215 protein-coding genes, 3 tRNA genes, 2 pseudogenes and 3 riboswitches (1 of these 223 cut by a window edge) are annotated in these 224,455 nt (G+C 66.8%); of the genes and pseudogenes, 98 read left to right on the top strand and 122 right to left on the bottom strand.

The features are described from left to right. The 3 genes from ABD088_RS16775 to ABD088_RS16765 all read right to left on the bottom strand — a co-directional run. Positions 1-702, bottom strand: partial view of an alpha-ketoacid dehydrogenase subunit beta gene (locus ABD088_RS16775; protein ID WP_343903111.1) — the 5' portion only. The gene continues 273 nt to the left of window position 1, outside the view; the window shows 702 of its 975 coding nt (coding positions 1-702); it begins with the start codon at positions 700-702; its stop codon lies off the left edge, out of view. Continuing rightward, positions 699-1,862, bottom strand: coding sequence for a pyruvate dehydrogenase (acetyl-transferring) E1 component subunit alpha (pdhA, locus tag ABD088_RS16770; RefSeq protein WP_343903110.1), 1,164 nt, complete (start codon positions 1,860-1,862; stop codon positions 699-701). Before pdhA ends, ABD088_RS16775 begins: the two co-directional genes overlap by 4 nt. 122 nt (positions 1,863-1,984) lie before the next feature. After that, entirely contained in the window at positions 1,985-3,106 is a 1,122-nt protein-coding gene (locus ABD088_RS16765) for a histidinol-phosphate transaminase (RefSeq protein WP_343903109.1), read from the bottom strand. Positions 3,107-3,233: 127 nt separating this feature from the next. Between ABD088_RS16765 and ABD088_RS16760 the strand changes: the two genes are divergently transcribed. From ABD088_RS16760 to ABD088_RS16745, 4 genes are read left to right on the top strand one after another with little or no spacing between them, the layout of a single operon-like run. Then, a complete protein-coding gene (locus tag ABD088_RS16760; RefSeq protein WP_343903108.1) occupies positions 3,234-4,667 on the top strand; it encodes an MFS transporter in 1,434 nt (477 codons plus the stop codon). A gap of 1 nt (position 4,668) precedes the next feature. Further along, entirely contained in the window at positions 4,669-6,864 is a 2,196-nt protein-coding gene (locus ABD088_RS16755; RefSeq protein WP_343903107.1) for a molybdopterin oxidoreductase family protein, read from the top strand. After that, the gene (locus ABD088_RS16750) at positions 6,861-8,405 is read left to right on the top strand and encodes an FAD-dependent oxidoreductase (protein WP_343903106.1); all 1,545 of its coding nucleotides are present in this window, start codon (positions 6,861-6,863) and stop codon (positions 8,403-8,405) included. Before ABD088_RS16755 ends, ABD088_RS16750 begins: the two co-directional genes overlap by 4 nt. Before the next feature lie 52 nt (positions 8,406-8,457). Beyond that, on the top strand, positions 8,458-8,865 hold the full coding sequence (locus ABD088_RS16745; RefSeq protein ID WP_343903105.1) for a phage holin family protein: 408 nt from the start codon (positions 8,458-8,460) through the stop codon (positions 8,863-8,865). 35 nt (positions 8,866-8,900) lie between these two features. On the opposite strand, the gene ABD088_RS16740 is transcribed toward ABD088_RS16745, so the two are convergent. Further along, entirely contained in the window at positions 8,901-10,358 is a 1,458-nt protein-coding gene (locus ABD088_RS16740; RefSeq protein ID WP_343903104.1) for a hypothetical protein, read from the bottom strand. Continuing rightward, the gene (locus tag ABD088_RS16735) at positions 10,355-10,591 is read right to left on the bottom strand and encodes a hypothetical protein (protein WP_343903103.1); all 237 of its coding nucleotides are present in this window, start codon (positions 10,589-10,591) and stop codon (positions 10,355-10,357) included. The genes ABD088_RS16740 and ABD088_RS16735 overlap by 4 nt, the downstream gene beginning before the upstream one ends. A gap of 168 nt (positions 10,592-10,759) precedes the next feature. On the opposite strand from ABD088_RS16735, the gene purB reads away from it, so the two are divergent. The 4 genes from purB (at position 10,760) to ABD088_RS16715 (ending at position 15,641) form a co-directional block, all read left to right on the top strand. Then, entirely contained in the window at positions 10,760-12,166 is a 1,407-nt protein-coding gene (gene purB / locus ABD088_RS16730) for an adenylosuccinate lyase (protein WP_343903102.1), read from the top strand. 56 nt (positions 12,167-12,222) lie between these two features. Next, a complete protein-coding gene (locus tag ABD088_RS16725) occupies positions 12,223-12,648 on the top strand; it encodes a MarR family winged helix-turn-helix transcriptional regulator (RefSeq protein ID WP_343903101.1) in 426 nt (141 codons plus the stop codon). Next, a complete protein-coding gene (locus ABD088_RS16720; protein ID WP_343903100.1) occupies positions 12,641-14,071 on the top strand; it encodes an MFS transporter in 1,431 nt (476 codons plus the stop codon). Before ABD088_RS16725 ends, ABD088_RS16720 begins: the two co-directional genes overlap by 8 nt. 172 nt (positions 14,072-14,243) lie before the next feature. Beyond that, complete coding sequence (locus ABD088_RS16715) at positions 14,244-15,641, top strand: MFS transporter (RefSeq protein WP_343903099.1); 1,398 nt, start codon at positions 14,244-14,246, stop codon at positions 15,639-15,641. Here the strand turns inward: ABD088_RS16715 and ABD088_RS16710 are convergent, their stop codons facing one another. From ABD088_RS16710 to ABD088_RS16660, 11 genes are all read right to left on the bottom strand, one after another. After that, positions 15,642-16,439 carry an ABC transporter ATP-binding protein gene (locus ABD088_RS16710; RefSeq protein ID WP_343903098.1) on the bottom strand — a complete coding sequence of 266 codons (798 nt, stop codon included), beginning with the start codon at positions 16,437-16,439 and terminating at the stop codon, positions 15,642-15,644. Then, a complete protein-coding gene (locus ABD088_RS16705) occupies positions 16,436-17,575 on the bottom strand; it encodes a FecCD family ABC transporter permease (RefSeq protein WP_343903097.1) in 1,140 nt (379 codons plus the stop codon). The genes ABD088_RS16710 and ABD088_RS16705 overlap by 4 nt, the downstream gene beginning before the upstream one ends. After that, entirely contained in the window at positions 17,572-18,522 is a 951-nt protein-coding gene (locus tag ABD088_RS16700) for a FecCD family ABC transporter permease (RefSeq protein ID WP_343903096.1), read from the bottom strand. The genes ABD088_RS16705 and ABD088_RS16700 overlap by 4 nt, the downstream gene beginning before the upstream one ends. Positions 18,523-18,628: 106 nt before the next feature. After that, positions 18,629-19,666, bottom strand: coding sequence for an iron-siderophore ABC transporter substrate-binding protein (locus ABD088_RS16695; RefSeq protein ID WP_343903095.1), 1,038 nt, complete (start codon positions 19,664-19,666; stop codon positions 18,629-18,631). Between the two features lie 139 nt (positions 19,667-19,805). Next, the gene (locus ABD088_RS16690; protein WP_343903094.1) at positions 19,806-20,417 is read right to left on the bottom strand and encodes a response regulator transcription factor; all 612 of its coding nucleotides are present in this window, start codon (positions 20,415-20,417) and stop codon (positions 19,806-19,808) included. Further along, entirely contained in the window at positions 20,411-21,520 is a 1,110-nt protein-coding gene (locus ABD088_RS16685) for a sensor histidine kinase (protein WP_343903093.1), read from the bottom strand. Before ABD088_RS16685 ends, ABD088_RS16690 begins: the two co-directional genes overlap by 7 nt. 10 nt (positions 21,521-21,530) lie before the next feature. After that, the gene (locus tag ABD088_RS16680) at positions 21,531-22,283 is read right to left on the bottom strand and encodes an ABC transporter permease (protein WP_343903092.1); all 753 of its coding nucleotides are present in this window, start codon (positions 22,281-22,283) and stop codon (positions 21,531-21,533) included. Between the two features lie 30 nt (positions 22,284-22,313). After that, positions 22,314-23,273 (bottom strand): ABC transporter ATP-binding protein, encoded by a 960-nt coding sequence (locus ABD088_RS16675; RefSeq protein WP_343903091.1) that lies wholly within the window; start codon positions 23,271-23,273, stop codon positions 22,314-22,316. 82 nt (positions 23,274-23,355) lie between these two features. After that, positions 23,356-24,603, bottom strand: coding sequence for a hypothetical protein (locus ABD088_RS16670; protein WP_343903090.1), 1,248 nt, complete (start codon positions 24,601-24,603; stop codon positions 23,356-23,358). Between the two features lie 154 nt (positions 24,604-24,757). Then, positions 24,758-25,906, bottom strand: coding sequence for a pyridoxal phosphate-dependent aminotransferase (locus ABD088_RS16665; protein WP_343903197.1), 1,149 nt, complete (start codon positions 25,904-25,906; stop codon positions 24,758-24,760). Between the two features lie 100 nt (positions 25,907-26,006). After that, complete coding sequence (locus tag ABD088_RS16660) at positions 26,007-26,828, bottom strand: oxygenase MpaB family protein (protein WP_343903089.1); 822 nt, start codon at positions 26,826-26,828, stop codon at positions 26,007-26,009. A gap of 231 nt (positions 26,829-27,059) precedes the next feature. Between ABD088_RS16660 and ABD088_RS16655 the strand changes: the two genes are divergently transcribed. After that, positions 27,060-27,431, top strand: a complete 372-nt coding sequence (locus ABD088_RS16655; RefSeq protein ID WP_343903088.1) for a septum formation family protein — start codon at positions 27,060-27,062, stop codon at positions 27,429-27,431. Between the two features lie 15 nt (positions 27,432-27,446). Here the strand turns inward: ABD088_RS16655 and rlmN are convergent, their stop codons facing one another. From rlmN to ABD088_RS16635, 4 genes are all read right to left on the bottom strand, one after another. Beyond that, complete coding sequence (gene rlmN / locus ABD088_RS16650; RefSeq protein WP_343903087.1) at positions 27,447-28,781, bottom strand: dual-specificity RNA methyltransferase RlmN; 1,335 nt, start codon at positions 28,779-28,781, stop codon at positions 27,447-27,449. Positions 28,782-28,846: 65 nt separating this feature from the next. Further along, entirely contained in the window at positions 28,847-29,584 is a 738-nt protein-coding gene (locus ABD088_RS16645; protein WP_343903086.1) for a DedA family protein, read from the bottom strand. A gap of 443 nt (positions 29,585-30,027) precedes the next feature. Further along, the gene (locus tag ABD088_RS16640; RefSeq protein ID WP_343903085.1) at positions 30,028-31,209 is read right to left on the bottom strand and encodes a type II toxin-antitoxin system HipA family toxin; all 1,182 of its coding nucleotides are present in this window, start codon (positions 31,207-31,209) and stop codon (positions 30,028-30,030) included. Continuing rightward, complete coding sequence (locus tag ABD088_RS16635; protein ID WP_343903084.1) at positions 31,209-31,406, bottom strand: helix-turn-helix domain-containing protein; 198 nt, start codon at positions 31,404-31,406, stop codon at positions 31,209-31,211. The genes ABD088_RS16640 and ABD088_RS16635 overlap by 1 nt, the downstream gene beginning before the upstream one ends. 192 nt (positions 31,407-31,598) lie before the next feature. Between ABD088_RS16635 and ABD088_RS16630 the strand changes: the two genes are divergently transcribed. After that, complete coding sequence (locus ABD088_RS16630) at positions 31,599-32,048, top strand: pyrimidine dimer DNA glycosylase/endonuclease V (protein WP_343903083.1); 450 nt, start codon at positions 31,599-31,601, stop codon at positions 32,046-32,048. Positions 32,049-32,117: 69 nt separating this feature from the next. Here ABD088_RS16630 and thpD read toward each other — a convergent pair whose 3' ends face one another. The 11 genes from thpD to ABD088_RS16575 all read right to left on the bottom strand — a co-directional run bounded on the left by thpD (position 32,118) and on the right by ABD088_RS16575 (position 44,424). After that, on the bottom strand, positions 32,118-33,017 hold the full coding sequence (gene thpD / locus ABD088_RS16625) for an ectoine hydroxylase (protein WP_343903082.1): 900 nt from the start codon (positions 33,015-33,017) through the stop codon (positions 32,118-32,120). A gap of 152 nt (positions 33,018-33,169) precedes the next feature. Next, positions 33,170-33,571: an ectoine synthase gene (locus ABD088_RS16620; protein ID WP_343903081.1), complete on the bottom strand. Its 402-nt coding sequence runs from the start codon at positions 33,569-33,571 to the stop codon at positions 33,170-33,172. A 108-nt stretch (positions 33,572-33,679) separates the two neighbouring features. Further along, complete coding sequence (ectB, locus tag ABD088_RS16615) at positions 33,680-34,948, bottom strand: diaminobutyrate--2-oxoglutarate transaminase (protein ID WP_343903080.1); 1,269 nt, start codon at positions 34,946-34,948, stop codon at positions 33,680-33,682. An 83-nt stretch (positions 34,949-35,031) separates the two neighbouring features. Beyond that, entirely contained in the window at positions 35,032-35,508 is a 477-nt protein-coding gene (ectA, locus tag ABD088_RS16610; RefSeq protein ID WP_372710813.1) for a diaminobutyrate acetyltransferase, read from the bottom strand. A 241-nt stretch (positions 35,509-35,749) separates the two neighbouring features. Then, on the bottom strand, positions 35,750-36,955 hold the full coding sequence (locus ABD088_RS16605; RefSeq protein ID WP_343903078.1) for a hypothetical protein: 1,206 nt from the start codon (positions 36,953-36,955) through the stop codon (positions 35,750-35,752). A 96-nt stretch (positions 36,956-37,051) separates the two neighbouring features. Beyond that, on the bottom strand, positions 37,052-38,512 hold the full coding sequence (locus ABD088_RS16600; protein WP_343903077.1) for an aldehyde dehydrogenase family protein: 1,461 nt from the start codon (positions 38,510-38,512) through the stop codon (positions 37,052-37,054). A 129-nt stretch (positions 38,513-38,641) separates the two neighbouring features. Further along, positions 38,642-39,559 carry an SGNH/GDSL hydrolase family protein gene (locus ABD088_RS16595; RefSeq protein ID WP_343903076.1) on the bottom strand — a complete coding sequence of 306 codons (918 nt, stop codon included), beginning with the start codon at positions 39,557-39,559 and terminating at the stop codon, positions 38,642-38,644. Between the two features lie 244 nt (positions 39,560-39,803). Further along, the gene (locus ABD088_RS16590; RefSeq protein WP_343903075.1) at positions 39,804-40,208 is read right to left on the bottom strand and encodes a DUF779 domain-containing protein; all 405 of its coding nucleotides are present in this window, start codon (positions 40,206-40,208) and stop codon (positions 39,804-39,806) included. A gap of 91 nt (positions 40,209-40,299) precedes the next feature. Further along, positions 40,300-41,331, bottom strand: a complete 1,032-nt coding sequence (gene adhP, locus ABD088_RS16585) for an alcohol dehydrogenase AdhP (protein ID WP_343903074.1) — start codon at positions 41,329-41,331, stop codon at positions 40,300-40,302. Between the two features lie 89 nt (positions 41,332-41,420). Then, positions 41,421-42,944: an acetaldehyde dehydrogenase ExaC gene (exaC, locus tag ABD088_RS16580; protein ID WP_343903073.1), complete on the bottom strand. Its 1,524-nt coding sequence runs from the start codon at positions 42,942-42,944 to the stop codon at positions 41,421-41,423. Between the two features lie 130 nt (positions 42,945-43,074). After that, the gene (locus ABD088_RS16575) at positions 43,075-44,424 is read right to left on the bottom strand and encodes a GAF domain-containing protein (RefSeq protein ID WP_343903072.1); all 1,350 of its coding nucleotides are present in this window, start codon (positions 44,422-44,424) and stop codon (positions 43,075-43,077) included. 229 nt (positions 44,425-44,653) lie between these two features. Between ABD088_RS16575 and ABD088_RS16570 the strand changes: the two genes are divergently transcribed. Next, complete coding sequence (locus ABD088_RS16570) at positions 44,654-45,058, top strand: VOC family protein (RefSeq protein ID WP_343903071.1); 405 nt, start codon at positions 44,654-44,656, stop codon at positions 45,056-45,058. Positions 45,059-45,066: 8 nt separating this feature from the next. Here ABD088_RS16570 and ABD088_RS16565 read toward each other — a convergent pair whose 3' ends face one another. Together ABD088_RS16565 and ABD088_RS16560 are read right to left on the bottom strand one after the other, a co-directional pair. Beyond that, positions 45,067-45,234: a hypothetical protein gene (locus ABD088_RS16565; RefSeq protein WP_343903070.1), complete on the bottom strand. Its 168-nt coding sequence runs from the start codon at positions 45,232-45,234 to the stop codon at positions 45,067-45,069. 70 nt (positions 45,235-45,304) lie between these two features. Further along, positions 45,305-46,453, bottom strand: coding sequence for a lipid II:glycine glycyltransferase FemX (locus ABD088_RS16560; RefSeq protein ID WP_343903069.1), 1,149 nt, complete (start codon positions 46,451-46,453; stop codon positions 45,305-45,307). Between the two features lie 166 nt (positions 46,454-46,619). Here ABD088_RS16560 and ABD088_RS16555 point away from each other — a divergent pair, with 166 nt between their 5' ends. The 5 genes from ABD088_RS16555 to ABD088_RS16535 are packed head-to-tail and all read left to right on the top strand — an operon-like array spanning position 46,620 to position 51,728. After that, on the top strand, positions 46,620-46,949 hold the full coding sequence (locus tag ABD088_RS16555) for a metal-sensitive transcriptional regulator (protein ID WP_343903068.1): 330 nt from the start codon (positions 46,620-46,622) through the stop codon (positions 46,947-46,949). 42 nt (positions 46,950-46,991) lie between these two features. Continuing rightward, on the top strand, positions 46,992-47,216 hold the full coding sequence (locus ABD088_RS16550; RefSeq protein ID WP_343903066.1) for a heavy-metal-associated domain-containing protein: 225 nt from the start codon (positions 46,992-46,994) through the stop codon (positions 47,214-47,216). Between the two features lie 59 nt (positions 47,217-47,275). Continuing rightward, the gene (locus ABD088_RS16545) at positions 47,276-49,564 is read left to right on the top strand and encodes a heavy metal translocating P-type ATPase (RefSeq protein ID WP_343903065.1); all 2,289 of its coding nucleotides are present in this window, start codon (positions 47,276-47,278) and stop codon (positions 49,562-49,564) included. Positions 49,565-49,610: 46 nt separating this feature from the next. Then, positions 49,611-51,053, top strand: a complete 1,443-nt coding sequence (locus tag ABD088_RS16540) for an amino acid permease (RefSeq protein ID WP_343903064.1) — start codon at positions 49,611-49,613, stop codon at positions 51,051-51,053. Positions 51,054-51,092: 39 nt separating this feature from the next. Further along, the gene (locus tag ABD088_RS16535; RefSeq protein ID WP_343903063.1) at positions 51,093-51,728 is read left to right on the top strand and encodes a class I SAM-dependent methyltransferase; all 636 of its coding nucleotides are present in this window, start codon (positions 51,093-51,095) and stop codon (positions 51,726-51,728) included. Positions 51,729-51,883: 155 nt separating this feature from the next. Here the strand turns inward: ABD088_RS16535 and ABD088_RS16530 are convergent, their stop codons facing one another. The 4 genes from ABD088_RS16530 to ABD088_RS16515 all read right to left on the bottom strand — a co-directional run bounded on the left by ABD088_RS16530 (position 51,884) and on the right by ABD088_RS16515 (position 57,004). Then, the gene (locus tag ABD088_RS16530; RefSeq protein WP_343903196.1) at positions 51,884-52,255 is read right to left on the bottom strand and encodes a YciI family protein; all 372 of its coding nucleotides are present in this window, start codon (positions 52,253-52,255) and stop codon (positions 51,884-51,886) included. A 132-nt stretch (positions 52,256-52,387) separates the two neighbouring features. Next, positions 52,388-53,149: an IclR family transcriptional regulator gene (locus ABD088_RS16525; RefSeq protein ID WP_343903062.1), complete on the bottom strand. Its 762-nt coding sequence runs from the start codon at positions 53,147-53,149 to the stop codon at positions 52,388-52,390. A gap of 55 nt (positions 53,150-53,204) precedes the next feature. After that, positions 53,205-55,754, bottom strand: a complete 2,550-nt coding sequence (locus ABD088_RS16520) for a GcvT family protein (protein ID WP_343903061.1) — start codon at positions 55,752-55,754, stop codon at positions 53,205-53,207. A 29-nt stretch (positions 55,755-55,783) separates the two neighbouring features. Beyond that, the gene (locus tag ABD088_RS16515) at positions 55,784-57,004 is read right to left on the bottom strand and encodes a glycine cleavage T C-terminal barrel domain-containing protein (RefSeq protein WP_343903060.1); all 1,221 of its coding nucleotides are present in this window, start codon (positions 57,002-57,004) and stop codon (positions 55,784-55,786) included. A gap of 259 nt (positions 57,005-57,263) precedes the next feature. Here ABD088_RS16515 and ABD088_RS16510 point away from each other — a divergent pair, with 259 nt between their 5' ends. Beyond that, positions 57,264-58,382 (top strand): magnesium and cobalt transport protein CorA, encoded by a 1,119-nt coding sequence (locus ABD088_RS16510; RefSeq protein ID WP_343903059.1) that lies wholly within the window; start codon positions 57,264-57,266, stop codon positions 58,380-58,382. Between the two features lie 30 nt (positions 58,383-58,412). Here the strand turns inward: ABD088_RS16510 and ABD088_RS16505 are convergent, their stop codons facing one another. Beyond that, positions 58,413-59,357 (bottom strand): EamA family transporter, encoded by a 945-nt coding sequence (locus tag ABD088_RS16505; RefSeq protein WP_343903058.1) that lies wholly within the window; start codon positions 59,355-59,357, stop codon positions 58,413-58,415. A gap of 142 nt (positions 59,358-59,499) precedes the next feature. On the opposite strand from ABD088_RS16505, the gene ABD088_RS16500 reads away from it, so the two are divergent. Both ABD088_RS16500 and ABD088_RS16495 read left to right on the top strand, forming a co-directional pair. After that, positions 59,500-60,045 (top strand): CGNR zinc finger domain-containing protein, encoded by a 546-nt coding sequence (locus tag ABD088_RS16500; protein ID WP_343903057.1) that lies wholly within the window; start codon positions 59,500-59,502, stop codon positions 60,043-60,045. 50 nt (positions 60,046-60,095) lie between these two features. Continuing rightward, positions 60,096-60,428, top strand: coding sequence for a hypothetical protein (locus ABD088_RS16495; RefSeq protein ID WP_343903056.1), 333 nt, complete (start codon positions 60,096-60,098; stop codon positions 60,426-60,428). Between the two features lie 16 nt (positions 60,429-60,444). On the opposite strand, the gene ABD088_RS16490 is transcribed toward ABD088_RS16495, so the two are convergent. The 9 genes from ABD088_RS16490 to ABD088_RS16450 form a co-directional block, all read right to left on the bottom strand. Continuing rightward, entirely contained in the window at positions 60,445-60,747 is a 303-nt protein-coding gene (locus ABD088_RS16490; RefSeq protein WP_343903055.1) for a hypothetical protein, read from the bottom strand. Positions 60,748-60,784: 37 nt separating this feature from the next. Continuing rightward, on the bottom strand, positions 60,785-61,351 hold the full coding sequence (locus tag ABD088_RS16485) for a DUF308 domain-containing protein (RefSeq protein WP_343903054.1): 567 nt from the start codon (positions 61,349-61,351) through the stop codon (positions 60,785-60,787). A 35-nt stretch (positions 61,352-61,386) separates the two neighbouring features. After that, the gene (locus ABD088_RS16480; RefSeq protein WP_343903053.1) at positions 61,387-62,742 is read right to left on the bottom strand and encodes an MATE family efflux transporter; all 1,356 of its coding nucleotides are present in this window, start codon (positions 62,740-62,742) and stop codon (positions 61,387-61,389) included. After that, entirely contained in the window at positions 62,732-63,976 is a 1,245-nt protein-coding gene (locus tag ABD088_RS16475; RefSeq protein WP_343903052.1) for an MFS transporter, read from the bottom strand. The genes ABD088_RS16480 and ABD088_RS16475 overlap by 11 nt, the downstream gene beginning before the upstream one ends. Then, on the bottom strand, positions 63,973-64,752 hold the full coding sequence (locus ABD088_RS16470) for a CPBP family intramembrane glutamic endopeptidase (RefSeq protein WP_343903051.1): 780 nt from the start codon (positions 64,750-64,752) through the stop codon (positions 63,973-63,975). Before ABD088_RS16470 ends, ABD088_RS16475 begins: the two co-directional genes overlap by 4 nt. A gap of 46 nt (positions 64,753-64,798) precedes the next feature. Next, positions 64,799-64,951, bottom strand: a complete 153-nt coding sequence (locus tag ABD088_RS16465; RefSeq protein ID WP_343903050.1) for a hypothetical protein — start codon at positions 64,949-64,951, stop codon at positions 64,799-64,801. A gap of 47 nt (positions 64,952-64,998) precedes the next feature. Next, on the bottom strand, positions 64,999-65,661 hold the full coding sequence (locus tag ABD088_RS16460; protein ID WP_343903049.1) for a pentapeptide repeat-containing protein: 663 nt from the start codon (positions 65,659-65,661) through the stop codon (positions 64,999-65,001). Between the two features lie 113 nt (positions 65,662-65,774). Next, a complete protein-coding gene (locus ABD088_RS16455) occupies positions 65,775-67,817 on the bottom strand; it encodes an ABC transporter ATP-binding protein (protein ID WP_343903195.1) in 2,043 nt (680 codons plus the stop codon). 54 nt (positions 67,818-67,871) lie between these two features. Next, positions 67,872-69,605 (bottom strand): ABC transporter ATP-binding protein, encoded by a 1,734-nt coding sequence (locus ABD088_RS16450; protein WP_343903048.1) that lies wholly within the window; start codon positions 69,603-69,605, stop codon positions 67,872-67,874. A 220-nt stretch (positions 69,606-69,825) separates the two neighbouring features. On the opposite strand from ABD088_RS16450, the gene bcp reads away from it, so the two are divergent. Continuing rightward, positions 69,826-70,302 carry a thioredoxin-dependent thiol peroxidase gene (gene bcp, locus ABD088_RS16445; protein ID WP_343903047.1) on the top strand — a complete coding sequence of 159 codons (477 nt, stop codon included), beginning with the start codon at positions 69,826-69,828 and terminating at the stop codon, positions 70,300-70,302. A 132-nt stretch (positions 70,303-70,434) separates the two neighbouring features. Then, the gene (locus tag ABD088_RS16440; protein WP_343903046.1) at positions 70,435-70,821 is read left to right on the top strand and encodes a DUF1304 domain-containing protein; all 387 of its coding nucleotides are present in this window, start codon (positions 70,435-70,437) and stop codon (positions 70,819-70,821) included. A gap of 7 nt (positions 70,822-70,828) precedes the next feature. Here the strand turns inward: ABD088_RS16440 and allB are convergent, their stop codons facing one another. From allB to ABD088_RS16420, 4 genes are all read right to left on the bottom strand, one after another. Beyond that, positions 70,829-72,223 carry an allantoinase AllB gene (gene allB / locus ABD088_RS16435; RefSeq protein ID WP_343903045.1) on the bottom strand — a complete coding sequence of 465 codons (1,395 nt, stop codon included), beginning with the start codon at positions 72,221-72,223 and terminating at the stop codon, positions 70,829-70,831. 48 nt (positions 72,224-72,271) lie between these two features. Next, complete coding sequence (gcl, locus tag ABD088_RS16430) at positions 72,272-74,083, bottom strand: glyoxylate carboligase (protein WP_343903044.1); 1,812 nt, start codon at positions 74,081-74,083, stop codon at positions 72,272-72,274. 76 nt (positions 74,084-74,159) lie between these two features. Beyond that, on the bottom strand, positions 74,160-75,077 hold the full coding sequence (locus tag ABD088_RS16425; RefSeq protein ID WP_343903043.1) for a 2-hydroxy-3-oxopropionate reductase: 918 nt from the start codon (positions 75,075-75,077) through the stop codon (positions 74,160-74,162). Between the two features lie 55 nt (positions 75,078-75,132). Beyond that, positions 75,133-75,924, bottom strand: coding sequence for a hydroxypyruvate isomerase family protein (locus tag ABD088_RS16420; RefSeq protein WP_343903042.1), 792 nt, complete (start codon positions 75,922-75,924; stop codon positions 75,133-75,135). Between the two features lie 48 nt (positions 75,925-75,972). On the opposite strand from ABD088_RS16420, the pseudogene ABD088_RS16415 reads away from it, so the two are divergent. Continuing rightward, positions 75,973-76,307 (top strand): annotated as a pseudogene (locus ABD088_RS16415) (hypothetical protein). A gap of 91 nt (positions 76,308-76,398) precedes the next feature. After that, positions 76,399-77,097: a maleylpyruvate isomerase family mycothiol-dependent enzyme gene (locus ABD088_RS16410; RefSeq protein ID WP_343903041.1), complete on the top strand. Its 699-nt coding sequence runs from the start codon at positions 76,399-76,401 to the stop codon at positions 77,095-77,097. A 106-nt stretch (positions 77,098-77,203) separates the two neighbouring features. Here ABD088_RS16410 and ABD088_RS16405 read toward each other — a convergent pair whose 3' ends face one another. Genes ABD088_RS16405 through ABD088_RS16390 form a run of 4 tightly spaced genes read right to left on the bottom strand, consistent with a single transcriptional unit; the run spans position 77,204 to position 82,336 of the window. Then, positions 77,204-78,046, bottom strand: coding sequence for a bifunctional allantoicase/(S)-ureidoglycine aminohydrolase (locus tag ABD088_RS16405; RefSeq protein ID WP_343903040.1), 843 nt, complete (start codon positions 78,044-78,046; stop codon positions 77,204-77,206). Then, the gene (locus ABD088_RS16400; RefSeq protein ID WP_343903039.1) at positions 78,039-79,310 is read right to left on the bottom strand and encodes a DUF6986 family protein; all 1,272 of its coding nucleotides are present in this window, start codon (positions 79,308-79,310) and stop codon (positions 78,039-78,041) included. The genes ABD088_RS16405 and ABD088_RS16400 overlap by 8 nt, the downstream gene beginning before the upstream one ends. Continuing rightward, on the bottom strand, positions 79,307-80,932 hold the full coding sequence (gene aceB / locus ABD088_RS16395) for a malate synthase A (RefSeq protein ID WP_343903038.1): 1,626 nt from the start codon (positions 80,930-80,932) through the stop codon (positions 79,307-79,309). Before aceB ends, ABD088_RS16400 begins: the two co-directional genes overlap by 4 nt. Positions 80,933-80,944: 12 nt before the next feature. Continuing rightward, positions 80,945-82,336 carry an NAD-dependent malic enzyme gene (locus ABD088_RS16390; RefSeq protein WP_343903037.1) on the bottom strand — a complete coding sequence of 464 codons (1,392 nt, stop codon included), beginning with the start codon at positions 82,334-82,336 and terminating at the stop codon, positions 80,945-80,947. A 238-nt stretch (positions 82,337-82,574) separates the two neighbouring features. Between ABD088_RS16390 and ABD088_RS16385 the strand changes: the two genes are divergently transcribed. Continuing rightward, positions 82,575-83,336 (top strand): IclR family transcriptional regulator, encoded by a 762-nt coding sequence (locus ABD088_RS16385; protein WP_343903036.1) that lies wholly within the window; start codon positions 82,575-82,577, stop codon positions 83,334-83,336. A gap of 57 nt (positions 83,337-83,393) precedes the next feature. Here ABD088_RS16385 and pucL read toward each other — a convergent pair whose 3' ends face one another. The 3 genes from pucL to uraD form a co-directional block, all read right to left on the bottom strand. Next, positions 83,394-84,332 carry a factor-independent urate hydroxylase gene (gene pucL / locus ABD088_RS16380; RefSeq protein ID WP_343903035.1) on the bottom strand — a complete coding sequence of 313 codons (939 nt, stop codon included), beginning with the start codon at positions 84,330-84,332 and terminating at the stop codon, positions 83,394-83,396. A gap of 4 nt (positions 84,333-84,336) precedes the next feature. Further along, entirely contained in the window at positions 84,337-84,690 is a 354-nt protein-coding gene (gene uraH, locus ABD088_RS16375) for a hydroxyisourate hydrolase (RefSeq protein WP_343903034.1), read from the bottom strand. 74 nt (positions 84,691-84,764) lie between these two features. After that, entirely contained in the window at positions 84,765-85,262 is a 498-nt protein-coding gene (gene uraD / locus ABD088_RS16370) for a 2-oxo-4-hydroxy-4-carboxy-5-ureidoimidazoline decarboxylase (RefSeq protein WP_343903033.1), read from the bottom strand. Between the two features lie 283 nt (positions 85,263-85,545). Here uraD and ABD088_RS16365 point away from each other — a divergent pair, with 283 nt between their 5' ends. From ABD088_RS16365 to ABD088_RS16345, 5 genes are all read left to right on the top strand, one after another. Next, positions 85,546-85,737 carry a hypothetical protein gene (locus ABD088_RS16365; protein WP_343903032.1) on the top strand — a complete coding sequence of 64 codons (192 nt, stop codon included), beginning with the start codon at positions 85,546-85,548 and terminating at the stop codon, positions 85,735-85,737. A gap of 112 nt (positions 85,738-85,849) precedes the next feature. Next, the gene (locus ABD088_RS16360; protein WP_343903031.1) at positions 85,850-86,941 is read left to right on the top strand and encodes a WD40/YVTN/BNR-like repeat-containing protein; all 1,092 of its coding nucleotides are present in this window, start codon (positions 85,850-85,852) and stop codon (positions 86,939-86,941) included. A 5-nt stretch (positions 86,942-86,946) separates the two neighbouring features. After that, positions 86,947-87,234 (top strand): MoaD/ThiS family protein, encoded by a 288-nt coding sequence (locus ABD088_RS16355; protein WP_343903030.1) that lies wholly within the window; start codon positions 86,947-86,949, stop codon positions 87,232-87,234. A gap of 57 nt (positions 87,235-87,291) precedes the next feature. After that, positions 87,292-88,404 (top strand): tellurite resistance/C4-dicarboxylate transporter family protein, encoded by a 1,113-nt coding sequence (locus ABD088_RS16350; RefSeq protein ID WP_343903029.1) that lies wholly within the window; start codon positions 87,292-87,294, stop codon positions 88,402-88,404. Between the two features lie 9 nt (positions 88,405-88,413). After that, on the top strand, positions 88,414-89,454 hold the full coding sequence (locus ABD088_RS16345; protein ID WP_343903028.1) for a pirin family protein: 1,041 nt from the start codon (positions 88,414-88,416) through the stop codon (positions 89,452-89,454). A gap of 79 nt (positions 89,455-89,533) precedes the next feature. Here the strand turns inward: ABD088_RS16345 and dnaB are convergent, their stop codons facing one another. Then, complete coding sequence (gene dnaB, locus ABD088_RS16340; RefSeq protein WP_343903027.1) at positions 89,534-90,910, bottom strand: replicative DNA helicase; 1,377 nt, start codon at positions 90,908-90,910, stop codon at positions 89,534-89,536. Positions 90,911-91,431: 521 nt separating this feature from the next. Between dnaB and ABD088_RS16335 the strand changes: the two genes are divergently transcribed. Continuing rightward, on the top strand, positions 91,432-91,854 hold the full coding sequence (locus ABD088_RS16335; protein WP_343903026.1) for a DUF1801 domain-containing protein: 423 nt from the start codon (positions 91,432-91,434) through the stop codon (positions 91,852-91,854). A 78-nt stretch (positions 91,855-91,932) separates the two neighbouring features. Beyond that, positions 91,933-92,379, top strand: coding sequence for a hypothetical protein (locus ABD088_RS16330; RefSeq protein ID WP_343903025.1), 447 nt, complete (start codon positions 91,933-91,935; stop codon positions 92,377-92,379). Between the two features lie 12 nt (positions 92,380-92,391). On the opposite strand, the gene ABD088_RS16325 is transcribed toward ABD088_RS16330, so the two are convergent. The 15 genes from ABD088_RS16325 to ABD088_RS16255 all read right to left on the bottom strand — a co-directional run bounded on the left by ABD088_RS16325 (position 92,392) and on the right by ABD088_RS16255 (position 106,575). After that, positions 92,392-92,898 carry a flavin reductase family protein gene (locus tag ABD088_RS16325; RefSeq protein WP_343903024.1) on the bottom strand — a complete coding sequence of 169 codons (507 nt, stop codon included), beginning with the start codon at positions 92,896-92,898 and terminating at the stop codon, positions 92,392-92,394. Between the two features lie 52 nt (positions 92,899-92,950). Further along, a riboswitch (SAM riboswitch) is annotated at positions 92,951-93,065 on the bottom strand. 201 nt (positions 93,066-93,266) lie between these two features. Further along, complete coding sequence (rplI, locus tag ABD088_RS16320; protein WP_343903022.1) at positions 93,267-93,722, bottom strand: 50S ribosomal protein L9; 456 nt, start codon at positions 93,720-93,722, stop codon at positions 93,267-93,269. 15 nt (positions 93,723-93,737) lie between these two features. Beyond that, the gene (rpsR, locus tag ABD088_RS16315; RefSeq protein WP_007269381.1) at positions 93,738-93,977 is read right to left on the bottom strand and encodes a 30S ribosomal protein S18; all 240 of its coding nucleotides are present in this window, start codon (positions 93,975-93,977) and stop codon (positions 93,738-93,740) included. A 68-nt stretch (positions 93,978-94,045) separates the two neighbouring features. After that, a complete protein-coding gene (locus tag ABD088_RS16310) occupies positions 94,046-94,633 on the bottom strand; it encodes a single-stranded DNA-binding protein (protein ID WP_343903021.1) in 588 nt (195 codons plus the stop codon). 41 nt (positions 94,634-94,674) lie between these two features. After that, positions 94,675-94,980, bottom strand: coding sequence for a 30S ribosomal protein S6 (gene rpsF / locus ABD088_RS16305; RefSeq protein WP_343903020.1), 306 nt, complete (start codon positions 94,978-94,980; stop codon positions 94,675-94,677). Positions 94,981-95,187: 207 nt separating this feature from the next. Continuing rightward, positions 95,188-97,326, bottom strand: coding sequence for an acyltransferase family protein (locus ABD088_RS16300; protein ID WP_343903019.1), 2,139 nt, complete (start codon positions 97,324-97,326; stop codon positions 95,188-95,190). A 101-nt stretch (positions 97,327-97,427) separates the two neighbouring features. Further along, positions 97,428-98,735, bottom strand: a complete 1,308-nt coding sequence (locus ABD088_RS16295) for a M18 family aminopeptidase (protein ID WP_343903018.1) — start codon at positions 98,733-98,735, stop codon at positions 97,428-97,430. A 34-nt stretch (positions 98,736-98,769) separates the two neighbouring features. After that, positions 98,770-98,955: a hypothetical protein gene (locus tag ABD088_RS16290; RefSeq protein WP_343903017.1), complete on the bottom strand. Its 186-nt coding sequence runs from the start codon at positions 98,953-98,955 to the stop codon at positions 98,770-98,772. Positions 98,956-98,962: 7 nt separating this feature from the next. Continuing rightward, positions 98,963-99,745, bottom strand: a complete 783-nt coding sequence (locus ABD088_RS16285; RefSeq protein ID WP_343903016.1) for a response regulator — start codon at positions 99,743-99,745, stop codon at positions 98,963-98,965. Beyond that, a complete protein-coding gene (locus tag ABD088_RS16280) occupies positions 99,742-101,046 on the bottom strand; it encodes a sensor histidine kinase (protein ID WP_343903015.1) in 1,305 nt (434 codons plus the stop codon). The genes ABD088_RS16285 and ABD088_RS16280 overlap by 4 nt, the downstream gene beginning before the upstream one ends. A 137-nt stretch (positions 101,047-101,183) precedes the next feature. Continuing rightward, on the bottom strand, positions 101,184-102,041 hold the full coding sequence (locus ABD088_RS16275) for an ABC-2 transporter permease (RefSeq protein ID WP_343903014.1): 858 nt from the start codon (positions 102,039-102,041) through the stop codon (positions 101,184-101,186). Continuing rightward, positions 102,038-102,991 (bottom strand): ABC transporter ATP-binding protein, encoded by a 954-nt coding sequence (locus tag ABD088_RS16270; protein ID WP_343903013.1) that lies wholly within the window; start codon positions 102,989-102,991, stop codon positions 102,038-102,040. Before ABD088_RS16270 ends, ABD088_RS16275 begins: the two co-directional genes overlap by 4 nt. A gap of 96 nt (positions 102,992-103,087) precedes the next feature. Beyond that, the gene (locus ABD088_RS16265; RefSeq protein ID WP_343903012.1) at positions 103,088-103,723 is read right to left on the bottom strand and encodes a response regulator; all 636 of its coding nucleotides are present in this window, start codon (positions 103,721-103,723) and stop codon (positions 103,088-103,090) included. After that, positions 103,716-105,011 carry a sensor histidine kinase gene (locus ABD088_RS16260; protein WP_343903011.1) on the bottom strand — a complete coding sequence of 432 codons (1,296 nt, stop codon included), beginning with the start codon at positions 105,009-105,011 and terminating at the stop codon, positions 103,716-103,718. The genes ABD088_RS16265 and ABD088_RS16260 overlap by 8 nt, the downstream gene beginning before the upstream one ends. 10 nt (positions 105,012-105,021) lie before the next feature. Then, entirely contained in the window at positions 105,022-106,575 is a 1,554-nt protein-coding gene (locus ABD088_RS16255) for a glycosyltransferase family 87 protein (protein ID WP_343903010.1), read from the bottom strand. Between the two features lie 119 nt (positions 106,576-106,694). Between ABD088_RS16255 and ABD088_RS16250 the strand changes: the two genes are divergently transcribed. From ABD088_RS16250 to ABD088_RS16220, 7 genes are all read left to right on the top strand, one after another. After that, positions 106,695-107,906, top strand: coding sequence for a cytidylyltransferase domain-containing protein (locus ABD088_RS16250; RefSeq protein WP_343903009.1), 1,212 nt, complete (start codon positions 106,695-106,697; stop codon positions 107,904-107,906). 28 nt (positions 107,907-107,934) lie between these two features. Continuing rightward, on the top strand, positions 107,935-108,831 hold the full coding sequence (locus ABD088_RS16245; RefSeq protein ID WP_343903008.1) for an N-acetylneuraminate synthase family protein: 897 nt from the start codon (positions 107,935-107,937) through the stop codon (positions 108,829-108,831). Positions 108,832-108,847: 16 nt separating this feature from the next. Then, entirely contained in the window at positions 108,848-109,858 is a 1,011-nt protein-coding gene (locus ABD088_RS16240) for a glycosyltransferase family 2 protein (RefSeq protein ID WP_343903007.1), read from the top strand. After that, positions 109,855-111,258 carry a polysialyltransferase family glycosyltransferase gene (locus tag ABD088_RS16235; RefSeq protein WP_343903006.1) on the top strand — a complete coding sequence of 468 codons (1,404 nt, stop codon included), beginning with the start codon at positions 109,855-109,857 and terminating at the stop codon, positions 111,256-111,258. The genes ABD088_RS16240 and ABD088_RS16235 overlap by 4 nt, the downstream gene beginning before the upstream one ends. Before the next feature lie 18 nt (positions 111,259-111,276). Continuing rightward, positions 111,277-112,311: a hypothetical protein gene (locus tag ABD088_RS16230; RefSeq protein WP_343903005.1), complete on the top strand. Its 1,035-nt coding sequence runs from the start codon at positions 111,277-111,279 to the stop codon at positions 112,309-112,311. Next, the gene (locus ABD088_RS16225; protein ID WP_343903004.1) at positions 112,308-113,684 is read left to right on the top strand and encodes a DUF6716 putative glycosyltransferase; all 1,377 of its coding nucleotides are present in this window, start codon (positions 112,308-112,310) and stop codon (positions 113,682-113,684) included. Before ABD088_RS16230 ends, ABD088_RS16225 begins: the two co-directional genes overlap by 4 nt. 110 nt (positions 113,685-113,794) lie before the next feature. Beyond that, positions 113,795-114,880, top strand: coding sequence for an inositol-3-phosphate synthase (locus ABD088_RS16220; protein WP_343903003.1), 1,086 nt, complete (start codon positions 113,795-113,797; stop codon positions 114,878-114,880). Between the two features lie 60 nt (positions 114,881-114,940). Here the strand turns inward: ABD088_RS16220 and ABD088_RS16215 are convergent, their stop codons facing one another. From ABD088_RS16215 to ABD088_RS16200, 4 genes are all read right to left on the bottom strand, one after another. Then, entirely contained in the window at positions 114,941-116,602 is a 1,662-nt protein-coding gene (locus tag ABD088_RS16215) for a formate--tetrahydrofolate ligase (protein ID WP_343903194.1), read from the bottom strand. Between the two features lie 400 nt (positions 116,603-117,002). After that, positions 117,003-117,155 (bottom strand): hypothetical protein, encoded by a 153-nt coding sequence (locus ABD088_RS16210; RefSeq protein WP_343903002.1) that lies wholly within the window; start codon positions 117,153-117,155, stop codon positions 117,003-117,005. A 364-nt stretch (positions 117,156-117,519) separates the two neighbouring features. After that, positions 117,520-118,110, bottom strand: coding sequence for a histidine phosphatase family protein (locus ABD088_RS16205; RefSeq protein ID WP_343903001.1), 591 nt, complete (start codon positions 118,108-118,110; stop codon positions 117,520-117,522). After that, positions 118,107-119,612 (bottom strand): CCA tRNA nucleotidyltransferase, encoded by a 1,506-nt coding sequence (locus ABD088_RS16200; protein ID WP_343903000.1) that lies wholly within the window; start codon positions 119,610-119,612, stop codon positions 118,107-118,109. Before ABD088_RS16200 ends, ABD088_RS16205 begins: the two co-directional genes overlap by 4 nt. Positions 119,613-119,709: 97 nt before the next feature. Between ABD088_RS16200 and ABD088_RS16195 the strand changes: the two genes are divergently transcribed. The 5 genes from ABD088_RS16195 to trxA all read left to right on the top strand — a co-directional run bounded on the left by ABD088_RS16195 (position 119,710) and on the right by trxA (position 125,144). Then, positions 119,710-120,237, top strand: a complete 528-nt coding sequence (locus ABD088_RS16195) for an NUDIX hydrolase (protein ID WP_343902999.1) — start codon at positions 119,710-119,712, stop codon at positions 120,235-120,237. Next, a complete protein-coding gene (gene murJ / locus ABD088_RS16190; protein ID WP_343902998.1) occupies positions 120,227-121,930 on the top strand; it encodes a murein biosynthesis integral membrane protein MurJ in 1,704 nt (567 codons plus the stop codon). Before ABD088_RS16195 ends, murJ begins: the two co-directional genes overlap by 11 nt. Before the next feature lie 98 nt (positions 121,931-122,028). Then, positions 122,029-123,699 (top strand): ABC transporter substrate-binding protein, encoded by a 1,671-nt coding sequence (locus ABD088_RS16185; RefSeq protein ID WP_343902997.1) that lies wholly within the window; start codon positions 122,029-122,031, stop codon positions 123,697-123,699. Positions 123,700-123,814: 115 nt separating this feature from the next. Next, entirely contained in the window at positions 123,815-124,795 is a 981-nt protein-coding gene (trxB, locus tag ABD088_RS16180; protein WP_343902996.1) for a thioredoxin-disulfide reductase, read from the top strand. 25 nt (positions 124,796-124,820) lie between these two features. After that, the gene (gene trxA, locus ABD088_RS16175; RefSeq protein ID WP_343902995.1) at positions 124,821-125,144 is read left to right on the top strand and encodes a thioredoxin; all 324 of its coding nucleotides are present in this window, start codon (positions 124,821-124,823) and stop codon (positions 125,142-125,144) included. A 1,142-nt stretch (positions 125,145-126,286) separates the two neighbouring features. On the opposite strand, the gene ABD088_RS16170 is transcribed toward trxA, so the two are convergent. The 8 genes from ABD088_RS16170 to rpmH all read right to left on the bottom strand — a co-directional run bounded on the left by ABD088_RS16170 (position 126,287) and on the right by rpmH (position 132,274). After that, positions 126,287-127,795 (bottom strand): ParB/RepB/Spo0J family partition protein, encoded by a 1,509-nt coding sequence (locus ABD088_RS16170; RefSeq protein ID WP_425546035.1) that lies wholly within the window; start codon positions 127,793-127,795, stop codon positions 126,287-126,289. 92 nt (positions 127,796-127,887) lie between these two features. Further along, positions 127,888-128,829 (bottom strand): ParA family protein, encoded by a 942-nt coding sequence (locus tag ABD088_RS16165; RefSeq protein WP_343903192.1) that lies wholly within the window; start codon positions 128,827-128,829, stop codon positions 127,888-127,890. 227 nt (positions 128,830-129,056) lie between these two features. Then, the gene (rsmG, locus tag ABD088_RS16160; protein ID WP_372710871.1) at positions 129,057-129,692 is read right to left on the bottom strand and encodes a 16S rRNA (guanine(527)-N(7))-methyltransferase RsmG; all 636 of its coding nucleotides are present in this window, start codon (positions 129,690-129,692) and stop codon (positions 129,057-129,059) included. A gap of 66 nt (positions 129,693-129,758) precedes the next feature. Beyond that, positions 129,759-130,334 carry a Jag family protein gene (locus ABD088_RS16155; protein WP_343902993.1) on the bottom strand — a complete coding sequence of 192 codons (576 nt, stop codon included), beginning with the start codon at positions 130,332-130,334 and terminating at the stop codon, positions 129,759-129,761. 3 nt (positions 130,335-130,337) lie between these two features. Further along, positions 130,338-131,297, bottom strand: a complete 960-nt coding sequence (gene yidC / locus ABD088_RS16150) for a membrane protein insertase YidC (RefSeq protein WP_343902992.1) — start codon at positions 131,295-131,297, stop codon at positions 130,338-130,340. A gap of 6 nt (positions 131,298-131,303) precedes the next feature. Further along, positions 131,304-131,678 (bottom strand): membrane protein insertion efficiency factor YidD, encoded by a 375-nt coding sequence (gene yidD / locus ABD088_RS16145; RefSeq protein WP_343902991.1) that lies wholly within the window; start codon positions 131,676-131,678, stop codon positions 131,304-131,306. Continuing rightward, the gene (rnpA, locus tag ABD088_RS16140) at positions 131,671-132,066 is read right to left on the bottom strand and encodes a ribonuclease P protein component (RefSeq protein ID WP_343902990.1); all 396 of its coding nucleotides are present in this window, start codon (positions 132,064-132,066) and stop codon (positions 131,671-131,673) included. Before rnpA ends, yidD begins: the two co-directional genes overlap by 8 nt. Positions 132,067-132,136: 70 nt before the next feature. Beyond that, positions 132,137-132,274: a 50S ribosomal protein L34 gene (rpmH, locus tag ABD088_RS16135; protein WP_055854070.1), complete on the bottom strand. Its 138-nt coding sequence runs from the start codon at positions 132,272-132,274 to the stop codon at positions 132,137-132,139. Between the two features lie 517 nt (positions 132,275-132,791). Here rpmH and dnaA point away from each other — a divergent pair. The 12 genes from dnaA (at position 132,792) to ABD088_RS16075 (ending at position 145,565) form a co-directional block, all read left to right on the top strand. Next, positions 132,792-134,207, top strand: a complete 1,416-nt coding sequence (dnaA, locus tag ABD088_RS16130) for a chromosomal replication initiator protein DnaA (protein WP_343902989.1) — start codon at positions 132,792-132,794, stop codon at positions 134,205-134,207. Between the two features lie 405 nt (positions 134,208-134,612). Beyond that, on the top strand, positions 134,613-135,734 hold the full coding sequence (dnaN, locus tag ABD088_RS16125; RefSeq protein ID WP_343902988.1) for a DNA polymerase III subunit beta: 1,122 nt from the start codon (positions 134,613-134,615) through the stop codon (positions 135,732-135,734). 42 nt (positions 135,735-135,776) lie between these two features. After that, entirely contained in the window at positions 135,777-136,664 is an 888-nt protein-coding gene (gene gnd, locus ABD088_RS16120; RefSeq protein WP_343902987.1) for a phosphogluconate dehydrogenase (NAD(+)-dependent, decarboxylating), read from the top strand. Between the two features lie 16 nt (positions 136,665-136,680). Continuing rightward, on the top strand, positions 136,681-137,874 hold the full coding sequence (gene recF, locus ABD088_RS16115) for a DNA replication/repair protein RecF (protein WP_343902986.1): 1,194 nt from the start codon (positions 136,681-136,683) through the stop codon (positions 137,872-137,874). Further along, entirely contained in the window at positions 137,871-138,428 is a 558-nt protein-coding gene (locus ABD088_RS16110) for a DciA family protein (protein ID WP_343902985.1), read from the top strand. The genes recF and ABD088_RS16110 overlap by 4 nt, the downstream gene beginning before the upstream one ends. Positions 138,429-138,728: 300 nt before the next feature. Beyond that, a complete protein-coding gene (gene gyrB, locus ABD088_RS16105; protein ID WP_372710873.1) occupies positions 138,729-140,879 on the top strand; it encodes a DNA topoisomerase (ATP-hydrolyzing) subunit B in 2,151 nt (716 codons plus the stop codon). A 50-nt stretch (positions 140,880-140,929) separates the two neighbouring features. Beyond that, positions 140,930-143,620 carry a DNA gyrase subunit A gene (gene gyrA, locus ABD088_RS16100; protein ID WP_343902984.1) on the top strand — a complete coding sequence of 897 codons (2,691 nt, stop codon included), beginning with the start codon at positions 140,930-140,932 and terminating at the stop codon, positions 143,618-143,620. After that, positions 143,617-144,153 (top strand): DUF3566 domain-containing protein, encoded by a 537-nt coding sequence (locus ABD088_RS16095; RefSeq protein ID WP_343902983.1) that lies wholly within the window; start codon positions 143,617-143,619, stop codon positions 144,151-144,153. The genes gyrA and ABD088_RS16095 overlap by 4 nt, the downstream gene beginning before the upstream one ends. 113 nt (positions 144,154-144,266) lie before the next feature. Further along, positions 144,267-144,340 (top strand) — tRNA-Ile (locus ABD088_RS16090). A gap of 37 nt (positions 144,341-144,377) precedes the next feature. Continuing rightward, complete coding sequence (locus ABD088_RS16085; RefSeq protein WP_343902982.1) at positions 144,378-144,494, top strand: DLW-39 family protein; 117 nt, start codon at positions 144,378-144,380, stop codon at positions 144,492-144,494. Positions 144,495-144,504: 10 nt separating this feature from the next. Next, positions 144,505-144,577, top strand: a tRNA-Ala gene (locus ABD088_RS16080). Between the two features lie 94 nt (positions 144,578-144,671). Continuing rightward, positions 144,672-145,565: a DMT family transporter gene (locus ABD088_RS16075; protein WP_343902981.1), complete on the top strand. Its 894-nt coding sequence runs from the start codon at positions 144,672-144,674 to the stop codon at positions 145,563-145,565. Between the two features lie 78 nt (positions 145,566-145,643). Here ABD088_RS16075 and ABD088_RS16070 read toward each other — a convergent pair whose 3' ends face one another. Then, on the bottom strand, positions 145,644-146,402 hold the full coding sequence (locus ABD088_RS16070) for a hypothetical protein (RefSeq protein ID WP_343902980.1): 759 nt from the start codon (positions 146,400-146,402) through the stop codon (positions 145,644-145,646). Positions 146,403-146,683: 281 nt separating this feature from the next. Here ABD088_RS16070 and ABD088_RS16065 point away from each other — a divergent pair, with 281 nt between their 5' ends. From ABD088_RS16065 to ABD088_RS16050, 4 genes and pseudogenes are all read left to right on the top strand, one after another. Next, positions 146,684-147,229 (top strand): peptidylprolyl isomerase, encoded by a 546-nt coding sequence (locus tag ABD088_RS16065; RefSeq protein WP_343902979.1) that lies wholly within the window; start codon positions 146,684-146,686, stop codon positions 147,227-147,229. 102 nt (positions 147,230-147,331) lie between these two features. Continuing rightward, a pseudogene (locus tag ABD088_RS16060) lies at positions 147,332-147,463 on the top strand (hypothetical protein); the annotation flags it as partial. 129 nt (positions 147,464-147,592) lie between these two features. Continuing rightward, positions 147,593-148,219 carry a rhomboid family intramembrane serine protease gene (locus tag ABD088_RS16055; protein WP_343903190.1) on the top strand — a complete coding sequence of 209 codons (627 nt, stop codon included), beginning with the start codon at positions 147,593-147,595 and terminating at the stop codon, positions 148,217-148,219. Between the two features lie 654 nt (positions 148,220-148,873). After that, complete coding sequence (locus tag ABD088_RS16050; RefSeq protein ID WP_343902978.1) at positions 148,874-149,845, top strand: GNAT family N-acetyltransferase; 972 nt, start codon at positions 148,874-148,876, stop codon at positions 149,843-149,845. A 6-nt stretch (positions 149,846-149,851) separates the two neighbouring features. Here the strand turns inward: ABD088_RS16050 and ABD088_RS16045 are convergent, their stop codons facing one another. Further along, positions 149,852-150,463, bottom strand: a complete 612-nt coding sequence (locus ABD088_RS16045) for a LysE/ArgO family amino acid transporter (RefSeq protein ID WP_343902977.1) — start codon at positions 150,461-150,463, stop codon at positions 149,852-149,854. A 71-nt stretch (positions 150,464-150,534) separates the two neighbouring features. On the opposite strand from ABD088_RS16045, the gene ABD088_RS16040 reads away from it, so the two are divergent. The 3 genes from ABD088_RS16040 to istB all read left to right on the top strand — a co-directional run bounded on the left by ABD088_RS16040 (position 150,535) and on the right by istB (position 153,683). Continuing rightward, the gene (locus ABD088_RS16040; protein WP_343902976.1) at positions 150,535-151,263 is read left to right on the top strand and encodes an ArgP/LysG family DNA-binding transcriptional regulator; all 729 of its coding nucleotides are present in this window, start codon (positions 150,535-150,537) and stop codon (positions 151,261-151,263) included. A gap of 72 nt (positions 151,264-151,335) precedes the next feature. After that, positions 151,336-152,886, top strand: coding sequence for an IS21 family transposase (gene istA, locus ABD088_RS16035; RefSeq protein WP_343902975.1), 1,551 nt, complete (start codon positions 151,336-151,338; stop codon positions 152,884-152,886). Further along, entirely contained in the window at positions 152,883-153,683 is an 801-nt protein-coding gene (gene istB, locus ABD088_RS16030) for an IS21-like element helper ATPase IstB (RefSeq protein WP_343902973.1), read from the top strand. Before istA ends, istB begins: the two co-directional genes overlap by 4 nt. Before the next feature lie 293 nt (positions 153,684-153,976). On the opposite strand, the gene ABD088_RS16025 is transcribed toward istB, so the two are convergent. Next, a complete protein-coding gene (locus ABD088_RS16025; RefSeq protein WP_343902972.1) occupies positions 153,977-154,468 on the bottom strand; it encodes a DUF3817 domain-containing protein in 492 nt (163 codons plus the stop codon). Positions 154,469-154,537: 69 nt separating this feature from the next. After that, positions 154,538-154,602, top strand: a riboswitch (guanidine-III (ykkC-III) riboswitch). Between the two features lie 21 nt (positions 154,603-154,623). On the opposite strand from ABD088_RS16025, the gene ABD088_RS16020 reads away from it, so the two are divergent. Further along, positions 154,624-154,938, top strand: a complete 315-nt coding sequence (locus ABD088_RS16020; protein WP_343903189.1) for a DMT family transporter — start codon at positions 154,624-154,626, stop codon at positions 154,936-154,938. 3 nt (positions 154,939-154,941) lie between these two features. On the opposite strand, the gene ABD088_RS16015 is transcribed toward ABD088_RS16020, so the two are convergent. Beyond that, a complete protein-coding gene (locus ABD088_RS16015; protein ID WP_343902971.1) occupies positions 154,942-155,193 on the bottom strand; it encodes a cell division protein CrgA in 252 nt (83 codons plus the stop codon). 208 nt (positions 155,194-155,401) lie between these two features. Between ABD088_RS16015 and ABD088_RS16010 the strand changes: the two genes are divergently transcribed. Genes ABD088_RS16010 through ABD088_RS16000 form a run of 3 tightly spaced genes read left to right on the top strand, consistent with a single transcriptional unit; the run spans position 155,402 to position 156,985 of the window. Further along, positions 155,402-156,118: a class E sortase gene (locus ABD088_RS16010; RefSeq protein WP_343902970.1), complete on the top strand. Its 717-nt coding sequence runs from the start codon at positions 155,402-155,404 to the stop codon at positions 156,116-156,118. Positions 156,119-156,173: 55 nt separating this feature from the next. Next, on the top strand, positions 156,174-156,338 hold the full coding sequence (locus ABD088_RS16005; protein ID WP_343902969.1) for a hypothetical protein: 165 nt from the start codon (positions 156,174-156,176) through the stop codon (positions 156,336-156,338). A 2-nt stretch (positions 156,339-156,340) separates the two neighbouring features. Next, complete coding sequence (locus ABD088_RS16000; RefSeq protein ID WP_343902968.1) at positions 156,341-156,985, top strand: anthranilate synthase component II; 645 nt, start codon at positions 156,341-156,343, stop codon at positions 156,983-156,985. A 38-nt stretch (positions 156,986-157,023) separates the two neighbouring features. On the opposite strand, the gene pknB is transcribed toward ABD088_RS16000, so the two are convergent. From pknB to ABD088_RS15965, 7 genes are read right to left on the bottom strand one after another with little or no spacing between them, the layout of a single operon-like run. Then, positions 157,024-159,105 (bottom strand): Stk1 family PASTA domain-containing Ser/Thr kinase, encoded by a 2,082-nt coding sequence (gene pknB / locus ABD088_RS15995; protein ID WP_343902966.1) that lies wholly within the window; start codon positions 159,103-159,105, stop codon positions 157,024-157,026. 45 nt (positions 159,106-159,150) lie between these two features. Continuing rightward, positions 159,151-160,992 (bottom strand): protein kinase domain-containing protein, encoded by a 1,842-nt coding sequence (locus ABD088_RS15990; RefSeq protein ID WP_343902965.1) that lies wholly within the window; start codon positions 160,990-160,992, stop codon positions 159,151-159,153. Beyond that, positions 160,989-162,437 (bottom strand): penicillin-binding transpeptidase domain-containing protein, encoded by a 1,449-nt coding sequence (locus ABD088_RS15985; protein WP_343902964.1) that lies wholly within the window; start codon positions 162,435-162,437, stop codon positions 160,989-160,991. The genes ABD088_RS15990 and ABD088_RS15985 overlap by 4 nt, the downstream gene beginning before the upstream one ends. Next, a complete protein-coding gene (locus ABD088_RS15980; RefSeq protein WP_343902963.1) occupies positions 162,434-163,903 on the bottom strand; it encodes an FtsW/RodA/SpoVE family cell cycle protein in 1,470 nt (489 codons plus the stop codon). Before ABD088_RS15980 ends, ABD088_RS15985 begins: the two co-directional genes overlap by 4 nt. Next, a complete protein-coding gene (locus ABD088_RS15975; RefSeq protein WP_425546034.1) occupies positions 163,900-165,312 on the bottom strand; it encodes a PP2C family protein-serine/threonine phosphatase in 1,413 nt (470 codons plus the stop codon). The genes ABD088_RS15980 and ABD088_RS15975 overlap by 4 nt, the downstream gene beginning before the upstream one ends. A 1-nt stretch (position 165,313) precedes the next feature. After that, positions 165,314-165,796 (bottom strand): FHA domain-containing protein FhaB/FipA, encoded by a 483-nt coding sequence (locus tag ABD088_RS15970; RefSeq protein ID WP_343902961.1) that lies wholly within the window; start codon positions 165,794-165,796, stop codon positions 165,314-165,316. Continuing rightward, complete coding sequence (locus ABD088_RS15965; RefSeq protein ID WP_343902960.1) at positions 165,793-166,530, bottom strand: FHA domain-containing protein; 738 nt, start codon at positions 166,528-166,530, stop codon at positions 165,793-165,795. Before ABD088_RS15965 ends, ABD088_RS15970 begins: the two co-directional genes overlap by 4 nt. A 278-nt stretch (positions 166,531-166,808) precedes the next feature. On the opposite strand from ABD088_RS15965, the gene ABD088_RS15960 reads away from it, so the two are divergent. The 4 genes from ABD088_RS15960 (at position 166,809) to ABD088_RS15945 (ending at position 169,316) form a co-directional block, all read left to right on the top strand. Beyond that, positions 166,809-166,892, top strand: a tRNA-Leu gene (locus ABD088_RS15960). 106 nt (positions 166,893-166,998) lie between these two features. Beyond that, complete coding sequence (locus tag ABD088_RS15955) at positions 166,999-167,988, top strand: MsnO8 family LLM class oxidoreductase (protein ID WP_343902959.1); 990 nt, start codon at positions 166,999-167,001, stop codon at positions 167,986-167,988. 135 nt (positions 167,989-168,123) lie between these two features. Continuing rightward, on the top strand, positions 168,124-168,822 hold the full coding sequence (locus ABD088_RS15950; protein ID WP_343902958.1) for a dienelactone hydrolase family protein: 699 nt from the start codon (positions 168,124-168,126) through the stop codon (positions 168,820-168,822). Between the two features lie 59 nt (positions 168,823-168,881). After that, positions 168,882-169,316, top strand: coding sequence for a universal stress protein (locus tag ABD088_RS15945; protein WP_343902957.1), 435 nt, complete (start codon positions 168,882-168,884; stop codon positions 169,314-169,316). 77 nt (positions 169,317-169,393) lie between these two features. Here the strand turns inward: ABD088_RS15945 and ABD088_RS15940 are convergent, their stop codons facing one another. After that, positions 169,394-169,795 carry a DUF5997 family protein gene (locus ABD088_RS15940; RefSeq protein WP_343902956.1) on the bottom strand — a complete coding sequence of 134 codons (402 nt, stop codon included), beginning with the start codon at positions 169,793-169,795 and terminating at the stop codon, positions 169,394-169,396. 40 nt (positions 169,796-169,835) lie between these two features. On the opposite strand from ABD088_RS15940, the gene ABD088_RS15935 reads away from it, so the two are divergent. Beyond that, positions 169,836-170,585: a substrate-binding domain-containing protein gene (locus ABD088_RS15935; protein ID WP_343902955.1), complete on the top strand. Its 750-nt coding sequence runs from the start codon at positions 169,836-169,838 to the stop codon at positions 170,583-170,585. A gap of 93 nt (positions 170,586-170,678) precedes the next feature. Here the strand turns inward: ABD088_RS15935 and ABD088_RS15930 are convergent, their stop codons facing one another. After that, positions 170,679-172,079, bottom strand: coding sequence for a GntP family permease (locus ABD088_RS15930; protein ID WP_343902954.1), 1,401 nt, complete (start codon positions 172,077-172,079; stop codon positions 170,679-170,681). Positions 172,080-172,112: 33 nt separating this feature from the next. Beyond that, entirely contained in the window at positions 172,113-172,658 is a 546-nt protein-coding gene (locus tag ABD088_RS15925; RefSeq protein ID WP_343902953.1) for a gluconokinase, read from the bottom strand. 128 nt (positions 172,659-172,786) lie between these two features. Between ABD088_RS15925 and ABD088_RS15920 the strand changes: the two genes are divergently transcribed. Beyond that, positions 172,787-173,512 carry a FadR/GntR family transcriptional regulator gene (locus ABD088_RS15920; protein WP_343902952.1) on the top strand — a complete coding sequence of 242 codons (726 nt, stop codon included), beginning with the start codon at positions 172,787-172,789 and terminating at the stop codon, positions 173,510-173,512. 28 nt (positions 173,513-173,540) lie between these two features. Here ABD088_RS15920 and ABD088_RS15915 read toward each other — a convergent pair whose 3' ends face one another. Next, the gene (locus tag ABD088_RS15915; RefSeq protein ID WP_343902951.1) at positions 173,541-173,678 is read right to left on the bottom strand and encodes an MFS transporter small subunit; all 138 of its coding nucleotides are present in this window, start codon (positions 173,676-173,678) and stop codon (positions 173,541-173,543) included. Next, the gene (locus tag ABD088_RS15910) at positions 173,678-175,066 is read right to left on the bottom strand and encodes an OFA family MFS transporter (RefSeq protein WP_343902950.1); all 1,389 of its coding nucleotides are present in this window, start codon (positions 175,064-175,066) and stop codon (positions 173,678-173,680) included. Before ABD088_RS15910 ends, ABD088_RS15915 begins: the two co-directional genes overlap by 1 nt. Before the next feature lie 186 nt (positions 175,067-175,252). On the opposite strand from ABD088_RS15910, the gene ABD088_RS15905 reads away from it, so the two are divergent. The 6 genes from ABD088_RS15905 to ABD088_RS15880 all read left to right on the top strand — a co-directional run bounded on the left by ABD088_RS15905 (position 175,253) and on the right by ABD088_RS15880 (position 182,223). After that, positions 175,253-176,518 (top strand): carboxylate--amine ligase, encoded by a 1,266-nt coding sequence (locus ABD088_RS15905; protein ID WP_343902949.1) that lies wholly within the window; start codon positions 175,253-175,255, stop codon positions 176,516-176,518. A 57-nt stretch (positions 176,519-176,575) separates the two neighbouring features. Further along, positions 176,576-177,385, top strand: coding sequence for an enoyl-CoA hydratase/isomerase family protein (locus ABD088_RS15900; protein ID WP_343902948.1), 810 nt, complete (start codon positions 176,576-176,578; stop codon positions 177,383-177,385). Between the two features lie 4 nt (positions 177,386-177,389). Next, positions 177,390-178,217 (top strand): alpha/beta hydrolase, encoded by an 828-nt coding sequence (locus ABD088_RS15895; RefSeq protein WP_343902947.1) that lies wholly within the window; start codon positions 177,390-177,392, stop codon positions 178,215-178,217. 80 nt (positions 178,218-178,297) lie between these two features. Continuing rightward, positions 178,298-179,212: a carbohydrate kinase family protein gene (locus tag ABD088_RS15890; RefSeq protein ID WP_343902946.1), complete on the top strand. Its 915-nt coding sequence runs from the start codon at positions 178,298-178,300 to the stop codon at positions 179,210-179,212. A 27-nt stretch (positions 179,213-179,239) separates the two neighbouring features. Beyond that, positions 179,240-180,052 carry an HAD family hydrolase gene (locus tag ABD088_RS15885; protein ID WP_343902945.1) on the top strand — a complete coding sequence of 271 codons (813 nt, stop codon included), beginning with the start codon at positions 179,240-179,242 and terminating at the stop codon, positions 180,050-180,052. Positions 180,053-180,198: 146 nt separating this feature from the next. Then, positions 180,199-182,223, top strand: coding sequence for an HNH endonuclease signature motif containing protein (locus ABD088_RS15880; protein WP_343902944.1), 2,025 nt, complete (start codon positions 180,199-180,201; stop codon positions 182,221-182,223). An 18-nt stretch (positions 182,224-182,241) separates the two neighbouring features. Here ABD088_RS15880 and ABD088_RS15875 read toward each other — a convergent pair whose 3' ends face one another. Further along, positions 182,242-182,925, bottom strand: a complete 684-nt coding sequence (locus tag ABD088_RS15875; protein WP_343902943.1) for a nitrilase-related carbon-nitrogen hydrolase — start codon at positions 182,923-182,925, stop codon at positions 182,242-182,244. Here ABD088_RS15875 and ABD088_RS15870 point away from each other — a divergent pair. Next, a complete protein-coding gene (locus ABD088_RS15870; protein ID WP_343902942.1) occupies positions 182,924-183,772 on the top strand; it encodes a glycerophosphodiester phosphodiesterase family protein in 849 nt (282 codons plus the stop codon). The two genes, ABD088_RS15875 and ABD088_RS15870, sit on opposite strands and share 2 nt — an antisense overlap. On the opposite strand, the gene ABD088_RS15865 is transcribed toward ABD088_RS15870, so the two are convergent. The 5 genes from ABD088_RS15865 to thiM form a co-directional block, all read right to left on the bottom strand. Continuing rightward, positions 183,769-184,767, bottom strand: a complete 999-nt coding sequence (locus ABD088_RS15865) for a phosphotransferase (protein WP_343902941.1) — start codon at positions 184,765-184,767, stop codon at positions 183,769-183,771. The genes ABD088_RS15870 and ABD088_RS15865 overlap by 4 nt on opposite strands. Before the next feature lie 9 nt (positions 184,768-184,776). Continuing rightward, on the bottom strand, positions 184,777-186,093 hold the full coding sequence (locus ABD088_RS15860) for a uracil-xanthine permease family protein (RefSeq protein WP_343902940.1): 1,317 nt from the start codon (positions 186,091-186,093) through the stop codon (positions 184,777-184,779). A gap of 72 nt (positions 186,094-186,165) precedes the next feature. Further along, positions 186,166-187,686: a bifunctional hydroxymethylpyrimidine kinase/phosphomethylpyrimidine kinase gene (gene thiD, locus ABD088_RS15855; RefSeq protein ID WP_343902939.1), complete on the bottom strand. Its 1,521-nt coding sequence runs from the start codon at positions 187,684-187,686 to the stop codon at positions 186,166-186,168. Then, on the bottom strand, positions 187,683-188,354 hold the full coding sequence (gene thiE, locus ABD088_RS15850; RefSeq protein WP_343902938.1) for a thiamine phosphate synthase: 672 nt from the start codon (positions 188,352-188,354) through the stop codon (positions 187,683-187,685). The genes thiD and thiE overlap by 4 nt, the downstream gene beginning before the upstream one ends. After that, positions 188,351-189,172 carry a hydroxyethylthiazole kinase gene (thiM, locus tag ABD088_RS15845; RefSeq protein ID WP_343902937.1) on the bottom strand — a complete coding sequence of 274 codons (822 nt, stop codon included), beginning with the start codon at positions 189,170-189,172 and terminating at the stop codon, positions 188,351-188,353. The genes thiE and thiM overlap by 4 nt, the downstream gene beginning before the upstream one ends. Further along, positions 189,164-189,265: riboswitch (TPP riboswitch) on the bottom strand. (Overlaps the previous gene by 9 nt.) Before the next feature lie 78 nt (positions 189,266-189,343). Between thiM and ABD088_RS15840 the strand changes: the two genes are divergently transcribed. Next, a complete protein-coding gene (locus tag ABD088_RS15840) occupies positions 189,344-190,774 on the top strand; it encodes an aldehyde dehydrogenase family protein (RefSeq protein WP_343902936.1) in 1,431 nt (476 codons plus the stop codon). Positions 190,775-190,862: 88 nt separating this feature from the next. Here ABD088_RS15840 and ABD088_RS15835 read toward each other — a convergent pair whose 3' ends face one another. From ABD088_RS15835 to ABD088_RS15805, 7 genes are all read right to left on the bottom strand, one after another. Next, a complete protein-coding gene (locus ABD088_RS15835; protein ID WP_343902935.1) occupies positions 190,863-191,777 on the bottom strand; it encodes a glycine betaine ABC transporter substrate-binding protein in 915 nt (304 codons plus the stop codon). Between the two features lie 41 nt (positions 191,778-191,818). Beyond that, a complete protein-coding gene (locus ABD088_RS15830; protein ID WP_343902934.1) occupies positions 191,819-192,673 on the bottom strand; it encodes an ABC transporter permease in 855 nt (284 codons plus the stop codon). Beyond that, positions 192,674-193,993 (bottom strand): quaternary amine ABC transporter ATP-binding protein, encoded by a 1,320-nt coding sequence (locus ABD088_RS15825; RefSeq protein ID WP_343902933.1) that lies wholly within the window; start codon positions 193,991-193,993, stop codon positions 192,674-192,676. It abuts the gene before it with no gap. Positions 193,994-194,317: 324 nt separating this feature from the next. Further along, positions 194,318-195,979 carry a phosphoglucomutase (alpha-D-glucose-1,6-bisphosphate-dependent) gene (gene pgm, locus ABD088_RS15820; protein ID WP_343902932.1) on the bottom strand — a complete coding sequence of 554 codons (1,662 nt, stop codon included), beginning with the start codon at positions 195,977-195,979 and terminating at the stop codon, positions 194,318-194,320. A 92-nt stretch (positions 195,980-196,071) separates the two neighbouring features. After that, complete coding sequence (locus ABD088_RS15815; protein ID WP_343902931.1) at positions 196,072-197,529, bottom strand: peptide MFS transporter; 1,458 nt, start codon at positions 197,527-197,529, stop codon at positions 196,072-196,074. Positions 197,530-197,581: 52 nt separating this feature from the next. Continuing rightward, positions 197,582-199,012 carry an amidase gene (locus ABD088_RS15810; protein ID WP_343902930.1) on the bottom strand — a complete coding sequence of 477 codons (1,431 nt, stop codon included), beginning with the start codon at positions 199,010-199,012 and terminating at the stop codon, positions 197,582-197,584. Then, the gene (locus ABD088_RS15805) at positions 199,009-201,060 is read right to left on the bottom strand and encodes an ABC1 kinase family protein (RefSeq protein WP_343902929.1); all 2,052 of its coding nucleotides are present in this window, start codon (positions 201,058-201,060) and stop codon (positions 199,009-199,011) included. Before ABD088_RS15805 ends, ABD088_RS15810 begins: the two co-directional genes overlap by 4 nt. An 83-nt stretch (positions 201,061-201,143) precedes the next feature. Here ABD088_RS15805 and ABD088_RS15800 point away from each other — a divergent pair, with 83 nt between their 5' ends. Together ABD088_RS15800 and pheA are read left to right on the top strand one after the other, a co-directional pair. Further along, entirely contained in the window at positions 201,144-201,470 is a 327-nt protein-coding gene (locus ABD088_RS15800) for a rhodanese-like domain-containing protein (RefSeq protein WP_343902928.1), read from the top strand. Beyond that, entirely contained in the window at positions 201,467-202,402 is a 936-nt protein-coding gene (gene pheA / locus ABD088_RS15795; RefSeq protein ID WP_343902927.1) for a prephenate dehydratase, read from the top strand. Before ABD088_RS15800 ends, pheA begins: the two co-directional genes overlap by 4 nt. Positions 202,403-202,426: 24 nt before the next feature. Here pheA and ABD088_RS15790 read toward each other — a convergent pair whose 3' ends face one another. Continuing rightward, the gene (locus ABD088_RS15790; RefSeq protein WP_343902926.1) at positions 202,427-203,479 is read right to left on the bottom strand and encodes a diacylglycerol/lipid kinase family protein; all 1,053 of its coding nucleotides are present in this window, start codon (positions 203,477-203,479) and stop codon (positions 202,427-202,429) included. Between the two features lie 38 nt (positions 203,480-203,517). Here ABD088_RS15790 and serS point away from each other — a divergent pair, with 38 nt between their 5' ends. Continuing rightward, positions 203,518-204,804 carry a serine--tRNA ligase gene (serS, locus tag ABD088_RS15785; RefSeq protein WP_343902925.1) on the top strand — a complete coding sequence of 429 codons (1,287 nt, stop codon included), beginning with the start codon at positions 203,518-203,520 and terminating at the stop codon, positions 204,802-204,804. Between the two features lie 155 nt (positions 204,805-204,959). Further along, positions 204,960-205,790 (top strand): HAD family hydrolase, encoded by an 831-nt coding sequence (locus tag ABD088_RS15780; protein WP_343902924.1) that lies wholly within the window; start codon positions 204,960-204,962, stop codon positions 205,788-205,790. Between the two features lie 44 nt (positions 205,791-205,834). On the opposite strand, the gene ABD088_RS15775 is transcribed toward ABD088_RS15780, so the two are convergent. The 4 genes from ABD088_RS15775 to ABD088_RS15760 are packed head-to-tail and all read right to left on the bottom strand — an operon-like array spanning position 205,835 to position 208,470. Next, positions 205,835-206,533: an HAD family hydrolase gene (locus ABD088_RS15775; RefSeq protein ID WP_343902923.1), complete on the bottom strand. Its 699-nt coding sequence runs from the start codon at positions 206,531-206,533 to the stop codon at positions 205,835-205,837. Then, positions 206,530-207,168 (bottom strand): hypothetical protein, encoded by a 639-nt coding sequence (locus tag ABD088_RS15770; protein WP_343902922.1) that lies wholly within the window; start codon positions 207,166-207,168, stop codon positions 206,530-206,532. The genes ABD088_RS15775 and ABD088_RS15770 overlap by 4 nt, the downstream gene beginning before the upstream one ends. 20 nt (positions 207,169-207,188) lie before the next feature. Next, the gene (gene yczE / locus ABD088_RS15765) at positions 207,189-207,926 is read right to left on the bottom strand and encodes a membrane protein YczE (protein ID WP_343902921.1); all 738 of its coding nucleotides are present in this window, start codon (positions 207,924-207,926) and stop codon (positions 207,189-207,191) included. A 16-nt stretch (positions 207,927-207,942) separates the two neighbouring features. After that, positions 207,943-208,470, bottom strand: coding sequence for an inorganic diphosphatase (locus ABD088_RS15760; RefSeq protein WP_343902920.1), 528 nt, complete (start codon positions 208,468-208,470; stop codon positions 207,943-207,945). A 129-nt stretch (positions 208,471-208,599) separates the two neighbouring features. Here ABD088_RS15760 and dacB point away from each other — a divergent pair, with 129 nt between their 5' ends. The 14 genes from dacB to panC all read left to right on the top strand — a co-directional run bounded on the left by dacB (position 208,600) and on the right by panC (position 222,126). Then, the gene (gene dacB / locus ABD088_RS15755) at positions 208,600-210,114 is read left to right on the top strand and encodes a D-alanyl-D-alanine carboxypeptidase/D-alanyl-D-alanine endopeptidase (protein WP_343902919.1); all 1,515 of its coding nucleotides are present in this window, start codon (positions 208,600-208,602) and stop codon (positions 210,112-210,114) included. Positions 210,115-210,141: 27 nt separating this feature from the next. Then, on the top strand, positions 210,142-211,287 hold the full coding sequence (locus ABD088_RS15750) for a zinc-dependent metalloprotease (RefSeq protein ID WP_343902918.1): 1,146 nt from the start codon (positions 210,142-210,144) through the stop codon (positions 211,285-211,287). Further along, positions 211,251-212,339, top strand: coding sequence for a tRNA lysidine(34) synthetase TilS (gene tilS / locus ABD088_RS15745; protein WP_343902917.1), 1,089 nt, complete (start codon positions 211,251-211,253; stop codon positions 212,337-212,339). Before ABD088_RS15750 ends, tilS begins: the two co-directional genes overlap by 37 nt. A gap of 60 nt (positions 212,340-212,399) precedes the next feature. Beyond that, complete coding sequence (gene hpt, locus ABD088_RS15740; protein ID WP_343902916.1) at positions 212,400-212,951, top strand: hypoxanthine phosphoribosyltransferase; 552 nt, start codon at positions 212,400-212,402, stop codon at positions 212,949-212,951. A gap of 153 nt (positions 212,952-213,104) precedes the next feature. Continuing rightward, positions 213,105-215,231, top strand: coding sequence for an ATP-dependent zinc metalloprotease FtsH (gene ftsH / locus ABD088_RS15735; RefSeq protein WP_343902915.1), 2,127 nt, complete (start codon positions 213,105-213,107; stop codon positions 215,229-215,231). Between the two features lie 76 nt (positions 215,232-215,307). Further along, positions 215,308-215,868 (top strand): GTP cyclohydrolase I FolE, encoded by a 561-nt coding sequence (gene folE, locus ABD088_RS15730; RefSeq protein WP_343903188.1) that lies wholly within the window; start codon positions 215,308-215,310, stop codon positions 215,866-215,868. A gap of 6 nt (positions 215,869-215,874) precedes the next feature. After that, positions 215,875-216,819 (top strand): dihydropteroate synthase, encoded by a 945-nt coding sequence (gene folP, locus ABD088_RS15725; RefSeq protein ID WP_343902914.1) that lies wholly within the window; start codon positions 215,875-215,877, stop codon positions 216,817-216,819. A gap of 2 nt (positions 216,820-216,821) precedes the next feature. Beyond that, the gene (gene folB, locus ABD088_RS15720) at positions 216,822-217,217 is read left to right on the top strand and encodes a dihydroneopterin aldolase (RefSeq protein WP_343902913.1); all 396 of its coding nucleotides are present in this window, start codon (positions 216,822-216,824) and stop codon (positions 217,215-217,217) included. After that, the gene (folK, locus tag ABD088_RS15715) at positions 217,214-217,720 is read left to right on the top strand and encodes a 2-amino-4-hydroxy-6-hydroxymethyldihydropteridine diphosphokinase (RefSeq protein ID WP_343902912.1); all 507 of its coding nucleotides are present in this window, start codon (positions 217,214-217,216) and stop codon (positions 217,718-217,720) included. The genes folB and folK overlap by 4 nt, the downstream gene beginning before the upstream one ends. 4 nt (positions 217,721-217,724) lie before the next feature. Continuing rightward, positions 217,725-218,228, top strand: coding sequence for a DUF3180 domain-containing protein (locus ABD088_RS15710; protein WP_343902911.1), 504 nt, complete (start codon positions 217,725-217,727; stop codon positions 218,226-218,228). Next, on the top strand, positions 218,209-218,721 hold the full coding sequence (locus ABD088_RS15705; RefSeq protein WP_343902910.1) for a PH domain-containing protein: 513 nt from the start codon (positions 218,209-218,211) through the stop codon (positions 218,719-218,721). Before ABD088_RS15710 ends, ABD088_RS15705 begins: the two co-directional genes overlap by 20 nt. Next, positions 218,718-220,265, top strand: a complete 1,548-nt coding sequence (locus ABD088_RS15700; protein WP_343902909.1) for a PH domain-containing protein — start codon at positions 218,718-218,720, stop codon at positions 220,263-220,265. The genes ABD088_RS15705 and ABD088_RS15700 overlap by 4 nt, the downstream gene beginning before the upstream one ends. Beyond that, positions 220,258-221,133 carry a Rossmann-like and DUF2520 domain-containing protein gene (locus ABD088_RS15695; RefSeq protein WP_343902908.1) on the top strand — a complete coding sequence of 292 codons (876 nt, stop codon included), beginning with the start codon at positions 220,258-220,260 and terminating at the stop codon, positions 221,131-221,133. The genes ABD088_RS15700 and ABD088_RS15695 overlap by 8 nt, the downstream gene beginning before the upstream one ends. A gap of 33 nt (positions 221,134-221,166) precedes the next feature. Continuing rightward, positions 221,167-222,126, top strand: coding sequence for a pantoate--beta-alanine ligase (panC, locus tag ABD088_RS15690; protein ID WP_372710865.1), 960 nt, complete (start codon positions 221,167-221,169; stop codon positions 222,124-222,126). A 37-nt stretch (positions 222,127-222,163) separates the two neighbouring features. Here the strand turns inward: panC and ABD088_RS15685 are convergent, their stop codons facing one another. Both ABD088_RS15685 and ABD088_RS15680 read right to left on the bottom strand, forming a co-directional pair. Continuing rightward, the gene (locus ABD088_RS15685; protein ID WP_343902907.1) at positions 222,164-223,027 is read right to left on the bottom strand and encodes a phosphotransferase family protein; all 864 of its coding nucleotides are present in this window, start codon (positions 223,025-223,027) and stop codon (positions 222,164-222,166) included. Between the two features lie 5 nt (positions 223,028-223,032). Beyond that, positions 223,033-224,052: an NAD(P)H-dependent flavin oxidoreductase gene (locus tag ABD088_RS15680; RefSeq protein ID WP_343902906.1), complete on the bottom strand. Its 1,020-nt coding sequence runs from the start codon at positions 224,050-224,052 to the stop codon at positions 223,033-223,035. Positions 224,053-224,455: the final 403 nt, after the last annotated feature.

Below are 224,455 nucleotides of genomic sequence, written 5' to 3'. Positions count from 1 at the left end.
GTCAATGACCTCGATGTTGCGGCCGTCCTCCCGGGCGGCCTCGGCTGCGGCGAGGGCCACGGGAACGAGCGGCCCGTAGGTGACGATCGTTGCGTCCGTTCCCTCGCGGATGACCTGCGCGCTGAAAGCGTCCGGTGCCGGCGTCTCGGTATCGACTTCGCCCTTGAGCCAATATCGGCGCTTGGGTTCGAAGAAGATCACCGGGTCCTGGCAGGCGGCGGCCTGCTGGATCATCCAGTAGGCATCGTTGGGATTGGACGGGGTGATGATGCGCAGGCCAGGGGTGTGCGCGAAGAGCGCCTCCGGCGACTCCGAGTGGTGCTCGATGGAACCGATGCCCCCGCCATAGGGAATGCGCACGACGACCGGGGCGCCAAACCGACCCTCCGAGCGGGCCCTCATCTTGGCCAGCTGGGTGGTGATCTGGTTGAACCCCGGGAAGACGAAGCCGTCGAACTGGATCTCGGCGATCGGGGCGTAGCCGCGCAGGCTCATGCCGATCGAGGCGCCGATGATGCCGGATTCGGCCAGGGGGCTGTCCACGACCCGGTCCGTTCCGAAATCTGCCATCAGGCCTTCGGTGATGCGGTAGACACCACCGAGCCGGCCGATGTCCTCACCGATCAACAGTGATTTCGGGTTGCCTTCCAGCACGCGGCGCAGGCCGGAGGACAGGGCCTTGGCCAGGGTCATGGTGGTCATCGGGCATCTCCCTGCGGCTCAATGGACGTCACATCAGCGTCGGCGAACCCGGCTTCGTACTGCCGGTGGAACTCCAGTTCCTCACGGATCAGCGGGTGGGCCTCCGCGTAGACGTTGGCGAAGGACTGCGCCAACGTCGGTGCCGGGAAGGCCATGGCCTCGCGGCGGACCCGGGCAGCCATCTCGTCACCGTCGGCAGCCAACTGCACGAAGAAGTCCTCATCGACCAGCCCCTGGCCACGCAGGTAGGTTTCCAGGCGGGCCAGGGGATCTTTCGGCCCCCACGTCTCCTCCTCCGCCGTCGTGCGGTATTTGGTGGGGTCATCGGCGGTGGTGTGGGCACCGACCCGGTAGGTCTGGGCTTCGATGAGCACCGGCCCCCGGCCCGACCGCGCATGTTCGAGGGCCCAGCGGGTGACGGCGTGCACGGCCAGCACATCGTTGCCGTCGACGCGGATGCCGGGGAACCCGTACCCGGCGGCGCGCTGGACCAGCGGGACGCGGGACTGGACCTCGAACGGCACCGAGATGGCCCACTGGTTGTTCTGGCAGAAGAAGACGACCGGTGCCTGGTTGCTCGCGGCGAACACCATGGATTCGTGGGCGTCGCCCTCTGATGAAGAACCGTCGCCGAAGTAGGCGACCACGGCGGTGCCTTCGGTCGCGAGCCGTTCGGCGTCCCAGCCGGCCTGGTCGCGCTGGATCCCCATGGCGTATCCGGCTGCGTGCGGCATCTGGGCGGCGAGCACCATGGTGTACATGTGGAAGTTGTTCTCGCGGGGATCCCACCCACCGTTGGAGATGCCACGGAAAATGCGCAGCATCTGCGGGAAGTCCACGTCGCGGGTCAGCGCAACGCCGTGCTCGCGGTAGGTGGGGAAGATGTAGTCGCGCGCCTCGGTGGCCCGACCCGAACCAATTTGGGCGGCTTCCTGCCCCCGCAGCGGAACCCAAAGAGCCAGCTGGCCCTGGCGCTGCAAGGCCGTTGCCTCCTCGTCAAACCGCCGGGTCAACGCCATGTCGCGATAGAAACCGCGCATCCGCTCGGCATCGACGTCTTCCAGATAGGGCGAGTACACCTCATCCTGTCGGAGCTCTCCGTCTGGCGTCAGCAACTGGACCATATCGGTTGCTGCCATCGCCTGTGCGGTTGAGGTCATGCGCGTGGATACCCTTCGGTCGGATATATGCCCCCCGCGGAATGCATTCCGTGGGGGGCATATAGCGGAAATACCCCTCAAGCCTACTGTCCTGCAGGCCGACGACCGGGATTGGAGACCGGCTAGGAAAGGGTGGGTCGTTTTGGATAGTTGCTACAAAGCGCGAGAAAACGCGTATTTGCTTCCGCTTCGCCGATGGTCACCCGCAGCCCCTCGTTCCCGAAGGCCCGCACGGAGAGCGCCTGCTCCCCGGCAGCCCGGGCGAATGCGGGGGTCTCATCGCCGAAAGCGAGCCAGACGAAGTTCCCCTGGGCGTCGGGGATGTCCCACCCGAGTTCGCGCAGACCCTCGACCACCCGCGTCCGCTCGTCCACGACGCGTTGTACGCTTTCGACAACATCGTCGATGTGCGTAATCGATGCCACTGCCGCCTTTTCCGCCAGGCTGGACACAGCGAACGGCGTGGCGATGACGCGCAGGTACTGCGTGATCGACGGGTGGGAAATGGAGTAGCCGACGCGCAGGTTGGCCAACCCGTGCGCCTTGGAGAACGTCCGCAGAACGACGACATTGGGGTACTTGCGGTACATCTCGATGCCGTTGACTGCGTCATCGTGGCGCACGAATTCGTTGTAGGCCTCGTCGATGACGATCAGCACGTTCGCGGGGACGGAGTTGATGAACTTCTCGACCTCGGCGGTGGTCAACACCGGACCCGTGGGGTTGTTGGGCGTGCACAGCAACACGACAGAAGTCTGCGCGTTGACCGCGGCGGCCATGGCATCCAGGTCATGTCGCCCATCCGGCAGGTTCGGGATCTCGACGGCATCCGCACCAGTGGTCTGCACGACGATGGGGTAGGCCTCGAACGAGCGCCAGGCGTAGATGACCTCATCGGCGACATCGTCGTCGTTCTGGCCCGCAAAGGTTTGCAGGATCTGGGTCAGGGCGCCCAGGCTTCCGGCACCGGTGACGATATCGTCCGCCGGCACGTCAAGGTATCCGGCCAGTGCCTCGCGCAGCTTCGTTGCCAGCGGGTCCGGGTAGCGGTTGAAGTCGATGCCCTCACGGATGGCCGCCAGCACTGCCGGCACCGGCGGCTGGGGATTCTCGTTGGAGGACAGCTTGTAGGAGGTCAGCCCCGGAATGACGGCCGGGGGTTTGCCCGCGGCATACTTCGGAAGCTGTCCCAGTACGGGACGTGGTTGCACCTCGACGGGTGTGACGGGGTTCTCGTTGCTCATGCCCCCAGCCTAACGTTGCCGAGCCGTGTCTCACTCCCCGCCGGGGGGCCAGTGAGGAAGCGTTACCCGGCGCGAAACCGCATCCGCGAATTCCCGAAACACTGCCTTGGCACTGTGGTCCCAGACGATGACACACAACGTGGAGGTATCCGTGGGCCACACCGAACAACTCACACCGGCGCCCAGCCCTGCAACCCCGATCCGGATCGAGGTCAAGCCCGGCCGATGGATTGAGAACTGGGATGCCGAAGACCCTCATTTCTGGAACGAAGTCGGCAGCCGGACAGCGAGGGTGAACCTGAAGTACTCGATCTTCTGCGAGTTTCTTGGCTTCGTGGTCTGGCAATTGTGGTCGATCGTGGCCATATACCTGCCGACGGCGGGATTCGAGCTGGGGACCAACCAGCTGTTCTGGCTGATTTCGATACCAAGCCTCGTCGGGGCCACTCTGCGGATCCCCTATACGTTCATGGTGGCCCGGTTCGGTGGCCGCAACTGGACGGTGATTTCCGCCCTGTTGCTGTTGGTGCCGGTTGGCGGCATGGCTTGGGCGGTATCCGATCCAACGACCCCCTTCTGGGCACTTCTCACGCTGGCCGGCCTGGCCGGATTCGGTGGCGGGAACTTCGCCAGCTCGATGGCGAACATCACGTACTTCTACCCGGCACGGGAGAAGGGCTGGGCGTTGGGCCTGAACGCGGCCGGAGGTAACCTCGGCGCGGCCGTGGCCCAGCTGGCCGTCCCGATCGCGGTCACCATCTTCGCTGCCGGTTCGCTGCAACTTCCGCTGGCCGGCTTGATGTGGATGCCGCTCATCCTGCTCGCGGCGGTCCTCGCATTCCGGAACATGCACAATCTCAGCCATGCCCGATCCGATCTCTCCGGATCGTTGGCAGCCCTGCGCGAACCCCAAATGTGGGTCATCTCGGTCCTCTACATCGGAACTTTTGGGTCCTTCATCGGCTTCTCGGCTGTCTTTCCGAAACTCATCAAGGATTCCTTCCCTGAGTTCTCCTCCTTCACCGTCCTCGGTGCCGCGCTCTCGCTGGCCTTTCTCGGGCCGCTGGTCGGTTCGCTCACCCGGCCGCTCGGTGGACGTCTGGCGGACAGGCATGGCGGCGCGCGCATCACGATCGCCGCATTCATCGTCATGGCGGCGATCACTGCAGCGTCGACACTGTCCCTTCCAGCGGGCAGTTTCTGGTTGTTCCTGGGACTGTTCGTGCTGCTCTTCGGAACCAGCGGAGTCGGCAACGGCTCGACCTACCGGATGATCCCGGCCGTGTTTGCCATACGCGCCCGGTTATCCGACGGCTCCGGACGGCCCGGGGCACCGTCGGTCTCCACCGAACGGCAGGCCGCCGCCGCGCTGGGGCTGGTATCTGCCATCGGCGCTTACGGCGGGTTCCTGATACCGCAGGCGCTAGGCGCGTCCCTTGGGGCGACCGGAAGCTACGCCACCGCCTTCTGGTGTTTCGTCGGCATTTACGGGGTCATGTCGGGATTGGCCTGGTTCAACTACCAGCGCAGTTCCTCCCCCTTCTCGGGCCCGGGTGCCTAGGATGGCAACCGCACCCCGCTCCGCGACCCATTGCCCGTACTGCGCCCTGCAATGTGCCATGATCGTGACAGCGGGTGAGGGCCGCGAACCGGAAATCCAAGGACGCGATTTTCCCACCAATGCGGGTTCACTGTGCCGCAAGGGCTGGTCGGCCGGTTCGCTGTTGCAGTCACCCGAACGGCTGGGCGAGCCATTGCTCCGCGGGCCCGACGGGCAGTTGCACCACGTGTCGTGGCCCGAAGCGCTCGACACGCTCGCCGACCGGATCGAGGCAGTGCGCGGCACTCACGGGCCCGATGGCATTGCCCTGTTCGGCGGAGGCAGCCTGACCAATGAGAAGGCGTACCAGTTGGGGAAGTTCGCCCGCCTGGCCGTGGGGACCTCCCGCGTGGACTACAACGGCAGGTTCTGCATGTCTTCCGCGGCCGCCGCCGGAAACCGGGCGTTCGGGCTGGACCGAGGGCTGCCCTTCCCGCTGACTGACCTCGGCGGCGCCGGGACGATCCTGTTGCTCGGTTCCAACGTCGCCGAGACGATGCCACCCTTTGTCCGGCACCTGCAGGCAGCCCGGGATGCCGGCGGCTTGATCGTCGTCGATCCACGGCGCACCGCCACCGCGGAGCTGACAGGGAACGGAGGCGGCGTACATCTCCAGCCGACCCCGGGCACCGACCTGCAGCTGCTGCTCGGGCTGTGCCACGTGGTCCTGGTCGAGGGCCTCGCCGACGAGCGCTATCTGGCCAGACGCACCTCTGGACGGTCCGACATCGTGCGTACGGTCGCTCCGTGGTGGCCCGAGCGGGTCCAGGGGGCCACCGGCGTTCCGGCAGCACGGGTACGGGAAATTGCCCACCAGCTGGCCGACGCCGCCAGGGAAGCGCGGTCCGGCGGCCGGCGCGTCTACGTGCTCACCGGACGCGGCATCGAACAGCACGTCAATGGCACGGATACCACGACGGCGGCCATCAACCTGGCATTGCTGCTGGGGCTTCCGGGCACCACGTGCGGTGGCTACGGGACGCTGACCGGGCAGGGCAACGGACAGGGCGGGCGCGAACATGGGCAGAAGTGCGACCAGTTGCCGGGATACCGCAAGATCACGGACCCCGCACACCGTTCCCACGTCGCCGGCGTGTGGGGGGTCGACGCTTCGGCCATCCCCGGTCCGGGGCTGCCCGCAACCGAGTTGCTCCACGGGTTGGGGAAGCCCGGAGGGGCACGAATGCTCCTGGTCCATGGCGCCAATGTGGCGGTCTCCGCACCCGATGCGACGCGGGTCATCGAGGGATTGCGCCGCCTTGACTTCCTCGTCGTCGCCGACTTCTTCCTCTCCGAGACGGCCGCCATGGCCGATCTGGTGCTGCCGGTCCTGCAGTGGGCCGAGGAAGAAGGGACGATGACGAACCTGGAGGGTCGCGTGCTGCGACGCCGTCGTACCATCGATCCACCACCGGAGGCCCGTTCCGAGCTCTGGATCTTCTCCGAGTTGGCCCGGCGGTTGGGCGCACCCGGGCGTTTTCCGGCCGACCCGCGCGAGGTCTTCGAGGAGCTGCGTGCCGCCTCGGCCGGCGGCCTGGCCGACTATTCGGGCATCACCTATGCGGCGCTCGACGACGGGGCTGCCATGTATTGGCCGTGCCCTGCCACCCCATCTGCCGAGGCCACCGGGCCGTCGGAACCGGGCCCCACGCTCCTGGGCACCCCTCGACTGTTCCTCGACCGATTCGCCCACGCTGACGGACGGGCCCGACTCGTGGGAGTGCGCGTCGGCGCCCCGGCCGAACAGCACGACGGCCGCCGACACCTAACCCTGCTGACCGGGCGCCTCCTCGAGCACTACCAGAGCGGATCGCAGACCCGGCGGACCGGCGAGCTCCTCGCCGCGCAACCGGAGCCGCGGGCGGAACTCCACCCGACGACGGCCCTGGAGCTCGGCGTGCGCGACGGCGAGTTCGTCTCCCTCAACAACCAACGTGGCCGGGTGCTGGCCCGCGTCCAGTTCAGCACCGGGATGCGCCGGGATGCCGTCTTCCTGCCGTTTCATTTCGCCGGATCCGGCAGCGCCAACCTGCTCACTGACGCTTTGACCGATCCTCTCAGCGGGATGCCCGCGTTCAAGAACACCTTCGTGACCGTGGAGGCCCTAGTCCCCATCGGACTGCCGCCCGCCGCAGACACCGCCGGGAGCAAGGCGTGAACCGCGCCGATGCGGTGGAGCGGATCGTCGTGCTGGGCTTCGGTCCGGTGGCGGCCCGCTTCGTGGATGGCCTGCTCCCCCGCCTGGCAGGTGGGACGCTCAAGCTCACCGTCATCGGCGGAGAGGTGCGGCCCGCCTACAATCGCGTGCTCGTCGCCGACGTCGCCACCGGACGCGCCAACGCGGCCTCGCTGTCCCTGGCCGACCCCCGGGAACTCTCAGCAGCCGGCGTCGATCTCCGACTGGGCACCACCGCCGTGCGCGTTGATCGTGCCCGGCGCCGCGTCATGCTCTCCGACGGGACCGAGGTGGGCTACGACCGCCTGGTGTTCGCCACCGGCGCCCGCCCCACGATCCCCGTTCTGCGCGGCCTCGACTTCTCCCCGCTCGGCGAGCCGTCCCTGCCCGAGGGGGTCATGACGCTGCGCGACCTCGACGACGCCGCACGGCTCGCACCCGTCGTCCAAACCGGCGGAAAGGTGGTCATCCTCGGTGGCGGAATCCTGGGTGTGGAGGCCGCCCTGGCCATCCGCGAAGCCGGCGCCGTCGCGACGCTGGTCCACCACGGGCCGGTCCCGCTGGCCCGTGCGCTGGATCACGACGGCGGCCGCGTCCTGGCTGCTGCGTTGGCGGAAGCCGCCGTCGAGGTGGTGCCCGATGCACGGGCCGTGGGCGTGCACCTGATCGAGGGCAAATTCAGCAGCCTCGAGCTAGAGCACGGCACCGTCTGTCCGGGAGACGCATTGGTGGTCTCCGCAGGCGTCCGGCCACGCGCCGGCCTGGCTGAAGGGTGTGGCCTGGTGGTCGATGCCGGGATCCGCGTGGACGACAGGCTCTGCGCCGATACTGAGGACCGGGTCTTCGCCATCGGGGACTGCGCAGCCGTGCAGGGCCGTCCCCCCAGCGGCCTGATCGGCCCCGGGTGGGCACAAGCCTCCTGGCTTGCCGGCTACCTGCTCCGGCATCCGTTGCCAGCGGACGCGTACTCGACCTCCGCGTTCGCAGATCCGCCGCCTGCCGCCGGCCCAGGTACCCCCGAGTCCGCCCCGGTGGAGGCCGAGGCCCTCATCATGCTCAAAGCCCGGGGAGTCGATGTGGCAGCCGCCGGCACCGTCACTGCTGGCCTCTGGGATCCGGGCCCCCTCCGGGTCAGCGTCTGGGCCGATCCGGAGCACGGCCGCTACTGCAAACTAGTCACCGACGAGGGTGTCCTCACGGGCTTCGTGGCCGTGGGGATGCCCCGGACCGCGGCTGAACTGGTGCTGCTCTATGAACGTGGCCACGAACTTCCTGCCGACCGCAGTTCACTGTTCCGACTGGACGATGCCGCGATACCACCAGCCGCTCCCGCGCCCGTGGCCTCCGACATCTTGTGCCGGTGCAGCGGAGCGACCTACGGCGACGTCCAGCGCGCCTGCTCCAATGGGTGTTCCACGGTGGACGCCGTCGGCTCCGCCTGCCGTGCCGGTACCGGATGCGGTGGGTGCCGGACCGTGATAGGCGAGATGCTCGCGCGCGCGGCCGAAGTCGCCCCGGCATGAACGTCCCGATCCCTCGGAGGGCACGCACAGTGCGGTATGGAAGGATGTCCACATGCTGCGATTCATCGTCAAAGTCATCGTCAACGCCCTGGCCTTGGCGGCCGCAACCTGGCTGCTGCCGGGCATCACCGTCGGTTCCAGCGCCGCCACCGATGCCACCGGGAACGACTCGGTCGGCACAGTCGTCGCCTACCTGTTCATCGGCCTCATCTTCGGCGTCGTCAATGCGGTGGTCCGCCCCATCATCGGGTTCCTCTCGCTGCCGATCACCTGCCTGACCCTAGGGCTCTTCGCGATCGTGATCAATGCGGCCATGTTGATGCTCACCTCGTGGCTGAGCAGCTACACGCCCATTGGCCTGCACATCGACACGTTTTTCTGGGATGCGGTCCTCGGGGCGATCATCATCAGCATCGTCTCGGCAGTGATCGGCTGGGTCGTCCCCGATAAGGAGCGCTAGGCAACGCCTGCCCAACGCGCCCGATGACGTGGCGGTTAGTGGGATGGCGCCGCATGCAGCCCCTGTCGCAGGGGTCCGCGTCGCGGATAGCGCACCGGTTTGATCCGGCCTGCGGCCCGGGCCCGCCCGCGCCGCAGGCCCACGGTCGTCACCGAAACGGCAGTGGCCCCTGCGAAGACGGCACCCAGGGACTGCCGCACCTCGACGATGTTGGGTTCGGAGCTGGTCACCAACTCCCCCGAGAGCGCACTGTAATTGCCCAGCTGGTGGGCCGCACCAAAACCGCCGGCGTCCATGTTCGTCCCCGGTGAGTAGCCGCCCAAGTGCACGGTGACCTGGTTGCTGGTCTCGGGATTGGGCCGTCCGTCGAGCCCAGGCACCATGTCGTCCTCGTGCTCGAGATGGAGCCCCCGGACGTCGTCGGGCAGCGGTGTGCCGCCGATGGGCGCGCCAGTGGTCACCACGTATTCGACGTCGTAGGTCTGGGCGATGCGCGGGTCGATCGCCAGGTTGGCCGCATGGATCCCGCCTTGGCTATAGCCGGTGATGACCAACCGGTCTCCCGGCTGGGCTCCCGCGACGTGCAGGGCCTCGGCGGCCGCTTCACCCACATACTGGCTGTCGAGTCCGGCGGCCTCGACGATGCCGCCTTCATCGAAGGGGTTGAGCGGCGGCCCCGTCCGGCGATCGCCCGCAGGCTGCGTCCCGGGCAAGGTGAGGACATGGACCGGTCCTTGGGGAGTCTGCGCCGTGGACACCAACAGCGCGCCCTCCCCCGAAACCTGCGCTTCTGCCCGGCGCTGCAGATCCATCAGGTCGGGCAGGGTGCCGGAGAAGGCCTCGGGCTCGGCGCGGGATACCGAGGCAATGCGGATCCGGCGGATGTTGAACAGCAGCCGCACTCCCGCCAGCGAGGCCAGACCGGAACCGAGGCGATCGGCCATTGAGCTGCGAAACGGTCCGCCGTGCTCCCGGTCAGCCACCAGCCGCGCGACGGCGCGCAGTTTCGAGGCGGCGATCGGGTCCGACCCCAGCTGCCCTCCCAGGGCGATCCACCCGAGGGCGTATCCGGGGGCGGCATTGATCAGGTCCTCGGTGGTCTGCCCGTCCGGGTGGCCATGGTTGGAGGCCATTACGCCACCCAGGCGGTCGAAGACGGTCGCGGCGCGCATCTGGTAGGCCCGCTCCCGTGCCCGTCGCTCGGCGTCCTCATAGCCGGCCCGGCTGGCCGCAAGCCCCGTGCTGCATTCCGACAGGCGGTCACCGACATCGATGGCCAACGCGTTCGAATTCCGCAGGTGTTCTTCGGCAGCCCGCGAGAACTGCCACGCCTCCAAGGAAACGGGAGGTCCGGCATCGGCCAACGCGGAGGAGACGAGCATGCGGACCATTGCCAGCCCGTCGACGGCCCGCGCGAGCAGCACTGCTGCCCGTTCGAACTCGTCGAGCTGGAAGTCCACGCTGGCCACGCCCCCGGTGCTGGAATGGCTCACGGCGGCCCCACCCCTGCGCGTTCCTTGCCCTGCTGCACCGCTGCCAGGGCGTCCTCGAGTTCACGCGGGATGGCATCCAGCCGGCCCAGGCACTCCTCCAACTTCCGGCGATAGGCGGCACCGGCCGGCGAGCGCCACTGCACACCCAGGGCCGACAGCAGCTCGGCCCGGGCACCCGACAGTTCGGCCAACGCGTGCCGCGTCCTGCCCTCCAGCAGATCCCAGTTGTACACCGCACCTCCCCTGCCGACCTGCCGAGGCAACCTCCTGCCGCCCCGGATACCCCCACGCTAGGCGCGCCCGGCACCCCACGCAGGAACCGGCGTCGTACCTGTGGATAGCGCGGGAGGACCGCGTCATGCGGTGCCGCGGGCCGGGCGGACCATGAAAGAATGGGCACCATGGCTGATTCCGCGCGCACATCCCTTGCTTCAGAACCACTGGCACTCGGTGCCCTCGACGGCCGCTACCGGTCGGCGATCGCCCCACTGGTGGACCACCTCTCGGAGGCGGCACTGAACCGCAACCGCGTCCACGTCGAAGTCGAATGGCTGCTCCACCTCACCTCGAACTCCGTGCTGCCGGGCACCTCCCCGCTGACCGCGGACCAGACCTCGGCGCTGCGCCGGATCGTCACCGACTTCAATGCCGATTCGGTCTCGGAACTCTCGGAGATCGAGGCCATCACCGTCCATGACGTGAAGGCCGTCGAGTACTACATCAACCGCCGCCTGCCGGGCATCGGCATCGAGGCGCTGACCCCCCTGGTCCACTTCGGCTGCACCAGCGAGGACATCAACAACCTCTCCTACGCCCTGGGTGTGAAGGACGCCGTCGAATCCGTCTGGATGCCCGACGCCCGCGCCCTGGTGGAGCAGATCACGGCGATGGCCGAGGCCACCCGCGACGTGCCGATGCTCTCGCGCACCCACGGGCAGCCGGCCACCCCGACGACGCTGGGCAAGGAGCTCGCCGTCACCGCGTGGCGCCTGACCCGCCAGCTCGATCGGATCGCCCGCACCGAATACCTGGGCAAGATCAACGGAGCGACCGGCACCTACGCCGCGCATTACGCTTCCGTTCCCGGTGCCGATTGGCAGCAGGTCTCGAAGACGTTCGTGGAGGGCCTGGGGCTGGATTGGAACCCGCTGACCACGCAGATCGAATCCCACGACTGGCAGGCCGAGCTCTACGCCGACGTGGCCCGGTTCAACCGCATCCTGCACAACTTCTGCACCGACGTGTGGAGCTACATCTCCATCGGCTACTTCAAGCAGGTCCCGGTCGCCGGCGCCACCGGCTCCTCCACCATGCCGCACAAGGTCAACCCGATCCGCTTCGAGAACGCCGAGGCGAACCTGGAGATCTCCAACGGCCTGCTCGACACCCTGGGGTCGACCCTGGTGACGAGCCGCTGGCAGCGTGACCTCACCGATTCGTCCTCGCAGCGCAACATCGGCACCGCGTTCGGCCACTCGCTGCTGGCCATCTCCAACGTCGCCAAGGGCCTGGAGCGCCTGGACGTCGCCGAGGACGTGCTGGCCGAGGACCTGGAGCACAACTGGGAGGTGCTCGGCGAGGCCATCCAGATGGTCATGCGCGCCGAGGCCATCGCCGGGACCCCCGGCATGGAGAACCCCTACGAGCGGCTCAAGGAACTCACCCGCGGCCACCGCGTGGACGCGGCGCGCATGCAGGAGTTCGTGGCGGGCCTGGGCCTCGGCGAAGCAGCGGACGCCCGGCTGAAGGCCCTGACGCCGGGCACCTACAACGGCATCGCGGCGCAGCTGGTGGACCACCTGAAGTAGGGGCCGGCCCCATTAACCATCAAGTAACTTGATCAAGTTGCTTGTATGATTAGCGGATGACCTCCGAGCCGATCGCCCACGCCTTCCTCGAGTCCCTCCACCCGCTGCTGCGGCAACTGGAAACGGGACGCACCCTCTCCCCCGGCAAGATCGGCGTCCTGCGCCATCTGGCCGGGAAGGGACGGGCGACCTCCGCACAGCTGGCCACCGCCGTGCATGTCTCCCCGCAGGGGATCTCGCTGGCCGTCCGCGAGCTGGAACGCCTGGAACTGGTGGCGAAGGTCCCCGACCCGGCGGACAGGCGCCGCTGGTGGATCGAGGCCACCGAGGCGGGCCGGCAGCGCCTGGCACTGGAGTCTGCGTCGAGCCGCGAATGGCTGGCCCACGCGGTCGAGAACGTGCTCTCGGCCGATGAACGGGAGATCCTCGCGGCGGCCGTTCCGGTCCTGCGCAAGCTCGGAACGGACCTTCCCGATGCATAGCGGGGCGCGCCAGGCAGCGATTGTCCCGGGGCTCATCTACGCCGCGCTGTCCACGGCCATCGTGAGCTCCCTGGGCATGCTCCTGGTACCCACCGTCGCCGAGGAACTGGACGTCTCGGTCAACACCGCCCAGTGGATGCTGACCATCAACCTCCTCGTGGGGGCCATTGCCACCCCCGTGATGGGCCGGCTGAGCGACGGACCCCACAAGCGGCGCCTGCTGCTGGCCTCGCTGGGCATCATCCTGCTCGGCTCGGTCATCGCCGCACTGGCCACCACCTTCCCGCTCTTCCTGGTTGGACGCGCCTTGCAGGGCCTGAGCTACGGCATCGTCCCGGTGACCATCTCGCTGGCCCGGCGCTACGTGGAGTCCGCCAAGGTCCAGCCCTCGATTTCCAGCCTGTCGGTCACCGTCTCCACGGGCATCGGCATCGGGTACCCGCTGACCGGCATCATCGCCGGCCTCTTCCAGTTCCAGATCGCCTTCTGGTTCGCCGCGCTGTTCGTGCTCAGCGCGATCGTGGTGGTCCTGCGGACCGTTCCCGCCGGGCCGGACAACAGGGCCCCGCAGCTGCCCTTCGACTTCGGGGGTGCCGCCCTGTTGGGCGCGGGATTGGGTGCGCTGCTGCTGGCCGTCAGCGAGGGGCCGACCTGGGGCTGGGGCTCCCCGGCCGCCGTGGGGACCTTCATCGGCGCCGCGATCGTGTTGGCCGCCTGGGTCCTCACCGAGCTGCGGGCGGCCCACCCCTTGGTCAACCTGCGGGTCCTGCGTACCGGTGACGTCCTGTTGGCCAACGGCACCGCCGTTGGCCTGGGGGCCGCCATGTACATCGCCCTGTCGATTTCCAGCCTGGTGGCCCAGGCCCCCACCTCCACCGGGTACGGGATCGCACTGCCCGTCTTCTGGGCGGGATTCGTCATGTTCCCGCTCTCGGTCGGCAGTTTCACGGCGAACCGCCTGGTGCGGTATCTGGCAGGCCGCATCCGGCTGACCACGCTGCTGCCGCTGGGCACCGCCCTGATGGCGGCCTCCGGGACAACGCTATGGCTCGCACACTCGGCCCTCTGGGAGATCCTGGTCGGGATGCTGGTCTTCGGCTGGGGCATGGGGGCCAGCTACGCGGCGATGCCGGCATTGATCGAACGCAGCGTGGCCACTTCCGAGCTCGGCAGCTCGGTCAGCTTCAACCAGGTACTGCGCACAGTGGGCAGCTCCTTCGGCACCGCCGTCTCGGCGGCGATCTTCGCGACACACCTGGAGCCGGATCTGCGCCCCAGCGGAGCGGGCATCACTGCGGCCTTCGGGTTGGGCGCGGCCTTGTGCACGGCGGTGTTCCTCATTCTCCTCGTCCACCGGTTCATGCACCGCCCGGGGCGCTCGGCAGGCAGCCACCGCGACCAGGCACCCACCGGCACGAACTAGCCCTGCTCACCGCGGACCCCTTGCCGCGCCTCCGCAAAGTAGCCGTCACAACCCTTGGTGATTGGCATCACGTGCCTTACCATCGAATTAGTCGGATACCGCACGACTGTTCGGAATGCGCACACTTATCCCACGTGCGATCATGTATCAGCACCAGCTCCAAAGGATTCCCATGGCCACGAAACCAGCCGCCAACCCCGCCGTTCCGGGTTCGGACCAGGCACGACGCCTCCACCGCGCCAAGAAGGCAGCCCTGGCCGCCTTCCTGGGCGGCATGCTCGAGTACTACGACTTCTTCGTCTACGCGACGGCAGCCTCCCTGGTCTTCTCCCACATCTTCTTCCCGAGCGGTGACCCGACCATCGCCCTGCTGGCCTCCTTCGCGACCTTCGGTGTCGCCTACGTTGCCCGGCCCTTCGGCGCCGTCGTCTTCGGCCACCTGGGCGACCGCATCGGCCGCAAGAACACCCTGGTGCTCACGCTGGTGCTCATGGGCGGATCCACCTTCCTGATCGGCGTGCTGCCGGACTTCCACACCGTCGGATACCTGGCTCCGGCCCTGCTCGTCTTTCTCCGCCTGTGCCAGGGCCTCTCGGCCGGCGCGGAGACCGCCGGCGCCTCGGCACTGACCATGGAGGAATCCCCGGTGGGACGCCGCGGCTTCTTCCCCTCCTTCGCCATGAGCGGCATCTCCGCCGGCATCGTGCTCGCGTCGCTGGTGTTCCTGCCGGTCGCGGCGATGAGCGAGGCGGACCGCCTGGCCTGGGGCTGGCGGATCCCGTTCCTGCTCTCCATCATCGTGCTGGTCGTCGCGTTCCTGGTCCGCCGCTCACTGGAGGAACCGGAAGTCTTCGAGGCAAAGGCCGAGAAGAACGACCTGGTGAAGCTGCCGTTCATCGACATGTTCAAGACCCACCCGGCGCAGTTTCTGCAGATCTCGATGATGTCCTTCGAGACGGTGACCAACACGTTCATGCAGGCCTTTGGCCTGGCCTTCGCCGTCAGCGTCGGCATCCCCGCGTCCACCATGCTGATGGTGAGCATCGTGGGCAACGTCCTGGCCATGGGCACGCAGCCGCTGTTCGCCCTGTTCTCCGACAGGTATGGCCGCCGTCCGATCTTCATCGCCGGTGTCATCGGCTCCGGCGGACTGATCTGGGTCTACTTCTGGGCGATTTCGACGGCGCAGATCGGCCTGGTCTTCGTCGTCAGCACGGCGATCACCGCTGGCACGTATGCCATGTCCAACGCGATCTACCCTGCCTGGTTCTCCGAACTGTTCAACGTGCGCGTGCGCTACTCGGGAGTGGCCATCGGCTTGCAGGTCGGCATCGTCTGCGCCGGATTCACCCCGCTGCTGGGCACCGCGCTGGTCGGCGGGGTCCACGCCAACTGGGGACCCGCAGCGTGGATCGTCGCCGGCTCCTCGATCATTGCCGTCGCCGGCGCCTGGTGGGCCCGGGAAACCTACAAGACGCCGATCGAGCAGCTGGGCAACCAGGTGCGCCACCCCCAGGTAGATCCCCAGGATCTCTCTGCCGCTGCGAAGCACCGCCATCCGGCCAGCTAGCTAGACCCGCACGTGGGGCACGACCATGGGGGTGAGCGAGCGCGGATCGTCCATGACGTCGGCCTCGAGCCCGAAGATGTCCCGCACCAGCGCCGGCGTGAGGATCTCGCGGGGCGATCCCTGGGCCTGGATCGCCCCGTCCTTCATCACCACCAGGTCGGAGGCAAACCGTGCGGCCTGGTTCAGATCATGCAGGACGGCGACGATGGTCCGGCCCTCGCGGTTGAGCTCGGCGAAGAGTTCGAGCAGATCGTATTGGTGGGCGATGTCCAGGAACGTCGTGGGTTCATCGAGCAGGATGATGTCGGTGTCCTGGGCCAGGACCATGGCCAACCAGGCGCGTTGGCGTTGGCCGCCGGACAGCGAGGCGACCTGGACCTTCTCCAGGCCGGTGAGCCGGGTGCGCTCCAGTGCCGCGGCGATCGCGGCGTCGTCCGCCGGTGACCACTGGCGCAGCAGCGTGTGGTGCGGGTGGCGGCCCCGGGCGACCAGGTCGCCGACGGTGATGCCCTCCGGTGCCACCGCCCCCTGGGGCAGCAGCGATACCCTGCGGGCCACGGCCCGTCCGTTCAGTCCCGCCACGGGGGCGCCGTCGAGCATGACGTGCCCCGCGGTGGGCTTGTTCACCCGGGCGAAGGCCTTGAGCAACGTGGACTTGCCGCACCCGTTGGGCCCCACGATGACCTTGAAGTCCCCGACCCGGATGTCCAGGTCCAGCTGCTCCACGATGGTGCGGCTGCCGTAGCCCAGGCTGAGGCCCGACGCGCAGAGGACGGGTGGGGTGGGAGCGTGGTTCATGCCAGGCCCTTTCTGAATTCGCGGACCAGCAGCGCACCGAGGTACACGCCGCCGATGGCCAGGGTGAGGATGCCGACGGGGAGGGCCTTGGCCCAGGGGGCCTGCTGGGCCACGAGGTCCGCAACCACCAGCAGCAGCGCACCCGTCACCCCGGAGAGCAGCAGTTGCGGCCGCCCACTGCGGGCCAGCCGCCGGGCAATATGCGGGGCGGTCAGGGAAATGAAGGCGATCGGCCCGGCCACCGCCACGGCGCCACCTGCCAGCACCACGGACAGGAGCACGGCCCAGCGCCGCGTGGTGACCGCCGGGGATCCGAGCGCCTGGGCAACGTCATCGCCCATCTCGCTCAAGGCCAGCGGCACGCTCAGCAGCGCCAGCGGCACGGCGCACACCAGCAGGATCACGCCGATGGTGGCCGCATGCCCCCAGGACCGGGCCTCGAGCGAACCGTTGAGGTAGGCCGACAGCATGGTCGCCTGGTCGCGGGCGACGACGTAGACCACGTATTGGGTGAAGGCCGCGGCCATGGCCGAGACCCCGATGCCGGCCAGGATCATCCGCAGCGGGTTCCCGAAGCCCGTACCGGTGCCCAGCGCCACGAGCCCGACGGCGGCTGCCGCGCCGAGGACCGACCCCAGCGGAATGGAAGCAGTTCCGGGCAGCAGCAGGCCGAACAGGGCGGCACCTGCACCGGCCCCGGCGCTGACGCCGATGACGTCCGGGCTGCCCAACGGGTTGCGGGTCACCGATTGGAACAAGGCGCCGGAGAGTCCCAGCGCGATCCCTGCGCCGACGGCCACCACCAGGCGCGGCCCGCGCAGGTGCCCGAGAACGAAGGCCTGCTTGCCGTCCTCGGCACCGCCGAAGACTGCAGCGAACAGTTTGGCGGGCTCGATGCCCAGCCCGCCCATCGTCAGCGTCGCGAAGGCGCCGGCCAGCACGAGCACCACCAGCACGGTCCCGACGGCCACCGGACGCCGGGCCACGGGCAGCGCCACGCGGCGCCCCAGCCGCAGCACCGGACCGGGGGCAGCGGACGACGGCGGTGCCTGGGTGCTGCGCGGGTCCTCAGGGGCACCCGGGAGGGCCCCGTCGTCGTGCCGGGGTCCGGTGCCCTGGGTGGTGACCCCGCTCATGAGCGGTCTCCCAGCTTCCGCACCACGAGGAGCAGCACTGGCGCCCCCACGAACGCGGTCACGACGCCGACCATGAGTTCCTGCGGGCGCAGCAGCACGCGGCCGATGACGTCGGCTCCCAGCAGCACGATGGGACCGACCAGCAGGGCGCCGAGCAGCTGCCGGCGCATGTCCAGCCCCACCAGGGCGCGGACGATGTGCGGCACGGCCAGGCCGATGAAGGCGATGGGGCCGACGGCTGCGGTCGCCGCGGCGCTCATCAGGGTGGCCGCCCCGAGCCCGGCGGCACGGATGAGGCCGGTGTGGACTCCGAGTCCGGTGGCGGCCTCGGTGCCCAGCGCCAGCGCGTTCAGGCCACCGGCGACGGCGAAGGCGATGACCAGGCCCAGCACCAGGAACGGCAGGACGGAGAAGAACTGGGCGTAGGCACCGTGGTTCAGCGAACCGACCACCCAGAAACGATAGTTGTCGAAGGTCTGCGGCAGGCTCAGCGCGATGCCCTGCACATAGGCGGTCAGCACGGCGGTCACGACGGCGCCGGCCAGGATCAGGCGCACCAGGTTGGCACCGCTGGATCCTGCGGTGCCGACTACATAGACGGCCACCGCCGCCAATCCTGCACCGGCAAGGGCCACCCAGACGGCGGCCGGGGACCCCAGCGTGAGCCCGAACAGGGCGGTGCAGGTGACCATCGCCGCCGCAGCTCCGGCATTGATGCCCAGCAGCCCCGGATCGGCCAGCGGGTTCGCGGTGACGGATTGCATCAGTGTCCCCGCCAGGGCCAGCGCTGCGCCGACGGCCAGGCCCAGCACGGTGCGCTGGTAGCGGGCATCGAACACCGCCTCCAGGTAGGGGTCGCCGTGCCCGGCCCACGAATTGAACAGCTCGGTGAGGCTCGTTTCCTTGGATCCGAACACCAGGCTGGCCACGACGACGGCGGCGAGCACGACGAGGCAGGCCAGGTAGATGGGCGCAGCCCGCAGCAGGCCCGGACGCCGGGTCCGGGTCTGCTGCGGGCTGCTGGGCCGTGCGGTGGAGCTGAGGATGGTGGTCCTACTTCTTGGCCTGCGCGATGGCCTGGTCGATCAACGGGATGTAGCGGTCCAGGGCGTAGGGGACCGTCAGCGGGTTGATCATCGAGGAGGCGGTGACGAACGCGTTGTCGTCGCTGGCGACCACCGCCCCCTTCTTGATGGCCGGGATCTGCGCGTAGAGCTTGTTCGACATCGCCTGCTTGCGGGCAGCGGCATCGGCATAGAACGTGAAGACGAGGTCGCTGTCGTTGAGCTGGTCGGCATTCTCGTAGCCGATGACCGCAGAATCGGTCCCCTCGGTCTCCTTCATCTTCTTCACGGCGGGGTCGACTTCCAGCCCCAGGGCGCCGACCATGGCGGCGCGCTGCTCGGTCGGCAGGAAGACACCGAGCGTATCGGGGGTCGTGTAGACGTAGGAGAACGTGTAGTCGGCGTATTCAGGGTGCTTCTTCGCCGTGTCGGCGAGCTGCTTCTTCAGATCGGAGGCCAGGGCCTTCGCCTCGGATTCCTGGCCGAGCGCCTTGCCGATGATGTCCATCTGCTGGTCCCAGTCGATGCTCCACGCCTTGTCCGGGTAGGCCACGGTCGGGGCGATGGCATTCAACGTATCGAATTGCTCCTGCGTCAGACCCGACCAGGGGGCCAGGATCACGTCGGGGTCGAGCTCAACGATCTTCTCCATGTCCAGCTTTTCCCCCGAGCCGACGAGTTCGGGCAGCTTCCCGCCGTCCTTCTCCACGGCCTCGTGGATCCACGGAAGGTAGCCGGTCTTGTCTGCAGCCCAGGCGTACTCCTCCATGCCCACCGGGACGGTGCCCAGGGCGATGGAGGTTTCGGCCGAACCCTGCCCGAGGGTGATGACACGTTCGGGCTTCTTCGGGATCTCGGCCGTGCCCAGCGCGCTCTTGATGCTCACGGGGAAGCCGGCAGCATCGGAGGCGGGAGTACTGCCCCCGTCGCCGGAGGCATCACCACCGGCGCAGCCGGACAAGGCGAGGGCCGAGGCGGCCGCAAGGGCCACCACTGCCCCCAGGGAACGCAGACGTGCAAAGGACATGGGATTCCTTACCGTGAAGCGGACCATGCGTCGGGGACGGGCCCACCAAGACTCGAATAATGTGCAAGGTAAGGCTACCCCAACCTAATACCCCCTACGCAACGTCACGTTGTTGTCGCGTAATTATCCACGTCCTGTGTTACAGCCAACCCCGTTCGGCGGCGATGCCCGCGGCCTCGATGCGGTTGACCGCCCCCGTCTTGCCGATCGCGGCCGACAGGTGGTTGCGTACCGTCCCGGCGGAGAGATGCAAAACCGCGGAGATGGCCGCCACCGCCTTGCCGTCGCGCGCCAAGGACAGCACCTCCCGTTCACGAAAGGTCAGCGGGTTTTCACCCTCGGACAGCGAGGCCGCTGCCAATTCGGGGTCCACCACGCGCAATCCCGCATGGACCTTGCGGATGGCCTCGGCCAATTCGGACGCCGGGGTGTCCTTCACCACGAATCCACTGGCGCCCGCCTGCAGCGCCTCGCGCAGGTACCCGGTCCGCCCGAACGTGGTGACCATGAGGCTCCGGCAGCCCGGAACGCCGTCGTGGATTCGCCGGGCAGCCTCGATCCCGTTGACGCCCGGCATTTGGATGTCCAGGACGCACACGTCCACATGGCGTTCGGCGGCCAGGGCGACAGCCGATTCACCGTTGTCCGCCTCGGCGACGACCTCGAGATCGGACTCCAGGTTGAGCAGGGCCACCAGGGCTCCGCGCACCAATGCCTGGTCGTCGGCCACGAGGACCTTGATGTTCACCACGCAGCCTCCACCCGGGCCCCGCCCAGGGACGCCGCGCCGACGTGGAACGATGCGCCGGCCTCCGCCATGCGTTCACTCATCCCGCACATGCCGTTGCCCGCAGTGCTGCCACCCAGCCCGACGCCGTCGTCCTCGATCACCAGGGACCCCGGGGAGAAGCGGATGACGCAACGGGTGGCGCGGGCATGGCGCAGGACGTTGGTCCCCGCTTCCCGGACCAGCCACCCCAGGGGGTCCCGGAGCCGATCGGGGACCTGTCCGGCGTGCTCGCCTTCGACGTCCACCGCTACGCCGGCTCCATCCAATGTCACGCGCAGCGCGGCGAGCTGGGTGGAGAGGTCGTTGCCCCGCAGCCCGCCGACGGTGGCCCTGACGTCGGCCAGGGCACCGCGCACCAGCGCACGGATTTCCGCGATCTCGGTCCGGCTCCGTTCCGGATCGCCGTCGATGAGCCGTTCGGCCAGTTCGGCCTTCACCGCCACCACGGTCAGGGTGTGCCCCAGGACATCGTGGACGTCCCGGGCAACGCGCTCGCGCTCGGAGACCAACGCCAGGTCGGACTGCATCTTCTCGCTGCGCTCCCCCGCCTGGATCAACGCGAAGGTCACCATGTTCAGCACGAAGATGCCCATTTGGATGGCAACAATGAACAGGTATCCGGCGACGTGGCCGGCGAGGGCCGTCAGCGCCAACGTCAGGACGATCGTGCCGATGCCCACGATCCAGGCCCAGAGACGGGGAAGCAGGAAACAGGCGTAGGCGATGATGAAGGGGGTCATGAAAAGACAGCCCAGGCCGATGAGGGTTGACATGCCCAGGATGATGGCCACCAACGCCGCCAGGCCCAGCGGATTCCACCGGACCCAGCGGGCCTCCGCGTTCAACCGGTTGCCGAAGATGAATCCGGCCAGATACACCCCGGCGAACAGCAGGACCAGGAACAGTCCGAGGGCCAGCCGGGGCACGCCCAGGTCTGACACGAAGAGGGTGGCAATCGTGTAGCCCAGGAAGACCAGCCAAATCGCGGAGAGCAGCCATCCACAGCGGGCCCAGCCGTCGACCGGTTGGCTCGGCGCCGGTCCGGGGCCGCCCATCCGGCTCATGGTGCCCACGCTACCGGCGGGCACGGCCGCGGCGCACGGCCAGGACCGCGACGAGTCCAAAGATCAGAAGCCATGCCACCAGATTAGCGATCAGGCCCCACAATGGGTCGACCTGTGTCGAACCGGATTGCGCACCCTCGAGAACCGGCCACCGCACCAGCCCCACGAATCCGTACATCGGCGTGAACTTGGCGATGTCCAGCAGGGTCCCCGACAAGGGAACGAAGACGTTCCCCAGGAAGGAGAGCAGCACCAGCAGACCGGAGGCAACGCCCATGGCCGACTCGCTTCTGAAAAGCATTGCCACGGCATAGCCGAAGAGGGCGAAGAGGATCGATCCGACGAGCGCGAGGCCAAACGTTGCGGCCCACATCCAGCCATGGTCGGCATGCGCTCCGGTCAAGGCGCCGACCACGAAGACGACGGCGATGGCCATGGCGGTGACGACGAGGGCCACCACTGCCTTGCCGGCGACGAAGCCCGCAGGACGCAACGGGGTCAGGCCGATCTGGCGCCCCCAGCCCTGCATTTGTTCGACGGCGGAGACCCCAGTGACCGTGGTGGCGGCAACCGATGCGCCGTAGGCGGCCATCGAGGCCATGATGTAGAACTTCACGTTGCCGTTTCCGGCGCTCTCGTTGCCGGAGCTGAAGGAGAGCCCGAAAATGACGTACATCAGGGTGGGTAGAACGAGCACGAACATCAGGTTCATGACGTCGCGCAGCTGGCGGGTGAGGTCGATGCGGATAAAGGTGGGATTCATGGCGTTCCTCCGGGATTTCGGGGTGCGTTCTCAGGCGACGGCGTGGTCGGCGCCGGATGCGGTGGTGGACGTCCGGGTCATCTGGACGAAGGCGTTCTCGAGGCTGGGGGCGGAGATTTCCAGCTCGTATCCGTCGCCGCCGTTGAGCAGGTGCCGGGCGACGGCGTCGGAATCGGTGGTGGTGATCGAGACCCGGGGGCCGTTGACCTGCAGGTCGGTCACCGAGTCCAGCGCCCTGAGTTCCGCCAAGCGGGGATCAGCGGCGTCGATGGTGCCGTGGGCCTGCAGGGTCGCGGCGACGGTCCGTCCGGCGGCCAGCGCGCGGACGCTGGCGGTGCTGCCGTCGGCGATGATCTTCCCGGCATTCATGAGCACGATGCGCTGGGCAAAGTTCTCGGCTTCCTCCAGGTAGTGGGTGGCGAAGATGACCGTGCGGCCCTCCGTGGCGTCCTGGCGCATGGTCGCCCAGAAGTCCCGGCGGGCGTTCACATCCATGCCAGCGGTGGGCTCGTCGAGGATCAGCACATCAGGGTCCGGCAACAGGGCCAGGGCGAACTTCAGCCGTTGTTGTTCACCACCCGAGCACTTGACCACTTTCCGCCGTCCCAGCCGCGCGGTGTCCGTGGCCTCCATGACCTCCTTCACCCGGGACTTGGCACCGTGGAGGGAGGCGATCGCCAGCACGGTTTCGTGCACTGTGAGGTCGCGGAGCAAGCCGCCGGTCTGCAGCAGGGCGGAGACCCGTCCGGCCCGGACCGCTTCCTGCGGTCGGCGCCCGAAGACGCTGACGGTCCCCGACGTGGGTGCGGTCAAACCGAGTGCCATGTCGATGGTCGTGGTCTTGCCGGCACCGTTGGGACCGAGCAGGGCGACGATCTCCCCCGGGTCGACGGCCAGATCGATGCCGTCCACCGCGCTGAGCCGGCCACCGTCCGAAGGAAAGGTCTTGTGCAGGTCCTGCAGCTCGAGGGCTGGCTGTGCGTTGTCCATGACCCCAGTCTTGCCGTGGGCTGGCGTCGGCACATCGGGCAACGATCACGTTCTGCCCATGACCGTTGTCATGGGCTGCTTCTTAGCGTTGCTCCAACTGCTCCACGTACCAGGCGCGTCCATGCCGGTAGCGGATGGCCGACCCTTCACAGCCGACGGGCCGCAAGTCGATGCGGTCCAGCTCGCCCGCCCCCGGGCGTTCGTTCTCGCCGTCCTCCCCCAGGTAGGCTGGCTCGCCGCGGAACCATTCTGCTGCGGGCGGCTCACTCTTCGAGAGGGACTCGACCCGCACACCGTCCCGGCGTACGGGGATCCCCGTCGCGGCGTGCCCGGCAAACCAGAGGATGGATGCTTGGCCGGCGGCCCCACCCCTGGGCGGTTCCGACTCCATGTCCCACAGCCACGGCTCGCCCATGCGGTTTCTGAATTCTTCGGGTTCCAGGCCGTTGAGTGCATCGATCCCATGCTCGGGACAGTAGTCCGAGGCCTCTATTCCACCGTCGTCGGATGCGTCCTGCGCTGCCGGGTCCCCCGGATAGGCGCGCCGGTGTTCTGCCCGGCAGATGCATCCGGGAACCAGCGTGGAGGCATGTGTCAGGTAGCCCGACCCGTCCAGCGCCCAGCCTGGAGAGCCCCACACCGGGCCTCCGGTCGGGACCTCCCACAACAGGGCGCCGACGCGTCGACGGGACCAGAAACGCCAGCCGCTCTGAAGGCATCGCGCAAAGACCCACATTCCGGCGCCGAGCCCGACAGCCGCGAACAGGTCCGAGAGCGAGGATTCCTCCAGCTCGGACCCCGGGAGACCCAACTCATCCGGCAGGACGATGACCATCCCCGCCCAGCCGGCCACCGAGATCATGGCCACCACCCACACGATCCACCAGCCCCAGCGCACGTCCCGCCGGGCAGCGCCCCGCGCGGCCGGGCCCACGGACACCGTCTCACCGGTCAACCCGGCGCGTCCCACAGCGCGGACCGCCTCCAGTTGCCGCCACGAGATGACCGCATTCCACCCCGCCCAACCGAGAGCAATCACCGTTCCCGCCCAGAAATAGCCGGCGACCGGATCCCCGTCCAGGGTGAGGGGAACGGCCAGACTGGCCAGAACGAGCGGAACCACGGTGACAGCCTTTCGCCCCAGCATCCATCCAAACGCAGCACCGGTGAGCACCAAATAGGTACCCGCCAGCCCGTAAACGTCCAGCGTCCCGTACGGGCCTTCCCAAGCGGGTTTTGCCTCGCCCATGTCCTCCCAGCCTCGGTCACCCACGAAGGCAACAACCAGGACGAGCAGGTTGATCAGCCACGCGACCGTGGTGGCCCGCACGCCGCTCCACCGCCGGGGAATCTGCCGCCACGCGGCGGCCTCCGGACTCGTCACGGGGACCAATGGACCGGCATCAGCAGCAGGTGAAATCATTGAGCCCCCTTTCCCGGAACATCGAATCCTATCCCGGTTTCCGCGGAGCACATCCTACGGCTCAGCCGGCCTGGAAGCGCACGATCCGCTCCACTGCCCCGATGACGGCCTCCCGGCCCGCAGCAAAACTCAGGCGCACCGTCCGGGAGCCACCGGCCCCATCGAAGTCAGCGCCCGGGACGAGCGCTACCCCTGCCTGTTCCAGGAGCGCGGCGCAGTAGGCGGTGGAGTCCGCGTAACCTGCCAGCGCCTCCCCCAGATCGGCATACAGGTAGAACGCCCCGTCGGCCGGTGCCGCCGCGCCCCATCCCAGCCGCGGCAGGCTCTCCAGCAGGACGGCGCGGGTCGCGGCGAACTCATCGACGAATCCCTGCGCCTGGGCGTACGACTCCTCGGTGAACGCCTCCACTGCTGCCATCTGGGCCGGCGCCGGAGGGCACAACGCCACGTTTCCGGCGAGCGCGTCGACGGAGGCCAGCAGGTCATCGGGCACGATGGCCCAGCCCAGCCGCCACCCCGTCATCCCCCAGTACTTCGAAAAGCTCGAGATGACGACGCCGGAACGGTCCAGTTCCCAGGCGCAGACCCCGCGCGGGTCCGAGGCGCCGGGCCCGGGATAGGTGATGCCGTGGTAGATCTCGTCGCTGATCAGCCGGACCGCACGGCGTGCACACCAGTCGGTGAGGTCTGCCAGTTCGCCGCGCGAGACCATGGTCCCGGTGGGGTTCGCCGGCGAGGCCAGCATCAATCCACTCAGGGGCCCGTGTTCTGCCGCCGCGGCGTCGAGCTGGGCCGGCGTCGGCTGGTACCTGGCGTCCGGCCCGCAATCGAGTTCGACGACGTCGATTCCCAGGGCGCGCAGGATGTTGCGGTAGGCGGGATATCCGGGGCGTGCCAGTGCGACGCGGTCGCCCGGGTTGAAGGCTGCTAGGAACGTGAGCATGAAGGCGCCGGAGGAACCGGTGGTGACCGCGACGTTGGCCGCCGGGATCTCGAGGCCGTACCAGCGGCGGTAGTGTCCCGCGATGCCCTGGCGGAGTTCGGCGATCCCCAGGGCCGGGGTGTAGGTCAACGCCTGGCCGGAGGCGTGGATGGCCGCCGCGCGTTCGGAGACGCCCGTCGGTGCCCCGCCGCTGGGTTCACCGGCGCACAGGGAAATCACGGTCCGGCCTTCCGCCCGCAGTTCGGAGACCCTGGCCAGGATGTCCATGACCTGGAACGGGGGCACCTGGGCCCGGGAGGCCACGGTGAGGGGTCGCTGGTTCACGGGGGTGCTCCTCGGGTCGGCTGGCTGCGGTTCCACCAGCCTGTCACACGCCCGGTGACGAGAAGGCGTCGAGCCGGCGCAGGTAGTAGTGCAGGGGCGCGTGGCGCAGCCGTGCGGGAAGACGCGGGAACACCCGGGCGACGATGCGCAACAAGGCCCGGAAGGCGCCGTCGTGCACTGGCCCATAGCGCAGCCCAAAGCCCGCGCGCAGTTCGGGCGTGAGTAGTCCGGCGGTGAGCAGCCGGGCGACGGGCATGAGCACGCGGATCCACGCCGGCGCGTTGCGGGCGGCCAGCAGGTTGCGCCCGACCTCCAGGATGGTCCGGTCCACGGACAGCTGCCCGCTCATCGCTTCCCAGTAGATGGCGAAGTCGGCCCGGGTGGCCGGCCAGGCGTCGGCGGGCATGCGCAGCGCCGTGCCCAGGACCGCATATTCGCGGTAGATGCGCTCGGCGGTCTCGGCCGGCAGCGGCGGGAACAGGGCCTCGTACACCACCATGGCGGAGTCGTAGAGGGTGGCTGCGACCCACAGCTGGGCTTGCGGGTCGTTCGCGTCATAGGACGGATGGCTGCCGTCGGAGGCGGCGTCGGCGTGGACCGGGGCGTGGGCGCGCTCCACCCAACGGCGGGCAGCGGCGGCCTGGGCCTCGGTGCCGTTGGTGAGCGCGTAGATATACGTCAGCGTGCCGTGCAGGCGGGCCAGTGGGTCCTCGACGAACCCGGAGTGGCGGGCAACGCCGTGGCCCACCGGCGGGTAGGCCAGTTGGAGCAGGATGGCCCGTCCCGCCCCGGCCAGCAGCACGGATTCGGGGGCGAGCTCGGCGATCGTCGACGGGGTGGTGGTGCCGTTGCTGAAGATGCCCATGGAACCGATGCTAGCGCTCCTGACGGAACACCCGCGGGGCCGCATGTTCCGATGGCGGCGGATGTCCTGTGGTGCCTCATGCTCAGTTCATCAAAATCGCCCAGGGGGGGACCATGAAGATCGACGTTGCTTGCCGCGTGACCGCGGGGATGGTGCTGGCGCTCACCTTGTCGGGATGTTCCTGGTGGGGGGCCTACCCGTGATGCGCCCCGGGACTCCGCAGGTGCCGTGGTGTCTGCTGGCACGGTCGACGCCAACGTCCTGAAGGTCGGGGATTGCCTGAACGAACCGGACAGTGAGGAGTTCGAGACCGTCGGGGCAATTCCCTGCAGCCAACCCCATGACTACCAGGTCTTCCATGTGTTCACCGTGACCGGAAGGTCCTACCCGTCCGACGCGCGCTGGGATGAGCTGAGCGACCCGTGCTATGCGGGCAAATACACCGAGTTCGTCGGCGTCTCCTACGATGACTCAGAACTCGACGCCTTCCCTTTTACGCCCACCGAAGAGGCATGGTCCAACGGTGACCGGACGATCCAGTGCATTATCGGCGAGGAGGCCCCCACGCCGGTCACGGGAAGCCTGCGGGGCGCGCGACGCTAGGCGCCGCCGCCGCGCCTACTCGGCGGCGGCGAGCTGGCCGCAGGCCCCGTCGATCTCCTTGCCGCGGGTATCGCGCAGCGTGGTGGGGATCCCGGCATCGATGAGCCGGTTGATGAACTCGTCGGTGACGTCCGGTTCCGAGGAGGTCCAGACCGATCCCGGGGTGGGGTTCAGCGGGATCGGGTTCACGTGGACCCAGCCGCGGCCGCGCGCGTTGAGCTTCTTGGCCAGCAGGTCGGCGCGCCAGGCGTGGTCGTTCATGTCCTTGATCAGCGCGTATTCGATGGAGACGCGGCGCCCGGTGGTCCGGTAGTAGTTGTAGGCGGCGTCGATGGCCTCGTCGGCCTTCCAGCGCGAGTTCACCGGGATGAGCTCGTCGCGCAGCTCGTCGTCGGGGGCGTGCAGGCTCAACGCGAAGGTGATCGGGATGTCCTCGGCGGCGAGCTTGTTGATGGCCGGAACCAGGCCCACCGTGGAGACGGTGATGTTGCGGGCGCTCATGCCCAGGCCCTCGGGGGCGTCGTCGATCATGCGGTGCACTGCTGTCATGACGCGCTTGTAGTTGGCCAGTGGCTCGCCCATGCCCATGAAGACGATGTTGGTGACGCGTTCGGCGTCGTGGCCTCCGTCGCGCCGGCCGCCCTTCAGCCCGCCCTCGGCGATGACCCGGTTGGCCTGGACGATCTGGTCCAGGATCTCCGCGGCCGACATGTTGCGGGTCAGCCCCGCCTGGCCGGTGGCGCAGAACGGGCAGTTCATGCCGCAACCGCACTGGCTCGACACGCACAGCGTGACACGGCCGGGGTAGCGCATCAGCACCGACTCGACCAGCGAGCCGTCGAAGAGGCGCCAGAGGAACTTGATGGTGTCGCCGTTGTCGGTGGTCAGCCGCTTGACCTCGGTGAGCAGCGTCGGGAACATCGCGTCGACGAGTTCGGCACGGCGCTCCTTGGGCAGGTCGCTCATGCGCTCGGGGTCGGTGGTGTAGTGCTGGAAGTAGTGCACGGAGAGCTGCTTGGCGCGGAACGCCGGCAGGCCGAGCTCCTTGAGCTTGGCCTGGCGCTCGGCCAGCGACAGGTCGGCCAGGTGCACGGGCGGCTGCGAGACGCGCGGCTTGGACTTGAACTCCAGCTTCGGGCGGCCGTCCGGCGCCATGGCCTGCGTCCAGCCCTCCGCGGTGGGACGGACCTGGGTGCGCCCCTCCTGCTCGGCACGGCGCTCGGAGATGCGCCGCCGATCGGCCTCGTCGTGCTTGGCGGTGCGGTCGCTGCGCGCGGCGACGGCCTCCGAGGTCCGGCTGCGGGAGTGCTCGGCGGAGTCGGGGACTGTGGGGTTTTCGGAGGTAGTCATCGTCTCCATTGTCCCATGTCTGTCCAGCCGGGCAACGGGTGTCCTCCACCACTACCCCGGAGCTGCTAACCGGCGTCGTTCCCGCCGGCGCGGGTCTCGAGGCCTGACTCGACGGCGGCATCGCGGGCGGCCGCCTTCTCGGCGCGGCCGGCGAGCCGCCGTTTACGCCGGGCGCGCAGCCCGGTCCGTGCGGCCACGACCGCAGAGGGCATGCTGCGCGTCTCCCACCAATGGATCGCGGTGGAGATCAGCCGGCCCAGCACCAGCGAGACGACGATGGCCAGTAGGACGGCGAACTCGGTGTCCAGGCCCTCCCACAGGCCGGAGAGCACGCCGACCCCCACCGAATAGATCGACCACACGATGCCGGCGATCAGCGAATGCCGGAAGAAGACGCCCCACGGATGCGGGATCAGCGCGGATCCGACGTTCAGGGTCAGCCGGCCCAACGGGATGAACCGCGAGGTCATGACCAGGGGCAGGTCGTTGTCCTTCAGTCGACTACGCGCCGCCGTCAGCGCGGATTGCCAGCGCCTGCCGGACAAGATACGCCAATGCACGACGTCGAAGCGCAGGGCCAGCGCGTAGGTCGCCAGATCACCGGCGAGGGCGCCGATGAGCATCGCGATGCCCAGCAGAACGGGATTCAATGAGTCCGAATTCGCGGCCAGGGCGCCGAGGGCCACGAACAACGTGGTGCTCGGTACCGGCGGGATCAGCGCGGAAACCGTCACGAACAAGGCGCCGACGACATAGACCCAGATGTCGTCGAGGGAGCGCAGCCCCTCGCCCAACTCGTTCACGGGTCCAGCCTTTCGTTTTCGTCGTGCGTCCGGGGGTCGATCCTATGCCAGCCGGGCTCCCGACGTCGCCTGGTGCCTTCTCCGCGCCGGCCGGCACCGCGCGGGTTTGGGGGGAGAGGACGACGGCGGTGCTGGTGCCGACCTGCGTGTGGGGGACGGTGCTCGCCGTGCCCTTGATCGTCGCCTTCGTCGCCTCTCCCCTGGGCCATGGCCCGCAGAAGCACGCGGACGGCAGCTCGCACCAGCTAACTATGCGGTGCTCCCGAACCGGCGGATGACCTCGCCGAGGCGGCCCACCGCCGAAGGCTCGAAAAGGTCCTCGGGCCCGCCAGCCGCAGTTGCCGATCGTTCAGCGTGGCCTCTGCGATGAAGTCAGCGAACGCATCCAGCACTTCAGGCGGTGGTGGGGACCGCTCGGACCGCGTTCGAGGACAGCCCCACCGTCACCGGAATTCCTCCCGGCGGTGCCGCAACTCCCGCTGCGCACCGTGCAGCAACGAACCCTCGAAGGGAAGGGTAGCCAGGTCGGCTTGCAACGCCGCCTTAAGAGCAAGTTGGTTTGCGCTCTGGGCCGCGCGCTGCGGCAAGCCGATGGCATCAGCAAATTCTGCCCAGTGCCGGGCACGCAGGTTCCTGGTTTTTCCGGCAACGGGCAGCGCCAGCGTCATGTCCCGGTAGAGCGCGGTACAAGGGATGTCGTACATGGGAGCCACCACCAGTCCACCGTGACGTCCGGACAGCACCGAGACATTCTTGGCGTGCAGGTCACCGTTGCCAGTCAGCCAGGCGAAGACGAACTGCAGGTACAGGTTCCTCACCGCGACGGCAGGGGCCTTGACCACACGAGACAGCGCCAGCACGACGTCCTCGGCGGCGACGTTGTATTTGGCCGCCGGAAGGACGTTCATGACCTGTGCCGCGTCCTCCATGGCGAGACGCCCCCATGCTCCCGAGTCGTCGAGCACTCGGTCGAACCGCTCCACCAGCAGACCGGCCCGATCCCGCCTATCGTGGACGACGTGGGCCGTCGCCACGGGCAAACCAAGTGCTTTGGCTGCCGTCAGATGCAACGCCTCGTTGACGACCAGATGCGGGTAGTCGGGCGGATCGATCTTGAGTATGGCCTGGAGCCCAGCTGTGTGAATCGGCGTGGTGAGCATGGTGGCGCTCGCCTTGGCCTGGACGCCCGGGATTCCATAGCGGTCCGGTGTCTCAACCAGTGTGGCAAAGTCGAGGGCCGCCGCCTCGGACGCTGCCAACGGCGCCAGTGTGGTGGGCGGTTCCCCCACCGGTACTACCTGGACGTCCCCGGGCACGTCAGACCCGACGGCCAGGAGAAGTGTGAGCTCATCGTCCATGCTGGTTTTCGCCGCACGTCGCAGGACGGTCAGGCGGTGGCCCTCGGGAAGCAGGCCGGCGAAGAAGGTCGGGAGCCCTCCGACGGCTGACGCCACGGGCCCGGTCTTCAACGGCAAGCTCGTTGCGACTGGCGTGCCGTTGTAGTCCGGGAGGTAGTTGAATGCAACCCCACCCGAGCTGCTGCGGCGGAGCTGGCCCGCCAGCTGACCGTTCTTGTAAACGTCAGCTTCGACCACGAACCGCAGGCGCTCCAGATCGTCGGCCATCACGAGGCCGTAATGCGTAGACCGAGGGCGTTGGCGGCTGTCGATACGGCACCGAAGCTTGAACCGCCACTGCCCTTTTCGATTTCGCGCACCGTACGATCCGAGAGGCCCACGAGTTCTCCAAGCTGCGCCTGCGTCAAACCGGACTCCCTCCGGGCCTCCCGGATGGCTTGTCCCACGGCTCTTGCGTCACTCACCACTACATCCTCCGTGCGCGGAACAATACTTCCGAAACTGTTCGAATCTCACTTCATCATGACTGCTCCACACCGATTCGGCAAGATACATCCGTTTCGTAGCTCGCGGATCGCAGGAGGGCCGCAAACTCGCCTGATCGGAACAATTTTTCCGCTCCCTGATGTCGCGCAGCAGGCCAGTTACCATGGCCCATGCGCATCTGGTCCCTGCACCCCCGATACCTCGACGCCAAGGGGCTCGTGGCCTGCTGGCGGGAGACCCTGCTGGCGCAGAAGGTCCTGGACGGAAAAACGACGGGCTACCGCAACCACCCCCAGCTGGAGCGCTTCCGCGCCGGCGACGACCCTCTGGTTCTCATCGGCGCATATCTGGAGGGGCTCGCGCTCGAGGCCGATGCCCGCGGTTATCGGTTCAATCGGGCGCTCGTCCTGCGAGCGCCGACAGCAGAGTTGCAGCACCTGGCCGTGACCACGGGCCAGCTGGACCATGAACGGGAGCACCTGCTGGCCAAACTGGCCGCCCGCGCCCCTGACCTGGTCGCCGCGGTACCGGCCGCACCGGAACCGCCGGAGACCCATCCGTTGTTCCTGGCGGTGCCCGGCCCGGTGGAACCATGGGAAGTCGTCTCTGCGGAGGGGTAGCACCCCCTACAGGACCGGCGGCCGGAACCAGAGGTTCCAGCCGCCGTCGTACTCTGTTTTTAGTGTCCGTCAGCCGGCGGGGGTGAAGTCCCGCGATCCGGCGAAGTCCGGGCGGCGCCCGGCCGCCGCGAATGGCTCGACCAGTGTGTTCTCGACCGAGTTGAAGACGATGAACACGTTCGAGCGGGCAAACGGGGTGACGTTGCCGTTGGAGGCGTGCATGCAGTTCGAGTCGAACATGATGGCGCCTCCGGCCTTGCCCTCGAGGACGTCGATGCCGTGCTCGTCGGCGAAGCGGGTCAGCGTCTCCTTGTCGGGAACACCGGCGCCCTGCATGATGAGCGACTTCTTGTAGTTGGCCTCCGGGGTGGCGCCGTCGCACGAGACGTATTTGCGGTGGGTTCCGGGCATGATCATCAGCGGCCCGTTGAAGGAGTGGTTGTCCGTCAACGAGATCGAGATGCTCACCGCACGCGGGGCGGGCATGCCGTCCTCGGCGTGCCAGGTCTCGAAGTCGGAGTGCCAAGCGAACTCCTTGCCCTCGAATCCGGGCTTGAAGTTGACCCGCGACTGGTGGATGTAGACGTCCGAGCCGAGGATCTGCCGGGCGCGGCCGACGACGCGCGGGTCGTGGGCGATCTTCTGGAACACCTCGCTGGTGCGGTGGATGTCGAAGACCGAACGGACTTCCTGCGAGGAGGCTTCCACGATGGTTGCCTCGTCGGCGCGCACCACCGGGTCCTCCGAGAGGCGGCGCAGCTCGGCCCGCAGCTCCTGAAGCTCATCATCGCCGACGAGTTGGTCGATGGTGAGGTAGCCGTTGGCGTCGAAGCCGGCCAGGGTGGCCGCGTCGAGGGGGCCATCCTCCGGTCCACCCCAGACCACCGGGCCCTGGCGGTCGATCACCCGGACGTCGTCGTCCGTTCGCGTTGGATACTGGTCACTCTGGCGACGAAAGGTTTCCGTCATGTCCATCTCCTCCTCGATGGTCTGCCGCCGGGACCGCAGTGCCCCGCGGCTGGATACGTCGGCCGGACAAGGCGTTCGGCCGGGGATATGCCAAAGCGCGGCCCGGACCGAAGTCCGAGCCGCGCTTCGCGCAAGCTGTTGGTGCCGGGGCCTTAGGCCTGGGCGGGCTCCTCGACGACCAGCGGGTACACGCCGTTCTCGTCGTGGACTTCGCGGCCGGTCACCGGCGGGTTGAAGACGCAGGCCATGCGCAGCTCGGTGGTGGCGCGCACGGTGTGCTTCTCGTTGCCGTCCAGCAGGTACATGGTGCCGTCGCCGATCTCGTGGACCTCGCCGGTCACCTCGTTGGTCAGCGTGCCTTCGCCCTGGACGATGTACACGGCCTCGATGTGGTTCGCGTAGTGGAACGTCGAGGTGGTGCCGGCGTAGATCACGGTGTCGTGGAACGAGAAGCCGACGCCCTCGCGGGCCAGCACCATGCGGCGGCTGCGCCAGGTCTCGGACTTGATGTCGCGCTCGGTCTCGTTCAGGTCGTTCAGGTTCACTACCTGCATGGTTCCTCCTGGGAATTCATCTGGTTGACGGCACCCTGTCGGGCGCCCTGGTCATTCATCCCGGGGCAATGGGTTGGCATTGCCCCGGGATGGAATCTGGGGGCTGGCCTAGACGGCGGCCAGCGCGGGTGCTCCGGTGACGGTGCGCACGGCATCGATGATGACCGCCAGGCCACGCTGGAGCACGTCGTCGGTGATGGTCAGCGGCGGCATGACCTTCAGGACCTCGTCCTCCGAGCCGGAGGTCTCCACGAGGACGCCGTGGGCGAAGGCCTCCGCAGCCACCTTCGAGGCGGTGTCCTTGTCGGGGAAGACGACGCCGGCGAGCATGCCGCGGCCGCGGATCTCGGCGCCGTCGACCAGACCGGCGATATCGGCCAGGCCCTGGTGCAGCGCGGCGATGGTGGAGGCCAGCTCGTTCTGGAAGTCGTCGGTGGCCCAGTACTTCTTCAGGGCCGCCGTCGCGGTGACGAACGCCGGGTTGTGGCCGCGGAACGTGCCGTTGTGCTCCCCGGCGCCCCACACATCCAGTTCGCGGCGGAACAGGGTCAGGGCCATCGGCAGGCCGTAGCCGGAGATCGACTTGGACACGCACACGATGTCCGGCTCGATGCCCGCCTCCTCGAAGCTGAAGAACGTGCCCGTGCGGCCGCAGCCGGCCTGCACATCGTCGACGATCAGCAGGACGTCGTGGCGCTTGAGCAGCGCCGCGAGGTTGCGCAGCCACTCGGCACGGGCGGCACGCAGGCCGCCTTCACCCTGCACCGTTTCGACGATGACGGCGGCGGGCTTGTCGATGCCCGAGCTCGTGTCCTCGAGCGAGCGCTCCAGGAAGGCCAGATCGGAGCCGGCGCCCTCCAGGTAGTTGTCATAGGGCATCTTGGACGTGTTGCCCAGCGGGACACCGGCGCCTTGGCGCTTCATGGCGTTGCCGGTCACCGAGAGCGAGCCCAGGGTCATGCCGTGGAAGGCGTTGGTGAACGAGATGATGTTCTGGCGCCCGGTGACCTTGCGGGCCAGCTTGAGCGCGGCCTCGACCGTGTTGGTCCCCGTGGGGCCGGGGAACATGACCTTGTAGTCCAGGTTCCGCGGCTTGAGGATCAGTTCCTGGAAGGTCTCCAGGAACTCCCGCTTGGCCGGGGTCATCATGTCCAGCGAGTGCACGACGGCGCCGCTGGCCAGGTAGTCCATCAGCGGGGCGGTCAGGGCCGGGTTGTTGTGGCCGTAGTTCAGCGCACCGGCACCGGCGAAGAAGTCGATGTACTCCGTGCCGTCCTCGGCGGTCTGGATGGCTCCGGAGGCGTGGGTGAAGACGGCGGGCCAGCTGCGGCTGTAGCCGCGGACCTCGGATTCGAGCGTTTCAAAAATGTCAGTCATGGTCATTCCCTTCGTAGGCGCGATGACAGGCGTGAAGACGGCAGGGGGCACAGATGTGGCCCCGACGTCGAAATGTGGAGGAGCTAGGACTCGGAGCGGCTGGACGCGAGGTTCAGCGAGCGCAGGTCGGCATCCAGGCCCAGCGGGGCGATCCGGTACAGGTACTCGGTGTCGTGCCCGTCCGGGTACATCGCCGTGGTGAAGAGCGGTTCACGCTCGCAGTCGGCCTCGTGGCGTTCGGCGAAGCGCTGGAACAGCCGGTTCGATGCCGCGTTGTCCGCGGTGATCGTGGTCTCCAGCCGATCGGCGTTGGTGCGTGCGGCGAGTTCATCGAGCATGGCGGCCGCCAGGCCGCGCTTCTGGAAGTCGGCGCCGACGCAGACCTGCCAGATCATCAGCGTGCCGGGTTCGTCGGGGCGCATGTAGCCGGTGACGTAGCCGGCGGCGCGGCCGTCGACCTCGGCCATGATCGAGCTCTGCGCGAAGTCACGACCCCACAGCAGGTAGGAGTAGGACGAGTTGAGATCCAGCACCTCGGAATCCTTCGCCATGTTCCACATGGCGGCTCCATCTTCGGTGACTGGGTGGCGAAATGTAGCCTCGGACTTGGTGTTTACGAGTTCATTTTCCATCCCCACCAACGTAACGTGCTGAGATTTTCGATCAACCCAGGGTGTGGGGATTTGACACCCAATCCCCCCAAGAGGACACTTTCGCCGACGTCGGCCCATTCGGAGGGATCCCAAAGATGCCAAGGGATGCCGCCGATCACGCTCGGGCGTGTTCCCCGACTGCCTATCGTTACCGTTTCGTTATATTACCGGGGGCTTCTTCGGGGCCTTCCGGGGCAGCTGAAACCCCTGCGGGGAGCCCCGGGACCGCTGGGGCGACTCCTGCGGCGGCCACCACGGCCGTCGTGTTACGGATGAAAACGACCAGCCAGGCGAACACGATCCCGGCCGCCGCGAGCTCGAGCGCGGTGAGGTTGTAGTACTGCACGGGACGCCATAGCAGGGCCGCGGCGATGAGCGCGGCCACCGACATATACGTGAGCAGGAAAAAGGCCTTCGGGAAGCCCGGCAGCCAGAGCGGAACGCCGGCCAACAAGACCACCAGGGCGACGGCGAGAACCTGCACGAACGAGGTGTGGATCCGCTCGAACGTGTTGACCGGGAACAGGCCGATCCCGACCATGCAGATGCCACCGATCACCAGGCACGCACGGATGACCGCCGGACGGGGACGCAGGAACCTGCCTCCCGGGTTCCGGTGCCGGCGGCCGGAGGCACCGGCGTCGTGCTGGCGGATGGCGACCACGTCGGCCCAGCGTTTGAGATCGCGGGTGATGAAGGCCGAGAGGGTCGTCAGGATGATCCCCGAGGTGGTGATCGTCGTGTTGAACGTCCAGAAGGAGGTCAGCCCCGCCTGCCCGGTGCCGAGCTCGCTGAACATCGAGTGCCACCACAGCGGGTTCTCCGCGTAGAGCATGCTCACGAGCATCCCGGAAGCCATGAAGACGGCCAGCATGACGGACAGGGCCACGGCGGTGATGCGGGCTCCGGAGGTGTAGCCGAAGTAGCCGGCGACGCCCGCGGAGACCGCCAGCATGACGGTGCCTGCCACCGGGTCGACGGTCAGCCCGGAGAACGCCTGTTGGAAGAGCCGGAAGAGGACGAGCGCCGACATGGTGGCAATGGAGGCATGGACGACGAGCAGGGCGGCGACGTCGACGATTTGGCGCACCACGGGCCGGGCTCCGAGCCAGAGATGGACCGTCCTGACGTTCTGGACGTACCCGGCGACGAAGGCCGCACCCGCCATGACCCCGGCGACGATGGACGCGTAGATTGCCACCGACCCGTCCCCCGCCAGGGGTGGACGGTAGCCGCGGAAGACGATGAGCCCGACGATGACCGCGACCACCGCGGCGGCGACACCGGCCCAGATGGAGCGCGACTCGATGTCCAGCTGTCGCCGGGCAACGGGGACGGCTCCCTGATCGTCCATCGCTCGATGGCCTCCTGACGGCATCTGGGCGCGGGTGGCGGGCACCTTGATTCTGCCACGGAGGCCGCGGCGGCCGGGGCCGGGGCCGGCCGGGGATCAGAACGGGTACGGGGCGATCTCCGGTCGCATGGTCAGCCATTGGAGCTCGGTGAAGGCCTCCATGTTCGCTGCCGCACCGCCGATCCGCCCGCCATTGCCCGAGTCCTTGACCCCACCGAAGGGGGAGTTGGGTTCGTCCGAGACGGTCTGCTCGTTGATGTGGACCTTGCCGGACTCGAGCCGGTCGGCCAGCTTCATCGCCTCGCCGACGTCGCCGAGGATCGAGACGGAGAGCCCGTAGCTGCTGTCGTTGGCCAGCTTCACTGCCTCGTCGAGGGTGGAGAAGCTGCGGACCGGGGCGACGGGGCCGAAGATCTCCTCGCGCCAGGCGTCCTGGTCGTCCGTCAGGTCGGCCAGCACGGTGGGGTGGTAGAACAAGCCGTCGCGGATCGATCCGCCGGCTGCCAGCCGTGCGCCGGAGGCCACCGCAGCTTGGACGAGGCCGTCGATCCGTTCCAGCTGGCCGGTGTCGATGACCGGTCCGATCGCCACGGTGCCCGACTTCGGGTCGCCCATGGGCAGGTTCCGGGCCTTCTCGGCCAGGGCGGCAACATAGTCCTCATAGAGGTCCTGGTGCACCAGGTGCCGGCCGGTGGCCATGCAGATCTGGCCCTGGTGCATGAAGGAACCAAACGCGGCGGCGGAGGCCGCTTTCGCCAGGTCGGCCCCGGGCAGCACGATCATCGCGGAGTTCCCGCCCAGTTCCAGGTGGGCGCGCTTGAGCAGCCGGGCAGCCGACTCGCCGATCTTCCGACCGGCAGCAGTGGAACCGGTGAAGGCGATGACCCGCACCTCGGGCGCCTCGACCAGGGCAGCACCGACGTCGGCGCCACCGGGCAGCAGGGAAAGCAGCCCCGGGGGCAGGCCCGCCTCCTCGAAGACCCGCATGATCGACACCCCGGCACAGACCGTGGTGCGCGGGTCGGGCTTCAGGAGCACGGCATTGCCCAGCGCCAGGGCCGGCGCGACGGCGCGGATCCCGAGGATGAGCGGGAAGTTGAACGGGGAGATGACCGAGACGACTCCGGCGGGACGGCGGCGGGCGAAGGACCAGCGGTCCTCATTGGTGGTGAGCACCTCACCGACGGGCAGGCCGGGAAGCGCCGAGGCCTCGTAGCATTCGTTGGCCGCCGTATGGGTTTCCAGGCCGGCCTTGGCGGGAATGCCCCCGGATTCCCTCACGATCCACTCGTCCAGCTCGGCGGCGTGCTCCCCCCACAGGGCCCCGGCACGGCGCAGGATGGCCGCGCGTTCCTCCGGCTTGCGGGACGCCCACTCCTGTTGCGCTGCGGCTGCGGCCCGGGAGGCATCGAGGACGTCATCGCGGGAGGCCACACCGTAGCTGGCCAACGTGTCACCGGTGGCCGGTTCCAGGGCATTCGACGTGCCGCCCCGCCCCGCCTTCCATCCGCCGGAGTAGATTTTCGCGTCCCAGAGTGAATAGCCAAGGAAGGTCATGGTGTCAGCCTTTCGGTCGGAGGATCGGGAAGCCACGGGGGTCCCTGGGCCCATTGTGCCCATGTTTCACCCCGGAAAGGCAGGGGGGCGGCCCGGCGCCCGGCCGGAGCCGGGTCCCGGGCCGTGGGTTCAGCGCGCCAAGCGGTGCAGCTGGGCGTGGCGCAGCACGGCCGGATAGTAGCCGTACAGGTATCCGGCGGTCGTCGGGTGCAGGTTCACCGGGTCGGCGGGGTTCTGCGGGTTGAGGTGGATCCAGGAGACCGGGGACCCGATGCCGTGCCAGGTGTAGGCATGGGCAACCGGGACGAAGCTGGCATGACCCCGGGTTCCGGCTCGGACGGCGCGATTGAGCTGGTCGGCGAGCAGGTTCAGCGCCCGGGCGTTGCTGGAGGTGATGACTGCATTGTCTCCGAACTGCGGCGAGAACAGCCGCGGATAGCCCAGCACGAGGATGCGCGCGTGGGTGGCCCTGTCGACCTGCCGCAGCGTGGAGCGCACATCGGAGGTGATTCCCGGCATCGCCCGTCGGGCCACCGCCATGGCCTGGGTGCAGGCCGGTGCGGTCCCCTGCGTGCTGCAAGCGGCCACCGTTCCACCGAAGTCCAGGTCGTTCCCGCCCAGGGTCAACGTCACGAGTTCGGCGGCCGCCAGTTGCGGCCGCAAGCCCGCGGCAACGGTGGCCACATCGGAGGGGGTCGCCCCGGCGCAGGCGGCGTTGGCGACCAGGCGCACGCCGGGCCGGGCGGCCAATTGGGTCACGTGGGTGGGCCCATCGCCCTGCAGGCACCCCGGGAAGGGGCCGGCGACGATGTTTCCGGAGCCGAAGCCGGCGGAGTACGAGTCACCGAGGTTGACGTAGTCGATCCGCTGCGGGTGATGGTGGCGCTTGCCGACCGCCCCGTGCGAGGTCATGGCGTGGCTCGCCGAGAGGGTGGAGGCGGGGGCGGGAGCCGCAGTTGCGGGACCGCCGCCGGCGGCGACGAGGGCCAGGGCGGCGGCCGTGGAGTAGAGCAGGGTGCGGAGTCGACGTAGCTGGGTGCGGTGCATGATGGGGGTCCTTCTCCTATCCCCTGCGCGGCAACTGCGCGAAGGGGTGGTCCCGAAAGGTCGGGCGGCGACATGCGGGACCCCGAGGAGTCCCGCGCGGCTCCGCCCCCAGGGAAACCACCGGCCGTCGGCCCGGAAGCCTCCGGGCCGGCGCAACAGGCAGGGCGCCCCGGATCACAGGGCGCACGCGTGCTGTCATCGTAGGACGACCCCGCGGCGGAAGGAAGCCTTGCCGGAGCCGGGCTCAGCCGCCGATGATCTCGCTGCGGATCAGGAAGCGCTTGCCCTCCGGTGCCTCGACGGAGAACCCGGAACCGCGCCCGTTGACCACGTCGACGGTCAGCCGGGTGTGCTTCCAGTACTCGAACTGTTCCCGCGACATCCAGAAGTCGAGCTCTCCCAGGCGCGCACCGGCGTCGTCCTGCAGGTCGAAGACGCCCAAGCGGATGTCGGCTTCCGCGGTGATGAAGTCGCCCTCGGGGAAGCACATGGGCGACGAACCGTCACAGCAACCACCGGATTGGTGGAACATCAGCGGGCCGTGGCGGGCCCAGAGGGAGCGCAGCAGGGTTTGGGCCGCCGCGGTGAGCCGGACGCGGGTGAAGTCCTCGCCCTCGATCGTGGGGCGGGCGTCAAGCACCGTGTCCATGGGGTTCTCTCTTCCTGATCGGGCAGACGCCTCGGCCCGGCAGTGTCATGCGACGCTGCCGGGCCATGGCTTGGCTGCCGTTGGTTGCCGGCTACGGGGCGCCGACGTAGTCGATGACCACGCGGCCATCGATCTTGGCGTGCCGCATCTCGTCGAAGACGGCGTTCACATCCTCCAGCGGCCGGGTGTGGAACGTGGGCTTGATCTTGCCCGCGGCGTAGAACTCCAGCGCCTCGATCATGTCCTGGCGGGTGCCCACGATCGATCCACGAATCGTCAGTCCCTTGAGCACGATGTCGAAGATCGGGGCAGGAAATTCGCCCGGCGGCAGGCCGTTGAAGACGATGGTCCCGCCGCGGCGGGTCATGCCGATGGCCTGGCCGAACGCCGCAGGATGCACTGCGGTGACCAGGACGCCGTGGGCGCCGCCCGTGGCCTCCTGGATCGCCTCGGCAGGATCGACGGCAAATGCGTTGACCGTGACCTCGGCTCCGTGGCTGCGGGCCAGGGCCAGCTTCTCCTCGGCGACGTCGACCGCGGCGACCCGCATGCCCATGGCGACGGCGTACTGGACGGCAATGTGGCCGAGCCCGCCGATGCCGGAGATGACCACCCACTGTCCGGGCTTGACCTCAGTGCGCTTGAGCCCCTTGTAGACCGTGACTCCGGCACAGAGAACGGGCGCGATCTCGTACGGGTCGGAGCCCTCGGGGATGTGGGCGGCGAACTTGGCATCCACCAGCATGTACTCGCCGAAGGATCCGTTGGTGGAGTATCCACCGTTCGTCTGCGACTCGCACAGCGTCTCCCAGCCGGTGCCGCAGAACTCGCAGCTTCCACAAGCGCTGCCGAGCCAGGCGTTGCCGACGAGGTCGCCGACCTTGACCTCGGTGACGCCCTCGCCGACCTTTTCTACGTAGCCGACGCCCTCGTGGCCGGGGACCAGGGGCAGGTTGGGTTTGACGGGCCAGTCCCCGCCGGCGGCGTGCAGGTCGGTGTGGCAGACGCCGGAGGCGATCAGCTTCACCAGAGCCTGGCCGGGGCCGGGCTCGGGGATCTCGAGGGTGTCGATGTCCAGTTCTTCGCCGAACGTGCGGACGATGGCTGCTTTCATGGTGCTCATGGGTATTTCCTGTCGTTGAGTGGCCGTGGGCGTGCGCAGGCTAGGTTGCCGACGCACGCCAGCGGCCATCGAATGGAGAAATGCGCGGTTTAGAAGAAACCCTGTTTGTTGGGGTTGTAGGAGACCAGCAGGTTCTTGGTCTGCTGGTAGTGGTCCAGCATCATCAGGTGGTTTTCCCGTCCGATACCCGAGGACTTGTACCCGCCGAACGCCGAGTGGGCCGGGTAGGCGTGGTAATTGTTCACCCAGACGCGTCCGGCCTGGATCTCACGCCCGGCACGGTAGGCGGTGGACCCGTCGCGGGACCAGACTCCGGCGCCGAGGCCGTACAGGGTGTCGTTGGCGATCTTCATCGCATCGTCGTAGCCGCCGAACTTGGCCACTGAGACGACCGGCCCGAAGATCTCCTCCTGGAAGATGCGCATCGAGTTGTCTCCCTCGAAGATCGTCGGCTGGACGTAGTAGCCGCCCGACAGGTCGCCCCCGAGGTCGGCGCGGCCGCCACCGGTGCGGACCGTGGCGCCTTCCTGCTTGCCGATGTCGATGTAGGACAGGATCTTTTCCAACTGGTCGTTGGAGGCCTGGGCTCCCATCATCGTGTCGGTGTCCAGCGGGTTGCCCTGCTTGATGGCCTGGGTCCGGGCGGTGACGTCGGTGAGGAAGCGGTCGTAGATCGACTCCTGCACCAGCGCCCGGGACGGGCTGGTGCAGACCTCGCCCTGGTTCAGCGCGAACATGGTGAAGCCCTCTTGCGCCTTGTCGTAGAACGCGTCGTCCTGCGCGGCGATGTCCTCGAAGAAGACGTTCGGGCTCTTGCCGCCGAGCTCCAGGGTGACGGGGATGAGGTTCTGCGAGGCGTACTGGGAAATCAGTCGCCCGGTGGTGGTTTCTCCGGTGAACGCGATCTTGCGGATGCGCTTGTTCGAGGCCAGCGGCTTGCCGGCCTCCAGGCCGAAGCCGTTGACCACGTTCAGCACACCGGCCGGCAACAGGTCGCCGATCAGTTCCATGAGGACCAGGATCGACACGGGAGTCTGCTCGGCGGGCTTGAGCACGACGGCGTTGCCCGCGGCGAGTGCCGGGGCAAGTTTCCACACGGCCATCAGAATGGGGAAGTTCCACGGGATGATCTGCCCGACAACACCGAGTGGCTCGTGGAAGTGGTAAGCGGTGGTGTTCTCGTCGAGTTGCGAGAGCCTTCCCTCCTGCGCACGGATGGCACCGGCGTAGTAGCGGAAATGGTCAACGGCCAGGGGCATGTCCGCGTTGAGCGTCTCACGGACGGCCTTGCCGTTATCCCAGGTTTCGGCGACGGCGAGCATTTCGAGGTTCTCCTCGATGCGGTCGGCGATCTTGTTCAGCACCTGGGCGCGTTCGGCGGGGGACGTGCGGCCCCACGCCGGGGCGGCACCTTCGGCGGCGTCAATGGCCGCTTCGATGTCCTCGGCAGTGCCGCGGCCGACCTCGCAGAACACCTGGCCGGTCACCGGGGTGATGTTCTCGAAGTACTCGCCCTTGACGGGGGCCTTCCACTCACCGCCAATGAAGTGCTCGTAGCGGGGCTTGAAGTCCAGTAGTGCCCCATCGGTTCCGGGGACGGCATAGACGGTCATGACAACTCCTTTGTTGATGCCCTAGGCGGTTCCAGACCGTGGCCGGGACCGCCTGGGCGGGTTCTGCGTGATGTGGATCACGCTACGCCCGCAGAGGTTGCACCAACGTTGCACTTGCGCCGGACGACGGCTATCCGAACTCGAACTCCAGCCGCTCGAGCCGCGAGACGACAACGGACCGCGACGGCGACCGCGCCGGAAGGACCTGGAGCGCCGTCCGCAGGCCGTCGATGTCCCCTGCCGCTTCCGGCAGCTCCAAGTAGCCCAGGAGGGTGTCGGGGTCGGCATCGTTGAGCATGGCCTCCCGCAGCGTGCCGGACACTTCCCGGCGGATCTCCACGATCCCCGGAGCCTCGGATTTGGGCAAGACGGGACCCGCGTAGGCGGCCAGCGCCTCCCGATGGCGACCTGCCCCCAGGTGCCGCAGCACGTCCCGGGCGTCCAGCGCGACCGTCGGCCCGACGCGGTAGGGCCTGGACTCCAGGCCGATCGCCGCTGCCGTTTCGTGACCCAGCGCCTTGCGCAGTCGAACCATCTCGGCGCGCACGCTGACTTGTTGCCCGGCGTCGCCGAAGAGCAAGTCGGCCAGCTCGCCGGAGTCCAAGCCGCCGCGGCGCCAGGCCAGCAGCGCCAGGATCTCGGCGTGCCGGCCACCCACCTCACGGCCTATCGCCCCGCAAGCCAGGGAACCGCCGTCGTACCCGAGGACCTTCAGATGTGGAGCCGTCGGGTGCCCTCCGGATGAGACCAGCCGGTCCTGTCCGCGAGCGGCCGGCCCGGGGCGCGGCGACGACCGGGTAGCCGTAAGGTCGAGGGCATCGATCCGCAGTTGCGCCTCCGCCGCGGCGGCCGCGGCCTGCAACAGGGCCAACGAGTGGCTGGCCACCGCCTCGGCATTGCCGGTCAGGTCGACCACACCCAGGAGTCGGCCGGTCAGTGGGCAGTGGATGGGAACCGCCGAACAACTCCACCGGTGGGCCTCGAGGCTGAAGTGCTCGGCCCCGCTGACCTGGACACCCGTTCCGGTGGCCAACGCCGTCCCGGGCGCGGAAGTCCCGACGGATCGTTCGGACCAATCGGTTCCGGGAACGAAGGCCATGCGTTCGGCAGCGCTCCGGGCCGTCGCGTCACCCTCGACCCAGAGCAGTCGGCCCGTCTCATCGCCGATGGCGACCAGTAATCCGGTATCCCTGGCGGGCTGGACCAGCAGGCGGTCGAAGACCGGCATCACCGCGGCCAACGGGTGGGTGCGCCGGAAATCGTCCAGCTGCGGGTCGCTGATGGAGTTCTGGGCGCTGGCCCCAGCCGGGTTGCGCAGAAACGCCAGCGAACGAATCCACGAATCGTGCACCACCGGTCTCAACTGCGGGAAATCCGAGTCGTCGAGATGTCCGGGCGGCAGGCCCCCGGAAGCCAAAAGGGCATGGGCGCGCTCGGCGAATCGCTGCAACGCCGGCGATGCCGGCGAGGGTGCGATCATCAATTCCCACCACTCCCGTGTCTGGTGCCTGTCTCCGGGGGACGTACCGCCCTCACCTGGAGACTGGCCACGTCCGTGGCCTACGCCACAGTCTAGGGGTGCGCGCCCCGGGGTGGAACCCTCCACATGGCCCCCGAACTGCCCTTGCCGTGCGGAACCCGGAGTGGAAGGATCTGCCACACCAGTGCCGGAGGACAGACCACGGCACGCCAGAGACGGGGACCCTGCCATGGGCCGCAATACGTTCATCAGCCTGCCGACCAACGACCTCGCCGCAGCGGACACGTTCTACGCGGCGCTCGGCTTCGAGAAGAACCCCGGCTTCTCCAACGAGCAGGCCACCGCACGGTTCATCACGCCCCAGGTCTGGCTGATGTCGCTGACCGCGGGATTCTACGAGACGTTCCTGCGCGGCGGCGACACCGCGTCGTTCGGCCACGGGACCAAGGAGTCGCTGCTCGGTTTCAGCTGCGATTCACGCGAAGAGGTCGACCGGCTGACGGCCGCCGCCGTCGAGAACGGCGGAGCCATCTACCGCGAACCGGCCGAGGAGATGCCCGGCATGTACGGATCGGCGGTCACCGATCCGGACGGGCACGTCTGGGAACTCATGTGGATGGAGCAGGCAGGGTAGCCAGCCGCTCAGGCGGTGCAGGCCTCGTTGGAGCAACCGGCGTCGCGGGGAACCCAATGGGCGGCCCCGGCCCCCTTCTCCTCCCAGACAATATGGCGGTGCTGGCCGCACGAATTGCACGCGGGGGCCAGATAGCTGGCCTTTTCCTCGTCGGTGTAAGCGCGGTAATCGCCCATTGCTGCCTCCCGGTGTCGGTGCCTATGGAGCCACTCTATGCCGGAAGCCCTGAGGGCGGTACCCTCCGGCTCAGTGGCGGTTGCGGGCCCGCATGTAGAGGTTGAAGGCGGCGGTCATCGGCTTGTTCAGGGGCTTGTCCCACTCCCCCAGCGTCTGCACGACATTGCAGCCCAGGGTCGTCTTGAACAGCGTGAGCCCGGCCAGGTGGTGTTCCTTGTCCAGCGTGGCGGAGACGCCGCCGTGGTCCAGGAACACGCAGCCGTCGGCCAGCGAGTCGGTGATCATCCGGTGGATCAGCGCCTTGGGGGCGAAGAGCTTGCGCTCGGACGCCGAGGAGGCGCCGTAGACGTACCAGGCACCCTGGCCGCTGGAGACGCGGATGGCCGAGGCCAGGTCGCGGCCTTCATGCACGGCGAAGTAGAGGGTGCAGGTGCCGGGGGCGTGCTCGTTCAGGGCGTTGAACATGGTGGTGAAGTAGCTGGCGGGCCGCCCGGTGAACCCGTCGCGCTCGGCAGTTTCCCGGTACAGGGCGTGGAATCGTTCGACGTCCTCGACGCCGCCGACCTGGACCTCGAGCGGGCCGGCGGCCGCCTTGCGGGTCTCGCGCCGGGCGTTCTGGTTCATCTGCGCCAACACGCCGTCGACGTCCAGCGCCTCGCCGTCGGCGCCGACCAGCGGGATGCGTGCCTGGAATTCGGGCTGCCCGGCGTTGAAGTCCTCGCTGACCTCCTGCTTGGTCCAGCCCTCGGAGCGCAGGGCGTCGGCGAGCGCCACGGCGCGGGAATCGGTGTGCAGCGGGTCGAGCTCGGTCATCAGCGAATGACCTCCGGCGGAGAGCGCCTTGCGCACCACCCCAGCGGCCCAGCTGCGCTCCACGGCGGGCAGGCCCATGCGGACCAGGAACACCTTGGTGGCCTTGAAGTGGGCCAGCATCGGGGCGGTGACGTCGCCCGGATCCACCTCGTTCCAGTCAGCGACCGGCCCCTCGGGCAGGTACGCCAGCGTGTACTTGAGCTTCGGGACCGGGCGGTGCAGGACCTGCACCGAGGCCCGCAGGGTGCCGGTGGGGTCGAACCAGCCGAGGTACTCGGGGCGCCATTCGCCCTTGACGCGCGCCCAGGCCGGCAACTGCATGAAGCTGGCCTCGCGGTGGGAGGCGAGGTGGGCCAAGTGGTCGTCGGCGGGGATCTGGCGGACCGAAAGCTGGGTGGATGTCACGCCAGCCAGCATAGCAACGCGGCCCGCACCACCGGCCCTCCGACACCGTTCCCGCCCCAGGGGTGACCCGGGGCACGACGGCGGGGCCACCCCGCCGTCGTCATCCCGCCTTGATACCCCTCGGGGGTACTTGACGACATACCCCACCGGGGTATATGTTCGGACCATGGACACCGCGACGACCACCACCGACGAACACCGCGAGCACGGCTATACCGCCGACAAGACGGCACTGCTCAAGCGGCTCGGCCGCATCGAGGGGCAGGTGCGCGGGATCGCCCGCATGGTCGATGAGGAGAAGTACTGCATCGACATCCTCACGCAGATCTCCGCGGTCAACGCCGCCCTGCACAAGGTGAGCCTCGGCCTGGTCGAAGAGCACATCGGCCACTGCGTGGTCGGGGCCGCCCAGGATTCACTGGAGACCGGCAACCCGGAGATCGTCAACGACAAGGTCCGCGAGGCATCGGCAGCCATTGGCCGCCTGCTGCGCTGAGCCGCCCACCCTGACCGCCAACACCCCCGAGGGAGCATCATCATGAACACCACCACCATCAGCATCGACGGCATGACCTGCGGACACTGCGTCGCCTCAGTCACCGAGGAGATCACGGGGATCGACGGCGTCTCGAAGGTCGACGTCGATCTCAACGCCGGCGGCATCTCGACCGCGACCGTGGAATCCTCGGGCCCCCTCAGCGAGGCAACCCTTTCCGAGGCCGTCGCCGAGGCGGGCTACACGGTGGTCGGCAACAACGCCTGATCCTGGCCGACGCCACCGGATCCCCCACTCCCCCACCCTTGTCGAAGGAGCACCACCGCATGGAACGCCACGAAGCCCTCACCACCGACGGATCCCGGGTCATCGACCTGGACATCCAGGGGATGAGCTGCGCCTCGTGCGTGGGGCGGATCGAACGCAAGCTCGGCAAGATCGAAGGCGTGCAGGCCAACGTCAACCTGCCACTGGAATCCGCGCGGGTGACCGCCCCGGCGGGAGTCAGCGACACCGACTTGCTCGAGACCATCCAGGCCGCCGGCTACGGTGCCCGGGTGAAGGCCGACCCGCACGCGGGCACGGGACACGGCGGCGGCCATCACCCTGACGACCCCGGACACCCCGAGGACCACGCCGACCACATGAACCACGGCGGCACGGCGGACGAGCTGCGTCCCCGCCTCATCGTCGGCGCCATCTTCACCATCCCGCTGTTCCTGATCTCCATGGTCCCGGCGCTGCAGTTCCCGCACTGGGGCTGGGTGGCGCTGGTCCTGGCGACCCCGGTGACCTGGTGGTCGGCCTGGCCGTTCCACCGTGCCGCGGCAGTGAACGCCCGGCACCTCTCCTCCACCATGGACACCCTGGTGTCGATCGGCGTGCTGGCCGCCTACCTCTTCTCCCTCTGGCAGCTGGTCATCGATCCGGCCCTGACGGCCCACGGGTCCGCGATGGACATGGCCGACCACCAGCTCTACTTCGAGACGGCGGGCGTCGTGGCGACCTTCCTGCTGCTCGGCCGCTGGCTGGAGGCCCGCGCCAAGGCCTCGGCCGGCGACGCGTTGAAGACCCTGCTCAGCCTGGGCGCCAAGGAAGCGAACGTGCTGCGTCACGGCGTCGAGGTCCGTGTCCCGACCGCCGAGCTGGTGCCGGGCGACGAGATCGTGGTGCGTCCCGGCGAGAAGATCGCCACCGACGGCTACATCCTCGAGGGCGCCTCCGCCATCGACACCTCGCTGATCACCGGCGAATCCGCACCCACCGAGGTCGGGGTGGACGACACCGTCACCGGCGCCACCATCAACACCTCCGGCCGGCTGCTCATCCGCGCCACCCGGGTCGGCGCCGACACCACGCTGGCCCAGATGGGCCGCCTGGTCTCCGACGCGCAGACCGGCAAGGCACCGATCGCCCGGCTGGCCGATCGGATCTCCGCGGTGTTCGTGCCGATCGTGCTGGCCATTGCCGTGGTCACGTTCATCCTCTGGTTGGTGTTCACCGGCGACGTGCAGTCCGCCTTCACCGCTGCCGTCTCGGTGCTGGTCATCGCCTGCCCCTGCGCCCTGGGCCTGGCCACCCCCATCGGCCTGCTCGTCGGCACCGGCCGCGGCGCCCAGCTGGGCATCCTCATCCGCGGCCCCGAGGTCCTCGAGGACACCCGCCGGGTCGACACCGTCCTGCTGGACAAGACCGGAACCGTCACCGAGGGCCGCCTCGCGGTCACGGACGTCATCGCCACCGGCGCCCTCGGCGAGGACGAGCTCCTGGCCCTGGCCGGTGCCGCCGAATCCGGTTCCGAACACCCCATCGCCCAGGCCATCACGGCCGCCGCGGCCGAACGCCCCGGCGCACCGGCCCCCACGGTCGCCGACTTCACCTCCTCCCCCGGCGGCGGTGTGCGCGCCACGGTGGGCACCGCCGTCGTCCTCGCCGGGCAACCCGCCTGGCTACGGGAGAACGGCGCCGAACCCGACGGGGCCGCCCTGTCGGCACTCCGAAAGGCCCAACAACAAGGCACGACGGCGGTGCTCGTCGCCGTGGACGGTGCCTCCGTGGGGGTCATCGGGTTGCGCGACACCATCCGCGCCAGCTCCCCCGCGGCCATCGAACGCCTGCGCTCGCTCGGGCTCCGCCCGGTGCTGCTGACCGGCGACAATGCCGAGGTTGCCCGCCTGGTGGCCGCCGAGGTCGGCATCGCACCGGCGGACGTGTTCGCCGGGGTCCTGCCGTCCGGCAAGGTGGACAAGGTCGCCGAGCTGCAGGCCGCAGGGGCCGTGGTGGCGATGGTCGGCGACGGCGTGAACGACGCCCCCGCCCTGGCCCAGGCCGACCTGGGGCTGGCCATGGGTTCGGGCACCGACGTGGCCATCGCCGCAGCGGACATCACGGTCATGGGCAACGACCTGGCCCAGATCCCGCAGGCGATCGAGCTCTCCCGCAGGACGCTGGGCACGATCAAGACGAACCTGTTCTGGGCGTTCCTCTACAACACCATCGGCATCCCGGTCGCCGCGTTCGGGCTGCTCAACCCGATGCTCGCCGGCGCCGCGATGGCAGCCAGTTCGGTGCTGGTGGTGCTCAACAGCCTGCGCTTGCGCGGCTTCGGCAAGTAGGCAGACGCCCGGGTTCAGAACGAAACGCAGTATTCTTGAGGCCGCCATGACTACTTCCCCAGCCCCCCGTGGCCTCACCCGCGGCCTGAGCGCCCGGCACATCCACTTCATCGCCCTCGGCTCGGCGATCGGAACCGGCCTGTTCTACGGGTCGGCGGAAGCCATCCAGAAGGCGGGGCCAGCCGTCCTGCTGGCCTACGTCGTTGCGGGCGCGGCCGTCTTCGTGGTGATGCGTTCACTGGGCGAAATGGCGGTGCGCCACCCCGTCCCCGGCTCCTTCGGCCAGTACGCCAGCCGCTATCTGGGTCCACTCGCCGGCTTCATCACCGGCTGGACCTTCGCCTTCGAAATGGCGATCGTGGCCTTGGCCGACGTCACGGCCTTCGGCGTCTACATGGGGTTCTGGTTCCCCGACGTCCCGCGCTGGATCTGGATCCTGGCGATCATCTTCGTCATCGCCGGGTTGAACACGATGCGCGTGAAGGTGTTCGGCGAGATGGAATTCTGGCTCTCGCTCATCAAGGTGGTGGCCATCCTCGCGATGATCTTCGGCGGAATCGCCCTGATGGTCTTCGGGTTCCAGATGCAGGCCGAGGCGGCAGTGGGCCCGCAGAACCTCATCCAGCACGGCGGGTTCATGCCCCATGGCGTGGGCGGGATCATCGCCTCCCTCGCCGTCGTCGTCTTTGCCTTCGGCGGCATCGAGACCATCGGCATCACCGCCGGTGAGGCCAACGATCCCGGGCACAGCATCCCGAAGGCCATCAACACCGTGCCCCTGCGCATCCTGCTGTTCTACGTGGGGACCCTGGCCGTGATCATGTCCTTGTTCCCCTGGGACAAGATCGGCTCCGAGGGCAGCCCGTTCGTGACGATCTTCGCCCAACTCGGCATCCCGGCAGCACCCTCGATCCTCAACGTCGTCGTCATCACCGCCGCGGTCTCCGCCATCAACTCGGATATCTTCAGTGCCGGACGGATGCTCTTCGGGCTGGCCCAACAGGGGCAGGCTCCCCCGGCGTTCGCCCGGGTCTCCAAGAACGGGGTGCCCCTGCTAACCGCCGCCATCATGGGCTGCACCCTGCTCATCGGAGTGGTCCTCAACGCCGTCATCCCCGAAAAGATCTTCCTGGTCATCGCGTCGATCGCCAGCTTCGCCACCGTTTGGGTCTGGATCATGATCCTGCTGGCCCACATCGCCATGAAACGTGAACAGGCCCGTGACGGCGCGGCCCCCTCGGCCTTCCCGGTGCCCGGAGGGCGGGTCGCCAGCTATGCGGCGCTGGCCTTCATGGTGCTGGTCCTGGTGGTGCTGGGCTTCTTCGAGGACACCCGGACCGCACTCTATGTGGGAGCCGCGTGGATCGTCCTGCTGGTGATCGCCTATCGGATCTGGGTCAAGGGCGCCGGCCGACAGCGGGCGGATCTTGATGGCGCGGGCGACGGAACCACCCCTGCCGGCCGGTCCACGCCGCACCTGCCCGAGTAGCCCCGCCCTCCTCCGACACCTGCATGCAAGACTCGGACCATGAGCGAACAACGGGACTACGGTCGCTACGCCGCCAAAATGAGGAAACACGTCGAGTCCGGTACGGACCTGGAAGTCGACGTACGCTTCGTGGACATGCTCAGTCGGCGGGCGGCGCGCATCTTGGATATCGGATGCGGCATCGGCGCCACGGTCGGCGGCCTTCGGGCACGTGGCCACGAAGCCTACGGGATCGACCCCACGGAAACGGTCCTCCGGGTCGCCCGGGAACTCCACGACCCGGCGTGGTTCCGGCTCCTCTCCGCCGCTCAGGCGACATCAACCCAGCTGGAACGCAGCGGCCTCCCTGCCTCCTACGACGTCGTTCTCCTGTCCGGCAATGTCCCGTCGTTCATCCCTGCGGGCGAGCTGCCGTCGGTGTTTGCCTGTGTTGAAGGCGTCTTGGCCCCGGGCGGCTTGCTCGTGATCGGGACGACCACGGGAAGACCCGGCGGTCCGGCGGACCAGGACGCCGCGGCGGCGGCAACTACCAACCTGACCTTGGAACACCGACATGCAGATTGGCATCTCGGCACCTTCGAAGCCGATTCACCATGGTCCGTCAGCGTTTTCGCTGCGGCGGGAACCCCGGAGCCGATCGATGCCCCGGACGGCATGTTCGTTCTCAGCAAGTGAGAGTCGTACGACCGTGGGCGCGAAAGCGAGATTCAGCCTGTGGAGTGTATACGAGCGCCCCTCATCGGCCGTCTCATTGAGGCGCTCGCCCCACTCCGGTGGCTCGCGTCGAACGGTGCGGCCTGTTCGCCCCACCGGCCGTCTTCTTGCTTGAGCTACTCGTGGCTCTCCGACCCCGCGATATCGGCCATCTCGTCGAGCCGACGGACTTCCAACTTCCATCCGCGCATCAGCGGCGCGCGCTTGGCCCATTCAACGGCTTCAGCCCGCGTGGTCGTCTCAATGATCCAGAAGCCGCTGAAGCGTTCGTGGACCTCGCCGTAGGGGCCATCGGTCACGACCGGCTGCTCGGCGTCGAAGTCGACGACGAAGGCCATGCCGAGATCGTCGGCCAAACCTTCACCCGTGAGGAGGACACCGGCGTTCATCAAGTCATCGTTGTACTTGCCGATGGCGGTGATGACGACGGTGAAGTCAGCTGCCTCGTATTCCTTGTAACCAGATTCAGTGGCGCGCATGATGAGCATGAACTTCACGGTCTACTCCTCGTTCACGGCCCGTGGGGGACCAGTTTCCGGATGTCGATATGCATCCTTCTACTATGACGCCGAACGACCGGAACCGGAACTGAAAGCAGCACGAATTCTTGGGCGGCAGCCCTAGGCGGACGCCCGACGCCCGGCTTCCTGCACCAGCAGAATCGTTGTGGCCAAGGCGTCTTCGCCGAGCCGATAGGAGGGGCCGGCGACACCGATTTGGCCGATCATGGAGCCGTCGGCCCCGAACACCGGGGCCGCCGCCGAGCTGAGTCCCTCCTCGAACTCCTCCAGGGCGAGCGCATAGCCGCGCTCCGCGGTGGACTCCAGTTCGGCGGCGAGTATCTGGCGGTCGGTGATCGTCGCCGGCGTGTACCGCTTCAGCCTGCCCGCCAGCAATTGTCCTCGCGCAGCTTCGTCCTGGAACGCCAGCGACACCTTGCCCGGCGACGTGCAGTACAGCGGAGTGCGCCGACCCAGCCAACTGCGGCTGACCACCGAAGACGTGGGAAGGATCTGGTCGATGGTGACCGACTCCCCGCCTTCGGTCACATTCAAGGTGACGGTTTCCCCGCATTCACCGGCCAGCCAGACGCAGGCCTCATGGACCCGCGGGTTGAAACTGTGGGTGACGGGAACGGCTTGGGCCAACCGCACCAGGCCCTCCCCCAACTGGTACTCCGCACTGTCGGAACGCTGTTCCACCAGTCCGTGGTCCAGCAGCGTGTTGAGGATGCGGAACGCCGTCGACTTGTGGACGTCGAGTTCCTGACCGACCGAACTGACGGTACTGGCTCCTTCGCGGGCCAGGAATTCCAACACGACGGCGGCACGATCCACCGATTGGATCCCGCCTCTGCTCACGCGTTCGCTTTGTGCCGTCATGGCGATCACGCTACCAGCAGGAATCGTGCAGTTTGACCGCGCACGGGGACATGGCTCAACCCTTCATCCGGAGGTTTTCCGGGTCGAACACCGGAGCGCGGCCGGCGCTGAGGACGGTGACCGGATAAGGCCGGGCGAAGTATTCGACCTGCAGGCGGTTTCCTTCCCGCGCCTGGTCCGGCAGCAGGTAGGCCATCAACAGGTAGCTGCCGACTGACGGGCCGTCACCGGCGCTGGTGACATAAGAGCGGCGTCCCCGCGCATCGGTGATGACGTTGCCCGCGGAGTCCAGGATCGGTTCGTTGCCGGTGGGGAAGCGTGCCGGGCCGGCCTCCGGAGGCTGGGCATCCAGACCCAGGGTGCAGAGCACCGCTGCGGGGTCGCCCTCCCGTGCCCGCAGGTAGGAATCCTTCCCGATGAACTCCGCGTCCTTGACCCGCGGGAGTGCCAAACCGGCTTCGACCGGGTTGTAGTCGGCGGAGAGTTCTGCCCCCATCAACCGGTACCCCTTTTCGAGACGCGCGCTGGTCCCGTAGACACCGATCCCCGCCGGACGGATTCCGAGGGGTCGTCCGGCCTCGGCGAGCGCGTCCCAGAGCCGCAGACCCTGGTCCACGCTGGTGTGCAGTTCCCAACCCAGCTCGCCCACGTAGGAGATGCGCAGCGCCAGGACCGGGATGTCACCGACAGTGATATTCCGTGCCGTGCCGAAACCGAAGCCCGCGTCGGAGACATCATCGGCGCTCACCGCCGACAACACGTCACGCGCCCGTGGGCCCCAGAGTCCGACGGTCGCCGTCGCCGACGTCAGGTCGGCCAGGTGGACCGAACGGTCCGCGGGCAGGTGCTGGCGCAGCCACGCGTAGTCCCGACCGGCATCACCGGCACCGGTGATGACCCGGTAGTGCCCCGTGCCCAAACGCACCAGGGTGAGGTCGGAGCGGAAGCCGCCGCGGGGATCCAGCAGCGGGGTGTAGATGATCCGCCCCACCGGCCGGTCGACCTGGGCCATGGCCAGCGATTGCAGGAAGTCCGTGGCTCCGTGACCGGCGACGTCGAATTGGGCGAAGGCCGACAGGTCGATCAGCGCTCCCCGATCACGCAGGCACAAGTGCTCGGCCACGCTGATCGGCGAGTGCCAGCGGGCGTCCCATTCGTGCGCGCGCCGCGGCACGGCGTCCCCGAATTCCTCGAGCAGGTCGTCATTGGAGGCAAACCACTGGGGGCGCTCCCAACCGGCGGCCTCGAAGAATTCTGCGCCGTTTTCCACATGCCGGGGGTGGATCGGCGAGCTCCGCAGCCCGCGGGCGCTGGCGTACTGTTCGCGCGGGTGGACGATTCCGTACGTCTTCGGGAAGGCCTCGGTGGCGCGGGCCCGCACGTAGGAGCGCGTGCGCTGGGCGGGGTGGAACCTGGAGATGTCGTCCGCGTGGAGGTCGACCTCGGCCGAGCCTTCGGTCATCCACTGGGCCAGGTACTTCCCGACCGCCGGGGCCTCACGGATCCAGACGGCGGACGCCGACCAGAGCCCGTCGACCTCCGCTGTGGGTCCCAGCAGCGCCCCGCCGTCCGGGGTCAGCGACAGCAGCCCGTCGATCGCCAGGGTGCGTTGCAGCGCTGGGTCGCGCAGCACCGGGAACAGCTGCCGGGCGTGTTCCAGCGGGTCGGCGAAGTCGGCTTCACTGAGCGGAAGTTGGGTGGGCGAGAGGGGCACAGTGCCCACCCGCGCCAGGGATTCGGCGTCGTGCAGTATCCCGCGGTGCGCGTAGGAGCCGATCTGCAGCTCGCCCCAGCGTTGGCGTTCGTACATCTTGGCTGTCATGTCGCGGATGATCGGTGTGCCGATTTCCACGCCGCTGGCCACGAAGTCGGCGAGTGGGCCGAGGTTGATCATCTGGTGCACGGCGGGGGTCAGCGGGATGTGGGCACCGGCCAGGGCGCCGATCTTGGGGGACCAGACCCCGCAGGCGATGACGACGTTCTCCGTGGCCACGTCGCCGGCGGTCGTGCGCACCCCGGTGATGCGGGCAGGGCCCCCGGAGGCTGGTTGCGCGGTGAGCAGGCCGGTGACTTCGATGTTGTCGACGATCCGGGCTGCCCCGGCGTCGAGTGCTGACCGGCGCAGGAGCCGTCCGGCGCGCACCGGGTCGACGACGGCCGCCGAGGGGGTGTGGAATCCGCCGGTGATCAGCGAGGTGTCCACCATCGGGACCAGGTCGCCGACGCGCTCCGGGCTGATGAGCTCGGCGTCGACGCCCCAGGATTTCGCCGAGGATAGGCGGCGGCGCAACTCCTCCTGGCCGGCGTCGTCGCGGGAGACCTCGATGCCCCCGCAGGTGTCCAGCACGCCGAGGTCCTGGAACTGGCGCATGGATTCCACGGTCAGCTCGGTGACGTTGCGGTGGTGGTCGACGGGGAAGATGAAGTTGGAGGCGTGGCCGGTGGAGCCTCCGGGGTCGGGAAGCGGGCCCTGCTCGATCATCAGCAGGTCACGCTTCCCGGCCGCGGCGAGGTGCTTGAGCAGTGAACTGCCCACGATCCCGGCGCCGATGATGACGATCTCGGCCCGTTCGGGCAGGGACGTGGGTTCCGTGGGCTGGTCCATGCTCTTCTCCTCCGCTGGTGGCCGCTGGTTCAGGCCTTGGGCGTCTCCTTGGTCGGGTCGATGAACGGCTTGCGCACCACCACGCCCTGGCGAACGCCCTCGGGGGTGTGGACCGCAACGGTGGTGCCCTCGGCGCTGAGTCCGATCGGCACCATGGCCAAGCCGATATTGCGCTCCAAACGGGGCGAGAAGCAGGCACTGGTGACCTGCCCGAGTTCGTCGCCTCCGGCCTCGGAGACGGGGAACGGCTCGATCATGGAACCGTCGTTGTAGCTGCCCAGCGGCGGGCCGTCGATCTCCAGTCCGACCATGAGCCGGCTGATGCCCTCGGCACGGATGCGACCCAGGGCCTCCTTGCCGACGAAATCCGCCTCCTGGTCCAGGTTGACCATCCAGTTGTAGTCGTAGCCGACCTCCAGCGGGTTGGTGTCCAAGGTGATGTCGCAGCCAAAGGCCAGCATGCCGGCCTCGATGCGGCGGATGTGGCAGGGGCCGATGACCCGCAGGTCATGAGCCTGCCCGGCTGCCCAGACCATGTCCCAGAGTTTTCCGCCGTCGCGGCTGGCGTTCTCCAGGTAGATCTCATACCCGGTCTCACCGGTGTATCCGGTGCGGGAGACGACGACGGAGAGGTCCCCCAGCGTCCGGCGTTGCAGGTAGTAGTAGCCCAGATCCAGGATGTCCTCGCCGAAGAGGTCGCTCATCAGACCCTTCGCCTTGGGACCCTGGATCTGGATGGGGGCGACGTCGACCTCCTTCACGCTCACGTTCCACTTCCCGGCGTGGGCCAGTCCCATGGCCCAGAGGTGGACATCGCTGTCGGCGAGCGAGAGCCAGAACCGGTCCTCCTCCACGCGCAGCAGGATCGGGTCGTTGACGATTCCGCCATCGGCAGCGGTGATGAAGACGTACTTGCACTGTCCGACGGCGCACTGGCCCAGGTCGCGCGGGATCAGATAGTTGGTGAAGTCGAAGGCATCCGGTCCGCTGATCTCCAGTTGCCGTTCCACGCCGACGTCCCACAGGGTGACGTCGTTGAGCAGGGACCAGTATTCGGAGACAGGATCGCCGTAGTGGCGCGGGTGGTAGGTGTGGTTGTAGACGCTGTAGGCAGCGACGCCATGCTCCCGGGACTTCCAGAAGTAGGGGGATTTGCGCAATCGCGTATACAACGTGATCGCGGGGTTCGGATTGACGGTGGAGCCCGTGCTGGACGTGTGGAATGCGCCTGTATCGGTGGCCTCGGACATGATCACTCCCTGATCGGATCCCGGCGCCGGCGTCGTGCCAATCGTTGCGCATGGTGCGCAACTTTGCGCCATGTGCAACCAGTCTGGACTTCGCCGACAGCGGCGTCAAGGGTAGTTGGACCCGGATGGACCCCCAATTGCCCCGTCGCTGGGATCCGTCGCAGGCGCAAAAGCCGGACCCGCCAGGAAGGCGCAGGACGGCGGGCTTCGCGACCCGTAACCTGAAGGGCAGCACCCATCATGCCGTGGAGGAGAATCAGTGTTTGAACGTCGAGGCGAAGCGAAGCCAACCGGTCGCAAGGAACGCCTGCGCCGCCGGGCGTCCCCCGCCGGAGTCGCGGAAGCACCCGAACCGCCACGTCTGACCCGGTATGTCACCGATGGGCAGCCCTCCGAGGGGCCATCCGGGGCAACGGTCGCCGACGGCTTGGACTTCGCGGAATCGGCCCCCGGCAACATGGCCATGTTCTTCTATCCCGCGCCCACCTCCGGTGCCGTCATGGAATTGGCCGAGGCCTGGGGGATGCACCCTCTGCTGGTGGAGGACCTGCTGCACGCGCACCAGCGTCCGAAGCTCGAGCGCTACGGCGACACCCTGTTCCTGGTGGTCCGCTCTGCGCGGTACATCGACGAGACAGAAGAGGTCGACTTCGCGGAGTTCCACCTATTGGTCCGCCCCGGCGCGGTCGCCGTCCTCTGCCAGGACGATCGATGGATCGACGGCACCGACGGAAGGAACTTCGACGAGAACGAGGTCATGAACGCCGACCGCCGGGAGCGCACCATGCTTTCGGAGGCCCATCTGCTGAAGCTGGGCCCCGAGGCCGTCGTCTACCGGCTCCTGGACGCCGTCGTCGACGGCTATGCGCCAGTCCTTCGTGGATTGGCGATCGACAAGGAGCAGATCGAACGCCAGGTGTTCAGCGGCGACGCGGCAGTCGCCGAACGGATCTACCGACTGAGCCAGGAGGTCATCGACATGCAGCACGCGACGTCCTCCCTGACGGAGGTGTTGCAGTCCCTGCAGGCGGGCTTCGGCAAATACGGCATCCCCGGGGAGCTGCAGGCGTACCTCCAGGATGTCTCGGACCACCTCATGCGCGCGGATGCCCGCGTCGCAGAACTCCGTGACGCGCTGTCGCAGATCCTGAACGTGAATTCGACCCTCGTGGCCCAGCGCCAGAACGAGGACATGAAGAAGATCTCCGGTTGGGCCGCCATCCTCTTTGCACCCACCCTGGTCGCCGCCGTGTACGGCATGAATTTCGACGTCATGCCCGAGCTGCATTGGGCCTTCGGCTACCCCCTGGCCATCCTCCTCATGGTGGGCTTTGCCGCCGTCCTGTATTGGGTCTTCAAGCGCAGCAAATGGATGTAGCGGAAGCCGCCCGGGGATTCGAACCCCAGATCACAGGCCCTTGAGCTCGTCTGCCCGCACCAGGAGGACCCCACCGACGATGGCGACACCGCCGAGCAACTGGATGGGAGCCGGCAACTGCCCCAGCAGCAGCCAGGCCCACAGCACGGCAAAGAGCACCTCGGTCAGGGAGATGAACGAGGCGACCTTGGACCCCAGGGACCGTGCCGCCATGATGCCCGAGACGTAGGCCAGCACGGTCGCCAGAATGACCAATCCGGCCAACGCCACCCACCACGGGGTTTCGAATCCGGCAAAACCCACCGGGCCGAACGTCGCGGTGAAGGGCAGCAGGCGCGTCGCGCCGAGCAAGAACATCAGCACTGCGCCGACCAGCAGCCCGCCGGTCGCCAGCACTAGCGGAGGCAGCGACTCGTTGGCCTTGGCGGTGACGAAGAAGTAGACGGCCAGGCCCACGGCGGCCCCGAGTCCCCAGAGGACACCGATCGGGTCGACGCGCTGCGGCCCGGTCAGGTCCAGGACCAGCACCAGCCCGGCCAGGGAGGCCACGGTACCGGCGATGGTCAGCACCCGCGGCACCCTCCGGGTGTGGGCCCACAAGGCCAGGACGATGAGCACCGGTGCCATGTACTCGAGCAGCAGGGCCACCCCGACGCTGAGGCGACCGACCGCCTGGAAGTAGGCGAACTGGCAGATCCCGACGCCAAAGACCCCGAACAGCAGGATCGGTTTCCAGTTTGCGGCCACCGATTCCCACCGACCTCGCAGCACCAGGAGGGTCGGCACCAGCAGGACCAGGAAGGCCCCGAGCATCCGGGCGGCCACGGCGGCCCCGCTGCTCCACCCGGCCTCGAGGAGCGAGGTGGCGAACGATCCCGAAATACCGAACACGGCTGAGGAGAACAGGGCAATCCACACACCGGTCGCCGCCGGATGGGTCGCGCCGTGGACACGGTGCGTGGTCTGCGTGGACATGCTGCTCCTTGGTGGCACTTCTCGGTCGGAGCGTTCGCTGGGGCATTCCCACCCCGAAATCAGGCGTCAGGGGCAAAACTCCGTATACTAGTGACACCAGCATACTCTCCCGACATCCCGTGGAGAAGAAGGAGTCATACTTATGTTTGCCCCTGACACGGAGCAGTCCCTGCAAACCGTCGTGCACCTGGTCAACACGCTGCGCCCCGACGCCGATGAGCTGCTGACGGGCAAGGACCTGGATGTCTTCGTCGAGGCTGAGGGGTTCACCGGGTCACGGGCCCACGATGCCCCCGAACTACGCAGCGTCCGGCACGTGCGCGAAACGTTGCGCACCCTGTGGCTGGCCGATGAGGACGAGGCGGTGGCCATGGTCAACAACATCCTGCGCAACGCCCGCGCCCTGCCCCAGTTGGTCAAGCACGACAGTTGGGACTACCACTTGCATGCCACCAGCCCGGCGGCTCCCCTGGCCGAGCGCATGGCCGTCGAGGCGGCCATGGCCATCGTGGACGTGCTGCGCTCCGGGGAACTGGAACGACTGCGGATCTGCGCGGCCCGCGACTGCGATGCGGCGGTGCTGGACCTCTCGCGCAACCGTTCGAAGCTCTACTGCGAGACGGGGAACTGTGCCAACCGTGAACATGTGAGGGCCTACCGCCAGCGCCAAGCGGCCAACCGGTCCTAGACTGTCTCCATGCAGTACGACAGCATGCACCGGCCAGGAAGGAAGAGACCGTGAACAGCTCTGAACAACCGCAGGACCACCACGCCTCCGAGAACTATGACGTGGACCTGGAGCACGCTTCCGACGGGACGCTCAAGGCTGCGGGCCGCTGGTTCGTCGGGCTGGCTGATGCGGTCCTCGGTGGAGACGGAACCGATGCCATGGGCGCGACGGCAGTCGTTCGTCGCCTCGACAACGACGCGGAGATCCTGCGCATCACGGGCAACAACATCGATGAGGCGGAGGGCCTGGTGGCCTTGATCCGCCGAGACCTGGCGGAGATGACCCGCGAGCAGTTCCTGGAGGAATGGAACGGCAAGGACGGCGTCGAGACCGTCGGCTAACCGGCCCCCGGGTCCGCTACTTCTGGCCGGGCTTCTTCGTCGGCTGGTCCGAGGAGAGGTTCACGCCGGAGCCCTTGCTGAGTTCTTCGGGGTTTTCCTTGCCGGCCATGGTGAGCACGGAGATCACCAGGAGGCTGGCGATGAAGGCCACGCCGAAGGCAATGAGGCCAATATCGACGCGCAGCGGGTTGTCCCCACCGCCGGTGGCAGCAATGGAGGCGACGACGCCGGCAATGATGCCCGCGACCAGGGAGAAGATCAACGGCGCCTTGATGTTCTGCTGCCATGAGCGCTTCTGCTGGGACGGGTTGGAACCCACGGGGTTGCCTCCTGGAAGAATTTGGGACGGCTCCAGTCTACCGCCCGGTGGCCTGCTCGCTTGCATCGTGCCGATAGCCGAAGGCGGCGATCAACAGGAACACGGCGATGATGATCGCCCCGCCCCCGGCCACACCGAAGACTCCGTGCTGATCCAGCCCCGGCCATGCCAACAAGAGGAGGCCGGACACGGTGGAAACGGCGCCGGTGATGAGGAACTCCCGGGCGGGCACCAGATCGCGGCGATGGCGGAAGTAGACCACGAGTTCAAGCACCCCGGCGATGGCGAGCCCGAGGCCCCCGGCCAGGGTCATCGCCGTCGTGCTGGCGAAGATGAGCATGAAGATCGCGCAGAAGGACCAGGCGATGGCCGCCCCGCCCAGCAGGCCGCGGATCGGCGAGGGAACCACCGGCGCCACGGCGAAATCCCACGCTGACTTCGACGTCAGGACCAGATAGGCGGCGAACGAGTAGGCGACCACGGCTTCGCTGGGATGCTGCCAGAACACCGACACGGCACCGAATGCCACGGCCACGATGGCGCGGAACATCAGCGGTTTCCAGACGGAGGAGGCTACTTCGGGGGAGGCGGTTACGGCAGGCACCCTTCGATCCTAATGGGAATCTGCCGGGCTGGGTTTCAGGCCGGGGCGCCGACGGTCATCCAGCGGTCGTTGCGGATCCGCCACAGCAGGGTCAGCGCACGCAGCGCCATGTACCCGACGCCGAAGGCGCACCACAGCCAGAGGATCGGCAGATCAGGAACCAGCGGCAGCCAGGCCGCACCGGCCAGCAGCGGCGCGTAGAGCACCAGGGCGATGACCCCGGCGACGGCCAGGTACCGGGCATCGCCGGCGCCGATGAGGACCCCGTCGAGGACGAACACCAGTCCGGCCAGCGGTTGGGAGGCGGCCAACACCCACAGGCCGATCGCCGCAGCACGCTGGACCTCGGTGTCGGAGGTGAACAGCGCCCCCAGGACGGGGGCCACGAGCGCCAGCACGACGCCGGTGCCCACGCCGAAGAGCAGGCCCCATCGGATCATCACCCGGGTCAGGGCGCTGGCAGTGGCCTTCTCGCCGGCTCCGAGTTCCTTGCCGATCAGGGCCTGGGCGGCAATGGCCAGCGCGTCCAAGGCGAAGGCCATGAACGTGAAGATGGTGAACACGAGCTGGTGAGCGGCCAGTGTCAGGGCGCCGTCGGAGGTGGCGACGAAGACGGTGGCCAGGATCCCCACCCGCAGGCTCAGCGTCCGCAGCATCAGCCAGCTGCCGACCTTTCCGGTGCCGATCACCCCCGCCGCATGCGGGCGCAGGGGAACGCCGGCAGCGCGCAACCGCGGCACCAGCAACACCAGGTAGACCGCGGCCATGGCCCACTGGGCGATCGAGGTGCCGATGGCCGAGCCCGCGACGGACAGGCCAGCCCCGTAGACCAGGGTGAAGTTCAGCACGATGTTGACGCCGAATCCGGCCCCGGCGACCAGCAGCGGGGTCTTGGTGTCCTGCAGCCCACGCAGCACGCCGGTGGCGGCCAGGACCAGCAGCATGGCCGGCAGCCCGGGCATGGACCAGCGCAGGTAATCCAGCGCAAAGCCGAACACCGGCCCCCGGGCCCCCATGGCGGACAACAGGGCCGGCCCGGCGATCCAGCCGGCCGTGGCCAGGACCACGCCCAGGCCGAGCGCGAGCCACAGCCCGTCGCGGCCGGCGGCCAGCGCCAGGTCCAGGCGCTTGGCTCCCAGCCACCGGGCGACTGCGGGTGTGGTGGAATACGCGAGGAAGACCATGAGCCCGACGGCGGTCTGCAGCACCGTGGTGCCCAGTCCGGCCCCGGCGAGCTCATTGAGTCCCAGGTGGCCGACGATCGCCGTGTCGGCCATGAGGAACAGCGGCTCGGCAATGAGCGCCCCCAACGCAGGGACGGCGAGCACCAGGATCGTCCGGCCGAGCCCCGGCGGCACATGGGCCGGTTGCGTGCCGTGGTCAGCTGCCATGGGCTGCCACCATTCCCGCCGGGCGGGCACCGGAGGCGCGCAGGAAGAGCGCGGCGATTCCGGCAGCCACGGCCTGCAACAGGAGCACGAACAGCACCGCGCCGCCCCACCCGTAGGGGGCGAAGGCCAGGCCGACCGCCCAGCCGAACAGGCTGGACCCGGTGTAATAGGCCAGGTTGTACAAGCTCGCCGACTGGGCCCGGCCGGTCCTCCCGATCAGGGGGACCCAGCCGCTGGCGATGGCGTGGGCGGAGAAGAAGCCGGCGGTGAAGAGCACCAACCCGACCAGGACGACGACGATGTTCGGGACCAGGGTCACGCAGATCCCGACGGCCATCACGGCGATCGAGCCGAGCAGGCCCGGTAGCCGGCCGAACCGGTTGACCAGCTTCCCCGCCTGCCGGGAGGACCACGTGCCGGAAAGGTAGGCGATGAAGACCAACGAGGTCAGCGAGGCGGGAACGAGGAAGGGCGGGGCTTCGAGCCGGAAACCCAGGAAGTTGTAGACGGCGACGAATCCGCCCATCAGCAGCAGGCCCTGCGCGTACAGGGAGAGCAGCCGGACGTTCGCTAGGTTCGTCCACAGCTTGCGGGCCAGCCCCGGTTCGCCGGGGGTGCGCCGCGGGACGGGGGTGAAGCCGAGCGGCTTCGGGGCCAAGGCGATGAATGCCGCTGCCGCCACTGCGGCCAGCAGCGAGACGGCCAGCGTCCCGACCCGCCAATTGACCAGCTCGGACAGGGGCCCGGCGATCAACCGCCCGGCCAGTCCCCCCAGCGTCGTGCCGGAGATGTAGGTTCCGGCAGCGATCGCCGAATGCATGGCGTGGATCTCCTCGCTCAGGTACGCCAAGGCGACGGCGGGGATCCCGCCGAGGGCGATGCCCTCCAGGAAGCGCAGGCCCAGCAGGGCCTCGAATCCGGGCGAGGCAGGTACGAGCATACCCAGCACGACGGCGGCAACCACCGCCGTCTGCATGGCCCGCAGTCTGCCCACCCGGTCGGCCACCGCGGACCATCCGATCACGGACACGGCCAGACCCAGCGTCGCTGCGGAGACGGCGAGTGCCGCGCGGGCCTCGGAAACACCCTCCGAGCGGGCCAGCGCCGGGAGCACCCCCTGCACCGAATACAGCTGCGAGAAGGTGGCGACACCGGCGGCGAACAGTGCGAGGATCATGCGCCGGTATCCGGCCGACCCGCGGGCGTGCCCGGCGAACGGTGCGGCACCACTCATGCGCCGGAGACCAGGGGCAGCAGGAAGTAGGCCGCAGAGAGCGCGATGAGGTTGTTCAGCAGGTGGATGAGGTACGAATACGCCAGTGACCGGCCTGTCAGCACGTAGGCGACGCTGATGACCGCCCCCAGGCTCACATACGGGATCGCCGCCATCGGGTCGAAGGATCCGCTGCCCAGGAAGTGCATCCCCGCGAACAGGACGATCGAGATCACCACGCACACCCACACGTTGATCTTGCGGCTGAGTTTGCCGATCAGCAGGTGGCGGAAGACGTACTCCTCCACGAACGGGCCCATGACCACGGCCATGACCAGCATGGTGGAGAACGGCACCGAGGTGGTCATGCCCTCGATGGCCAGTTGGTTTTCGCTCTTGACCGCGCCCCCGAGGGAGACGATGACAATGGTGGTGACGATCAGGTTCGCCACCCAGGCGCCGGGCACCATGAAGGCCTTCGCCCACGGGTGGTAGGCAAAGGTGCGGAAGGAGCGCACCAGCGTGGGGAAGGCCATGATCATGGCGCCGGTGAACAAGACGGCGTAGACGATGAAGTTCACCGCGGCAGCCGCGGTTTCCTCAGTATTGAACGTCTGCTTGAACCCGGGAATGAGCGTCAACAGGGCAGCGGCCCCGGCAACGAAGAGCACCACGTAGGCCAACACCATGACGGCGTCGCCAACGCGGAAGCGGTCCGGCGCGAACCGTCCCTGACGCCGCGGACGCGGCGCGCGGGAGGAAGGACCCGGCGCGGCCGGATGCTGGGTGGATTGCATCGTTCCAGCCTAGCGACTCCTGGGCCGGTCCATCGCCTCGGCCAACTCAGGTTTCGGGGGCAACCAAGATGCTGTAGCCGGCATCCTCGAGCCCACGGCGTTGCTCGGCAGTGATCCCGGGGTCCGTGATGACGTGATTGAACTCCTCCCCGGACACCGCGGCGAAGGACTTCACGCCGATCGAGGCGGAATCCTCCACGGAGTTGGAGCGCAGCGCACGTCTGCCCCTCCACGCACTGCCTTGGCTCAGAGCACCCGCAGGCCGGATTCAGTCGCCAGGAGGGGCGCCAGGTCCTGCAGTTGGAGTTCGCTGACAGTTGCCCCACGCAATCCAGCCACTCCCGACAGACCGGCGATGGCGGCTCCCCGCAGGTCCACGTCCTTGAGCCGGGCGCCATGGAGGACCAGCATGCCGATGCGGCAGTCCTCGAAGGCGATGCGCTCGGCCTGGACGTCACCGAGGTCAAGCTCGTCGATGATCAGCGACCGGAAGACGACATCACGCAACTTGGCCCCGCGCAGGTTGACCAGGTCCAGTTTTCCACCCTCGAACAGGACAGCCCGGACGTTGGCCCCGTGCAGTTCGGCCGATCCGATGCGGGTCCGCTGGAGTCTGGTGTTCCACCAGCCGCTATCCGGAGCGCGCAGGGATGCCGCCGAGAGGTCGGTGATCTCGCAGGTGCCGAACGTGGCGCGGTTCAACGCGGCCCCTTGGAAGGAGACCCGCCGCAACGTGCAGTCCGTGAAGACGGTGTCCTCCAGATCCTGGCCGTCTGCGTCGTCGGAATCAAAGAGCAGGCCATCGCTGCGTCCATCCAGGTCCAGCGCCGTCAAGTCGCCGGAGGGACGGCCCTCCGGGGCGCTAAAGGTGGGCAGGCGGGGAGGACGGGGCGACAGGCTCTGGGTCATCCGCCGATGCTACCGGCCACCGGCCTCGGCGACGGAACACCCCCGCCACGACACGGGATATGCAGTCAGCGACATATTCCCATGTGCGTGTCGGGGGCGTTCGGGGTAGCGCCTCAGGTGGCCGTTCCGGGTTCCGGCGTTCGCCCGCTGCCCTCACCCGCGGCCGCTTCACCGTCCGGGCTGGTTCCCGCAGCCACTCCCGCCGGCGCAGACGCCGCGGCATCCGCATCGGACTCCGCGTCCGGGTCCTCGGCGGGACCGGCGAACTGGGACATGTAGAGGCGGTAGTAGGCCCCGCGCGCCCGGAGCAGCACCCCGTGGTTGCCCTGTTCCACGATCCGCCCGGCCTCCATCACCAGGATGGTGTCGGCGTCGCGGATGGTGGAGAGCCGGTGGGCAATCACGAAACTCGTCCGGTCGGTACGCAACGCCGCCATGGCGTGCTGCACCAACACCTCGGTGCGCGTATCCACCGAGGAGGTGGCCTCGTCGAGGATGAGCAGCGAGGGGTTGGCCAGGAACGCCCGGGCAATGGTGATCAGCTGCTTCTCGCCGGCCGAGACGTTGGTTCCCTCGTCGTCGATGACCGAGTCGTAGCCGTCCGGCAGCGCCTTCACGAAGCGGTCCACATACGTGGCGCGGGCCGCCTCGTAGACCTCTTCGTCGGTGGCGTCGAGCCGCCCGTAGCGGATGTTGTCCATGATGGAGCCGTTGAACAGCCACGCATCCTGCAGGACCATCCCGACCTTCGAACGCAGCTCAGCACGTGAGAGTGCGGTGATGTCCACCCCGTCGAGGGTGATGGTTCCGCCGTCGAGCTCGTAGAAGCGCATCACCAGGTTCACCAGCGTCGTCTTGCCCGCCCCGGTGGGACCGACAATGGCGACGGTGTGTCCCGGATGGGCCTCGAAGGAGAGGTCCTCGATCAGTGGCTTGGCCGGATCGTAGGAGAACGTGACTCCATTGAACTCGACGTGCCCCTCGGTCCGGGCGGCCAGGTGCGACGTCGCGGTCTCGGGATCCTGTTCGTCGGCGTCCAGCAGTTCGAAGGTGCGCTCCGCCGAGGCCACGCCGGACTGGACCTGGTTCGCCATGCCGGCGATCTGGCCCAACGGCTGGGTGAACTCGCGCGAATACTGGATGAACGCCGTCGCGTCGCCCAGGCTCATCTGGCCAGCCGCCACGCGGAGTCCGCCGACGACCGCAATCCCCACATAGGCCAGGTAGGAGATGAACTGCATCACCGGGAAGATGGTGCCGGAGACGAACTGGGCGCCGAAGGAGGCCTTGTAGAGCTCCTCGTTGCGCTCGTCGAAACGGGCCACCGAGTCGTCCTCGCGGCCGAAGACCTTCATCAGGTCGTGGCCGGAGAAGGACTCCTCGATCTGCCCATTCAGCGACCCGGTGGACTTCCACTGGGCGGCGAACAGCCCCTGGGCCTTGCCGCCGATCACCGCAGCGGCAACGGCGGAGAGCGGCAACGCCACCAAGGCGATCAGGGCCAGCTGCCACGACACGATGAACATCATGATGACGATGCCGATGACCGTCAGCAGCGACTGGATGAGCTGCGAGAACGCCTGCTGCAGCGCGGTCTGGATGTTGTCGACGTCGTTGGTCACCCGGGAGAGCAGATCGCCACGCTGGCGGGTGTCGAAGTAATTCAGCGGCAGGCGGTTGAGCTTGTCCTCGACGTCCTTGCGCAGCTGGTAGACCACCCGCATGACCAGCTTGTTCAGCAGGTAGCCCTGCGCCCACATGAACACGTTGGACACGAAGTACATGGCCAGCACGATCGAGATGATGATGCCGAGTTCGTGGAAGTCGATGCCGACGCCGGGGACCAGATCCATCCGGCCCAGCATCTCGGCCAGATCGGTCTTGCCCTGGGCCTGCAGCCCCTGGACGACCTGCTCCTTGGAGGCACCGGCCGGCATCTGGGCGCCGATGACGCCGGAGAAGATGACGTCCATGGCCCGGCCGAGGATCTTCGGGGCGATGACGTTGAGCACCACGCCGGCCGCCACGAAGAGCAGGACGACGGCGATGCCCGCCTTCTGCGGGGCCAGGAGCCCCACGAGGCGCTTGGCCGAGGGCCAGAAGTGCTGGGCCTTGCGTACTGATTGCTGTCCGCCGAAACCGTCGTCCATCGACATGTCAGCGAAGTCCTCGGTCTGTTCGACCCCTGATGCCGGGTTCTTGTCTGCCATCTAGGCCACCTCCTCCGCGCTGATCTGGGATTCGACGATTTCCTGGTAGGTCTCCGAGGAGGCCAGCAGCTGCTCGTGGGTACCGCGATCGACGATCTCGCCGTCGTCGAGCACCAGGATCTGGTCGGCGTCGATGATGGTGGACACGCGCTGGGCCACGACGATGACCGTTGCATCCCGCGTGGTCCCCTTCAATGCCGCCCGCAGACGGGCGTCGGTGGAGACGTCCAGTGCCGAGAACGAGTCGTCGAAGAGGTAGACCTTGGGCTGCGCGGCCAGGGCGCGGGCGATGCACAGGCGTTGGCGCTGGCCGCCGGAGACGTTGGTGCCACCCTGGGCGATCGTGGCGTCCAGCGCCCCCTCCTTGGCCCGGACGAAGTCCTCGGCCTGGGCAACCCGCAGGGCCTCCCACAGCTGGTCATCGGTCGCCTCCTCGGCACCGAAGCGCAGGTTCGAGCCAACCGTTCCCGAGAACAGGTACGGCCGCTGCGGGACTGCGGCGATCCGCTCGGAGAGCTGGTCACGGGTCAGGCTGGAGACGGGGATGCCGTCGATCAGCACCTGGCCGGCATCGGCGTCGTACAAGCGCGGGACGAGGTTCAGCAAGGTGGTCTTCCCGGCGCCGGTGGAACCGATGATCGCGGTCATCTGGCCCGGCTCGGCGGTGAAGTCCAGGTTCTTCAGGACCGGTTCCTCGGCTCCGGGGTACCCGAAGGAGACGCCGCGGAATTCCACGACGCCACGCAGCGGGGCGTCGACCACCGGTGTCTCGGGGTCACGCAACGAGGGCTCCACGTTCAGGACCTCGTCGATGCGCTCGGCGCAGACCGCGGCGCGCGGAATCATCATGGCCATGAAGGTGCCCATCATGACTGCCATGAGGATCTGCAGCAGGTACTGCAGGAAGGCCGTCAGCGAGCCGACCTCCATGTTCCCGTCGGCGACGCGGTGTCCGCCGAACCACAGCACTGCGGCGGTGGCCAGGTGCAGGATCATGCCAATGAGCGGGAACATGAGCACGAAGAGCTGCCCGACCTTCACGCCGACCTCGGTCAGGCGTTCGTTGGCGGTGTGGAAACGATCGGTCTCGTACGGTTCGCGGACGAAGGCGCGCACCACGCGGATGCCGATGATCTGCTCGCGCAGGACTCCGTTGATCTTGTCGATCCTGGTCTGCATGAGGCGGAACAGCGGCATGAGGAAGCGGATGAGGATGCCGACGATGATGACCAGGAACGGGACCGAGACCCAGACGAGCCAGGAGAGCCCGGCATCTTCGCGCAGGGCCATGATGATGCCGCCCACGCACATGATGGGGGCCGAGACCATGAAGTTCAGGCCCATCAGCACGAGCATCTGCACTTGCTGGACGTCGTTGGTTCCGCGGGTGATCAGCGTCGGGGCGCCGAACTGGTTGACTTCACGGGCGGAGAACCCGGCGACGGAGTGGAAGACACCGCGGCGGATGTCGCGTCCCACGGCCATGGACGTCTTGGCTCCGAAGTAGACGGCTGCCACCGCCGTGAGCACCTGGATGAACGCGACGGCAAGCATGATGCCGCCGGTGTGCCAGATGAAGTTGGTGTCCCCCTTGGTCACCCCCTCGTCGATGATGCGGGCATTGAGGCTGGGGAGGAACAAAGTGGCCATCGTCGTGGCAAGCTGGAAGACCAGCACCGCGATGATCCACGGGACGTAGGGTTTCGAGAATTTGAGGATGAGGCGCAGCAGCATGCAGGACGGTCCTTCGGAGCAGGCCCCACCGGGGGCTGGATCGCGTCGGCGGGGTACGGCCCGAACGGCTGCAGCCATCCGGGGCACTGAAAACCCTACTCCGCGATTCGGACAATTCAATCCGTCATCGGGATGATTTTGGGTGAACCCCTACCGAACCTCCCCTCTGTTCGTATAATGGAATTCAGATACCGCAGTACGACAATTTCAAGGAGTCGACATGGCCGACAACAGCACCCACCTCCAGCCGGGCGAGCAGGCACCGGCATTCAGCCTCTCCGATGCCGAGGGCACCACCGTCAGCCTTGCTGATTTCGTCGGCCGCTCGGTCGTCGTGTACTTCTACCCGAAGGCCGCCACCCCGGGCTGCACCACCGAGGCCTGCGACTTCCGCGACAACCTCTCCTCGCTGGCAGCGGCCGGCTACGACGTCGTCGGCGTCTCCTCCGACCCGCTGGAGGACCTGCAGGCCTTCGCGGCCGACGAAGCCCTGACATTCCCGCTGCTGTCCGACCCGGGCCACGACACCGCCAAGGCCTACGGCGCCTACGGTGACAAGGAGTTCGGCGGGAAGGTCCACACCGGCACGCTGCGCTCGACGATCGTGGTGAACCCGGATGGCACGGTGAAGTCGGCGGAGTACAACGTCGATGCCCAGGGTCACGTCGCCCGCCTGCGGGACGAGCTCGGGGTCTAACCGGCCACGGCACGGCCACCGTCGGCCAGGGCAGGTGCGGTCTCCGGGGGGTCTGCTCGAACTCTTCGGCTGCTGGCCGGGCCCCGTGCGGGTACTGTTTGAAGCCCCACCCTCGGCGCGAAGGATCCCCGTATGCTCATCACCGGATTGGTGCTCGCGGCCATCGCCGCGCTCGTGCACGTCTACATCTTCTACATGGAGTCCATCGCCTGGACCACACCGAAGGCCCGCGCGGTGTTCGGCACCACGGCCGAGGAGGCCACTGCCACCCGGGAGATGGCGTTCAACCAGGGCTTCTACAACCTGTTCCTGGGTGTGGTGGCCGGGATCGGCATCGTCCTGACGGCCTCCGGGCACGACGGCGCCGGGCTGGCCCTGGTCTACGCGGGCGCCGGTTCCATGGCGGCGGCCGCCGCGGTGCTGTTCCTCTCATCCCCCGACAAGCGTTCTGCCGCCGTGAAGCAGGGGCTCATCCCCCTGCTCGCCGTGGTGTTCCTCCTGGTCGGGCAGGCCCTCTAGACGGCCGCTACCGCTCCCCGCGGCGCAACAGCTGCCCGCGTGGGGTGGTGAAGTCGACCTTCGTCCCGCGCACATACGTCCCTGACACCCGGCCGGTGAGCTCCTTGCCCTGGTAGGGCGAGATGGGATTGCGGTGATGCAGCGATCCGACCTCGACCGTGTAGTTCTCCTCCGGGGCGAAGATGGCGAAGTCAGCGTCGGCGCCGACCTCGATCCGGCCCTTGGCGTCCAGACCGGCCAAATCGGCGGGCCTGCGTGACATCCAGGACAGCACCGTCTCCAGGGTGACGCCCCGGCGTCGTGCCTCGGTCCAGATCAGCGACAGCCCCAGCTGCAGCGACGCCACCCCGCCCCAGGCGGTGCCGAAGTCACCGGATGCGACCTCCTTGAGGTCAACGGTCGAGGGCGAGTGGTCCGAGACGATGAAGTCGATGGTCCCGTCGATGAGCCCCTGCCAGAGCAGCTCCCGGTTGGCGTCCTCGCGGATCGGCGGGCAGCATTTGAACGCCGTGGCCCCGTCCTCGATCTCCTCGGAGAGCAGCGTGAGGTAGTGCGGGCAGGTCTCCACCGTCAGGCGGATGCCCTCGGCCTTGGCGGCGGCGATCACCGGCAGCGCGTCGGAGGAGGACAGGTGCAGGATGTGGGCGCGGGCCCCGGTGCGGCGGGCGGCGTCGATGACCCGCTGGATCGCCAGGTTCTCGGCACCGCGCGGGCGGGAAGCCAGGAAGTCGGAATAGACGCGGCCACCTTTCTGCGGGGCGGTGTCGATGGTGTGGGCGTCCTCGGCGTGGACGATCATCAGAGCGTCGAATCCGGCCAGCTCGGCCATGTCCGCTTCCATCTCGTCGGGCTCCAGCGCCGGGAATTCATCCACCCCGGAGTGCAGCAGGAAGCACTTGAACCCGTAGACGCCCTCGTCGTGGAGCTGGCGCAGCTGTTCGCGGTTTCCCGGAATGGCACCACCCCAGAAGCCGACGTCGATGTGGGCCTGGCCCACGGCGACCGCCCGCTTGGCCTCGAGCGCCTCGACGTCCACCGTGGGCGGGATCGAGTTCAGCGGCATGTCGATCAGCGTGGTCACCCCGCCGGCGGCAGCGGCCCGGGTGGCCGAGTCGAACCCCTCCCACTCGGTGCGCCCGGGCTCGTTGACGTGCACATGCGTGTCCACCAGCCCGGGGATCAGCACCTGCCCGTCGGCCAGGTCGATGACCTCTCCCCCGGCCAGCTGCTCTCCGAGGGGCACGACGGCGGTGATCTTCCCGCCGCTGATGCCCACCTCCGCCGGGCCGATGCCCTCCGGTAGTGCGACGCGTTCGCCGCGCACCACCACGTCATGGGTTCCGCTGGTGCCCGATGCCGGCGCGGTGCCGGCGGTGCTCGTGTTGCTGGGGGTGCCTGCCATGGCTTCCACTCCTTCGTGTGCTCTGCTGACGGTGCCGTGGTGCCGGTGCTAGGCGGTGGCGCCGACGGGTACCTGCGCCGGTGCCGCTGCCAGCGGGACCAGGGATGTGGGTGCGTCAGCGGCGTCCACCGCCAGGTCCTCGAACTCGTTGACGTTGTCCAGTTCGGTGCCCATCGAGATGTTCGTGATGCGCTCCAGGATGACCTCGACGACGACCGGCACGGAGAATTCCCCGGCCAGCCGGCCCGCCTCGGCAAAACCGGCGGCCAGCTGCTCCGGATCCGTGACGCGGACCGCCTTGCAGCCCAACCCCTCGGCCACCTTGACGTGGTCCACACCATACCCCTGGGTCTCGGGGGAATTCACGTTGTCGAAGGCCAGGGAGACCTGGTAATCCATCTCGAAGCCCCGCTGGGATTGGCGGATCAGTCCCAGATAGGAGTTGTTCACCACGACGTGGATGTACGGCAGCTTGAACTGGGCTCCGACGGCGAGCTCCTCGATCATGAACTGGAAGTCGTAGTCCCCGGAGAGGGCGACGACCCGCTGGCCGGGCTTGCCGCGCACCACCCCCAGGGCGGCGGGGCCGGTCCAGCCCAGCGGCCCTGCCTGGCCGGCGTTGATCCAGCGGCGGGGGCCGAACACGTGCAGCATCTGGGCCCCGGCGATCTGGCTCAGCCCGATCGTGGAGACGTACGTGGTGTCCTGCCCGAAGGCGGTGTTCATCTCCTGGTAGACGCGCTGCGGCTTGATCGGCACGTTGTCGAAGTTGGTCTTGCGGTGGCCCTCGCCCTTCCGTGCGGTGGTCGTCTCGGCCCAGACCGTGTAGTCCGGCAGCGTGCCGGCGGCGCGGCGTTCGGTGGCGACCTCCAACAGGACCTGCAGGGCAGCTCCGGCATCGGAGACCACACCCAGGTCAGGGGAGAAGACGCGGCCGATCTGCGTGGGCTCGATGTCCACGTGCACGAACGTGCGGCCCGCCCGGTAGGTCTCCAGGCCGCCGGTGTGGCGGTTGGCCCAGCGGTTGCCGATGCCCAGGACGAAGTCCGAGTCCAGGAAGTTGGCGTTGCCGTAGCGGTGGTGGGTCTGCAGCCCGACCATGCCGGCCATCAGGCGGTGGTCATCGGGGATGGCACCCCAGCTCATCAGGGTGGGGACGACGGGGACGTTGAGCAGTTCGGCGAGGCGGACCAGGTCGGCGGAGGCGTCGGCGTTGATGATGCCGCCACCGGCGACGATCAACGGATGGGCGGACGCGGTGAGCAGGTCCAGGATCTTGTCCGCCTGGGCCCGGCTGGCCCGCGGCTGGGCGACCTCAAGCGGCTCGTACGCGTCGATGTCGAATTCGATCTGGGCCATCTGCACGTCGATCGGCAGGTCGATCAGCACCGGACCGGGACGGCCGGTGCGCATGAGCTGGAACGCCTTCTGGAAGGTGCCGGGCACCTGGCCCGGTTCCAGCACGGTGGAGGCCAGCTTGGTCAGCGGGCGGGCGATCGTCTCGATGTCCACAGCCTGGAAGTCCTCCTGGTGCAGTTTCGCCACCGGGGCCTGTCCGGTGATGCACAGGATCGGCACGGAGTCGGCCCAGGCGGCGTAGAGCCCGGTGATCATGTCGGTTCCGGCGGGACCCGAGGTGCCCAGGCAGAGGCCGATGTTCCCGGCGGCCGCACGGGAGTACCCGTCGGCCATGTGGGAGGCCCCCTCGACGTGGCGGGCCAGCGTGTGGCGGATCCCGCCGTGGGCCTTCATCGCCGCATACAGCGGGTTGATGGCCGCACCGGGCAGCCCGAAGGCCTCGGTGGCACGTTCCTTCTCGAGGATCAGGACGACGGCGTCCACGGTGCGCATGATGGTCATGGTGTTCTCCTGGGGGAGGCCCGCTCGGCGGGTTGGAAAAGGGTGTGAAGTGGTGGGGCTGGACCCGCGGGTGGGGTCAGCTGGCGGCGGGAGCCGCGGCCGGCGTCGTGCTGGTGGTGCCGGAGAGGCGTTCGACGCCACGGAAGAGCCCGGAGTGGTCCAACGCCCCGTCGCCGATGGCGACGGTGGAAGCGACCAGCTGGGCGACGAGTGCCCCGAGCGGGAGGACCACGGAGGCCTCCCGGGCGGCGGCGGTGACGATGCCCATGTCCTTGTGGTGCAGGGCGAGACGGAAGCCGGGGTCGAAGTTGCGGTCCAGGATCTTCTGGCCCTTCTGGTCCAGCACCTTGGAGCCGGCCAGTCCCCCGCCGAGGACCTGCAGGGCGGCGGCGGTGTCGACTCCGTAGGCCTCGAGGAAGACGACGGCCTCGGAGAGCGCCTGGATGTTGGCGGCGACGATGAGCTGGTTGGCCGCCTTGACCGTCTGCCCGGAGCCGGACGGGCCGACATGGACGATGGTCTTGCCGATGGCCTGCAGCACCGCCGACGCGTCCTCGAAGTCGGCAGCGTCGCCGCCGACCATGATCGAGAGGGCGGCGTCGAGGGCGCCCTGTTCGCCACCGGAGACGGGCCCGTCCAGCGGGCGCAGGCCTGCGGCGCGGGCCTCGTCGGCGAGCGCGACGGCGACGTCCGGGCGGATCGTGGAGTTGTCGATCCACAGGGCCCCGTCCTTCGCGTGGGCGAAGACGCCGTTCTCGCCGGTCACGACCCCCTCGACGTCGGGCGAGTCCGGGACCATGGTGATGATGACGTCGGCGTCGGCGACGGCCTCGGCGATGTTGGCCGCTGCGTGCCCGCCGTTCGCGGCCAGGTCGGCAGCCTTGTCGGGGCTGCGGTTGTACCCGGTGACGTGGAAGCCGGCGGCCGCGAGGTTCGTGGCCATGGGCAGGCCCATGATGCCGAGGCCGATGAAGGCGATGTTCGTGGTGCTCATGTGGTGCTCCTGGGGAATCTGGAAGGGGACGACGGCGGTGCGCGCGGCGCGGGGGTCAGGCAGGCTGGCGGATGAGCCAGTCGAAGGCCGTGTCGGCGCTCGCCTTGTATTCGAGCCCGATGGGGCCGTGGTAGCCGCGTTCGCGGCTGCGGGTGATCCATTCGCCCAACGGCAGGTCGCCGCTTCCGGGGGCGCCGCGTCCGGGGTTGTCGGCGATCTGGATGTGGCCGAAGTCGTGGGCGTGGGCCTCGATGACCGCCTCGACGTCGTCGCCGTTGACGGCCAGGTGGTAGAAGTCGGCGAGCAGCTTGACGTTGTCCACGCCGGCCGCGGTGGTCTGCTCGATGACTGCCAGGGCGTCGGCCGCGGTCTTCAGCGGGTAGGTGGGGGTTCCGGAGACCGGCTCGAGCAGGACGGTTCCGCCGATGCGTGCGACACCGCGGGCCGCGGCGACCAGGTTCTCGAGGGCGAGTTCGTCCTGTGCTGTCGCGTCGCCCCCGTCCTGGCGGTTGCCATAGAGGGCGTTGAAGCCGCGGCAGCCGGTGGCTTCGCCGATGGCGGCGACGACGTCGATGTTGTCGCGGAACTCGGCGTCCCGGCCGATCCAGGAGACCAGTCCGCGGTCCCCGGCGGGCATGTCCCCGGCCAGGAAGTTCAGGCCGGTGAGCTGGACACCGGCGTCGGAGAGGGCCGAGGTGAAGGCCTGGACGTCGGCGTCGGAGGGCACTGCCTCGGCGAAGGGCCACCAGAACTCGACGTTGTCGAAGCCAGCCTTCCTGGCCGCCGCGGGGCGCTCGAGCAGCGGCAACTCGGTCAAGAGGATGGAGCAGTTCACGGTGTACGACATCGCACAGTCCTTTCGAAGCAGTTGATTCCGAATCATGGAAGTTTTCTTCTGCACACTGAAAACATTAGAAGTGACGCGGGCAGCTGTCAAGGGGTGGTCATCGAGCTGACCCCGCGGTTCGGGGCCGAGAGCTGGGAGGGGAATTTCGAGAGCTATCTGGCAGCCCTGGGGTGATGGACGCCGTCCAGCGCCATGAGGGGCCCTACGATGCGGTCATCCAGGCCGTCGCCACGGCCACCGGCGTGCCGATCGTCGACGGGGTCCGCTCCGCCGTGGGCATTGCGGAATCGCTGGTGCGGAGGGGCCTGAAGACCTCCAAGGTGCGCACCTACGCCCCACCGCGGCCCAAACGGGTCACCGGGTGGCCGTTCACCGTGGACTGAGCCAGGACCCGCCGCGTCTGGGTTGGTATCGGTTGGATATGGATCCACCCGACGTGGCGCAGGCCACGGTGCCTCCCGGTAGGGTGACCCCATGATCAACACAGCCCGCCTCCGCTCGGACCTCTCACTCCTCGGCCGTGAAACCGGCATGATGCTGGCCACCGTCGAATCCCTCGCCGACGACGAACTGACCGTCGCCTCGCTCTGCGAGGGCTGGGCCCGGGCCGACGTCATCGCGCATATCGCCTCCAACGGCCGCGCCCTGGTCAAGCTCATCGACTGGGCAGCCACCGGCGAGGAGCAGCAGCTCTACACCTCCCGGGAGGCACGTGACGCGGAGATCGCCGAACTGGCGGCCCTGCCCCGCACGGAACTGGTCGAGCGTTTCCGCGAGTCCGCGGCGTACTTCGCCGAGCAGGCCCAGCGGCTCTCCGGTGACCTGGCGGTCGACGAGGTGCACCTGCACGGCAAGGCGATCCCCGCCACCTCCATCGTGGCGCTGCGCATCTCCGAGGTCATCGTGCACCACCATGACCTGGACACGACGTGGACCCTGGAGGAGGCCGACTTGGACGCCCAGCTCTACGGCGTGGAAGCAGCAGTGCGCACCCTGCGGGCCAAGGACGCCCCGGGCATGACCCTGGTGAGCGAAGAGGGCGACGAATGGGTCATCGGTGACGGTGCGGTGCGCGTGGATTCGGACCGCGAGGGCCTGCTGGCCTGGCTGGCCCGCGGCCAGTCCGACCACGTGGAGGCGGACGGCGAGCTGCCCCAGCTGCCGGCCTGGTGAGCTGAACCAGCCCCACCCACATCGCGGACAGCAGCCGGGCACCCCTCTCACGGGAGGTGCCCGGCTGTTTCGGCTCCGCCGTCGTGCAGTGTCGCCGGAGCGCGCCCTAGAGCGCCACCTGGCGGTTGACGTCCTTGTAGAGCAGGTAGCGGAAGTTGGACGGTCCGCCGGCGTAGCAGGCCTGCGGGCAGAAGGCGCGCAGTGACATGTAGTCGCCGGCCTGGACCTCGACCCAGTCGGCGTTGAGGCGGTAGACGGCCTTGCCCTCCAGCACGTACAGCCCGTGTTCCATCACGTGGGTTTCGGCGAACGGGATCGAGGCCCCGGGTTCGAACGTCACGATGTTCACGTGCATGTCGAACGCCAGGTCCTGCGGGTCCAGCATGCGGGTGGTCCGCCACTTGTTCTCGGTCCCGGGCATGGCGCCGGGGGTGAGGTCGTGCTCGTTGCCGACCACCGGGCGGGCAGTGTGCCCGGCGAGCGGCTGGTAGCGCTTGCGGATCCAGTGGAACTGGGTCGGCTCGACGCCGTCGTTCTGGGTGCTCCAGGGGGTGCCGGCCGGGACGAACGCGAAACCGCCCGGGGACAGCAGGTGCTGCTCGCCGTCGATGACGAGCTTGAGCTCGCCCCCCAAGACGAAGACGAACCCCTCGACCTCCGGCTGCGGCTCCGGGCGCTCCGAGCCTCCCCCGGCGGCAACCTCCATGATGGTCTGCGAGAACGTGGTGGCACCGCCGGCGACCGGGCGGTTGAGCACCCAGGCGCGGGTCCCCGCCCACTCCGGAAGCACCGAGGTCACGATGTCACGCAGGACCCCGCGCGGGATGACCGTGTAGGCCTCGGTGACGACGGCCCGGTCGGTGAGCAGATCGGTCTGCGGCGGATGCCCGCCCTGGGCACCAAAGTACGACGACGTGGCGGCGTTGGCGGCAACGCTGGTCTCAGACATGGGTTTCCTTTGCTGGTTGCGTGGGGCGGCCAAGGGACAGGGTGCGCAGCGCCTCGACATCGATGTGCACAGCCGATTCGATCTCCGGCGCCGTCAGGGCGCCGCACGCCAAACCGCGGTGGATGAAGCCGGCCAGCGCCTTCGCGGTGGCGGGTTCGTCCATGATCGAGGATTCGATGCGGTGCACGTAGTTGCGCAGGCGGGCCGCCGCTGCGGCGAACCCGTCGCGGTAGAAGGCATACGTGGCCAGGTAGCGGGTCGGCAGCTGGGCCGGGTGCAGGTCCCAGCCCTGGTAGATCCCGCGTTCCAGATGGCGGCGGACCAGCCGGGCGTGGAGCTTCCAGGCCTCCAGCGCATGTTCGGGGTCCCCGACCGGCAGGATGTTGGTGGAGCCGTCGGAGAGGTGGACGCCGGTTCCGGCCACGGCGACCTGCATGACCGACTTGGCATAGTCGGCCGCGGGGTGCTCCATGGACTGGTAGGCGGCGGCGATCCCCAGGGAGGCCGAGTAGTCGTAGGTTCCGTAGTGCAGGGAGGACACGCGTCCTGCGCCGGCATGGATGACCAGGACACACGGCACGGTGCCGTCGGCGCCGAGGATCAGTTGCGGCGTTTCCATCTGCACCTCGAAGCGCAACCGCCGCGGAGGCAGCTGGTGGGCGGCCTCGAGGCGTTCGCAGACATAGACCATGGCCTCGACCTGGGCGACGGTGCTGACCTTGGGCAGCGTCAACACCAACCCGTCGGGCAGGCCCCCGCTGTCCATCAGGGCGCCGATGAACAGGTCGAGGGTGCGCAGCCCGCGGGCCCGGGTGGGGGCCTCCAGGCACTTGAAGCGGATCCCGATGAAGGGCGGCGCGGTGCCGGCGGCGACGGCCTCGTTGACTGCGTGGGCGGCGCGGATGGCATCGGCGTCTTCTTCCGCGTCGGGGCGGTTGCCGTAGCCGTCCTCGAAATCCAGGCGCAGGTCCTCGATCGGTTCGGCGGCGAGCTTGGCCTCGACCAGCTCGGCGGAGACGTCCACGCCGATCTCCCGGGCCAGGGCTGCCACGCCGCCGGCGGCCTGGGCCGCCTCCAGGGCCTTCCGGCCCCAATCGGCGGCCAGGCCGGCGGTGAACGCGTCGGCCGGGACGTAGGCGGTGTGGACTGGCTGGCGGGCCGGGGACGGTCCGGGGTAGGCGCGGGCGAGCAGCCGATCGGTGGCGGCCAAGCGGACCTCGACGGCGGAGCGGGCCCCGTCGTCGAGCACTGTTCCGGTGCTCACTTGTCCACCCGTTGGGTGGAGAGCAGCCGGTAGGCGGGCAGGGTGAGGAACTCCTCGAAGTCCTCCTCGCGGCCGCTGACCAGTCGGCCGATGAGTTCGGCTGCTGGCTGGTAGTAGTTGGCGAAGGCCACCGAGTTGTCGACCTCGCCCCGCAGGCGTTCGACCTCCTCGGCCAGGATGGAGGCGGCCAGCTCGGCGGTGATCGTGTTGCCGGTGTCCTCGGCGACGATCTGGTTCCGGATCTGCTGCCACACCTGGGAGCGGGAGATCTCAGCGGTGGCCGCGTCCTCCATCAGGTTGTGGATGGCCACCGCGCCGTTGCCGGAGAGCCATACCGCGGTGTAGGCGACGGCCACGTAGAGGTTGGCGTGCACGCCGGCTTCCGTGACGGCGCCGGGGGCCGACTCGACGTCCAGCAGCATCTCCGAGGTGACGTCGACGTCCGGGCGCTGCCGGTCCAGCTGGTTGGGCTTCTGCCCCAGCACCGCGGTGAACTCCTCTTCGCAGACCTCCACCAGGTCGGGGTGGGCGACCCAGGAGCCGTCGAATCCGTCGCCGGCTTCGCGGGCCTTGTCGGCATGGACCTTCTCGAAGGCCGCGGCGGTGACTTCTGGTTCACGCCGGTTGGGGATGACCGCCGCCATGCCCCCCATGGCGAAGGCGCCGCGCTTATGGCAGGTGACCACGAGCAGGTCGGTGTAGGCCCGCATCATGGGGGCGGTCATGGACACGTCGGCACGGTCGGGCATGGTGAATTTCGGCCCGGCCTCGCGGAAGTACTTGATCATGCTGAACAGGTAGTCCCAGCGGCCGGCGTTGAGGCCCGAGGCGTGATCACGCAGTTCGTAGAGGATCTCGTCCATCTCGAACGCTGCCGGGATGGTCTCGATGAGCACTGTTGCGCGGACCGTGCCGTGGGGAATGCCCACTTCGTTCTGGGCGAAGGTGAACACGTCGTTCCACAGCCGGGCCTCCAGGTGGGATTCCATCTTCGGCAGGTAGTAGAAGGGCCCGTCGCCGGACGCGGCCAGGTGGGCCGCATTGTGGAAGAAGTGCAGGCCGAAGTCCATCAGGGCCCCGATGGCCGGCTTGCCGTCGATGAGCACATTGGCCTCGGGGAGGTGCCAGCCGCGGGGGCGCACGACGACCGTGGCCAGCGGGGCGTCCTGACGCAGCGTGTATTCCTTGCCTTCGGGGGAACGGAACGAGAGCGTTCCCCGTGCCGCTGCGCCCAGGTTGGCCAGGGCGTCGACCACGTTGTGCCAGGTGGGGGTGGAGGCGTCCTCGAGATCGGCCAGCCAGACCTTGGCCCCGGAGTTCAGGGCGTTGATGGCCATCTTGGCCGGGCTGGCGGGCCCGGTGATCTCCACGCGGCGGTCGCGCAGCTTCTCCGGGGCCTCGGCCACCTTCCAGTCACCGGAGCGCACGTCGGCGGTCTCGGGCAGGAAGTCCATGGTGCCGCTGGCGGAGGCGGCGCGGCGGCTGGAGGCACGGGCTGCCAGCAGGGCGTCACGGGTCCCCGTGAACCGCTGGTGCAGTTGCTCGATGAAGGCCAGGGCATCCTCGGTGAGGATCCCTTCGGCTCCGGCGACGTCGGGCGTGTGGGTCAGGGTGATGCTCATGGTGGCTGGTCCTTACTTCGTGCTGGTACGGGCGGCGGTCGCAACGGCCTCGGCGACGTCGGCGGCGACGTGCGGGTCGAAGACACTGGGGATGATGTAGCCGGGGTTCAGTTCTTCCGGGGAGACGCGGGCGGCGATGGCCTCGGCTGCGGCCACCAGCATCTCCGGGATGATGTCCACGGCTCCGGCGTCGAGCAGGCCGCGGAAGAACCCGGGGAAGGCCAGGACGTTGTTGATCTGGTTCGGGAAATCGCTGCGGCCGGTGGCGACGACTGCGGCGTGGCGTCCGGCCTCGACCGGGTCGACCTCGGGGTCCGGGTTGGCCATGGCGAAGACGATCGCGTCCTCGGCCATGGTGGCCACCTGCTCGCCGGTGAGGATTCCCGGGGCGGAGACCCCAATGAAGACATCGCTGCCGACCAGGGCCTCGTGCAGGGTGCCGCTGAAGTCCTCGGGGTTGGTGTTCTCCGCCAGCCAGGCGCGGTGGCCCTCGGTGTGGGCGTCGGTGCGGGAGATGGCGCCGTTGCGGCCGCAGGCGATGATGTTGGTGGCGCCGCGGGCGAGCAGCAGCTGGACGATCGCGTTGCCGGCAGCCCCGACGCCGGAGACCACGATGCGCACCCGGCCCAGGGTCTTGTCCACGACCTTCAGCGCGTTCTCCAGGGCGGCCAGGGTCACGATCGCGGTGCCGTGCTGGTCGTCGTGGAAGACGGGGATGTCCAGTTCCTCGCGCAAGCGCGCCTCGATTTCGAAGCAGCGCGGTGCGGCGATGTCCTCGAGGTTGACGCCGCCGTAGACGGGGGCGATCGCCTTGACGATGTCCACGATCGCATCGGTGTCCTGGGTCGCCAGGCAGACGGGCCAGGCGTCGACGTCGGCGAACTGCTTGAACAGGGCCGCCTTGCCCTCCATGACCGGCAGTGCTGCCTCCGGACCGATGTTGCCCAAGCCGAGCACTGCGGAGCCGTCGGTGACGACGGCGATGGTGTTGCGTTTGATGGTCAGGCGGCGGGCATCGGCCGGGTTCTCGGCGATCGCCTGGCAGACGCGGGCTACACCCGGGGTGTAGGCGCGGGAGAGGTCGTCGCGGTTGCGCAGCGGGACCTTGGGCGTGACCTCGAGCTTGGTGCCGAGGTGCATCAGGAAGGTGCGGTCGCTGACTTGGCGGACCGTGACGTTCTCGAGGGCGTCCAGTGCGGTGCGCACCTGGTCGCCGTGGGCCGCGTCCCTGGTGTTGCAGCTGACGTCCACGACCAGGAAGTGGTGGTTCGATTCGGTGACATCCAGGGCCGTGATGGACGCACCGGCCGCGCCGACTGCAGCGGCGAGTTCGCTGGTGGCCGTGTACGTCGCCGGGGTCTCGACGCGAAGTGTCAGTGAATACCCGGGGCTGGGATTCGCCATGCGATTCCTCCTGTTGATCGGTGAACGGCGGACCGTCGTCGAAAACTTGTTTCCGTATAGTGGACATTATTATCTGAAAAATGGAAACGCAACCACTCTGAGCGAGAAATTCGGACTATTTTTCGCCTACCCTTCTCGCCTGTCGGAAAAGCGTTCCCCGACTCCGGTAGTGTGGCGAGCAATTCCCGCTTCATCCACCAGCGACGATCACCGTCGTCGTCCAGACCCAGGAGAGTCCATGCCTGCCAAACCCGCCAACGGTGTCCAGTCCGTCGAGCGCGCCTTCGAGCTGCTCGAGCTCATCGCCCGGGCCGGTGGGGAGTGCACCCTGAGCGAGTTGTCCCAGGAGACGCCCCTGCCCCTGCCGACGATCCACCGGTTACTGCGCACATTGGTGGGCATCGGCTACGTCCGCCAGCTGCCGAACCGCCGCTATGCCCTCGGGCCGCGCCTGATCCGCTTGGGAGAGGTGGCCAACCGCCAGCTCGGCACGGTGGCTTCCCCACTGCTGCGCCAACTGGTGCACCAGCTCGGCGAGTCGGCCAACCTGGCGGTGCTCGACGGCGACATGATCACCTATGTCAGCCAGGCGCCCTCGCCCCACAGCATGCGCATGTTCACCGAGGTCGGGCGCCGGGCCGGGCTGCACAACACGGGAGCCGGCAAGGCCATCCTCTCGGTCATGGACGATGCACGCATCGACCGGCTCGTCGGGCAGGCAGGCATGCCGGCACCGACCCCGAATGCGATCACCTCGCTGCCGGCCCTCCACGACGAGATCACGAAGATCCGCAGCGTCGGCTTCGCCGTGGACGAAGAGGAACAGGAAGTGGGCGTCCGGTGCTTCGCCATGGCGGTTCCCGGCGCCCCGACCCCGATGGCGGTCTCCATTTCCGGCCCGATCACCCGCGTGGACGACTCGTTGGCCGAGCGCGCGATCCCCGCACTGACCGAGGCCACCCGGCGCATTTCCGAGGCGCTGACCGGCGCCCAGGAGTAGGGGGCGCCAGGGAAGGGAAGGGCGCCCACGCTCTCGCGCGGGCGCCCGGGGTGCTGCCTAGCAGAAGCCGGCCGCGTTTTCCCAGATCGGATGGGTCGCTGCCACGCCTTCGCGCTGGATGGTCGCCTCGATCAGCCCGTACGGGCGGTCGGCGGCGAAGAACACCTCATGGGGGTTGTCCTGCCCGAACGGCTCCAGGTCAACCAGGAAGTGGTGCTTGTTCGGCAACGACATCCGGATCTCCTCGATTTCCGGGTGCGCCTCCAGGACCAGCCGGCCCATTTCGAACATGGTCTGCTGCAGCGCCAGCGAGTGCGTGTTCGCGAAGCCGCGGAGCAGCTGGGTGCGCACGGAGGTGTAGACAGCGTTGTAGTCCAGGTCCCCCGCGGCCACGGCGTCGGGGTCGTAGCGCCAGCGGGCGTTGACGTCGGTGGCCAGGATCCGCTCGGTGGTTTCCTTCAGCGTCGTGTACTGGTCAACGGGGTAGCCGTGGAATTCGCTGCCGGTGGACTTCAGCACGGTCAGGCCACTGAGCCCGCCCAGGATCTCCTGGCGTCCGTCGGCGATCTCCAGCACCGCGGTGCGGACCTCGCTCATGTTCCGCGAGAAGGCGTGGTCGTGGTCCTCGATGCGGTCCCAGGTGTACTGCTCGGCCGCCCAGCGGCCCCCGGTCACCCACTCAAAGCTGCCGGTGAAATGCTCGCCCAGGCGGACCAGGAACGCCTCGGGCGAACCCACGCCGTCGCGGGCCAGACCATAGACGGTGTTCTTCTGGGTGTCAGTGGGCACCACATGCCCGTTGTCGCCCTCGGTGTGGGCTGACTCGAAGTCACCATGTAGCTGTGAGGTGACGTTGAGATCCTCGATCTGGTGGCGCGCGGTGTCGCGGGTGATCTTCACCAGGCGGACCTCGGCCTTGCCGTACTGGTTCTTGGCCAGCACGATCTTGGTGCCGCGGTTCGATGTCGTGCCGGTATCGGCTGCTGTGGCGGTCATGGTTCTAGCTCCCTCGGTAGGTGGAATAGGCAAACGGGCTGATGAGCAGAGGCACGTGGTAGTGCTCGGTGGCGTCGGCGACGGTGAAGCCGAGCACGACCTCGGGGAAGAAGGTTTCCGTGCCCTTCGACCCGAAATAGGCGCCGGTATCGAACGTGATCCGATACTGGCCTGTTTCAACCTGTGTCGGGCCCAGGCCGCCGATCCGGCCATCGCCGTCGGTGGTGCCTGATCCGAGTTCCTGCCAGCCGGTGGCCGTCTTGGCCTCCAGCGTGGCCCTGACACCGGAGGCGGGCCTCCCGGTCCCGGTGTCGAGTACATGGGTGGTGATGTGGCTGCGATGCTGTGATGCAATCATCTGCTGCTCCTGGGGTGGTGGCGTGGTGCGCGGCACGTGCCGCGGGGAAGAACAAGGTACGACGGCGATGCCGATCAGGTGGGCGAGAGCAGGCCCCGCAGGCGCAACAGGGCAATTTCGCGCAGCTGGGTGGCAACCTCCTGCGCTTCGCGCTCCGGGGTGTTTTCCATCCGCCTGTCGATCTCGGCGAGGATCTCGGCGGAGCTCCTGCCCGCGGCACGGATGAGGAAGACGCGGTTGAAGCGGTTCTCATACGCGGCGTTGGCCGCAGCGAGGCGTGCGGTAATGCCGGCGTCGACGGTGAGCCCCGCTTGCTCGCCGCGGCTCAGGCCGGCCTCGGCGGTGTGGCCGGCCGCCTTTTCGCCGATGCGGGGGTGGTGGGACAGCGCGGCATCGATCTCATGGCCCTCAAAGGGTGCCGCGGCACGATGCGCGGTAGCCAGCAGCTCCTCGACCGTTTCATAAGGGCGGGAATCGACCACGATGTCGACCCACCGGTCGATGTCCACGCAGGGGCGGATGGCCTCCGAGGCCCGCTGAGCGGTCGCCTGGTTGAAGTCCATCAAGTCCATCGGGGTCAACTCCTTCACGCTGCTGCGCTTCCGCAGTGCCTGACACCCTTGACCATCGACGGGACCCGCCAACTTGATTCGATGCTTCTGTATCGTGGAATTCTTGTTCCGCCCACACTGTAAGCCACCTCACACCAGACCTGTCAAGAGGCGGGCGGGGATTCGCCGGCTTCGGGAATTCGGGGCCCAGGGTCTTGTGCATCGCCATGTCGCGAGTCACACTGAATTCCATAATTCAATAATGTTTTCTCGTTATACGAGATAACTAGACAGGATGTGCACCATGACGACTCTCGACAAGGCACCCCGTCCAGGCGCCGGCAACGGGCCCACCGCGAACAATCCGGCCCACGACCCCTCCGTGCCGTTCTACGCGGTCGGCGGTGCAGACCCCGACTTCGCGCTGCCCCCGCGCGGAGATTCCCGAACCGGTGGCTTCTGGTCCCGGCTCCTCGCCTCCCACCGCCGCACGTAGCCTGAGCGGAGTCCCCCTCTGTATTGAGCTGCCGGGATCCCCGGCGCGGGCCTCACCGGCAATTCCGCCACAACTCTTGCCCACCCCGCGACGGGGTGTTGCACTGTGTCCCATGACCACTGTCATCGCCATAGGCACAAAGAAGGGCCTGTGGCTCGCCACGAGCCACGACCGTCGCAGCTATACCCTGAGCGAGCCCCACTTCCTGAATCTCGAAGTGCCCTCGGTTGCCATCGATACCCGTGGGCCAACCCCGCGGATCCTCGCTGGCGTCAACGATTGGCATTGGGGCCCAACTGTCGTCCATTCCGACGACCTCGGCGCCACCTGGTCGGAACCGGAACACGGGGCCATCACCTTTCCTGAGGACACCGGGGTCGCGCTGGCACGCGTGTGGCACCTGCGCCCGGACACTGCTGATCGTCCCGGCGTCATCTGGGCCGGCTGTGAACCCATATCCGTCTGGAAGTCGACCGATGGCGGAGAGAACTTCGAACTGAACCGCGGCCTGTGGGAGCACCCGCACCGCCCCGAGTGGGGCGAAGGCTTCGGCGGCGCTGCGGCACACACCATTGTCCCGAACCCCGTCGATGACCAGACGGTACACATCGCCATGAGCACCGGAGGGGTGTACCGCACACGCGATGGCGGAACGACGTGGGAGGCCAAGAACCGTGGCATCTCCGCCGGTTTCCTGCCAGGCGAGGAGCCCGAGTTCGGGCAATGCGTCCACCGCATCACCGCCGATGCGGCAAACCCCGAACGGTTGTACGCCCAGAACCATGGGGGCGTCTACCGCAGCGACGACGGAGGGGACCGCTGGGTCGACATCGGCACGGGGCTTCCCGCGGACTTCGGGTTCACCTTCCTTGCGCACCCGCGCGTCGCGGACACGGCGTGGACGCTTCCCCTGCGGGCCGACTACCAGCGCATCCCACCCGATGGTCGACTCAGCCTCTACCGGACCACCGACGCGGGATCGACCTGGACCGAGCAGCATACCGGCCTACCCGAAAACGAGTTCAATGTCGTTTTGCGTGATGCCGCGGATATCGACCTCCCGGCACCTGACGGCACCGCCGGGTTGTACTTCGGCACCCGCGGCGGCGAGGTCTATGCCAGCAACGACGAAGGGGAATCGTTCCTGCAGGTCGCCGACCGCCTGCCCGACATCCTCAGTGTCCGTGCAGCGTCCGTGGAGTGAGTGCCATGGCCACAGCTGTCCTCGAGATCCCGGGGACCCTCTCCCCCGTCTGGGGAGACCGCCGCAGCGCCGTCATCGACTACCCGACCGGCTCGTCCATGGCGGCCTTCCTGGATGTGGCCGGTGCGGGCCACCCACGTTTTGGCAGGCGCATCCGTGACGAAACCGGTGCGGTGCGCCGGTACGTCAACGTCTTCCTCGACGGCGAGAACATCCGCGCCCTGGCAGGTCTGGACACCGTGGTGCCCGACGGTGCACGCGTCATGGTCATCCAGTCCGTGGCCGGAGGCTGAGCCGGGCGACCGGCGATAAGCTGGGATACCCACCAGCATCCTGAAGGAAACAGCCACATGCCCGCCGCCACCACACCGCCGCATCGGCACCACACCCCCGTCGTGGCCCCCAGTGACGGTGTCGGGAGGATCCGCGACGCGGTGGCCGGGTTGCCGCCGTCGTGCTTTGCCTTCGTGATGGCCACGGGAATCGTTTCGGCCGCGCTGCTGGCTTCCGGTCGGCCGTTCCCCGCGGAAGTCCTCTTCTGGGTGGCCCTGTCGGCACTGGCCATCCTCCTGGTGGCGACCGCCTGGCGCGCGATCACCTCCCCGGGCCGGTTTGCTGCCGATGCCTTCTCGCCGGCAGCGACCTTCGGGTTCTTCAGCTTCGTTGCCGGTCTGAACGTCGTGGGCCTGCACTTCGACATGACCGGGCGTCCGACGGCCGGACTCGTGCTCGCCGTCGTTGCCGGGATCGCCTGGCTGGTGCTGACGTACCTCATCCCCTGCATCCTGCTGCTGCGACCGCACGAGCGCCCCGTCCTTGCCGATGCCAACGGCAGCTGGTTCCTGTGGGTCGTGGCGACCCAATCCATGTCGGCTGCCGCGGCCTCCGCTGCAGCGGTGCACCACAGCGCCGCCTACGCCGCGGTGGCCGCGGCCTTGTGGAGCATCGGAGTGGTGCTGTACCTGCTGGTCGGGACGCTGGTCACGTTGCGGTTGATCACCCGGGCCAACCGCCCCGAGGACCTGAGCCCCACCTACTGGATCTTCATGGGTGCCACGGCGATCTCCGTGCTGGCGTGCAGCAGCCTGCTGGAACTTCCGGATGCGTTCCCGGCAGTCGCCGCCCTGCGGGCCTTCCTCACCGGGGCGGGCTTCATCCTCTGGTCGGTCGGTTTGTGGTGGATCCCGCTCCTGGTCATTTTCGGCATCTGGCGCCATGGCGTCCACCACCACCATTTCCGCTACGAAACGGCCCTGTGGTCCATCGTCTTCCCGCTGGGCATGCTCGCCACCTCCTCCATGGCGTTCGGCAGCGTGCAGGGACTGCCGGTCATCGAGGACATCGGGCGCGTGGTCGTCTGGGTGGCCACGCCGGCCTGGGCCATCACGGTGGTCCTCATGCTGCTCGCCGCCTTCCGGTGGATGCGCCGCACCCAGGGTGACGAGCAGACGGCCGCGGCCTAGGCTGAGCCCATGAGCAACCTCGAGGCCCGGCCGGAAGAAGTCGTCTGCACCACGGATCCCGAGACCACGGGAACCCCCGAGCCGCTGGAACTCCTGGTCCCGAGGGACGTGCCCTTGGGCGGGCCCCGGGCGATGAATGTGCGCCGCACCCTGCCCCAGCGCCGCCGCAGCCTCATCGGGACGTGGTGTTTCCTGGACCACTATGGCCCGCAGGACATCACCGGCCAGGCCGGCATGAACGTTCCCCGCCACCCGCACACCGGTCTGCAGACCGTCAGCTGGTTGTTCACCGGCGCGATCGAGCACCGCGACTCCACCGGGGCACAGGCCGTGGTCCGGCCCGGGGAGCTGAACCTCATGACCGCCGGCAGCGGCATCAGCCACTCCGAGTACTCCACCCCGGAAACCACCATCCTGCACGGCGCCCAGTTGTGGATCGCGCTGCCCGACGCCACCCGCGGATCCTCCCCCGGCTTCGAGCACTACCGCCCCGAGCCCGTGTCCGGCACCGGGTGGACGGCCCGTGTCTTCCTCGGTTCACTGCTGGGCAGCACCTCACCTGTGGCCACCCATACCCAGCTGCTCGGCGCGGAGATCCTGATGGACGAGGGCGCCTCGCTCACCCTTGATCCCGACGGCGGCTTCGAGCACGGCGTCCTACTCGACACCGGCACGCTGCTCCTCAATGGCCAGGAGATTCCGGCCGGGCACCTGGCCTACCTCCCACCCGCGGATCGCCCGTTGACCCTCGCAGCACACGACGGCGGTGCACGCCTGTTGCTCATCGGCGGGCCCCCGATGGGTGAGCAGATTGTCATGTGGTGGAACTTCGTCGGACGCTCGCACGAGGAGATCGTCGAATACCGGCGGGCCTGGCAGGAGGAGATCGGCGCTCCGGTCGATCCCGGCCAGGCCCTGGGCGATCCGGGCACCGCAGCTGCAGCGGTTGCACCCGGGCACCGACCCCACTTCGGCCCGTTTCCCCCGGACCAGCAGGAGGCACTGCCAGCACCGTCACTGCCGAATGCGCGCATGCGCCCTCGCGGCTGAGTACGTCACCGCTGGGCGGGACGAGCCCCGTCGCTCCCGGGCCGCCCGGTGCGGCCGGCGGGTAGTTCCCGCCTGCGGGTCAGAATCCTCCGGCGCCCTCGGTGGCCATGTTGTTGAACCGCTGGTAGTGGCCTTGGAACGCCACGACGATCGTCTTGGTGGGACCATTACGGTTCTTGGCCACGATGATGTCGGCCTCACCGGCTCGCGCGGATTCCTTGTCGTAGATGTCCTCGCGGTGGAGCAGGATGACCAGGTCGGCGTCCTGCTCGATGGAGCCGGATTCACGCAGGTCCGACACCATGGGCTTCTTGTCGGTGCGTTGCTCGGAACCACGGTTGAGCTGCGACAGCGCGACCACGGGGACATCGAGTTCCTTGGCCAGCAGCTTCAGGGCACGTGAGAACTCGGAAACCTCTTGCTGTCGTGACTCCACCCGCTTGCCCGAGCTCATCAGCTGCAGATAGTCCAGCACGACCAGCTTGAGGTCATGGCGCTGCTTCAGCCTCCGGCACTTCGCCCTGATCTCCATCAGTGACATGTTGGGCGAGTCGTCAATGAACAACGGCGCCTCATTGAGTCGGCCCATGGTGGTGGCGATCTTGCCCCACTGTTCGTCCTTGATGGAGCCCTTGCGCAGGTCCTGCAGGCCGATGCTCGCCTCAGCGGAAAGCAGGCGCATGGCGATTTCGTTGCGGCCCATTTCCAAGGAGAAGACCACGGTGGTCATGTTGTTCTTGATCGAGGCGGACCGGGCGATATCCAAGGCGAAAACCGACTTGCCAACTGCAGGTCGGGCCGCGACGACGATCATCTGTCCGCCGTGCAGGCCCTGGGTGAGTTCGTCCAGTTCGTAGAGACCGGTGGGGACGCCGATCATTCCCTCGCCACGTTGTCCCGCCGACTCGATCTCATCGACGGTGCCCTCGATGATGTCCCGCAGGGGGACATAGTCCTCAGCGGTGCGGCGTTCGGCCACCGCATAGATCTGGGCCTGCGCGTCGTTGACGATGGCATCCACTTCGCCGTCCTGGCTGTAACCCATCTGGACGATCTTCGTGCCGGCCTCGACCAGTCGGCGCAAGACCGCACGCTCGCGGACGATTTCCGCGTAGAAACCGGCATTGGCGGCCGTCGGCACGGACTGGATGAGGGTGTGCAGGTAGGCCGGCCCGCCAACGCGGGAGATCTCGGTGCGCTTGGTGAGCAGGTCCGAGACCGTCACGGCATCGGCTGGCTCCCCCCGGCCATAGAGGTCGATGATCGCCTCGAAGATCGCCTCGTGGGCCGGGCGGTAGAAGTCGACGCCCCGAAGGACCTCGACACAGTCCGCGATGGCGTCTTTCGAGAGCATCATGCCGCCGAGCACACTCTGTTCCGCGACCAGGTCCTGGGGCGGCGTCCTGGCCATGTCCGATGAATTCGATGACCCTGAATCGGTGTGCGTGAGCGTCACGTGTGGTTCCTTCCCTCTCAGCGCGATGCCTGTGCTGCGTGCATCGCGACGTCCCTCCAGTATCGCAGTGGAAACGGCTCACGGACGGGGCGGTGAGGGGCGGGCGCCCACTGGGTGATCGGCCCGGATGGAGCCGGGGACCCTGTCACCTTATGCCCAATACCCACAGAACCAAAGAGAGTTATCCACAGGGCATGTGGAGAACCTGTGGGCGACGCGGCGTGTTGTGTGCACAGACTGGGGATGAACCTGTGGATTACTTTCAAAAATCTTGGTCAATCGCAGTCTGACTAGGCATTATGGTTGTCGATAGAAACTGGTGAAAAAACTTCTGCACCCAACATTCAGGCCCTGCTTTGAGGTTGCCAAGCAGCCGACAAGCGTGTAGGGCATCGTTATCCACAAGCTGCGGCTTCTTATCCACAGACACGCCGCTCCCTGTGGGTGACTTGACTTCCGGGGTCCACGGCAGGGAGTGTCCCCGCATTGCAGCCGTTTCATGGTGCTGCGATACTGTCGCCATGTCAGAGGCGAAGACCCGGCCAACGGACCTGGATCCACTCGAATTCATCGGTGCCATCGGGCACACCATACGGCGCACCGATGGGCTGCGGGTCCTGGAGATGATGCAGGAGGCCAGCGGCGAACCCCCGGTGATGTGGGGGCCGAGCATTGTCGGTTTTGGGAGCTACCACTACCGCTACCCGACCGGACGCGAAGGCGACGCAGCAGCCATCGGCTTTTCCCCCCGCAAGGCAGCGATCTCCCTCTACGGGCTGACCGCCGGCCCCGAGGCCGTAGATCTGCTGCCCCGGCTCGGCAACCACCGGGTGGGCGCCTCATGCCTGTACGTCACGCGGCTCGCCGACGTCGACGCGGACGTGCTCCGCCAGCTCATGGCATCGGGTTACCACCATGCGACCACCGAGCTCCACCAACCCTGAACCCGCACCCCGGCCCCAGCGGTGGCATGATGGAGACCAGTCCACCGTGCCGCGGTGGCAAGTACCCCAGGAGTGGACATGTTGGACGTCAACGGTGGGACACTACTCGTCCTCGTCATCACAGTGGTCGCGGTCCTCGCGGTGTTTGGCGCTCTCTCCTGGGTCTTCACGACACGTCCGGGCGGTCAGGTCAATGAAGCGGACCGCTATATCGCCCGCCTGAACGCCACCGCTGCCCGCCAACAGCAGCTGGATACACAGAAGGCAGAGAAGATCAGGGCCGCGACCACCGCGCGTGCCGCCAAGGCCGCAAGCACCTCCCCGGGTCGGACCGGGCAGAGCACGGGCGTCGGGCATCCTGAGCCGGCAGGCGCCACCGCTGCCCCGGGGAACCCGGATTATGAACGGGTCCTGCAGTTGGTGCGCAGTGGCAACCCCATCGCAGCCATCAAAAAGGTCAGGCAGGACACCGGAATCGGACTGGTCGAAGCCAAGCAGTACGTGGACTCACTGCGGGGCAAGTAGCTCCGGGACTCTTTAGGCGAAGGCTTCGGCCTTCAAGGTACGGAAGGCCGATCCGTGGAAGACCAACGGCGCGTGCACTCCGTCGTGGGTGGCGTGCCCATGGACGCGCAACAGAACCACCTGGTGGTCTCCGGCGGGGATCTCCTGTTCGACGCTGCAATCGAGCCACAGGGCAGCTTCGTGGAGGAACAGCGCACCGTCGTCTGTTGAATCGAGGCGCAGTCCGGCGAACCGGTCCCCGGTCTTCGAGGCAATCTGTCGGCAGACCCCGTCGTGGGCCTCGCCCAGCACCGAGACGCCGATCCGGCCCGCCGCCCGGACGAGGGGCCACGTGCGCGAGGTGTTCTGCACCGCGAACATCACCAGCGGCGGGTCCATGGAGACCCCCACGGTGAACGATGAGGCGACGATGCCCTGGGGCTCGCCGTCGATGATGGCGCAAAGCGCCGCAATACCCGAGGGGTGCTGGGCAAAGGCCTGGCGTAGGGCGTCGGGCTGAAGATCGGTGGACAGTGTCATCTGTGCTACCTCCGGCGTAGGGCACATCACCCGGGCCGGAGCCCCGTTGGATGTGCGGTACTTGCCGCCCGGGGACCCAGACGGCCGAATCATCACCTGGAGCACCCCACTACCGTGAGAGGGTTGCCGGCCAACGAGCCAGGGCTTATATGTTGACGCTCTTGATTCACTAACTACGCTATGCGCGCGGGTCCACGCCCGTCAAAGGTCGACGAAACATTTCGCAAGGTGTCGTCGATCCTGTCCGCACATGCCGCCCCGGTTCCCGTGTTAACGCACCGAGGGACCCCGCGCTTTTCAGCGCGGGGTCCCTCGGTGCACGATCTCCGGTTCGAGCCCTCTAGGCGGCCACCGGTGACACGTGGTGGCTACTTCTTCGCGGCAACGACCTGCAGGTCGATGGTCGCGGAGACGTCCTCGTGCAGACGGACAGTCGCCTGGTAGTTGCCCGTCGACTTGATGTGCTCGGGGATTTCCACCGTGCGCTTGTCGATCGAGCCAAGGCCTGCGGCCTCGACTGCGTTGGCGATGTCAACGGTCTTGACGGTGCCGAACAGGCGTCCGCCCTGGCCCGCCTTGACGGTGATCTTGACCGGCTGGGAACCCAGCTTGGTGGCCAGTGCCTGGGCATCCTCGTGGGATGCGACGGCGCGGGCGGTGCGGGCGGCCTTGATGGACTCGACCTGCTTTTCGCCACCCTTGGTCCAGGTCAGCGCGAAGCCGCGGGGCAGAAGGTAGTTACGTGCGTAACCGTCCTTCACCTCGACTACTTCGCCGGCGGTGCCGAGACCGGTAACTTCGTGGGTCAGAATGAGCTTTGCCATGTGATTATCCCTTCCTTAGCCGCGGCCAGCGCCGGAGTAAGGCAGCAGGGCAACTTCGCGCGCGTTCTTGATGGCCTGGGCGATCTTGCGCTGCTCCTGGACGGAGACGCCTGTCACGCGACGGGCACGGATCTTTCCGCGGTCGGAGATGAACTTGCGCAGCAATGCGACGTCCTTGTAGTCGATGACGGTGATGTCAGCGGCCTTCAAGGGGTTGGACTTTGGTTTGGGCTTACGGAGTTCAGCCTTAGCCATCGTGGAGCTCCTTTATCTAGTGGAGCCCGCAGAATTCTTCTGCGGGATGGTGAATAAGTGGTGGTGCTTTAGAAAGGCGGTTCGTCGGAGCCGCCGGAGTTGCCCCATCCCCCGCTATTGGAGGAGGAGGAAGAGGACCAGGGGTCCTCGGCCGGAGCATTCCAGGAGCCGCCGCTGTTTCCGCCGGAGTTGCCTCCGCCGAATCCACCGTTGCCACCCTGGTTGCCGCCGCCGCCGCCGAAGTTGCCTCCGGCATTGCCGCCGCCGAATCCACCGCCACCCGAGTTGTTGCGTTGGGTGCGGGTGACCTTGGCGGAGGCGTAACGCAGCGAGGGACCGATTTCGTCGGCCTCCAGCTCCATGACGGTGCGCTTCTCGCCTTCCTTGGTTTCGAAGGAACGCGACTTCAGCCGACCCTGGGCGATGACTCGCATGCCCTTGGTCAGCGTTTCGGCGACATTCTCGGCAGCCTCACGCCACACCGACGCACGGAGGAACAGCGTTTCGCCGTCCTTCCACTCGTTGGTCTGGCGGTCGAAGGTCCGAGGGGTCGAGGCGATGGTGAAGTTCGCCACCGCCGAGCCCGACGGGGTGAAACGCAGTTCCGGATCAGCGGTGAGATTTCCGATGACCGTGATGACGGTTTCGCCTGCCATGGTGCCTCCTAGAGTCGGTTTCTACGAATGATCGCGGCAGACTACTCTGCTGCGACCTTCTGGTCTTCCGGACGGGTGATCTTGGTGCGCAGGATCGTCTCATTGAGCGACAGCTGGCGGTCAAGTTCCGCGGAAGTGGCCGGGGTAGCGGTGAAGGTAACCACCGCGTAGATGGCTTCTGCCTTCTTCTTGATTTCGTAGGCCAACCGGCGGCGGCCCCAGATATCAACGTTGTCGACGGTGCCACCGTCGTTGCGGACGACATCAAGGAACTTGCCGAGAGTCGGTTCCACGGTACGTTCGTCGACCTCGGGGTCGATCAGTACCATCAGTTCGTATGCACGCATGTGAACCCACCTCCTTTGGGCTAAACGGTCACGGTCTTTCCGTAACAGGAGGGTCTGTGCGTTGGCTGCGGTCGCTTCAGGGATCAGAAACGACACAAACAGCCTGAGCCATCCTACCCGATGCCAGTTCACCAACCCTAACCGGCAACGTGCAGCCAGAGGAGGGGCAGCGGGCAGCTGTGGACTGGCTCCCCGGTGTCAGGCCGGTTAGTGGTCCAGTCCCGCCTGTTCGGCCAGGCCGTTCCCGCGCAGCGCCCGGGACATCCGTTCCTCGAAGGTGGGGGCGATGGTGGCCATGTAGGTGTCCGAGATGTGGTTCTGGTCGCGGTAGACCAGGACGTTGCCCACCACTGCGGGGCAGAGCTTCTTCGTGCAGAACTGGTCGGTGAAGTCCAGGAGGTCCAAGCGCGGATCCTTGGCCTGGGCTGCGGCGATCCAGTCGTCGTTGGACAGCGCTTCTTCCCTGTCCTTGCCGCACTGGCGTAGCTCATCTGCGTGTTTGGCCACGCAGTCGCGCGCCAGCGGATCCTGGCTCGGGTTCGGTGAATCCCGGACCAGGACGACCTGCTTGCCCGAGTCCTGCACCTTGCTCCAATAGTCCACGGCCCCTTGGGTCGCCGCTTCGGATCCGCCCTTGAAGGGGGCGCCGGTCCACGCGGCGATGAACACCGCGTCGATGTCCTTGCTGGTGACCAGGTCGTCGAGCCGGTCCTTGTTCGCGTCAACGCAATCGATGAAGCCCTTCTTCTGGGCCGTGCGGACCGCCCCGGTGAAGGGGCAGGAGTTCTTCAGGTGGGTGACGATCCTCCAGTTGTGCTTCTTGGCCATCGGCTCCAGTGCCTGCCACCACTGGGTCGCATGCGAGTCCCCGACCAGGGCGATGGTGAATTTCGCATCTTGTTTCGTCGCGCCGAATTCACAGGTGTGGGACAGGTGTGAGGCCCCACTGGACACGCAGCTGCCCAGATCGGCGTAATCCGTGTGGGCCGAGGAGGGTGTGGGAACGATCTGGTGGTTCGTCGTCGCAAACGCCGCCCCGGTGGCAATGGAAGCCGCACCGAAACCCTCGGGAGGAGAGTTCTTGAGTTGTTGGATCTGTCCGTTCTCCGCCGCGACCACCTGCTGCTGGCCCACGGTGGGAACCAGGGCGAGGACCGCCGCCAACACGACGGCGGCCGCACCGACTGCCAGTGCGCGGACATTGCTGGTCGCCAACGGCCGCCACGTCCTGGCCGGGGTTTCGATGAACCGGTAGCTCAGCCAGGCCGCGACCAGGCTGAGCCCCAGCAGCCCGAGGCTTTCCAGCGGGCGGGGCTCCTTGTCTCCGATCAGGATGAAGAACGTGAGGATCGGCCAGTGCCACAAATACAGCGAATAGGAGGCGTTGCCCACCCACTGGATCGCGGGGTGGTCGCTGAGCCAGTTCATGCTCAGCGGGCCGGACGTCCGCCCGGCCAGGATGACAGCGGCGGTGCCCAGGACAGGAAGTGCTGCGGAGTAGCCCGGGAAGGGGGTCCCGCCGTCGTACCTGATCACGGCGTAGCCGATGGCCGCCAACCCGGCCAGGACCAGCAGCGAGCGCATCCCGGGCGAGGCGAGGGCGCGGGGCACCCGTTGGGGCGCACCGTCCGCCCGCCCGGCCATGACGACGGCCAGCAGCCCGCCGATTCCCAGCTCCCACATGCGGGTGGGGGTCACGAAGTACGCTGCGGGGTCCCCGGCGGCGGTCAACCAGATGCTGTAGGCCAGGGAGGCGCCGGTGACGACCCCGAAGAACGTCAACAGGGTAGGGCGCAGGTTCCGGGTGCCCGACAACCTGCGGCCCCCGCGGATCGCGCCACGGCCCAGCAGCAGTGCCGCGACCACCAGCAGCGGCCACAGCAGGTAGAACTGTTCCTCGACGCCCAGGGACCAGAAGTGCTGCAGCGCGGTGGGCGGATTTTCCGCCGCGAGGTAGTCCACCGAGTCGGCCGCCAACACCCAGTTCTGCACCGAGAACACCGAGGCCAGCGCCTGTTGGCCGATGGTCCCCCACTGCGTGACCGGGGCGAAGGCCAACGTGGCGACGACGACGGCGGCGATGGCCACCAGTGCTGCCGGCAGGATGCGCCGCACCCGTCCGGCCCAGAATCCGGGCAGGCTGATGCGTCCTTCCCGTCGGGCTTCGCGCACCAGGTGGCCGGTGATCAGGAAACCCGAGATCACGAAGAACACGTCGACCCCCACGAAGCCGCCGGGGAGCACCCGTGGTTCCAGGTGGTACGCGACGACGACCAGGACGGCCAGGGCGCGCAGGGCCTGGACTTCGGGGAGGAACTTACGGGGTGTGACCTGCTGCGAACTCATGCCCGAGAGCACACCACGTCCAGGTGAATCGACGGTTACGGGCGGGTGGATGTCACGCGGCCATCCCCTGTGCAGGCCGCCGCGGGCGCGGCGGCCGGACCTCAGACGGCGAAGAAGGCCTCGGCAACCCGGGCCAGGCGCAGCGGGTCCTCCACGGCACACATCTCCCGGGCGGAATGCATCGAGAGCAGGGCGATCCCCACGTCCACGGTGCGGATCCCCAGGCGCGTCGCCGTCAGGGGCCCGATGGTGGAGCCGCAGGGCATGACGTTGTTGGAGACGAACTCCTGGTAGGGGACGTCCGCCGCGACACACAGCCGTGCCCAGAGCCCGGCACCGACGGCGTCGGTGGTGTAGCGCTGGTTGGCGTTGATCTTCAGCAGCGGGCCGCCGCCGAGGACGGGGCGGTTGGCGGGGTCGTGGCGTTCGGGGTAGTTCGGGTGCACCGCATGGCCGGCGTCTGCCGAGACGCAAACCGATGCCGCAAAGGCGCGGGCCCGCTCCTGGACGCCACCGCCGGCGGCGTCCACGATGCGTTCGAGCACGTCCTGCAGGAACGGCCCGCAGGCTCCGGAGCGGGACGCGGACCCGACCTCTTCGTGGTCGAAGGCGGCCATGACCGCGATATGGCGTGCCCCGTCGTCGTTCCTGGTCCCGCCCTGGGAGTCGCGTTGGGCGTGGGCGATGAGCGCCGCCAGCGACGCGTGGACCGAGGAGAGGTTGTCCAGGCGGGCGGAGGCGAGGAATTCCCCGTGGGCGCCGAAGACCTCCGGCTCCTGGGCGATGGTGGTGACGATGTCGTACCCGGTGATCCGCTCCGGGTCGATGCCGGCGTCCTCGGCGAGGAGGGCGAGCAGGTCCGCCTCGGAGGGGTCGCCCAGACCCCAGACCGGGTGCAGGTGCTGCTGCTTGTCCAGGGTCAGTCCGTCGTTGACCGCCCGGTCCAGGTGGATGGCCAGCTGCGGGATGCGCAGCAGGGGCCCGGTGCGTGCCAGGTGTTCGGAGCCGTCGTCGGTGACCAGGCGGCCGGAGAGGATGAGTTCGCGGTCCAGCCAGGAGTTCAGCAGTGGCCCCCCGTAGACCTCCACCCCGGCCTGCAGCCAACCCTCGCGGCCGGTGGTCGGTTTCGGCTTGAGCTTGAAGCCGGGCGAATCGGTGTGTGAACCGAGGATGTGGAAACCGGTGGTCGCCGTCGTGCCGGCCGGGACATGCCAGGCGATCACCGCGCCGTCACGCACGATGTAGTGCCCGCCCGGCGTGGCATCCCATGCGTCGGCCTCCGCTTGGGCGGTGAATCCCGCGGCATCCAGCCGGCGGGCGACCTCTGCGGCTGCGTGGAAGCTGGAGGGCGATGCCGCCACGAAGCTGCCCAGGTCGTTGGTGAATTCGCGTGCTGTCGGCGTGCTCATGCCCATCCTCGTGTGTGCGTCCAGGGTCCGCGGATCAGCCGCGGCTTCTGCCATTCCACCCGCCGTGGCGGTAAACGGCAAATGCGACGGCCACCACACCCAGCCCCATCAGGACCGGACCGGCCAGTGTCTGGTGCAGCACCACCGCCAGGAACGCACCGGAGGCGATGAGCACCACGGCCAGCAGGAACCAGGGATTGCGCAGGAATTCGATGTTCATGATGCCCCTAGTAGTCCAGCCCCTGGCTGGGCACCACCAGGCCGGTCTCATAGGCGTAGACCACGGCCTGCACGCGGTCGCGCAGGTGCAATTTGGTCAGGATCCGGCGTACGTGGGTCTTGACCGTGGCCTCGGAGAGGAAGAACCGGTGGGCGATCTCGGCGTTGGAGAGACCCTCGGACATCGCCCCGAGGACCTCCAGTTCCCGGGGGGTCAGATCCTGCAGGAGGGGGTCCCGTTCGGTGGTCACCGGGGACGACGCCGGTGCCGGGGCGGGTGCCCCGCCCGGGCCGGATCCGGCCGCGCCTGACGTCGCGCCGGGTCGACGGACGTAGGTTTCGAGCAGGCGGGCGGTGATCCGTGGGGCCACGACCGCGTCGCCGCTGGCGACGAGCCGGACGGCGTTGACCAGTTCCGCGGGCGCAACGTCCTTGAGCAGGAAGGCGGAGGCACCGGCCTGCAGGCCGGCGAACGCGTATTCGTCCAGGTCGAACGTGGTCAGGATGATGATCTTCGCGCACGGCACCGCCTCGGCGATGCGACGCGTGGCCTCGATGCCATCCATCTTGGGCATGCGCACATCCATGAGCACGACGTCGGGGGTGGATTCGATGGCCAGGGCCACTCCCTCTTCCCCGTCGGAGGCCTCCCCGACGATGGTCAGGTCGTCCTCGCCCTCGAGGATGAGCCGGAACCCCATGCGCAGCAGCGGCTGGTCGTCGACGAGCAGGATGGTGATGGGGTCCCCGGGTTGGTGTTCGTGCTCCGGTGCCGGTGCTGGGTCGTTCATGCTGTGGTTTCCCCCTGGGGTAGCTGGTTTTTTGCTGCCTGTTCCGGCACGGCGAGGATCGCATGGACGACCCATCCGCCGCGCGGGCCGGGGCCGGCGTACACCGACCCCCCGTAGATGGCGGCACGTTCGCCCATGCCCCGGATGCCCTGCCCGCTGCCGATCGCGTCGCGCGTGGCCCCGGTGAGCTGGCCGTTGTCGGTGATCTTGATCCTCACGGTGTCCTCGTCGCGGGAGATCCCGACCTCGACCCGGGTCACTGCCCTCCCATAGCGCAGCACGTTGGTCAACGATTCCTGCACGATCCGGTAGACCGTGAGCTGGAAGGCGGCATCCCCGGGCAGTGACGGTCCGGTGTGGGTGACCTGCAGCGGCAACCCGGCGACCCGGAAGCCCTCGAGCAACTCGGCCAGCGAGGAGGATGCGGGCTGGGGCGCCAGGGGCGCGTCGCTGCCATCGCGCAGCACCCCGATCACCCGCCGCATGTCGGCCAGGGCGCTGCGGCCGGTCGAGGAGAGTTCGCCGAGCACGCCCGCCGCCTTGCCGGGGTCACGTTGCATGGCGACCTGGGCGCCGTCGGAGAGGGCGATCATCACCGAGAGCGAGTGCGCGACGACGTCGTGCATCTCGCGGGCGATCCGGTTGCGTTCGGCCACCTGGGCCAGGCGTTGGACCCGCCCACCCCAGTTGGCCAGCTCGGCGTCGTGGAGCCGGTTGTTGCGCACGGCGGCTCCGATCCCGACGACGGCGAAATTCGAGAGCACGGTCAGCGAGGCCATCATCCAGATGAAGGTGTTCACCTCCGGGACCTCGGCGAGCAGGTAGCGCCCCACCGCTTCGGGGGCCCGGGCCGCCGGCAGCACGACGACGAACTGCACCAGCAGCTGCATGGCGCTGATCAGACCGGCCATCATGAACATGCGCTTGCTGGCATATAACGTGGCGGTCGTATACAACACCAGCCAGACCGCGAGCGAGGTGGCCGAGAAGTAGGGGTCGAACAGCTGCATCCCGGTCTCGCAGAGGAAGACGAGTCCCAGGACCACCATGGGCCAACGGCGCCGCAGGGTCAGCAGGAGCGAGATGACGATGACCCCGGCCCACGGCGCGCCCCTCCCGTTGGTCGCCGATTCCAGCGCGGAAGGACTCGAGGCGAGGAAGTAGGCCAGGGCCAGCAGCACATCCACCAGGGTGCGGTGCGAACGCATGAAGCGCCGGACCGGTCCCCTGCGCTTTTCGGTGAGCTCGGCAAAGGTCGGCGCCGGCGTCTCCGGGCCCTCCCCCTGCGGATCTGTGCTCATGGTTCCAGCTTATCTTTCAGTTCCCCGCGCACCCCGGGGACACGAACCGCGGGTGGCGGCGGCCGTTCGTTCCGCCACCACCCGCGGTGGTTGGGAGGGGCCCGCCGTCCGGGTGGACGGCGGGCCAGGGTTCGTGTCTAGACGTCGCGACGCTGGATCACGAACAGGGTGGCCAGCAGCGGGATGACCGCCCACAGGCCCAGGGTCAGCCCGGCCTGCCAGTGCTCCAGTCCGCCGTCCGGCACGGTGGCGCTGATCAGGTTGTTGTACGCCGAGTCCGGCAGGAACCGCTTCACGTTGGTGAAGAAGTCGTTCGTCAGGAACTGGAACACGGTCGGCAGCACGAAGATGAGCGCGACCAGGGTGACGATGGCGCCGGCCGAGTTGCGCAGCAGTCCGCCCAGGGCCATCCCCAGCAGCGCGATGACTGCCACGTAGGCTGCCCCGAACCACAGATTGCGTTGGAACGTCTCGGAGCCGAAGTCCTGGTGCATCGAATAGCTGGAGAGGATCGGCATGATCACGACGGCGGAGATCAGGGTCGAGACCACGGTGACCACGATCGCCATGAGGGCGACGAGTGCCGCCTTGGCCAACACGACGGGGAACCGCTTCGGAATGGCGGCGAACGTCGCCCGGGCCATGCCCGTGGTGAATTCGGAGCTCATCACCAGCACGCCCAGGGCCCCGATGATGAGCTGGGCCAGCATGATGCCCGAGGGCGCGATCGTGTCGACCAGTTCCGATTGGTCGCCCATCGCCGCTGCAGCTTCAGGGTTGTCGGCCATCATGTCCTGGGTCGAACCGATGATCCACGCGCCGAGCGCGCCGATGCCGACCATGACCACCAGGGTCGTCAGCACCAGGATGATCGAGGAGGGGACCGTGGAGAACTTGCGGTATTCGGCGCCCAGGGCCCGCCCGAAGGACGTCCCCTTGCCGCTGGTGGTGCGCGGACGTTGGGGCGTGGTTGCCTGCTGGATATCGGTGCTCATTTGCTGGCCCGCCTTCCGGATTCAAGGGGTGCTTCGGCGCCGGCCACGGGACCGGAGTGGTATTCGACCTCGTCGCGGGTCATGTCCATGTAGACGTCCTCGAGGGAGGCCTGCAGCGGGGTCAGCTCGAAGACCAGGACCCGGGCGTCGAGGGCCCGCTGGGCGATGTCCCGCGGTGCGGCACCCTGGATTTCCAGGGTGTCCGGCCCCGTCGTCGTGATGGAGACCTCCGGTGCAGCCAGCGACCTGACCAGTTCCTCCGGGGAATCGGTGCGCACGCGGGTGCGGGCTGCACCGGCACCGGAGAGGACGTCGGCCATCGGGGCGTCGGCCAGCAGTCGTCCGCGGCCGATGACGATCAGGTGGTCGGCGGTCTGCGACATCTCGCTCATCAGGTGCGAGGAGAGGAAGACCGTGCGCCCCTCGGCGGCGAGGCCCTTGGCCATGTTGCGGACCCACAGCACGCCCTCGGGGTCCAGCCCGTTGACGGGTTCGTCGAGGATCAACGTGTGCGGGTCGCCCAGCAGTGCCGCGGCGATGCCGAGGCGCTGGCCCATGCCGAGGGAGAAGCCGCCGACCTTCTTGCGGGCCACCGGCCCCAGGCCGGTGGTCTCGATGACCTCGTCGACCCGGCTGTTGGGGATGCCGTGGGTGGCGGCCAGCACGCGGAGGTGGTTGCGGGCCGAGCGCGACTTGTGCACGGCCTTGGCCTCCAGCAGGGCGCCGACCTCACGGATCGGTGCGCGGTGCTCGGCGTAGCGTTTGCCGTTCACCGTCACCTCGCCGGAGCTGGGGCGGTCGAGCCCCATGATCATGCGCATGGTGGTGGATTTGCCGGCGCCGTTCGGCCCCAGGAACCCGGTGACCTTCCCGGGTTGGACGGTGAAGGACACGTCGTCCACCGCGCGTTTGGAGCCGTAGTTCTTGGCGAGAGAGGTTGCCTGGATCATGCCTTCCACGCTACGGACCGCCACTGCCCGTGTCGCCGCCCCAACGGATGATCTTCACCACCGGCGTCGTACGACTTCAGGACGACGCCGGCTCACCTAGCGGATGAGGCGCAGCGAGCGGGCGCGGTCGATGGCCGCCGTCCGGGTGTCGACCCCGAGCTTGGCGTAGATGTGGATGAGGTGGGTCTTCACCGTCGATTCGGAGATGAACAATTCGCGGGCAATCTCCCGGTTGACCAGCCCCCGGGCCAGCAGGCCCACGAGTTCGAGCTCGCGGGGGCTCAGTTCGGTGGCCGCGTTGCGTCCCGCGGGGTCGATGCGCGCCGCCACCTCATCGGAGAGGACCCTGCGCCCCCGGGCGGCATCGCCGACGGCGGCCGTCAACCGGTCCAGCGGGGCGTCCTTGAGCAGGTACCCCGCGGCGCCGGACTCCAGGGCCGCCCGGATGTCGGTGTCGGAGTCATAGGTGGTGAGGATCAGCACCGGCGGGCCGCCGGCGGCACGGATCCGCCCGGTGGCCTCGACGCCGTCCATCCCGTCCATCTGCAGGTCCATCAGCACCACGTCGACGCGTTCGCCCAGCGTCTGCAGGCGGTGCAGCTGGGCGATCGCCGCCGCCCCGTCGGCCGCCTCGGCGACCACATGCAGCCCTCCCTGTTCGGTCAGCACCGCCTTCAGGCCCGCCCGGACCACCGGGTGGTCGTCCACCAGCAGCAGGTTCAGCTCATCCATGTCCATCCTCCGTTGGTAGTGGGATCCGCACGGCCACGACAGTGCCCTCGCCGGGCGCCGACTCGACGTCGACGCTGCCACCCAGGGCGCCGATCCGCGCCCGCAGGCCCAGCAGCCCGAACCCCGTCCCGTCGGGCCTGGCCTCGGTGGGCAGCGCCGTGGGATCGAATCCGGCACCGTCGTCGTACACATCGAGGGTGACCTCCCCGGCCAGGTAGCCCAGGCTGAGGACCGCCCGGGTGGCGCCGGCGTGGGCCAGCACGTTGGCCAGGCAGGACTGGGCGGTGCGCAGCAGGGCCCCGGAGACGTCGGTGGGCACGGCCAGTGGTTCTCCGTCCTCGCGGAAACGGCATTCCAGCTCCGCCCCGGAAGCCCGCGCGGTGCGTTCGGTCGCCGCGCAGAGCCGGGCGAAGCGGCCCGCCAGGGCGCCGGCCGCCGCTTCCAGGTTTCCGGCGGAGAGCCCCCGGACGAAGTCGCGCGCCTCGCCCAGGTTCTCCGAGGCGGTGGCGGCCACCGTGTCCAGGCGTTGGGCGGCCAGGTCCGTGTCGCCGGCGTCGAGTGCCGCGCGGGCCGAGCGGGAGACCAGCACGATGCTGGAGAACCCCTGGGCGAGCGTGTCGTGGATGTCGCGGGCTAGCCGTTCGCGTTCGGCCAGCACCCCGGCGCGATGTTGTTCCCCGGCCAGCGCGGCGCGGGTGCGGCGCAGTTCGTCCAGGGCGCGGCGTTGGTTGACGCCCTCGCTGTACAGGGCCCGGTAGGCGAACCCCATGACCACTGCGAACGCAGCGCCGAACAGCGGCCCGAGGACTGCGGCGACCGACACGCTCCCGGAGTGGGACCCCTGGGCGGCGACCACCACCAGGGTCGACCCGATGATGGCGACCAGCGCCACCCGGGTCCGCAACAGGTGCAATTGCAGGAAGAACAGCGGGAAGGCGATCCAGCTGAAGTCCGGATGCAGCCACATCAACGCCAACCAGAGCACGACGACGATGAGCAGCCAGGCGCGCGCGAAGCGGCTGGGATCCGGCGCCAGTCCGCGGGCATGCCGGTTCTCCCAGAGCGTGCCCAGCAGGTAGACGGCGGCCAGCACCCCGGCCAGGGCCACCGAACAGATGCGTACTGCCTCCGACGTGTCGGTGACCAGCACCCGCACGACGCCCACGGCGAGCAGCAGCGCGAACCCCACGTGCAACGACACCCGCAGCACGCGCAGCACCACATCACCGGCGCTCGTGCCGGCGTGCTCCCCGGAAGCCGGGGCCGCCGTCGTCGTCGTTTCCTCCATGCGCCCCAGCCTAGGTCGCCTCGGTGGAGGGCGGTTCAACCGTTCGGTGGATATCGCCCTTCCGGCCCGCCAGGGCGCGGTGGCCACCGCCGACCGGGCGGCCGATCCAGCTGAACCGTGGCAGCGGATCGCGCTCGGTACCGGCGTAGGGTCCAGCCTGCGGATCGTCCTGCCCGACGCGGCGGACCGGGTCGGTGTCCGGATCCCAGGCGCTGCGCGCCACCCGGAACATCAGGTAGCCGGTGGCGATCATGTGCGCGACGACGGCCAGCACGTAGAACGCCTCGGGGAAGGTGTTCTGCGCCTTGACGTCGGTGCTTCCCGAATACAGGTACATCCAGATGGCCCAGAAGTGCAGGGCCTCCACGAGCTGCCAGACCAGGAAATCACGCCACCGCGGCCAGGCCAGGGCCGCCAACGGGACGAGCCAGACGACGAATTGCGGGGAATAGACCTTGTTGAACAGCACGAAGGCGGCCACCACCAGGAACAGCAGCGAGGCGACGCGGGGCCGCCGGGGGGCAAACAGTCCCAGCGCGCAGATCCCGGCGCAGCTGGCGGCGAACAGCCAGAACCCGGCGGCATTGATGACGTCCGGGGTGAATTCGGGGGCTCCGGGCAGCACGCCGGCCGCGAGGTTCCAGGCGTGCCACAGGGAGGACAGGCCGGCGCCCCGGTCGCGGGTGAACTCCAGGAAGTAGCTCCACGAGGCGTAGTTCGTGATCATGAACGGCAGGTTCACCGCCAGCCAGGCCCCTGCGGTACCCGCGCCGACGTGCAGCAGCGGCCGCCAACGCCCCGTGCGCAGCGCCAGGACGAGGACCACGCCCAGGAACAGGATCGGATAGACCTTCATCGAGGCGCCCAGCCCGATGAGGATCCCCGCCAGGACGGGCCGGTCGCGGGCGAAGGCCAACAGGGCCAACGCCAGGAACATCACCGCCCACATGTCCCAGTTGATCGTCGAGGCGAGGATGATCCCCGGAGCCAACGCCACCAGGGCAGCATCCCAGGGCCGCCGGCCGGCCGAGCGTGCCGTGGCGATGACGATGATGAACCACAGGATGACCACCATCAGCAGGTTCACGTCGAAGAAGGCCAGGGTCCGGTTGTAGTCCCCGGGAACCACCAGCAGCGCGGCGAACGAGGCGACCGCCGACATGAGCACGGGGTACTCGAACTGGGCCCCGTCGGCGAAGGGGGCGAAGGCATTCGTGTCGAACCCGCGGGCGTGGAACAGTGCCGACCAATCCGAATAGCAGGCCCAGATGTAGGCGTTGGAGCCACCCCAGCCGAGGGTCCGGCACATGTTCTTCGCCAGCACGGCCACGATGGCGGCCACGAGGGTGAGGGCCACCAGCACCCGCTCGACGGTCAGGAATCCGGGGTCCACCCGGCCCGGTGCGGTGAATCGCCCCAGGGGTCCGCCGATCACCTCGGTGAGACGGCGGAGCAGCGGGTCATTGCGGCTGGGCACCGTGATGCGCAGCGGGCCACGCCGGGGGCCGGCGGGCGCGTGCTTGCCGGTGAGGTGCCGGGGCGGGTCCTGAGGCTTCTCGCTCATGGGAATCAGCCTATCCGGCCCCGGGGCAGCATCCCGGGCACCGAATGGTCCCGCACGCATCACCCGCCGTTAACCCGCAGGTGGGTCCCCGGTTACATCGGCTCCCTACTGTCAAATGAATGAAAACGACACAGAGTCCCCGCGTGCTGGTGGTCATCCCCGCCCGCGGTGGTTCGAAGGGCATCCCCCTGAAGAACCTGCGGCCGGTCGGCGGCAGCTCGCTGCTGGCCCGCGGTGTCGACGCCGCCTGGGCCGCCCCCTCGGTCACCGACGTGGTCGTGAGCACCGACCACTCGCAGATCCGCAACGAGGCCCACGCCCACGGCGCCCGCGTCATCGACCGCCCCGCCACCCTGGCCTCCGATACGGCCACCAGCGAATCCGCGGTGCAGCATGTCCTGGGCACCCTGGAGACCCAGCCCGACGTCGTCGTGCTCCTGCAGTGCACCTCGCCCTTCATCAACCCGGCCCACCTGGAGGCCGCCATCCGCGCGGTCCTGGACGGGCAGGCGGACGTGTGCTTCAGCGTCACCGAGGACCATTCGTTCCTGTGGGCAGCACCGGAAGGCACGGTGGAGGCCGTCGGCCACAGCGCCACCTACCGTCCGCGCCGGCAGGACCGCGAGCCGCAATACCGCGAGACGGGCGCCTTCTACGCGATGCGCACCGCGGGCTTCCGCACCGCCGACCACCGCTTCTTCGGCACCCTGAAGTTCCAGATCGTGCCGCCGGCGGACGCCCCCGAGGTCGATTCGTTCGATGACCTCGCCGTCGTCTCCGCCCAGGCGCTGCGTCGCGAGGCAGGGCCGGAGACCCTGCCGGTGCTGGGCATCGACGCCGACGCCCTGGTCACCGACTTCGACGGTGTCCACACCAACGACCTGGCCCTGGTGGCGCAGGACGGCAGCGAATTCGTCACGGTCTCCCGCTCCGACGGCATGGGTGTGGCCCGGTTGCGCCGGGCAGGTGTGCCGGTGCTGATCCTCTCCACCGAAACCAACACCGTGGTCGCCGCCCGCGCCGCCAAGCTCGGCGTCCAGGTCCTCCACGGTGTCCAGGACAAGGCGGCCCGCCTCACGGCCTGGATGACCGAGCAGGGCCTGGACCCGGCACGCGTCGCCTACGTCGGCAACGACGTAAACGACGTCGGGGCCATGGACACGGTCGGATGGCCGATTGCCGTGGCCGATGCGCGTCCCGAGGCCCTGGCCGCGGCACGCATCGTCCTCCACAAACCCGGCGGCCACGGCGCCGTCCGCGAGGTCTGCGAACGCATCCTCGAAACCCAGAATCGACCGGTGGCGTCCCCGCTGCTGGCCACTACCCCCTGAACCCAACCCCAACGAAAGGGACCCCCTCATGACCACCGAAGCCATCAAGCAGGCAACCCCCGTGAAGATCGGTGACGCCCAGGTCGGCACCGGCCAGCCCGTCTACGTCATCGGCGAGATCGGCATCAACCACAACGGCGACGTCGACGTGGCCAAGCAGCTCATCGACATCTCCGCTGCCGCCGGCGCCAACGCCGTGAAGTTCCAGAAGCGCACCCCGGAGATCTCCACCCCGAAGGACATGCGCGACAAGATCCGCTCCACCCCCTGGGGCGAGATGACCTACCTGGACTACCGCTACAAGGTCGAATTCGGCGCCGAGCAGTACCGCGACATCATCTCCTACGCCCGCAGCCAGGGCCTGGAAGCCTTCGCTTCGCCGTGGGACGTGCCCTCGGTCGAGTTCATGGAGGAGCAGGGCGCCGCGACCCACAAGGTGGCCTCCGCGTCCGTGACGGACCTCGAGCTGCTCCGCGCCCTGCGCGAAACCGGCAAGCCGATCATCCTCTCCACCGGCATGTCCACGATCGAGCAGATCGACACGGCAGTCGAGACCCTGGGCACCGACAACCTGGTCCTGATGCACGCGACCTCGACCTACCCGCTGCCCCCCGAAGAGGCCAACCTGCGCATGATCCCGACGCTGCAGGAACGCTACGGCGTCCCGGTCGGCTACTCGGGCCACGAGCGCGGCCTGCAGATCTCGCTGGCAGCCGTCGCCCTGGGCGCCGTCACCGTCGAGCGCCACATCACCCTGGACCGCACCATGTGGGGCTCCGACCAGGCCTCCTCGCTGGAGCCGAAGGGCTTCGAGTCCCTCATCCGTGACATCCGCATCCTGCAGGACGCCATGGGCGACGGCGTGAAGAAGGTCTTCCCGGGCGAGCTGGCACCGCTGTCCCGCCTGCGCCGCATCGACTCCTAGCCACGAAGGACCACCCATGAACACCCCCTTGCTCAGCATCATCATTCCGGCGAAGGACCAGGCTCCATTCATCCGCGACACGATGACGAGTCTCCTGAACCAGTTCGATGATCCGCGGGCACTGGAGGTGATCTTCGTCGACGACGGATCGAGCGACGGCACCGGGGAGCTGGTCAGGGCATTTGCCGACCGGCTTCCCGGGCTGAAGACGCTGCGCAACGACGAGGCGCGGGGCCTGGCGACGGCCCGCAACCAAGGGCTGGACCAGGCCACCGGAGCTGCCATCGCGTTCCTGGACGGGGACGACTGGTTGGCGCCAGGACACCTGGCGTACTGCCTGGCCGAGTTGAACCGCCTCGAAGTGGACTTCGTCCGCGTCGACCACGTCCGGGTGACCAAGGGCCGGAGGGTGATCCACCGGGCCCCGCAAGCCCGGCGCAACACGGCACTCGACCCGCGCCAGTCGGTCCTCCCGCACACGGAAACCACCATGATCGACTACCCCTTCGCCTGGGCCGGCGTCTTCCACCGCCGCCTGGCCGACGCCGGGATGCTGCATTTCCCGGACGGCCTGTTCACTGCCGAGGACCGCCCCTGGATCTGGAAGCTGCACCTGCAGGCCAGCTCCTACGCGGTGCTCAGTTCGCTGGGCATCATGTACCGGCGGGGAGTGGCGACGTCCCTGACCCAGATCTACGATCGGCGCCAACTCGACTTCGCCCGGGCCTTCGCCCTCTCCTTCGAGGTGGTTGCTGCCGATCCCGAGGCCGAAAGGTTCTGGCCCAAGGTGATCCGCCAGTTCATGGCGGTCTCCTGCCACCATCTCTCCCGCAGCAACCAGATGACGCCGGACGTCAAGGCGGAACTGGAGCAGGTCATCACCGATACGATGGCAACCCTGCCCGAGCCGATGCTGGCCGACGCCTTCACGGCACTCGACGCCAAGCGCCGGCGGGTGCTGCTACCCCTGCGGCCCCCACACCATCTCCCCACCCGATCCACCACCGTCCTGGAAGGAGCCCGATGATCCAGCTGCTCACGGCTTCCACCTTGTTCCAGGTCGCCTCGCTGGCCGCCATGGTCGACGCCGACGCACTTCCGGCCACCGACGGCGAACGCGTCCTGGTGCTGATCGACGGGTCCCAGCAGCCCGAACTGACGGGCCGTCTCCAGGACGCCCCGGGATTTGCCGACCTGGCCCGCAGGTTCGACCGCGTCGCGGATCTCGGAGAGCTGCTCTTCCCCCGCCGTCCGGCGCAGTTCAACCCCCGGGAGGAGGAGCTGTACCTCTGGGAACGGCTGCTGCGCAGCTACTTCGGCCTGGGCGACGAGCCCCTGCAGTTGTTCGTGGACTCCGTCCAGGTCAACCCCACGCGGGCGATCCTGCGGATCTTCCACGATGCACCCTTCATGGTCCACTCCGACGGGCTCATGTCCTATGGACCCACCCGGAACCTGCTGCCACCGGCCCTGCGCCAACGGCTGGACGGGCTGCTGTACGTCGAACTGGTTCCCGGACTGGAGCCCCTGCTGTTGCGCGAGTTCGCGCCCCGGCTGGTCCCGGTCCCCACCCAGCCGCTGGCCGACGTCATCGACACCCTCGCCCGTTCGAACCCGCTCTCCGCCTCCGTTCCCGACGCAGGCCCAGCCGGCGCGCGGGGCTCCTCGACGGCCATGATCCTCGGCCAGTACCTGGCCCATCTGGGACTCGTGGACGACGAGGAGGAAAGTGTCCTGCACCGCGAGATGGTGCACGAGGCACATCGTCGTGGCGCCACCCGGATCGTCTTCAAACCCCATCCCTCGGCGGGACCGGCCTCCGGTCGCCAGATGGAACACGACGCCGTCGAACTCGGCATGGAGTTCATCGAGCTGCGCGATCCCGTGCTGGCAGAGGTGGCCGTGGCCATCGTGCGCCCCGACGTCGTCATCAGCTGCTTCTCCACCGCCTTGCTGTCCATCCGCGCCTTGTTCGGCATCGACTGCGCCGCGGTCGGGACCGAGATGATGCTGGACCGGCTGGCCCCCTACGAGAACTCGAACCGCATCCCGGTCACGCTGATCGACTCCCTGTTCCGGCGTGGCCTCCCGCTTCCCGCGGAGGATCCCGCCGGACGGGACGGCGCCCTGACCCAGCTGGTCACCGCCGTCGGATACTGCATGCAGCCACTGCGTCTGGCCGGGGAGGAGGAAACGGTCCGCCGTTTCCTGGACACCGATTACTTGCGCTACGCGGAATATTTCAAGCGCCGCCGCCTGACGCGGCTGGACCTGCCCGGCGGCCTGCCGCCCCGGTCCGGCGCCTGGGGATTCGCCCTGCGGCTGAAGCGGCACCTGCCCGCGCCCCTACACCGGCCCCTCCGACGCACGTTGCGGCGCATTCCCCGCCGTTTCATCCAGGGGGCATCCCGAGTTGGCCGTTCCTGAGACATGCACGCCCCGACGATGACTTCCCGTCCACGCAGGACGCGCCTGGTTCCCCAGGTCCAGCGTCCCCGTTTCGGCACTGCCCAGGTGTGGGTGGAGTCCCCCCTGCAGATGCTCAGCGCCATCGAGGCGCACGGCGCCGGATTGCTGGGCCAGCGGACCACGATCCACCCGCGGGGAGGCACCGCCGGCATGGACACCACGATGCGTACCCTCATGGGCCAGGCCCCGCTGGGCGTCAGGTTCGGGGAATCGGGTCTGCAGGTGCCACCGGCCCGGAGCCGGGGCGTCAACCGCTGGGTGACCGGCGACGCGTTCTCCGGTCGCATCCAGCGCGAACTCATGGGCCCCATCCGGGCCGACGAAGTGGTCATCATCGACGACGGCCTGGCCACGGTGAAACTGCTGGGCACCCTGACCAGTGACCGGCCGATGCCCTTGGTCCGGCCGCGGGCACCCCGCAGCGCGGCCCGCACCGCCCTGGGGCTGGCTGCCTGGTACCGGCTGCGTTCGCTCGCCCGCCAGGGCCGGCTCATGGCCCTGACCGCCCTGCCGATCCAGCGCGACGTCGAGGAGGCCTTCCGGGGTCTGGGCGGGCATCTGGAACACCACCGGTTCGAATGGCTGAGCACCCAGCCCGTCGAGGAGCAGTTCTTCGAACCCACCATCGTCGTCGGATCGGCCATGGCCGCCGACGGCCTCATCCAGGAGCAGCCCTACCTGGACTGGGTGATCGGGCAGACCGAGGATGGGCCGATCGGGTACTTCCCGCACCGTCGCGAGGAATCCTCCTTCCTGGACCGGCTGGCCGGGCACCCCCTGATCACGGTGCACCCCAACACGATTCCCGTGGAGATGCGGCTGCGCGGCCTGCGCCACGGCCAGAGTGTCCGCGCCCTGCCCTCCACCGTCCTGCCCTCCCTGCGGTTGCTGCTGGGTCCGAACCGGGTGCGGATCATCGGCCAACCGGTCGCTGAGCAGTGGTGGACCGACGCAGCGTCCCCCGGGCTGCGCACGCACCTGAGCAGTTCACTGGAGGACCCCACCTCGTGAACGCGCACCTGCCCACTGCGGAGGTGCGCACCCCCGGCTCCACGACCGGCTCCACCCCCGCAACGGACCCCGCCGCGCCGGCCCGACCGCGTATCCTCGCCGTGGCCGACAGCGACTCGTACTTCAAGTTCGCCTGCGCCACCCTGGACGCCCTGGGCCCCGAGTGGGACCGCCGGGTGGTCCTGGCGCGCACCCCGATCCTTCCCACTGCCGAACAGCGCCAGACCGCCGTGGCCGGGTCGTTCCTGGCGGACGGGCCACCGGTCCAGGTGCTGCCCGTGCGTTCCCTCGGCCCGCTGCTCGACGGTGCCGACGTGGTGCTGGCAGCAGCCACCGGGCCCGTGGTCCAGGAGGTCTTCCACCGCGCCGCGGCAAGCCATCTGGACCGGGTGCAGCGACCGCTGGTCCGGGCCCTGTCCCGCCTGCGACGCCAGGTCGGAGCCCCCTTCCGGCGGGCTTCCTCGTCCACCCGGAACCCGGACGACGCGTCCAGCGGACGCACCACTGCGCTGGTTTCGGCACTGCCCGGCGTCGCCTACCCGGCGACCGAGAAGGCCATGCGCTTCCGTGCACTGGGCGACGCCTTCCTCGCGCACAGCCACGCCGAGGCCCGTGATTTCGCCGATGTGCTCAACACGTTGGGCAGTCCGCAGGCAGTGCTCACCGCCCGGCTGCCGTTCCTGGGTTCGGTCGGCGAGCCCACCCCAGATGAGACGGCCGTGCACACGGTGGTCTTTGCGGCGCAGGCCAAGTTCCCGGTCGGGCGCACCGAACGCGAGCAGGTGCTCCAGGCATTGGCCCGAACCCGCAGCGCCCACCCAGCCGTCGAGGTCATCGTGAAACTGCGCGCCAAGGCCGGCGAACCACAGACCCACCGCGAGGAATTCCCCTACGACCGCCTCTGGGATGACCTGGTGGCCCGGGGACGCGTGGACGCCGGTGACGTCCGATTCGTCACGGGGTCGATGAACGCCGTGCTGCAGCCGGGCACCCTGATGGTGACTGTCTCCTCCACCGCAGTGCTCGAAGCCGTGGACCGCGGGCTGCCGGCGATCGTGCTGGGTGACTTCGGGGTCGGACCGGAACTGTACAACGGGGTTTTCGCCGGCAGCGGCCTGATCGGGACCCTGGCCGATGTCGAGGCTCTCACGGTCAGGCACCCGGATCCCGAGTGGCTGCAGGACCACTATTTCCACCCGCCCACCCCGGAAACCACGGCCCGCCTGCTCCGCCTGGCCGAGCTGGGCCGTGCCGGACGGCTGTCCACCTCACCCGCTGCGGTGGCCACGGCCCGCGGGCTCGCGGTGCGCAATCGGCTGCGCACCGCCTTGCCCGCACCGGCCCTGCGCCTGATCCGCACACTGCGCCCCTGACCCCCGCCCGGACGTCTCCGGTCGGGCCCGGGGAATACCACGGGCCGCGCGTCACTTAGACTCTTTATGGCCCTTGGCCGCCCAAGAAACTTTCTGCTGTAGGAGACACTGTGTCGGGAAACCCCATTCGGGTCGCAATCATTGGCGTGGGAAACTGCGCGACGTCGCTCATCCAGGGCGTGGAGTACTACAAGGATGCGGACGCAAAAACCAAGATTCCCGGCCTGATGCACGTGGAGTTCGGCCAGTACCACGTCAATGACGTCGAGTTCGTCGCGGCCTTCGACGTCGACGACAAGAAGGTCGGCCTGGACCTCGCCGAGGCCATCACCGCCAGCGAGAACAACACCATCAAGATCGCCGAGGTCCCGACCACCGGGATCACCGTCCAGCGCGGCCACACGCTCGACGGACTGGGCAAGTACTACCGCGAGACCATCACCGAATCCGCGGCCGACCCGGTGGACATCGTCGCGGCACTGAAGGAATCCCGCGCCGACGTGCTCGTCTGCTACCTGCCGGTCGGCTCGGAGCAGGCAGCGAAGTTCTACGCCCAGTGCGCCATCGACGCCCACGTCGCGTTCGTCAACGCCCTGCCGGTCTTCATCGCCGGAACCCAGGAATGGGCCGACAAGTTCACCGCCGCCGGCGTCCCGATCGTCGGAGACGACATCAAGAGCCAGATCGGCGCGACCATCACGCACCGCGTCATGGCGAAGCTGTTCGAGGACCGCGGCGTCACGCTGGACCGCACCTACCAGCTCAACGTCGGCGGCAACATGGACTTCAAGAACATGCTCGAGCGCGACCGCCTGGAGTCCAAGAAGGTCTCCAAGACGCAGGCCGTCACCTCCAACACCTCGGCGAAGCTCAGCGCCGACGATGTGCACATCGGACCGTCGGACTACGTCGCCTGGCTCGATGACCGCAAGTGGGCCTTCGTCCGCCTCGAGGGCCGCAACTTCGGCGACGCCCCGGTCTCCCTGGAGTACAAGCTCGAGGTCTGGGACTCGCCGAACTCAGCAGGCGTGATCATCGACGCCATCCGCGCCGCGAAGATCGCCCTGGACCGTGGCATCGGCGGCCCGCTGCTCTCGGCCTCGTCCTACTTCATGAAGTCCCCGCCGCAGCAGTTCAACGACGAGGCAGCCCACGAGAACGTCGAGGCGTTCATCCGCGGAGACCTCGAGCGCTAAGAGCCGCCGCCCACCGGCAGACGGCGGCCCGCCCCCACGGGTGGGCCGCCGTCGTCGTTTTCAGAACAGCCCCACGGCGTTCCCGTCGGCGTCCACGTCCATCCGCATGGCCGCGGGGACCTTGGGCAGCCCGGGCATGGTCATGACCGCCCCGGTCAGCGCCACGATGAAACCGGCCCCGGTCTTCGGGATGAGATCGCGCACCTGCAGCGTGAACCCCTCCGGAGCGCCCAGCAGGGTGGCATCGTCGGAAAACGAGTACTGGGTCTTGGCCATGCAGACGGGCAGGTCATCCCAGCCGTTCTCGACGATTTCCACCAACCGTTTGCGCGCAGCTGCGGAGAACTCCACGTCCGCACCACCGTAGATCTCCTGCACGATCTTGCGGATCTTCTCCTCGACGGGCAGCTCCAGGTCGTACAGCTGGTGGAACCCGGCACCCCGCTGAACGGCGTCGAGCACCTGCGCCGCCAATTCGGTGGCCCCGGCCCCGCCCTGCGCCCACACGTCGGCCACTGCCGCCTGGACCCCCTCGGACGCGCACCATTGCAGGACCACATCCAGTTCCGCGTCGGTGTCCCCGCCGAACTTGTTGATCGCCACCACCGGCGAGAGCCCGAATCTCCCGATGTTGCGCACATGCCGTGCCAGGTTCGGCAATCCCGCGCGCACCGCGTCCACGTTCTCCGGTCCCAGCCCGTCCTTGGGGACGCCGCCGTGCATCTTCAGCGCCCGGATCGTGGCCACCAGCACGACGGCGGAGGGTGGGCAGTGCGCATAGCGCGCCTTGATGTCCATGAACTTCTCGGCCCCGAGGTCGGCGCCGAAACCGGCTTCCGTGACCACGATGTCGGCCAGGCGCCGCCCGGTGTTGGTGGCAATGGCCGAATTGCAGCCGTGTGCGATGTTGGCGAAGGGCCCCCCATGCACCAGGGCCGGGGTTCCGGCAATGGTCTGTACGAGGTTGGGCTTGATCGCGTCCTTGAGCAGCAGCGTCAGCGCCCCCTGGACGCCGAGGTCGGCCACGGTCACCGGACGGCGGTCAAAGGTGTATCCGATGGTCATCCGGCCCAACCGCTCCCGCAGATCCGGAAGATCGGTGGCGAGGCAGAACACGGCCATGACCTCCGAGGCGACCGTGATGTCGAACCCGTCCTGCCGCGGAGTCCCCTCAGTCGGCCCGCCCAGGCCGATGACGATGCTGCGCAGCGCGCGGTCATTGATGTCCATGACACGTTTGAAGGTCACGCGCCGCGGGTCGATGCCCAGCTCGTTGCCCTGTTGGATGTGGTTGTCGACCAGGGCCATCAGCAGGTTGTTGGCACTGGTGATGGCGTGGAAGTCGCCGGTGAAGTGGGTGTTGATGTCCTCCATCGGCAGGACCTGCGAGTACCCGCCGCCGGCTGCCCCGCCCTTCATCCCGAAGATGGGACCCAGCGAGGGTTCACGCAACGCGATCATGGTCCGTGTGCCCGTCGCCGCCAGGGCATCGCCCAGGCCGACGGTGACCGTCGATTTCCCCTCACCGGCGGGCGTCGGCGACATCCCGCTGACCAGCACCACGCGGCCGGGGGTTCCACTGGCGGCCGGGAGGTCCTTCAGGTTGATCTTGGCCTTGTAGCGGCCATAGTGTTCCAGCGCTTCTGCGGGGATTCCTGCCGTGGCGGCGATGGCCTCGATCGGCTTCAACGTCGCGCGTTGCGATATGACCAGGTCATTCATGGTCCCGACGTCGTCTTGCTGTCCATTGCTGCTGGTCATCTGCCCACTGGCCCTTCCGGCCATCGGCCGATGTCTCACGGCGAACCACGTTGTTGCGCCGGTCAACCCCAAGCTACCAGCGATGCACCGCCGTCGTCCCGGGATCGTGCCGACCGGTTTAAGCGGCAAAGCCCGCCGGTGAAGCCGGCGGGCTTTGCGGTGGGACCGGATCGGTCAATCATGGTTTTCCTCCTGGTGGTCGGTCGCTGATCTGGCCGGTGGGACCGGCGGCGTACCTGACTACCGCAGACGGAAAAGCATTTCCGGGGGGAGCTGGGATTCGTAGCGGTTCTTCGGCTGCGGGTTGTACCGGGTGGTCAACCATGGCGAGCTGTTGAGCTTGCTGCGCTTCTTTTGCATGTCATTCACCTCCCCGGTGCACATCGGGGTGGGATGACGCCCGGACGACCGGCTCATGGACCTGGGGCCGGGCGCGCAAGACGTCGGGGCCGGTGAGGAAGAGCTCGGCGGAACGGAGGCCAGAGGAGCGGGTGTTGCTGGATTGCGCGGACATCGCTGTTCTTTCGTTCGAAAACCTCGGGATGGGGAGGTCTGGAACAGCGGCGCTGGTTTCTAGCGGTTCGCCGTTCCGGAGGCGGGGACAGAGGCACGATCACGGAATCCGCCAACGTGCGCAGTGGTAGCCACTGCATTCGTGTTCTGGATGATCATCACCATTCCCACCTCCTTCGGTGAACAGGCCGGCAAACCGGCGGCTAATAGGTCCGCGGATCGAAACGTTCTCATTGAGATGTCTCAATCACAGGTTTAAAACTAGCCCAGGTCGGACCGTGGCGCTAGTCCTGGGCCGGAAAATCTTCAAAATTCCCGTCGACGCACGGTGCGCCGGGCCCGACACGCCGTGCCGGGCCGGTCGGCTACAGCCCCCAGGCCTCCACCGCGGGGGTCTTCTTATCCCAGCCCAGGCGGCAGACCTCGGCAGTCCCGAGCAGGAAGTGGCGTCCCTGACGCGCGTCGAGTCCGAGCCAGGTGGCCGCAAGGATGCGGCTGAAGTGGCCGTGGGAGAAGAGAATGGCGTTGCCCCCGCCGGCCAGTTCAGTGCGGACCCGCTGGACGATATGCTCCGCGCGTGCGCCGACCTGTTCGATCGATTCTCCCCCGGGAACCCCCTGGTCCCAGATCAGGTAGCCGGGGTCCTTCGCGCGGATGTCGGCCGACCGGATGCCCTCATAATCGCCGTAGTCCCACTCGTGGGCGTCCGCCACGGGTTCCGCGTCCGGAAAACCGGCCAGCTCGGCGGTGTGCCGCGCCCGGTGCAGTGGGCTGGTCATGACCAGGGAGAATTCCGTCCCCGCCGCTCGGATAGCCGTCAACGTCTCCCCGGCCTTCCTGGCCTGGTCTTCCCCGTGCGGGGTCAACGGCAGATCAGTCAGTCCGGTGTACTGGCCGCTTCGCGACCATTCGGTTTCACCGTGGCGCACCAGCCACAGGCGGGGCAATTCACTCATCGGGGGTCCTCCAACTCGTCAGTGGGTTCGGTGGCGGCTCGTGCCGCATCGCGCCGGCCGGGAGCACCGGCGTCGTCGTGGTCTTGTCCTGCCCACCACTGGAGCAGGGCAGCTGACGCTGCCTCGGGCCCCAGCTGCCCCTGGTCCAACCGCAATTCCAGGAGGAACTTATAGGCGCGGCCCACGGCCGGCCCCGGCGCGATCCCCAGCAGCTTCATGATCTGCCCACCGTCGAGATCCGGCCGCATGGACTGCATTTCCTCTTGTTCGGCGAGCTCCGCGATCCGTCGTTCCAGGTCATCGCAGGCGAACGCCAGGTGGTCGGCCTTGCGGCGGTTACGGGTGGTCACGTCGGAGCGGGTCAGCCGCAGCAGCCGCTCCAGGACCGGCCCGGCGTCCGTGACGTAGCGGCGCACCGCGGAGTCGGTCCAGCCCGCGTCGCCATAACCGTAGAAGCGCATGTGCAGTTCGACCAGGCGGGCCACGGCCTTGATGGTGTCGTTGTCGAACCGCAGGGCCCGCATGCGCTTCTTGGCCAGCTTGGCGCCGACCGCGTCGTGATGGCGGAAGCTCACTGCCCCGTTGGCTTCGAACCTCCGGGTGGCCGGTTTGCCGATGTCGTGCAGCAGGGCGGCGAAGCGCAAGACGAAATCGGGGCCGGGCACCTCCCCGTCCGGTCCGGTCTCCAACGCCGCCGCCTGCTCCAGCACCTGCAGCGAATGCTGGTAGACGTCCTTGTGCCGATGGTGCTCGTCGACTTCCAGGCGCAGGGCGGAGACCTCAGGCAGTACGCGGTCGGCCAAGCCGGTGGACACGAGCAGATCGACCCCGACGCGCGGCTCAGCGCCCAGGATCAGCTTCACCAGTTCGTCACGGACGCGTTCCGCGGAGATGATCTCAATTCGCCCCGCCATCTCGGTCATCGCCTGTTCGACCTCCGGGGCGACCGTGACGCCGAGCTGGGAGGCGAATCGGGCGGCGCGCATCATCCGCAGGGGGTCATCGGAAAAGGAAGCCGTCGGGGTGCCGGGCGTGCGGATCATGCCCTTTTCCAGATCGCCAAACCCCCCATAGGGGTCGACCAGCTCGAGCTGCGGCAGCCGCAAGGCCATGGAGTTCATCGTGAAATCACGGCGCCGAAGGTCCTCCTCCAACGAGGTGCCAAAGGCGACAGCGGGCTTGCGCGACTCCGGGTCATAGGCGTCGGCCCGGTAGGTGGTGACCTCGATGGTGTGTTCCCCGCGACGCAGGGCAATGGTCCCGAACGCCCGGCCGACCTCCCAGGTGGCATCCGCCCAGCCCGCCACCGCGGCCAGCGTCTGGTCCGGATCCGCGTCGGTGGTGAAATCAAGATCCGGCGACACGCGGCCCAGGAACAGGTCGCGGACGGGCCCACCCACGAGGGAGAGCTCATGGCCGGCTGCCGTGAAACGGTCGGCGATCTCGAAGACGACGGCGGGGAGGAGGGCCCTGAGGGCGGTTGGCGCGGGTAACTGCTGCATAGTGCATTAAGCTTGTCAGATTTTTCCGCCCCCGCCTGACGCGCGTCATGTGCGGGGCGGACGCATGTGCACACCAAAGATGGATAGAGTGGCTTCCATGGCCCATCCAGTTCCCCGCGCTCCGAAGCGCACTCCGCTGAACGCCTCCATGGCGTCTGCGCAGCCGGGCCATCACGCATTGCCCACTGTCGAGGAAGTTTCCTCCGGTGGCGTGATCGTTGATACCTCGCTGCCGCAGCTCCCCGTCGCCATCATCGCCCGGTACAACCGTGGCGGACGTCTCGAATGGTGCCTGCCCAAGGGACATCCAGAGGGCGAGGAAACCAACGAAGAGGCAGCCGTCCGCGAAGTCGACGAGGAAACCGGGATCGCCGGCCGGATCCTCGCACCGCTGGGCAGCATCGACTACTGGTTCACCGTGTCGAACTACCGGGTACACAAGACGGTCCACCACTTCCTGCTCGAAGCCACCGGCGGCGAACTGACCATCGAAAACGACCCCGACCATGAAGCAGTCGATGTCGCCTGGATCCCGATCGCGGACCTGGGTAGGAAACTCTCCTTCCCCAACGAACGTCGCATCGCGGAGTTGGCCCGCGAAGTCCTCCCGCAGCATGGCAACTGAGACCGCCACGGACCAGAAAAGTGGTTCGCACGCGAAGGCGTATGCCCTCATGGCATCCGGCACCATGGTGTCCCGGGTCCTGGGCTTCGTGCGTACCGCGCTGCTGGCCGTGGCCATCGGCTCCAACGCCAACGTCGCCGACATCTTCGAAAAAGCCAATGTCATCCCCAACATCATCTTCATGTTGTTGGCCGGCGGCATCTTCAATGTCGTCCTCGTCCCGCAGCTGATCAAGGCCTCCCGGGCGGCGGACAAGGGATCTGACTACACCAGTCGGCTCATCACGCTGACGATCGTGGTGATGGGCGCGTTCACGGTCCTGTTGACCCTGGGGGCCGGGCCGATCATCACGGTGTTGACCAAGGGCTGGTCTCCGGCGGCCATCGAATTGGGGACGACCTTCGCCTACTGGTGTCTGCCCCAGGTCTTCTTCTACGGTGTCTACGCAGTGGTCGGCCAGGCCCTGAACGCCCATGGCCGTTTCGGCTCGTACATGTGGGCGCCGGTGGCGAACAACGTCGTGCAGATCGTGGTCATCCTCCTGTTCATGGCCTCTTTTGGGGCCAACGGCAGCAATCCCCATACGGTGGGCAACTGGACGACGGCACAGACCATCTGGCTTGCCGGCGGTTCGACGCTGGGCATCGCCATCCAGGCGATTGTCTTGTTCGTCCCGCTGGCGCGGTCCGGGCTACGCATTCGCCCCAAGTTCAATTGGCGCGGCATGGGCCTACGCCACGTCGGCAAGCTGGCCGCCTGGACCCTGGTCTCCATGACCGTGGGCAACGTCGCTTCACTGGTGTACGCACGGCTGGTCTCCAGCACAGTGGGCGCCCGCGACTCGCTTCCATCCGCCGAAGCCGCAGCAATACCCGGCGAGCAGGCACTGAATGCGATGCAGCTGGTCACGGTGCTACCCCATTCCATCTTCGCCCTGTCCCTGGCCACTGTGCTGTTCAACGAGCTCTCGCGCGCCTTTGCCGACGGCAAACCCGAAAAGGTGGCCCCCACCCTCTCCCTCGGGCTGCGGACGACGGCAATCCCCGTCGTGTTCGCGACCGTGGCCTTCATCGTCCTGGCCGGACAGCTGGGACGCCTGTTTGCCGGTTCCGGGCCGAACGCGGCCATTGCCGGTGCGGCGATTGGCCAATTGCTGTTGCTGACGGCGCTGGGATTGCCCTTCAAGAGCGTCCATTTCTTCCTGATCCGCGTGTTCTTTGCCGAGGAGGACACCCGGACCCCGATGGTGATCCAAACCGCGATCGCCGTCATCGGCGTCGTCCTGGCGTATGGGCTGGCGGCCGCCCTGCCGGCGACGAAGATCGCCCTGGGAATCGCCTTGCTGTTCGGGGTCACCAACATCGCCTCCGCGGTCCTGGCCCATGTCCTCGTCGTCCGTCGCTACGGTGACTACGGAATACGCGAAGTCCTCGACAGCTACATCCGCATCGGATGGTTCTCGGTGCTCTCCGGTGCCGCCGGAATGGTCGTGCTCTGGGCGATGGGCGGGTTCACGAACGGTTTTGCCTGGCAGTCGATCATCGCGGCCCTGGTGACCATTGCGGTCGTGGGCAGCGTCATGGCCGTCGTCTTCCTCCTCCTGCTCAAGGCGGCCCGCGTTCCCGAACTGCAGAATTTCATCGGACCGCTCGCTCGCCGCATCCCGGACTTGGGCAAAAGGTTGCGCCGATAGGGGCCGATGACATACGGCGCGGGCACGGTCACCGGTAGCATGGACACAGCAAAGCACGAGGGTGCCCAGGTACCCACCATCAATCCCGGGAGTCAATAGTGTCGCAGCCCATCGATGTCGGAACCATCCTGGGAGGCCGTTACAAGGTCACCGAACTGGTTTTGACCTCCGCCGACGGCGACGCCGTCTTGGGCGGGATGGATCAGGTACTGAACCGCTCGGTGAGCATCCTCGTTGCCGCTCCAGAAAACGCCAGCCAGGTAGCCACCAGTGCCCGTGAGATCGCCACGGGTGAACGGTACGGATCGATGCAGGTCCTGGACTTGGGTATTTCCGATGGCAGCACCTACCTCATCACCAACACGGCCAGCCCAGCCGACCTGCTTGATCTCGTCATCCAGCGCGATGCCCCGTTCGTCGAGCCCTTCTACACCGACACGCTCGGATCGGAGATCTTCGGCGTGACCCGTAGCGCCGAGCCCGAAGTCTATGAGGACGAGGACGAGTACTGGGAGGAGCTGGAGGCCAACGAGGAGCGCAATGTCGGCGGGCGCGTGGCCAAGCGCCTCACCGGACTGACCAACCGCTTTGGACGAGGCAAAAAGGACGACGACGCTGCGGTCGCGGGCGCGGCGGGCGCCGGGTCCGCGGTGGCAGCCGCTGGGGCCGCCTCTGCTGCTTCGTCTCAGGATGCCGGGGAGCCGGATGGCCAGGCCGCCAACCCGGCCACCGCAGCCGCCCCGGGCATCCCGGAACGGCCCCAAGTACCACCAAAGACCCCGACAACCACTGCCCACCCCGTTACGCGAGCAGACTCCGAGGAGGCGCGGGGCACGGAAGCGGTGACCCACTGGGGTGCCGCCGACGATGAAACTGCCCCCAGCGGTGGATCGCAGCTTGAGGTGGATACCGCAAACGGCGACATCGTGGGCCCCGCAGCGGTGACGGCGGCCGGCTCCGAGGTTTCCGAGCACTCGGCGGAGCCAGTCCAAGAAGCGCCCTACGAACGACCGGCTTCGGTTTTCCCGGCAGCTGCACGCAATTACTCTGCCGCGCCCAGCGAACCGGAATATGCCGACGACGACTCCGACAACGAAGAGTCTGCCGGTGCGGGGAAGATGACCCGAATCCTGGTCGGGGCGCTACTCGTCGTGGTCCTCGTGGTCGGCGTCGTCTTCGCATTCAACACCTTGGGCAAGAACAATACCGCCCCGGTCGCTGGGGATTCCGCCCAGGGAACGAACTCGGAGGCAGGAGCCAATTCCTCCGGCGCGTCGGAGTCCGACTCGAACGCGCCGACCGCAGCTCCGGAAATCGCGGATCTCACGCGCTTGGTGCCGGGGAACCAGGCTCTCAATGCCGAAACCGACTCAACCTTGGCGAAGGCCATCGATGGCAGCCAGGGAAGCATGTACAGGTCCTACTCATACACGACTCCGGAATTCGGCGGGTTCGCCTCCAACATGGTGCTGGTGGCGAAGCTGAAGGACGAAGCTACCGTTTCCGAGGTCCAGCTGACCGGCCTCAATGCAACCGGCGGTTCCTTCCAAGTCAATGTCGGCGATAGCGAAGATCTGGGCTCAGCCCAAGAGGTGGCATCCGGATCCTTCACGGGGCCGACGGTTACAGTTCCTGTTTCAGGAGACGGCAGCAAGGGCGTGAAGGGCAAGTACGTGTTCATCAACGTGACGGAATTGCCGCGGCTCGCCTCAACGTCGAATAGTTCACGTCCCTATGGACTCCAGATTTCCGAGATCAAGGTGTCCTGACACCCCACCGGGAATACCGACCAGCACGACACCGTTGTGCAGGGCAAGAGATGACCAACATTTCCGTGCCGGAAGCCGACTCCCAGCACGGACCAAACCCGGAGGTACACACAGCGTGGCCACAGAAACATCAGATGCCATCCGCGATGTCATCATCATCGGTTCGGGGCCCGCGGGGTATACGGCAGCCGTGTACACGGCTCGGGCCAATCTGGCACCCCTCGTCATTGCAGGATCCGTCACTGCCGGCGGCGAATTGATGAACACGACGGACGTGGAGAACTTCCCCGGCTTCCGCGAAGGAATCCTCGGGCCCGATCTGATGGACAACATGCAGGCCCAGGCCGAACGTTTTGGTGCTGAGATCCAATACGAGGACGTCGCTTCGGTCGACCTGTCCGGCGATGTGAAGAACGTAATACTCGCCGACGGGACCGAGTACAAGGCCCGTGCAGTCATCGTTTCCACGGGTTCCGCCTACCGGGAACTTGGATTGCCCAACGAAAAGCGCCTCTCCGGTCATGGCGTCTCTTGGTGCGCCACGTGTGATGGGTTCTTCTTCCGCGAGCAGGAAATCGCCGTGATTGGCGGCGGTGACTCCGCCATGGAAGAAGCGCTCTTCCTGACCAAATTCGCTTCGAAGGTGACCGTGGTTCACCGTCGCGAGGAACTTCGAGCTTCCAAGATCATGGCAGACCGTGCACTGGCACACCCCAAGATCGAATTCATCTGGAATACGGCCGTTGACGACGTGGTGGGTACGGACAAGGTTTCTGGCCTTCAGCTGGTGAACCTGATTGATGGCACCACATCCGAACTGCCGGTCACCGGCGTATTCGTGGCGATCGGAAATGACCCAAGGACAGATCTGGTGAAAGACCAGTTGGACCTGACGTCTGAGGGCACCATAGCCGTGCAGGGACGTACCTCAAAGACGAACTTGGACGGTGTCTTCGCGGCCGGCGACGTCATCGACCCGACGTACCGCCAAGCAGTCACGGCTGCCGGCTCCGGCTGCGTTGCCGCACTCGACGTCGAACACTACCTCTCGAACCTGACGGTGCCGGCCGACAACAGCACTGCCGTATCCAACTAATTTCCTCAAGAAAGGGAGAATGAACATGAGCCAGGCAAAGGACGTTACAGACAGCTCTTTCCAAGCTGACGTGCTGGATTCCTCCAAGCCCGTGATCGTGGATTTCTGGGCAGAATGGTGCGGGCCGTGCCGCATGCTGTCCCCAATTCTGGATCAGATTGCCGCAGAGCACTCCGAGAAGATCGACGTGGTGAAAGTCAACGTCGACGAGAACCCGGGCATCGCTGCCAAATACGGCATCACCAGCATCCCCGCGGTTTACGTCTTCCAAAATGGAGATCACGTAGCCACGTCCATCGGAGCGAAGCCGAAGCAGGCTCTGGAACAAGAGTTCGCAGCCTACCTCTGACACAGAAAACCCAGGATCGCCGCACAGCGGCCAGTACAGGGTAGGAGGGGCCGTAGCCGTCGTCAGACGGTTACGGCCCCTCCTTTTTGCTTGCCCCAGACGCGCTGTACCGTTCCCTGAGAGCCCGAGGGACTCGACTTCCGACTCACCAATACCAAGTACTTCCCCACGGTCACCATATGGATTGCAGGGCGATTACGAGGACTTCCCCCGCTGAGGGGCACTGAGGCGGACACCCACTTCACGCTCCAGGCCCCCGATACGCAGCTGAATTCTGTGTGTGAACCCCACGTGGTTACTAACCAACTGCAATTGCTTGTTTTCCCCTTGAAACCCTGTTCTGGTGCGACGGCGCCCTTGCCCGCGCCAGAGGCCCACGCAACATACGCTGACAGGTCTCGGCAGGTCCGCGGCATCAATGCATGGAGACGTTCTACTGGCCTCCATGCCATGCCTTGCATATTCTCACATCAAATGTGGACATCACATGACGCTCGTCCCAAATCGAAAACTGGCATTCGCCGCTTAAGGCGGTAGGCGATCCACGCAAGTACCGCACGCCATCGTCAAGAACTCGCCCCTGTGAACCGTCCTCATGATACGTGCTCTCTTCGGGGAGATGCTGATGAAGTCTGCCAGTTTGCAAGCGCTGGTCCCAGGACACCCTCCAATATCATTCCCTCGACTTGAAGCAACGACTAGACATATGCAGGTCGATTCCGGGTGCTCTTTACAATTATCCGTGGCGTGACCCGGAACTGTAGGAGAAGAGTTTCACGTGAAACCATGCGGTCTCGGAGGCTGCGCCACGAATTCTTAGCCTGTCTGGCGGATTGCCTTGAGCCTACGAGTCGCGCAATAACCGAATCAAGAAGGTCGCCTCGACCGTCCTGATCGTGTCGAGATGGCCTGGATAGCCATGAACACGGGGCAGCGGGATTGTACTTGCCGAGGGGTTTCCAGGGGGAAGCAGCTCACGATCCGTTCCACAGCACGCTTGAACCAAACATATCCGGGAGCGCGGTAGGAGCTATATGCCAAGTCTTCGAACGCCACAAAAACGAGAGGTATATCCGAAGCTTGGGAAACTCCCGTGGGATCGTTCGTCAATGTTCCACGTGGAACATAGACGATAGAACGGTCTACTTCTCTGGGGTCGGCGAAATGACGCTCATGATTCTGTTCAGATCATCCACGCTGCCAAATTCGATACTGACGCGACCCTTCTTTGCGCCAAGAGTAATCTTAACGTTTGTATCCAAGTGATCAGACAACGAATTGGCCAAGTAGTCCAGTCGCTCGTGCCGTGCGGTCGATCTAGGCGTCTTCTCTTTCGTGGGGCGCCTAAGCCCATCGCTCATCGCGACGAGCTCCTCAGTAGCCCTGACGGACAAACCTTCGTTCACTATCCGCTGGGCAACGCGCTCCATCTCCGCATTGTCTGACAATCCAAGGAGCGCCCTCGCGTGACCCGCAGACAAGACGCCAGCTGCAACCCGACGCTGCACCAGCGCAGGCAGCTTCATCAGACGAATAGTGTTCGAAATTTGCGGTCGTGAACGTCCTATTCGGTCGGAGAGCTCTTCTTGAGTGCACTCGAATTCCTGCATAAGTTGCTGGTAGGCCGCAGCTTCCTCCAGGGGATTGAGTTGGGACCGATGCAGATTCTCAAGGAGCGCGTCCCTTAGCAGATCCGTATTCGACGTATTTCGGATAATCGCAGGAATTTGTGAGAGCCCTGCAGCCTGAACCGCGCGCCACCGACGCTCGCCCATGACGAGTTCATACTTCTCCTCGTTCTCTTCGCCCGACGGACGAACAACAATGGGTTGAAGCAGTCCCACTTCGCGAATCGAGTGAACGAGCTCTGCCATGTCATCTTCATCGAATGATGTCCGCGGTTGCTTACGGTTGGGATGAATATCTCCGACCGCGATCTCGGCAAACGTTGCCCCGGGGACCGCTATCAACGTTTCACGTGAAACAGCATCCGATGCGGTGGCATTTTCATTCATCGTCGGGGCTGCAGCAGCCGGCAACGACGCATTCTGTAGCTCGGTATCCGTGTTCGGCGCATCGGGCACACCGCGCTCATCCTTCTGCTGCATAACCTGTCCGAGGACATCAGGGACCGCGACGCGCCTGTTTCGACTGTTGGCAGTTGATTTCTTCGCGCTTGAAGTGTCCGCACCAGAGACAGAAGCCGATGACTCTGTACTACCTGGCGAAAAGAACATATCTACCGGGCGGGACTTTCGAGCCTGTTCCTTGCCAGTCGAACGAACGGCCTTCGCTGAGGGGGTGGCCGGCGTGACCCTTGATTGCGCCGGAGAGTGCTCGGCACCACCAACTGATCCCTCAGAATCCGACGCTATGCGCGAAGCTCTCTTCGCGGAATCCTTCGCATTCGTCGTTTCACGTGAAACCTTCGAGGTAGCGGGCCGAACGTCCGTTTCACGTGAAACATCGGCTGCACCCGAGGAAGTTGTGGATGGCCCCTGGGAAATGGACTCCTTGCCCTTGGAATCTTCTGTCGAAGAAATCTCCGGGGTTGTATCAGCGGCCCCCAAAACGCCCTCATCCTCTGAAACCGGGCTTCCGGAAATGAGAGCACCAAGGCCTCGCCCTAGTCCACGCCGCTTCTCTGCCATCGTCCGTCCTCTCAACCTCACCACTCCGCCATTGATGGCGCAATTACCTCAGTCAAGAGTCTACTGGCAACCACACCGTTCTGGGTGGCAGGCTAGCCGCGTTCCGCTATCTCCGCGGCCGCCTCAAGGTAGGAAAGAGCACCCGTGGAGCTGGGATCGTAGGTCACGACGGTCTGTTGGTAACTTGGCGCCTCAGAGATCCTCACAGAGCGCGGAATCAGGGCACCAAGTACTTGATCCGGAAAGTGTTCTCGGACTTCAGCAGCGACCTGTGAGGCCAAATTGGTACGTCCGTCGTACATAGTCAGCAGAATGGTGGAAACAACTAATTCAGAGTTCAGATGTTTCTGAATAAGCTCAATATTGCTGAGAAGTTGACTGAGACCTTCCAGTGCGTAGTACTCACACTGAATGGGAATCAGGACCTCACGGGCAGCCACGAATGCGTTAACTGTCAGCAAGCCCAGGCTGGGAGGGCAATCAATGAATACATAGTCAATTCTCTCTTGGCCGAGTTCCTCCCGAGTCGCCCGATAAACGTCCAAAGCCCTGCGGAGACGTTGTTCACGAGCAACGAGGGATACCAGTTCGATTTCGGCGCCGGCAAGGTGGATCGTCGCCGGAGCCACTAGAAGGTTTTCGAATTGTGGACACGGTGCCAGCACATCGGCCAAAGGCACGTCGTTGATCAGCACGTCGTAGATGCTCTCGACTTCTGCATGGTGCTCGATCCCCAGCGCAGTAGAAGCGTTCCCCTGAGGGTCGATGTCCACCACGACGACATTCATTCCGGCCTTGGCCAAAGCCGCCGCAATGTTCACTGTGGTTGTCGTCTTACCGACACCACCCTTTTGGTTGCTAACGGTGAGGAATCGAGTCGTCTCCGGTTTCGGCAACGACCTTCCGTCTAGCCGTTCGCGACGCCTGTTCTCGTTCGCAAGCTGACTCGCCAATGGGGTGCTTTCATCTATGCTGTCCATCATGTCCCGGACCGGTGCCTTCGCTTCAGACTGAACTTCTTCTTGGTGCTCGATGGTGTCGTCCTCCAGAAAAATACGATCCCTGCGCCGACATCTGGGTGGTGCCAGGGTGTTTCACGTGAAACGGCGAGATCAACTTCTTTAGGCTGATTTGAAAGCGACAAATGCTGCCTACCAGGATACGTGACAGGACAATCCGTAAAAGGGATCATTTTCCTCTTCACGTCCACATGCTCCTGACAACGTCGGTGACGGCGATCGTCACCCGTACAGCCTACCGTTTAGCTAGACACGCCCACACTGATCCGTACGACTGTCGTCGGCTCAGACAGAATATCCTGCCCCGTAGTCACGACCTTCGTATGTTGAGCGCCCAATTTTCGAAGGACCTTCGATGCCTTCTGCACTTCTTCTGCAGCACTCCGTCCCTTGATCGCCAAGACTTCTCCGTGCCCGTGCAACAAGGGAATCGTTAGCCGCGCCAGGTTTCCCAGGGCCGAAACCGCCCGTGCTGTCACAACATCCGCATTGACGTGCTCGACAGCCTGCTCGGCCCGAGAGCGGTAGATCGTCACATTGTCGAGTTCAAGATCATCAACGACTTCATTCAACCAAATGCAGCGCCGCTCCAACGGTTCGATTAGGGTCAGCATCAGATCCGGTCGAGCAATGGCAAAGGTAAGTCCAGGCAGGCCGGCTCCGCTCCCAACATCGGCCACGTCTGCGCCTTCCGGAATGAGGTCGGCTACGACGGCGCAGTTCAGTACGTGACGGCTCCATAACCGCGGGACCTCACGTGGCCCAAGCAGTCCTCGTTCCATGCCAGAGGTCGCCAAATGGTCTACGTAGCGAGTAGCCAAGGAGAGCCGTGGACCGAATACTACTTCGGCGGCTTTGCTCTCTGCTTCGGTCGGCAGGACTACCTGACTCACATTGCTCCCGGTTCTGGCTGCTGGTTAGTACGGCTCTGGACGAAATGGAAACTAGGAGCTGACGCCTGAAACGACGATGTGCCGTCGGCTGCCTTCACCTTCGGACTCGCTGTGCAGGCCAAGATCAGCGACAGTGTCGTGGACGAGCTTACGCTCGTAGGCACTCATCGGTTCCAGAGCCACTACGCCACCATCGGCCTTGATCGTGGAAACAGCCGCCTCGGCTAACTTCCTGAGCTCACCTGCACGCCCGTTCCGATATCCGGCGATATCGAGAACAAGCCGAGAACGATTCCCGGTCGCGGAAAGGACTGCCAGACGTGCCAGTTCCTGCAGTGCTTCCAATCCTTCGCCGTCTGCCCCAAGAAGCTCTTTCAGGGCGGATGCGTCATCGCCTTCGCTGACAATAGAAATGTAGGTCCGCCCACTACGGATTTCAATATCAATATCACCGTCGAGATCGGCGATATCAAGAAGTTCCTCGAGGTAATCTGCAGCGATATCTCCCTCTTCCTCGACACGGCTGACACCGTCAGGGGAGGGAGAGGACGCGGACTCCGGCCCCTGTGCTACCAGGCTGTCTGGAACCTGCTCAGTCTCATTGGCATTCCCGTCGACGGCACTCATCGTTTACTTCCTCTTCCTGTTCTTACGCTGTGGCTGCTCGCGTTGGCCCTTGGGTTCAATGACCTCGGGTTCAGCCACTTCCTCGTTCTTCTTGTGGCCTACCGGAGGCAGCCCCTTGGCCGCACGCCTTGCATTCAGTTCACGTTCCGCCTGTGACCCAGGAGTCGGGTTGTTCCGGATCACGTAGAACTGCTGTCCAAGTGTCCAAACGTTGGTCGCTGTCCAATAGATGAGAACACCAATGGGGAAGTTGATGCCACCAATGCCGAAAACCAGCGGAAGGATGTACATCATCATCTTCTGCTGCTGCATGAAAGGCCCCTCAAGGGCTTCCTTGGTCATGTTCTTCGTCATGATCTGTCGCTGGGTGATGAACTGGCTCGCTGACATCGCGACGATCATGACAATGGCAGTGATGATGACAGCAATCTTCGGGGCGCCAGAATTGATGGTCCCCAGGAAGGTCTCCGAGAGGCCGGCACCGAAGATGGTCGAGGCGTCGAAGCTCCGTACGTGTTCCACCGACAATGCGCCTACCGAGTGACCCTCGGCACTCGCCCTGGAGGCATTGTTCAATACTCGGAAGAGCGCGAAGAAGAATGGCATCTGCACGAGAATCGGCAGGCAGGACGCCAGCGGGTTCGTCTTGTGCTTCTTGAAGAGTTCCCGCTGCTCCGCAATCATGGCCTGCTGGGAGAGCTGGTCCTTCTTGCCCTTGTACTTTGCTTGGAGCTTCCTAAGATCTGGCTGCAGTACCTGCATGGCCCGTTGGGCCTTGATCTGCTTCACGAACACGGGGATAAGCGCCGTACGGATGAGCAGCACCAAGAAGATGATGGACAGCGTCCAGGTCCATCCTGAATCCGGGTCCATACCCACGAAAGTGAAGACTGCGTGGAAAGCCCGAAGGATCCACGAGACTACCTGCGTGAAAGGCCACAGGATTGTGTCTAGGAAGTTCATTACCGGTTATGCTCCTCGTGCCACGTGCGCGGCATCGTCGTCGGCGGGAATCGGCGGATGATTCAACACCATGATCTTGGGGGCTTTGCCTTCTGGCCAAATCCGTCGCCCTGCGGGTACATGGTCGATGCCCCCATGGCTCCAAGGGTTGCAGCGGAGCACCCTCCAGGCAGCGAGTCCGCTGCCTTTGACCGCACCATGTACCGTTACCGCTTCTAGCCCATAGGCTGAACAGCTGGGAAAGTACCGGCAGACATCGCCGTACAGCGGAGAGATGCCCTTTCGGTATCCCACGATCACTCCAATCAGGAGGATACGCGGGATATCGATTACGCGGCGCACCAACAGACCTGGCCAGCCCGTCTTCTTAACCTCATGCATCGCAGGATCCCTTTCGCCCGGACGAAGCGGCCTTCCTCGCTGCCTGAGTGCAGGCCTTATCGAGTCCGCGGAGGGTGTCTGCGGACAGCTCAGACCACGACGCGTCCGCTGAGGCGGGAAGAGCCCTCAGTACTATGTCGTAACCGGTGTCCATGTTGGCCAGATGTTCCGCAGCGATCGCCCTTAGTCTCCGTTTAACGAGATTCCGGACCGCAGCGTTCCCAACGGCCTTGGAGACGATAAATCCATACCTTGAGTTGCCCGTCGAGGACTCCCCAGGACGGACGACCGCATATAGCACGACGTTCCGGCGCCCAGAACGGGCGCCGGAACGTACGGTGGCGGAGAATCCTGCAGCGGAACGCAAACGATGTTTCTTAGACAACATGGTCAGTACCCGGCGGTGCCGGAGGCCATGTTCACGTCAACACCGCGCAGTCCGCGAGATTTGCTCGCTGTTATGCAGAAAGCTCGGTGCGGCCCTTGGACCGACGAGCTGAAAGGATGGCGCGACCCGCACGGGTGCGCATACGAAGACGGAAGCCGTGCTTCTTGGCACGACGGCGGTTATTCGGCTGAAAAGTCCGCTTGCTCACAGTAGTAACTCCAAGACGATCAAAGGATGCGCCTTAACCCGTTGCTACAAGGGGGAAGAACAGGCTGACGCTCGTATTTCATGTGGCACATCGGGGTTTTGCAAGATCGAACTAGCCTTAGCAGTTCCACTCACGGTGCCCAAAGCACACACACAGGACTAAACAACGATAGGTGACATGCAGGAGGCAGGTCAAACCGGCACACCCGCTTGTACGCAAAGCTGGTGATTGAAGCCTGTGAATAACTCGATAGACATTAATCCACAGTTGTGGACAACCTGCAAGGAAATCCTCCAATACAGGTAGTCGTGTCGTTGCCCTTTTTAGCGCTCGTGGCGGGCTTCAAAGGAATTTTCAGAGAGATTCTCACGAGGCTATGAGCCAGTCCGGGTTATCCACGGACTGTGAATAACATTGTGGATGACGGCTAGAATCAATAACCGTTGGTCGTTTTTCGTACGGCGCGGACCAGCGGACCTTGACGCCGAACGATGAGACCTTGAAGGGGGAGTCGGCAGTGAGCACGGACGAAACAAACAGTGTCGGTAGCGCTTGGCGCCAGGTAGTGCGCATACTCGAGCAAGACGACCGGGTCACCCCCCGCCAGCGTGGCTTCGTCGTCCTCGCCAGGCCGCTCGGTCTGATCGGCACCACCTTGCTGCTGGCGGTCCCCAATGAACTAACTCGTGAAGTTCTGCAAACCCAGCTCAAGAATTCCCTCGATACGGCGCTTCGACAAGTTTTCCAGGACGACATTCTTTGTGCCTTCAGTATCGACGCCGATCTGGTCCCGGAATCTGAACCCGAGCCCGCCCAACCCGAGCCCGCCCCGGTGCCGAAGGAACGAATCAGCGACAATCGACCGCAGCCGTCTCCACCTTCGAATTCCCAAGAGTTCGGACGCCTCAATCCCAAGTACATCTTCGACACCTTTGTGATCGGATCTTCCAACAGGTTCGCCCATGCTGCCGCAGTAGCCGTCGCAGAAGCGCCCGCCAAGGCATATAACCCGCTGTTCATATATGGCGATTCTGGACTGGGAAAAACGCACCTTCTACACGCAATTGGCCACTACGCCCGCCATCTCTACAACGGGATACGTGTCCGGTACGTCAACTCCGAGGAGTTCACCAACGACTTCATTAACTCGATCCGTGACGACGAGGGTGCAAGTTTCAAGCAGACTTACCGCAATGTCGACATCCTCCTGATCGACGACATTCAATTCTTGGCGAACAAAGACGCAACACAGGAAGAGTTCTTCCACACGTTCAATGCCTTGCACAACCACAACAAGCAGGTGGTCATCACCTCGGATCTTCCTCCAAAACAATTGGCAGGCTTTGAGGACCGAATGAGATCTCGCTTCGAATGGGGCCTCCTAACTGACATTCAGCCGCCAGAACTGGAGACGCGCATAGCCATCCTGCGTAAGAAGGCCACCGCCGAGGGTCTATCAGCGCCAGACGATGTCATGGAGTACATCGCTTCCAAGATCTCGACAAATATTCGTGAACTCGAAGGTGCATTGATTCGGGTTACTGCATTCGCTTCCTTGAATAACCAAACAGTCGACCTCACGCTGGCGGAGCAAGTGCTGAAGGACCTCATTACGGACGAAGGTGCCCAGGAGATCACGCCGGCAGCCATAATCGCCCAGACCGCGGACTACTTCAACCTGAGCATCGAGGAATTGAACAGCAAGTCGCGGACGCGGACCCTCGTAACTGCCCGGCAAATCGCGATGTATCTGCTTCGCGAACTCACTGACATGTCGCTGCCGAAAATCGGGGCGGTGCTCGGAGGACGCGACCACACCACGGTGATACACGCTGACAGGAAAATTCGAGAGTTGATGGCCGAACGCCGAGCCATATTCAACCAGGTGACTGAGCTCACCAACAGAATCAAACAACAGCAGCGCGAAGGCTAAATAGCCCGGAATCACGCGGATATACACGCCTGTGGATAAAGCTGTGGATAGTTAAGTGGATGACCAAGCTTTCCTGCGGATAAGTCCCCATAGGCCTGTGGATCCCCAAAATGACCAAAAAAGTTCTCCACTGCCCTGTGCGGATTGACCGGGGCCGAGCGCACAGGTTGTACACAGGCCAAAAACCCCGGAACATATCGCCAACCGCGGTTATCCACAGTATCCACAGCAGTTATTAACACTACGAATCCCAATTTCTAGAAGATTCCAGATAACAAGTTCCCTGTACCGATCGCCATCCCCCTGACTGCGTTCAAAGCACCGTTCGGTATCCCCGACTTCAGCAGTCGGGCTAAGCTTGCACCGGAAAGTTGTCACCAAAAGCTGTGAAAGGCGGATCACTACGTGAAGTTCAGTGTCGAAAGGGACGTCCTGGCAGATGCCGTGTCCTGGACCGCCCGTTCGCTATCACAGCGGCCGCCCTCCCCAGTCCTCTCCGGAATTCTGATCACTGCTGGCGATTCTGTGGTTTCACTAGCCGGGTTCGACTACGAAATCTCCGCACATCTTGAGATCGCAGCTGACGTGACCACGCAGGGCACAATCCTCGTTTCCGGAAAGCTACTGGCTGAAATCTGCCGCAGTCTGCCGCAGTCCAACGTGACCATCGAGACGGAAGCAGCGAAAGTCACCGTCACCTGTGGCCGGAGCCGGTTCCACTTGGCAACCATGCCCGTCGCTGATTACCCGGACCTTCCTGTATTGCCGGAAATTGCTGGAACTGTCGACGGCGCCGCCTTCTCGGAAGCGGTTAGCCAAGTCATCGTTGCCGCGTCCAAGGACGACACCTTGCCGATCCTCACGGGCGTCAAGATGGAGATTGAAGACGACCTCATCACTTTCTTGGCAACCGATCGCTACCGACTGGCAATGCGCGAAGTTCACTGGAAGCCGACGACCCCCGGTATCTCGACCTCTGCTCTGGTCAAGGCCAAGACATTGAGTGAAGTGGCCAAAACATTGGGCGGCGCCGGAGAGCTGAGCATCGCGCTCGGAGAAAACAGTGACCTGATCGGTTTCGAAAGCGGTAGCCGCCGGACCACCTCGCTTCTCGTCGACGGTGACTACCCCAAAATTCGTTCATTGTTCCCTGAAAACACGCCAATCCATGCGACAGTCCGCACACACGACCTCGTTGAGGCAGTCCGTCGCGTTGCCGTCGTGGCTGAACGTAATACGCCGGTTCGCTTGACGTTTACCAGTTCCCAGTTGGCCTTGGATGCAGGCACCGGCGAAGATGCCCAAGCCGAGGAAGCCATTGAGGCGCAACTCGATGGTGAGGAAATCACGGTCGCATTCAACCCTGCCTATCTTTCTGAAGGCTTGAATGCGTTCAGCAGTGATTTCGTGCGCTTCTCGTTTACCACGGCACCGAAACCAGCGATGATGACGGCACAAAAGGCCCTGGACGGAAATGACGAGGATGATTACCGTTACTTGGTCATGCCCGTTCGATTGCCCAACTGACATGATTTCAGGAGCAGGGACCCGCCAACAGTAGGAGAAACCATGCATATCGGATTGATCGGTCTCGGCAAAATGGGCGACAACATGCGCGCCCGACTGCGCCAAGGCGGTATTGAGGTCACAGGATATGACCGCAATCCTGAGGTTTCCGACGTTGGATCGGTGGACGACCTCCTCACGGCGCTCCCGGACCGGAAGATCATTTGGATCATGGTTCCAGCGGGGCCGATTACCGATGCAGTCGTGTCGGAACTTGCTGGGAAACTGGGAAACGGCGACCTCCTGATCGATGGTGGCAACACACGCTTCAGCGATGACATCCGGCACGGAAACGACCTGGCCAAGAGCGGAATTCGATTTGTTGACTGTGGCGTTTCAGGAGGCGTCTGGGGCTTGGAAAACGGATATGGGTTGATGGCCGGCGGCGCAGACGCTGATATCGAGGAACTCCTACCGGTATTCGACGCCCTGCGCCCTGAAGGAGACCGCGCACAAAGCTTTGTCCACGTCGGGGAAATCGGTGCTGGACACTACGCAAAAATGGTTCACAACGGTATTGAGTACGGCATCATGCAGTCGTATGCCGAAGGGTACGAACTGCTCGCTGCTAAGGGAATCATCAAAGATGTACCGGGAACTTTTGGTGCCTGGCAAGAAGGAACCGTTATTCGGTCGTGGCTACTCGACCTGCTCGTAAAGGCCCTGAAAGAAGACCCGGAACTAAGCGCGGTGGCCGGCTACGTCGAAGATTCTGGCGAAGGACGGTGGACCGTCGAAGAAGCAATTGCCAATGCGGTTCCTGCACCCGCAATCACCGCTTCCGTATTCGCACGCTTCGCCTCGCGCCAGGATGATGCTCCAGCGATGAAAATGGTCGCAGCATTGCGTAATCAGTTCGGCGGGCATGCGGTGCGCCGGCCGAGCGAGTAGCCGGGATTACTCACAGTTGTACATATCGCATGTATCTCTTACCGATTTTCGATCTTATCGGCAGGTAGATCTTGAGCTGGCGCCGGGAACAACCGTATTCGCCGGACCCAACGGTGTCGGTAAAACGAATATTGCCGAGGCGCTGGGATATCTGGCCTCGCTGGCGTCGCATCGGGTTTCCAATGACGCACCCCTGATCCATTTTGGCGCAGAGCAGGCTCTCGTCAGGGCCCGTGTCCATCGGGCCGACCAAGCGGTTGGTCTTGAACTCGAGATCACTGCCGGCAAGGCGAACCGTGCACGGATAAACCGCGCCAATCCAGTACGGGCACGTGAGATCCTAGGAATCCTCCGAACAGTTCTTTTTGCACCAGAAGACCTGGCTCTTGTTAAAGGGGACCCGTCGGAACGACGGCGCTATCTTGATGAGGTCCTCGTTGCATTGCAGCCCCACCACGCGGCGACCCGATCTGACTACGACCGGGTTTTGAAGCAGCGAAACGCGTTGTTGAAGTCAGCACGGGCGACCGGACGACTTTCGTCCTCGCACGAGGCAACTCTGTCCGTATGGGACGAACATCTTGCGACGGCCGGAGCAAAGTTGCTGCGTGGGCGCCTCGACGTCCTTGCCGCCGTGCAAGGGGAGATTGCCAACGCTTATGCAGGGCTGACAGACGGGTCGAAGCCGGCGACAGTGCAATACATGTCGACGGTTGGTGACGAGATGGGTGAAGACGAGCAGCCGCCCGAGCCGCGAACCGAGAGTTCCGGGATCCCGCGGGAGCGTCTACAAGATCTGGACTTCGAAGAAATGCGGACGGCCTTTCTCAAAACGCTTGTTCTCCAACGAAAGAAGGAACTGGATCGCGGATTGACGCTCGTCGGGCCACATCGGGACGAATTATTTCTCGGGCTGGGGGGCGCGCCTGCGAAGGGCTACGCCTCCCACGGGGAGACGTGGTCGTTGGCACTGGCATTGCGCTTGGCCGTGTACCGAGCACTCTGTGCGGACGATTCGCGCCCGGGGGCCAAACCGGTTCTTATCCTCGACGATGTGTTCGCGGAACTCGATGTCTCCCGCCGAAAAAAGTTGGCTGCGGTAGTAGCTGACGCCGAGCAGGTGATTGTGACAGCGGCAGTTGTCGAGGACGTACCCCACGAGCTCAATGGAAGGATTCTCACCGTCGGCCCCGGTACGGTGTCGGCATGAGTGAAGAGCAGGACGAGCCGCATCGGGAATCGAACGAATTCGATGCGGCCCGCGCCATGCTTAATCGGATGCGGCAGTCAGCGATCGCACGAGGAGAAGTCCGAATCGACGCCGCGAGGGCGCGGCGGGCGGGCGAGCGCAGCGCTCAAGCCAGGGAGGTAAGACGCCGCTCCTCGGCTGGCCCCTCGTACGATGACGGACGTGATCCGCAGGGAATTGGAACAGTTTTTGGGCGGATGGTACGCGATCGGGGATGGACTTCCCCCGTTGCCGTGGGCTCGGTCATGTCCCGATGGACTGAGCTGGTGGGACCCCAAATCAGTGCCCACTGCACGGCGGAAAGTTTTGACGACACTACCGTCGTTGTGCGCTGTGATTCCACGGCATGGGCGACACAGGTGCGTCTGCTGAGCCATAGCCTGCTGAAGACCTTCGATGAGAAGTTGGGTCCTGGAGTAGTCACCACCATCCAGGTCCTGGGTCCGTCCGCTCCCAGCTGGAAGAAGGGCATGCGGCGCGTAGCCGGCCGAGGGCCACGGGACACTTACGGTTAACCTGCGGACGTTTGGGGCTCGCGACGGTCACTCGTGTAGCGGCGTTTTCACCACCCAACGAAGTTACCGACAGGGAACCGCCTGCAGGCGCTCTGCTGGGCCCGTCGGCACATAGGGGATCAGCCGGTGCCCACGGAGCGCGTTCTAGGCCGGTTATTTTCCCAATGAGAGGCAATTGGGAGCCGATTTGCCCCACCAATCTGAGGATTCGCGGTAGAATTGGAGATACGGTGCCCGCCCGGTGAGAGCCGGGGCATCGTTTCATGGATGACCGGTCAATCTGATCGGTATCCGCCGAGAATGCACAAGGAGCCTGCACCGCCTGTGGATACTGAGAACACCACCCCCGAGGAAGAAAACTCCGGAGCCCCACAGGAGACCGCTTCCGTTCAAGATCCGGCAGCGGCACCGGTTGAGGAGCAGAAGGCGAAAGAGAATTCCCACCGAGTGGAACACGCCTATGGGGCCAACGACATCACCGTGCTGGAGGGCCTCGAAGCCGTTCGTAAGCGCCCCGGCATGTACATCGGTTCAACCGGCCCCCGCGGTCTCCACCATCTGGTGTATGAGGTGGTCGACAACTCCGTTGACGAGGCTTTGGCAGGGTACTGCGACACCATCAGCGTGGCGCTCCGCGAAGATGGCGGGGTCCGGGTCCAGGACAACGGGCGCGGAATTCCTGTCGATATCCATCCGACCGAGGGAAAGCCGACCGTGGAGGTCGTGATGACCATCCTTCACGCGGGCGGCAAATTTGGTGGCGGTGCCTATGCCGTTTCCGGTGGTCTTCACGGTGTCGGGATTTCGGTTGTCAACGCACTGTCTCGCAGAGTGGACACGGAGATCCGTCAGCAGGGCCATGTCTACCGGATGTCGTTCGGCGATGGGGGAAAGCCGCAGACTGACCTGGTCAAGGGCGAGGAAACATCGGAAACCGGAACGATGCAGACCTTTTACCCGGACCCGGAGATCTTCGACACTGTCGAGTTCGATTTTGAAACGCTCCGTGCCCGCTTCCAGCAGATGGCCTTCCTGAACAAGGGTCTCCGTATCACTCTGACTGATGAGCGCACTCTGGATGATTCTGCGGATGAGATCGCGGAAAACTCCAGTGAGGAACGGGCCGACGAGGCAGCTGAACCCAAGCACCGCTTCGTCGACTATTGCTACAAAGACGGACTGCTCGATTATGTGAAGTACCTCAATGCCTCCAAGAAGGTCGACCTGGTGCATCCCGATGTGATCGCGTTCGAGAGTGAGGACCCCGAGCGCATGATCTCCGTCGAGATTGCGATGCAGTGGACCACTGCTTATTCGGAATCGGTTCACACTTACGCCAACACCATCAACACCCATGAGGGCGGAACCCACGAAGAAGGCTTCCGTGCGGCGATGACGTCCTTGATCAATCGGTATGCCAAGGAAAAGGGCATCCTCAAGGACAAGGATGACAACCTCACCGGCGATGACATCCGTGAGGGCCTGACGGCAGTCATTTCCATCAAATTGGGCGAACCCCAGTTCGAGGGGCAAACGAAGACCAAACTGGGCAACTCGATGGCCAAGGGATTCGTCCAGGGAGTTGTCAACGAGGAACTCGGAGATTGGCTTGAGCGGAACCCCGTGACGGCCAAGGACATCATCCGGAAGTCGCTTTTTGCCGCACAAGCCCGGTTGGCTGCACGCAAGGCACGCGATAATGCACGACGGAAGTCACCGTTGGAGTCATTCGGGATGCCGGGCAAGCTCTCGGATTGCTCCTCGAAGAACCCCGCTGAGTGCGAGGTCTACATCGTGGAGGGTGATTCCGCCGGAGGATCCGCGAAGCGAGGGCGTGACCCACGAACGCAAGCGATCCTTCCCTTGCGTGGAAAGATCCTCAACGTGGAGCGGGCACGTCTGGACCGGGCTTTGGGTAACGCCGAAGTCCAGTCGATGATTACTGCCTTCGGGACCGGAATCGGCGAGGAATTCGACCTAGCTAAACTCCGCTACCACAAGATCGTCCTCATGGCCGATGCTGACGTTGACGGTCAGCACATCACCACATTGCTGCTGACACTGCTTTTCCGGTACATGCGTCCTTTGATTGAAAACGGCTACGTTTACTTGGCGCAGCCCCCGTTGTACCGGATCAAGTGGTCCAACTCGGCGCACGACTATGTATTCTCGGACGCCGAACGCGACGCGGCGCTGACTGCCGGTGCTGCGTCCAACAAGCGCCTGCCGAAGGACAACGGCATCCAGCGCTACAAGGGGCTGGGCGAAATGGACTATTCGGAGCTGTGGGACACGACGATGGATCCCGACCGCCGTACGCTGCGCCAGATCACCATGGAGGACGCGGCCGCAGCTGACCAGATATTCGCTGTGCTGATGGGCGAGGACGTTGAATCCCGCCGCAACTTCATCCAGCAGAACGCCAAGGACGTGCGTTTCCTCGACATCTGAGTGATACCGCCCCTTCCGTTCCCAGCAGCTTTGAGTAGAGGAAAAACCCGATGAGCGACGAAACGCCAGAAAACCCCCACGATCCGGAGAACGGAGAAGACGTTCTCCCGGAGCAGCCGATGGCAGCGACAACGATCGACAAGATCGAGCCGATTGACCTGCAGACCGAAATGCAGCGCTCCTATCTGGACTACGCCATGGCCGTCATCGTTGGCCGTGCACTGCCAGACGTCCGTGATGGACTGAAGCCGGTACACCGCCGCGTGCTCTACGCGATGTTCGACGGCGGCTACCGTCCTGAGCGCTCCTACAATAAATGCGCCCGCGTCGTGGGTGAAGTCATGGGGCAGTACCACCCCCACGGGGACTCCGCGATCTATGATGCGCTTGTGCGCCTGATCCAGGACTGGACCATGCGCTACCCGCTGGCCCTGGGACAAGGAAACTTCGGCTCTCCTGGAAACGATGGGGCGGCGGCCCCTCGTTATACGGAAACCAAAATGGCCCCGCTGGCTATGGAAATGGTCAGGGACATCGACGAAGAAACCGTCGACTTCCAGGACAACTACGATGGCAAGAATCAAGAACCGACCATTCTGCCTGCACGGTTCCCGAACCTGTTGGTAAATGGTTCATCGGGCATTGCCGTCGGCATGGCGACGAATATCCCCCCACACAACCTGCGGGAAGTCGCCTCGGGAGTCCAGTGGTACCTGGAAAACCCGACGGCCACCAAGGAAGAGCTCCTTGAGGAGCTGCTGCAACACATCAAGGGACCGGACTTCCCAACCGGCGCGCTCATTCTGGGACGTCGCGGCATCGAGGATGCGTACCGTACGGGTCGGGGATCCGTCACCATGCGCGCCGTGGTCAATGTCGAGGAGCTGCAGGGCCGCACGTGCCTCGTCGTCACCGAATTGCCGTACCAGGCCAACCCCGACAATTTGTCCATCAAGATTGCGGAGCTGGTCAAAGACGGCAAGATGCAGGGCATTGCCGACCTGCGTGACGAGACGTCCGGACGAACGGGACAGCGGCTGGTCATCGTGCTCAAGCGTGATGCCGTCGCCAAGGTGGTGCTGAACAACCTCTATAAGCACACTGAGCTGCAGAGCAATTTCTCGGCCAACATGCTGGCAATCGTCGACGGTGTGCCGCGCACGCTTTCCCTGGACGCCTTCATTCGGCACTGGGTCACGCACCAGGTCGACGTCATCGTGCGGCGTACGCAGTTCCGGCTACGCAAGGCAGAAGAGCAGGCCCATATCCTGCGGGGCCTCCTCAAGGCACTTGATGCACTGGACGAAGTCATCGCGCTCATCCGTCGGTCGCCGACTGTCGAGGATGCACGTAATGGCCTGAAGGATTTGCTGGACATCGATGACCTGCAGGCCCAGGCCATCTTGGACATGCAGCTTCGTCGTCTCGCGGCCTTGGAACGCCAAAAGATCCAAGACCAGCATGCCAAGCTCGAAACGGAAATCGCAGAGTACAAGTCCATTCTGGCCGATCCAGTGCGTCAGCGGCAGATCATCTCCGAGGAACTTGCCGACATTGTCCAGCGTCATGGCGATGACCGCAGGACACAGATTGTTGCCGGCTTTGACGGGGACATGTCGATGGAAGACCTCATTCCCGAAGAGGAAATGGTCGTCACCATCACCCGGGGTGGATACGTCAAGCGCACGCGCAGCGATAACTACCGGTCACAAAATCGTGGGGGCAAGGGCATCCGCGGCGCCCAACTGCGGGGAGATGACGTCGTTGAACACTTCTTCGTCACCACCACCCATAACTGGCTGCTCTTCTTCACCAACCACGGACGCGTCTACCGGGCCAAGTGCTATGAATTGGCCGAGGGAGGTCGCGACGCAAAGGGCCAGCATGTCGCCAACCTGATGGCCTTCCAGCCGGACGAGCACATTGCGCAGGTCCTGGATCTCCGTGATTACGAACAGGCACCCTACCTGGTCCTGGCAACACGCCGCGGGTTGGTCAAGAAGACCCGCTTGACTGATTACGACACCAACCGTTCGGCGGGTGTTATCGCACTCAACCTGCGCGACGGTGATGAACTCGTTTCCGCCCAGCTGGTATCCGAGACAGACGATATGATGTTGGTTTCTCGCAAGGGACAGTCGGTGCGATTCACGGCCACAGACGAGGCGCTGCGCCCGATGGGACGAAATACGTCTGGTGTTACCGGAATGAAGTTCCGCCAGGACGACGAACTGTTGGCCGCAGAGGTCGTGGGCGAGGATTCCTACGTGTTTATCGTCACCGAAGGCGGTTACGCCAAGCGGACCTCCGCCGATGAATACCGGGTGCAGTCACGAGGGGGCATCGGTATCAAGGTTGCCAAACTCGCGGATGAACGCGGAAACCTTGCCGGGGCACTCATCGTGCAGGAAAACGACGAAGTACTCGTCGTCATGCAGGGTGGCAAGGTCGTACGGTCCCAGGTCACCCAGGTTCCGGCCAAGGGGCGTGACACGATGGGGGTCATCTTCGCCAAACCGGACAAGAAGGACCGGATCATCGCCGTGGCTAAGAATACTGAGCGTGGGCTGGGAACTGATGAAGACGGTGATGCAGTACCGTTGGATTCTGATGATTCTCAGGAAGGCGCACCGGCAGTGGCCGAATCGCCCGCTGATGGCGGATCCGAAGTGGTTTCCACCGTTGACGTGGACGCCGTTCCGGCCCCTGACGAGACCGATACTGACGGAGGTAATGCGTGAGCACCCCGAATAATCCCCGCCCTGCGGCACCGCGCCAGAAACCGAGTGGACAGGGACGTCCTGCCGCTCCGGCGCAGCGTCCTGCCGCGGGATCGCCGCAGGGCAAAGGCCAGGGCCAACAACGGCCGGGACAGCGACCCCAACAACTGGTCCGCCCTGCACCGAAGGCCAAAGTCCGCAAGGCGCGCCTGCTGGTCAGCAAAGTTGACCCGTGGTCCGTGCTGAAAATGGCGTTCCTGCTGTCCGTTGCACTGGGCATCGTGACTGTCGTTGCCGCCGTCGTCCTGTGGACCGTCCTTGACCTGACGGGCATCTTCGATCGGGTGAACGATCTGCTGGCCGAGATCATCGGCACGGAGTCGGGCTTCAATTTGAAGGAACTGATTTCCCTCGGACAAGTTGCCTCCTTCGCTACGATCATCGCGGTCGTCAACGTTGTCTTGCTGACAGCCCTGTCGATGCTCGCGGCCGTGCTGTACAACATCTCGTCGACCCTCGTCGGTGGCATCGGAGTCACCCTGACGGACGACTAGATGTTCACCTTGTCGGCTCTCCGGGAAGTGGTTCAGACCACATCTTGGGGAGCCGATTTGGTTTCCCACCAGACGGTCGGGTAAAGTCATATCTCGTCCTGAAGGGACACTGAGGGCGTATAGCTCAGGCGGTTAGAGCGCTTCGCTGATAACGAAGAGGTCCCAGGTTCAAGTCCTGGTACGCCCACGGAATCCCTCCACCTTCACGGTAGATCGGGTAACACATGCGGAAATTGCTGGTAGCAGCCGTAGCCGCTGTGTCGTTCGTCGCTTATCGTAGGTGGAAGGCCTCTGAGTCGGAGAAATCCGTGTGGAAGGCATCCACGGATCGCCTCGACTGATCCTCAATACGGGGGTATGGCGCAATTGGTAGCGCACCTGCTTTGCAAGCAGGGGGTTAGGGGTTCGAGTCCCCTTACCTCCACCCGAAAAGTACAAAGTCCCGGACCAATGGTTCGGGACTTTGTCGTATCCGCTGCGTGTCCATGGGCGCGTGTCGGCAGACATAGAGTCAGTACATGATCTTCCTGCTGGCACTCGTGGGCGTCCTCGGGGTATCAGCTTCGGGCCCCATCGTCGCCGCGACGCCAAGCGTTCCGCCACTGGCGATGGCGTTCTGGAGGAACGGGCTGGGGGCTGCCGCTATGGGGGTCGGTGCTGTCGTCGGAACGCGCAAAAGGGCCCGTTGGCCTACCTTGGGAGAATGGCGGTACTGCGTCACGGCATCGATCGCCCTGGCCCTCCACTTCGCCTGTTTCATGGTTTCCGTGCGGATGACCACGGTGGCCGCGGCGACGGCGCTGGTATGTATGCAGTCTGCCTGGATAGCCGGCTATCAACGTCTGCGTGGTGTCTCCATCGGTCCCCTGGTGCTCGGTGGCATGGGCCTGGCGCTGGTTGGCGCAGTCCTGATTACCGGGTTCGACATGGGACGGTCCCCCAGCGCCCTGATGGGCGACGTGCTGGCGCTGGCGGGAGGAGCGCTGGCCGGCGCCTACACGCTCGCCGGCAGCAAAGCTCGGGCGACGATGGACACCAGCAGCTACACCGCGCTGTGCTACGCGATGACTGCCATGAGTTTGCTGGTCATGGTGTGGTTCGCTGGAGATCCCATCACCGGATTCCCGATGGCCGGATGGGTCGGCATCGTCGCATTGACCGTCGTTTCACAATTGCTGGGCCATACGATTTTCAACCATCTGGTGGTGGCTCTTGGTCCGCTGGTTGTCTCGATGATCATTCTGCTCGAAATCCCGGGAGCCGCAATCTTGGCGGGTATGTTCCTCGGCCAAACGCCTCCTCTTGGGACGTACCTTGGCCTCGCGCTGATCCTTTGCGGGCTGGCGTCCGTCCTGCTTGGGCAAAAGAACCGATTCGTGAGGCCGAGTGTTTTGGGCGATTCGACTCGGTAGAGGATAAGGAAAGGGCGGTGATCCTTTCGGATCACCGCCCTACACGTATTCTGCAGATGTATTAGGCCTGTTTAGCGCCTAGTTGGCATCCGTATCGTCGGCACGACGACGGGGGCCCGGCTTCGGGGTTTCCTGTGCGAGGCTCGTATCTGCGGCCTCCGGCGACCGCAGTTCCGGGTCTGCGGAGACCGGCGCCGGGGCAGCTGCCTCCGACTCGGCGGCGGCGATGTGTGCACGTACGTCGTCGACCTTCGTCTCCGGCTTGGGCACCGGCGCCGGCTCGACGGGGGTCTTCCAGGGGTCCTCGACTGGCTTTGAAGCGCGCCATGCGGCGACGCCGGCCGTCACAACTGCTGCGATGATGCCGAAGACCAGGAAACCGCGCTTGCGGCCTTGGCGGGCTTTCTCCCGCTTCAGCTGCTTGCTGGCCTCCTTGGCAGCCGAGACCGCGGCCTGCTGGGCACGCTTCACGGCCTTCTTGTCGCCAGATACCTTGGCGACTGCCTTCTCGACCTGTGGGGATACCTGGACGCCGTCCAGACGGCGGGCAGCGTAATCGGCTGCCGAACCGAGCCGGGCACTTGCCTGCGGGATGTAGTCATTTACGACGACATCGCGGGCATGTTGCAGGGCGGGCGCCGCCCTATCGAGCGTTTCCTGCAGTCGCGGGGAGGCGTCGTCGACGACCTGCGAGATTCGCGGAGCTACCTTGTCCAGGCCGTCTTGGATCTTTGGAGTCACCTTGGCGACGCCCCCGGCAATCTCGGAGGCTGCGCGGTGCAGGCCTTCCTGGATTCGCGGGGAAGCCGTTTCCAGACCCCTTTCGAGGCGGGGCACGGCCCAATTCTTGGCTGCATCGACATGCGGAGCCGCCCAATCGCGGGCCGTATCGACTCTAGCGTTTACGGTTCCACTTAGATCGCGGGCAATTCGCTTCTTCTTCTTCACACGTTCCTCCCAAGTAGTTGGAGTATCCACGCCTAGCCTACGCGCTGTATTGTGCCCGAGCCATTCGCGATGTGAGACACGTTACGGTGGCGGCTCGTTGTTCACTGTCCGCGTAGTCCGCACGGCCCGGGGGCCCGCCCCGGAGTTGTGCGAGGTGGAAGAATGGGCGCATGACTGCAATCCCCACGCACAAGGCCACCATCCACACCAACCACGGCGACATCGTGGTCAACCTGTTCGGCAACCATGCGCCGAAGACGGTCAAGAACTTTGTCGGTCTGGCGACTGGCGAACAGGCATGGACCCACCCGGAGTCCGGCGAGGAGAAGACGGGTACGCCGTTGTACAACGGAACCATCTTCCACCGCATCATCTCCGACTTCATGATCCAGGGTGGAGACCCGCTCGGACAGGGAGTCGGCGGTCCCGGATACCGCTTTGACGACGAGATCAACCCTGATCTCGACTTCACCGAGCCCTACAAGTTGGCCATGGCCAACGCTGGTCTGCAAATGGGCCGTGGCACGAACGGATCCCAGTTCTTCATCACCACGATCCCCACCACGTGGCTGCAGGGCAAGCACACCATCTTCGGCGACGTCACGGACGAGAAGTCGAAGGAAATTGTCTCTGCGTTGAACAATGTCGCAACCGACGGCCGCGACAAGCCCCTCGAGGACGTCGTCATTTCGAGCATCGACGTCGAGTCGCTCTGACCCCCAACTACCTCGCAAGGACCATCCTTGCGCGGCGAGGGCGGACGGCCGTCGGTTCTCCGGAACCGAGGGCGTCCGCCCTTTCTGCTTCCACACCGGACCATGACCCAGGAGTATGACATGGCCTTCGGCCAATCCCAGCAGGAACCACATATGCAGGTGCCGACCTGCCCGCGCCACCCCGACCGTCCGTCGTACGTGCGTTGTCAGCGCTGTGGCCGCCCAGCTTGCCCAGAGTGCCAGCGCACCGCGGCCGTTGGGGTCCAGTGTGTGGACTGCGTATCGGAAATGAACTCCCAACGTCGCCAACCGCGCACTGTGGTCGGTTCCCGGATCACGTCCGGACGCCCGCTCGTTACATACGTGGTCATTGCGCTCTGCGTTGTGGTCTACGGCGGCCAATACCTGATCCCGGGGCTCACAGACCAGCTGCTCTATGCCGGGCTCTACACAGGCAGTGAGCCCTGGCGCATGGTTACTTCCTTGTTCCTGCACTCCACGGGATTCATCATGCACATCGCGTTCAACATGTATGCGTTGTACATTCTTGGCCGGGTCCTGGAGCCCGCCTTGGGTCATGTGAAGTTTGCGATCCTGTATCTCTTGGCCGGTATCGGCGGTTCTGTCGGGGTCCTGCTGCTGGCGCAGCCGAATGTTGCCGTGGTTGGAGCTTCAGGGGCAGTCTTCGGCTTGTTTGGCGCTTTCCTGGTGGTGACCAAGGCCCATGGTGGAAACCTCGTCCCGGTGTTGGTGATCATCGGCATCAACCTCGTGATCGGTTTTCTTCCCGGAGCCAACATCGCGTGGCAGGCGCATGTTGGTGGATTGGTCACGGGAGGGGCACTCGCAGCGGTTCTGGTCCTCGCACCCCGAGGAAAGAACAGGGCACTGGTGCAATGGGCCGGTGTCTGTGCAGTGGTTGCCATACTCGGCGCGCTGACCTGGTGGGGATGGGCCCCCATTCACGCCGCCTATCCGTTTCTGGCCTGATGCCGAGCGCGATGCTCTGACGAGAGGGAACCACCGCGCGGGGTGGGTAGTGGACGATGTCCGCTACCCACCTTTTTGTCTGTCGCCATCCGGGTATCCACAGGAGTTATCCACACTGTTAATAACTCACACCCGTGTAATTCATGGTTCCAAGTCAGCACAGATCCCGGTCTACGCCCGGATCACCACCGAAATCACGGTAGATGCGCTTGAATATTCACACGAAAATCCACACCTGTGGATAACTATCGTGCACAACCTGTGCAGGAAACTCCCGAGGCCTACCCGCTCGGTGGTTCCGAGGGTGTTCGAAGGAAATTCCGCGAGTTCTCGCCGAAATTCGAACATCGCACGGCTATCCACAGCAGTTGTCCACACTGTTAATAACTTACATCCATGTAATTTGCACCCACTAAAGGGCATGCATCGGTGTCAGGGCGGGAGAATCGAACATAGTTACGCACAGCTCTATCCCCAGCTGTGGATAACTATGTTCACAGCATGTGCACGAGGACCGCGCCATGATGGAAGGACACGCCATCAGCAGGGGTTTGAGGGGGATCCCCGCAGGAATTCATGACATGCGCGTCATCCGACGATAGGTTGGCCGGACGAGATCCACCTGCCCCTTGTCTGCTTTCTTCAGGAGAAACCATGATCTTTCGCTACGCGTCACTATCAGCCGCCACCGTTGGGCCGTGGAGCGAACTAACCAACTTGTTGGCCAGCGTGGACGGAACCGAGGAGTTCTACGAGCCCGAGGACCTCGCTGAGGAGCTCGAGGAACCGGGGTTCGATCCGCAGCGGGACAGCGTCAGTGTGTGGGACGACCAACTGTTGGTGGGGTTTGGGCAACTCCGCGTCGGTGACGCCTTGCGCGATGGAGTGGCGAAGGCGTCCATTGGGGGCGGGGTCCACCCGGATTACCGCGGGTGCGGCGTGGGGCGGGAAATCATGAACCGTCTGGAACCGCGGGCGCGAGAGCTGGCGCAGGAGCGTCACCCGGGTGTCCCGGTGACAGCAGATCTCTGGACCGGTGCGGAAGGCTCAAGCGCCGAACGGTTAGCGGTCGCGCGGGGGTATGTCCCCGTGCGTTTTTTCACCGACATGCGAGTAGAACTTCCCCGGAGGGAGTCTTCGCCGCAGTCCCCCGCCGAGTTGCCGGACGGTGTCCGCATCGAACCCTTCACCGCCGGACTGGGCGAAGCAGTACGTCGCGCCCACAACGAAGCCTTTGCCGATCACTGGGGGTCGGTGCCCCGGTCGGAAGAACGGTGGGCCGACCAACTGGCGGTGCGGAGCTTCCGTCCAGCATTGAGTCGGGTGGCTCTCAGTACTGATGCGAGTCTGGCCCCTGCCGACCGGGTTGACGCATATGCCCTATGTGGCGAGTGGGTCAAGGGAGAGCTCTATGTCAGCCTGGTGGGGACCCGGCGGCGCGCACGCCGGCGGGGCCTCGGTCTGGCGCTGTTGGAGAGCGTTGTGCTGGCGGCGTCCGACGCGGGATACCTCATGGTTGACCTCACGGTGGACTCGGAAAGCCCGACGGGTGCCGGGCGGATCTATGAGCGGGCCGGTTTCTCCCGGGTGCGCACCAGCTCGGTGTACCAACGACGGCTGGATTAGGGCGTCTCAGGATCCCGCCAGGAGTCCGGCTGCGACCAGCAGCATGACGGCCGCCACGAGGGAGTCCAGGATCCGCCAGGAGCCAGGTTTGGCAAAGAATCCTGCGAGCATCCGGGCTGCGAAGCCCAGCAGCGGAAACCAGAGGAAACTGCCCAGTACCGCCCCGGCGCCGAAAATCCATCGACCGGGATCACCCTGGGCGTTGGCAATGGTGCCGAGCAGGACCATGGTGTCCAGGTAGACGTGTGGATTCAACCAGGTCAAGGCGGCCGCCGTGGCCAGTGCGCCGGTGCGTGATCCGCCAGCGGATCCTTCCGCGCGGAGTGAAGCAGGCCGGATCGCCCGTTTCAGTGCCAAGGCTGCGTAGACCACGAGGAAGAGAGCCCCGGCCCACCGGGCCACTGTCAGGACCCATGGGGCGGTGGCGATCACTGCGCCGACGCCGGCGACGCCGGCGAAGATGAGCAGCGCGTCCGAGAGCGCGCAAAGTACCACGACGCCGAGAACATGTTCCCGACGAATCCCCTGCCTCAGGACGAAGGCATTTTGTGCGCCGATGGCGACGATGAGCGAGAGGCCGGAGCCCAGGCCGGCCAGGAAGGGAGGGAAAGTCAGCACGGATCAACGGTAGGGCGGATACATGGTCCATGCCAGCTAATTATTCTATCGGTACATTAGGGTCTCTTAACATGGACTTCCCCGCCGAACAGCTTCGGGCATTCGCTGCCGTCATCGATGCCGGAACCTTTGATGCCGCAGCGGCCCGACTGCACGTGACACCCTCGGCGGTGAGCCAGCGGATCAAGGCACTCGAGACCCAGGTGGGCACCGTCGTCGTGCGTCGAAGCAAGCCCGTGGTTCCGACGACTGCGGGCATGGTGCTGCTGCGCCTGGCCCGTCAGCTGGACCTGCTGGCTGCCGAGGCCGTGGCCGAACTGGCGGGGCCCTCAGGGGGCCGTCGGGCAGTGGTCCCGGTGGTCGTGAATGCAGACTCGTTGGCGACGTGGTTTCCCTCGGCCTTCCGGGACTTGGCGGGCGATGATGAGCTGGAGATCGAGATCCTGCGGGAAGACGAGTCGGCGTCGGCCGAACTGTTGCGGTCCGGCCGGGCCATGGCGGCGGTGACGACCGATGGCCGGGCCGTGCAGGGAAGCAGTACCCAGTTGTTGGGCACGCAACGGTACGTGGCCATGGCCTCGCCCGATTTTGCGCAGCGATGGTTCTCTGGGGATCCCGTCGACGGGCTGGCGCGGGCGCCCATGGTCAACTTCGACAGGGCGGACCAGCTGCAGCGGTCGTTGGTGCGCGAGGCGACCGGGCGTCGTGCCACCCCGCCTGCCCACCACGTCCCGGATTCGACCCAATTCTGGGTATGGCACTCTGATTTGGCCCCACTTAGGGCACTTTTCGCCGCTTGATATGGCTCCACCCTCGACCCGCCCGTAGCGTTCCCCTTGTCGACCAAGACGAGGGAAGGTTCCGGGCTGAAAGTGAGATCGAGAGTGGAGCAATTCGAGCGTATCCGTCGGGATGCGAGGGACAAAGAGATGTCGATCAGACAGCTGGCGAAGGCCCATGGCGTGCATCGGCGCACGGTGCGTGCGGCGTTGGCTGACGCGGTCCCACCGGCCCGGAAGGTTCCGGTGCGCACCGCACCGAAGCTCGGGCCGTGGGAGGACACGATCCGGGCTTGGCTGGAAGCGGACCGAGCGGCCCCGCGCAAGCAACGCCATACCGCCCGCCGCGTCTGGCAGCGGCTGGTCGATGAACACGGGGCCGTCGTAGCCGAGTCAACGGTCGCCCACGCGGTGGCGCGGATCCGCCGGGATATCGGTGGCGGCCCGGTTGACGTCGCGGTGCCCCAGATCCATGCCCCTGGTGGTGAAGCAGAGGTCGACTTCGGCGAGTTCCAGGCCGTGATCGGCGGGGTGCTGATGAAGCTGTTCATGTTCGTGATGCGCCTATCCCACTCGGGCCGGGCCATCCATGTCGCCTATGCGAACCAGGCCCAGGAGTCCTTCCTGGATGGACACAACATCGCACTTGCCTGTCTGGGTGGGGTGCCGTCGAAGATGATCCGGTACGACAACCTCAAACCCGCGGTGATCAAGGTGGTGCTGGGTAGGGAGCGGTTGGAGAACGAGCGGTTCATCGCGATGCGCTCCCACTACGGGTTCGACTCGTTCTTCTGCCTGCCCGGGATCGACGGCGCCCACGAGAAGGGCGGGGTCGAGGGCGAAGTCGGCCGGTTTCGCCGCCGCTGGCTCTCCCCGGTGCCGGAGTTCGCCTCGATCGCGGAGCTGAACGAGTTCATGGCCGGATGCGATCAGAAGGATCAACATCGGGTCATCACCGGCCGCCCCATCACCGTCGGGGCCGCCGCCGCCGAGGAGGCGCCGATGCTGCACCCGTTGCCCGTGGATGTCTTCGACGCCGGGACCACGGCCTCGTGCAAGGCCAACCACAAGGCCCTGATCTGCGTGCGCCAGTGCTACTACTCCGTCCCTGCACGGTATGCCGGCCGGCGGGTCTCGGTGCGCATCGGCGCCGACAAGATCGAGGTGTTCGCCGAGGGATCCCGGGTCGCGGCCCACGTGCGCGCGGTGCACAAATTCGTGCACGTGCTGGAGCTGGACCACTACCTCGAGGTCCTCACCCGCAAGCCCGGCGCCCTCGCCGGGGCCACCGCACTGGATGCCGCCCGGGCCTCGGGGGCGTTCACCCCGGTGCACCAGCGGTTCTGGGACAAGGCTCGTGCCCGGCTCGGTGACAAGGCCGGCACCAAGGCGCTGATCGAGGTCCTGCTGCTGGCCAGGACCTTGGAACCAGCGGGGATCACGGAAGCCATGGAGCACGCCGTGGCGGCAGGGGACTTCGATACCGATCGGCTCGCGGTCAGGGCGCGTTCGGCCGGCGCTGCGGCCGGGCCACCGGCAGTGTTGCCGGCCGAGGTGATCGGGCGCATCGGGCACCTACCCGAGCGCAAGGTCCCTTCACTGCACGGGTATGACACCCTCCTCGCCGGAGCTGGTGCCCGATGAGCGGGCAAGGACACCAGGGCAGCCTCGGCACGCTCAGCGAGCAGGGCGCCGAGGCGGCGATCGGTGCTGCGTGCAAGAGCCTGTATCTGTCCTCGGCGGCAAAGGTCGCAGCTCCCATGGCTGCCGAGGCGGCCCGGCAGCGCCTGAGCCACCAGGCCTACCTCGCCGAGGTCCTCACCCATGAGTGCGACGAACGGGCGGACCGGGCGAGGGCCCGGCGGATCAAGGAGGCCAAGTTCCCCCGCCCCAAAAGGCTCGAGGACCTGGACCTGGCCCAGATCCCCGACCTCCCGGCGGCCACGCTCACGCATCTGGCCTCCGGGGCCTGGATCGATGCCGGGGAGCCGCTGGTGCTGCTGGGTGACTCCGGGACCGGGAAGACGCACCTGCTCATCGGCCTGGGGACCGCCGCCGCGGAGCAGGGGCGGCGCGTGCGTTATATCAGCACCGCGGCACTGGTCAACGAGCTCATCGAGGCGGCCGATGCCAAGACGCTCTCGCGGCTGGTGGGCAAATACGCCCGGCTCGACCTGCTTTGCCTGGACGAGGTCGGCTACATCAGCCTCGATGACCGTGGTGCCGATCTGCTCTTCCAGATCATCACCGCAAGGGAAGAACGGGCGTCCATAGCCTGCGCTTCCAACGCGCCGTTCAGTGAATGGGGCCAGACCTTCACCGACCCTCGGCTCGCCGCCGCAGTGGTGGACCGGCTCACGTTCCGGGGCCACATCATCAACACCGGAACTGAGTCCTACCGGCTGAAGAGCACCCAGCAGAAACTCGTCCAAACCAACTAGCCAACAACACCCGGGTGGGGCCAAATCAAACGGCGAACCCGGGGCCAAATCAACTTGCTATTCCCACAATTCGTTCGTGCCGTGGTTGAGGGCCTTGGATGGGGCATGATCCCCGAGGCCCAGAACCCGGGAGATGGGACCCTGGTGGGGCTGGATAAGGAATGGGTGCGGGACGTCAGGCTCTACTGGCAGCGATGGAAGCTGGACTCACCGGCTTTGGCGCGGGTCACCGAAGCCGTTCTGACGGCTGCGCGGAGCAGCGGATCCTCACGGGGACCGCGCGTTGACCCTGGTTAGCCGCGGGGGACTGGTGGGCCGAGGATGAGCAGGATGGTGAACACCACGACGATGGCGACCAGGGCAATGAGCGCGGCGGGGATGGGATGGCGCAGGCACCATGCTTGAACGCCTTCGATGAATCCGTGGGGCTCATCGCCGCCGGCCACCAGCCGCCACGGGCCATCCAGCAGGCCGGCTCGTTGCGTGGAACGCTCGAAGGGCAGCGTGCAGAACGGGATGATCGAGGAGACGAGGCCCAGGACGCCACGGCCGAAGCTCCACTTCTGGTTCACCCAGACAAAGCACGTCACCACGCAGTAGCTGAGGAACGTCAAGCCGTGGATGGACCCGAAGACCGGGACAAAAGCATCACTGACATGGCTGTACTTGAGCACCATGCCCACGATCAGCAGGCCCCAGGTGAACATCTCTGCAGTGGCCAGAAAACCGTAGAGCCGCTGGGGTGACAAACGGGTGGCGGTACGGGGATCGGTGGTGGATGGCATGTCGTCCTTTCGTCCCTACCAGCATGTCATCTTTCGGAGGGGCGGGAGTCGCCGTGTGCTAATCTGCCCGGGCAGGAGCGCACCGCTCCGACCGGACGAGGGAGCCGTACCCGGACTGCGACAAGACGGCCACCGAAAGGAATCGGTGATCGGTGATGGCATGGATCGTACTAGTTGTCTCGGGCATGTTTGAAGCAGTGTGGGCTATCGCCTTGGGGAAAACCGAGGGGTTCTCGAAGTTGGTTCCCAGCATCGTCTTTGCCGCGGGGCTTATTGTGAGCATGTCCGGATTGGCATATGCCATGAAGGACATATCAACGGGAACAGCCTACGCCGTGTGGGTGGGCATCGGCGCTTCCCTTACGGTCATCTACGGGATGGCCGTGGACGGGGAGTCGATCAGCTGGGCCAAGATCCTGTTGCTGACGCTTCTGGTCGGCTGTGTCGTCGGCCTGAAATTCGTCGAGTAGGGCTCAGTGCCACCGGGTCGTCATGAAGAAGCCGATCATGGCGACGCCGAATCCGATGACGATGTTCCACCCTCCGGCGGCGGCGATCGGAAGCATGGACTGGGAAATGTAGTAGGTGATGATCCACAGCAAACCCAGGATCATCAGCCCGAACATCACGGGCTTGTACCAGACGGGAAGCGGCTTGTCGGCGCCGTACTTGTTGGCGGCTTCCGCCGCCCTTCGGGACTTGCGGCGGGTTCTCGACTCGGGCACTGGTTCTCCTGACCTTATGCGGGTCACACTCGTTTGGTGCCGGACCCGGGCGATACTCTGATGGCTGGAAGCCGGCACCGTGGTGCCACGGCTTCCCCCGTCCCGCCATTCTACCGGTACCCCGTCAGGAGGCCCCGTGCATTCCGCGCCAGCGACCTCGCGACCGTCGAATCGACCCAGCGGTCGCCTGAAAGCCGGCGTAGGAATCGTGGGCGAATTGATGATCACCGTAGGGGTGGTCCTGCTGCTTTTCGTCGCCTGGGAACTGTGGTGGACGAACATCGATGCGGACCGGACCCAAAACGACCTGGCCCACCAGACCCTCCAGCAATTCCCCGGGGCCGGAGCCTGGTCGGCGGGCCACTCCACGTCACCGACGGCCATCGGCGATCGGGAAAAGTACGGTGTCCCGCCGGCGGCGAGCCTCCACGGATCGCAGACGTTCGGGATGCTTTACGTCCCGCGGTTTGGGGACGATTACGGGCGCCCTATTTCCGAGGGTGTCGGAAGCGACGTGCTCGATCACCTGGGCATCGGTCATTACCCTGGAACGCAGCTGCCCGGTGAGGCGGGAAACTTTGCGGTGGCGGCACATCGTCAGACGCACGGCCAGGTGTTCTGGAACATCGACAAGCTCACCGCGGGTGACCGTCTCTACGTCCAGACGCGGGAGGGGTACTACACCTATCGCTACCGAGACACGGAGATCGTCGATCCCTCCGAGACCGGCGTCCTGCTCCCCGTCCCCCACCAACCGGACCAACGGGCCGCTGAGTCCCTGCTGACGTTGACCAGTTGTGATCCTCCCTTCACCACGAGGATGCGCATCATCGCCTACGCCGAGCTCGAATCCTGGCGACCGCCCGAAGCCGGTCCGCCGGCCGCAATCGCCGATACCGTCAGGCGGGCTTCCGGGGCCGGCTGAGCTTCGCCAACGTTCCGCGCCCCATCCGCCATCAAGTCTTCGAAGGAGCCGCACCGTGTACGCATGGCTGTTCGGCAAGCTGCCCGGCCCGTTCTGGGTCCGTCTGTTGATTTCCGCATTGCTGGCTGTGCTCGTCATACTGGTGCTCATGGAGTACGTGTTTCCCTGGGCCAGTCAGTACAGCCCATGGGCCGAATCGACGATTGGTCTGGTGCAGTAGATATGACCGCCCCCACGCGGATCCTGGTGATCGACAACTACGACAGCTTTGTCTATACGCTGGTCGGCTACCTGCGCGAACTCGGAGCGGAGACCACCGTGGTGCGCAACGACGACGTGAGCCTCGAGGAGGCCATGGAGCTTGCCTCCGTACGTGACGGCGTCCTGGTCTCCCCAGGACCGGGAACGCCCGCTGATTCAGGCGTCTGCATCGACCTGATCCGCTGGTGCGGGGAACAATCTAAGCCCATGCTCGGGGTCTGCCTGGGCCATCAGGCGTTGGCGGAAGCCTATGGCGGGGTCGTGACCCACGCCGAGGAATTGATGCATGGCAAGACCTCGCTGGTCCACCACGGTTCGCATCCGCTGTTTCACGACATCAACAACCCGTTCACGGCAACCCGCTACCACTCGCTGGCGGCAGTCCGGTCGTCGATCCCTGACGAGTTGGAGATCATCGCCGAGACCGAGGGCGGCGTCGTCATGGGCCTGGCCCACCGCGAGGCTCCCCTGTGGGGCGTGCAGTTCCACCCGGAGTCGGTGCTGACCGAGGCGGGGTACCACATGCTCGGAAACTGGCTTGAGTCCCTGGGCCTCATCGGTGCCGCCGCCCGGACTGCGACACTCAGCCCCCTGATCAGCGACTGAACCAAGGCCCGCTGCCTACGCCGGGCCCGTTCGGAGGCCTACTTCGACGGCTTGCCTGGATCCGTTGGTTTTCCCCGTCCGGAGCCCTTGCCGTGTTTGGTCGGTATGGCGGATTTCGAAGAGTTGTCCGTAGGCTGGGCGGATTCGGACGTGCCACCCGACGGATTTGTTGACGGGGATTCCGACGGATCAGCGGACGGGTCAGCCGACGGATCGGTGGATCCTTCCGAGGGGGATGAGGATGCTGGGGGTTCCTCGACGACGGTGATGGTCACCGTGCCGCCCTGGTCGATGTCCTGACCGGCCTCCGGAACCTGTTGGGTGATGGTTCCGGGTTCGAGGACCGTGTTCTGCTCCGTTTCCACGGACAGGTTCAGACCCACCGCCTTGTCTGTCAGGACGTCTCGGGCCTTGTCCTCGGTCAAGTCCATGACCGAAGGGACCGTGACCTTTCCGGTGGAGATGGTCAGCTCAATGGAAGTTCCGGCCTTGACCTTCTCGCCGAGCTGCGGATTGGTACTGATGAGGCTACCCAATTCAACGGTCGCAGTATTCTCGCGCTTCACATCATTAGATACCTGCAGCCCCAGAGCTTCCAGAGTGCTGCGAACCGTGGCTTCCGACTGTCCGGCCAGGTCCTTGGGCAGCGTCACCTGTTCGGGGCCCTTGGAGACCAGGAGGTGTACTTCCGACTGCCGGCGTGCCTGGGATCCGGCTTTGGGGTCGGTGCCCACGACGGAGCCGGCCTCCACCTTGGGGTCGTAGACCTCCTCGGTGATGGGGACCAAATCCGAACCGTAGATTTCGTTTTGAGCGGCGGTCAACGACAGATTGGCGACATCCGGGACGGCAACTGTGGCGTTTCGTGCCTGTTCCTGCTGGCTCCAGTTCCAGAAAAGCCAGGCGCCAGCTGCCAGCACGACGACGGCCAGGACGGAGAAAACGGTGATCCAGGCACGACGACGCGAGGTGCGGTACCGCTCGGCATCCTCAGCGGCGTCCCGGCGCCGGGAATCGTCGTCGAACAAGGAAGACCCGGCATATGAGTCACCAATCGGAGGTTGTTGCCCAGTCCCCGGATTCGAGTCGGCCACGGCAGACATCGTCGTCGTGTGCTGTCCTTCGGCATTCGCCGAATTGCGATCCCCCGCTGCTGCTCGGCTAGTGGAGAGTGCGCGGGTGGGCGCATCTGTGGCCACCATGGCCTGGGTGGACATCGGCATCACCGCGAGGGCCTCGGTGGCGTCACCGCGGTCCTCAGGTATCGGGCGGTCTTCCTGTGCGGCCTTCAGGGCGACAGCGAATGCTGCGGCATCCTGGTACCGGTTTTCGCGGTCCTTGGCCAACGCGGTGGCAATCACTTCATCGATCTTCGGCCCGAGCTCAGCATTGTGGACACTGGGGGCGGCAGCTTCTTCGCTCACGTGCTGGTAGGCGACGGAAACGGGGCTGTCCCCCGTGAACGGCGGGCGGCCGGTCAGCAGTTCGTAGAGCAGGCAACCCGCCGAGTACAGGTCACTGCGGGCGTCAACGCTCTCACCTCTGGCCTGCTCAGGCGAGAAATACTGAGCCGTGCCGACGACGGCCTGGGTCTGCGTCATGGTTGCCGCGGAATCAGCCAAGGCACGGGCGATGCCGAAATCCATGACCTTTACCTGGTCATCGCCGGTGACCATGACGTTGGAGGGCTTGATATCGCGATGCACAATGCCCTTGAGGTGGCTGTATTGCAGGGCCCCCAGCACGCCCACGGTGTACCGGATCGAGGACTCGGCCGTCAGTTCACCTGCTTTGAGCAGGTCGCGCAACGTCTTTCCCTTGACGTACTCCATGACGATGTAGGGGACCTTGACCTCGTGGTCGGCAGCACCCTCGGATTCTTCCTCACCCGTGTCGTAGACGGCGACGATCGAGGGGTGGTTCAACCCGGCCACTGCCTGGGCTTCGCGGCGGAAACGGGTCTGGAAAACCGGGTCGCGCGCCAAGTCACGGCGCAGAAGCTTGATCGCGACCTCACGCCCGAGCCTGATGTCCCGGGCGTGGTAAACATCCGCCATGCCGCCGCGACCGATGAGGTCGCCGACGTCGTAGCGGGAGTTCAGGATTCGGGATTCAGTCACGTATTTCCTCTGCGCACCCTGGGGGTGTACTTGGGGTCTTATCGGTTACGGGGTCGGCTTCGAACCCGCGGCATCGGGTGCCTGGGGTGCCGTCGTGATCGGGGTTGTCGGCAGTGGAGCGGATTCCTTCTTCGTGGACTCGGGCGCGCTGGAACTGGTTGTGCGGGTCGCCGGCGCAGATTTGGTCGAGCTCGCTGGCTCGCTGCTCGGCGTGGAGCTGCTTGATTCGGCGCTGGAGCTGGGGGAGGGAGCTACCGCGTAGGTAAGCCGGACGACGTCGCCGCGATTGAGGGTACCGGTCGGCTCGACCCTGATGACGGTGTTCTCCGGCTTGTCGCTCTCGGCGCCTTCCACGGAAACCTTGAGACCCTTTGCCAGCAACGCGCCCCGCGCCACCTCGAGCTGTTTGCCCAGGTATTCGTTGGCATTGACCTCGACCGTCTGTGCGGAAGACGAGGCGGGCTCACTGGTGCGCGAGGAAATCGCGCTGGATGAAGCGGATGTCATCGAGCTGGAAGACGACGACGGGGACTCCGACGTGGAAGCCGACGAGGAAGAAGACGTTGCCGCGGGGGTGTCGTTCCCCGCGCTGTTGCCCGTGAACAGTGGGACCAGCCACACAGCGAGCAGGGCCAGGACGACAAGGATGAGCAGCGCAATCAACGGCCACTTCCACGGACTGCCCCCCGACTGGCGCGGAGGCTTGCCCCCTGATCCACCCGAACCTCCGGCCGCAGCTGCGGTGGAATCGTCGTCCGGATCCCAGTCCTTACTGGCGCCGAGGACTGAATTGAAGTCTTCGCCGTGGCGGTTCGACGCGTTGGCGGCACTGGCGCCGGCTACAGCTCCAGCTGCTGCCGCACCTCCTGCGGTGGCGCCCTGGACGGTGGTGGAGGGCCCAGCCACGGTAGGTAGCGCACTGGTAGTGGGCTCCGCTGCAACCGCGGACGCGGCCCGCGGGTTGGCACGGGTAGGGGTGTCGGCCATCGGTACTGCCTGGGTGGCCTCGCCGGGTCCAGCATCCAGGAACGGGATGATGCCAGGCACGGCAGCGCGCGCCGCATCGATGTTTCCTGCGCGGATGGCGTCGGCCGCTTCCGCAAGTTTGGTGGCGGTTGCGGGTCGGGCCGCGGGGTCCTTGGCGAGCATCGACATGATGAGCGCTCGGTGGTTTGCCGGGATGGACTCATCCAGCGGCGGCGGGTTGTCGTTGACCTGGGCGAGGGCAATCGCAATCTGAGATTCACCGGTAAACGGACGACGGCCTGCGAGGCATTCGTAGCCGATGACGCCCAGCGAGTAGATGTCGGAAGAGCCAGTCGCCTGCTGGCCGGTCGCCTGTTCGGGTGCCAGGTACTGGGCCGTACCCATGACTTGTCCGGTGGCTGTCAACGGGACCTGGTCGGCGATGCGTGCGATGCCGAAGTCGGTGATCTTGACCCTGCCGTCCGGCAGGATCAGGAGGTTTCCCGGCTTGACGTCACGGTGGACCAGGCCCTGGGCGTGTGCGGCGGCCAGGGCGCGCGCCGTTTGGGCGATGATCGACAGTGTCCGATCTGGCGACATGACCTTTTCGCGCTCGATGATCGCCGAAAGCGGCTGGCCGGGGACCAGTTCCATCACCAGATAGGCGGATCCGCCCTCTTCGCCGTAGTCGAACACGTTGGCAATGCCAATGTGGTTCAACAGGGCCGTGTGACGTGCCTCGGCGCGGAAGCGCTGGAGGAACCCGGGGTCACCGGTGTATTCCTCCTTGAGGATCTTGATGGCCACGATGCGTCCGAGGATCTGGTCTCGTGCCTTCCAGACCTCCCCCATGCCGCCGATGGCTATCCGATCGGTCAACTGGAACCGACCGCCCAGCGTGATACCCGATGTAGGCCTCACTTGTTGAACACCGCCTCTAGGATCTTCTTCAGGTTGGGACTGGTCAGGTTGTGGCCGGTCGCGTAATCAGTCTTCTCAATAACTATGGTGACAGCCACCTGCGGGTCATCCGCGGGGGCGAAGCCGGTGATCCATGAATTGACCCGGTTGGTACCGTCACCCAATTGCGCCGTGCCGGTCTTCGCCGCGATGTCCAGCCCGGGGATCTTCGCCTTGTAGGCGGTACCGCCCTCGAGCGGACCCCGCATCAGTTCAGTGACCTGGTTGGCGACGTCCTTCGACGTTGCCGTGCTGAACTCCTCCGGTTTGGGCTGGCTGATGACACTGAGGTCCGGTGCAATGACCTGCTTGACCAGGTTCGGTTTCATGATCACCCCGTCGTTGGCGATGCCCATGGCCACCATGTTCATTTGCAAGGGTGTAGCCCTGACGTCGTATTGACCGATCGACGCGAGACCCAGCTGGGCCGAATCCATGTCGGTCGGGAAGGAACTGGGGGTCACCCGGAGGGGGATCTGTAGTTGTTGGCCGAAGCCGAATCGCTCTGTCACATCCCGCAAGGCGTCCTGCCCCACCGCCTGGCTCATTGCCACGAACGGGGTGTTGCAGCTCTGGGCGACGATGAAGGCGAGCTTGGCCCGTGTTTGGTTGGCACAGATTCCCTCACCGAAATTGGTGACAGGCTTGCCGGCTCCGGGAACGGTGATGGACTTCGGATTCTCATACTGGTCGTTCAGGTTGTATTTGCCGGATTCGATCCCCGCGACGAGGTCAAGGATCTTGAACGTGGAACCGGGTGCGATCAGGTGGCCGGTGGCGGGGTTGATGTTGGGGCTCAGGCCCTGGGTCTTGAGAATCTCCGCCATGTTCGCCGAGGCCTTGGCGCCGCTGTGAACAGCGAGGAGGTTGGTGTCGAAGCTGGGCTTGGAAACCATGGCGAGGATGTTCCCGGTCTTGGGTTCCGAGACGATGATCGTCCCCTGTTGTCCGTCGGGAATGAGGTCGTAGGCGGTCTTCTGCAGTTTGGGGTCGATGGTCAGCTCGACTGAGGCGCCTTCGTCCTGCTGGCCGGTCAGCATGTTGACCATGCGCTTGTAGAACTGCGAGTCGCTCTGACCAGTCAACTCGTCATCCATCACGCCTTCGAGCATGTTGGCCCCGTAGGTCAACGAGTAGAACCCGGTCAGGTGGGAGTAGAGCTTCGGGTCGGCATAGGTTCGCTGGTAGTCGAACTGGTCGTGGGATGCGACCGACTCTGCAATCGGCTTTCCATCGACCAGGATGGCGCCGCGGGCCAGATCAAAGTTCTTGAAGAGCTGACGCGTGTTCAAGGGGTTCGAGTTCAGATCCTTGACGGCGAAGAACTGGATGTAGCTCAGCGCCCCGAAGACGAGGACGAACAGGGCGATGATGGCGATCCACACGTGGCGAAGGGCGGTGTTCATGCGCTGTCCCCCTTTCGTCTTGTCGTAGTCACTTTGGAAGTCGGGGCCTTTCCCCGGCGCCTGGCCAATTCTTCCTCGCGTTCCTTGGCCCGGGCACTGATGTCCGGACCGGCTGCGGCCATGTCGCGTTCATTCAACGGGCCGGTGGCGGCGGGCCGGCGTGCATTATGCGAAACCAGCAGCAGCAACGCCACGATGATCCAGTTCGATAGAAGGGACGACCCGCCTGCTGACATGAAGGGTGTTGTCAGACCGGTCAGCGGGATCATCAGGGTCACCCCGCCCATGACCACGAAGCACTGCAGTCCGATGGTGAAGGACAAGCCAGCGGCCAGGAGCTTGCCAAACGAATCCCGGCTGCCCAGCCCCGCACGAATACCGCGGCTGATGATGATGACAAAGAGCAGGATGATGGCGACGAGTCCGATGAGGCCCAGTTCCTCACCCAATGCCGTGATGATCATGTCGGAATTGGCGAGCGGCACCAGATCCGGTCGGCCGTTGCCAATGCCGGTGCCGAAGAGTCCACCGTTGGAGAGGCCGAAGAGCCCCTGGACGATCTGTCGGCTGCCGCCATAACGCTGGTCGTATACGTCCGGGTCAAAGGCATTGAGCCAGGAGTTCAGTCGTAGGGCCACGTGGGACATGACCTGGGAAGCGAAGACACCGGCGACCACCACCATGACCAGGCCGATGACGATCCAGCTGATGCGGCCAGTCGCGACGTAGATCATCACCATGAACAGCCCGAAGAAGAGAATCGAGGATCCGAGGTCGCTTTGCATGACCAGGACACCGATGCTGACCAGCCAGGCAATCACCATGGGACCAAGGTCCTTCAGGCGGGGAAGCTGAAGTGGTCCGACCTTCCGGCCGGCAAGCAGAATCAGGTCGCGGTGGGTCGATAGGTAACCGGCGAAGAACAACGCCAAGCTGATTTTGGCCAGCTCTCCGGGCTGGAAGGAGAAGGGGCCGACACCGATCCAGATGCGTGCACCGTTGATCTCCTTTCCGACGCCCGGAATCAGCGGCAAGATCAGTAGCAGCGCGCTGATGGCGAGGAAGATGTAGGGCGCTCGTCGGAGGATGCGATGATCGCGCACCGCGAGCAGGGTGATGATGGCTGCAGCCATGGCGACGCCGGTCCACAGGAGTTGCCGTGTGGCCGCGTTGTCGTCGTTCACCAGGTCGAGGCGGTGGATCATGGCGATGCCGATGCCGTTGAGTGCCACCACACACGGAAGGATGATCGGATCGGCATATTTGGTAAAGATGCGCAGCACGATGTGCATGACCAGGGCCATGCCGGCCAATACGGCACCTTGGGTGATAAACCCCTTGTCGAGGCCATCCGGATTGCTGAGGCTCACCAGGTAGTTCGCGCCCACCGCAACGATGAGGGCCAAAATCAGTAGTACGAGTTCGGTGTTTCGCCGCGGAATGGGCGCAGTCTGGATTTCGCTCACGGTGTCACCTCCTGACAGTAGCTGGGCAGAGTCGGTGGCGTGTCCCCGCTCTGGGGGTTGGCCGGAACGATGACCGGGCAGGCTTGCTTGGCGCTGATGAGCAGCTCGGAGACGATGTCCTGGGCATGTGACAGATCACGGGCGGCCAAGGAGTTCCTCAAGCGCTGCTGTGTGTAAGAGGGCAAGGCCTGGGTGGGGATTTGCGTGACGGAGTCGACGTGGGACAGCTCGATCGGGCCGAGGTCCTGGGCGACGCCGTTGAAGATGGCGACCTTGCCGTTGTAGTCGGCAACGTAGTACTGCGTTTGCGTCCAGGCATATCCGAACCAGAGGACGGAGGCGAGGATGAGCCCCATCAGCGTGAGGAACGTCGGGATGAGCCATCCGCGATGAGCCGGCCGGCGGGTGGGATCGTATTCGCGTGCCTGGACCCCATCCTCTGGCTGGGACGCCTTATGCGTGAGGATGGCAGCAGCGCGCTTCTCCGCCGAGCGCTGGGTGACCATGGGAATCTGCCCGGTCTTCGTCGCCAAGTCTGCTGCCCCGACCAGGACGTGGGGACGTATGGACATCTCGTGCCGGATGATGGCCGCGCTGGCCTCCACATCGCCGTCCTGGGCGACCTGGAGCTGTCCCGTGTCCGGAGCGGGCTCGGGTACCGGCGGCATGCCGGGCTCATCGTCCACCGTATCTTCGGTGACTTCCACCATGACGATGGTGATGTTGTCGGGGGATCCGTGGTCCAGGGTCACCTCGACCAAGGCATCCACGATCTGCTGGAGCGAGCCACCCTGGCGGATGATGCGCTCGGTGGTCGCATCCGGAACGACGGCGTTGAGGCCGTCGGAGCAGAGGAGCCACCGTTCTCCGGGGGCCACCTGATACTGGTCGATATCCAGTTCCGGGCTGGCATCTGAGTCGCCGAGAACGCGCATCAGCACGTTCTTGTGGGGGTGGTGCTCGGCTTCCTCGGGGCGTAGCCGGCCCTCATCGACGAGCCGCTGGACGAAGGTATGGTCCTTGCTGACCTGTTCGAAGACGTCGTTCTTGAAGCGGTAGGCCCGTGAGTCACCGATGTGTGCGTACTGGAACCGGTCGCCGGTCAGCAGCAGGGCAGTCACTGTGGTGCCCATTCCGGAGAGCTTGGGATTTGCGGTCACTAGGTCGTTGAGGATCGAGTTCGCGGTTTGGATCTCATCGGGGAGGACGGTTTCGATGTCGTGCGTCGTCTCCTGGTCCAGATGCACGAGGTCCAGGACGGTCGAGGCGGACGCGACGTCGCCACCCACGTGTCCGCCCATTCCGTCGGCCACCACTGCCAGATAGCGACCGGCGTAGCCCGAGTCGTCGTTCTTGGCGCGCACCTTTCCAACATCCGAACGCGCTGCAAACCGCAACGTGAGCGCCATACTACGGCCTCAACTCCATGACGGTTTTCCCGATCCGGATGGTCTGTCCGATGTCCACGGGCTGAGCGCGGGTCAACTGTGAATCGCCGAGATAGGTGCCATTCGTTGACCCCAAGTCCTCGATGAACCACCGGCTTCCCTGCGGGAAGAGGCGGGCATGACGGCCCGATGCGTAGTCGTCTTCGAGGACGACGGTTGCCTCCTGGGCCCGGCCGAGCAGGATCGGGCTCGCTGCCAGTTCGAGGGTGGTCCCCGCGAGCGGGCCCTCGATGATGGCCAGGGTATGAGCCGACTTCTTGGGGGTGGGTGCCGGTTCGGGGGCAAGATCGGGATTCTTGCGGACCTCGCGAGCCGTCGGTTCACCCGTCTTCGCCTTCTTGCCGATGGACAGGTCACGGCGGAGTGCGGTGATGATGCTCAGGATCAGGATCCACAACAGGATCAGGAAGCCGAGCCGCAAAGCCGTCAGTACGAGGTCGCTCATGCGCTGCCTCCAGTGCGCTGGGGGACGAGCCGGTAGGTGATGCGGGTGCGCCCCATGGTGACGATCGAGCCGTCGAAGAGCTCCTCGCGGCCCTGGACGCGTTGTCCGTTCACGTAGCTTCCGTTGGTGGACCCCAGGTCCACGGCCCAGGCGCGGTTGCCGTCCCGCACGATTTCAACGTGGCGGCGTGACGTCCCCGGGTCGTCGACGGGGATGTCCGCATCGGCGGAGCGCCCCAGGACGACGGAGTCTGCATTCAGGGCATAGCGCTGTCCATTGATATCCAGGACGGCCTGCTGGTTGGCCGGGGGACGCGGAGGCGACTGGGGCGCCTTCGGCGGTGCGGCGGGTGTCGTCGTGGCTGACTTTTCCATGGTGGCGTCAATGCTGAACGTGCCGGCCTTGACGGACTCATCCCGGTTGAAGGAGACACTGACGGGACCTTGCAGTGTGTATTGCTGGGATCGCGCGTGCTTGACGGCGACATCGCAGAGTTCCTCGGCGAGGGTGGCGCCCCATTGACGGGCCCGCTCGAAGTCGCTGGTGCCCAGCCGGACCTTGAAGGCATTCGGGGCCAGGGTGCGGCCCTGGGCGAGGGCCAAGGTCCGGTTGTCCATCTCGTTGCGCAGCTGGCTGGCGATCTCCACGGGCTGTACCGCAGCGGAGCCGGAACCCCGGAAGACGCTGGTCACCAGCTTTTCGAGACCGCGCTCAACGTTGTCCACTACACCCATGGGCGCTGCTCCTCTCGAAGTCGGTTGTCCTGTACGCCGCTCCGGTCACGGAGCGTGACGAAACAGCCGGCCGGGGGCCTGTGCTTGTCCGATACTACTTGCCCCATCTGGGAATCAGCCCGAGGAAGTTGGCATCGCTTCCATAACGCAACGCGTTTTGGGGGGTTTTCGGTTCCCCCACGTGCTCCGCATCACAGAAGAACCGACGATTAGGCGATGCCGTCCGCGGGTGGTTATGATTGATCTCGCTGTTCCGGGGAAACCCGAACCAGCGACTCGCGCGAGTGGCGGAATTGGCAGACGCGCTGGCTTCAGGTGCCAGTGCCCGCAAGGGCGTGGGGGTTCAAGTCCCCCCTCGCGCACGAGTTTCGAGGATGTCCTCCTTCCGGATCACGGAAGGAGGACATTTTTTTGTGTGCCGCCGGCCGGGTCCCGGAATATGCGGGCACGACGCAGGTTGTACCTTGCATGACCACCTTGCCCCCGCTGTCCATCCTGGATCGCGCCCTGGCCCGTTCCGGAACGGGCGAATCCGCAGCCCTGCAGTCCGTGCTCGATCGGGCGCGCGGGATCGACGGCCAGGGCATCTCGAGGTTCTGGGTGGCCGAACACCATGGGGTCCCGGGCATTGCCGGATCGGCTCCCGCCGTATTGATGGCTGCGGTGGCCGCCGCTACCTCGCGGGTCCGTGTGGGGGCCGGGGGGATCATGGTGCCGAACCACCAGCCGCTGGTGGTTGCCGAGCAGTTCTCGACGCTGGACCAGCTGCATCCCGGGCGCATCGATCTGGGCGTGGGCCGCTCACTGGGTTTCACCCCGGCGGTCCGCGCCGGTCTGCGCACCACCACGTATGGGGACGCCGCATTCGCGGCTGACCTGGCCGAACTGGGCTGCTACCTGGCCGGTACGGCTCCGTTCACCTCCCGGCCTCGGCCCGCGGGCCGGATTCCCCTGTTCATCCTGGCCACCCGCAGTGGTGCCGCGATCGCCGCCCAGGCCGGTGCCGGCGTCGTGCTCGGGGGACCGGTCCTGGACGACCCCCAGCGGGCCCGGGCCACCGTGGAGGCGTATCGGCAGGCGTTCAGGGCATCCGAGTGTGGCGATCGACCGTACGTGATGATCGCCGTGAACGTGGCGGCCGCCGATACCGACGAGCGGGCCCGTGGGCTGCTGCTTCCGGAGGCCTGGGCGATGGCGCAGTCGCGGACGCTGGGTGAGTTCCGTGCCCTGGAGCCGGTGGACACCGTCAGGGCCCGGCAGATGAGCGCCCGCCAGCGGGGGCTGGTCGATCATCACCTGGACGCGGCGGTGCATGGCACGGGAGCGGTGGTCCGGGAGCGGTTGGCCGAACTCGCGGCCCTGACCGGTGCCGACGAGCTCCTGCTGACCGGCGCCACCCACGACCTGGATGACCAGGCGCGATCTGACATGATCCTGGCCGGGTTGGCGCAGGAATGAACCCCCGCGGGGCATCGGGGCGCCCTGAGGTGGATTGCGCCGGTGACGAATACCCGCCGTCGGAGGAGACCGACGCCACACCCTCTGCATAGACTGGGGACGCCCCAGCGATCGTCGTCAAAGAGGAGTGCACCCGTGGCAGAAAAGTCAGCACATCAGAACGTCACCTTTCCCTCCGTCGGCCAGCAGGCCCACGGCTATCTGGCCACTCCGGATTCCGGTAGCGGACCCGGGGTGATCGTCATCCAGGAGTGGTGGGGCCTGACCGACCATGTCCGTGACGTGGCCGACCGGCTGGCCGCCGAGGGCTTCGTCGCCCTGGCCCCGGACCTCTACGGCGGGTGGATCACCCACGACGGCGACGAGGCCGCCGAGATGATGCAGAAGCTTCCCGAGGAGGAAGGCGCCCGGCTGCTCGCCGGGGCCGTGGACTACCTGCTGGGACTCGAGGCGGTCACCAGCTCGAAGGTCTCGGCCATAGGATTCTGCATGGGCGGGGGATTCGTCCTGGCCCTGGCCGCCCAGCAGGGGGAGCGGATCGCCGCCGCCGTCCCGTTCTATGGTGTCGGGCAGGGGGTTCCGGCGTCGTTTGCCGGGGTCCGGGCCGCGATCCAGGGCCACTATGCCACGGAGGACACCTCCTTCCCGGTGGACCAGGCACGCGCCCAGGAACAGCAGATCCGCGACGAATCCGGCGCCGATGTGACCTACTACTACTATGAAGCCCCGCACGCGTTCCATAATGATGGGAACCCGCAGGGGAACTACCGCCCGGAGGCGGCCCGGCAGGCCTGGGAACGGGCCGTCGGATTCCTCCGGGAAAAGACCAGCTAGACCACGCAAGACCAACGGGTGGGGCGCTACCGGCGCCGCACCAGACAGGGAGGAAACACATGTCAGGAACAGTCATCGTCGGTGTGGACGGCAGCGAGACGGCGAACAAGGCAGCCACGCGGGCGGCCACCGTCGCGGCCGGGTTGGGCGCCGATCTCATGGTGATCACCGCACACACCAAGGACAACACCGAGGTCGTCCAGATCGGCAGCGACACCTGGATCCTCGACGACGCCGAGCAGGCGCAGAAGCTCGCCGAGAAGTCCGCCACCAAGTTGCGCGAACTCGTGCCGGGCGCGAGCATCAAGGCAGCAGCCGTCAAGGGCAAGCCGCAGGATGCCCTCGTCGAGGAAGCCAGCCGCCTCGGCGCGCAGCTCATCGTCGTCGGCAACGTCGGCATGAAGGGCCTGGGCCGCGTCCTGGGCAGCGTCGCCTCCAGCGTCGCGCTGAACGCCCCGTGCGACGTCTACATCGTGAAGACGGCCAGCAAGTAGCTCCGCACGTCAAACGGCGCCTGTCCCCCGCGGGGAACAGGCGCCGTTTCACGTTCAGGGCCGATGCCGGTGGGGCGTTACCGGCCCTCTGCGGCGCGCGCGGCCGCCTTCTGGGCCGCGGCTTCGCGCACGCGGGTCTCCTCGGCGCGGACGGCGGCCATGCTGGCGCGTTCGTTTTGCAGCCACTCGGGCCGATCGGCGAGCAGCGCCTCGATCTGCTCCGTGGTCAGCGCCTCCTCGACGCCTCCCCGGGACAGCCCGGAAATGCTCACGTTCAGCTTCTGGGCCACCACGGGGCGCGGGTGCGGGCCGTTCTGGCGCAACTCCACCAGCCATTCGGGCGGTTCGTTCATCAGTTCGTCCAGCGCGGACCGCGTGATGGGCCCCTCCTGGAATGCGGCAGGCGTGGCGGGCAGGTACACGCCCAGCTTCTTGGCGGCGGTGGCCGGTTTCATGCTCTGCGGGGTTTTCTGGCTCATCCCCCCAGCGTACCCGGGCCCGGACGGTAGGCTGGCCTGCGTGGCAGAGCTGAGAATTGCGTTCGTCCCCGGCGTGACCCCGGGAAAGTGGCTGGAGCGTTGGCGGGAACGCCACCCGGAGGTGCCGGTCACCGCAACCCGGTACGACGACGGGGCAGACCCGCGCGGGTTGCTCGCCTCCGGCGATGCCGACCTGGTCTTCCTGCGGTTCGACGACGGGGTGAAGCCGGCCGACGCCACCACCCACGTCATCCCGCTCTATGAGGAGCTGCCCGTGGTGTGCGCCCCCCGCGAGCACGAGGTCGAACTCTACGACGACGAGGTGCCGTGGTCCGAGCTGGACGGGCAGACCTGGCTGGACCTGGCCGACTATCCGCCCGCCGTCGGCGGAACCGCCATGGCCGTGGAGGTGGTCGGCACCGGTGCCGGGCTGCTGGTGCTGCCCATGTCGGTGGGACGGCTGTACCGGCGCAAGGATGTGGTGCAGAAGATCCTCACCGGCGTCCCCTCGACCCGGATCGGCGTGGCGTGGCTCAAGCCGATCGGCGACGAGCCGGAGGACCCCCAGGTGGAGGAGTTCATCGGGATCGTGCGCGGCCGCGGTGCCAACTCCTCCCGCCAGCCCTCCGTGCAGGAGCGTGAGCGCCGGGAGGCCGACGCCGCCCAGCGCAAGCGCCAGCGCAGCCCCCAGGAGTCCTCCCGCGGCGGTGCCCGCACGAGCGGCAAGCGCCCCGGCGGCGGGTCCACCGGCTCCAAGCGCCGTGGCGGCCCCGCCCGCGGACGCCGGTAGCCCCCCGAACCCACCGTCCCACCGGACGCACGAGGGCCCCGCACCGCGGCATCGGAAGGTGCTGCCGTGCGGGGCCCAGCGGTGATGGACCGGCTAGCCGATCGAGGCGAACCCGAAGACCACCGCGGCGAGGGCGAAGCCGACCACGCCGATCAGGGTCTCCAGCACCGTCCACGTCTTCAGCGTGGTCTTCACATCCATGTCGAAGAAGCGGCCCACCAGCCAGAAGCCCGAATCGTTCACGTGCGACATGATCACCGAACCGGCGGCCACGGCCACGACCATCGTGGCCAGCTGGATGTCGTTCAGCCCGGCGGCGGCGACGGCCGGGGCCAGCAGGCCGGCGGCGGTGGTCAACGCGACGGTGGCCGAGCCCTGGGCGACGCGCAGGATGCCGGAAATCAGGAAGCCCGCGAGGATCAGCGGGACGCCGAGGTCCCCGAGCACGTTGGCCAGGGCGTCGCCGATGCCCGAGGTGCGCAGGACGCCGCCGAACATGCCGCCGGCACCGGTGATCAGGATGACCGAGCAGACCGGGCCCAACGCCTTTTCCATGACCTGCTCGATGGCGGTCTTGGCCATGCCGCGGCGCATGCCGAGCACGACGGCGGCGACCAGCAGGGCGATCAGCAGGGCCACCGGGGTTTCGCCGATCGCACGCAGCAGCTGGAACCAGGTGTCTTCCGTGACGGTTTCCGGCAGCACGCCGCCGGAGGCCAGCGTGTTCAGACCGGTGTTCAGGAAGATCAGGACCAGGGGCAGCAGCAGCACGGCCAGGACGGTGCCGAAGGCCGGCGGGTTCGCCTCGTGTTCGGCATCGGCCTCACCGAGCAGGGACGGGATCGGCAGTTCCCACTTGTGCCCGGCCCACTTGCCGAAGAGGTAGCTGGCCACGTACCAGGTCGGCAGCGCGACCACGAGCCCGATGAGCAGCACGTAGCCGACATTGGCATCGAAGAACTGGGAGGCGGCGACGGGGCCGGGGTGCGGCGGCACGAAGACGTGCATGACCGAGAACGCACCGGCGGCCGGCAGCCCGTAGAGCAGCACGCCGCCACCGAGCCGGCGCCCGACGGCGAAGACCACGGGCAGCATGACGACCAGGCCGGCGTCGAAGAAGATCGGGAAGCCGAAGATCAGCGAGGCGACGCCGAGGGCGAAGGGTGCCCGCTTCTCGCCGAAGACGTGGATCAGGTAGTCGGCCAGCACCTTGGCGCCGCCGGAGGTCTCCACGATGCGCCCGAGCATGGCGCCCAGGCCCACGAGCAGGGCGACGGAGGCCAGCGTGGAGCCGAAGCCGTCGGTGAGGACCTTCACGACGCTGCCGGCGGGGATGCCGGTGGCGAAGGCGGTCAGCAGGCTGACCAGGATCAGTGCCACGAAGGCATGGATCCTCAGTTTGATGATGAGCAGCAGCAGGACGACGATGGCGACGGCGGCGATGCCGAGCAGGGGTCCCGCACCCAGGGTCTGGGTCCAGTTCTCGATGGTCATGGGTTCTCCATTGGGGTGGGGTGGAACGTGGGGTCAGGAACGGGTGGTGGCCGCGGGGGCCAGGCCCAGGAGCGTGATGGCCCGGTCGGCGAGGGCCTCGGGGGTGGTGTCGTTGGGCAACGTGGTGCCGTCCTCGTCGGCGGCGAGGGGCTCGAGCGTTGCCAGCTGGCTGGCCAGCAGGGTGCCCGGCATGAAGTGGTCGGTGCGCTGCCCGAGGCGCCGGGCCAGCAGGTCGGCGTCCGCATCGACGTGCAGGAAGCGCACGACGCCGGTGGCCTCGCGCAGGAGCTCGCGGTAACTGCGTTTGAGGGCCGAGCAGGTGACGACGGTGCCGGGACCGCCGTCGTGCTCATCCATCCACTCCTTCAGGGTGGCGAGCCAGGGCCAGCGGTCGGCGTCATCCAGCGCGGTGCCGGCCGCCATCTTGGCGATGTTGGCCGGCGGGTGGAAGTCGTCGGCCTCGGCGGCGGGCCAGCCCAGCCGTTCGGCGAGCAGGGCGGCGACCGTGGTCTTCCCCGAACCGGAGACCCCCATGACCACGAGATGCGTGGTGGGGGTCGGGGGTGCCTGGTGTGGCATGTCATCTCCTGGAAAGGACGTCTTTGGCCTGCCGTCGGAACGGCTGGATAAAAGATAACACCTTAGAACCGACGAAAGATAGTACTAATGGTGATGAATATCGCGGGCTGAACCATAGGATGGTGGGCATGCAGATGCCCGCCGGAGCGATGGTGCTCCAGGAACCGATAGTCGACACGCTCGGCCGCGAGATCATTGACGGCCTCCTGCGCCCGGGGGACCGGTTGACGCTGGAATCGCTGCAGGCACGTTTCGGGGTGTCCCGCACCGTCATGCGCGACGGGATGCGGGTGCTGGAGTCGCTGCGGCTGGTGTATGCGAAGCGACGGATCGGGCTGGTGGTCCAGGAACCGCGCTTCTGGAACGCGTATGACCGGCGCGTGATCCGCTGGCGGCTGGCCGGGCCGGGGCGCGAACGCCAGTTCACCGAACTCACCGAATTGCGCGTGGCCGTCGAGCCGCTGGCCGCCGCCGGTGCCGCGCGTCGGGCACCGGAAGAGGCGCGCGCCGAGATCCTGCGGCTGGCCGCGGAGATGCGCCGGCTGGGCGAGGCGGGGGACCTGGAGGCCTTCCTGGCCGTGGACATCGCCTTCCACTCGTTGTTGCTGCAGGCCAGCGGGAACTCGATGTTCGCCGAGCTCGACGGGGTGGTGGCCGAGGTGCTGACCGGGCGCACCGAGCAGGGCCTGATGCCCTTCCATCCGCGCGCGAAGGCGCTGGACGAGCACGATGCGGTGGCCGCCGCGGTGGCCGCGGCCGACGGCCCCGGGGCCGAGGCGCACATGCAGGTCCTCGTCGACGAGGTGCGCGCCGCCCTCGAGGCGACGCTCACCGACGGGCAGCTCCCCGACTGAGCCGGGGAGCGCCGTCGTACCAGTCGTCCTACTGGAACAGCTGGCCCACGCGCGAGAGCGTCGTGACGATCCCGTAGATGAGCGGGATGCCCACCAGCAGCCAGCCGAAGACCAGCTGGGCGGGGTTCACGTGGACGGGGACATCGGTGGTTTCGGGGGTGTTCATCAGGCCTCCTGGGCGCTGGTCGTGGCGGTTTCACGCTCGGGTTCGTGGAACTTCGGGTCCACGGGGCGGATGAGCAAGGCGGCGACGAAGCCGACGATGAGCAGCACCACCATGGTCAGCAGCACCGGCAGGTAGTTGTGCGCGTTCATCGTGCCGGGCTTGCCCTGGGCGTCCAGCAGGCCGTTGACGATCAGCGGTCCGGCGATGCCGGCTGCCGACCAGGCGGTGAGCAGCCGGCCGTGGATGGCGCCGACCTGGAAGGTGCCGAAGAGGTCCTTCAGGTAGGCCGGCGCGGTGGAGAAACCGCCGCCGTAGAAACTGATGATCACGAACGCCAGCAGGATGAACAGCAGCGTGCTGGAGCCGCCGAAGAAGGCGAGGATGACGTAGAGCACCGCGCCGAGGCCGAGGTAGACCATGTAGATGTTCTTGCGCCCGATCACGTCCGAGGTGCTGGACCAGATGAAGCGCCCCGCCATGTTGCCGATGGAGAGCAGGCCCACGAACCCGCCGGCCACGCCGGCGGAGACCGCCGAGGCACCGTGTTCGGCCCGAAAGAAGTCCTGGATCATGGGCGATGCCTGTTCCAGGATGCCGATTCCGGCGGTGACGTTCAGGAACAGCGCGGTCCAGAGCAGCCAGAACTGCTTCGTCTTGATGGCGTTGGCCGCGGAGACGTGGCTGGTGGTGACCAGTTCGGAATGCTTGACCTGGGCCGGATCCCAGCCGTGGGGGCGCCAGCCCTCGGCCGGGACGCGGATGGCGAACACGCCGTACATCATGACGATGAAGTAGACGATGCCCAGCGTCACGAACAATTTCCCGACCGCGTCGCCGCTGGCGACCCAGCCCTCGGAGCCGGAGGCGGGGTCGAACGCCTTGAGCAGCTGCGTGGACAGCGGGGAGGCGATCAGCGCGCCGCCGCCGAAGCCCATGATCGCCATGCCGGTGGCCATGCCCGGGCGGTCCGGGAACCACTTGATCAGCGTGGAGACCGGTGAGATGTAGCCGATGCCCAGGCCGATGCCGCCCAGGAAGCCGTACCCCAGGTACACCAGCCACAGCTGTCCGGTGAAGATGCCCAGCGCCCCGACCAGGAACCCGACGGCCCAGAACGCCGCGGCCACGAACATCGACATGCGCGGGCCCGAACGTTCCACCCAGGTGCCCATGATGGCCGCCGAGAGGCCCAGCATGACGATCGCGATCGAGAAGATCACCCCGATGGCTGTCTGCGAGACCTCGAAGTGGCCGATCAGCGCCGTCTTGTAGACGCTGGTGGCGTACGCCTGGCCGATGCACAGGTGCACCGCCAGGGCGGCGGGCGGGATGAGCCACCGGTTGAACCCCGGAGGGGCGATGGAACGTGACCTGTCGAGAAACCCCATGGAACGTGCCTTCCGAAAATGGACGGGCCGCCGGTCGGCGGGTGCAAGGTGATGGTCCGGCGCAGCCGGGCGGCAAACTGGTTGCCTCTGGACATTGTGCTGCACAACCCACTTCTTGCCTAGTGGTTCGGGTCCCCGGGTGGGCCCGGTTCGGCGCGCGGGGCCGGTCCCGATAGATTGGACGTCATGCGCATCCCGGATTCACAGCCGTTCGTCCCGGTCATCCTCGGCGGGGACATCGGCACGTACTCGCTCGCCCGCGAGTTCCACGAGGCCTACGGGGCCGTCAGCGTCGCGGTGCCCGCCGGCAGCAACGGCGTGCTGGAGCACTCGGTGGCCGTCGATGTCCGCCCGGCGGGCACCATGACCGACGCGGCAGCCGTCGTCGAGCACCTGGTGGCCCTGGCGCGGGAGCTGACCGGCGACGGGGCCACCCCCCGCCCGCTGCTGCTCTGCGGCTCGCTGGACCTGCAGATCGGGATCATCACCACCCACCGCGATCAGCTGGCGCCCTGGTACGCCATCCCCTACCCGGACACCGCCACCATCGAGCGGGCCGCCCTGAAGCAGAACTTCTACGCGCTCTGTGCCGAACTGGACATCCCCCACCCGCTGACCGTGATCTACGATCCGGTGGCCCCGCGCCCGCTGCCGGCCGAACTGCCCTTCCCGCTCATCGGCAAGCCGGCCGACAGCAGCGCCTGGGTGCACGCCAAGTTCGCCGGCAAGCAGAAGGTCCACACCATCGCCACCGCCGACGAGCTCGATGACCTGCTCGCGCGCATCCGCGCCTCCGGCTACACCAGCAAGTTCATCCTGCAGGAACTCATCCCCGGCGGGGACACCAACATGCGCCTGTGCACGTTCTACTCCGACCGCGACGCCCGCGTGCGCTTCGCCGCCTACGGCGAGGTCGTCGTGGAGGAACACGCCCCGCTGGTGCTGGGCAACTCGGCGGGCATCGTCACCGGGGTCAACGCCGGGTTCATCGACCAGGGACGGCGCATCCTGGAGCACCTGGGCTGGACCGGCTTCTCCATGTTCGACGCCAAGCTGGACCCCCGCGACGGCGTCGTGAAGTTCTTCGAGCTCAACCCCCGGCTGGGCCGCAACCACTACTACGTCACCGCGGCCGGGTACAACGCCGCCCGGTTCTACGTGCGCGAATACCTCGGGGAGCAGTACGACGACGGGGCGCTGCCCGCTGCCGCGCCCGACGCGCCTCCCGTGGTGGCCACCGACCACATCCTGTACACGGTGCTGCCGCTGGCGTTGCTGCGCCGGCACCTGCGCGGCCCCGTCGGCGAGAAGGCCAGGGCACTGATGCGCGCCCACCGCGTCGCCAACCCGTTGCTCTACCGTGCCGAACGGGACCCCCGTAGGCTCTGGTACATCGCGCTCACCTCGCTGAACCAATTCCGCAAGTTCCGCCAGCATCCGCCGCGACTCTGACATGCTGGTGGAACTGGCGCCGAGCGCTGGTCGATGACGACCCGAAAGGAAGCACCTATGGAATTCGCCCGCTACGACACGTTGCTCGTGGAGCAGGACGGCGCCGCCCTGGTGGTGACCGTCAACCGACCGGAGGCCATGAACGCCCTGGCATCCGCCGTCGTGCAGGACCTGTTGGACCTCACCGGCACGCTGGCTGAGGTGGGCGTCGACGGGAACTGGCCGATCCGCGGCATCGTGCTCACCGGGGCCGGGACCAAGTCGTTCGTCGCCGGTGCCGACATCCGTGAGATGAACTCCATGAGCCCGGATGCTGCCGAGGCCTACGCCCGCCAGATGCACACGGTCACCACCCGGCTCGAGGCACTGCCCGTCCCGGTGATCGCCGCGGTCAACGGTTTCGCGCTCGGCGGCGGCTGCGAACTCGCGCTGGCCTGCGACTTCATCTACGCCAGCGGCCGCGCCAGCTTCGGCCAGCCGGAGGTCAACCTGGGCCTGGTGCCCGGTTTCGGCGGTTCGGTGCGCCTGCAACAGCGGGTCGGCCTGGGCCAGGCCCGCGAACTGATCTACACCGGACGCCGGATCGACGCGGCCGAGGCGCTGCGCATCGGCCTGGCCAACGCCCTCTTCGACGACGCCGACGCCCTGCTTGCCGCGGCAAAGGCCACCATCGAGGAGATCGCCGCCAAGGCGCCCACCTCGGTCGACAACACCAAGCGGGCGCTGAACCGGATCAACGGGCTCCCCGTCGCCGCCGGGCTCGAGGCCGAGGTGGAGAGCTTCCGCGAGGCGTTCGCCACCGAGGATTCCGTCGTGGGCCGTGCTGCGTTCCTGGCGAAGGAGACCCCCGCCTTCCCGGGGCGCTGAGACCATGACAGAGAACGACGACGCCGCCCGGCCCGCCCGCGCACCCGATGCGGTCCACCACTACGGACCGAACCCCAGCCAATACGCCGAACTGTATGTCCCCACCGAACGGCGTTTGCCCGGGGTCATCGTCATCCTGCACGGTGGCTTCTGGCGCGACACCTACGATGCGTCGCTGGGCCGTCCGCTGGCCGATGACCTGGTCCGCCGCGGCTGGGTGGTGTGGAACCTGGAGTACCGCAGGACCACCGACGCCGAGGTGCCCGGCCCCGACTCCGGGGGCTGGCCGCAGACCTTCGAGGACGTCGCGGCCGGCATCGATGCCCTGGGCCCTGCCCTGGCAGCTGCGGGGCTGGAACCGGGCAACGTCGTCGTGCTCGGTCATTCCGCGGGAGGCCACCTGGGCACCTGGGCCGCCGGTCGGCACAAGCTGCCCGCCGGGGCGCCGGGTGCCGGACCCGCGGTGAAGGTCGCCGGGGTGGTCAGCCAGGCCGGCGTGCTGGAACTGTGGATGGCGAACTGGCTCAAGCTCAGCCACTCGGCTGCGCTGAAGCTCATGGGGGCCACGAACGAGGAGGACCCCCGGCGCTGGCAGCTGGCCGACCCGGTGCGGATGCTCCCCATCGGGGTCCCGGTGATCGCCCTGCACGGCAAATCCGACGCCGACGTGCCCTCGGCGCTCTCCCGCGCCTACACCGACGCGGCCCGGGCCCAGGGCGACCCGGCGCGGATGGTCTTCACCACCGGGGACCACTATGCGCTGATCACCCCGGGAACCACTGCGTGGGATGCTTGCCTGGTGGCGCTGGCGGAACTCGCGGTCCCGGCCTAGCAGGACCCGAACCCGGGCGGGCTGGACGCCGGGACGAAGCGGACGGGCTCGTCCGGAACGACCACAGGTAAGGTTGAGTAGTGCTGACTGTAATGGGCGAAGCCCTCGTTGACGTGCTGTCCGGCGGCATTGCCGCGCCCCAGGCCTACGTCGGGGGCAGCCCGATGAACGTGGCCGTGGGATTGGCCCGGTTGGGCCATCCGGTGTCCTTCGTCGGCCGTTACGGCGATGACGAGTACGGGCGCATGATCCACGAGCATCTGCGCTCCAACGACGTGCAGGAGGTCCTGGCCCCCGACGCCCTGCCGACCTCCACCGCGCACGGCACACTGGACCCCGTCGGTGCGGCGACCTACGAGTTCGACATGGTCTGGGACCTGTCGGCCTTCGACCCCTCGACCTCCTCGGTGCTGGCCGACTCGCAGCTGGTGCACACCGGCTCCATCGCCACCGTGCTCGAACCCGGCGCCGCCACCGTGCTGGCCGCGATCGAGCGCGCCCGCCCGCATGCGACCATCTCCTACGATCCGAACGTGCGCCCCAGCTTCGTCTCCCACCACGAGGAGGCCATCGAGCAGTTCGAGCGCTTCGTGGCGCTGAGCGATGTGGTCCGGGCCAGCGATTCGGACCTGCAGTGGCTCTACCCCGGGCGCAGCGTCGAGGACAGCGTCCAGGCGTGGCTGGCCCTGGGCCCCGCAGTGGTCATCGCCACCTACGGTTCCGGGGGCTCGCGCGGCGTGGTCGCCGCCGGCGTTGCCGAGGCCAAGGCACCGTTGGTGGATGTGGCGGACACCGTGGGCGCCGGTGATTCGTACATGTCGGCCCTGCTGTCAGCGCTGGTGGACCGTGAACTGGTCGGTGCTGCCCGCCGCGAGGCCCTCCACGCCCTGACGCCGGGACAGCTGCGCGAGGTCCTGGAGTACGCAACCCGGGCCGCCGCTGTCACCGTCTCGCGGCCCGGCGCCAACCCGCCGCGCCGCGACGAGATCTCCTGACCCGGCCCCCACGGGCCCCTTCCCGCCATGCGCCTGATCGCCAGTGACCTCGACGGCACCATCCTGCACCGCGACGACACCATTTCCGCCCGGACCGTCGCTGCCTTCGCCGCCGCCCGCGAGGCGGGGCTGCACGTCGTCTTCGTCACCGGCAGGCCCTTCCGCTGGCTGACCCCCGTGCAACGGGCCTTCGGCCACCTGGGCACGGTCATCTGTTCCAACGGTGCACTGGTCTACGACCTCGAGGCCGAACGCATCCTGGCCAGCCACACCATTTCCGGCGACACCGTCGGCGAGGTCCAGCGCCGCATCACGGACCGCGAACCCGGGGCGGTCTTTGCCGCCGAGACGTTGACCGGCCTGCTGCTCGAACCGGGATTCCTGGACGGGGATGCCACCGCGATCCGGCTGCCCGGCATCGTCGAGGGGGCCTTTGAACCCGCGCAGCTGGACGCCGAAGGGGTGGTCAAGCTCCTGGCCAAGACCACCCGCCTCGACGCCGAGACCTTCCAGTCGCTGGTGGAGCCGGACATCGACACGCTGGTGTCCGTCACGCATTCGGCGCCGGGGGTGGCCCTGCTGGAAATGGCGCACCCCGAGGTCAACAAGGCAGTCACCCTGGCCGAATACGCCGGCGGGCTGGGGATCGGTGCCGAGGACGTGCTGGCCTTCGGCGACATGCCCAACGATGTACAGATGCTCGCCTGGGCCGGGCGCGGCTACGCCGTGGACTCCGGGCACCCGCTGGCCAAGCAGGCCGCCGGTCGCATCACGGGCTCCCTGCACGACGACGGGGTGGCCCGGGTGATCGAGCGGTTCCTGGCCGGGGAAGCCATCTAGCTGACGAAGAATTCTTCGGGCCCGGGAACCGCGGATCCGCCTTCCCCAGGGCTCCACTTCCCCCTCACCGGCTGCCGGGAAGCCGGGTTGTCCACGGTCCGCCGGCACCCGTCCCATCTGTCGGGGGCAGCTGGCAGAGTGGGGTCATGGAAGCGGTCACGGAGTCGGTCGAGGTCAACGGGTGGAAGCTCACCCGCGTGGCCGGCGCATCGGTGACCGGTTCGCCCCGCCTGCAGGCTGCCGAAGCGTTGATGCGGTTTGCCGAGTCCGAGAAGTTCAGGGCATCGGCGATGTTGCACGATGAGGCCCAACGCGCTGTTCCGCCGCGGTTGGAGGCCCTGGAGGACCACCCGGGCATGCAGGTCTCGCTGCGGACCGGGCGGATGGTGTCCTTTGCGGCGACGGAAAGTGCAGCCATGGAGATCGCCTTGGTCTCGGGCCTTTCCTCGGGCCAGGCACACAGGATCCTGGTCCAGGCCGAAACGCTCGTCATGGACATGCCCGAGGTCCTCGAGTCGCTCACGTTGGGCCGCATCGGCAGCAGCCATGTCCAGCGGATCCTTGAGCACACCCAGCACATCGTCCCCGAGCCGTTGGCGCTGCCCAGCCGGGACGCCGACGAGGCCACCCGGGAAGCCTGGGAGCGGGAAATGGCCCGGCGCGCCGCGGCAGCACGGACCGACCGACGCGATTTCGGTGTGGACATGTTGGCCGTTGCCCCGGGCAAGTCGCCGGCGCAACTGCGTTCCCGCGGCCGCCAGGTCTTGGAGAAGTACTACGGCCTGTCCTTCACCAAACGGTCCCGGACGGCGCTGCGCGATCGCCGGATCACGGTGGAAGAAGCGGCCGATGGCATGTCCTGGTTGTCGGGATACCTGCCGACGGCCAGTTGCCAGGCGATCTTCTCGAAACTCGATGCGATGGCCCGGCTGCTCAAGTCCGACCCCGACTCCGCCGCGGAAGTCCACCGGGCGGCGAGGGAGGCGGGAGGGGACGTCGCCTCAGCGCAACCGGCGGAGGATTCGGCCGAGAAACGGACCATGGACCAGCTGCGTGCCGACGTCTTCACCGACATGGTGCTCAACGGGCCCCGCGGCCAGGGGCTGGAGTCGGTCGGGGCAGAGGTGTTTGTCGCCATTCCGGCGACCATGCTGCCCGGAACGCCCGGCGGACCCGTGGGCTGCGACGACACCGCGGTCGACGGTCCCTCGGCCATCGGCGCAAGGGAAGGCAACAGCATCGCGACCGCAGAGCTGGAACCAGGAGCCCCGGTCCCGACGCTCCTGGGTGGTGGGCCCATTGACCAGGAATCGGCGGCACGCCTGATGCGGGCGGCCAAGACGTGGTGGCGGCTGATCACGGACCCGGTGACCGGGGCGGTGGTGGAATTCGGCAGGGATCGATACCGTCCAACAGCGGCACAGCGGGCGATTCTGCAGTTCAGGGACGGGTCGTGCACGACGCCTGGATGTTCCGGCCCGTTGAGGACGTGCGAGATCGACCACACCGAGGAATGGCAGGACGGCGGTGGGACGGATATTGCGAATATCCGTTTCGGTTGTCACCGCTGCCACCGGTTGAAGTCGCTGGGCCTGATCGAGGTCGAACAGCGCGCCGGCGGGACAACTCTGGTCACGAGTCTGTTCGGAACCCAGCGGGTCTTCTATCCTGCGGCGCCCTGGGCGGCTGCCGATCCCCGGCAAGCTGCGGGAGAGGGTGCCCCCAAGGGCGACGGTCATCGGCCACCGCCGGAGGATCCCGAATCGCGCATCCCCTCCGTCGAACCGCAGCCCTACCATCCACGCCGCCGTGGGGACGGCGATCCCGGCGAGACGGATGCCGTCGACGGGGCCCGGGAAGGGCCGCCGCCGAAGAACCCGCTGCCCCCGCTGCGGGATACCCGGGCAGGGAAAATCGAGTACCGACGCTACGAGGCGTTGCAGATGCGGGAGTGGGGGCGGGTCCTGGATGTTCCCGATTCGTCGACCGCCGATCCGCTGCGAGGACGCTACGCCCAAACGGGTGCAGCGAAGGCCGCCCGGAAGCGCCGCCTGAAGCGAATCGCCGGCGGATACGGGCCACCGATCATCCACCGCCCCGATGACCGCGACAATCCCCGCAGGCCGGCCCCCGAGGCGCCACCCACCCCGCCGGCCGAACCACCGTACTGATCGATTCCCGGGTGGGGGTCAGGAACCCCAGCCGGCCGACGGACGAATCGTCCCCGACTCCCACCAGGAATCTGCACCGTGGGGCAGCGGCCGCAACAACGGCTCGGGCAACGGCCCGGCCTGCGGGAAGGGCACCCCGGTGTGCTTGGGTGCCCAGGCAGGCGTCGGGGGGATGGTCTCGGACCGGCTTGAGGCGGGTCCCAGCTCCAGGACGGTGCGCACGCCGTGGTCGCGCAGATAGTACTCATACGCGGGATCCGCAGCGTCGTCCGAGAAGACCACTGCCACCGAACGGTCCATTCCCGAATCCGAATACATACTGGTCAGAATGGGTTCCGGACGACCAGTCCATGCAGCGAATCCACGAGCCACTTGCCACCCTGCCAGTCGGTGCTTGCGCACATGCGCCACGAGGTTCCCCGAGGCATCCCACCAATCAGCCCCGATGTAGGTGGCCGTATCCGTGGTCTCGGGTGTGGAGGCTATCAGCCCGAGTCCAACGGATCGGGCGATCCACCGCAGACGCTCACGGAGCAGGGAACCGTCGGCAGTGGCCTCGGCGGTGAGGAAGAGTTCCGGGGTGACCAGCAGGTAGGCCCCCGCTCGACGGGCCTCTGCCAGAAGGGCTCGAAGACGTTCGAAGTTGGCTTCGGTGTCGCGGCCCGGGGTGGCCGCGGCATGGTGCACGGTGGGCTCGGCCATGACGGACCTCCCGGGCGGTAGAGTCGGCAAGATGGAAAATCGGCGAACAGGGGCATTCCCCTACTTGCATCCTAGTGGCGGTCCACGGCGTGTGGGGTGGCCGCTGGCCTTTGCCCATCGCGGGGCGAATCCCTCCCTCGGGGAGAACACCATGGAAGCCTTCCGGGCCGCCATTGACCGAGGATACGGATACCTGGAACTGGACGTGCGCACCACCCGCGACGGGGTGGTGATGGTCTTCCATGACGAGAGCGTCGAACGGGTCACCGAAGGAAGCGGGAGGATCGAGGACTTCGACTACGCGGAGGTCTCCAGGTGGCGTGTGTCGGGCCAGGCGATTCCCCGGTTCGAGGATGTCCTCACCGAGTGGCCGGAAGCGCGTCTGAATGTCGACATCAAGGACGATCGCTCGGTGGAACCGTTCGCCGAACTGGTCAACCGGCAGGGTGCCCACGACCGGGTCCTGGTCGCCTCGTTTTCCGACGTCCGTCGTCGCCGCGTGCTCGAGCTGCTCGATCATCCCGCGGCCACGAGCCCTGGTATCGCCACCGTTGCCGCCGCGGTGTTCCTGGGAAAAGTGGGTCTCATGTCCTGGGCGGGGCCGTGGCTGAAGGGCGTTGCCGCTCTGCAGGTCCCGGAACGGCGGGGAATCCTTCGGGTGGTGACCCCGCGCTTCCTGGCGCAGGCGCATCGTGCCGGGGTGCAGATCCATGTCTGGGTCGTTGATGAGCGGGCCGACATGGACCGTTTGCTTGATCTCGGCGTTGACGGACTCATGACGGATCGGGCAGACGTGCTCGCCGAAGCGATGGAGGCCCGCGGGTTCTGGCCCCAGGGCGCCAGCTAAAGCGTCAGCGGGGCGACCAGTTCCGCCAGCGGGCGCAACACGCGGGGAGCGTAGCGTTCCATGTCCGCATCGCTGGCGCCGGTGAGGATCTGCAACCACGTCCCGTGCGCCTGCATCTTGCCCAGCCGTAGTGCCGGCTCGACGTAGTGCCGTAGTTCCTCGGGTGTGCCGTAGTCCTCCCACTCGTGCAGGTAGGCCATCACGGCCCGGCGGATGCGTGGGTCCGCGGGGGTGGTGTCCAATTCCCGGGACATGGTGCGCAGCGGAACGGCGAGCGACGAGAAGGGATGGGCCCAGTAGGCGTCGCCCAAGTCGATGAAGCGCAGCGGCTCATCGGGTGAGGCGGGCAGGAAGGCGTTGCCCCGGTGTAGGTCGTTATGGTCCAGGGACAAGGGCACGGGTCCGGCCGCCAGGTATTCGCACATCCCGTGGATCGGTTTCAGTTGGCCGTGCAGCTCATCGGCGTCGCGAGCCGGAAGATGCAGGGGGTGTCCGGCCGGCAGGGAGGCGTGCAGCAGGATCTGGTCGTCGATGTAGCCGGGCAGGTGGGCCGGGGCCAACTGGGTCAACCCGGCGTCGAAGAGTTCGTCGCCATACGGGACCAGGCCGCGCTGCAGTCGGGCGAGGTCCTGCAGCATCCGTTCCCACAGTCGGTAATCGGTACTGGGGATCCTGGCCATGGTCTCCCCGTAGTCGGGGGAGATCATCCACCCGCGCATCGGCTCGACGGCCAAGGGCATCACCAGCTGATCAGGAACCAGCCGCGCAGCGGCGGCCGTGAGGACCACCTCTGACTGCTGCCCGGGGTTCACCGCCTTGAGGAAGAGCTTGCCGTGGTCGGTCCTGACAACCACTTGAGTGGACCACAGGTCGATGCCACCGCGTTCCAGCGGCCCGGTCTTGTGCAGGTCGTAGGTCTCGAGCACCATCGACACCCAGGCGTCGATCTCCTCGAGCCACGCCTCGGTGGCCCAGTAGTCATTCCACTCCGCCATGTCGTGGACCTAACCGAGTTTGCTGGGCGTGGAGCCCTCGTAGTCGCGGGCATCGGTGGGCTCGGTGCCGCGCCACCGGGCGATGGCCCGCATGCCGTGGAAGATGACCAGCGTGGCGATCGTCCCCAGGGCAATGCCACCGAACTGCATCGAGCCGACCGCGATCGTCGGGTCGGCGATGGCAATGATCAGTCCGGCCCCGGCGGTCATCAGGTTGATGGGATTGGAGAAGTTCACCTTGTTCTGGACCCACAGCCGGGCACCGATGATGCCGATCATGCCGTACAGCACGATCCCGGCCCCACCGCTGACCCCTGCGGGGATGGAGTTGATGGCGGCACCGAACTTCGGCAGGAAGGCCAACAGGATGGCCACGATCCCGGCGATCCAGTAGGCAGCCGTGGAGTAGACCCGGGAGGAGGCCATCACGCCGATGTTCTCGGCATAGGTCGTGGTCCCGGAGCCGCCGCCAAAGCCTGCCACGACGCTGGCCACTCCGTCGGCCATCAGGGCCCGGCCGTTGACGTCGTCCAGATTGCGGTTGGTCATCAGCCCCACCGTCTTCACGTGGCCGATGTTCTCGGCGACCAGGACGAAGACCACCGGCAGGAACAAGGCCAGGGTGTCCAGATGGAATTCGGGGAAGGCGAAGGGTGGCAGCCCGAGCCAGCCTGCCTCGCCGACGGCGGTCAACTCCACCTGGCCCTGGACCAGGGCGACGAGGTAGCCGACCACGATGCCCACCAGGATCGACAGGCGCCCGAGCAGCCCCCGGAACAGGACTGCCGAGAAGACGATGGCGGCGACGGTGGTGAACGTCGTCAACGGAACGCTCTGCATGGCCTCCGTCGTGGCCCCGGCCAGGTTCAGGCCAATCAGGGCGACGATCGTGCCCATGACCACCGGCGGCATGAGTGCGTGGATCCACCCGGTTCCCGACTTCTGCACCACCAGGCCGATGATGAACAGGGCCAGTCCGGAGACGACCACCCCGCCCAACGCCCCGGCGAAGCCGTGCCCGGCCATGGCGGCGGTGACGGGGGCGATGAACGCAAAGGAGGAGCCCAGGTAGCTGGGGACCCGGCCGCCGGTGATGAGCAGGAACAGCAGCGTGCCCACACCGGAGAAGAACAAGGTGGCCGTGACCGGGAAGCCGGTCAGGGCCGGCACCAGCACGGTGGAACCGAACATGGCCATCACGTGCTGGACGCCGATGCCGGTGGTCTGGAACCAGTTGAGCCGTTCATCCGGTGCCACGACCGTGCCCGGCCGGATGGTCTTGCCATCGCCGTGGACCGTCCAGCCGAAGCCGAATTTGCTGCTCATGGGTGTCCTCCGTTGGGCGCTGCGGGTGTTCTCGTGGGGGGGGCCGGAACCGTGCGGAACCCCCACGGAATCCTACAGGGCGGCCGCGTTGGCCCATCCGTCGGCGCCGGCCCGGTCGATGGCCGCGACCCGTCCGGCCGCGGCGTCGGTGGACGTCTGCGCGAAGAACGCCAGTTCGTGCCGGCTGGATGCGTCGAAGGCCCGGCGCATGGCCGCCACGGAGGAGGCATCCACGCGCCAGGCCACCCGCTGGACCGTGGCGATCGCTTCCGTCGTGGCCGCGTCGAACTCCGGCGAGGAGTAGGCAGCCAGCCAGTCGGCATACGGGTGGTCAGGGTGGGCCGCGGCGGCCAGCCGCCGGCCGATGTCCTGGTACAGCCAGTAGCACGGCAGGATCGCCGCCACGAGTTCCGGATAGGAGGCATCGGCGGCGACCAGATGGTTCAGGTACGCCGAGGTCGTCGGGCTCGGCACGGGCTCGGCGGCCTCGCCCAGCCGGTGGCGGTGCAGGTTCGCCTCCTCCTCGAGCGCACCCACGGCGCCCGCTGCCCAGAAAGCCTGTTCCCTCCGGTTCGGAGCCAGTTGGGCGGCCCGCGAGAGCACCCGCGAGTAGGTGCGCAGGTACAACGCGTCCTGCGCCAGGTAGAAGTGGAATTCGTCGACGGGCAGGGTCCCGTCACGCAGGCCACGGATGAACTCCAGGGAATCGATGCCCGACCGCCACCCGGCAATCCCCTCCCACCAGGTGGTCAGCAGCGCCTCGGTCGACGGGGCCCGCCGTCCGGCCCAGAGCGCCCCGAAGTGGTTGACCGGACCGTGGCCACCGCCGACGTCGAGCTCGTCGGAGGCCAGCAGGGCATCCTGGAGCCAGTCCCGCGCCAGTTTGAGTGCATCGCCCCAGGACCCGCACCTGGCCCGCAGTGTGGCCAGCGCCGAGGAGAGCGAGCAGCCGGTGCCGTGGGTGTTCGGGGTATCGACCCGCTCCGCGGAAACCTCGGCGATCACACCGTCGCGCCCGACCAGCGCATCCGGGCACGCCGCCCCGGCCAGGTGCCCGCCCTTGGCCAGCACCAGCACGTCGTACCGCATCGCCAGCCGGGCTGCCTGTTCCCGCACGGCATCCCACCGTGCGGCCTCGGCCTCGCCGAGCAGGGCGGCGAGCTCCGCGGTGTTGGGGGTGAGCACATCGGCCAGCGGCAGCAAACGGCGCAAGGCCGCCTCGGCGTCGTGCTCCAGGAGCCGGTCACCCGAGGTGGACACCAGGACAGGATCCAGCACGACGGCGGTGCCTGGCTGGGTGCCCAGCCAGGCGATGACTGCCTCGATGACCTCCGTGGTGGCCAGCATGCCGATCTTGACGGCGTCGATGCGTATATCGGAGGAGATGGCCTCGAGCTGTTGGGTGAGGAAGGCCGCCGGCGGGGTGTGGACGCCGGTGACACCGCGGGTGTTCTGGGCGGTCAACGCGGTGATGGCAGCCATGCCGTAGCCGCCGCACGCGGCAATCGATTTCAGGTCGGCCTGGATGCCTGCCCCGCCCGAGGGGTCCGAGCCGGCGATGGAGAGGACGTTGGGGATGCGGGTGCGCATCATCGGGCCCCCTCCGTCGCTGCGGCCCATTCGGCCCGCAGCGAGGCGGCCGCGATGCCTGGGTCCTGCGCTGCACAGATCGCCCGGACCACTGCCATCCCGGCGGCGCCCGCGGCGTGGATGCCGGCGGCATCGCCGTGGCCCAAACCGCCGATGGCGACGCAGGGCAAGGGCGCCCGGGAGATGAGCCGGGCCAACCCGTCGAAGCCGAGCGGGGTCGGGTGGTCCTTCTTGGTGGGGGTGGGTCGCACGGCCCCGGTGCCCAGGTAGTCCACGGTTCCTGCCGGCAGGGCAGCCACCGCGGCGAAGTGTTCAGCGGTGCTGGCGCTGAGGCCGAGCACTGCCTCCGGGCCGATGAGGTCGCGGACGGCGTCGGCCGGGAGGTCCTTTTGCCCGATGTGGACGCCGTCCACCGTGATCCCGGCAGACCGGGCGGCCAGGTAGACATCGACGCGGTCGTTGACCAGCAACAGGGCCCGACCCGCGGTGTGTGCGGCGCAGGCGGCGACCTCGGCCAGGAAGTCCCGGGCGGAAAGGTCCTTGCAGCGCAGTTGGATGGTGGTGATGCCGGAGGCGACGGCTGCGGCCACGATGTCGGCCAGCGGCCGGCCGGCGGTGCTGGCGGCGTCGGCGACGAGGTAGATCCCGGAGGCGGGGGTGGACGTGGTCATGCGATCACCGCCTGGGCGGCCAGGTCATCGGGCCCGATGGAGGCCAGTGCATCGAGGAACCCGACGGCGAAGGATCCCGGCCCGGAGGCCGTGGTGGCCGCGCGTTCGGCGGCCACCGAGTACAGCGCATGGGCGGCGACGGTTCCCAACAGGGCATCGTCGTCGTTCGCGGCGACGGCCGCCGCCACGAGCGCGCCCAGGGCGCAGCCGCCCCCGGTAATGCGCGTGAGCAGGGCGTCCCCGCCGTGGATGCGGACACTGCGTGAGGAGTCGGTGACCAGGTCCTGCGGACCGGAGACGGCCACGATGGACGGGGTGGCCGCCGCGAGATGGGAGGCGGGCACCAGGGCCGCCTCGACGTCGTGCGTGGCATCGACACCACGGCCCCCGGCCCCGGAACCGGCCAGGGCCAGGATCTCCGAGGCGTTGCCGCGGATGACGGTGGGTTGTTCGGCCAACAGCTTCGCGGCGAACCGGGTCCGCAACTCCAGCCCGCCCACGGCCACCGGGTCCAGGACCCACGGGGTCCCGGCCGCACGGGCACTCCGGGCCGCCTGCAACATGGCGCGGCGCTGTTCCGCATGCGGGGTGCCCAGGTTGATGAGCACCGCCGAGGCGACGCCGGCGAATGCAGCGGCTTCACCGGGCACGTCCACCATTGCCGGGGAGGCCCCGGCGGCCAACAGGACATTGGCGGTGAAGTTCGTGACGACGGCGTTGGTCAGGCACTGCACCAGCGGTGCCGTGGTGCGCAGCTTCTCGAGGACGCGGCCCAGATCGGCCGGTGTATGGGTATTGGTGGGCGCATGCGCATGCATGGGCGACATCCCTCCGCTAGTACTAACTAGATCAGGTGTTGGCGGGTGTGTTCTCAGTCCGCTCTGGTCAGGCGGACACCCCGTGTCAATGTGCGCGAGCCTACCGGGGGCTTGCGTCACGGGCCAACTTCGTGACCCGGATCACCTCCGCCGGGCGATATTGTCGTACCCATGGCCAAGAACCGACGCACCGCATCAACCACCGTCCCCGGGGAGCCAGCGCGCCCGGCCGAGCGGCCGGTTGACGTGGCCCGGCGATTGCGCGACGCCACCGACTCGCGGCTGGCCCATCCGCGTCGCTTCCGGGCCGCGCAACTCAAGGCGCTTGAACGGCTGCTCGAGGACAACGACGAGGCGCTGTGCCAGGCTCTGACCACCGACCTGGGCAAACCCGCTGCCGAGTCCCGTCTGACGGAACTGGATCGGGTCAAGGCGGAGATCGACCACGCGCAACTGCATGTGGGTGATTGGGTCGCCGACCGGCACGTGAGGGTTCCCGTGTCGCTGCAGCCCGCGACCGCCCGCATCCAGGCCCGGCCGCTGGGCATGGTGTTGGTCATCGCCCCCTGGAACTACCCCGTCCTGCTGCTGCTGGGCCCGCTGGTGGGTGCCCTGGCCGCGGGGAACACCGTGGTGCTCAAACCCTCCGAGCTGGCCCCGGCGACCTCGGCGCTGCTGGCCCGCCTGGTGCCGTCCTACCTGGACCGCCGGGCCGTGGCGGTCGTGGAGGGGGCTGCCGAGACGACGACGGAGCTGCTCGGGCAGCACTGGGACCATATCTTCTACACCGGTGGGGAGCGGGTTGGGCGGATCGTCGCCCACGCGGCTGCCGAGCACCTCACCCCGGTGACCCTGGAACTCGGTGGCAAGAGCCCCGCCGTCGTCTGCGACGGGAATTTCGCGGCCATCGCGCGGCGGATCGCCCACGGGAAGTTCATGAACGCCGGACAGACCTGCGTGGCGCCGGACTACGTGCTGGCGGTGGGCGAGCATGCGGCGCAGGAGCTCGAGAAGCACCTGCCACCGGTGATCGCCTCGTTCTACGGCAAGGACCCCTCATCCAGCCGCGATTATGGGCGGATCATCAACTCCGGACACTTTGCCCGGGTCGCCGCCTACCAGCAGCAGGGGCGGGTGGTCTGCGGTGGCTCAAACGACCCGGCCACCCGTTACGTCGAACCCACGGTGTTGGCCGACGTGGACCCGGCGTCCGCGGTGATGACGGAGGAGATTTTTGGGCCGGTGCTGCCGATCATCCGCGTGGACCGGTTCGACGACGCGGTGCGGTTCATCAACTCACGGCCCTCGCCGCTGGCTGCCTATCTTTTCAGCGAACGTCCCCGGTTGCATACCGCCTTCGAGGACCAGGTGCGTGCCGGGGGAATCGGACACAACGTGTGCAACATGCACCTCGCCGTCCCCGACCTGCCCTTCGGCGGAGTCGGGGCATCGGGCATGGGCAACTACCACGGCAAATCGGGATTCGACACCTTCAGCCAACAACGCCCCGTGCTCTCGAAGACCGCGATGATCGATACCCTGCGCGCCATCTATCCGCCGTTCGGGTGGGCGAAGCGCCGGATCATGCGCTCGATGGGCTGACCGCCCGGACGCACGAGGACCCGGTGCCCATGGATGCGCACCGGGTCCTCGATCGAAGTCGGTGTGGGACGCCGACCGTCGATGCTGGCTACTTCTTGGTCATGGCGTCGACGTATTCCTGGTTCTCCGAGATCCACTTGTCAACGACCGGACCGTAATTGTCCGTTTCCGCGCCGTTGAACATGGCGTTCTCCAGGGAGAACAGGTGCTCATCGTCCATCTTGAAGTCGTCCAGCCACTTCGAGAGGCCAGGGTAGTTCTTCTTGAAGTCCTTGTTGCCGTAGGACGTGATGTTCTCGGCCTTGCCCATGGCTCCCTTGGGGTCCTTGAGGTCCTTGATCGGGAACTCGTCGTACGCCCAGTGCGGACGCCACAGGGTGACGACGATGTTGTCGCCGGCCTTGGTGGCCTTCTTCAACTGGCTCAGCATGGCCGGGGTGGACGAGGTCTTGAAGTCCATCTTCTCCAGACCGTACTCGGGGATGGCCTTGTCCTGGGTGGCCTTCGTCAGGCCCGCTCCGGGGTCGATGCCGTAGATGGTGTTGCCGAACTTGTCTGCATTCGCCGCCAGCTGCTCCAGGGAGTCGATGGGGGCGTCCTTGTTGACCGCAATGGTCAGCTTGGCGTTGTCGTACCAGGTGCCCAGCTTGGTCATCTGGTCACCGTACTTCTCCATGTAGTCCTTGTGGGTCTGGGGCATCCACACGTCCATGGTCAGGTCGAGGTCGCCCGAGGCGACTCCGGAGAAGACCGGTGCGGCGTCGGCATCGGTCAGGGTGACGTCGTAGCCCTTCTTGTCCAGGATCTGCTTCCACAGGTTGGACACGGCCACGCCTTCGTCCCAGCCGGCCATGACGCCGATGTTCAAGGCCGCCTTATCGCCGTTCTCCGGCGACGCAGGGGCAGCGGAATCGCTGCTGCCTCCGCCGCCGCTACCGCAGGCGGTCAAGGCCATGGCTGCCACGGCGGCCATCCCCATCAATGATGCGAGTTTCTTCTTCACTATGTGTTCCTTTCTTGGCGCCCCGCGGACGGGGCGTTGGGTCATGAAGTACTGCGGCCCGTCACGTTGGATCGCCCGAGCGAGGCGGTGATCCGGTCCAAAATGATGGCCAGGACGACCACGGACAGGCCGGACTCGACGCCGAGGGGCGTATTCAACGTAGTCAGTGCCTTGTAGACGGCGGCGCCGAGGCCGCCGGCTCCGACCATCCCGGCGATGACCACCATGGACAGCGAGAGCATGATGACCTGGTTGATGCCGGCCATGATCGTTGGCATCGCCAGGGGGATCTGGATCTGGCGCAGGATGCGACCGGGGGACGCGCCGAAGGCCTGGCCGGCCTCGAGCACTTCGGTATCGACGCTGCGGATGCCCAGTTCGGTGAAGCGGGTTCCTGGTGCCAGGGAAAACACGATCGTTGCGACGATGCCGGGAACGGCGCCGATGCCCAAGAGCAGGATGGCCGGGATGAGATATACGAAGGCCGGCATCGTCTGCAGGAAGTCCAGAATGGGTTTGACGATCGTGGAAACGATCCTGGATTTCGCCGTGAGGATGCCCAGCGGAACGCTGATGACGACGGCGATGACACTGGCCACCAGGACCAGCGCCAGGGTCTCCATGGAGTTCTGCCACTGGTTCATGCCGTAGATGAACAGCAGGCCGATCACCGTCCCCACGCCGAGTTTCCAGCTCTTGGCCAGCCACGCAAGGATGGCGAGCACGAGGATGATCGCCCAGAACGGGGGCGCGGTGAGGACCCAGACCAGGGCGTCGTTGAAATTCTGGAACACCGTCTTGACGACGTCGAAGAAGGCGTTGAAGTTGGCGGTGATCCAGTCAAGGACCGTTTCGACCCAGTGGCCGACCGGAATACGGAACAGGTTCTCTCCCATCTAGCGGACCTCTCCTTCATTCTCGATGGTGCCTTCGTTGGCGGCATCACCGGGGGCCGCCGCAGTGCCGTCGTCAGTGCCCGCAGTCTGCCCGGGGGTGACCACCGGCATGCCGCTGGTGCTCGACGGCACGTTGCCGAGTGCGGAGAGCAGTGTGGCGCGGGCAATGGCGCCAATCAGGCGGCCCTCGTCGTCGACCACGGGCAGCGGGACCGGGGATTCAACGGAACGCCCGAAGAGGTCGTTCAGAGCCGTGTCTGCGGTGATCGGGGCGTTGCGGGAGGTGATGATTTCCTCGAGGTCCGCACCACCGCGTTCGAGCAATGCCATCACCTCGCGGTCGCGGACGGAGCCGAGCAGCACCCGCCGCCGATCCACGACGAATGCCGCGGACGTCTGCAATTCCCGCATGGTCCGCAGGGCATTTCGGGCGCCACCGCTGAGGTTCACGACCGCTCGCGGCGGCTCCATGACAGTCCCCGCCGTGAGGACCCGGGTGCGGTCGACGTCGCGCACGAAGGCCGAGACGTACTCGTTGGCCGGGTGCGTGAGGATGTCATCGGGGGTGCCGATCTGCACGATCTCACCGTCTCGCATGACGGCGATGCGGTCACCGAGGAACATGGCCTCGTTCAGATCGTGCGTGATGAAGATGATCGTCTTCCCCAGTTCGGCTTGCAAGGACGCCAGCTGTTCCTGCATGTCGCGGCGGATGAGGGGGTCCAGTGCGGAGAATGCCTCGTCCATGAGCAGGATGTCGGTTTCAGCTGCCAGTGCGCGGGCCAAGCCGACACGCTGTTGCATGCCACCGGAGAGCTCACTGGGATATTTGTCGCCCCAGCCGTTGAGTCCCACGACGTCGAGGACCTTGTTCGCCCGTTCGGTACGTTCGGCCATGCCGACGCCCTGGATCTCGAGTGCGTAGGCTGCGTTCTGCAGGACGGTGCGGTGCGGCAGGAGCGCGAAGTGCTGGAAGACCATCGAGATACGCTGTTGCCGGACCTTGCGGAGCTTCTTGGGCGAGATCTTGGCGATGTCCGTGTCGCCGATGACGACCGAGCCACTGGTCATGGGCCAGAGGCCGTTGAGCATGCGGATCAGCGTCGATTTTCCGGAACCGGAGAGCCCCATGACGACGAAGATCTCGCCCGGTTTCACGTCGAAGCTCGCGTCGATGACCGCCGCGGTGCCCAGCGAGGACACATCCTTGCGGGACTTCCCGGCCTTCAGTAGCTTGACCGCCTCGTTGCCCCGGCGGCCGAAGACCTTGTACGCGTTGCTGACGCGTAGCGCCGGTTGCGCTGTCTCAGTAGTATTCACATTTTCCCGTCCACGGCCTGGGTCCGGGTGGAGGCAGACCGATTGCTCGGCAACCCGACCTCACCAGACGGTTCCGTGGCCGCTTAAAGGCGAGGCCGGAAAGTCCGTCTGACAGGGCGAGTGATTGACTTTCTAACGCAACGCTAACAACTCGATGTTCGCTGTCGGCTGAATTCCATTGTTTGACCGAGGATACACCCGGGTTGCAGGCAGCTGCATCCCTTGTGGCATATGGGGTACAGCGACGTTATGGCATTGTGACGGACGCTGTTGTCAAAAGGTCGGCAATCGGGTGGAAACCCCGATCGGCAACCGTCAAGCAGGTCAGCCGATGATGGAGTCGACCAGCGCCTTGGCCTCTTGTTGGACCAGCTTCAGGTGGTCTTCGCCCTTGAACGATTCGGCGTAGATCTTGTAAACATCCTCGGTTCCGGACGGGCGGGCTGCGAACCAGGCGTTCTCGGTGGTGACCTTCAACCCGCCGATGGGTGCACCGTTGCCGGGTGCCTCGGTCAGCCGGGCGGTGATGGTCTCGCCGGCAAGTTCCGACGCCGTCACGTCACTGGCCGAAAGCTTGGCCAGTGCTGCCTTCTGGTCCCGGGTGGCAGCTGCATCGATGCGTGCATAGGCGGGCGAGCCGAAGTCTGCGGTCAGGCGCGTGTAATGCTCACTGGGCGACGATCCCGTGACTGCCTGGATTTCCGACGCCAAGAGCGCCAGGAGCAGTCCGTCCTTATCTGTCGTCCACGGGGTGCCATCGAAACGAACAAAGCTCGCCCCTGCGGATTCCTCGCCGCCGAAAACGCCGGTGCCGTCCAGCAAACCGGGAACGAACCACTTGAAGCCCACGGGGACCTCGACGAGTTCACGACCGAGGGAAGCGGCCACCCGGTCGATCATGGAGGAGCTGACGAGGGTTTTACCCACACCGGCTCCCTGCGGCCACTGCGGGCGGTGGCGGTAGAGATAGTCGATGGCGACGGAGAGGAAATGGTTGGGGTTCATCAGCCCGGCATCCGGGGTGACGATGCCGTGCCGATCCGCGTCGGCGTCGTTCCCCGTGGCGATATCGTAGGCCGCGCCGCCGTCCCGGACCTTGGCGATGAGGCCCGCCATGGCCGATGGGGAGGAGCAGTCCATGCGGATCTTGCCGTCCCAGTCCAGTGTCATGAAGGACCAGCGGGGATCGACTTCCGGGTTCACGACGGTCAAGTCGAGGCTGTACTTTTCGCCGATGGCGCCCCAGTAGTCAACGGACGCACCGCCCATCGGGTCGGCGCCGATGCGGACCCCCGCGGAGCGGATGGCGTCCATGTCCAGGACCTCGGACAAGGAACCGACGTAGGCAGAAAGGAAGTCGTGGGTCCCCAGATTCTCCGCAAAACGGGCCTGGGAGATCGTCACCCGCTTCACTCCGGCCAGCCCAGCGGTCAGCAGGTCATTCGCGCGTCCGGCAATCCACGAGGTGGCGTCGGAATCCGCGGGACCACCATGCGGGGGGTTGTACTTGAACCCGCCATCGGAGGGCGGGTTGTGCGAGGGGGTGATGACGATGCCATCGGCCTGCCGGGCCCGGTCGGCAGCCGGGATGTCCCGGTTGTGGGTGAGGATGGCGTGGCTGACAGCCGGGGTGGGCGTCCAGCCGTTGCGCGCATCGACGCGTACATCCACGCCGTTGGCGATCAGGACCTCCAGTGCGGTGTCCTGTGCCGGGTCGGAGAGCGCGTGCGTGTCCTTGCCGACGAACAGCGGTCCGGCGATGCCCTGGCCGTTCCGGTACTCCACGATGGCCTGCGTGATGGCCGCGATGTGGTTTTCGTTGAAGGAGCCGTTCACTGATTTGCCCCGGTGGCCGGAGGTTCCGAAGGCAACCCGCTGCGTGGGGTCCTCCGGGTCCGGAACCACATCGAAGTAAGCCGAACGGACGGCGTCGAGATCTATCAGGTCCTCGGGGAGGGCGCGCGTCCCCGCACGATTGGCAGCCATGGATACAGCTAACCAGAAGGGACGCAAAAAAGCCCCGCTCCCCGGACAAGATGTCCGGAGGCGAGGCATTTTTGACGTAGTGGGTAGCCGGGCTACTTCACCCCGGACATCAGGGCCTTGATCGGCTTCACGGCCGCCATCAAGGCAATGCCCAGCACGATGGCCGTACCGCCGAGGACCACGAAGTACGGGACCTCGTTGCCCTCGGTGTAGAAGCCGGCGAAGATGCCGGCCAGCGTCGTGCCCAGCGAAACCGACAGGTAGAACAACGCCACCATCTGCGTGGTGAAGGCAATCGGGGCCAGCTTCGTGGCGACCGAAAGACCGATCGGGCTCAGCAGCAACTCGGCCATGGTGAACAGGAACAGGATTCCGGCCAGTGCCAACAGCGGGGTCTTTTCCAGCGAGTTCAACGGGATGAAGACCAGGAAGGCCAGTCCCATGACGACCAGTGCGCCACCGAATTTCAGGGGGGTGGATGGCTGTTTCTCGCCCATCTTGGTCCAGATGCCGGCAAACACGGCGGCGAAGATGATGATGAAGACCGGGTTGATGGACTGGGTCCAGCTGGCCGGCATTTCCCACCCGAACAGGTTGCGGTCCAGTCGTTGTTCCGAGTACACGGCAATGAAGGTGAACTGCTGCTGGAACAAGGCCCAGAATGCCGCGGAGGCGATGTAGAGCGGGATGAAGGCGGTGACGCGGCGGCGTTCGGTGCCGTCGATCTTCGGGGACTTCAGGATGACGATGAAGTAGATCACCGATGCTGCGACCACGACGATGGCGATGGTCGAGGCCAGGTTGTCGGCGTGCACGATGCCGGTAGCCAGCAGCACAACGATGATCGCGATGCCGATCAGGACGCCGATGCCGTAGCGCACGCGGAGGTTGCCGAGCAGCGGGTCGGTGACGTGGTGCGTGGCTGCCGGCAGGTTCTTGCGGCCCAGAGCATAGATGGTCAGGCCGATGGCCATGCCGATCGCCGCCAGTCCGAAGCCGTAGTGGAAACCCAGCCGGGTCTGCAGCAGGCCGGTCAGCAACGGGCCGATCAGGGCGCCGATGTTCACGCCCATGTAGAAGATGGAGAACCCGGCGTCACGCCGGGTGTCCTGCTTCGAGTACAACGAACCGACCAGCGTGGTGGCGGTGGCCTTCAGGCCACCGGAACCGAGGGCCACCAGCAGCAGCCCCACGGTCAGGCCCACGACGCCGGGCAACGCTGCCAAGGCGATGTGGCCGAGCATGATCATGATGGCGGTGTAGAACAGCACGCGTTCGGACCCGAAGAGCCGATCGGCGATCCATGCTCCGAAAATGGTGCTGAGGTAGACGGTGCCGCCATAGGCGCCGACCAGGCTCAGGGACAGCCCCTGGTCCAGGCCGAGGCCGCCCTTGGACACCTCGAAGTACATGTAGTAGGCGAGGATGCCTTGCATGCCGTAGAAGGAGAAGCGCTCCCACATCTCGACATTGAAGAGGTTGAAGAGCATCCGGGGGTGGCCAAAGAAGGTCTTTCCGGCCGGTTCCCGCGTGGAATTCAATGAGGTCATTTACAGTATTTTGCGCTCGTGTGTCCCAAAACGCCTATTTCAGTGAGCTGAATCACATTCCGCTGGAGGCATTCATCAGTTGGGCCGCCAGGGCGAGCAGGTCGCGCTCAGATCCGTTTGCCCCAGTCAGCTGGATTCCCATGGACAGACCACCGACGGTTCGCAGGGTCGGGACCGTCACGGCGGGTGTCCCGGCAACATTGACCACCGAGGTGTATGGCGTGTACCGGCACTGGAGCTCGTAGTCGAAGTCGGCGTCGTGCGCGGTGTACCACCCGATCGGCCGCGGCGTCTGGGCCATGGCGGGAGTCAGCACTGCGTCGTAGCGGCCCCACTGGGCCCGGCAGTCCTCGGCGATCTTCTGCAGCACGGCTGCGGCTTCGCGCTTCTCCGCCTCGGGCCGGGCGATGGCCCGCGCCCGGAAGGTGCGGGCGAGTTCCATCAGGGCGGGGGCGGCTTCGTCGGGGAGTCCTGCCTCGGCCAGCCCGGCGGTCCAGATCGCCTGGAATGCCTCCGGGTAGCGGTTGTCATAGCGGATGTCAGCCGGTTCGACACGGTGCCCTGCGGCCTCCAAGAGCGCGATGCCGGCCTGCAGTGCTTCCTCGGCCGTGGGATCCAGGGCGACGGGGTACCGGCCGTCGAAGGGGGAAGTGCGGGTCACGCCGATTCGCAGGGGGCGGCCGCCGGCGGGCCGGGCGCTGCGGGCAGCCTCCAGGTACCCGGTGCCGCCGGTCATCGAGTCCATGAGCAGCCCGGCGTCCTCGGCGGTCCGGGCCAGGGGGCCGGAGACCACGAAGCGGGGTGCGCCGAAGCGGTCCACCCGCCCGTTGGCCAGATCCGTCGGAACAGTGCCCAACCCCGGCTTCAAGCCGATCAGACCGCAAGCAGACGCGGGGATGCGGACCGAACCGCCGCCGTCGTTCCCCGGAGCCACGGGCAGCAGGCCCGCGGCGACTGCTGCCGCACTGCCGCCCGAGGAGCCACCGGGGGAGAGCGAGGGGTCCAGGGGGTTGCGCGCCGGCGGGGCGATGAGGTTTTCCGAATAGCAGTTCAGTCCGAACTCGGGGATCTGGGTCTTGCCCAGCGAGATCGCGCCGTCGGCACGCAGCCGGGCAACCAGGGGGCTGTCCTCCGTCGCCAGGGCGGCGGGCAGGGCCGCGGTGCCGAACGACGTGGGGACGCCTTCGACATCCCACAGGTCCTTGTAGGCCAGCGGGAGCCCGTGCAGCGGGGCCAACGCGGAACCGGTGGCGCGGGCCCGTGCCGCGACGTCATCGGCAGCGTCGGCAGCGGCCACCGCCTGTTCCGCGGTGACGGTGATGAAGCTGCCCAGCCGCGGGTTCTGTTCTGCGATGCGAGCCAGGAAGTGTTCCGCGGTTTCCCGGGAGGAGACCTCGCCGGTGGCGATCAGGTCCCGGAGTTCGACGGCGGTGCGCTCGTGGAGTGCCCCGCCGGGGCTGGTCGGGTGGCTGGGCGTGGTCATCTGCGGGCCTCCTGGGTGTCGTGTTCGTCGTCGCGGTCGCGCTGGAAGACCAGCACCACCGAGCGCAGGGCCAGGATGAAGCCCATGAAGAGCAGCACATAGCCGAAGAAGGCGTGCATCCTGACGTTTTCGTTCAGGAACGGACCGGATTCCGTGGTGATCAGGAGTATGGCCGCCAGGGTCGCGGTCCCGGCCAGCAGCGCCACGACCACCTGCTGGACCAGGCGGTTCAGGAACCCGCGGTCCGCCGGATGGGCCAGGACCCGGACGTTGACGGAGAGCCGGCCGCGTTCGATGTCCTCGGTGATCTTGTTCAGCCGTCGGGGCCATTCGCGCAACGTGGGAAGCAGTTGCATGGCCCTGATCTCCAGCTCGTCCTTCAACGTGCCCGGGCTGAACTGGGCGCCGATGATCTTCCGGCCAGCCTCCCGGGCGGCTGCGACGACGTTCAGCCCGGGATCGATCAGGCCCAGCGTCCCCTCCAACGCCCCGAGGGCACGCAGCGCCGCAGCGACCTGGGGTGGGACCGAGAAGCCGTGGCGGACGATCAGCGAGAACAGGGAGGTGAACATCTCCGAGCCGCCCTGGCCGCCGAAGCCGTTGCGGTAGCGCACCAGCAGTTGGCCCAGGGCACGCTCGAAACCGCGCTCGTCGAGGTCCTCCGGCCGGTCCAGCAGTCCCAGCAGGGCATCGGTGGCCAGCTGGTTGTCGTTCTTGTCGATGGAGAACAAGAGCAGGTTCAGCGCCTGCTGGCTTCCCGGATCCAGGCGTCCGACCGCTCCGAAGTCCAGCAGGGCGAGGCCGCCCTCCCGGGTGATGAAGATGTTGCCCGGGTGCAGGTCGGCATGGAAGACGCCGTCGCCGGAGATCTGGTGCAAGGTGGCGTTGAGCAGTTCCCCTGCCAGCTTCTTCCGCCGTTCCGGGCCCCATTGGGCCAATGCCGCGCCGGCTGCGCCGACGGGTTGTCCATCGAGTTCGTCCATCACCAGCAGTCGGGGTCCGCTGAACTCGGAGTACACGCGCGGGACGGTGACGTCGAAGTCCCGCAGCGAGGATTCGATGGCGAGCATGTTCTCTGCCTCGATGCGGTAGTTCAGCTCCTCGCTGAGCGAGTCGGAGAATCCGCGGGCCAGGGAGGACACCCCGAGTCGGCGCGCCCAGGGGGCGGAGCGCTCCAACCATCCGGCGATCTGCACCACGATGGCCCGGTCGCGTTCGACCTGCTTCAGGGCCGAGGGGCGTTGCACCTTGACCACCACGGGAGTGCCGTCATGGAGGGTGGCCCGGTGCACCTGGGCGACCGATGCGGAGGCCAAGGGGTCATGGTCGATGCTGGCGAAGGCCTCTTCGGGGGAGCGGCCCAGGCTCTCGGAGAGGGCCGCCTCCATGACCGGCCACGTTTCCGGGGTCGCCTGGGTTTGCAGTCGCGACAACTCGCGGATGTAGGGCTCGGAGAGCAGGTCGCGGCGGGTGGAGAGCATCTGGCCAAGCTTCACGAACGTCACGCCTGCCTCGTTCAGTGACTCACGCAGGGCCCGGGCCGTCTGGTCCTCACGGGCCTCTGCGTGGCGCCGGTTCAGCCCGCGGGCCTGGGCCAACAGCCCGTGCCGGACGGCGATGCGCATGACCTGGAAGTATCTGGAGCTCTGGGAGCGGCGGGTCTTCCACCCGGTGAACAGCCGGACCGGAGAGGGCAGGGTTCCGGTGGGGAAGGTGATCTCCAGGACCATCAGCAGTGCCACCCCCAGTGCGAAGACCCAAATCAGGGCGAGGGCGGCAAACATGAGGGCTACTGCGGGGGAGACCTGCAACTGGGTGCCGTCTTGGACGTAGGCGGCCCGGAAGAGATAGCGGACCACGAAGCTCAGTCCCGCCGACATCAGCAGTCCGACGGCGATGGACCGGGGCCATCCGACGGGAACGCCGAGGACCCGGCGGGAGACGCCGGCAACGATCCACGCCTGCAGAACCAGGAAGACGGCTCCGAAGATGACCGTCAACGTCCATCCGACACCGTCGAGGGCTGCGATTCCGGTAGTGGGGTGCATGCCGGCCCTTCATCTGTCGGGGGAGCGGTCCGTACCCACTATAGGCTGGGAGCCTCAGCAGGAAACCGTAGGAAGGATGGACCATGAGCGAATTCGAGACCGTCGAGGTCACCGGCGTTCCAGCCGGTGCCAAGGTGCTGGATGTCCGCGAGGACTACGAGTGGGTCGAGGGCCACGCCGCAGGTGCCGTGCACATCCCGATGGGGGAACTGCCCGAGCGCCTGGAGGAGTTGGACCCGGACGAGGACACCTACGTCATCTGCCGCACGGGCGGGCGCTCTGCACAGGTCGCCGGCTGGCTGGTCGGGCAGGGTTACACCGCGTTGAACATCGCCGGCGGCAGCGGCGCCTGGCTCGAAGCGGGTCTGCCGCTCGCCAGCGAAAACGGGCAGGAGCCCATCGTTCGATGAAGTACACCTACCTGGGACCTGCTGGGACGTTCACCGAACAGGCCCTGTTGCAGGTCCCGGGGGTCGGGGAGGGCGAACGCCTGCCCGCCACGAGCGTGAACCTGGCCCTGCAGCAGGTCCGCGATGGCGAAGCCGACGCCGCCATGGTGCCGATCGAGAATTCGGTTGAAGGCGGTGTCTCGGCGACACTCGACGCGATTGCCCGGGGCGGGGCCCTGCAGATCGTCCGCGAGGTGCTGGTGCCGATCACCTTTGTGCTGGTCGCCCGGGACTCGATCACCGAGCTGTCGCAGATCCGCACGGTGTCGACGCATGGGCATGCCATCGCCCAATGCCGCGGGTGGGTGGAGACCCATTTGCCCGGCGCGGAGTTCGTTCCCGCGTCATCCACGGCGGCCGGGGCCTTGGGCCTGCTGGATCCGGAGTGCCGGTACGACGCGGCCATCTGTTCGCCGCTGGTCCTCGAGCAGAACCCCTTGAACCTGATGCACCGCGGCGTCGAGGACAACAGTGGTGCCGTCACGCGGTTCGTGCTGGTGACCCGCCCCGGAGCCGTCCCCGGCCCGACCGGGAACGACAAGACCACAGTCGTCATCCCGTTGCCCGAGGACCACCCGGGCGCCCTGATGGGGATCCTCGAGCAGTTCGCCGCCCGCGGGGTCAACCTCAGCCGGATCGAATCCCGCCCCACGGGCGAGGGGCTGGGGTCATACTTCTTCTCCATCGACGTCGAGGGCCATCTTGCCGAGGCCCGCGTGGCCGACGCCCTGGCCGGTTTGCACCGGATCAGCCCGGACATCCGCTTCCTCGGGTCCTACCCCAGCGCCACCGAGCTCGACCAACCGGCGCCGTCACCGGCTCGGCACAACACCGACGATGCCTTCGCGCAGGCCCACGCCTGGGTGCGGAAGCTGCGGGCCCACAGCGCCTGATCGCGCGGTGGCCCCTGCGGGGGATCAGTAGGCAGGGACGCGGACCTTGAGTCCGAGCGGCATGGTGCTCACGGTGACTGCCCTGACGTTGCCGGTGGTGTCGCCGTCGAGCTGGGAGCCGATCTCCTCCTCCGAGACCAGGCGGATCTTCTTGGCCTGGAAGTACTCGATGACGGGGATGGCGCGACGGTGCCGCAACGCGGTCTTCGCGGCGATCCACGCCCACCCCACTGCGGAACGGGGACTCATGACCACCAGATCCAGCACCCCGTCGTCGACCTTGGCATCCGGGACGAAGTCGAGCCCGGCCTGCAGCTTTCCGGCATTGGCGAAGATCACTGAGCGGATGTTGCGCTCCAGGGGCTCGCCGTCGTCCAAGGTGATGGTCACCGGCCGCCGCTTGCCCGGCAGGTGGCGCATTCCGGCTTCTGCGTAGGCCAGCGGGCCGACCATCGCCTTGAGGTCATCACGTGTGTCGGCCATCATCTCCGCGTCGGTGCCGATGCCGGCCATGACCAGGAAGATGTTGGTGTCGGTGGTGCCGTCGGCACGCTCGAGTTCGATCCGGGCGGCATCGATGCTGCGGGTGCGACCCTGCAGCGCCGTGTGGACGCAGGCGCCGAGGTCCTCGACGTCGAATCCGAGGTTGCGGGCCAGCAGGTTCCCGGTGCCCAGGGGGAGGATGGCCATGGTGGTCGTGGTGCCGGCGAGGACCTCGCCCACGGCGCGCACGGTGCCATCCCCGCCGGCCGCGATGACGATCTCGCATCCCGCCTCCAGGGCCTGGCGGGCCATGCCGTAGCCGGGGTCCTCGACCGTGGTCTCCAGGACCATCGGTTCATCCAGGCCGGCGGAGGCCCAGGAGAGCAGCACCGTGGACCGGATGGAGTCGGCGTCGTTCTTGGAGGGGTTGATCACCAGGGCGGTGCGCGAACTGCTGGCGAGGGCGTCGGAAACCACAGGGGTGGACGCGATGCCCTGCACCTTCACGCGGAGGCGCCCGACGGCGACCAGGCTTGCCGCGGCGATCAGCAGGGCGACGACGACAAGGATGAGGGAAACGTATTCGATGGTCATGGTGCCCTTACGATATCTGGATTCGGTAACCTGTAGTGGTGATCGACGTTAAAGAGCTCGTAGAGCATCCCGCAGCATTCCGTGACTCCCAGCGCTTCCGCGGCGCAGATGAATCCGTGGTGGACCGGATCATTGCCGCCGACGCCTCCCGGCGCACTGCGATCACCAGTTTCGAGAACCTCCGTGCGGAGCAGAACGCCTTCGGCAAGAAGGTCGCCGCCGCCCAGGGTGAGGAGAAGGCCGCCCTGCTGGCCGAAGTGAAGGAACTCGCAGCACGGGTGAAGGCCGAACAGGCCACCGCCGACGCCGCCCAGGAGGAACTGACGGCCCTGCAGCGCTCAGTACCCAACCTCATCCAGGAGGGGGCCCCGGCCGGCGGCGAGGACGACTTCACCGTGGTGAAGACCGTGGGCACGCCGCGGGACTTCACCGCCGACGGCTTCGAACCCCGCGACCACCTGGAACTCGGCGAACTGCTCGGTGCCATCGACATGGAACGTGGCGCCAAGGTCTCCGGTTCCCGCTTCTACTTCCTCAAGGGTGTCGGGGCCCGGCTGGAGATCGCGCTGCTGAACATGGCGCTGGACCAGGCGGTGTCCAACGGGTTCATCCCGATGATCACCCCCACGCTGGTCCGCCCCGAGACCATGCAGGGCACCGGCTTCGATGTGGAGCACGACGACGAGATCTACAAGCTCGAGCGCGACGACCTCTACCTGACCGGCACCTCCGAGGTGGCGCTCGCCGGCTACCACGCCGATGAGATCCTCGACCTCTCGGCGGGCCCCACCCGCTACGCGGGCTGGTCCTCCTGCTACCGGCGGGAGGCTGGATCCGCCGGCAAGGACACCCGCGGCATTATCCGTGTCCACCAGTTCAACAAGCTCGAGATGTTCGTCTACTGCCCCGTCGAGGATGCGGCCGCCGAGCACCAGCGGCTGCTGGCCTGGGAAGAGGAGATGCTGGCCAAGGTCGAGCTGCCCTACCGGGTCATCGACACCGCTGCCGGCGACCTGGGCATGAGCGCCGCACGCAAATTCGACTGCGAGGCATGGGTTCCCACGCAGGACGCCTACCGCGAACTGACCTCCACCTCGAATTGCACCACGTTCCAGGCCCGCCGCCTGAACATCCGTGAACGCTCGGTCGGGGCCGACGGCAAGCCGGGCAAGACCCGTGCCGTCGCCACGCTGAACGGCACCTTGGCGACCACCCGCTGGATCGTGGCGATCCTGGAGCACCATCAGAACGCCGACGGCTCGGTCAACGTGCCCACCGCGCTGCGCCCTTACCTGGGCGGCATGGAGGTCCTGCCGGTCCTCTGACCCGCAGCCCACTCCTGCGGCGCGTCCTTCCCTTCGGGGGCGGGCGCGCCGTCGGTTAACCACTGCTTCGCCGAAGCGTTCCCTGACGTTCACCGCCGACTGTGACCGGGTCGATGTTCATCCGCCGCCGGGAATGTTTGACTAGAGTCATGACCATGACCTTGAATACCGGCACCGAAGACCGGCTACTGACCACCAGCCAGAAGATGGTGTGCCTGGACGTTGACGGCACCCTCGTCAACCACGACGGCCACATGTCCGATGCCGTCCGCGAAGCCGCCCGCGGCATCGTCGACGTCGGCCACGAGGTGATCATCTCCACCGGGCGCTCGCTCGGGGCCACCCTGCCCGTCGTCCAGCTCCTGGGCATCGAAACCGGGTACGCGGTCTGCAGCAACGGCGGCGTGACCGTGCGCATCGACACCACCCTCCCGTCCGGGTACGAGGTGCTGGACCGCAGGACCTTCGACCCGGCCCCGGCCCTGCGCGCGCTGAGCGATGCCCTGCCGACCGCCAAGTACGCCCTGGAAGACGACGAAGGCAACTTCCTGTCCACCGAACGCTTCCAGGACGCCAGCTTCGGCGTCGAGGCCCAGGCCGTTCCCTTCGAACGGCTGACCGAAGCGACAGCAGTGCGCCTCGTCGTCTTCTCCACCGACTCCTCCTCCGAGGAGTTCGGTGAGGCAGTCCGCGCCATCGGCCTCCACGGGGTCACCTACTCCGTCGGCTGGACCGCCTGGCTGGACATCGCCGCCGAGGGCATCACCAAGGCCAGCGCCATCGAGGCCCTCCGCGGGGAACTGGGCTACGCCCCGGAGGACACCGTGGCCGTCGGGGACGGCCGGAACGACATCGAGATGCTCGGGTGGGCCGGCCGCGGCGTGGCCATGGGCCAGGCGCCCGACGAGGTCAAGGCAGCCGCCAACGAGGTCACCGCCTCCGTCGACGAGGATGGCTTGGCGCGGGTACTGCACAGCCTGCTGTAGCCGTGGGCCGAAGGTGCAGGGCAGGTGCGTGACCCGCGGGCGCCCTACGCTGAGCGTGGGCCGTGGAGCCCGAGAAGTGCCGGCAGCTCAGCCATGTCCCTGAACGGGGTGGCGCCCGCCTGGTGCAAGGCCTCGGCCCCCGCCAGTCCGCCGGCAAAACCGAACACGTCCATGGCGGCGGCCCGGGCGGCCAGCACCCCGTTGACGCTGTCCTCGATGACCACGCAGTCGGCAGGCGCGAACCCCTCGCGCAGTGCTGCCTGGAGGAAGACATCCGGCCAGGGCTTGCCCCGCTCGACGTCGTCCGCAGAGTGGATATGCCCGGCGAACCGTTCCCACAGGCCGGTGGCCCCCAGCGTGTGGCCCATGCGGGCGTGCGAACCGGATGAAGCCACGCAGTAGCTGATCCGGCTGGCTTGCACGGCGTCCAGGACCGCCACGACGCCCGGAACCGGGGTGAGTTCGCGGTCAAATGCGGCCCGGGTTTCCGCCGTGGACTGTTCGTCGAATTCACGGGCCCCCTCCGGGCCCAGCAGGTCAACGAGCCGGGCCAGGGCGTCGTCGGCGGACCGCCCCATGAACTCGGCGACGACGTCGGCCTGGGTGTGGGGGTAACCCATCGCCGTGAGGATCCTGGCCTCGATGGCCGTTGCGAGGCGTTCGGAGTCGACCAGCACGCCGTCGCAATCGAAGATGACCAGCCCGGGGCGTGCCCCTTCGGTGACGGTGTCCTCCGGGCTCACCGGTCGGGGTCGTAGGGATAGGCCGCCGGCGGGAGCTCGGCGGGCCCTGCCACCAGGGTCAGCAGCCGGGCCACCGCCGGCCGGCAGGCCCACTCTTCGTTCCAGTTGGAACGCACCACTGCCTTGGAGACCGCCTGCGCGGTGATGCCCAACTCGGCGGCAATGGTCTTCTGCTGGCCGCGGACCCCGGGAATCATGAGGTCCAGCACCGACCACTCGGCCTCGGTGCGCGTCGTGACGATCTGGCCGACCAGCCGGGCGACGGCTTCCGCCTCTGCCGCCACGTCGGCGTCGGGTCCGTCGATGGCCAGGGGAATGCGTTCGCCGGTCTTCTGTGCCCGGTTCACCGCACGGCGGGCATAGACCAGGCCGAATCCCTCGGCGTCGGCGATCGACGTCGGGAAGGGCAATTGCACGGGGCCGACCCCGATGCCGACATGCCAACGGTGTTGCCGCAGGGCGGCCAAGGCTGCATCGACGACGTGGACCGGATCGGCCAGGACGCCGATGGCCTCGTCGCCGAAGGAACGTTGGAAGGGCACCAGGGTCGGCACGTCGGCGAGGGTGCGCAGCAGGTCTTCGACGCGGTCCCCGGCCTCACGCGAATCCCGTTGGTTGATGGTCAGGACGAACATGGAACCAGTCTGCCCGATGATCAACCGTTTTCGGTTGATTCCGACGTCGTGCCGTCATCGTCCGGGCAGGGCGTCGTGGCCCGGGCCGGGGGCGGGGAGCCGGCTCGACGCGGCGGGCTGAGGTCGACGATGGTCCAGCGCAGGAAGAACTGCGTCGACGGGCCGATCAGCAGGGCATAGGCGACGGTTCCCAGACCCACGGTCCCGCCCAGCAGCCAGCCGATGCCCAGGACCGTGACCTCGATTCCGGTGCGGATCAGGCGCAGGCTCCACCCGGTGCGCAGATGCAGCCCGGTCATCAGCCCGTCGCGGGGGCCGGCTCCGAACTGGCTGCCGATGTACAGCGCGCCGCCGAGCCCGTTGACCAGCAGGGCCACGGCGATCACGGAAATCTGGAGCGCCAGCCCGTGGATGTCCGGGAGGAGCCACAGGGTGAAGTCAGCGGAAACGCCGATCCAGACGGCGTTGGCGATCGTGCCCAGGCCGGGCCACTGGCGCAGCGGAATCCACGCCAGCAGGACCAGCAGGCCCACGATGATGATGATCGTGCCCAGGCTCAGCGGGATATGTCGGGCCAGGCCCAGGTGCAACACGTCCCAGGGGGCCACCCCGAGTCCGGCCCGGACAAAGGCCCCCATGGCCACCCCGAAGAAGGTGAGCCCGATGAACAGGCGCACCAACCGGGAGGGCAACCGGCCAGCACGCAGCTGCTCCACTGGCGTCAGTGGGAGCAGGGCGGGGCGTGGGGTTGCTGACATGGGGGGTGTGGACGTGCTACTCGACGTCGCGACCCTGCGGCTCGTCTTCCTCGGACTCCTGGCCGGCCTTCGCGAAGCGCTCGATGGAGCGGGCGAGCTCGGCTTCGGCGGCCTCGCGGCCCTCCCAGCCCTCGTTCTTGACCCACTTGCCCGGCTCGAGGTCCTTGTAACGGGTGAAGAAGTGCTCGATTTCCTTGACCAGCCACTCGTCGAGGTCCTCGAGCTCCTGGATGTGGTCGAAGCGCTTGTCGGCCGGGACGCACACCAGCTTGGCGTCGCCGCCGCCGTCGTCGGTCATGTTGAACACGCCGACCGGGCGGGATTCCACGAGCACACCGGGGATCAACTCGACGCCGGGCAGGAAGACCAGGGCGTCCAACGGATCGCCATCCTCGCCCAGGGTGTCCTCGAAGTAGCCGTAATTGGTGGGGTACTGCATCGAGGTGAACAGCACGCGGTCCAGCCGCAGGCGGTGCGTCTCGTGGTCGATCTCGTACTTGACGCGCGATCCCGTGGGGATCTCGATGGTGACGTCATGGTTCATGCGGGGGTCCTCGACTTTCGTGCTGCGGGGCGGCACCGAACGGAAATTGGCCGCGCGCCGTCTAGGCTTAAGCTATTGCCCCCAGACTATATGGCGTCGCCGGGCAACCACTAGTTGAGGAACAAGCCGATGAAACGCGCGATGCGGACGACCACGTCCCTGCTGCTGGTCCTGGTGCTGGGGTCCCTGGTGGGTGTGCTGGTGCTGAACCTGCTGCCCGTGTTCCTGCACTCGTCCACCGCGTCGACGCCCGCCCCCGCCCCCGGCCCGGCGTCGGCCCCCCAGCTGGCCCCCGCCAGTGCAACGGCCATGGCGCCGCTGGGGAAGCAGGGCAAGCTACCACAGGCTGCGGCCCTGAAGAAGAAGCTCGACGCGGCCTTCGCGAAGACGAAGGAGGGGGGCTTCACGGCCGAGGTCACCGACGTGGCCACCGGCAAGGTGCTCTACAGCAGGCACGGCACCCAGGCCAGCGCCCCGGCGTCGAACCTGAAGATCCTCACCGCGGTGGCTGCCCAGAAGCAGCTGGGCGGGGAGGCCACCTTGCCCACGACGGCGATGCTCGGCTCCGATGACACCGTGGTGCTGGTCGGCGGCGGGGACGTGCTGCTCGGCGCCGGCACCTCCGAGCCCGAGTCGACGGTCAGCCGCGCCGGGCTGGGGACCCTGGCGCAGAAGACCGCAGCCGCCTTGTTCGCCTCCGGCCACTTCACCGCCGGCTCGAAGACCGAGCTGCAGGTGGTGGTCGATGACACCCTGTTCACCGGGGCGACGCTCAATCCCGTCTGGGACGAATCGCTCATGACCACCTCCAACATCACCGCCGTCCAGCCGCTGGCCATGTATGGCGCCCGGAAGGACGGCAACCCGACCAGCACGCGGGTGGCGGATCCGGCGATGACCGCGGCCAAGGTCTTCCGTGCCGCGCTCGGGAAGGCGGTGGCCGCCGAACAGCAGAAGGCCGACGCGGCCCCGGCCTCGCCGTCGGCCGGCGCCTCGGCTGCGGGGACCGCCCCGGCCGATGCCCGCCCGCCGCGGATCGGCATCACCGGTGGTGTGGTGCGCGGTGAAGCCGGAGCCGGCGCGCAACGGCTCGCGGAGGTCCGTTCGGCCCCGATCGCGGACCAGCTGGCGTTCATGGGCGAGGAATCGGACAACTACGTGGCCGAGGCCATGGGCCGGTTGTCGGCCATCGCCACCGGGCGCCCGGCGACCTTCGGCGGGGCCACGGATACGCTCCGGGCCACCGCCAAGGACCTCGGGGTGGACGTCTCCGGGATGTCGCTGGCCGACACGTCGGGCCTCTCGGACCGCAACCGCATCAGCCCGCGCCAGCTCACCGGGATCATCCGCGCCGCGGCCACCTCCCGGGACCCCGACCTGCGCGATGTGTCCTACCTGCTGCCGATCTCCGGGGCCACCGGGACGCTGGAACACCGGCTGACGTCGGCGTCGACCCGCGGGGAGATCCGGGCGAAGACCGGAACGCTGACCGGGATCTCGACGCTCAGCGGCACGGCGGTCACCGCCGACGGCCGCGTCCTGGCCTTCGCGTTCTTCGGGCACGGGTTCGGGTCGCTGGACCCGGCGCGGGCCGGGCTGGACCGGGCAGCAGCAGTGATGGCCGGGTGCGGCTGTACCGCCTAGGGCCCGCCGCGTGATGTGATGGGGCACATGGAGACTTCCGCCCCGAACACGCAGCTCATCAACTGGGACGTCGCCGCCGGCACCGCAGCACGCCTGGTCGGGCCCGGCCCGAAACTCACCGCCCGGCAGATCGACGCAGTCGTCGCCGACCTGCGCACCAAGGCCGACGCCTCCGTCGGGCACGTACACCGCATCACCGGCCTGGAGGCGGCCCGCGACCTGCGCGATTCCACCGTCCTGGTCGTGGACCGCGGCACCTGGGCGCGCGCCAACGTGCAGAGCTACCAGGGGTTGCTCGCCCCGGCCATGGAGCAGCTGGTCGCCTCCCAGCAGGGGAAGATGTCGCCCGCCACCGTGGCCGTGGGCGGCGGCGCGGCGGGCGTGGAGCTCGGCGGCATCCTGGCCTTCCTCTCCTCCAAGGTGCTGGGCCAATACGACCCGTTCGCCGGCTTGCTCGGCAGCGGTCCGGCCGGCGGGCGGCTGCTCCTGGTCGCCCCCAACATCGTGGAGATCGAACGCGAACTGCACGTGGAACCCGAGGACTTCAGGCTCTGGGTCTGCCTGCACGAGCAGACCCACCGCGTCCAATTCGCGGCGGCCCCCTGGCTGCGCGACCACCTGCAGGAGACGATCGCGCAGATGACCTCCGGGTTGATGGACGCCCCGGGCAGCCTGGCCGATCGGCTCAAGGCCGCCGGACAGGACGCCATGGCCTCGATCGGCGCCAAGCGCCGGCAGGGCACGACGGCGGCGGGAACCCCGGTGGACCAGCCGTCCTCCACCGGGCTGCTCTCCGTGCTGCAGGACCCCGAGGGCCAGGCCCTGCTCAGCCACCTGACGGCCGTCATGTCGCTGCTCGAAGGCCACGCCAACGTGGTGATGGACGCCGTCGACTCCTCGATCGTGCCGACCGTGAAGACCATCCGCCAGCGTTTCAACTCCCGCGGTGGCAGCCGGGGTCCCGTGGAGACCTGGATCCGCAGGTTCCTGGGGCTGGAGGCGAAGATGCGCCAGTACCGCGACGGACAACGGTTCGTGGGCGCCGTCGTCGACGAGATCGGGATGGACGGTTTCAACGCCGTCTGGGAGCGCGTGGAGAACCTGCCGACCGAACGCGAAATCCACCACCCGGGCGAATGGATCGCCCGCGTGGCCACCCACCCGGCACCCTGACCATGGGCGGCCACCTGCCCCCCGAACTGGCCCGGGCCCGCCGCGCCGTCCTGGACGCGGTGCGGGGCCACGCGCCGCAGGACCCCCGGCCCCTGGTCCTGGTCGCCTGCAGCGGCGGCGCCGATTCCCTGGCCCTGGCCGCCGCGACGGCCTTTGTCTCCCGTGCCGGAAAGCTGCGGGCCGGGGCCCTCGTCGTGGACCACGGGCTGCAGGCCCACAGCGCGGACGTCGCGGCGCGGGCCGCCGGGCAGCTGCGCGGACTCGGCCTGGAACCGGTCATCATCCGGCGGGTCCAGCCGGCCGGGGACTCCGAGGCGGAGGCACGCACGGCCCGCTACGCCGCCTTCGACGCGGCGCTCGCCGACACCTCGGCCGCGGCGATCCTGCTGGGCCACACGCTGGATGACCAGGCGGAGCAGGTGCTGTTGGGGCTGGCCCGCGGATCGGGCACCCGGTCGTTGTCCGGCATGCCGGCGGCCCGTGGACCCTATCTGCGCCCGCTGCTGGGGCTGCGCCGCGCCGACACCGAGGCCATCTGCGCCCACGAGGGACTGGACTTCTGGTCCGACCCCACCAACGCCGACACCTCCCTGCTGCGCAATCGCATCCGGCACGAGTTGCTGCCCGGCCTCGAAAACGCACTGGGCCCCGGCCTGGCGGAGTCGCTGGCCCGCACCGCCACGCTGGCCCGCCGTGACGCCGACTTCCTGGACGCGGCTGCCCGCGCCGCCTTGGCCCGGGTCCTGTGCTCCGCCCCCGGAGCGGTGCCGGTGGTGTTGGATCTGCGCGGCCTGCGCGCCCTCGACGGCGCCCTGCTGGCCCGGGTGCTGCGCACCGCCGTCGTGCACTGTGGTGCACCCGCCCCGGACTTCGAGCGGACGGCGGCCCTGGAGCGCCTGGTCCACGGCGCCGGATCCGCGGGACCGATCCAGCTCGACGGGCACGCGCACGCCACCCGGCACCGGGCCGGGACCCATCCCGGATCCGCCCGCGCGGTGATCGTCGTGGACGGCCCCGGTTCTGCGCTGGGGGCCTCTCTGTGGCAATCTTGAACCCTCAGGCGCACTCCCTCTGAGCCGCTGCGCAGGCACAACCGATCACAGGAGCCATTCGTGGATTCGAACGACGTCACCGCCGACCTGGCACACGTTCTGTACACCAAGGAAGAAATCCAGGAGAAGATCAACGAGCTGGCCGCCCGGATCGACGCGGATTACGCCGGCCGCGACATCCTCGTCGTCGGGGTCCTCAAGGGCGCGGTGATGGTCATGGCCGACCTGGTGCGGGCCCTGCACTCGCACGTCTCGATGGATTGGATGGCCGTCTCCTCCTACGGTTCGGGCACGCAGTCCTCCGGTGTGGTGCGGATCCTGAAGGACCTCGACACCGACCTGCTGGGCAAGCATGTGCTCATCGTCGAGGACATCATCGACTCCGGCCTGACCCTGTCCTGGCTCAAGGCCAACCTGATCTCCCGCGGCCCGGCCTCGGTGGAGATCTGCACGCTGCTGCGCAAGCCGGAGGCCGCCAAGGTCGAGATCGACGTGAAGTACGTCGGCATGGAGATCCCCAACGAATTCGTGGTCGGCTTCGGCCTGGACTTCGACGAGAAGTACCGCAACCTGGACTTCATCGGCACCCTGGCCCCGCACGTCTACCAGTAGCACGACGACGACGGGATCCTTACGCCATCAGGGGAACTCCCCGGCGCGCTCAAGCGTGTGTAGGGACGAGGGTGTACTGATGGTGGTATTCACGAAACATCCGGGCGCGTCGACGTCCGCGACCAGGAGGGATGGGGGCCGGGCCCCCAACGCATGAACTTCAAGAAGATCTTCAACAGCTGGGCCGTGTGGGTCCTCATTGGTGTCGCGGCACTGCTCCTGTTCCTGCCGACCCTGACGTCGGGCAACAACGGACGGGTCGACACCAGCGTCGGGCTGCAACTGCTCCAGGACCACAAGGCCACCGAGGCCAAGATCTTCGACGGCGACCAGCGCGTTGACCTGTCCCTGAAGGACGATTTCACCCTGGACGGGGAGAACAAGGGCAAGAAGGTCTCCTTCTACTACTCCACCGCCCGCGCCTCGGACGTCGTGAAGTCAGTCGACGACGCCCAGCTCAAGGGCTTCACCGACCAGCCGGTGGAAAGCAACTGGTTCGTGAGCATGCTGGGCTTCATCATCCCGTTCCTGCTGATCGCCCTGGTGTTCTGGTGGCTGCTCTCCCGCGCGCAGGGCGGCGGTTCCAAGGTCATGCAGTTCGGCAAGTCCAAGGCCAAGCTGATCACCAAGGACATGCCCCAGGTGACGTTCGTCGATGTGGCAGGTGCCGAGGAGGCGGTCGAGGAACTGCACGAGATCAAGGAGTTCCTGCAGGAACCCGCGAAGTTCCAGGCCGTCGGTGCCAAGATCCCCAAGGGAGTGCTGCTGTACGGCCCCCCGGGAACCGGCAAGACCCTGCTGGCCAAGGCGGTGGCCGGCGAGGCCGGCGTGCCGTTCTATTCGATCTCCGGTTCCGACTTCGTGGAGATGTTCGTCGGTGTCGGCGCCTCCCGTGTGCGTGACCTCTTCGAACAGGCCAAGACGAACTCCCCGGCCATCATCTTCGTCGACGAGATCGACGCCGTGGGCCGCCACCGCGGTGCAGGCGTCGGCGGCGGCAACGACGAACGCGAACAGACACTGAACCAGCTGCTGGTGGAGATGGACGGGTTCGACGCGAACACCAACGTCATCCTCATCGCGGCGACCAACCGTCCCGACGTGCTGGACCCCGCACTGCTGCGTCCGGGCCGCTTCGACCGGCAGATCCCGGTGGAGGCCCCCGACCTGGTGGGGCGCGAGCAGATCCTGAACGTCCACTCCCAGGGCAAGCCGATGGCCGAGAACGTGGACCTGAAGGCCGTGGCGAAGAAGACTCCCGGTTACACCGGTGCCGACCTGGCCAACGTGCTCAACGAGGCGGCGCTGCTGACCGCCCGTTCGAACGCCCAGCTCATCGACGACCGCGCCCTCGACGAGGCCATCGACCGCGTCATGGCCGGGCCGCAGAAGCGCTCGCGCCTGATGAAGGAACACGAACGCAAGATCACCGCGTACCACGAAGGCGGGCACGCCCTCGTGGCAGCGGCGATGCGGCAGACGGCCCCGGTCACCAAGGTCACCATCCTTCCCCGTGGCCGTGCCCTGGGCTACACGATGGTGGTCCCGGAGGACGACAAGTACTCGATCACCCGCAACGAGCTGTTGGACCAGATGGCCTACGCCATGGGCGGACGCGTCGCCGAGGAGATCATCTTCCACGACCCGTCCACCGGTGCCTCGAACGACATCGAGAAGGCCACCGGCACCGCCCGCAAGATGGTCACGCAGTACGGCATGAGCGAGCGCGTTGGCGCCGTGAAGCTCGGCAACGCCGGCGGTGAGCCCTTCATGGGCCGCGAGGGCGGCGCGGAACGTGATTACTCCGACGCGATGGCAGGGATCATCGACGAGGAGGTCCGCTCGCTGATCGACGACGCCCATGACGAGGCCTACGCCGTGCTCACCGAGAACCGCCACGTCCTGGACCGTCTGGCCCTGGCGTTGCTGGAGAAGGAGACCCTGAACCAGAAGGAGCTGGCGGGTGTCTTCCACGACATCGTCAAGCGCCCCGAACGCGAGGTCTGGCTCTCCAAATCCAGCCGCCCCGTCCACCCCGAGGGCCCGGTGCTCTCGCCGTTGGAACGCCGTCAGGCGGCCGAACGCGAGGCGGCCGGGGAACCGGCCCCCAGCGCAGACGAAGGCCACCCGGATAGCGTCGTGGACCCGGGCTCCGGCCCGGCACTTCCCGGTGGAAACCCCGGCCCGGACGCCGGAGGCGACGGCGGCTTTGGCCCCGGACATCCCGGCGGATCCACCCCGGGGGATGCCGGCCAGGGCGGACCCGGCCACCTCGGCTGACCCGGCGCAAGCTAGGATCGGAACTGTGAGCACCTTTGAGGAACAGGACACCGTTGTGTCCGCAACAGCCAGCCCCGTGGACCAGGAACGCATCGCCCGTGCGGTGCGCGAGATCCTGGAGGCCATCGGCGAGGACCCCGATCGGGATGGGTTGGTGGAGACCCCGAAACGGGTCGCCAAGGCCTATGCCGAGTTCTTCGCCGGCCTGCACCAGGATCCGGCGGAACTGCTCGCCACCACGTTCGACATCGACCATGACGAACTGGTGCTGGTCAAGGACATCCCGTTCTACTCGACGTGTGAGCACCACCTGGTTCCGTTCCACGGCAGTGCGCACATCGGCTATATCCCGGGGCGGGACGGCAAGGTCACCGGCCTGAGCAAACTGGCCCGGCTGGTGGAGCTCTACGCCCGCCGGCCGCAGGTCCAGGAACGCCTGACCACCCAGATCGTCATGGCGCTCATGGAGCACCTGCAACCACGCGGGGCCATCGTCGTCATCGAATGCGAACACTTGTGCATGTCCATGCGCGGCGTGCGGAAACCCGGCGCCAAGACCGTCACCAGTGCCGTGCGCGGCCAACTGCGTGAACCGGCTACGCGCTCAGAGGCCATGAGCCTCATTCTCGGAAAGTAGGTCACCATGTCCCTCGGAGCAGTCCCCGGAACCGGACCCGCCACCTCACCCCTGCCCGTCGTCCGCGTCGTCAAGACCCCCAAGACCGTCGGCGACCTGCCCACCGACCGCACGCTGGTCATGGGCATCCTCAACGTCACCCAGGACTCCTTCAGCGATGGGGGCAAGTACCTCAAGGCCGACGACGCCATCCAGCACGGCCTGCGGATGCTCTACGCCGGCGCCGACATCATCGACGTCGGCGGGGAATCAACCCGCCCCGGCGCCGACTATGTGGACCCCGCCGAGGAGAAGGAGCGGATCGTCCCGGTGGTGGCCACCCTGGTGAAGGCCGGCGCCATCGTCTCGGTCGACACGATGCACACCTCCACCGCACGCGCCGCCCTCGCCGCGGGCGCACACATCGTCAACGACGTGTCCGGGCTGACCCACGAGCCGGACATGCCCGCGCTCGTCGCGGAATCCAAGGTCCCCTACGTGCTGATGCACCGCCGGGGCGACCAGAAGTCCATGGTCACCGAGGCCAACTACGACGACGTCGTCGCCGAGGTGCTGGACGAGCTGAAGGGCCTGCGGGACACCTTCATCGACGCGGGTGTCGCGTCCGAGCAGCTCATCATCGACCCGGGACTGGGTTTCGCCAAGGATCCCCAGCACAACTGGGCGTTGTTGCAGGCGATCCCCGAGCTGAAGGCGCTGGGCCACAAGGTCCTCATCGGCACCTCGCGGAAGCGTTTCCTGGGGTCCCTGCTCGCCGAAGGCGGTAAACCGGCAGCCCCGACGGAACGCGATGTCGCCACCGCCGCGACCAGCGCCCTGGCAGCGGCCGCCGGCGCCTGGTGCGTGCGGGTGCACGACGTCGAGGGAACCCTCGACGCGCTCAAGGTGGCCCATGCCTGGGCCCATCCGGCATCGGTCACCGCCGCACAGACGGCCTCGGCGGGGTCCTGAGCATGTCCACCGGGCAGCGCTCCATGCCCCCGGGGGGATGGGACCGGATCGTGCTCAACGGGATCACGGCCATCGGCCACCATGGGGTGTTCGAACACGAGAAGCGCAACGGGCAGCCGTTCGTCGTCGACGTCGTCCTGCACGTGGACAACCGGGCCGCTGAGGCCTCCGACGACGTCACCTACACCGCCCACTACGGCGTGCTTGCCGAACGGGTCACCGACGTGATCGCCTCCGGGCCGTACAACCTCATCGAGAAACTGGCCGGGGAACTGGCCGCCATGGTGCTCGCCGAATTCGAGGTCGCCGCGGTGGACATCACCGTGCACAAGCCGCAGGCGCCGATCGAGGTGCCCTTCGGCGACGTGTCCGTCCAGATCCACCGGGAACGCGCATGAGCACCCCGGTGCGTGCCGTTCTGGCCCTGGGCAGCAATCTCGGCGAACGCTCCACCACGCTCACCGAAGCCGTGGACGAGCTCACCGCCGACCCCGCAGTGCTGCGATGCAGCGTTTCCGACGTCGTCCAGACCCGCCCCGTCGGCGGTCCCGCCGACCAGCCGGACTTCCTGAACCAGGTCGTCGAGGTCGAGACCACGCTGGCACCGCTGGAGCTGCTGCGCCACTGCCAGGCAGTCGAGCAACTCCATCACCGGACCCGCGAGGTCAGGTGGGGCCCGCGCACCCTGGACGTCGACATCATCACCTACGGTGACACCACCTCCGACGACGAGGTCCTCACCCTGCCCCACCCCCGGGCCGCCGAGCGGGCCTTCGTGCTCCAGCCGTGGGCCTGGATGGATCCGCAGGCACGCCTGGGTGGGGAGCTGGTCGCCGACCTGGCGGCACGGGCAGCAGACAGGGACGGCCTGACCAGATACGCCCCCGACGGGAACGGCTGAGCACATGAGCACGATCCGTCCACTGTGGCTGTTGCTGATTTGCCTGGGCTCCGCCCTGCTGGGGTGGGTCGCGCAGGTGGCGCTGACAGGTTACGGGTTCACCTCCCCGGTCCTGCAATGGCCCTCGCTGATCACCATGGTCGCCGGCATGACGATCACCTTCGGTTTCGGCTGGCGCGTCCGCCGCTACACCCAGGGCAAGCTCAAACGGCGTCTGGATCCGTTGCAGGCCGCCCGCACCCTGGTCCTCGCCCAGGCCACCGCCTATGCCGGATCCCTGATTGCCGGGTGGCATGCCGGCATCCTGCTGGACCTGGTCCGTGGCGCCGGGCTGGGCAACCAGGTGGTGATCTCATCCTTGGTGATGATTGTTGCCTCGCTGGTCATGGTTATTGTGGGATGGGTCGTCGAGCAGTTCTGCAAACTGCCGCCCGATGACCCATCGGCTCCGGATTCCCGGGGCCGGAACCGCAAGGGAGACGAGGGGTATGCCGCAGGAACCAATTGACCCGACGGGACTGCAGTTCCAACGGGTCTCACCGGCCTATGCCAAGGTCCGGCTGGTTGGCTGGGGGATCTCGGCGTTGATCACCTGGGCCGTCCTGGCCGTCCCGCTGGTGCTCATGCTCACCGGCGTCTGGCCCGGATATCCCGCCTGGTTGGCTTGGGGCCTGCTCGGCATCGTCGTCGTCGCCGACCTGGCCCGCATGGCAGTCATCCCGCGCCAGGTCCGTGCCATCGGCTACGCCGAACGCGACGACGACCTGCTCATCCGCAGCGGCATCATGTTCCAGAAGGTCCTGGTGGTCCCGTACGGCCGCATGCAATATGTCGACGTCGCCGTCGGCCCGGTGGACCGTGCGCTGGGGCTGTGCAAGGTCCAGCTCCATACGGCCTCCACCACTGCCAAGGCCGAGATCCCCGGATTGCCGGCCGCCGAGGGGACCCGCCTGCGCGAACGGCTCTCGGCCCGCGGTGAGGCGAGGCTGGCCGGGCTGTGAGCGGCGAAACCACCGCGCCGGAGGCCGCCGACCCGACGGTCCCCTGGAAACGCGTCCATCCGGTATCCCCGCTGGTCCGCGGCTGGATCGCCGTGCTGGCGATCCTGTACTTCTTCGGCCAGAACTGGATCGAGAACATCTTCAACGCCGAGGACCGGTCGGGCTCCGACGGGGGCGGCTGGTCCTTCACCCCCGCCCTGATCTGGATCATCGTCGGCGGCGTCGCGGTCCTCCTGCTGATCATGGGTGTCTTCTTCCTGTCCTGGTATTTCACCAAATACCAGGTGACGGACCGGCACGTGAACGTCAATTCGGGAGTCGTCTTCCGCCAACAGCGGCAGGCCCGCATCGACCGGGTCCAGGCGATCGACATCGTCCAGCCGTTGCTGGCGCGCATCTTCGGCCTGGCCGAGCTCAAGTTCGAGGTCGCCGACGCCGGCGCCACGGCCATGCGCCTGGCCTTCATCAAGATCGACGACGCCAAGGCCTTGCGCAACGACATCCTGGCCCGGGCGGCGGGCCTGAAACAGGACCGGACCCCGGCCGCAGGGGCCCCCGTCCCCGGGAACGACGACGGCGCCTCCGCGCCGTCCTCGGCACCCGCCGGTGCCGGCCCTACCCCGGCAACGTCGGCACCGGCCGTCGCCTCCGAGGCCCCGGAACGGGTCGTCGCCGTCGTCCCGCCCCGCCGGCTGATCGCCGCCACGCTGCTCTCCCCCTGGGTGGGGTTCCTGGTGTTGGCCATCGTCGGGGGAACCATCGCCACCATCGCCTCGCACGGCGAATTCTCGCTGCTGTACATGATCCCGTTCTTCATCGGTGTGGTCCCCGCACTGTGGGGCCAGTTCAACCAGGGATACAACTTCCGGGCAGCCATGGGGGCCGATGGCCTGCGCCTGAGCTACGGACTGCTCGACACCCGCCACCAGACCGTCCCCCCGGGACGGGTCCAGGCGGTCATGGTCACGCAGGGCATCATCTGGCGCCGCTTCGGCTGGTACAAGGTCGTCGTCAACGTCGCCGGCTATGGAGGCCAGGGCGAGGACGCCACCCTGCGCTCGACCCTGCTGCCGGTCGGCACGCGGCAGGATGTCCTCAACGTCCTGGGCATCGTGTTGCCGGACCCCGGAACAGATCGTCCCGCCGAACTCGTCGAGGCCGGCATCGCCGGGGCGGGCGACGCCGAGGGTTTCACCACCTCACCGCGCAGCGCCCGCTGGCTCTCTCCGTTCGCCTACCGCCGCCAGGGTTTTGCCGTCACGGATACCGCGCTGTTCTCCCGGGCCGGGGTCCTCATCCACTCGCTGGTGATCGTGGCCCACGAACGCATCCAGGGCATCCGGCTCACCCAGGGGCCCCTGAACCGCCGCCTCGGCCTGACCGAGATCCAGCTGTGCACCACCGACGGGCCGATCTCGCCGCGGGTGAAGCAGATGGGGCTCGACGCTGGACGCGAACTGTTCATGACCCAAGCCGACCGTGCGGCCACCGCCCGGCGGCTCAACGACCGAGACCACTGGCTTGAAGGGGAACACCATGGCTAAACCCGGCCGTCTGGGCGTTGGGATCATCGGCGCCGGCAAGGTCGGTGCCGTACTCGGCGCCGCGCTGCGCGCAGCAGAACACGCGGTCGTCGGCGTCCACGCCGTCTCCGAATCCTCGCGCGACCGGGCCGACGCCCTGCTGCCCGGGGTCCCTGTGCTGGACATCCCGGAAATCGTCAGGCGCTCCGAGCTCGTGCTCGTGGCTGTTCCCGACGATGCGCTGGCGCCTCTGGTCCAGGGCCTGGCCGACGCGGGTCACTGGCAGGCCGGCCAACTGGTCGTCCACACCGCCGGCCGTTACGGAACGGGCATCCTGGCCCCCGCACAGGCAGCCGGCGCGATCCCGCTGGCCATCCACCCGGCGATGAGCTTCACCGGGATGAGCCTGGATCTGGATCGCCTGCAGGATTGCATGTTCGGGGTGACCGCGGCATCCATGGTCCTGCCGATCGCCCAGGCACTGGTCGTCGAAATGGGTGCCGAATCCACGATCATCGAGGAAGCGGACCGGGGCACTTACCATGCGGCCCTGGCCCACGCATCGAACCACCTGGTCACCATCGCCGGCCAGTCCGCGGAACTGTTGCGCCGCATCGGCGTCGAGGCACCCGAACGCGTCCTGGGTCCGCTCATGCGCGGATCGCTGGAGAACGCCCTGGCCTCGGGGGAGGGTGCCCTGACGGGGCCCGTGGCCCGGGGTGACACCGGGACCATCGACGTGCACCGTGCCGCCCTGGCAGCCGGGAACATTCCGGCGGACATCCGCGACGCCTACCTGGCCATGGGCCGGGCCACCGCCCAGCGCGCGCTGGACCGCGGCCTGCTGACCGAGAGCCAGGCCGCCGCGATCCTCGACGCGCTGGCCTGAGCCACGCCATCGCGACGGCGCTAGACTCGACGCGTGAACACCCCGGAAACCCTGTACGACGACGGCACCCACCCGGTGGGACCGCGCCCCCTCCTGGCCCGCACTGTTGCGGAGCTGCGCAGCATGTCCGCCCGGCTCCTGGAAGAAGGAGTCGTCGCCGGCCAGGCCCGGCGTCTGGCCCTGGTCCCCACCATGGGGGCGCTCCATGCAGGACACGGGCACCTGGTGGCAGCTGCCCGCGCAGCCAACGACGTCGTTGTCGTCTCCGTGTTCGTGAACCCCCTTCAATTCGACGACCCCACCGATTTCGAGCGCTACCCGCGGACCCTGGACGCGGACATCGACCTGTTGACCGGCGCGGGGGCAGACATCGTCTTTGCGCCCGAGGAAGCCGAGGTTTACCCGCAGGGGGCGCCGTTGGTCCGGCTCTCCAGCGGGAAGCTGGGGGAGAAGTTCGAGGGGGCGTCCCGTCCCGGGCATTTTGACGGGATGCTCGCCGTCGTCGCCCAACTCCTGCACCACGCCGGACCGCCCGCCCTGGCCGCGGTCCCGGTGCAGTACAGCGCCTACTTCGGGCAGAAGGATGCCCAGCAGTTGGCCATCATCCGCCGGATGGTCGCCGACCTGGCCTACCCGGTCCAGATCCGTGCGGTGCCCATCGTGCGCTCGCCGGAGGGTCTGGCCCTGTCCAGCCGCAATCGCTTTCTCACCCCAGAGCAAACCGAGGCGGCACTGGTCCTCAGCCGAGCCTTGTTCCTGTTGCGTGAGCGCGCGGAGGCGCACCAACCCCTGATGATCGACGACGCCGAGGCGCTCATCGCGAGCCAGCCCCTCGTGGAGTTGGACTACCTCGAGGTCGTGGACCCGGACACCCTGGAGCCGCTGGCCTTCAACTGCCGCGAAACCCCGTTCACGGGCAGCGCGCTGGTTCTGGTCGCCGCACGGCTGGGTTCCGTCCGGTTGATCGACAACATGCCGTTGGGGGATGCCTGAGGGGTGGACCCCGACCCCGCCCGGGCCGGCCACGGAGCTACAGCCGGGTCAAGCTCCGGGTGAGCATGGACCTGCCGTGTTCCTCGAAGACGGCGTCGCCCACGTCGCGGGACCACACGATGGTGCCCAGGGACTGCATGAGCTCGTCCAGTAGGCGGCCTGGTGCCGCATCTTCGTCCACCGGGCCGGGCTCCGGGCCGTAGCCGTCCCTGAAGGCGGCCCGCAAGTCCGCACGGAGCGCGAAGTCGTGGTGGTCCATGCGCACCAGATCCGAGTACCAGGGGCGTAATTCGGCGCGGCCGAAGTCGATGACGGCGATCCTTCCGTCGGGCCGGACCAGCCAGTTCCGCGGTTGGTAGTCGCCGTGCGTGGGGACCAGGTCCACCGGTTGGGGCCGGAAGCCGTCCAGCCATTCGGCCACGCGCGTGAGCTGTTCGCTGGGCACCAACCCTCCGGCCCTGCCCAACCAGGCGCGGGTTTTGGTGGTCATCGCCTCCTCATAGTGCGGCGCAGTGCGGGGCCGGGTTCCGTGATGCAACCGCGCCAGGAGGGAGCCGGCCTGACGGAAGCAATCGGCATCGTGCTCCTGCGGTGTACCCAAGACGATCCCACCGGGAAGAAAGGTCTTCACTAGCACATTCGCCGCGGTGTCGTAGTGGACCAAGGCGGGTACGTCACCGTCCAGGTCTCCCAGCCAGCGGGTGTGAGCCCGGTATTCGCGCTCGAGATGGTGCGATGTCGGGCTGGCCTTGAGTAGGAGCCGGCGGCCCTCGTGCACGAACTCCAACACGGTGATCCCGAAGGGCCAGCTGTGGTCCGCTTCGATCACGGCACCCGGGTAGGTGTGCCCCAGATGGTCCCGTTGCCGGACGGTCAGGTCCGGGTGCTCCCACGAGGACATGCAGGTCAGCGCCACCGGTCGGCGGCAGCCAGCAGGTGGGTGCGGAACCCGGCGAGGTCGGCGACGATTTCGGCAGCCGATTCACTACCGCCACTGAGCGCTGCTGACTGACCCGCATACACCGGCGCGGTCGAGACATCGGCCTCGCGCCGTGCTGCGTTGACGGCCTCGGTGATGGACGGGTCCCCTCCGAGTGCAGTGGTGAGAGCTTCCTCGTGGGTGCCCCATCGGTCACTGAACGCATTGCGCAGCGCCCGGCCACCGAATTCCTCGGGCCAGGGGATGCGCTGTGCGATGTCAAAGGCGCGGGTGAAGATGGTGTCGTCCAGCCCGGCCCCGGCGATGGCAGCCTTCACCCGCTCGTGGCTGAGCGACTCGGTGGAAGCGGCAAAACGCGTGCCAATCCAGGCTGCCTGCGCCCCGGCCGACAATACTGCGGCCACGCCGCGGGAATCGGCAATGCCGCCGGCGGCGATGACCGGTTTGCCGGTGGACGCCAGGGTCTTTTGCAGCAGGGGGAGGGTGGCGACGTCATTCCTCCCGTGTCCTCCACCCTCGCCTCCCCGGCAGACGACGACGTCGACATCGGGTTCCAGGGCCCGTTCCAGGTCGGCCGCATTGCCCACTTGCATGGCACACAGCACTCCCGCTTGGCGGATCATTGCTGCCGCGGGCCCCGGATCACCGAAGCTGACGCAGACCAGGGAAGGACGCTCGGCGAGCAAGAGCTCCAGGGGTTCGAGCGACTCTTCAAGTACCCAGGCCATCAGACCGGCGCCCCAAGCACGTCCCGAAGTCCGGGCGACGGCCGCCTGTCGGGAAATCCAGTCGGGAGTGACGCCGGAGCCAATGCCGATCATGCCCAGCCCGCCCGCTGTTCCGACGGCCGCTGCCAGGGCACCGCCTGCGGCACCGGCCATTGGTGCGTTCACGATGGGTTCGGAGAATCCGAGCCGGCTCAGCAGGTCCAGGGGGCGGGGTGGCCTCGAGGGTGTCTCGGACGGGGAACCAGGAAATGTCGACATGCCTCCAGTCTAGGCAGGTGCGCTGTGACCCAGCACTCATCTTCGGGGCAGCGGGGACCGGGGCACCGGTGGGGGCAAATGGCCCGGAATCCCGCGGCAATTCGGCCTTCCAGAACGAGAGGGCCCCCGATTTGGTGCGAGCCCCAATTCCGTGTAAAGTTTTCTGAGTCGCCGGGACGAGGACAGCGGAAACGCTGAAGATCGGGAGGCGGCCACACCCTACAAATTCAGTCCAAATTGGACCGGAACGTTCTGCGCTCCGAATCCAGGACGGTTGGATGCGCAGCGTAGTGCAGAAAGTACCGGGAACGGTCGATTTGCACAGCGACACGCGGTAAGGTAAGTTAGACAAGTTGCTCCAGAGCGTAGCGGCCGGCCGGATGGCGGGTTCGTGGAAGTTGGA

Source organism: Arthrobacter rhombi (assembly GCF_039526245.1).
Lineage (GTDB): Bacteria > Actinomycetota > Actinomycetes > Actinomycetales > Micrococcaceae > Arthrobacter_H > Arthrobacter_H rhombi.
Note: the sequence above shows the minus strand (reverse complement) of the source record. Positions and strands in the feature narration are given on the sequence as shown.

Excerpts from the sequence above, each read along its gene's own strand:
- ABD088_RS16250 (WP_343903009.1), top strand. The coding sequence starts at position 106,695 with ATGAAAACGACACAGAGTCCCCGCGTGCTGGTGGTCATCCCCGCCCGC.
- ABD088_RS15705 (WP_343902910.1), top strand. The coding sequence starts at position 218,209 with ATGCCGCAGGAACCAATTGACCCGACGGGACTGCAGTTCCAACGGGTC.
- ABD088_RS16755 (WP_343903107.1), top strand. The coding sequence starts at position 4,669 with ATGGCAACCGCACCCCGCTCCGCGACCCATTGCCCGTACTGCGCCCTG.
- rplI (WP_343903022.1), bottom strand. The coding sequence starts at position 93,722 with ATGGCAAAGCTCATTCTGACCCACGAAGTTACCGGTCTCGGCACCGCC.
- ABD088_RS15975 (WP_425546034.1), bottom strand. The coding sequence starts at position 165,312 with ATGGCGCTCACGTTGCGGTTTGCAGCGCGTTCGGATGTTGGAAAGGTG.
- ABD088_RS16260 (WP_343903011.1), bottom strand. The coding sequence starts at position 105,011 with ATGGAGGAAACGACGACGACGGCGGCCCCGGCTTCCGGGGAGCACGCC.
- ABD088_RS15885 (WP_343902945.1), top strand. The coding sequence starts at position 179,240 with ATGCGCCTGATCGCCAGTGACCTCGACGGCACCATCCTGCACCGCGAC.
- tilS (WP_343902917.1), top strand. The coding sequence starts at position 211,251 with ATGGATCGCCCGCGTGGCCACCCACCCGGCACCCTGACCATGGGCGGC.
- rlmN (WP_343903087.1), bottom strand. The coding sequence starts at position 28,781 with ATGACTACCTCCGAAAACCCCACAGTCCCCGACTCCGCCGAGCACTCC.
- dacB (WP_343902919.1), top strand. The coding sequence starts at position 208,600 with ATGAAACGCGCGATGCGGACGACCACGTCCCTGCTGCTGGTCCTGGTG.
- ABD088_RS16525 (WP_343903062.1), bottom strand. The coding sequence starts at position 53,149 with ATGACGGCACAAAGCGAACGCGTGAGCAGAGGCGGGATCCAATCGGTG.
- ABD088_RS16480 (WP_343903053.1), bottom strand. The coding sequence starts at position 62,742 with ATGGCAGCTGACCACGGCACGCAACCGGCCCATGTGCCGCCGGGGCTC.
- ABD088_RS15810 (WP_343902930.1), bottom strand. The coding sequence starts at position 199,012 with ATGACCACGCCCAGCCACCCGACCAGCCCCGGCGGGGCACTCCACGAG.
- yidD (WP_343902991.1), bottom strand. The coding sequence starts at position 131,678 with ATGCATGAGGTTAAGAAGACGGGCTGGCCAGGTCTGTTGGTGCGCCGC.
- ABD088_RS16695 (WP_343903095.1), bottom strand. The coding sequence starts at position 19,666 with ATGTCCTTTGCACGTCTGCGTTCCCTGGGGGCAGTGGTGGCCCTTGCG.
- ABD088_RS16595 (WP_343903076.1), bottom strand. The coding sequence starts at position 39,559 with ATGCACCGCACCCAGCTACGTCGACTCCGCACCCTGCTCTACTCCACG.
- ABD088_RS16570 (WP_343903071.1), top strand. The coding sequence starts at position 44,654 with ATGGGCCGCAATACGTTCATCAGCCTGCCGACCAACGACCTCGCCGCA.
- adhP (WP_343903074.1), bottom strand. The coding sequence starts at position 41,331 with ATGAGCACCATGAAAGCAGCCATCGTCCGCACGTTCGGCGAAGAACTG.
- ABD088_RS16170 (WP_425546035.1), bottom strand. The coding sequence starts at position 127,795 with ATGGCAGAGAAGCGGCGTGGACTAGGGCGAGGCCTTGGTGCTCTCATT.
- ABD088_RS15770 (WP_343902922.1), bottom strand. The coding sequence starts at position 207,168 with ATGTTCGTCCTGACCATCAACCAACGGGATTCGCGTGAGGCCGGGGAC.
- ABD088_RS16565 (WP_343903070.1), bottom strand. The coding sequence starts at position 45,234 with ATGGGCGATTACCGCGCTTACACCGACGAGGAAAAGGCCAGCTATCTG.
- ABD088_RS16665 (WP_343903197.1), bottom strand. The coding sequence starts at position 25,906 with ATGGACATCCTGGCCAGGGTCTCCGAACTGCGGGCGGAAGGCCGGACC.
- ABD088_RS16230 (WP_343903005.1), top strand. The coding sequence starts at position 111,277 with ATGACTTCCCGTCCACGCAGGACGCGCCTGGTTCCCCAGGTCCAGCGT.
- rpsF (WP_343903020.1), bottom strand. The coding sequence starts at position 94,980 with ATGCGTGCATACGAACTGATGGTACTGATCGACCCCGAGGTCGACGAA.
- ABD088_RS15955 (WP_343902959.1), top strand. The coding sequence starts at position 166,999 with ATGACCACCTTGCCCCCGCTGTCCATCCTGGATCGCGCCCTGGCCCGT.
- ABD088_RS15875 (WP_343902943.1), bottom strand. The coding sequence starts at position 182,925 with ATGGCCGAGCCCACCGTGCACCATGCCGCGGCCACCCCGGGCCGCGAC.
- ABD088_RS16075 (WP_343902981.1), top strand. The coding sequence starts at position 144,672 with ATGATCTTCCTGCTGGCACTCGTGGGCGTCCTCGGGGTATCAGCTTCG.
- pdhA (WP_343903110.1), bottom strand. The coding sequence starts at position 1,862 with ATGACCTCAACCGCACAGGCGATGGCAGCAACCGATATGGTCCAGTTG.
- ABD088_RS16110 (WP_343902985.1), top strand. The coding sequence starts at position 137,871 with ATGAGTGAAGAGCAGGACGAGCCGCATCGGGAATCGAACGAATTCGAT.
- ABD088_RS16500 (WP_343903057.1), top strand. The coding sequence starts at position 59,500 with ATGTTTGCCCCTGACACGGAGCAGTCCCTGCAAACCGTCGTGCACCTG.
- ABD088_RS15680 (WP_343902906.1), bottom strand. The coding sequence starts at position 224,052 with ATGTCGACATTTCCTGGTTCCCCGTCCGAGACACCCTCGAGGCCACCC.
- ABD088_RS16535 (WP_343903063.1), top strand. The coding sequence starts at position 51,093 with ATGAGCGAACAACGGGACTACGGTCGCTACGCCGCCAAAATGAGGAAA.
- exaC (WP_343903073.1), bottom strand. The coding sequence starts at position 42,944 with ATGACCGTCTATGCCGTCCCCGGAACCGATGGGGCACTACTGGACTTC.
- ABD088_RS15815 (WP_343902931.1), bottom strand. The coding sequence starts at position 197,529 with ATGACCTCATTGAATTCCACGCGGGAACCGGCCGGAAAGACCTTCTTT.
- ABD088_RS16660 (WP_343903089.1), bottom strand. The coding sequence starts at position 26,828 with ATGGGCATCTTCAGCAACGGCACCACCACCCCGTCGACGATCGCCGAG.
- ectA (WP_372710813.1), bottom strand. The coding sequence starts at position 35,508 with ATGTGGAACATGGCGAAGGATTCCGAGGTGCTGGATCTCAACTCGTCC.
- ABD088_RS16745 (WP_343903105.1), top strand. The coding sequence starts at position 8,458 with ATGCTGCGATTCATCGTCAAAGTCATCGTCAACGCCCTGGCCTTGGCG.
- thiD (WP_343902939.1), bottom strand. The coding sequence starts at position 187,686 with ATGATGCGCACCCGCATCCCCAACGTCCTCTCCATCGCCGGCTCGGAC.
- ABD088_RS16715 (WP_343903099.1), top strand. The coding sequence starts at position 14,244 with ATGGCCACGAAACCAGCCGCCAACCCCGCCGTTCCGGGTTCGGACCAG.
- ABD088_RS16255 (WP_343903010.1), bottom strand. The coding sequence starts at position 106,575 with ATGAGCGAGAAGCCTCAGGACCCGCCCCGGCACCTCACCGGCAAGCAC.
- ABD088_RS16200 (WP_343903000.1), bottom strand. The coding sequence starts at position 119,612 with ATGCAGCAGTTACCCGCGCCAACCGCCCTCAGGGCCCTCCTCCCCGCC.
- ABD088_RS16680 (WP_343903092.1), bottom strand. The coding sequence starts at position 22,283 with ATGAATCCCACCTTTATCCGCATCGACCTCACCCGCCAGCTGCGCGAC.
- ABD088_RS16555 (WP_343903068.1), top strand. The coding sequence starts at position 46,620 with ATGGACACCGCGACGACCACCACCGACGAACACCGCGAGCACGGCTAT.
- folK (WP_343902912.1), top strand. The coding sequence starts at position 217,214 with ATGAGCACCCCGGTGCGTGCCGTTCTGGCCCTGGGCAGCAATCTCGGC.
- ABD088_RS15915 (WP_343902951.1), bottom strand. The coding sequence starts at position 173,678 with ATGAACACCCCCGAAACCACCGATGTCCCCGTCCACGTGAACCCCGCC.
- ABD088_RS15870 (WP_343902942.1), top strand. The coding sequence starts at position 182,924 with ATGACGGACCTCCCGGGCGGTAGAGTCGGCAAGATGGAAAATCGGCGA.
- ABD088_RS16390 (WP_343903037.1), bottom strand. The coding sequence starts at position 82,336 with ATGGCGAATCCCAGCCCCGGGTATTCACTGACACTTCGCGTCGAGACC.
- yczE (WP_343902921.1), bottom strand. The coding sequence starts at position 207,926 with ATGTCAGCAACCCCACGCCCCGCCCTGCTCCCACTGACGCCAGTGGAG.
- ABD088_RS16460 (WP_343903049.1), bottom strand. The coding sequence starts at position 65,661 with ATGACCCAGAGCCTGTCGCCCCGTCCTCCCCGCCTGCCCACCTTTAGC.
- ABD088_RS16195 (WP_343902999.1), top strand. The coding sequence starts at position 119,710 with ATGGCCCATCCAGTTCCCCGCGCTCCGAAGCGCACTCCGCTGAACGCC.
- pgm (WP_343902932.1), bottom strand. The coding sequence starts at position 195,979 with ATGGCTGCCAATCGTGCGGGGACGCGCGCCCTCCCCGAGGACCTGATA.
- ABD088_RS16325 (WP_343903024.1), bottom strand. The coding sequence starts at position 92,898 with ATGACACTGTCCACCGATCTTCAGCCCGACGCCCTACGCCAGGCCTTT.
- ABD088_RS16025 (WP_343902972.1), bottom strand. The coding sequence starts at position 154,468 with ATGCCATCCACCACCGATCCCCGTACCGCCACCCGTTTGTCACCCCAG.
- ABD088_RS16710 (WP_343903098.1), bottom strand. The coding sequence starts at position 16,439 with ATGAACCACGCTCCCACCCCACCCGTCCTCTGCGCGTCGGGCCTCAGC.
- ABD088_RS16450 (WP_343903048.1), bottom strand. The coding sequence starts at position 69,605 with ATGCTGCTGCGCCTCATCCTCAAATTCTCGAAACCCTACGTCCCGTGG.
- ABD088_RS15840 (WP_343902936.1), top strand. The coding sequence starts at position 189,344 with ATGGCCAAGAACCGACGCACCGCATCAACCACCGTCCCCGGGGAGCCA.
- ABD088_RS16085 (WP_343902982.1), top strand. The coding sequence starts at position 144,378 with ATGCGGAAATTGCTGGTAGCAGCCGTAGCCGCTGTGTCGTTCGTCGCT.
- ABD088_RS16365 (WP_343903032.1), top strand. The coding sequence starts at position 85,546 with ATGACGACTCTCGACAAGGCACCCCGTCCAGGCGCCGGCAACGGGCCC.
- ABD088_RS16275 (WP_343903014.1), bottom strand. The coding sequence starts at position 102,041 with ATGAGCACCGATATCCAGCAGGCAACCACGCCCCAACGTCCGCGCACC.
- thiM (WP_343902937.1), bottom strand. The coding sequence starts at position 189,172 with ATGCATGCGCATGCGCCCACCAATACCCATACACCGGCCGATCTGGGC.
- ABD088_RS16385 (WP_343903036.1), top strand. The coding sequence starts at position 82,575 with ATGCCTGCCAAACCCGCCAACGGTGTCCAGTCCGTCGAGCGCGCCTTC.
- yidC (WP_343902992.1), bottom strand. The coding sequence starts at position 131,297 with ATGAACTTCCTAGACACAATCCTGTGGCCTTTCACGCAGGTAGTCTCG.
- allB (WP_343903045.1), bottom strand. The coding sequence starts at position 72,223 with ATGGCAGGCACCCCCAGCAACACGAGCACCGCCGGCACCGCGCCGGCA.
- ABD088_RS15930 (WP_343902954.1), bottom strand. The coding sequence starts at position 172,079 with ATGACCATCGAGAACTGGACCCAGACCCTGGGTGCGGGACCCCTGCTC.
- ABD088_RS16330 (WP_343903025.1), top strand. The coding sequence starts at position 91,933 with ATGTTGGACGTCAACGGTGGGACACTACTCGTCCTCGTCATCACAGTG.
- ABD088_RS15865 (WP_343902941.1), bottom strand. The coding sequence starts at position 184,767 with ATGGCGGAGTGGAATGACTACTGGGCCACCGAGGCGTGGCTCGAGGAG.
- pheA (WP_343902927.1), top strand. The coding sequence starts at position 201,467 with ATGAAGTACACCTACCTGGGACCTGCTGGGACGTTCACCGAACAGGCC.
- ABD088_RS15985 (WP_343902964.1), bottom strand. The coding sequence starts at position 162,437 with ATGAACACCGCCCTTCGCCACGTGTGGATCGCCATCATCGCCCTGTTC.
- ABD088_RS16470 (WP_343903051.1), bottom strand. The coding sequence starts at position 64,752 with ATGCAATCCACCCAGCATCCGGCCGCGCCGGGTCCTTCCTCCCGCGCG.
- ABD088_RS16405 (WP_343903040.1), bottom strand. The coding sequence starts at position 78,046 with ATGTCTGAGACCAGCGTTGCCGCCAACGCCGCCACGTCGTCGTACTTT.
- trxA (WP_343902995.1), top strand. The coding sequence starts at position 124,821 with ATGAGCCAGGCAAAGGACGTTACAGACAGCTCTTTCCAAGCTGACGTG.
- ABD088_RS16020 (WP_343903189.1), top strand. The coding sequence starts at position 154,624 with ATGGCATGGATCGTACTAGTTGTCTCGGGCATGTTTGAAGCAGTGTGG.
- ABD088_RS16300 (WP_343903019.1), bottom strand. The coding sequence starts at position 97,326 with ATGAGTTCGCAGCAGGTCACACCCCGTAAGTTCCTCCCCGAAGTCCAG.
- pucL (WP_343903035.1), bottom strand. The coding sequence starts at position 84,332 with ATGACCGCCACAGCAGCCGATACCGGCACGACATCGAACCGCGGCACC.
- ABD088_RS16270 (WP_343903013.1), bottom strand. The coding sequence starts at position 102,991 with ATGATCCAGGCAACCTCTCTCGCCAAGAACTACGGCTCCAAACGCGCG.
- ABD088_RS15860 (WP_343902940.1), bottom strand. The coding sequence starts at position 186,093 with ATGAGCAGCAAATTCGGCTTCGGCTGGACGGTCCACGGCGATGGCAAG.
- ABD088_RS16215 (WP_343903194.1), bottom strand. The coding sequence starts at position 116,602 with ATGAATGACCTGGTCATATCGCAACGCGCGACGTTGAAGCCGATCGAG.
- ABD088_RS15790 (WP_343902926.1), bottom strand. The coding sequence starts at position 203,479 with ATGACCATCGAATACGTTTCCCTCATCCTTGTCGTCGTCGCCCTGCTG.
- ABD088_RS15880 (WP_343902944.1), top strand. The coding sequence starts at position 180,199 with ATGGAAGCGGTCACGGAGTCGGTCGAGGTCAACGGGTGGAAGCTCACC.
- ABD088_RS16505 (WP_343903058.1), bottom strand. The coding sequence starts at position 59,357 with ATGTCCACGCAGACCACGCACCGTGTCCACGGCGCGACCCATCCGGCG.
- ABD088_RS15780 (WP_343902924.1), top strand. The coding sequence starts at position 204,960 with ATGACCTTGAATACCGGCACCGAAGACCGGCTACTGACCACCAGCCAG.
- ABD088_RS16410 (WP_343903041.1), top strand. The coding sequence starts at position 76,399 with ATGATCAACACAGCCCGCCTCCGCTCGGACCTCTCACTCCTCGGCCGT.
- uraH (WP_343903034.1), bottom strand. The coding sequence starts at position 84,690 with ATGATTGCATCACAGCATCGCAGCCACATCACCACCCATGTACTCGAC.
- ABD088_RS16000 (WP_343902968.1), top strand. The coding sequence starts at position 156,341 with ATGACCGCCCCCACGCGGATCCTGGTGATCGACAACTACGACAGCTTT.
- ectB (WP_343903080.1), bottom strand. The coding sequence starts at position 34,948 with ATGACTGACATTTTTGAAACGCTCGAATCCGAGGTCCGCGGCTACAGC.
- ABD088_RS16705 (WP_343903097.1), bottom strand. The coding sequence starts at position 17,575 with ATGAGCGGGGTCACCACCCAGGGCACCGGACCCCGGCACGACGACGGG.
- ABD088_RS16285 (WP_343903016.1), bottom strand. The coding sequence starts at position 99,745 with ATGAACGACCCAGCACCGGCACCGGAGCACGAACACCAACCCGGGGAC.
- ABD088_RS15685 (WP_343902907.1), bottom strand. The coding sequence starts at position 223,027 with ATGTCCTCGTGGGAGCACCCGGACCTGACCGTCCGGCAACGGGACCAT.
- ABD088_RS16720 (WP_343903100.1), top strand. The coding sequence starts at position 12,641 with ATGCATAGCGGGGCGCGCCAGGCAGCGATTGTCCCGGGGCTCATCTAC.
- ABD088_RS16455 (WP_343903195.1), bottom strand. The coding sequence starts at position 67,817 with ATGTCGATGGACGACGGTTTCGGCGGACAGCAATCAGTACGCAAGGCC.
- ABD088_RS16515 (WP_343903060.1), bottom strand. The coding sequence starts at position 57,004 with ATGTCCGAGGCCACCGATACAGGCGCATTCCACACGTCCAGCACGGGC.
- uraD (WP_343903033.1), bottom strand. The coding sequence starts at position 85,262 with ATGGACTTGATGGACTTCAACCAGGCGACCGCTCAGCGGGCCTCGGAG.
- ABD088_RS16205 (WP_343903001.1), bottom strand. The coding sequence starts at position 118,110 with ATGAGTGAATTGCCCCGCCTGTGGCTGGTGCGCCACGGTGAAACCGAA.
- ABD088_RS15910 (WP_343902950.1), bottom strand. The coding sequence starts at position 175,066 with ATGGGGTTTCTCGACAGGTCACGTTCCATCGCCCCTCCGGGGTTCAAC.
- ABD088_RS16040 (WP_343902976.1), top strand. The coding sequence starts at position 150,535 with ATGGACTTCCCCGCCGAACAGCTTCGGGCATTCGCTGCCGTCATCGAT.
- ABD088_RS16590 (WP_343903075.1), bottom strand. The coding sequence starts at position 40,208 with ATGGACACGGTGCTTGACGCCCGCCCCACGATCGAGGGCGAGGACTTC.
- ftsH (WP_343902915.1), top strand. The coding sequence starts at position 213,105 with ATGAACTTCAAGAAGATCTTCAACAGCTGGGCCGTGTGGGTCCTCATT.
- ABD088_RS16640 (WP_343903085.1), bottom strand. The coding sequence starts at position 31,209 with ATGGCCGACGATCTGGAGCGCCTGCGGTTCGTGGTCGAAGCTGACGTT.
- ABD088_RS16240 (WP_343903007.1), top strand. The coding sequence starts at position 108,848 with ATGAACACCCCCTTGCTCAGCATCATCATTCCGGCGAAGGACCAGGCT.
- ABD088_RS16760 (WP_343903108.1), top strand. The coding sequence starts at position 3,234 with ATGACACACAACGTGGAGGTATCCGTGGGCCACACCGAACAACTCACA.
- istB (WP_343902973.1), top strand. The coding sequence starts at position 152,883 with ATGAGCGGGCAAGGACACCAGGGCAGCCTCGGCACGCTCAGCGAGCAG.
- gyrA (WP_343902984.1), top strand. The coding sequence starts at position 140,930 with ATGAGCGACGAAACGCCAGAAAACCCCCACGATCCGGAGAACGGAGAA.
- gyrB (WP_372710873.1), top strand. The coding sequence starts at position 138,729 with ATGCACAAGGAGCCTGCACCGCCTGTGGATACTGAGAACACCACCCCC.
- ABD088_RS16050 (WP_343902978.1), top strand. The coding sequence starts at position 148,874 with ATGATCTTTCGCTACGCGTCACTATCAGCCGCCACCGTTGGGCCGTGG.
- ABD088_RS16440 (WP_343903046.1), top strand. The coding sequence starts at position 70,435 with ATGCTCATCACCGGATTGGTGCTCGCGGCCATCGCCGCGCTCGTGCAC.
- ABD088_RS16685 (WP_343903093.1), bottom strand. The coding sequence starts at position 21,520 with ATGAGCCGGATGGGCGGCCCCGGACCGGCGCCGAGCCAACCGGTCGAC.
- ABD088_RS16765 (WP_343903109.1), bottom strand. The coding sequence starts at position 3,106 with ATGAGCAACGAGAACCCCGTCACACCCGTCGAGGTGCAACCACGTCCC.
- ABD088_RS16290 (WP_343903017.1), bottom strand. The coding sequence starts at position 98,955 with ATGAACATCGAATTCCTGCGCAATCCCTGGTTCCTGCTGGCCGTGGTG.
- purB (WP_343903102.1), top strand. The coding sequence starts at position 10,760 with ATGGCTGATTCCGCGCGCACATCCCTTGCTTCAGAACCACTGGCACTC.
- ABD088_RS16575 (WP_343903072.1), bottom strand. The coding sequence starts at position 44,424 with ATGATCGCACCCTCGCCGGCATCGCCGGCGTTGCAGCGATTCGCCGAG.
- ABD088_RS16295 (WP_343903018.1), bottom strand. The coding sequence starts at position 98,735 with ATGAGCACGCCGACAGCACGCGAATTCACCAACGACCTGGGCAGCTTC.
- ABD088_RS15945 (WP_343902957.1), top strand. The coding sequence starts at position 168,882 with ATGTCAGGAACAGTCATCGTCGGTGTGGACGGCAGCGAGACGGCGAAC.
- ABD088_RS16155 (WP_343902993.1), bottom strand. The coding sequence starts at position 130,334 with ATGAGTGCCGTCGACGGGAATGCCAATGAGACTGAGCAGGTTCCAGAC.
- ABD088_RS15895 (WP_343902947.1), top strand. The coding sequence starts at position 177,390 with ATGACAGAGAACGACGACGCCGCCCGGCCCGCCCGCGCACCCGATGCG.
- ABD088_RS16675 (WP_343903091.1), bottom strand. The coding sequence starts at position 23,273 with ATGGACAACGCACAGCCAGCCCTCGAGCTGCAGGACCTGCACAAGACC.
- ABD088_RS16605 (WP_343903078.1), bottom strand. The coding sequence starts at position 36,955 with ATGGACGATCAGGGAGCCGTCCCCGTTGCCCGGCGACAGCTGGACATC.
- ABD088_RS16540 (WP_343903064.1), top strand. The coding sequence starts at position 49,611 with ATGACTACTTCCCCAGCCCCCCGTGGCCTCACCCGCGGCCTGAGCGCC.
- ABD088_RS15800 (WP_343902928.1), top strand. The coding sequence starts at position 201,144 with ATGAGCGAATTCGAGACCGTCGAGGTCACCGGCGTTCCAGCCGGTGCC.
- aceB (WP_343903038.1), bottom strand. The coding sequence starts at position 80,932 with ATGAGCATCACCCTGACCCACACGCCCGACGTCGCCGGAGCCGAAGGG.
- ABD088_RS16265 (WP_343903012.1), bottom strand. The coding sequence starts at position 103,723 with ATGGATGAGCTGAACCTGCTGCTGGTGGACGACCACCCGGTGGTCCGG.
- ABD088_RS16550 (WP_343903066.1), top strand. The coding sequence starts at position 46,992 with ATGAACACCACCACCATCAGCATCGACGGCATGACCTGCGGACACTGC.
- ABD088_RS15760 (WP_343902920.1), bottom strand. The coding sequence starts at position 208,470 with ATGAACCATGACGTCACCATCGAGATCCCCACGGGATCGCGCGTCAAG.
- ABD088_RS15925 (WP_343902953.1), bottom strand. The coding sequence starts at position 172,658 with ATGCCACACCAGGCACCCCCGACCCCCACCACGCATCTCGTGGTCATG.
- ABD088_RS16210 (WP_343903002.1), bottom strand. The coding sequence starts at position 117,155 with ATGTCCGCGCAATCCAGCAACACCCGCTCCTCTGGCCTCCGTTCCGCC.
- ABD088_RS16245 (WP_343903008.1), top strand. The coding sequence starts at position 107,935 with ATGACCACCGAAGCCATCAAGCAGGCAACCCCCGTGAAGATCGGTGAC.
- ABD088_RS15970 (WP_343902961.1), bottom strand. The coding sequence starts at position 165,796 with ATGAGCGACCTCGTACTGACGGCTTTGCGGCTCGGCTTCCTGATCCTG.
- ABD088_RS16420 (WP_343903042.1), bottom strand. The coding sequence starts at position 75,924 with ATGTCGTACACCGTGAACTGCTCCATCCTCTTGACCGAGTTGCCGCTG.
- ABD088_RS15900 (WP_343902948.1), top strand. The coding sequence starts at position 176,576 with ATGGAATTCGCCCGCTACGACACGTTGCTCGTGGAGCAGGACGGCGCC.
- ABD088_RS15940 (WP_343902956.1), bottom strand. The coding sequence starts at position 169,795 with ATGAGCCAGAAAACCCCGCAGAGCATGAAACCGGCCACCGCCGCCAAG.
- ABD088_RS16345 (WP_343903028.1), top strand. The coding sequence starts at position 88,414 with ATGAGCAACCTCGAGGCCCGGCCGGAAGAAGTCGTCTGCACCACGGAT.
- ABD088_RS15905 (WP_343902949.1), top strand. The coding sequence starts at position 175,253 with ATGCGCATCCCGGATTCACAGCCGTTCGTCCCGGTCATCCTCGGCGGG.
- ABD088_RS15695 (WP_343902908.1), top strand. The coding sequence starts at position 220,258 with ATGGCTAAACCCGGCCGTCTGGGCGTTGGGATCATCGGCGCCGGCAAG.
- folP (WP_343902914.1), top strand. The coding sequence starts at position 215,875 with ATGTCCCTCGGAGCAGTCCCCGGAACCGGACCCGCCACCTCACCCCTG.
- ABD088_RS16475 (WP_343903052.1), bottom strand. The coding sequence starts at position 63,976 with ATGAGTGGTGCCGCACCGTTCGCCGGGCACGCCCGCGGGTCGGCCGGA.
- ABD088_RS16355 (WP_343903030.1), top strand. The coding sequence starts at position 86,947 with ATGGCCACAGCTGTCCTCGAGATCCCGGGGACCCTCTCCCCCGTCTGG.
- ABD088_RS16335 (WP_343903026.1), top strand. The coding sequence starts at position 91,432 with ATGTCAGAGGCGAAGACCCGGCCAACGGACCTGGATCCACTCGAATTC.
- ABD088_RS16630 (WP_343903083.1), top strand. The coding sequence starts at position 31,599 with ATGCGCATCTGGTCCCTGCACCCCCGATACCTCGACGCCAAGGGGCTC.
- gcl (WP_343903044.1), bottom strand. The coding sequence starts at position 74,083 with ATGACCATCATGCGCACCGTGGACGCCGTCGTCCTGATCCTCGAGAAG.
- bcp (WP_343903047.1), top strand. The coding sequence starts at position 69,826 with ATGGCCGACAACAGCACCCACCTCCAGCCGGGCGAGCAGGCACCGGCA.
- ABD088_RS15710 (WP_343902911.1), top strand. The coding sequence starts at position 217,725 with ATGAGCACGATCCGTCCACTGTGGCTGTTGCTGATTTGCCTGGGCTCC.
- ABD088_RS15805 (WP_343902929.1), bottom strand. The coding sequence starts at position 201,060 with ATGCACCCCACTACCGGAATCGCAGCCCTCGACGGTGTCGGATGGACG.
- ABD088_RS16530 (WP_343903196.1), bottom strand. The coding sequence starts at position 52,255 with ATGCTCATCATGCGCGCCACTGAATCTGGTTACAAGGAATACGAGGCA.
- ABD088_RS16620 (WP_343903081.1), bottom strand. The coding sequence starts at position 33,571 with ATGCAGGTAGTGAACCTGAACGACCTGAACGAGACCGAGCGCGACATC.
- ABD088_RS16280 (WP_343903015.1), bottom strand. The coding sequence starts at position 101,046 with ATGAGCACAGATCCGCAGGGGGAGGGCCCGGAGACGCCGGCGCCGACC.
- thpD (WP_343903082.1), bottom strand. The coding sequence starts at position 33,017 with ATGACGGAAACCTTTCGTCGCCAGAGTGACCAGTATCCAACGCGAACG.
- ABD088_RS15830 (WP_343902934.1), bottom strand. The coding sequence starts at position 192,673 with ATGGGAGAGAACCTGTTCCGTATTCCGGTCGGCCACTGGGTCGAAACG.
- rnpA (WP_343902990.1), bottom strand. The coding sequence starts at position 132,066 with ATGTTGTCTAAGAAACATCGTTTGCGTTCCGCTGCAGGATTCTCCGCC.
- ABD088_RS16600 (WP_343903077.1), bottom strand. The coding sequence starts at position 38,512 with ATGACCTTCCTTGGCTATTCACTCTGGGACGCGAAAATCTACTCCGGC.
- rpsR (WP_007269381.1), bottom strand. The coding sequence starts at position 93,977 with ATGGCTAAGGCTGAACTCCGTAAGCCCAAACCAAAGTCCAACCCCTTG.
- ABD088_RS16725 (WP_343903101.1), top strand. The coding sequence starts at position 12,223 with ATGACCTCCGAGCCGATCGCCCACGCCTTCCTCGAGTCCCTCCACCCG.
- ABD088_RS16520 (WP_343903061.1), bottom strand. The coding sequence starts at position 55,754 with ATGGACCAGCCCACGGAACCCACGTCCCTGCCCGAACGGGCCGAGATC.
- ABD088_RS15965 (WP_343902960.1), bottom strand. The coding sequence starts at position 166,530 with ATGGGTGTAGTGGACAACGTTGAGCGCGGTCTCGAAAAGCTGGTGACC.
- ABD088_RS16360 (WP_343903031.1), top strand. The coding sequence starts at position 85,850 with ATGACCACTGTCATCGCCATAGGCACAAAGAAGGGCCTGTGGCTCGCC.
- ABD088_RS16065 (WP_343902979.1), top strand. The coding sequence starts at position 146,684 with ATGACTGCAATCCCCACGCACAAGGCCACCATCCACACCAACCACGGC.
- ABD088_RS16350 (WP_343903029.1), top strand. The coding sequence starts at position 87,292 with ATGCCCGCCGCCACCACACCGCCGCATCGGCACCACACCCCCGTCGTG.
- ABD088_RS16545 (WP_343903065.1), top strand. The coding sequence starts at position 47,276 with ATGGAACGCCACGAAGCCCTCACCACCGACGGATCCCGGGTCATCGAC.
- folB (WP_343902913.1), top strand. The coding sequence starts at position 216,822 with ATGTCCACCGGGCAGCGCTCCATGCCCCCGGGGGGATGGGACCGGATC.
- ABD088_RS15920 (WP_343902952.1), top strand. The coding sequence starts at position 172,787 with ATGCAGATGCCCGCCGGAGCGATGGTGCTCCAGGAACCGATAGTCGAC.
- gnd (WP_343902987.1), top strand. The coding sequence starts at position 135,777 with ATGCATATCGGATTGATCGGTCTCGGCAAAATGGGCGACAACATGCGC.
- ABD088_RS15750 (WP_343902918.1), top strand. The coding sequence starts at position 210,142 with ATGGAGACTTCCGCCCCGAACACGCAGCTCATCAACTGGGACGTCGCC.
- ABD088_RS16310 (WP_343903021.1), bottom strand. The coding sequence starts at position 94,633 with ATGGCAGGCGAAACCGTCATCACGGTCATCGGAAATCTCACCGCTGAT.
- ABD088_RS16425 (WP_343903043.1), bottom strand. The coding sequence starts at position 75,077 with ATGAGCACCACGAACATCGCCTTCATCGGCCTCGGCATCATGGGCCTG.
- ABD088_RS16235 (WP_343903006.1), top strand. The coding sequence starts at position 109,855 with ATGATCCAGCTGCTCACGGCTTCCACCTTGTTCCAGGTCGCCTCGCTG.
- murJ (WP_343902998.1), top strand. The coding sequence starts at position 120,227 with ATGGCAACTGAGACCGCCACGGACCAGAAAAGTGGTTCGCACGCGAAG.
- thiE (WP_343902938.1), bottom strand. The coding sequence starts at position 188,354 with ATGACCACGTCCACCCCCGCCTCCGGGATCTACCTCGTCGCCGACGCC.